212 protein-coding genes, 1 tRNA gene, 1 other RNA gene and 2 pseudogenes (1 of these 216 cut by a window edge) are annotated in these 228,370 nt (G+C 62.3%); 119 read left to right on the forward strand and 97 right to left on the reverse strand.

The features are described 5' to 3' along the window. Positions 1-4,257, reverse strand: the 5' portion of a protein-coding gene (locus M1E12_RS12215; RefSeq protein ID WP_479561982.1) for a beta strand repeat-containing protein. The gene continues 879 nt to the left of window position 1, outside the view; the window shows 4,257 of its 5,136 coding nt (coding positions 1-4,257); the start codon lies at positions 4,255-4,257; its stop codon lies off the left edge, out of view. 599 nt (positions 4,258-4,856) lie between these two features. Between M1E12_RS12215 and M1E12_RS12220 the strand changes: the two genes are divergently transcribed. From M1E12_RS12220 to M1E12_RS12245, 6 genes are all read left to right on the forward strand, one after another. After that, positions 4,857-6,899, forward strand: coding sequence for an O-linked N-acetylglucosamine transferase, SPINDLY family protein (locus M1E12_RS12220; RefSeq protein ID WP_479561983.1), 2,043 nt, complete (start codon positions 4,857-4,859; stop codon positions 6,897-6,899). 134 nt (positions 6,900-7,033) lie between these two features. Continuing rightward, on the forward strand, positions 7,034-7,768 hold the full coding sequence (locus M1E12_RS12225) for a hypothetical protein (RefSeq protein WP_479561984.1): 735 nt from the start codon (positions 7,034-7,036) through the stop codon (positions 7,766-7,768). A gap of 42 nt (positions 7,769-7,810) precedes the next feature. Further along, positions 7,811-9,064 (forward strand): DUF6250 domain-containing protein, encoded by a 1,254-nt coding sequence (locus M1E12_RS12230; protein ID WP_479561985.1) that lies wholly within the window; start codon positions 7,811-7,813, stop codon positions 9,062-9,064. A 115-nt stretch (positions 9,065-9,179) separates the two neighbouring features. Beyond that, positions 9,180-10,337: a UDP-galactopyranose mutase gene (gene glf, locus M1E12_RS12235; protein ID WP_479561986.1), complete on the forward strand. Its 1,158-nt coding sequence runs from the start codon at positions 9,180-9,182 to the stop codon at positions 10,335-10,337. Between the two features lie 13 nt (positions 10,338-10,350). Continuing rightward, on the forward strand, positions 10,351-11,340 hold the full coding sequence (gene galE / locus M1E12_RS12240) for a UDP-glucose 4-epimerase GalE (protein WP_479561987.1): 990 nt from the start codon (positions 10,351-10,353) through the stop codon (positions 11,338-11,340). 126 nt (positions 11,341-11,466) lie between these two features. Next, positions 11,467-12,267 carry an ion transporter gene (locus tag M1E12_RS12245; RefSeq protein ID WP_479561988.1) on the forward strand — a complete coding sequence of 267 codons (801 nt, stop codon included), beginning with the start codon at positions 11,467-11,469 and terminating at the stop codon, positions 12,265-12,267. 24 nt (positions 12,268-12,291) lie between these two features. Here M1E12_RS12245 and M1E12_RS12250 read toward each other — a convergent pair whose 3' ends face one another. Next, positions 12,292-13,914 carry an ABC-F family ATP-binding cassette domain-containing protein gene (locus tag M1E12_RS12250; RefSeq protein ID WP_479561989.1) on the reverse strand — a complete coding sequence of 541 codons (1,623 nt, stop codon included), beginning with the start codon at positions 13,912-13,914 and terminating at the stop codon, positions 12,292-12,294. Positions 13,915-14,085: 171 nt separating this feature from the next. Here M1E12_RS12250 and M1E12_RS12255 point away from each other — a divergent pair, with 171 nt between their 5' ends. Further along, positions 14,086-14,475: a globin domain-containing protein gene (locus M1E12_RS12255; protein ID WP_113459739.1), complete on the forward strand. Its 390-nt coding sequence runs from the start codon at positions 14,086-14,088 to the stop codon at positions 14,473-14,475. Between the two features lie 5 nt (positions 14,476-14,480). Beyond that, positions 14,481-14,846 (forward strand): DUF423 domain-containing protein, encoded by a 366-nt coding sequence (locus M1E12_RS12260; protein ID WP_479561990.1) that lies wholly within the window; start codon positions 14,481-14,483, stop codon positions 14,844-14,846. A gap of 46 nt (positions 14,847-14,892) precedes the next feature. Here the strand turns inward: M1E12_RS12260 and M1E12_RS12265 are convergent, their stop codons facing one another. Together M1E12_RS12265 and M1E12_RS12270 are read right to left on the reverse strand one after the other, a co-directional pair. Further along, entirely contained in the window at positions 14,893-15,279 is a 387-nt protein-coding gene (locus tag M1E12_RS12265; RefSeq protein ID WP_479561991.1) for a VOC family protein, read from the reverse strand. Positions 15,280-15,588: 309 nt separating this feature from the next. After that, positions 15,589-15,984 (reverse strand): DUF2325 domain-containing protein, encoded by a 396-nt coding sequence (locus tag M1E12_RS12270; protein ID WP_479561992.1) that lies wholly within the window; start codon positions 15,982-15,984, stop codon positions 15,589-15,591. Between the two features lie 286 nt (positions 15,985-16,270). On the opposite strand from M1E12_RS12270, the gene M1E12_RS12275 reads away from it, so the two are divergent. From M1E12_RS12275 to M1E12_RS12285, 3 genes are all read left to right on the forward strand, one after another. Next, positions 16,271-17,632 carry an NAD(P)-dependent oxidoreductase gene (locus M1E12_RS12275; RefSeq protein WP_479561993.1) on the forward strand — a complete coding sequence of 454 codons (1,362 nt, stop codon included), beginning with the start codon at positions 16,271-16,273 and terminating at the stop codon, positions 17,630-17,632. A 27-nt stretch (positions 17,633-17,659) separates the two neighbouring features. Then, positions 17,660-18,973 (forward strand): NAD-dependent dihydropyrimidine dehydrogenase subunit PreA, encoded by a 1,314-nt coding sequence (gene preA, locus M1E12_RS12280; protein WP_136538294.1) that lies wholly within the window; start codon positions 17,660-17,662, stop codon positions 18,971-18,973. A 168-nt stretch (positions 18,974-19,141) separates the two neighbouring features. Then, positions 19,142-21,835 carry a bifunctional diguanylate cyclase/phosphodiesterase gene (locus M1E12_RS12285; RefSeq protein WP_479561994.1) on the forward strand — a complete coding sequence of 898 codons (2,694 nt, stop codon included), beginning with the start codon at positions 19,142-19,144 and terminating at the stop codon, positions 21,833-21,835. Positions 21,836-21,850: 15 nt separating this feature from the next. On the opposite strand, the gene M1E12_RS12290 is transcribed toward M1E12_RS12285, so the two are convergent. Continuing rightward, a complete protein-coding gene (locus M1E12_RS12290; protein WP_113459746.1) occupies positions 21,851-22,483 on the reverse strand; it encodes an exopolysaccharide biosynthesis protein in 633 nt (210 codons plus the stop codon). Between the two features lie 143 nt (positions 22,484-22,626). Between M1E12_RS12290 and M1E12_RS12295 the strand changes: the two genes are divergently transcribed. Next, positions 22,627-23,568 (forward strand): DMT family transporter, encoded by a 942-nt coding sequence (locus M1E12_RS12295; protein ID WP_479561995.1) that lies wholly within the window; start codon positions 22,627-22,629, stop codon positions 23,566-23,568. Here M1E12_RS12295 and M1E12_RS12300 read toward each other — a convergent pair. Further along, positions 23,558-24,214, reverse strand: a complete 657-nt coding sequence (locus M1E12_RS12300; protein WP_310241761.1) for a TetR family transcriptional regulator C-terminal domain-containing protein — start codon at positions 24,212-24,214, stop codon at positions 23,558-23,560. The two genes, M1E12_RS12295 and M1E12_RS12300, sit on opposite strands and share 11 nt — an antisense overlap. Before the next feature lie 286 nt (positions 24,215-24,500). On the opposite strand from M1E12_RS12300, the gene M1E12_RS12305 reads away from it, so the two are divergent. The 3 genes from M1E12_RS12305 (at position 24,501) to hydA (ending at position 28,136) form a co-directional block, all read left to right on the forward strand. Then, the gene (locus tag M1E12_RS12305; RefSeq protein ID WP_479561996.1) at positions 24,501-25,754 is read left to right on the forward strand and encodes a Zn-dependent hydrolase; all 1,254 of its coding nucleotides are present in this window, start codon (positions 24,501-24,503) and stop codon (positions 25,752-25,754) included. Beyond that, complete coding sequence (locus M1E12_RS12310; RefSeq protein ID WP_479561997.1) at positions 25,751-26,389, forward strand: endonuclease domain-containing protein; 639 nt, start codon at positions 25,751-25,753, stop codon at positions 26,387-26,389. Before M1E12_RS12305 ends, M1E12_RS12310 begins: the two co-directional genes overlap by 4 nt. A gap of 289 nt (positions 26,390-26,678) precedes the next feature. Then, the gene (gene hydA / locus M1E12_RS12315) at positions 26,679-28,136 is read left to right on the forward strand and encodes a dihydropyrimidinase (RefSeq protein WP_479561998.1); all 1,458 of its coding nucleotides are present in this window, start codon (positions 26,679-26,681) and stop codon (positions 28,134-28,136) included. 416 nt (positions 28,137-28,552) lie between these two features. Here the strand turns inward: hydA and M1E12_RS12320 are convergent, their stop codons facing one another. Further along, positions 28,553-28,966, reverse strand: coding sequence for a cupin domain-containing protein (locus M1E12_RS12320; RefSeq protein WP_479561999.1), 414 nt, complete (start codon positions 28,964-28,966; stop codon positions 28,553-28,555). A 124-nt stretch (positions 28,967-29,090) separates the two neighbouring features. Here M1E12_RS12320 and M1E12_RS12325 point away from each other — a divergent pair, with 124 nt between their 5' ends. The 9 genes from M1E12_RS12325 to M1E12_RS12365 all read left to right on the forward strand — a co-directional run bounded on the left by M1E12_RS12325 (position 29,091) and on the right by M1E12_RS12365 (position 39,964). After that, positions 29,091-29,879, forward strand: coding sequence for an ABC transporter ATP-binding protein (locus M1E12_RS12325; RefSeq protein WP_113462477.1), 789 nt, complete (start codon positions 29,091-29,093; stop codon positions 29,877-29,879). A gap of 351 nt (positions 29,880-30,230) precedes the next feature. Continuing rightward, positions 30,231-30,566 (forward strand): hypothetical protein, encoded by a 336-nt coding sequence (locus M1E12_RS12330; RefSeq protein ID WP_113458388.1) that lies wholly within the window; start codon positions 30,231-30,233, stop codon positions 30,564-30,566. Continuing rightward, complete coding sequence (locus M1E12_RS12335) at positions 30,566-31,453, forward strand: ABC transporter permease (RefSeq protein ID WP_479562000.1); 888 nt, start codon at positions 30,566-30,568, stop codon at positions 31,451-31,453. The genes M1E12_RS12330 and M1E12_RS12335 overlap by 1 nt, the downstream gene beginning before the upstream one ends. Beyond that, complete coding sequence (locus tag M1E12_RS12340) at positions 31,450-32,316, forward strand: ABC transporter permease (protein ID WP_310241744.1); 867 nt, start codon at positions 31,450-31,452, stop codon at positions 32,314-32,316. Before M1E12_RS12335 ends, M1E12_RS12340 begins: the two co-directional genes overlap by 4 nt. A gap of 30 nt (positions 32,317-32,346) precedes the next feature. Further along, positions 32,347-33,339, forward strand: a complete 993-nt coding sequence (locus M1E12_RS12345) for an ABC transporter substrate-binding protein (protein WP_479562001.1) — start codon at positions 32,347-32,349, stop codon at positions 33,337-33,339. A 321-nt stretch (positions 33,340-33,660) separates the two neighbouring features. After that, on the forward strand, positions 33,661-34,845 hold the full coding sequence (locus M1E12_RS12350) for an efflux RND transporter periplasmic adaptor subunit (protein WP_479562002.1): 1,185 nt from the start codon (positions 33,661-33,663) through the stop codon (positions 34,843-34,845). A 14-nt stretch (positions 34,846-34,859) separates the two neighbouring features. After that, complete coding sequence (locus tag M1E12_RS12355; protein ID WP_479562003.1) at positions 34,860-38,183, forward strand: efflux RND transporter permease subunit; 3,324 nt, start codon at positions 34,860-34,862, stop codon at positions 38,181-38,183. Between the two features lie 152 nt (positions 38,184-38,335). Next, on the forward strand, positions 38,336-38,977 hold the full coding sequence (locus M1E12_RS12360) for an outer membrane protein (protein WP_479562004.1): 642 nt from the start codon (positions 38,336-38,338) through the stop codon (positions 38,975-38,977). 312 nt (positions 38,978-39,289) lie between these two features. Then, entirely contained in the window at positions 39,290-39,964 is a 675-nt protein-coding gene (locus M1E12_RS12365) for a Crp/Fnr family transcriptional regulator (protein WP_162760158.1), read from the forward strand. Between the two features lie 18 nt (positions 39,965-39,982). Here M1E12_RS12365 and ureG read toward each other — a convergent pair whose 3' ends face one another. The 19 genes from ureG to urtA all read right to left on the reverse strand — a co-directional run bounded on the left by ureG (position 39,983) and on the right by urtA (position 55,641). After that, positions 39,983-40,594: an urease accessory protein UreG gene (gene ureG / locus M1E12_RS12370; RefSeq protein ID WP_479564876.1), complete on the reverse strand. Its 612-nt coding sequence runs from the start codon at positions 40,592-40,594 to the stop codon at positions 39,983-39,985. Positions 40,595-40,621: 27 nt separating this feature from the next. Further along, positions 40,622-41,314 (reverse strand): urease accessory protein UreF, encoded by a 693-nt coding sequence (locus M1E12_RS12375; RefSeq protein ID WP_479562005.1) that lies wholly within the window; start codon positions 41,312-41,314, stop codon positions 40,622-40,624. Next, positions 41,301-41,786, reverse strand: coding sequence for an urease accessory protein UreE (gene ureE, locus M1E12_RS12380; protein WP_479562006.1), 486 nt, complete (start codon positions 41,784-41,786; stop codon positions 41,301-41,303). Before ureE ends, M1E12_RS12375 begins: the two co-directional genes overlap by 14 nt. A 65-nt stretch (positions 41,787-41,851) precedes the next feature. Then, positions 41,852-42,721 carry a GGDEF domain-containing protein gene (locus M1E12_RS12385; RefSeq protein WP_479562007.1) on the reverse strand — a complete coding sequence of 290 codons (870 nt, stop codon included), beginning with the start codon at positions 42,719-42,721 and terminating at the stop codon, positions 41,852-41,854. 204 nt (positions 42,722-42,925) lie between these two features. After that, positions 42,926-43,600 (reverse strand): TIGR02117 family protein, encoded by a 675-nt coding sequence (locus M1E12_RS12390; protein ID WP_479562008.1) that lies wholly within the window; start codon positions 43,598-43,600, stop codon positions 42,926-42,928. Positions 43,601-43,612: 12 nt separating this feature from the next. Next, positions 43,613-43,855, reverse strand: coding sequence for a hypothetical protein (locus M1E12_RS12395; RefSeq protein ID WP_479562009.1), 243 nt, complete (start codon positions 43,853-43,855; stop codon positions 43,613-43,615). Positions 43,856-43,931: 76 nt separating this feature from the next. Then, positions 43,932-45,644, reverse strand: coding sequence for an urease subunit alpha (gene ureC, locus M1E12_RS12400; RefSeq protein ID WP_479562010.1), 1,713 nt, complete (start codon positions 45,642-45,644; stop codon positions 43,932-43,934). 5 nt (positions 45,645-45,649) lie between these two features. Then, a complete protein-coding gene (locus M1E12_RS12405; RefSeq protein ID WP_479562011.1) occupies positions 45,650-46,300 on the reverse strand; it encodes a Urease operon accessory protein in 651 nt (216 codons plus the stop codon). A gap of 12 nt (positions 46,301-46,312) precedes the next feature. Further along, positions 46,313-46,741 (reverse strand): lysozyme inhibitor LprI family protein, encoded by a 429-nt coding sequence (locus M1E12_RS12410; protein ID WP_479562012.1) that lies wholly within the window; start codon positions 46,739-46,741, stop codon positions 46,313-46,315. 21 nt (positions 46,742-46,762) lie between these two features. Then, positions 46,763-47,068 (reverse strand): urease subunit beta, encoded by a 306-nt coding sequence (locus tag M1E12_RS12415; protein WP_310241718.1) that lies wholly within the window; start codon positions 47,066-47,068, stop codon positions 46,763-46,765. Positions 47,069-47,088: 20 nt separating this feature from the next. Then, positions 47,089-47,343, reverse strand: a complete 255-nt coding sequence (locus tag M1E12_RS12420; RefSeq protein ID WP_310241717.1) for a DUF1272 domain-containing protein — start codon at positions 47,341-47,343, stop codon at positions 47,089-47,091. Positions 47,344-47,353: 10 nt separating this feature from the next. Further along, positions 47,354-47,656 carry an urease subunit gamma gene (locus M1E12_RS12425; RefSeq protein WP_006725821.1) on the reverse strand — a complete coding sequence of 101 codons (303 nt, stop codon included), beginning with the start codon at positions 47,654-47,656 and terminating at the stop codon, positions 47,354-47,356. Positions 47,657-47,678: 22 nt separating this feature from the next. Beyond that, complete coding sequence (locus tag M1E12_RS12430; RefSeq protein ID WP_479562013.1) at positions 47,679-48,497, reverse strand: urease accessory protein UreD; 819 nt, start codon at positions 48,495-48,497, stop codon at positions 47,679-47,681. Continuing rightward, positions 48,440-49,567, reverse strand: coding sequence for a CE1 family esterase (locus M1E12_RS12435; protein ID WP_479562014.1), 1,128 nt, complete (start codon positions 49,565-49,567; stop codon positions 48,440-48,442). Before M1E12_RS12435 ends, M1E12_RS12430 begins: the two co-directional genes overlap by 58 nt. A gap of 97 nt (positions 49,568-49,664) precedes the next feature. Next, positions 49,665-50,360, reverse strand: a complete 696-nt coding sequence (gene urtE / locus M1E12_RS12440) for an urea ABC transporter ATP-binding subunit UrtE (RefSeq protein WP_479562015.1) — start codon at positions 50,358-50,360, stop codon at positions 49,665-49,667. A gap of 219 nt (positions 50,361-50,579) precedes the next feature. Next, positions 50,580-51,335, reverse strand: coding sequence for an urea ABC transporter ATP-binding protein UrtD (urtD, locus tag M1E12_RS12445; protein ID WP_479562016.1), 756 nt, complete (start codon positions 51,333-51,335; stop codon positions 50,580-50,582). A 4-nt stretch (positions 51,336-51,339) separates the two neighbouring features. After that, positions 51,340-52,509 carry an urea ABC transporter permease subunit UrtC gene (gene urtC / locus M1E12_RS12450; RefSeq protein ID WP_479562017.1) on the reverse strand — a complete coding sequence of 390 codons (1,170 nt, stop codon included), beginning with the start codon at positions 52,507-52,509 and terminating at the stop codon, positions 51,340-51,342. Then, the gene (urtB, locus tag M1E12_RS12455; RefSeq protein WP_479562018.1) at positions 52,506-54,110 is read right to left on the reverse strand and encodes an urea ABC transporter permease subunit UrtB; all 1,605 of its coding nucleotides are present in this window, start codon (positions 54,108-54,110) and stop codon (positions 52,506-52,508) included. The genes urtC and urtB overlap by 4 nt, the downstream gene beginning before the upstream one ends. Positions 54,111-54,351: 241 nt before the next feature. Further along, positions 54,352-55,641 (reverse strand): urea ABC transporter substrate-binding protein, encoded by a 1,290-nt coding sequence (gene urtA, locus M1E12_RS12460; protein ID WP_479562019.1) that lies wholly within the window; start codon positions 55,639-55,641, stop codon positions 54,352-54,354. Positions 55,642-55,887: 246 nt separating this feature from the next. Here urtA and M1E12_RS12465 point away from each other — a divergent pair, with 246 nt between their 5' ends. From M1E12_RS12465 to M1E12_RS12495, 7 genes and pseudogenes are all read left to right on the forward strand, one after another. After that, on the forward strand, positions 55,888-56,454 hold the full coding sequence (locus tag M1E12_RS12465; protein WP_479562020.1) for a biliverdin-producing heme oxygenase: 567 nt from the start codon (positions 55,888-55,890) through the stop codon (positions 56,452-56,454). Continuing rightward, positions 56,432-58,987, forward strand: a complete 2,556-nt coding sequence (locus M1E12_RS12470; protein ID WP_479562021.1) for an HWE histidine kinase domain-containing protein — start codon at positions 56,432-56,434, stop codon at positions 58,985-58,987. Before M1E12_RS12465 ends, M1E12_RS12470 begins: the two co-directional genes overlap by 23 nt. Positions 58,988-59,082: 95 nt before the next feature. Next, positions 59,083-59,541, forward strand: coding sequence for a DUF5680 domain-containing protein (locus M1E12_RS12475; protein WP_479562022.1), 459 nt, complete (start codon positions 59,083-59,085; stop codon positions 59,539-59,541). Between the two features lie 77 nt (positions 59,542-59,618). Beyond that, positions 59,619-63,002, forward strand: coding sequence for a hybrid sensor histidine kinase/response regulator (locus M1E12_RS12480; protein WP_479562023.1), 3,384 nt, complete (start codon positions 59,619-59,621; stop codon positions 63,000-63,002). Further along, positions 62,995-63,499: pseudogene (locus M1E12_RS12485) on the forward strand (response regulator); the annotation flags it as partial. The gene M1E12_RS12480 and the pseudogene M1E12_RS12485, both read left to right, overlap by 8 nt. A 131-nt stretch (positions 63,500-63,630) precedes the next feature. Continuing rightward, positions 63,631-63,918: pseudogene (locus M1E12_RS12490) on the forward strand (helix-turn-helix domain-containing protein); the annotation flags it as partial. Positions 63,919-64,042: 124 nt separating this feature from the next. Next, a complete protein-coding gene (locus M1E12_RS12495) occupies positions 64,043-64,576 on the forward strand; it encodes an AAA family ATPase (protein ID WP_479562024.1) in 534 nt (177 codons plus the stop codon). 64 nt (positions 64,577-64,640) lie between these two features. Here M1E12_RS12495 and M1E12_RS12500 read toward each other — a convergent pair whose 3' ends face one another. From M1E12_RS12500 to M1E12_RS12530, 7 genes are all read right to left on the reverse strand, one after another. Continuing rightward, entirely contained in the window at positions 64,641-65,756 is a 1,116-nt protein-coding gene (locus tag M1E12_RS12500; protein WP_113458417.1) for a branched-chain amino acid ABC transporter substrate-binding protein, read from the reverse strand. Between the two features lie 165 nt (positions 65,757-65,921). Then, positions 65,922-66,275, reverse strand: coding sequence for a DUF6867 family protein (locus M1E12_RS12505; protein WP_479562025.1), 354 nt, complete (start codon positions 66,273-66,275; stop codon positions 65,922-65,924). 18 nt (positions 66,276-66,293) lie between these two features. After that, positions 66,294-67,022: an ABC transporter ATP-binding protein gene (locus tag M1E12_RS12510; RefSeq protein WP_136538253.1), complete on the reverse strand. Its 729-nt coding sequence runs from the start codon at positions 67,020-67,022 to the stop codon at positions 66,294-66,296. Next, a complete protein-coding gene (locus M1E12_RS12515; RefSeq protein ID WP_479562026.1) occupies positions 67,022-67,894 on the reverse strand; it encodes an ABC transporter ATP-binding protein in 873 nt (290 codons plus the stop codon). Before M1E12_RS12515 ends, M1E12_RS12510 begins: the two co-directional genes overlap by 1 nt. Next, positions 67,894-69,243: a high-affinity branched-chain amino acid ABC transporter permease LivM gene (gene livM / locus M1E12_RS12520; protein ID WP_479564877.1), complete on the reverse strand. Its 1,350-nt coding sequence runs from the start codon at positions 69,241-69,243 to the stop codon at positions 67,894-67,896. The genes M1E12_RS12515 and livM overlap by 1 nt, the downstream gene beginning before the upstream one ends. 49 nt (positions 69,244-69,292) lie before the next feature. After that, positions 69,293-70,195, reverse strand: a complete 903-nt coding sequence (locus M1E12_RS12525) for a branched-chain amino acid ABC transporter permease (RefSeq protein WP_113458422.1) — start codon at positions 70,193-70,195, stop codon at positions 69,293-69,295. 274 nt (positions 70,196-70,469) lie between these two features. After that, entirely contained in the window at positions 70,470-72,896 is a 2,427-nt protein-coding gene (locus tag M1E12_RS12530) for a GcvT family protein (RefSeq protein ID WP_479562027.1), read from the reverse strand. Positions 72,897-73,152: 256 nt separating this feature from the next. Between M1E12_RS12530 and M1E12_RS12535 the strand changes: the two genes are divergently transcribed. After that, positions 73,153-74,886 carry a methyl-accepting chemotaxis protein gene (locus tag M1E12_RS12535; RefSeq protein ID WP_479564878.1) on the forward strand — a complete coding sequence of 578 codons (1,734 nt, stop codon included), beginning with the start codon at positions 73,153-73,155 and terminating at the stop codon, positions 74,884-74,886. A 101-nt stretch (positions 74,887-74,987) separates the two neighbouring features. Here the strand turns inward: M1E12_RS12535 and M1E12_RS12540 are convergent, their stop codons facing one another. Continuing rightward, positions 74,988-75,623 (reverse strand): TetR/AcrR family transcriptional regulator, encoded by a 636-nt coding sequence (locus tag M1E12_RS12540; RefSeq protein ID WP_479562028.1) that lies wholly within the window; start codon positions 75,621-75,623, stop codon positions 74,988-74,990. Positions 75,624-75,744: 121 nt separating this feature from the next. Between M1E12_RS12540 and M1E12_RS12545 the strand changes: the two genes are divergently transcribed. Then, the gene (locus tag M1E12_RS12545) at positions 75,745-76,947 is read left to right on the forward strand and encodes a multidrug effflux MFS transporter (protein WP_479562029.1); all 1,203 of its coding nucleotides are present in this window, start codon (positions 75,745-75,747) and stop codon (positions 76,945-76,947) included. A 75-nt stretch (positions 76,948-77,022) separates the two neighbouring features. On the opposite strand, the gene M1E12_RS12550 is transcribed toward M1E12_RS12545, so the two are convergent. The 5 genes from M1E12_RS12550 to M1E12_RS12570 all read right to left on the reverse strand — a co-directional run bounded on the left by M1E12_RS12550 (position 77,023) and on the right by M1E12_RS12570 (position 83,277). Next, on the reverse strand, positions 77,023-78,138 hold the full coding sequence (locus M1E12_RS12550) for a metallophosphoesterase (RefSeq protein ID WP_479562030.1): 1,116 nt from the start codon (positions 78,136-78,138) through the stop codon (positions 77,023-77,025). 78 nt (positions 78,139-78,216) lie between these two features. Beyond that, positions 78,217-78,768 carry a sarcosine oxidase subunit gamma gene (locus M1E12_RS12555; protein ID WP_479562031.1) on the reverse strand — a complete coding sequence of 184 codons (552 nt, stop codon included), beginning with the start codon at positions 78,766-78,768 and terminating at the stop codon, positions 78,217-78,219. A gap of 10 nt (positions 78,769-78,778) precedes the next feature. After that, positions 78,779-81,736 carry a sarcosine oxidase subunit alpha family protein gene (locus M1E12_RS12560; protein WP_479562032.1) on the reverse strand — a complete coding sequence of 986 codons (2,958 nt, stop codon included), beginning with the start codon at positions 81,734-81,736 and terminating at the stop codon, positions 78,779-78,781. Continuing rightward, the gene (locus tag M1E12_RS12565) at positions 81,733-82,014 is read right to left on the reverse strand and encodes a sarcosine oxidase subunit delta (RefSeq protein WP_479562033.1); all 282 of its coding nucleotides are present in this window, start codon (positions 82,012-82,014) and stop codon (positions 81,733-81,735) included. Before M1E12_RS12565 ends, M1E12_RS12560 begins: the two co-directional genes overlap by 4 nt. A 9-nt stretch (positions 82,015-82,023) precedes the next feature. Then, a complete protein-coding gene (locus M1E12_RS12570; protein WP_310241674.1) occupies positions 82,024-83,277 on the reverse strand; it encodes a sarcosine oxidase subunit beta family protein in 1,254 nt (417 codons plus the stop codon). 219 nt (positions 83,278-83,496) lie between these two features. On the opposite strand from M1E12_RS12570, the gene cysQ reads away from it, so the two are divergent. Then, positions 83,497-84,300, forward strand: coding sequence for a 3'(2'),5'-bisphosphate nucleotidase CysQ (gene cysQ, locus M1E12_RS12575; protein ID WP_479562034.1), 804 nt, complete (start codon positions 83,497-83,499; stop codon positions 84,298-84,300). A gap of 123 nt (positions 84,301-84,423) precedes the next feature. Then, positions 84,424-85,449, forward strand: a complete 1,026-nt coding sequence (locus M1E12_RS12580) for a DUF2793 domain-containing protein (protein WP_479562035.1) — start codon at positions 84,424-84,426, stop codon at positions 85,447-85,449. 71 nt (positions 85,450-85,520) lie between these two features. Here the strand turns inward: M1E12_RS12580 and M1E12_RS12585 are convergent, their stop codons facing one another. Continuing rightward, the gene (locus M1E12_RS12585; protein ID WP_113458430.1) at positions 85,521-86,261 is read right to left on the reverse strand and encodes a helix-turn-helix transcriptional regulator; all 741 of its coding nucleotides are present in this window, start codon (positions 86,259-86,261) and stop codon (positions 85,521-85,523) included. 401 nt (positions 86,262-86,662) lie between these two features. On the opposite strand from M1E12_RS12585, the gene sciP reads away from it, so the two are divergent. Next, on the forward strand, positions 86,663-86,938 hold the full coding sequence (sciP, locus tag M1E12_RS12590) for a CtrA inhibitor SciP (RefSeq protein ID WP_007606379.1): 276 nt from the start codon (positions 86,663-86,665) through the stop codon (positions 86,936-86,938). A 96-nt stretch (positions 86,939-87,034) separates the two neighbouring features. On the opposite strand, the gene M1E12_RS12595 is transcribed toward sciP, so the two are convergent. Continuing rightward, complete coding sequence (locus M1E12_RS12595; RefSeq protein WP_479562036.1) at positions 87,035-87,484, reverse strand: paraquat-inducible protein A; 450 nt, start codon at positions 87,482-87,484, stop codon at positions 87,035-87,037. 107 nt (positions 87,485-87,591) lie between these two features. Here M1E12_RS12595 and M1E12_RS12600 point away from each other — a divergent pair, with 107 nt between their 5' ends. Continuing rightward, positions 87,592-87,879 carry a GNAT family N-acetyltransferase gene (locus M1E12_RS12600; protein WP_479562037.1) on the forward strand — a complete coding sequence of 96 codons (288 nt, stop codon included), beginning with the start codon at positions 87,592-87,594 and terminating at the stop codon, positions 87,877-87,879. Between the two features lie 89 nt (positions 87,880-87,968). Here the strand turns inward: M1E12_RS12600 and M1E12_RS12605 are convergent, their stop codons facing one another. Further along, entirely contained in the window at positions 87,969-88,319 is a 351-nt protein-coding gene (locus tag M1E12_RS12605; protein WP_054148339.1) for a hypothetical protein, read from the reverse strand. Positions 88,320-88,753: 434 nt separating this feature from the next. Between M1E12_RS12605 and ctrA the strand changes: the two genes are divergently transcribed. Further along, positions 88,754-89,455: a response regulator transcription factor CtrA gene (gene ctrA, locus M1E12_RS12610; protein ID WP_054148338.1), complete on the forward strand. Its 702-nt coding sequence runs from the start codon at positions 88,754-88,756 to the stop codon at positions 89,453-89,455. 153 nt (positions 89,456-89,608) lie between these two features. Here ctrA and M1E12_RS12615 read toward each other — a convergent pair whose 3' ends face one another. Together M1E12_RS12615 and chpT are read right to left on the reverse strand one after the other, a co-directional pair. Beyond that, a complete protein-coding gene (locus M1E12_RS12615) occupies positions 89,609-89,971 on the reverse strand; it encodes a response regulator (protein WP_113458433.1) in 363 nt (120 codons plus the stop codon). Positions 89,972-90,083: 112 nt separating this feature from the next. Continuing rightward, the gene (gene chpT, locus M1E12_RS12620) at positions 90,084-90,728 is read right to left on the reverse strand and encodes a histidine phosphotransferase ChpT (RefSeq protein WP_113458434.1); all 645 of its coding nucleotides are present in this window, start codon (positions 90,726-90,728) and stop codon (positions 90,084-90,086) included. 190 nt (positions 90,729-90,918) lie between these two features. Here chpT and M1E12_RS12625 point away from each other — a divergent pair, with 190 nt between their 5' ends. Beyond that, positions 90,919-91,506, forward strand: coding sequence for a DUF1134 domain-containing protein (locus tag M1E12_RS12625; protein ID WP_136538237.1), 588 nt, complete (start codon positions 90,919-90,921; stop codon positions 91,504-91,506). Positions 91,507-91,691: 185 nt separating this feature from the next. Further along, positions 91,692-92,837, forward strand: a complete 1,146-nt coding sequence (locus M1E12_RS12630; protein ID WP_310241658.1) for a coiled-coil domain-containing protein — start codon at positions 91,692-91,694, stop codon at positions 92,835-92,837. Between the two features lie 36 nt (positions 92,838-92,873). Here M1E12_RS12630 and M1E12_RS12635 read toward each other — a convergent pair whose 3' ends face one another. Both M1E12_RS12635 and M1E12_RS12640 read right to left on the reverse strand, forming a co-directional pair. Beyond that, the gene (locus M1E12_RS12635; protein WP_479562038.1) at positions 92,874-93,707 is read right to left on the reverse strand and encodes a TrmH family RNA methyltransferase; all 834 of its coding nucleotides are present in this window, start codon (positions 93,705-93,707) and stop codon (positions 92,874-92,876) included. Between the two features lie 7 nt (positions 93,708-93,714). Further along, positions 93,715-94,107: a hypothetical protein gene (locus tag M1E12_RS12640; protein WP_479564879.1), complete on the reverse strand. Its 393-nt coding sequence runs from the start codon at positions 94,105-94,107 to the stop codon at positions 93,715-93,717. A 172-nt stretch (positions 94,108-94,279) separates the two neighbouring features. Here M1E12_RS12640 and M1E12_RS12645 point away from each other — a divergent pair, with 172 nt between their 5' ends. Together M1E12_RS12645 and rpoH are read left to right on the forward strand one after the other, a co-directional pair. Continuing rightward, entirely contained in the window at positions 94,280-95,308 is a 1,029-nt protein-coding gene (locus M1E12_RS12645; RefSeq protein ID WP_136538235.1) for an RluA family pseudouridine synthase, read from the forward strand. A gap of 189 nt (positions 95,309-95,497) precedes the next feature. Beyond that, positions 95,498-96,400: an RNA polymerase sigma factor RpoH gene (rpoH, locus tag M1E12_RS12650; protein ID WP_136538234.1), complete on the forward strand. Its 903-nt coding sequence runs from the start codon at positions 95,498-95,500 to the stop codon at positions 96,398-96,400. Positions 96,401-96,474: 74 nt separating this feature from the next. Here the strand turns inward: rpoH and M1E12_RS12655 are convergent, their stop codons facing one another. From M1E12_RS12655 to M1E12_RS12670, 4 genes are all read right to left on the reverse strand, one after another. Next, the gene (locus M1E12_RS12655; protein ID WP_479562039.1) at positions 96,475-97,257 is read right to left on the reverse strand and encodes an ABC transporter permease; all 783 of its coding nucleotides are present in this window, start codon (positions 97,255-97,257) and stop codon (positions 96,475-96,477) included. Beyond that, on the reverse strand, positions 97,254-98,198 hold the full coding sequence (locus tag M1E12_RS12660; RefSeq protein ID WP_479562040.1) for an ABC transporter ATP-binding protein: 945 nt from the start codon (positions 98,196-98,198) through the stop codon (positions 97,254-97,256). Before M1E12_RS12660 ends, M1E12_RS12655 begins: the two co-directional genes overlap by 4 nt. A gap of 147 nt (positions 98,199-98,345) precedes the next feature. Beyond that, positions 98,346-100,820, reverse strand: coding sequence for a hypothetical protein (locus tag M1E12_RS12665; protein ID WP_479562041.1), 2,475 nt, complete (start codon positions 100,818-100,820; stop codon positions 98,346-98,348). A gap of 61 nt (positions 100,821-100,881) precedes the next feature. After that, complete coding sequence (locus M1E12_RS12670) at positions 100,882-102,180, reverse strand: adenylosuccinate synthase (protein ID WP_062281335.1); 1,299 nt, start codon at positions 102,178-102,180, stop codon at positions 100,882-100,884. Between the two features lie 216 nt (positions 102,181-102,396). On the opposite strand from M1E12_RS12670, the gene M1E12_RS12675 reads away from it, so the two are divergent. Then, positions 102,397-103,308 carry a DMT family transporter gene (locus tag M1E12_RS12675; RefSeq protein ID WP_479562042.1) on the forward strand — a complete coding sequence of 304 codons (912 nt, stop codon included), beginning with the start codon at positions 102,397-102,399 and terminating at the stop codon, positions 103,306-103,308. Between the two features lie 2 nt (positions 103,309-103,310). On the opposite strand, the gene M1E12_RS12680 is transcribed toward M1E12_RS12675, so the two are convergent. From M1E12_RS12680 to ung, 6 genes are all read right to left on the reverse strand, one after another. After that, positions 103,311-104,102, reverse strand: a complete 792-nt coding sequence (locus M1E12_RS12680) for a metallophosphoesterase (RefSeq protein ID WP_479562043.1) — start codon at positions 104,100-104,102, stop codon at positions 103,311-103,313. A gap of 100 nt (positions 104,103-104,202) precedes the next feature. Next, a complete protein-coding gene (locus M1E12_RS12685; protein WP_479562044.1) occupies positions 104,203-104,634 on the reverse strand; it encodes a hypothetical protein in 432 nt (143 codons plus the stop codon). Positions 104,635-104,711: 77 nt separating this feature from the next. Continuing rightward, the gene (locus M1E12_RS12690) at positions 104,712-105,110 is read right to left on the reverse strand and encodes a DUF1236 domain-containing protein (RefSeq protein ID WP_310241646.1); all 399 of its coding nucleotides are present in this window, start codon (positions 105,108-105,110) and stop codon (positions 104,712-104,714) included. A gap of 262 nt (positions 105,111-105,372) precedes the next feature. Further along, on the reverse strand, positions 105,373-106,800 hold the full coding sequence (locus tag M1E12_RS12695) for an aldehyde dehydrogenase family protein (RefSeq protein WP_479562045.1): 1,428 nt from the start codon (positions 106,798-106,800) through the stop codon (positions 105,373-105,375). 111 nt (positions 106,801-106,911) lie between these two features. Beyond that, positions 106,912-108,186 carry an NAD(P)/FAD-dependent oxidoreductase gene (locus M1E12_RS12700; protein WP_479564880.1) on the reverse strand — a complete coding sequence of 425 codons (1,275 nt, stop codon included), beginning with the start codon at positions 108,184-108,186 and terminating at the stop codon, positions 106,912-106,914. A 154-nt stretch (positions 108,187-108,340) separates the two neighbouring features. Next, on the reverse strand, positions 108,341-109,033 hold the full coding sequence (ung, locus tag M1E12_RS12705) for a uracil-DNA glycosylase (RefSeq protein WP_136538225.1): 693 nt from the start codon (positions 109,031-109,033) through the stop codon (positions 108,341-108,343). A 97-nt stretch (positions 109,034-109,130) separates the two neighbouring features. Here ung and M1E12_RS12710 point away from each other — a divergent pair, with 97 nt between their 5' ends. The 3 genes from M1E12_RS12710 to M1E12_RS12720 all read left to right on the forward strand — a co-directional run bounded on the left by M1E12_RS12710 (position 109,131) and on the right by M1E12_RS12720 (position 111,359). After that, on the forward strand, positions 109,131-109,490 hold the full coding sequence (locus M1E12_RS12710; RefSeq protein ID WP_136538224.1) for a hypothetical protein: 360 nt from the start codon (positions 109,131-109,133) through the stop codon (positions 109,488-109,490). After that, positions 109,487-110,086, forward strand: coding sequence for a DedA family protein (locus tag M1E12_RS12715; protein WP_479562046.1), 600 nt, complete (start codon positions 109,487-109,489; stop codon positions 110,084-110,086). Before M1E12_RS12710 ends, M1E12_RS12715 begins: the two co-directional genes overlap by 4 nt. 82 nt (positions 110,087-110,168) lie before the next feature. Further along, entirely contained in the window at positions 110,169-111,359 is a 1,191-nt protein-coding gene (locus tag M1E12_RS12720; protein WP_479562047.1) for a ceramide glucosyltransferase, read from the forward strand. 75 nt (positions 111,360-111,434) lie between these two features. Here M1E12_RS12720 and M1E12_RS12725 read toward each other — a convergent pair whose 3' ends face one another. The 3 genes from M1E12_RS12725 to M1E12_RS12735 all read right to left on the reverse strand — a co-directional run bounded on the left by M1E12_RS12725 (position 111,435) and on the right by M1E12_RS12735 (position 114,161). Then, the gene (locus M1E12_RS12725) at positions 111,435-113,006 is read right to left on the reverse strand and encodes a GMC family oxidoreductase (RefSeq protein ID WP_479562048.1); all 1,572 of its coding nucleotides are present in this window, start codon (positions 113,004-113,006) and stop codon (positions 111,435-111,437) included. A gap of 100 nt (positions 113,007-113,106) precedes the next feature. Further along, positions 113,107-113,637 carry a twin-arginine translocation signal domain-containing protein gene (locus M1E12_RS12730; protein ID WP_479562049.1) on the reverse strand — a complete coding sequence of 177 codons (531 nt, stop codon included), beginning with the start codon at positions 113,635-113,637 and terminating at the stop codon, positions 113,107-113,109. A 128-nt stretch (positions 113,638-113,765) separates the two neighbouring features. Then, positions 113,766-114,161 carry a VOC family protein gene (locus tag M1E12_RS12735; protein ID WP_479562050.1) on the reverse strand — a complete coding sequence of 132 codons (396 nt, stop codon included), beginning with the start codon at positions 114,159-114,161 and terminating at the stop codon, positions 113,766-113,768. Between the two features lie 233 nt (positions 114,162-114,394). Here M1E12_RS12735 and M1E12_RS12740 point away from each other — a divergent pair, with 233 nt between their 5' ends. Then, positions 114,395-114,703 carry a ribbon-helix-helix domain-containing protein gene (locus tag M1E12_RS12740; RefSeq protein WP_113458452.1) on the forward strand — a complete coding sequence of 103 codons (309 nt, stop codon included), beginning with the start codon at positions 114,395-114,397 and terminating at the stop codon, positions 114,701-114,703. Positions 114,704-114,767: 64 nt separating this feature from the next. Here M1E12_RS12740 and M1E12_RS12745 read toward each other — a convergent pair whose 3' ends face one another. Further along, positions 114,768-115,586, reverse strand: coding sequence for an HpcH/HpaI aldolase family protein (locus tag M1E12_RS12745; protein WP_479562051.1), 819 nt, complete (start codon positions 115,584-115,586; stop codon positions 114,768-114,770). Between the two features lie 178 nt (positions 115,587-115,764). Here M1E12_RS12745 and M1E12_RS12750 point away from each other — a divergent pair, with 178 nt between their 5' ends. Next, the gene (locus M1E12_RS12750) at positions 115,765-116,433 is read left to right on the forward strand and encodes a spermidine synthase (RefSeq protein WP_479564881.1); all 669 of its coding nucleotides are present in this window, start codon (positions 115,765-115,767) and stop codon (positions 116,431-116,433) included. Between the two features lie 299 nt (positions 116,434-116,732). On the opposite strand, the gene dgcA is transcribed toward M1E12_RS12750, so the two are convergent. Then, positions 116,733-117,716, reverse strand: coding sequence for an N-acetyl-D-Glu racemase DgcA (gene dgcA, locus M1E12_RS12755; protein ID WP_479562052.1), 984 nt, complete (start codon positions 117,714-117,716; stop codon positions 116,733-116,735). 179 nt (positions 117,717-117,895) lie between these two features. Here dgcA and mnmA point away from each other — a divergent pair, with 179 nt between their 5' ends. The 3 genes from mnmA to M1E12_RS12770 all read left to right on the forward strand — a co-directional run bounded on the left by mnmA (position 117,896) and on the right by M1E12_RS12770 (position 119,791). After that, complete coding sequence (gene mnmA / locus M1E12_RS12760) at positions 117,896-119,092, forward strand: tRNA 2-thiouridine(34) synthase MnmA (protein WP_479562053.1); 1,197 nt, start codon at positions 117,896-117,898, stop codon at positions 119,090-119,092. 159 nt (positions 119,093-119,251) lie between these two features. Continuing rightward, positions 119,252-119,328: transfer RNA gene (locus M1E12_RS12765), tRNA-Met, on the forward strand. Positions 119,329-119,476: 148 nt separating this feature from the next. Then, entirely contained in the window at positions 119,477-119,791 is a 315-nt protein-coding gene (locus tag M1E12_RS12770; RefSeq protein ID WP_479562054.1) for a hypothetical protein, read from the forward strand. A gap of 7 nt (positions 119,792-119,798) precedes the next feature. On the opposite strand, the gene M1E12_RS12775 is transcribed toward M1E12_RS12770, so the two are convergent. From M1E12_RS12775 to M1E12_RS12785, 3 genes are all read right to left on the reverse strand, one after another. Next, on the reverse strand, positions 119,799-120,440 hold the full coding sequence (locus M1E12_RS12775) for a ThuA domain-containing protein (RefSeq protein WP_479562055.1): 642 nt from the start codon (positions 120,438-120,440) through the stop codon (positions 119,799-119,801). A 25-nt stretch (positions 120,441-120,465) separates the two neighbouring features. Further along, positions 120,466-121,566, reverse strand: a complete 1,101-nt coding sequence (locus M1E12_RS12780; RefSeq protein WP_479562056.1) for a Gfo/Idh/MocA family protein — start codon at positions 121,564-121,566, stop codon at positions 120,466-120,468. A 125-nt stretch (positions 121,567-121,691) separates the two neighbouring features. After that, the gene (locus M1E12_RS12785) at positions 121,692-122,093 is read right to left on the reverse strand and encodes a four-helix bundle copper-binding protein (protein ID WP_479562057.1); all 402 of its coding nucleotides are present in this window, start codon (positions 122,091-122,093) and stop codon (positions 121,692-121,694) included. Positions 122,094-122,252: 159 nt separating this feature from the next. Here M1E12_RS12785 and M1E12_RS12790 point away from each other — a divergent pair, with 159 nt between their 5' ends. Beyond that, positions 122,253-122,837 (forward strand): transglycosylase SLT domain-containing protein, encoded by a 585-nt coding sequence (locus tag M1E12_RS12790; protein WP_479562058.1) that lies wholly within the window; start codon positions 122,253-122,255, stop codon positions 122,835-122,837. A gap of 312 nt (positions 122,838-123,149) precedes the next feature. On the opposite strand, the gene M1E12_RS12795 is transcribed toward M1E12_RS12790, so the two are convergent. From M1E12_RS12795 to M1E12_RS12815, 5 genes are all read right to left on the reverse strand, one after another. Next, entirely contained in the window at positions 123,150-124,154 is a 1,005-nt protein-coding gene (locus tag M1E12_RS12795; protein WP_479562059.1) for a Tim44 domain-containing protein, read from the reverse strand. A gap of 240 nt (positions 124,155-124,394) precedes the next feature. Next, the gene (cydB, locus tag M1E12_RS12800; protein ID WP_479562060.1) at positions 124,395-125,399 is read right to left on the reverse strand and encodes a cytochrome d ubiquinol oxidase subunit II; all 1,005 of its coding nucleotides are present in this window, start codon (positions 125,397-125,399) and stop codon (positions 124,395-124,397) included. Then, complete coding sequence (locus tag M1E12_RS12805) at positions 125,389-126,801, reverse strand: cytochrome ubiquinol oxidase subunit I (protein ID WP_479562061.1); 1,413 nt, start codon at positions 126,799-126,801, stop codon at positions 125,389-125,391. Before M1E12_RS12805 ends, cydB begins: the two co-directional genes overlap by 11 nt. Positions 126,802-127,004: 203 nt before the next feature. Beyond that, complete coding sequence (gene serA / locus M1E12_RS12810) at positions 127,005-128,600, reverse strand: phosphoglycerate dehydrogenase (RefSeq protein WP_113458466.1); 1,596 nt, start codon at positions 128,598-128,600, stop codon at positions 127,005-127,007. A gap of 88 nt (positions 128,601-128,688) precedes the next feature. Continuing rightward, a complete protein-coding gene (locus tag M1E12_RS12815; protein WP_479562062.1) occupies positions 128,689-129,867 on the reverse strand; it encodes a phosphoserine transaminase in 1,179 nt (392 codons plus the stop codon). A 234-nt stretch (positions 129,868-130,101) separates the two neighbouring features. Here M1E12_RS12815 and M1E12_RS12820 point away from each other — a divergent pair, with 234 nt between their 5' ends. Next, positions 130,102-131,094 carry a transporter gene (locus M1E12_RS12820; RefSeq protein ID WP_479562063.1) on the forward strand — a complete coding sequence of 331 codons (993 nt, stop codon included), beginning with the start codon at positions 130,102-130,104 and terminating at the stop codon, positions 131,092-131,094. A 67-nt stretch (positions 131,095-131,161) separates the two neighbouring features. Here the strand turns inward: M1E12_RS12820 and M1E12_RS12825 are convergent, their stop codons facing one another. The 3 genes from M1E12_RS12825 to M1E12_RS12835 form a co-directional block, all read right to left on the reverse strand. Further along, positions 131,162-132,004, reverse strand: a complete 843-nt coding sequence (locus M1E12_RS12825) for an outer membrane protein (protein WP_310241602.1) — start codon at positions 132,002-132,004, stop codon at positions 131,162-131,164. Between the two features lie 231 nt (positions 132,005-132,235). Then, a complete protein-coding gene (locus tag M1E12_RS12830; RefSeq protein WP_479562064.1) occupies positions 132,236-134,515 on the reverse strand; it encodes a methyl-accepting chemotaxis protein in 2,280 nt (759 codons plus the stop codon). Positions 134,516-134,671: 156 nt separating this feature from the next. Continuing rightward, complete coding sequence (locus tag M1E12_RS12835; protein ID WP_479562065.1) at positions 134,672-135,673, reverse strand: LLM class flavin-dependent oxidoreductase; 1,002 nt, start codon at positions 135,671-135,673, stop codon at positions 134,672-134,674. 151 nt (positions 135,674-135,824) lie between these two features. Here M1E12_RS12835 and ruvC point away from each other — a divergent pair, with 151 nt between their 5' ends. The 19 genes from ruvC to glmM all read left to right on the forward strand — a co-directional run bounded on the left by ruvC (position 135,825) and on the right by glmM (position 151,745). Continuing rightward, complete coding sequence (ruvC, locus tag M1E12_RS12840) at positions 135,825-136,337, forward strand: crossover junction endodeoxyribonuclease RuvC (RefSeq protein ID WP_136538201.1); 513 nt, start codon at positions 135,825-135,827, stop codon at positions 136,335-136,337. A 57-nt stretch (positions 136,338-136,394) separates the two neighbouring features. Beyond that, positions 136,395-136,646, forward strand: a complete 252-nt coding sequence (locus tag M1E12_RS12845) for an AbrB/MazE/SpoVT family DNA-binding domain-containing protein (protein WP_113458473.1) — start codon at positions 136,395-136,397, stop codon at positions 136,644-136,646. A 3-nt stretch (positions 136,647-136,649) separates the two neighbouring features. Next, on the forward strand, positions 136,650-137,066 hold the full coding sequence (locus tag M1E12_RS12850; RefSeq protein WP_479562066.1) for a type II toxin-antitoxin system VapC family toxin: 417 nt from the start codon (positions 136,650-136,652) through the stop codon (positions 137,064-137,066). Between the two features lie 22 nt (positions 137,067-137,088). Next, positions 137,089-137,706, forward strand: a complete 618-nt coding sequence (gene ruvA / locus M1E12_RS12855) for a Holliday junction branch migration protein RuvA (protein WP_310241592.1) — start codon at positions 137,089-137,091, stop codon at positions 137,704-137,706. A gap of 73 nt (positions 137,707-137,779) precedes the next feature. Further along, on the forward strand, positions 137,780-138,067 hold the full coding sequence (locus tag M1E12_RS12860) for an AbrB/MazE/SpoVT family DNA-binding domain-containing protein (protein WP_113458476.1): 288 nt from the start codon (positions 137,780-137,782) through the stop codon (positions 138,065-138,067). Continuing rightward, positions 138,064-138,468: a PIN domain-containing protein gene (locus M1E12_RS12865; RefSeq protein ID WP_479562067.1), complete on the forward strand. Its 405-nt coding sequence runs from the start codon at positions 138,064-138,066 to the stop codon at positions 138,466-138,468. The genes M1E12_RS12860 and M1E12_RS12865 overlap by 4 nt, the downstream gene beginning before the upstream one ends. Further along, positions 138,465-139,505 carry a Holliday junction branch migration DNA helicase RuvB gene (gene ruvB, locus M1E12_RS12870; protein WP_479562068.1) on the forward strand — a complete coding sequence of 347 codons (1,041 nt, stop codon included), beginning with the start codon at positions 138,465-138,467 and terminating at the stop codon, positions 139,503-139,505. The genes M1E12_RS12865 and ruvB overlap by 4 nt, the downstream gene beginning before the upstream one ends. A gap of 4 nt (positions 139,506-139,509) precedes the next feature. Further along, the gene (locus M1E12_RS12875) at positions 139,510-140,019 is read left to right on the forward strand and encodes an NUDIX hydrolase (protein ID WP_479562069.1); all 510 of its coding nucleotides are present in this window, start codon (positions 139,510-139,512) and stop codon (positions 140,017-140,019) included. Beyond that, positions 140,016-140,588 carry a DinB family protein gene (locus tag M1E12_RS12880; protein ID WP_479562070.1) on the forward strand — a complete coding sequence of 191 codons (573 nt, stop codon included), beginning with the start codon at positions 140,016-140,018 and terminating at the stop codon, positions 140,586-140,588. The genes M1E12_RS12875 and M1E12_RS12880 overlap by 4 nt, the downstream gene beginning before the upstream one ends. 53 nt (positions 140,589-140,641) lie before the next feature. Further along, complete coding sequence (gene ybgC, locus M1E12_RS12885) at positions 140,642-141,082, forward strand: tol-pal system-associated acyl-CoA thioesterase (RefSeq protein WP_479562071.1); 441 nt, start codon at positions 140,642-140,644, stop codon at positions 141,080-141,082. Positions 141,083-141,328: 246 nt separating this feature from the next. After that, positions 141,329-142,048: a protein TolQ gene (gene tolQ, locus M1E12_RS12890; RefSeq protein ID WP_113458482.1), complete on the forward strand. Its 720-nt coding sequence runs from the start codon at positions 141,329-141,331 to the stop codon at positions 142,046-142,048. Positions 142,049-142,072: 24 nt separating this feature from the next. Further along, a complete protein-coding gene (tolR, locus tag M1E12_RS12895) occupies positions 142,073-142,525 on the forward strand; it encodes a protein TolR (RefSeq protein ID WP_113458483.1) in 453 nt (150 codons plus the stop codon). 10 nt (positions 142,526-142,535) lie between these two features. Further along, positions 142,536-143,570, forward strand: coding sequence for a cell envelope integrity TolA family protein (locus M1E12_RS12900; RefSeq protein ID WP_479562072.1), 1,035 nt, complete (start codon positions 142,536-142,538; stop codon positions 143,568-143,570). 21 nt (positions 143,571-143,591) lie between these two features. Then, positions 143,592-144,896, forward strand: coding sequence for a Tol-Pal system beta propeller repeat protein TolB (tolB, locus tag M1E12_RS12905; RefSeq protein ID WP_113458485.1), 1,305 nt, complete (start codon positions 143,592-143,594; stop codon positions 144,894-144,896). 165 nt (positions 144,897-145,061) lie between these two features. Continuing rightward, on the forward strand, positions 145,062-145,601 hold the full coding sequence (gene pal / locus M1E12_RS12910; protein WP_113458486.1) for a peptidoglycan-associated lipoprotein Pal: 540 nt from the start codon (positions 145,062-145,064) through the stop codon (positions 145,599-145,601). A 162-nt stretch (positions 145,602-145,763) separates the two neighbouring features. Further along, on the forward strand, positions 145,764-146,759 hold the full coding sequence (gene ybgF / locus M1E12_RS12915) for a tol-pal system protein YbgF (protein WP_479562073.1): 996 nt from the start codon (positions 145,764-145,766) through the stop codon (positions 146,757-146,759). Further along, positions 146,759-148,084, forward strand: a complete 1,326-nt coding sequence (gene tilS / locus M1E12_RS12920; protein WP_479562074.1) for a tRNA lysidine(34) synthetase TilS — start codon at positions 146,759-146,761, stop codon at positions 148,082-148,084. The genes ybgF and tilS overlap by 1 nt, the downstream gene beginning before the upstream one ends. Before the next feature lie 120 nt (positions 148,085-148,204). Further along, positions 148,205-150,136, forward strand: coding sequence for an ATP-dependent zinc metalloprotease FtsH (ftsH, locus tag M1E12_RS12925; RefSeq protein ID WP_113458489.1), 1,932 nt, complete (start codon positions 148,205-148,207; stop codon positions 150,134-150,136). A gap of 253 nt (positions 150,137-150,389) precedes the next feature. Then, on the forward strand, positions 150,390-151,745 hold the full coding sequence (glmM, locus tag M1E12_RS12930; protein WP_136538189.1) for a phosphoglucosamine mutase: 1,356 nt from the start codon (positions 150,390-150,392) through the stop codon (positions 151,743-151,745). A 79-nt stretch (positions 151,746-151,824) separates the two neighbouring features. Here glmM and M1E12_RS12935 read toward each other — a convergent pair whose 3' ends face one another. Then, positions 151,825-152,571 carry a YebC/PmpR family DNA-binding transcriptional regulator gene (locus M1E12_RS12935; protein ID WP_113458490.1) on the reverse strand — a complete coding sequence of 249 codons (747 nt, stop codon included), beginning with the start codon at positions 152,569-152,571 and terminating at the stop codon, positions 151,825-151,827. 160 nt (positions 152,572-152,731) lie between these two features. On the opposite strand from M1E12_RS12935, the gene M1E12_RS12940 reads away from it, so the two are divergent. After that, on the forward strand, positions 152,732-153,235 hold the full coding sequence (locus M1E12_RS12940; protein ID WP_479562075.1) for a pyridoxamine 5'-phosphate oxidase family protein: 504 nt from the start codon (positions 152,732-152,734) through the stop codon (positions 153,233-153,235). Positions 153,236-153,249: 14 nt separating this feature from the next. Here the strand turns inward: M1E12_RS12940 and M1E12_RS12945 are convergent, their stop codons facing one another. The 3 genes from M1E12_RS12945 to M1E12_RS12955 all read right to left on the reverse strand — a co-directional run bounded on the left by M1E12_RS12945 (position 153,250) and on the right by M1E12_RS12955 (position 155,616). Then, entirely contained in the window at positions 153,250-154,092 is an 843-nt protein-coding gene (locus M1E12_RS12945; RefSeq protein WP_479562076.1) for an MBL fold metallo-hydrolase, read from the reverse strand. Positions 154,093-154,203: 111 nt separating this feature from the next. Further along, positions 154,204-155,028, reverse strand: coding sequence for a TIGR00282 family metallophosphoesterase (locus M1E12_RS12950; RefSeq protein WP_113458561.1), 825 nt, complete (start codon positions 155,026-155,028; stop codon positions 154,204-154,206). Between the two features lie 9 nt (positions 155,029-155,037). After that, the gene (locus tag M1E12_RS12955; RefSeq protein WP_310242418.1) at positions 155,038-155,616 is read right to left on the reverse strand and encodes a 5-formyltetrahydrofolate cyclo-ligase; all 579 of its coding nucleotides are present in this window, start codon (positions 155,614-155,616) and stop codon (positions 155,038-155,040) included. 167 nt (positions 155,617-155,783) lie between these two features. Here M1E12_RS12955 and M1E12_RS12960 point away from each other — a divergent pair, with 167 nt between their 5' ends. Beyond that, positions 155,784-157,814, forward strand: a complete 2,031-nt coding sequence (locus M1E12_RS12960) for a methyl-accepting chemotaxis protein (protein WP_479562077.1) — start codon at positions 155,784-155,786, stop codon at positions 157,812-157,814. A gap of 78 nt (positions 157,815-157,892) precedes the next feature. On the opposite strand, the gene ssrS is transcribed toward M1E12_RS12960, so the two are convergent. From ssrS to M1E12_RS12975, 3 genes are all read right to left on the reverse strand, one after another. Beyond that, positions 157,893-158,051, reverse strand: a non-coding RNA gene (gene ssrS, locus M1E12_RS12965) — 6S RNA. 54 nt (positions 158,052-158,105) lie between these two features. Then, positions 158,106-158,486: a cell division protein ZapA gene (locus M1E12_RS12970; protein WP_113458493.1), complete on the reverse strand. Its 381-nt coding sequence runs from the start codon at positions 158,484-158,486 to the stop codon at positions 158,106-158,108. Positions 158,487-158,556: 70 nt separating this feature from the next. After that, positions 158,557-158,829 carry a DUF4164 domain-containing protein gene (locus M1E12_RS12975; RefSeq protein WP_076394074.1) on the reverse strand — a complete coding sequence of 91 codons (273 nt, stop codon included), beginning with the start codon at positions 158,827-158,829 and terminating at the stop codon, positions 158,557-158,559. A 341-nt stretch (positions 158,830-159,170) separates the two neighbouring features. Here M1E12_RS12975 and tkt point away from each other — a divergent pair, with 341 nt between their 5' ends. From tkt to M1E12_RS13015, 8 genes are all read left to right on the forward strand, one after another. Further along, the gene (gene tkt / locus M1E12_RS12980; RefSeq protein ID WP_479562078.1) at positions 159,171-161,153 is read left to right on the forward strand and encodes a transketolase; all 1,983 of its coding nucleotides are present in this window, start codon (positions 159,171-159,173) and stop codon (positions 161,151-161,153) included. 74 nt (positions 161,154-161,227) lie between these two features. After that, a complete protein-coding gene (gene gap, locus M1E12_RS12985; RefSeq protein ID WP_113458495.1) occupies positions 161,228-162,238 on the forward strand; it encodes a type I glyceraldehyde-3-phosphate dehydrogenase in 1,011 nt (336 codons plus the stop codon). Between the two features lie 248 nt (positions 162,239-162,486). Next, a complete protein-coding gene (locus tag M1E12_RS12990) occupies positions 162,487-164,145 on the forward strand; it encodes a BCCT family transporter (RefSeq protein ID WP_479562079.1) in 1,659 nt (552 codons plus the stop codon). Positions 164,146-164,367: 222 nt separating this feature from the next. Continuing rightward, positions 164,368-166,197, forward strand: coding sequence for a potassium/proton antiporter (locus M1E12_RS12995; protein ID WP_479562080.1), 1,830 nt, complete (start codon positions 164,368-164,370; stop codon positions 166,195-166,197). A gap of 84 nt (positions 166,198-166,281) precedes the next feature. Continuing rightward, positions 166,282-167,481, forward strand: a complete 1,200-nt coding sequence (locus M1E12_RS13000) for a phosphoglycerate kinase (RefSeq protein WP_479562081.1) — start codon at positions 166,282-166,284, stop codon at positions 167,479-167,481. A gap of 429 nt (positions 167,482-167,910) precedes the next feature. Then, a complete protein-coding gene (locus tag M1E12_RS13005; RefSeq protein WP_479562082.1) occupies positions 167,911-168,825 on the forward strand; it encodes a fructose bisphosphate aldolase in 915 nt (304 codons plus the stop codon). Between the two features lie 107 nt (positions 168,826-168,932). Then, positions 168,933-169,856: a PhzF family phenazine biosynthesis protein gene (locus tag M1E12_RS13010; RefSeq protein ID WP_479562083.1), complete on the forward strand. Its 924-nt coding sequence runs from the start codon at positions 168,933-168,935 to the stop codon at positions 169,854-169,856. Between the two features lie 164 nt (positions 169,857-170,020). Continuing rightward, entirely contained in the window at positions 170,021-170,464 is a 444-nt protein-coding gene (locus M1E12_RS13015; protein ID WP_136538178.1) for a PACE efflux transporter, read from the forward strand. A 12-nt stretch (positions 170,465-170,476) separates the two neighbouring features. On the opposite strand, the gene M1E12_RS13020 is transcribed toward M1E12_RS13015, so the two are convergent. Next, the gene (locus tag M1E12_RS13020) at positions 170,477-170,632 is read right to left on the reverse strand and encodes a hypothetical protein (protein ID WP_166600938.1); all 156 of its coding nucleotides are present in this window, start codon (positions 170,630-170,632) and stop codon (positions 170,477-170,479) included. 208 nt (positions 170,633-170,840) lie between these two features. Between M1E12_RS13020 and M1E12_RS13025 the strand changes: the two genes are divergently transcribed. The 4 genes from M1E12_RS13025 to M1E12_RS13040 all read left to right on the forward strand — a co-directional run bounded on the left by M1E12_RS13025 (position 170,841) and on the right by M1E12_RS13040 (position 174,402). Next, complete coding sequence (locus M1E12_RS13025) at positions 170,841-172,136, forward strand: MFS transporter (protein ID WP_136538177.1); 1,296 nt, start codon at positions 170,841-170,843, stop codon at positions 172,134-172,136. Beyond that, on the forward strand, positions 172,133-172,327 hold the full coding sequence (locus M1E12_RS13030; RefSeq protein WP_479562084.1) for a DUF1192 domain-containing protein: 195 nt from the start codon (positions 172,133-172,135) through the stop codon (positions 172,325-172,327). Before M1E12_RS13025 ends, M1E12_RS13030 begins: the two co-directional genes overlap by 4 nt. 352 nt (positions 172,328-172,679) lie before the next feature. Next, entirely contained in the window at positions 172,680-173,195 is a 516-nt protein-coding gene (gene rcdA / locus M1E12_RS13035) for a protease adaptor protein RcdA (protein WP_113458504.1), read from the forward strand. Between the two features lie 139 nt (positions 173,196-173,334). Next, complete coding sequence (locus tag M1E12_RS13040; RefSeq protein WP_479562085.1) at positions 173,335-174,402, forward strand: patatin-like phospholipase family protein; 1,068 nt, start codon at positions 173,335-173,337, stop codon at positions 174,400-174,402. Between the two features lie 78 nt (positions 174,403-174,480). On the opposite strand, the gene rpmE is transcribed toward M1E12_RS13040, so the two are convergent. Beyond that, entirely contained in the window at positions 174,481-174,702 is a 222-nt protein-coding gene (gene rpmE / locus M1E12_RS13045; protein WP_113376335.1) for a 50S ribosomal protein L31, read from the reverse strand. Positions 174,703-174,890: 188 nt separating this feature from the next. On the opposite strand from rpmE, the gene M1E12_RS13050 reads away from it, so the two are divergent. Then, on the forward strand, positions 174,891-176,693 hold the full coding sequence (locus M1E12_RS13050) for an ABC transporter transmembrane domain-containing protein (RefSeq protein ID WP_479562086.1): 1,803 nt from the start codon (positions 174,891-174,893) through the stop codon (positions 176,691-176,693). A gap of 12 nt (positions 176,694-176,705) precedes the next feature. Here M1E12_RS13050 and M1E12_RS13055 read toward each other — a convergent pair whose 3' ends face one another. From M1E12_RS13055 to M1E12_RS13085, 7 genes are all read right to left on the reverse strand, one after another. Next, complete coding sequence (locus M1E12_RS13055) at positions 176,706-178,352, reverse strand: FAD-binding dehydrogenase (protein ID WP_479562087.1); 1,647 nt, start codon at positions 178,350-178,352, stop codon at positions 176,706-176,708. Positions 178,353-178,439: 87 nt separating this feature from the next. Then, a complete protein-coding gene (locus M1E12_RS13060) occupies positions 178,440-179,471 on the reverse strand; it encodes a peptidoglycan -binding protein (protein ID WP_479562088.1) in 1,032 nt (343 codons plus the stop codon). After that, positions 179,472-180,506, reverse strand: coding sequence for a flagellar motor protein MotA (locus M1E12_RS13065; RefSeq protein ID WP_113458509.1), 1,035 nt, complete (start codon positions 180,504-180,506; stop codon positions 179,472-179,474). It lies immediately after the preceding gene. A 100-nt stretch (positions 180,507-180,606) separates the two neighbouring features. Then, positions 180,607-181,407, reverse strand: coding sequence for an inositol monophosphatase family protein (locus M1E12_RS13070; RefSeq protein ID WP_113458510.1), 801 nt, complete (start codon positions 181,405-181,407; stop codon positions 180,607-180,609). 139 nt (positions 181,408-181,546) lie between these two features. Beyond that, positions 181,547-182,812: an MgtC/SapB family protein gene (locus tag M1E12_RS13075; protein WP_479562089.1), complete on the reverse strand. Its 1,266-nt coding sequence runs from the start codon at positions 182,810-182,812 to the stop codon at positions 181,547-181,549. Positions 182,813-182,848: 36 nt separating this feature from the next. After that, positions 182,849-184,039, reverse strand: coding sequence for a tetratricopeptide repeat protein (locus M1E12_RS13080; protein ID WP_479562090.1), 1,191 nt, complete (start codon positions 184,037-184,039; stop codon positions 182,849-182,851). Positions 184,040-184,047: 8 nt separating this feature from the next. Then, positions 184,048-184,695 (reverse strand): thiamine phosphate synthase, encoded by a 648-nt coding sequence (locus M1E12_RS13085; protein ID WP_113458512.1) that lies wholly within the window; start codon positions 184,693-184,695, stop codon positions 184,048-184,050. A gap of 104 nt (positions 184,696-184,799) precedes the next feature. On the opposite strand from M1E12_RS13085, the gene M1E12_RS13090 reads away from it, so the two are divergent. Together M1E12_RS13090 and M1E12_RS13095 are read left to right on the forward strand one after the other, a co-directional pair. Beyond that, positions 184,800-185,576, forward strand: coding sequence for a sulfite exporter TauE/SafE family protein (locus M1E12_RS13090; RefSeq protein WP_113458513.1), 777 nt, complete (start codon positions 184,800-184,802; stop codon positions 185,574-185,576). Between the two features lie 83 nt (positions 185,577-185,659). Beyond that, on the forward strand, positions 185,660-185,920 hold the full coding sequence (locus M1E12_RS13095; protein ID WP_113458514.1) for an ArsR/SmtB family transcription factor: 261 nt from the start codon (positions 185,660-185,662) through the stop codon (positions 185,918-185,920). Between the two features lie 145 nt (positions 185,921-186,065). Here the strand turns inward: M1E12_RS13095 and M1E12_RS13100 are convergent, their stop codons facing one another. Further along, positions 186,066-186,242 carry a YdcH family protein gene (locus M1E12_RS13100; protein WP_006726869.1) on the reverse strand — a complete coding sequence of 59 codons (177 nt, stop codon included), beginning with the start codon at positions 186,240-186,242 and terminating at the stop codon, positions 186,066-186,068. 234 nt (positions 186,243-186,476) lie between these two features. Between M1E12_RS13100 and M1E12_RS13105 the strand changes: the two genes are divergently transcribed. The 6 genes from M1E12_RS13105 (at position 186,477) to M1E12_RS13130 (ending at position 190,474) form a co-directional block, all read left to right on the forward strand. After that, complete coding sequence (locus M1E12_RS13105; RefSeq protein ID WP_113458565.1) at positions 186,477-186,680, forward strand: YdcH family protein; 204 nt, start codon at positions 186,477-186,479, stop codon at positions 186,678-186,680. A gap of 30 nt (positions 186,681-186,710) precedes the next feature. Beyond that, a complete protein-coding gene (purE, locus tag M1E12_RS13110; RefSeq protein WP_113458515.1) occupies positions 186,711-187,211 on the forward strand; it encodes a 5-(carboxyamino)imidazole ribonucleotide mutase in 501 nt (166 codons plus the stop codon). Continuing rightward, complete coding sequence (locus M1E12_RS13115) at positions 187,208-188,272, forward strand: 5-(carboxyamino)imidazole ribonucleotide synthase (RefSeq protein ID WP_479562091.1); 1,065 nt, start codon at positions 187,208-187,210, stop codon at positions 188,270-188,272. Before purE ends, M1E12_RS13115 begins: the two co-directional genes overlap by 4 nt. Positions 188,273-188,450: 178 nt before the next feature. Further along, positions 188,451-188,576, forward strand: coding sequence for a type B 50S ribosomal protein L36 (ykgO, locus tag M1E12_RS13120; RefSeq protein WP_006726873.1), 126 nt, complete (start codon positions 188,451-188,453; stop codon positions 188,574-188,576). Between the two features lie 113 nt (positions 188,577-188,689). Then, entirely contained in the window at positions 188,690-189,325 is a 636-nt protein-coding gene (locus tag M1E12_RS13125) for a tetratricopeptide repeat protein (protein WP_479562092.1), read from the forward strand. Between the two features lie 108 nt (positions 189,326-189,433). Then, positions 189,434-190,474: an alpha/beta fold hydrolase gene (locus M1E12_RS13130; protein ID WP_479564882.1), complete on the forward strand. Its 1,041-nt coding sequence runs from the start codon at positions 189,434-189,436 to the stop codon at positions 190,472-190,474. Between the two features lie 54 nt (positions 190,475-190,528). Here the strand turns inward: M1E12_RS13130 and pyk are convergent, their stop codons facing one another. Next, positions 190,529-191,968 carry a pyruvate kinase gene (pyk, locus tag M1E12_RS13135; RefSeq protein ID WP_113458521.1) on the reverse strand — a complete coding sequence of 480 codons (1,440 nt, stop codon included), beginning with the start codon at positions 191,966-191,968 and terminating at the stop codon, positions 190,529-190,531. Then, a complete protein-coding gene (locus M1E12_RS13140) occupies positions 191,968-192,396 on the reverse strand; it encodes a DUF1036 domain-containing protein (RefSeq protein ID WP_479564883.1) in 429 nt (142 codons plus the stop codon). Before M1E12_RS13140 ends, pyk begins: the two co-directional genes overlap by 1 nt. 263 nt (positions 192,397-192,659) lie before the next feature. On the opposite strand from M1E12_RS13140, the gene M1E12_RS13145 reads away from it, so the two are divergent. The 3 genes from M1E12_RS13145 to M1E12_RS13155 all read left to right on the forward strand — a co-directional run bounded on the left by M1E12_RS13145 (position 192,660) and on the right by M1E12_RS13155 (position 194,159). After that, positions 192,660-193,469 carry an N-formylglutamate amidohydrolase gene (locus M1E12_RS13145; protein ID WP_479562093.1) on the forward strand — a complete coding sequence of 270 codons (810 nt, stop codon included), beginning with the start codon at positions 192,660-192,662 and terminating at the stop codon, positions 193,467-193,469. 11 nt (positions 193,470-193,480) lie between these two features. Then, positions 193,481-193,786, forward strand: coding sequence for a DUF1244 domain-containing protein (locus tag M1E12_RS13150; RefSeq protein ID WP_479562094.1), 306 nt, complete (start codon positions 193,481-193,483; stop codon positions 193,784-193,786). Positions 193,787-193,892: 106 nt separating this feature from the next. Next, positions 193,893-194,159 carry a DUF2312 domain-containing protein gene (locus M1E12_RS13155; protein ID WP_136538160.1) on the forward strand — a complete coding sequence of 89 codons (267 nt, stop codon included), beginning with the start codon at positions 193,893-193,895 and terminating at the stop codon, positions 194,157-194,159. 76 nt (positions 194,160-194,235) lie between these two features. Here the strand turns inward: M1E12_RS13155 and M1E12_RS13160 are convergent, their stop codons facing one another. Next, the gene (locus tag M1E12_RS13160; RefSeq protein WP_479562095.1) at positions 194,236-196,083 is read right to left on the reverse strand and encodes a peptidoglycan L,D-endopeptidase MepK; all 1,848 of its coding nucleotides are present in this window, start codon (positions 196,081-196,083) and stop codon (positions 194,236-194,238) included. Positions 196,084-196,270: 187 nt separating this feature from the next. Continuing rightward, positions 196,271-197,785, reverse strand: a complete 1,515-nt coding sequence (locus tag M1E12_RS13165) for a sigma-54-dependent transcriptional regulator (RefSeq protein ID WP_479562096.1) — start codon at positions 197,783-197,785, stop codon at positions 196,271-196,273. A 253-nt stretch (positions 197,786-198,038) separates the two neighbouring features. Between M1E12_RS13165 and M1E12_RS13170 the strand changes: the two genes are divergently transcribed. From M1E12_RS13170 to M1E12_RS13250, 17 genes are all read left to right on the forward strand, one after another. Beyond that, positions 198,039-199,889, forward strand: a complete 1,851-nt coding sequence (locus M1E12_RS13170) for a M3 family oligoendopeptidase (RefSeq protein WP_479562097.1) — start codon at positions 198,039-198,041, stop codon at positions 199,887-199,889. A 20-nt stretch (positions 199,890-199,909) separates the two neighbouring features. Beyond that, entirely contained in the window at positions 199,910-201,073 is a 1,164-nt protein-coding gene (locus M1E12_RS13175) for an aminodeoxychorismate synthase component I (protein ID WP_479562098.1), read from the forward strand. Then, complete coding sequence (locus M1E12_RS13180) at positions 201,058-201,678, forward strand: aminotransferase class IV family protein (RefSeq protein ID WP_479562099.1); 621 nt, start codon at positions 201,058-201,060, stop codon at positions 201,676-201,678. Before M1E12_RS13175 ends, M1E12_RS13180 begins: the two co-directional genes overlap by 16 nt. Positions 201,679-201,686: 8 nt before the next feature. Continuing rightward, on the forward strand, positions 201,687-201,971 hold the full coding sequence (locus M1E12_RS13185; protein ID WP_479562100.1) for a YciI family protein: 285 nt from the start codon (positions 201,687-201,689) through the stop codon (positions 201,969-201,971). Positions 201,972-202,031: 60 nt separating this feature from the next. After that, the gene (locus M1E12_RS13190; protein WP_136538153.1) at positions 202,032-202,214 is read left to right on the forward strand and encodes a type II toxin-antitoxin system HicA family toxin; all 183 of its coding nucleotides are present in this window, start codon (positions 202,032-202,034) and stop codon (positions 202,212-202,214) included. 20 nt (positions 202,215-202,234) lie between these two features. Next, positions 202,235-202,633 carry a type II toxin-antitoxin system HicB family antitoxin gene (locus M1E12_RS13195; protein ID WP_479564884.1) on the forward strand — a complete coding sequence of 133 codons (399 nt, stop codon included), beginning with the start codon at positions 202,235-202,237 and terminating at the stop codon, positions 202,631-202,633. Beyond that, positions 202,630-203,508 (forward strand): heme-dependent oxidative N-demethylase family protein, encoded by an 879-nt coding sequence (locus M1E12_RS13200; protein WP_479562101.1) that lies wholly within the window; start codon positions 202,630-202,632, stop codon positions 203,506-203,508. The genes M1E12_RS13195 and M1E12_RS13200 overlap by 4 nt, the downstream gene beginning before the upstream one ends. Positions 203,509-203,644: 136 nt before the next feature. Then, the gene (locus M1E12_RS13205; protein ID WP_479562102.1) at positions 203,645-205,087 is read left to right on the forward strand and encodes a homospermidine synthase; all 1,443 of its coding nucleotides are present in this window, start codon (positions 203,645-203,647) and stop codon (positions 205,085-205,087) included. 184 nt (positions 205,088-205,271) lie between these two features. Then, the gene (gene omp10, locus M1E12_RS13210) at positions 205,272-205,637 is read left to right on the forward strand and encodes an outer membrane lipoprotein Omp10 (RefSeq protein WP_136538150.1); all 366 of its coding nucleotides are present in this window, start codon (positions 205,272-205,274) and stop codon (positions 205,635-205,637) included. A gap of 203 nt (positions 205,638-205,840) precedes the next feature. Next, complete coding sequence (locus M1E12_RS13215) at positions 205,841-207,766, forward strand: 5'-nucleotidase C-terminal domain-containing protein (RefSeq protein WP_479562103.1); 1,926 nt, start codon at positions 205,841-205,843, stop codon at positions 207,764-207,766. Between the two features lie 121 nt (positions 207,767-207,887). Then, on the forward strand, positions 207,888-208,922 hold the full coding sequence (hemH, locus tag M1E12_RS13220) for a ferrochelatase (protein WP_136538148.1): 1,035 nt from the start codon (positions 207,888-207,890) through the stop codon (positions 208,920-208,922). Positions 208,923-209,334: 412 nt separating this feature from the next. Next, positions 209,335-209,943: a hypothetical protein gene (locus tag M1E12_RS13225; RefSeq protein ID WP_479562104.1), complete on the forward strand. Its 609-nt coding sequence runs from the start codon at positions 209,335-209,337 to the stop codon at positions 209,941-209,943. 80 nt (positions 209,944-210,023) lie between these two features. After that, positions 210,024-211,979, forward strand: a complete 1,956-nt coding sequence (locus M1E12_RS13230) for a methyl-accepting chemotaxis protein (RefSeq protein WP_479562105.1) — start codon at positions 210,024-210,026, stop codon at positions 211,977-211,979. A 183-nt stretch (positions 211,980-212,162) separates the two neighbouring features. Continuing rightward, the gene (locus tag M1E12_RS13235; protein ID WP_136538145.1) at positions 212,163-213,164 is read left to right on the forward strand and encodes an SPFH domain-containing protein; all 1,002 of its coding nucleotides are present in this window, start codon (positions 212,163-212,165) and stop codon (positions 213,162-213,164) included. A gap of 5 nt (positions 213,165-213,169) precedes the next feature. Further along, on the forward strand, positions 213,170-213,628 hold the full coding sequence (locus M1E12_RS13240; protein WP_136538144.1) for an NfeD family protein: 459 nt from the start codon (positions 213,170-213,172) through the stop codon (positions 213,626-213,628). A gap of 46 nt (positions 213,629-213,674) precedes the next feature. Beyond that, positions 213,675-213,911, forward strand: coding sequence for a CopG family ribbon-helix-helix protein (locus tag M1E12_RS13245; protein ID WP_479562106.1), 237 nt, complete (start codon positions 213,675-213,677; stop codon positions 213,909-213,911). Beyond that, positions 213,911-214,198 (forward strand): type II toxin-antitoxin system RelE/ParE family toxin, encoded by a 288-nt coding sequence (locus M1E12_RS13250; protein ID WP_479562107.1) that lies wholly within the window; start codon positions 213,911-213,913, stop codon positions 214,196-214,198. The genes M1E12_RS13245 and M1E12_RS13250 overlap by 1 nt, the downstream gene beginning before the upstream one ends. A gap of 4 nt (positions 214,199-214,202) precedes the next feature. Here M1E12_RS13250 and M1E12_RS13255 read toward each other — a convergent pair whose 3' ends face one another. Then, complete coding sequence (locus M1E12_RS13255; RefSeq protein WP_310241492.1) at positions 214,203-215,198, reverse strand: KpsF/GutQ family sugar-phosphate isomerase; 996 nt, start codon at positions 215,196-215,198, stop codon at positions 214,203-214,205. Between the two features lie 150 nt (positions 215,199-215,348). On the opposite strand from M1E12_RS13255, the gene M1E12_RS13260 reads away from it, so the two are divergent. Next, a complete protein-coding gene (locus M1E12_RS13260) occupies positions 215,349-216,863 on the forward strand; it encodes an outer membrane beta-barrel protein (protein ID WP_479562108.1) in 1,515 nt (504 codons plus the stop codon). 23 nt (positions 216,864-216,886) lie between these two features. On the opposite strand, the gene galU is transcribed toward M1E12_RS13260, so the two are convergent. After that, entirely contained in the window at positions 216,887-217,774 is an 888-nt protein-coding gene (galU, locus tag M1E12_RS13265; RefSeq protein ID WP_310241490.1) for a UTP--glucose-1-phosphate uridylyltransferase GalU, read from the reverse strand. 194 nt (positions 217,775-217,968) lie between these two features. On the opposite strand from galU, the gene M1E12_RS13270 reads away from it, so the two are divergent. Together M1E12_RS13270 and M1E12_RS13275 are read left to right on the forward strand one after the other, a co-directional pair. Next, positions 217,969-219,180, forward strand: a complete 1,212-nt coding sequence (locus tag M1E12_RS13270; RefSeq protein ID WP_479562109.1) for a lytic murein transglycosylase — start codon at positions 217,969-217,971, stop codon at positions 219,178-219,180. 117 nt (positions 219,181-219,297) lie between these two features. Next, positions 219,298-220,521 (forward strand): SGNH/GDSL hydrolase family protein, encoded by a 1,224-nt coding sequence (locus M1E12_RS13275; protein ID WP_479562110.1) that lies wholly within the window; start codon positions 219,298-219,300, stop codon positions 220,519-220,521. Between the two features lie 78 nt (positions 220,522-220,599). On the opposite strand, the gene M1E12_RS13280 is transcribed toward M1E12_RS13275, so the two are convergent. Both M1E12_RS13280 and gltB read right to left on the reverse strand, forming a co-directional pair. Further along, positions 220,600-222,054, reverse strand: coding sequence for a glutamate synthase subunit beta (locus M1E12_RS13280; RefSeq protein ID WP_310241487.1), 1,455 nt, complete (start codon positions 222,052-222,054; stop codon positions 220,600-220,602). An 87-nt stretch (positions 222,055-222,141) separates the two neighbouring features. Continuing rightward, positions 222,142-226,860 (reverse strand): glutamate synthase large subunit, encoded by a 4,719-nt coding sequence (gltB, locus tag M1E12_RS13285; RefSeq protein WP_479562111.1) that lies wholly within the window; start codon positions 226,858-226,860, stop codon positions 222,142-222,144. 413 nt (positions 226,861-227,273) lie between these two features. On the opposite strand from gltB, the gene M1E12_RS13290 reads away from it, so the two are divergent. Then, positions 227,274-228,320: a threonine aldolase family protein gene (locus M1E12_RS13290; RefSeq protein WP_479562112.1), complete on the forward strand. Its 1,047-nt coding sequence runs from the start codon at positions 227,274-227,276 to the stop codon at positions 228,318-228,320. Positions 228,321-228,370: the final 50 nt, after the last annotated feature.

Genomic DNA, 228,370 nt, shown 5'->3' on the forward strand with positions numbered 1-228,370 from the left:
AGCGGTGGTGAGACCTGCGAGCTGTGTCGAGGTGAGAGCCGCGAAGTTCTCGGTCGACATGGCTGCCAGAGCCCGTGAGTTGAGGGCTGCGACATCCGTCGGTGCGAAGGTTGCGACATCCTCAGTGGCCAGACCCGCAATACCTGCAGAGCTGATGGCTGCCAGCTGAGCCGTCGACAGATAGTCGAACTGGCTGGAGGTCATCGCGGCGATCTTGTCGGAGGTCAGGCTCGCGATACCGGCCGTTGCGATGCCGGGCAGCTGATCCGAGGTCAGCGCTGCAAGGCTTTCGGTGGACAGTGCGGCGATCTGGGTCGACTTCAGAGCCGCCAGCTGGCCGGAGTTCAGTCCGGCAATCGTGGCGCTGTCGAGCGTTGCGACCTGCGCAGTTGTCAGGGCGGCAACCTGAGCCGTCGTCAGACCAGCGAGCTGGGCCGAGCCGAGGGCTGCGAAGTTGTCGGTGCTCAGCGCAGCGATTGCCCGCGTCTGAAGAACCCCAAGCTCTGCGGAGTCGATGGTGGCGAGATCGTCAGTACCGAGGCCTGCGACCGCTGCCGAGCTCAGCTGCGAGAGCTGGGCCGTGGAGAGAGCCGCAAACTGTGCGGTATCCAGGGCACTGATCTGAGCCGAGGTCAGAGAACCAACGGCGCGGCTGCTGATGGCGGCAACCTGGTCGGTATCGAGACCGGCAACGGCGTCAGCCGAGAGACCGCTGATCGCTGCAGACGAGATCACGGCGATTTCGTCCGTCGAGAAGGTCGCGATGTCGTCAGAAGACAGGGCAGCCAGGTCGGCGGAGCTGAGCGAAGAGATCTGGCTGGAGGTCAGAGCCTCAACCTGAGCCGTGCTCATCGCCGCCAGCTGGTCCGCGGTCAGGGCACCCACGGCGCGAGAATTGAGCGACGCGACCTGCTCGGTGGACAGGGATGCGATGTTGTCCGTCGACAGGGCGACGATCTGCTGAGAGGTCAGGACACCAGTCTGGGTCGCCGTCAGACCATCGATCTGAGCCGAGGTGAGGACACCGAGCTGAGCGGTCGTCAGCGAAGCAACCTGGGCCGTCGTCAGGCCGGACAGCTGGAGGCTGTCGAGCGAGGCGATGTTATCGGTTGAGAGCGCCGCGATGGCTCGCGAGTTCATGACCGCAAGGTCAGCGGAGTCCAGGCCATCAAGGTCTGCCGAGGAGAGACCCGCGACTGCTGCGCTGGAGAGGGCAGCGAGCTGGCCCGTCGTCAGGACAGCCACCTGATCGGAGGAGAGTGCCGCCACCGCATCAGAACCGAGGGCAGCAACGGCCCGGGTGTTGATCGCAGCGACCTGATCGGACGACAGCGAGGCCAGTGCATCCGTGGTCAGAGCACGAACCTGAGAGCTGGAGAGCATGGCCACCAGAGCCGACGTGAGGCCGTCAATCTGGTCACTGACCAGGGTCGCGACTTGCGCCGTGGTGAGAGCCGCCATCTGGCTGGTCGTCAGACCCGACAGCTGAGCGGAGTCGAGCGAGGCGATGTTGGCGGTCGATAGCGCGGCGAGGGCACGGGAGTTCAAGGCAGCCAGATCAGCCGAGGCGAAGCCATCGAGGTCTTCGGTCGCCAGACCGGCAACGGCTGCACTCGAGAGAGCTGCCAGCTGTCCGGTGGAGAGAACGCCAACCTGATCGGAGGAGAGTGCAGCGATCGCGTCAGAGCCCAGAGCGGCAATGGCGCGGCTGCTGAGGGCCACCACCTGATCGGTGGTGAACGATGCCAGCGCATCGGTGCTCAGAGCGCGTACCTGCGAGCTGGAGAGCAGCGCCACCAGATCCGTCGACAGGCCATCGAGCTGGTCGCTGTCGAGAACGCCAACCTGGGCGGTCGTCAGGGCACCAAGCTGTGCCGAGGTCAGGCCCGAGATCTGAGCCGAGTCGAGCAAGGCGATGTTGTCGGTCGATAGAGCCCCGATGGCGCGGCTGCTGAGGACCGCGATCTCTGCGGAGCTCAGCGTGCCGATGGCATCCGAGTTCAGGCCGCGGATGGCAGAGGACGTCAGCGTTGCAAGCTGGCCGGTCGAGAGAGCTGCGAACTGAGCCGAGTCGAGCACATTCAGCTGATCGGACTTCAGCGAAGCGGTAGCGCGAGTGCTGATTGCAGCCAGCTGATCGGTGCTGAGCGAAGCAACAGCATCCGTCGACAGAGCCGCGACCTGCTGGGAAGACAGCGCACCGATCTGGTCGCTGGTGAAGCCATCCAGCTGATCGCTGTCGAGCGAGCCGATGATGGCCGTCGAGAGAGCCGCGATCTGCGAGGACGTCAGGCCGACGAGCTGGCCGGAGGTGAGCGTTGCGAACTTGTCGCTGGAGAGAGCTGCAAGCGAGCGCGACTGCAGGGCGGCAAGATCGGCGGAGTCGAAGGTTGCGAGATCTTCGGTCTCAAGGGCACGAGCGGCGGCCGAATTGATGGCAGCGAGCTGACCGGTCGACAAGGCGGCGATCTGCGTGGATGTCATCGCGGCGATCTGGGTGCTGTCGAGAGCAGCCACGGCGCGTGTGTTGATGGAGGCGATCAGGTCGGTCGACAGGTTGCCGATGACGGCCGAGGTGATGCCGCGGATGGCAGCAGAGCTCAGCGAAGCGAATTCTTCGGTGCTGAAGGTGCCGAGATCGGCAGACGACAGGGCCGCAAGGTCGGAAGATGTGAGAGCCGCGATCTGAGCCGACGAAAGGGCCTGGATCTGGTCGGTGCTCATCGCTTCGAGCTGAGCGGTCGTCAGGGCGGCGACGGCGCGGCTGCTGAGGGCAGCAACCTGCTCGGTCGAGAGCGAGGCGACATTGTCGGTGCCGAGTGCGATGACCTGCGACGAGGTCAATGCAGCGACCTGAGAGGTGCTCAGACCGTCGATCTGGTCACTGTCGAGAACGGCGACCTGGGCGGTCGTCAGCGCGCCGATCTGGATGCCGGACAGTGCCGTCAGCTGGGCGGACGTCAGCGCAGCAACGTTGTCGGTCGACAGGGCAGCCAGGCTGCGGGAATTGAGCGAAGCAAGGTCGGCGGAGTCGAAGGTTGCGACATCTTCGGTTGCGAGACCCTTCACGGCAGCCGAGCTGAGAGAAGCGAGCTGCGTGGTGGTCAGAGCGGCAACCTGATCGCTGCCAAGGGCTGCGACCTTTTCAGAGGTCAGAACCGAGATAACGCGGGTGCTCAGGCTTGCAACCTGTTCGGTCGAGAGCGATGCGAGCGTATCCGTGCTCAAAGCGCGCATCTGGGCGCTGGTCAGTCCGACGAGCTGGGCAGTGGTGAGGCCATCAGCCTGTGCAGAGCTCAGGGTCGCGATCTGCGCGGTGGTGAGAGCGCCGATCTTGGCGGCCGTCAGGCCGACCATCTGGGCGGAGTCGAGAGAAGCAAAGGCCTCCGTGGACAGAGCAGCCAGCGATCTGGAAGAAAGAGCGGCGACGCCGTCGGAGGAAAGCGTATCGATATCATCAGAGCCGAGGCCCTTGACAGCCGCCGAGCTGAGAGCGGCGAGCTGACCGGTGCTCAGGACATCAACCTGATCCGTGGACAGGGCGGCAACCTGAGTAGAGGACAGAACCGCGACGGCGCGGCTGCTCAGAGTAGCGATCTGGTCGGTGGTGAAGGAGGCAAGGTTGGCAGAAGACAGGGCCGTCATCTGACGCGAGGTCAGGGCCGAGACCTGCGTCGGGGTCAGGCCATCGATCTGGGCGGTCGTCAGGTTGGCGATGACCGTGGTCGAGAGCGAAGCAATCTGCGCAGTGGTCAGGCCGGAGATCTGGTCGCTGTCGAGAGCAGCGAAGCTGGCGCTCGAAAGGCCAGCCAGAGCGCGTGTGCTCAGAACGGAGAGTTCGGCAGAGGTGAGCGTTTCGATGTCTGCGGCTTCGAGGCCGGCCAGTGCCAGGCTGCCGAGGGCGGTGAGCTGAGCGGTCGAAAGCGCGTCAAACTGCTCCGAGCTCAGCGCGTTCACCTGCGCGGAAGAGAGGGCGCCGAGGGTGCGGCTGCTGAGGCCGACCATCTTGGCGCTGTCGATGACGGCGAGCTGGTCGATCGTCAGGCCACGAACCGCGACGCTCGAGAGCGCGCCGAGCTGGCTGGTGCTGAGGCTGTCGAAATCGTCAGTCTGCAGAGCACCGATCTGAGAGGAAGAAAGGGCCGCCACCTGAGCCGTGCTCAGGGCCGCCACGTCGTCGCTGGTGAAGTTGGCGATCGTCGCGGTGGAAAGCGACCTGATCTGGGAAATGCTCAGAGAAGAGATAATCGAAGTCATGTGACGCGCGCCTTCAACGTTTGCGGTTGGCCGTTGCATTCCTTGCCACCGGTCGGGGGAGCACGTCAGGTGCCTCACCGCGCGACCTCGGGAGCATCCTGCGCCCTCAGTGGCTGCTATCCGCACGCAAGCGCAGGTCAATCGCGCTCTTGTACGGTGTCCTTGCGGACGTAAGTCTTTGGTGGAACATGGCTCGACCGAGCCTGACGGTGGAGAGGGCATCATGCAGCAGAGGTGATCTCTGCTTCCCACACCTTTTAAGGTTCATTCCCGGGACCGGGAGGCGAACCTTGTCACATCGATTCGCAAACAGACGGATGCGATGAGACGAGTCTTGCCCAGATGATTAGGGCTCACAGTCTAATTTTCTATTAACAGACCGCAGTGGAACTCATGGGTCTATTCTTGGCCCCACACGACTTCGGGCGCCTCTTTCCTAGGATGCTATCCCCCAACATCAGGTGATTTGGCAAGTCCTAAGATAAGACGGGGCACGACTACGCAAGCCCAAAGCAAGCTAAGCAATCTAGCTGTTGTAGAAACGCCGCTGCGCGGGAACGAAACCTGGCCTGCCAAGGCCGACAACAGATGTGATGTCGATGGTGATACATACAGCATTCGCCCCGGAGCAGAACGCACAGCTTTCAGCAGCAACGGAGAAGGCAAGACGCCAGAAGCTCTCGCTGCTCGAAGTGCTGCAGCTTGCCGAGCAGTGGGGCGCGGCCGGCCAGCTGGCACTTGCGGCTGAACTCTACAAAACCTGGACGGCCTTCAACGACCAGAGCCCCCTGCTGCATCTCGCCTTCTTCAATTACTCCGTCATCCTCAAGCAACTCGGCGACACGGCCGGCGCCATCAACGCCCTGAAGGCGGCGCTGAAGGCGGCGCCCCTCATGGGTCAGGCACACATCAATCTCGGACGGACTTACGAAGACTGCGGCCTTGGGGCCCAGGCAATCCAGCAGTGGCGCAGCTTCGTCGACGCGACCAACGAGATCACGCCGGACAAATCGGTGCATCGCCTGATGGCGCTGCAGCACATCGGACGTGTGATGGAAGGCGCGAACCTTCTTGAGGACGCGGAGACCGCCCTGTGGCAGGCAATCGAGCTTCGGCCCGACAAGCCGGAAGCCGGCCAGCACTGGATCTCGGTGCGCCAGCATCAGTGCAAATGGCCTGTTGTTCAGGGCTCCGAATTCGTCACCAAGCGGCAGATGCTCGATTCGATTTCGCCTCTGCCGCTGGCCTGCTACGCCGACGATCCGATCTACCAGATGGCAAAGGCCTATCGTTACTACAAGATGCTGGCCGGCCGGCCGGACCCTGCACATCTTAACAAGCCCGAGCCGCGCAAGAAGACCGGCACCGGCCAGCGTCTGCGCATCGGCTACGTGTCGTCTGACCTGCGCGACCACGCCGTCGGCTTCGCATTGAGCGAAGTACTGGAACTGCACGACAAGACCTCCGTCGAGGTCTACGCCTACTACATCGGCGAAGCGCGAACGAATGACGCGACACAGACGCGCATGAAAGCCGTCATCGACGTCTGGCGCGACATCACCGCAATGTCGGATCTCGATGCAGCAAAGCAGATCATGGCCGACCAGATCGACATCCTGATCGACGTCAACGGCTATACCAAGCTTGCCCGGACCAAGATCTTCTCCTACCGCCCTGCCCCGGTCATCGTGAACTTCTGCGGTTATCCGGGCACCATGGCGAGCCCGGTGCACCAGTACATCATCGCTGACGAGCAGATCATTCCGCCGGGCAACGAACTCTACTACACGGAAAAGGTCCTCTATATCCCGTGCAACCAGCCGGTCGACCGCAAACGCGTGATCGGTCCGCGTCCGGCCCGCGCCGAATATGGCCTTCCCGAGGATGCCTTTGTCTTTGCCTGCTTCAACGGCATGCAGAAGATCACCGCCGCCGTCTTCACCCGTTGGATGGCGATCCTTACCGCCACGCCCGGCAGCATCCTCTGGCTCCTCGGCGGCTCGGATGCGGTCAACCAGCGTCTGCGCGATCTGGCAGCATCCGCCGGCGTGGACCCGAACCGCATCTACTTTGCCTCCAAGGTCCCCAATCCGAACCACCTCGCCCGCATTGCGATTGCGGACCTGTTCCTCGACACCTTCCCCTACGGCGCGCACTCCACCGCGTCCGACGCACTGACCATGGGCCTTCCGGTTCTGACGGTTCCGGGCAAGAGCTTCGCCTCACGGTTCTGCAGCAGCATCGTCAAATCGGCCGGCGTGCCTGAACTGATCTGTGCCACACCGGACGACTATGTGCGCAAGGCGGTCGCCTTGGCCAGGGACAAGGCAGGTCTCGCTCAGATCCGCAACTCACTGCAGGCACAGCGCGACACCTGCGCCCTGCGCGACATCCCGCGCCTCGTGCGCCGTCTGGAAGAACTGTATTGGCAGATGCAGGGCGAGCGGGAACGCGGCGAGACGCCGGTACCGGATCTCTCCAATATGGAAATGTATTACGAGATCGGCACGGACGTGATGCTGGCCGAGGTCGAGTTCGAAGACGAAGCGAGCTACCGCAAGCGCTACACCGACCAGATCCAGAACTGGCACGATTTCCATCCCGTTGCGCATGACACGCGCCTGTGGCCGTCACGGTCCTGAATCTAAGCGGGCGCCGCTTTGCTGGCGCCCCTTTCTTTCCGGCCGAAGCAGGGTCCGGGCACCGCCTGCAATTCTCTACTTGATGCACATTTGTCCGCGGTCCGAGAGACCGCTTTCGAGAGGCCCGGAACACCATGCTGGAAAAATATCAGCACTATGAGACACTGGTCGGAGAAGTCGAAAACACCATTGCGAAGATCCACGCGCTTCCGCTCGCGCGGTGCTACGATACCCAGTATCTTGAGCACGAATTCATCCCGAGCCTCGGCTTGAACAACGAGAGCCTCGAGCAGCAGCCGACTGAGCTCGGCCCTTACTTCGGCAAGGGCCTGCACCTGTGGCAATATCCGTCACAGCTCGCCCATTATCTCGTCTGGCTCGCCCATAGCGCCCGCGACATCCGCACCTATTCCGAGATCGGCTGCCGTTGGGGCGGCACCTTCATCCTCGTCAACGAATGGCTGAAGAAGATCGGCGCACCGCTTGAGTTTTCGCTGGCGGTCGACCCGATCGACCCCACCCCCTTCGTGAAGAAGTACATCGAGATCTCCTCGACGCCCGTCCACTACATCAAGAACTTCTCCACCTCCCAGGAGGTGATCGATTACATGTCGATGCTGAAGCCTGAAATGGTCTTCATCGATGGCGATCATACACTCCAGGGCGTAATGTTCGACCACTTGCTGGTGCGCAAGACGGCCAGCATCATCGTCCATCACGATATCGCGTCCCAAGCCTGCCCCGGCACTTCGGTGTTCTGGAGCTATGTGAAACAGGCCGAGTCGGATTTCTATGCCTGGGAATTTACCCAGCAATACGCATCCGTGTCCGGAAACTTCCTCGGCATCGGCGCACTGAAACGCCTTTGATCCCGAGGACCGTCCATCAGTTGCCGCTTCCAAGAGGAATACATGGCGCCCGTCATACTCGTTACATTCGCCGGCCGCGAACACCGCATGCAGATACTCAACAGCTATGTCCGGAAGGCCATGGCCGACGGCCTGATCGACGAATGGCATATCTGGGATTTCACCCGTTCGCAGGCGGACCACGAGTGGGTGACCCGCGAGTTCGGCCCGCTGCGCTACATGGGCGATGCGGTGAGCTATCAGGCTTGCGGCACGGCAACCTCCCGTGCGCCGCTGCGGCTGGAAGCCCGGATCACCAATGACCTGCACATCGCGCTTCTGCCGAAGCATGAGCCGGACGCCTTCTATGAGATCGTGGTCGGCGGCTGGAACAATCTGCAATGTGTGGTGCGCAAGGGTCCGCGCGAGCGACTTGATGACCCCGACAGAAGCGATGCGGAGCTCACCTGGGCCAAGCTGACTCCGAGCGTCCTTTCGCCGGGCCGTGACAACGAGGTCATCCTGTCCGTCGATCCGGATGGTACACCTGAACTGATGGTCAACGGCGTGGTGCTTGGCCGTTGGCCCGAGATATCGGCACCTCAAGGCGCAGATGTCATGATCCGGGGCGGCTGGGGTTCTGCGCTCGAGCTTTGCCATGTGAACGCACCGGTCCGCCGCTATATCGGCAATCCGGGCGAGAAGATGCCTTACTTTCAGGCCTATCAATACTACGCGAGACGGCTTCCCGATTTCGCCGACGCACTCTTCCTGAAATGCGATGATGATATCGTCTATGTCGATCTCGACCGGCTCGCCGGCTTCATCGATCATCGCCGCAAGAACCCGCATTACTTCGTCACCTCGGCCAATGTCGTGAACAACGGCGTCTGCGCCTACTTTCAGCAGGCCTCGGGCGCACTGCCGATATCGCTTGGCCATTTCGAGCGTCCGCCGGGCGGATTCGGCGGCACCCTATGGACCGACCCGGACAAGGCCAACAAGCTGCACGACTTCTTCCTCGCCGCTCCGAAGAAGGAATTGCCGCTGCCTGCAAAGGTGGTCGATTGGCAGGAACGCCAGTCGATCAACTTCATCGCCTGGCTCGGCCGCGATCTGCAGCACATGGCGCTCGCCAAGGGCGACGACGAGAAGATGCTGACGGTCGACCTCCCGGCCTTTCTCGGGCGCCCCACCTGCATCTATTCCGACTTCACCGTCAGCCATCTGAGCTTCGGACCGCAGGAGCAGGGCGTTGATGTCAACCGGCTGATTGCCGCCTATGATGCGCTGATGCGCGAGAAACTGGCGGTCTGACGGGCTCAAGAACTGACCGGCGGGTCCCCGCCGGACGATCTGCAATAGGCGAGATGCGGCAGGCGAGAATGCTGGAACCGTGACCGCCCTCCGGAAATCGAGGAACATCCAACTGATGGCACAGGGTCAGAAAATCGGAATTGTCGGCGCGGGTCTTTCCGGCGCAGTCATTGCCCGGGAACTCGCAGAAGCCGGCTTTGAGGTCGAGGTCTTCGACGCGCGCGAGCATATCGGCGGCAACTGCCACACCGAGCGTGATGCCGAGACCGGCGTCATGGTCCACATCTATGGTCCGCACATCTTCCATACCGACGACGCGGAGGTCTGGAACTACGTCAACAGCTACCAGACCTTCCTGCCCTACAAGAACCGGGTGAAGACCACGAGCCAGGGTCAGGTCTATTCGCTGCCGGTTAACCTGCACACGATCAACCAGTTCTTCGGCAAGACCTTCCGCCCCGACGAGGCGCGCGCCTTCATCGAGGAGCAGGCAGACAAGACCATCACCGATCCTCAGACCTTCGAGGAGCAGGCACTGCGCTTCGTCGGTCGCGACCTCTACGAAGCCTTCTTCAAGGGCTATACCGAAAAACAGTGGGGCTGCTCGCCGACCGAACTGCCCGCCTCGATCCTGAAGCGCCTGCCCGTGCGCTTCAACTATGACGACAACTACTTCTTCCACAAATTCCAGGGCATGCCGGAAAACGGCTATACCGACATGATCGAGAAGATCTTCGACCATCCGAAGATCAAGGTCACGCTCGGCCATCGCTTCGATCCGCGCGCGCCGCATGATTATGCCCATCTCTTCTATTCCGGTCCGCTCGACGGTTACTTCGGCTATGAATTCGGCCGCCTCGGCTATCGCACGCTGGACTTCGAGCGCTTCACCTACCAAGGCGATTACCAGGGCTGTGCCGTCATGAACTACGGCGATGCATCGGTGCCCTATACCCGCATCACCGAACACAAGCATTTCTCGCCCTGGGAAAGCCACGAGGGCTCGGTCTGCTACCGCGAATTCTCGCGCGCCTGCGGCGAAGACGACATTCCCTACTACCCGATCCGTCTCGTAGAGGAGAAGGCGCAGCTTGCCGACTATGTCGACCGCGCCAACCAGGAGAAATCCGTCACCTTTGTCGGGCGTCTGGCGACCTATCGCTATCTCGACATGGACGTAACGATCCGCGAGGCCCTCGACACCGCCCGCCTCTTCCTTTCAAAGTCGAAGGAGCAGGCAGAGATGCCGGCTTTCGTCCACGCCCCGCTCTGATGCGAGAATGACCATGACTGCCACCCCCATCCTCGTTGTCGGCGGCGCCGGCTATATCGGCTCCCACACCTGCCTCGCTCTCTCAGAGCGCGGCTATCTGCCGGTCGTCTACGACAACTTCACCTCGGGCCATCCGGAATTCGTCAAATGGGGCCCGGCCGAACAGGGCGATATCAGGGACAAGGCACGCCTGAAGGAAGTACTTGCAAGGTACCAGCCGAAGGCGGCCATGCATTTCGCCGGCCTGATCGAGGTCGGCCAGTCCTTCAAGGAGCCGGAGCACTTCTACGACGTCAACGTCTCGGGCACGCTCAGCCTCCTGCAGGCCTTGAGCGAAGCCGATATCCGCAACTTCGTCTTCTCCTCGACCTGTGCCACCTATGGTGCGCCGGAGTATCTGCCGCTCGACGAGAAGCACGGCCAGAAGCCGATCAATCCTTACGGCCGCACCAAGCATATCGTCGAGCAGGCGCTGGGTGACCTGAACCTCTGCGGCCGCATGCGCTCCGTCATGCTGCGCTATTTCAATGCCGCCGGCGCCGATTTCGAAGGCCGCATCGGCGAGTGGCACTCGCCCGAAACCCACGCCATTCCGCTCGCCATCGAGACGGCGCTGGGTCGGCGCGAGTTCTTCTCGATCTTCGGCGAAGACTATGACACCCGCGACGGCACCTGTATCCGCGACTATATCCACGTCAACGATCTCGCCGACGCCCATGTCCGCGCCGTCGAATATCTGCTGAACGGCGGCGATACGATCGCCATCAACCTCGGCACCGGCAACGGCACGACCGTCAAGGAATTGATCGAGGCGATCGAGACGGTCTCCGGCCGTCCGATGCCCGTCAAGCGTACCGACCGCCGACCGGGCGATCCGCCCGGCCTCGTGGCCAGCAACGCCCTTGCCCGCGAGGTTCTCGGCTGGGATCCAAAGCATGGCATCGACGACATCATCCGCTCTGCCTGGAAGTGGCATTCGACCTTCAACGGCCATTCCGACTAGGCACGAGGCGACACGCCACGATCTTCCCCAAAAAGGCGCGTGAGCGGCCCTTTCCGCGCAAAGGGGGCGCTTGACGCGCCTTGTTCCATCGGCTTTTCGTCGTGCAGTTTTCTTCGGAGCCTTACCATGCGCGACAAGCTGAAAAAGATCCTCTCCTCGAACGAGTGGGAGCGGTTCATCATTGCCATCATTCTGATCAACTCGGTCACGCTGGGTCTCGAGACCTCGCCCGAGATCATGCAGATGATGGGGCCGGTGCTGCTGACGATCGACCGTGCCATTCTGACGATCTTCGTGGTCGAGATTGCCGCGCGGCTCTACACCTTCCGGCTCGCCTTCTTCCGCGATCCCTGGAGCATCTTCGACTTCTCGATTGTCGCGATCGCGCTCATTCCGGCAACCGGACCGTTCCAGGTGCTGCGCGCGCTGCGCATCCTGCGTCTGCTCCGCCTGATCTCGATCGTGCCCTCGCTGCGCCGGGTCATCGGCGGCCTGATTGCCGCCCTGCCCGGCATGGGTTCGATAATCGTGCTGCTCTTCATGCTGTTCTATGTCTCGGCCGTCATGGCGACCAAGCTTTACGGCGAAAGCTTCCCCGATTGGTTCGGAAACCTCGGCGCGTCCACCTACTCGCTCTTCCAGATCATGACGCTCGAAAGCTGGTCGATGGGCATTGTCCGACCGGTCATGGAGGTCCATCCCTATGCCTGGATGTTCTTCGTGCCCTTCATCCTGCTCAGCACCTATTCGGTGCTGAACCTCTTCATCGGTGTGATCGTCTCGGCGATGCAGGAACAGAGCATGGCCGACACGGATGCCGACCTGAAGACGCTGCATGTCGACAATGCCGATCTGCTCCGGGAGATGCAGGCGCTGCGATCGGAGATCGCGGCCTTACGCGCAGAAAGAAGCGCCACCGGCGCCTAAGTCACCGACAAGCGACGTCGGGCCTCAGCTCCTGAGGCCCGGCGCCTCATGGCCGGTGCGCTCGACATATTCGGTATAGCCGCCGCCATACTGGAAGACGCCTTCGGGCGTCAGTTCCAGCACCCGGTTCGACAGGGCCGCAAGGAAATGGCGGTCGTGGCTGACGAAGAGCATGGTGCCTTCGAACTGCGACAAGGCCTTGATCAGCATTTCCTTGGTGTCGAGATCGAGGTGGTTGGTCGGCTCATCGAGGACCAGGAGGTTCGGCGGGTCGAACAGCATCATCGCCATGACCAGACGGGCCTTCTCGCCGCCCGAGAGCACCCGGATCCGCTTTTCGATATCATCGCCGGAAAAGCCGAAGCAGCCCGCAAGCGCACGCAGCGGGGCCTGACCGGCGCGCGGGAAGCTCGTTTCCAGCATCTCGAAGATCGTCATCTCGCCATCGAGCACGTCCATAGCATGCTGGGCGAAATAGCCCATCTTGACGCTGGCACCGATCGCAACCGTGCCTTCGTCCGGCTTCGAATCGCCGGCGACCAGCTTTAGGAGCGTCGACTTGCCTGCCCCGTTGATGCCCATGATGCACCAGCGCTCCTTGCGCCGGACCATGAAGTCGAACCCGTCATAGATCACCTTGTCGCCGTAACGCTTGGAGACGCCCTTGACGCTGACCACGTCTTCACCGGAACGCGGCGCCGGCTGGAATTCGAAGGCAACGACCTGGCGGCGCTTCGGCGGCTCGACGCGGTCGATCTTTTCGAGCTTCTTCACCCGGCTCTGCACCTGGGAAGCGTGGGATGCCCGCGCCTTGAAGCGCTCGATGAACTTGATTTCCTTAGCCAGCATCGCCTGCTGACGCTCGAATTGCGCCTGCTGCTGCTTCTCGTTCTGCGCCCGCTGGCCCTCGTAGAATTCGTAGTCGCCCGTGTAGCTGTTGAGCTGGCCGGCATCGATCTCGATGATCTTGTTGACGATGCGGTTCATGAACTCGCGGTCATGCGAGGTCATCAAGAGCGCGCCGTCATAACCTTTAAGGAACTGCTCGAGCCAGATCAGGCTCTCGAGATCGAGATGGTTCGACGGTTCGTCGAGCAGCATCACGTCGGGGCGCATCAACAGGATGCGGGCAAGCGCCACGCGCATCTTCCATCCCCCGGAGAGGGCGCCGACATCGCCGTCCATCATGGCCTCGGAGAAAGAGAGACCGGCCAGAACCTCACGCGCCCTGCCCTCCAGACCATAGCCGTCGAGCTCTTCGTAGCGCGCCTGCACCTCGCCATAGCGCTCGATGATCGCGTCCATCTCGTCCATGCGATCCGGATCGACCATGGCGGCCTCCAACTCGCGCAACTCGGCGGCAACGATGCTGACCGGCCCTGCCCCGTCCATCACCTCCGCCACGGCCGAGCGGCCCGACATCTCACCGACATCCTGGCTGAAATAGCCGATGGTGACGCCCTTATCGACCGAGACCTGCCCCTCGTCCGGCTGCTCGTGGCCGATGATCATCCGGAAGAGCGAGGTCTTGCCCGCGCCGTTCGGCCCGACAAGGCCGATCTTCTCACCCCGGTTCAAGGCGGCGGATGCCTCGATGAAGAGGATGCGGTGGCTGAGCTGCTTGGAGATGTTTTCGATGCGGATCATGGACAAGGTGCCTGCTGGAAATCGGCGCCCTTATGGCATGTCGAAGGCTTGATGTCCCCTGCTTTTCTCAAGCAGCCGATGCACAGCTGCGCCGGATTGCCACGCAGGGTGCTCGTCGGTTGCAACAGCGCGCCGAAAGCGCGAAAAGACCTCACCTGAGGACGACACAGCATGAGCGACGAGACAATTACCCTTTATGAAGCGATTGGCGGAGACCCGACCGTCAAGGCACTCACGCGCCGCTTCTACGAATTGATGGACACTCTCCCCGAGGCAGCCCATTGCCGGGCCGTGCATCCGCCGGATCTGACGGGCAGCGAAGAGAAATTCTACGAATATCTCACCGGTTATCTCGGCGGCCCGCCGATCTATATGCAGAAGCGTGGCCACCCGATGCTCCGGCGTCGCCATTTCGTCGCCGAGATCGGCCCGGTCGAGCGCGACGAATGGCTCTTGTGCTTCCGCCGGGCGCTCGACGAAACCGTGGAGCATCCGAAGCTGCGCGAGATCATCTGGCCGCCCATCGAAAAGCTCGCCTTTCACATGCAGAACAAGGAATGACCCAGATGGCGATGATCCGGGACAACCGCTGGGCGGCAGTCGCTGCCGGACTGATCGGCGCGGCCGGGGTCGGCCTTGCCGCCGCGGCAAGCCACGCAGGCGGCGAGGCTTTGCTACGACCCGCCTCGACCATTTGCCTCGCCCATGCGCCGGCATTGCTCGCGCTCTCCCTTGCAGGCGAGAGGCTGAGGCTTTCGGGTCTGGGGGCTTTGGGGATGACGCTGGGGACGGCGCTCTTCGCGGGCGATCTCGTTGCTCGTCATTTCGCAGGTGCAGGTCTTTTCCCCATGGCTGCGCCAACAGGCGGCATGACGCTCATCGCATCCTGGCTTCTGTTGGCGGTGGGTGCAGCAATGTCGAGACGAAACTGAGCTTCCGCTGGAAGCGCAGCGGAAGCCTGAAAGCGCTTGAAAAGACTCAGTGCGCGAGCGCGGGCGCACCCATGCCGGAGAACATCAGCAGGTTTCCGTGCGGGTCACGCACGTGGAACCGAATGCTGCCATCCTCGCAGTCGGCCGGGCGGATGGCCTCGATCCCACGGTCGCAGAAATCGCGATAGATCTCGGTCGGCGCATCAGCGCGGAAGAAGACCGAGCTGTTCTGGCACTGGAGGGGATCGTCACTCAACCAGAAATGGAGCTCCATGCCGTCTCGACGGACCACGAGATAATCGAGACCGTCGAAGCCGACGTCTTCGAAACCGAGATACTCGACGTAAAAATTGCGTGTTTCCGCAAAATTCAGGGAGGGGAGGATCGGGACTGCGTTGAGGATCGTCTTCGCAACGGGAGGCTGGACGTTCATGCGGAAAGTTCCTCTGCTTCCCGCATGAGACTGGCTCAGGAAACGTCTACGACCGGGCGTTGGCGTTCCGCTGCCATCTGGGCGCGGGAAAATCGATGATAAGGGCGGGGGCCCGGTTCACATTGACGTACATGGGTGCGGACTTTCGTTCATGCAAGCCCGGCAAAGTGACGATTTCACAATTCGTCACTTCACTTTCCTGAGAGCGTTGCAAGATTGCCTCAGCGAGTTCGGGCAAAAGCCCCTCGCCGCGCTGCCGTGCAAGCTCGTGGAACGAGCTTATGCCACCCTTGTCGAAACCGTCCCTGCTCATGCGTCCGAATTCCTTTCATTGAGCGTCTGCAACGCGCGCTCGAGACTGGACTTCGAGCCATTTCGCAGCGGAATGAAAGTCTTTCCGAACTTCTTGCAACCGCTCTTCACGCGCAGACAAGCATCGTGACTGATACAGTCGATAGGGCAGAAGACGCAGTCGACGGAGGGAAGCACTGTGTCGATACGCGATACCGCTTCACGTAAACCCCCATCATGGTGAATTAGTTCCGCACCAAAATTGCTGGCGATCTGACGAAGATGCGCAACCTGACAATCACGGCCGCCGACATAGAGAAAACTGCGCACTTCTGCCTGGGTTTTCTGTGAGACGGATTGAGCCGAAACCTCGCCTCCGGTCCTCTTCTGGGCCTGCTTTTTCTTCTTCGCCATGACGTCTCGTCTCCTCGAATCCGATCTTCGGCGGCGCTTCGCCATCCCTCTGCGGACAGGCATACAAAACATGACTAATCGAGTAAAGTATATAGTTGACGATTACGGTCATGTTTTCACAGCAAGCTGCATCGCGCTCCGGGTTCCTCGTAGATTTGACAGGGGTCAACTTTCCCACATTCTCAGGCCCTGGAGCCTGAAAATCTCAAATTTTTACCGTTTGATAAAACTTTGATCCTGAGTTACGCTTCCCTGCATCGCTTCGAATATAAAAGAGGGAACTGCGATGCGAAGACTGGAACCGGGCCTCAAGGCCGGGCGGCTTGATGCTGCCGATTATGCGAAGAATTTCTCCGACCTGCATCCACGCTTCGGCGACCACGAGGCCCTCGTTGCCTCCGACCGATGCTACTTCTGTCATGACGCGCCCTGCATGACGGCCTGTCCCACCGCCATCGATATCCCGATGTTCATCCGGCAGATATCGACTGGCAATCCGATCGGCGCGGCCAAGACCATCTTCGACCAGAACATTCTCGGCGGCATGTGTGCCCGCGTCTGTCCGACCGAAACACTGTGCGAAGAGGCCTGTGTGCGCAACACGGCGGAAGAGCGCCCGGTCGAAATCGGCCGCCTGCAACGTTACGCCACGGATATCGCCATCGAAGAAGGCCGCCAGTTCTACCGCCCGGCCGCCTCCACCGGTCGCACGGTGGGGATCGTGGGTGCCGGCCCTGCAGGCCTTGCCGCCGCCCATCGGCTGGCCATGCACGGCCACCAGGTCACCATCTACGAAGCCCGCGAAAAGGCCGGCGGCCTCAACGAATACGGCATCGCCGCCTACAAGACCCCCAATGACTTCGCCCAGAAAGAAGTCGACTACATCCTGTCGCTCGGCAATATCGATGTGCTCGACGGCCAGATGTTGGGCCGCGATTTCACCATCGCCGACCTCCAGGCTAAGCACGACGCCGTCTTCATCGGCGCCGGCCTCGGCAATGTTAACGGGCTGAACATCCCCGGCGCCGGGATCAACGGCGTGCTCGATGCAGTCGAATTCATCGCCCATCTCCGCCAGGCGGACGATAAGGCCGACGTCCCCGTCGGCCGCGACGTTGTCGTCATCGGCGGCGGCATGACCGCGATCGATGCGGCGGTCCAGGCCAAGCTTCTCGGCGCGGAAAACGTCACCATCTGCTACCGCCGTGGCAAGGAGCACATGAACGCCTCCGAGTTCGAGCAGGATCTCGCGACCTCCAAGGGCGTCCACATCCGCCACTGGCTGCAGCCGAAGGAAGTCGCCCATCACGGCGGCCACTGCTCGTCGATCACCTTCGAATACACCCACCTCGAAAACGGCCTGATGAAAGGCACCGGCCACACGACCGAGATCAAGGCCGATCAGATCCTCGTTGCCATCGGTCAGAAGCTGGATGGCCAAGGCCTGGATGGGCTGAAGGTTGAGGGTGGCAAGATTGCCATCGACGCCGAAGGCCGCACATCGATTCCGGGTGTCTGGGCCGGCGGCGACTGCGCCTTCGGGGGCCAGGACCTGACGGTCTCTGCCGTCGCCATGGGCCGCGATGCGGCCGAAAGCATCAACCGCTCTCTCGCCGTTGCCACGGCGGGCGTGACCGCAGTCGCATGACGCACCCGCTTCGAGAGGATTAGAAACATGGCTGATCTCCGCAATAACTTCGTCGGCATCAAGTCGCCCAACCCCTTCTGGCTGGCCTCTGCCCCGCCGACAGATAAAGCTTACAACGTCGAGCGCGCCTTCAAGGCGGGCTGGGGCGGCGTGGTCTGGAAGACGCTCGGCTCGGAAGGGCCGCCGGTCGTCAACGTCAACGGTCCGCGCTATGGCGCGATCTGGGGCGCTGACCGCAGGCTGCTTGGCCTCAACAACATCGAACTGATTACCGACCGTCCCCTGCAGGTGAACCTGCAGGAAATGAAGATGGTCAAGAAGAACTGGCCGGATCGGGCGCTTGTCGCCTCGATCATGGTCCCCTGTGTCGAGGAAGAGTGGAAGGCGATCCTGCCGCTGGTCGAAGAAACCGGCGCTGACGGCATCGAGCTCAACTTCGGCTGTCCGCACGGCATGTCCGAACGTGGCATGGGCTCGGCCGTCGGCCAAGTACCGGAGTACATCGAGATGGTCGTGCGCTGGTGCAAGCAATACACCCGCATGCCCGTCATCACCAAGCTGACGCCCAACATCACCGATATCCGCAACCCCGCCCGCGCCGCCAAGCGCGGCGGCACCGATGCCGTGTCGCTGATCAACACGATCAACTCGATCGTATCAGTCGATCTCGACAACTTCTCGCCGAACCCCAGCATCGGCGGCAAGGGCAGCCATGGCGGCTATTGCGGCCCGGCGGTAAAGCCGATCGCGCTCAACATGGTTTCCGAAATCGCCCGCGATCCGGAGACATATGGCCTGCCGATATCCGGCATCGGCGGGGTCACGACGTGGCGGGATGCGGCCGAATTCCTGGCGCTCGGTGCTGGCAACGTGCAGGTCTGCACGGCGGCCATGACCTACGGCTTCAAGATCGTCCAGGAAATGATCACCGGCCTCAACAACTGGATGGATGCCAAGGGCCATCAGAGCCTCGACGACATCTGCGGCCGCGCCGTGCCGAACGTGACCGACTGGAAATACCTGAACCTCAACTACGTGGCCAAGGCCCATATCGATCAGGATGCCTGCATCAAGTGCGGCCGCTGCCACATTGCCTGCGAGGACACCTCGCACCAGGCAATCACCAGCATGGTCGACGGGGTCAGGCATTTCGAGGTGATGGAAGACGAGTGCGTCGGCTGCAACCTCTGCGTCAATGTCTGTCCGGTCGAGAACTGCATCACCATGGTCGGCCTGGAGCCCGGTACACTCGACCAGCGCACGGGCAAGCCGGTTGATCCGAACTACGCCAACTGGACGACCCATCCGAACAATCCGATGGCGGTTCAGGCCGCGGAGTGATCTCTTGGAAGAAGATCCGGCCCCTAAGTGGGCCGGATACTTCGAAGCCCAAGAAAAGTGCAGTTTCTAGACAATCGATTCAGAAATTATTCAGCGCCATACCCCACCATCCCGGCAACAACTGGCACAACCATAGCGTCAGAACGCCTCAAGCCGGGCTAGGAGATCATGGCGACCAAGAACAAGAATGCGGATGCGGCATCGAACCTGCGGTCGCGGCTGCAGATCCTGATCCCGAGCGCGATCGTTCTGGCCGGCGTCTTCGTCTCCGCGCTTTATGCTGACCTGCAGCAGCAAAGACTGAGCCGTGAGGCGGCCCGCAACGCGGTGGAAGAAGATCTCGGGCTGATCCGCACCAAGCTTGAAGCCAATATCAACGCCGACATGAAACTCCTGCAGGGCATGGTCGCCGTCATCGGGACCGAACCCTATGTGACGCAGAAGCGCTTCGATGCGCTTGCCACCGCTTTGCTGTCGACACCCTCGCAAATCGGAAGCATAGCCGCAGCTCCGAACCTCATCACGACCTTTGTCCATCCCTACGAGGAAAACAAGGCCTATATCGGCCATTGGGTCCTGCCACAGCCCGGCGGCGCCGAAGCTGCCCAACAACTGCGGGACAAAGGCAAGACCATCATTGCCGGTCCCCTTCCCCTTCGCAATGGCAGCAGAGGGCTCATCATCACCCTGCCGGTGACCATTACAAATGATGAAGGCAAACGCGCTTTCTGGGGCGGGCTCGCAGGCGTCTTGGACCTTGCGCGCCTTTACGATGACAGCGGCCTGCGCGCACCGGATCTTGCCCTCTCGGTAACGATCACAGACGATAGTCGGGGGACGAAGGATCCCGCAGTCATCTATGGCGACAGCCATGTCCTGACCGATGACCCGGTGACCATGACCGTCGATCTCGGCACGGAAAGCTGGACCCTTTCGGCCACACCCAAAGACGGCTGGCAGGCGGTCAGCAAGCCCGACCTCCTCATCCGCGGCATGATCGCCGCCATGGCACTCTTGATCGCAGGAAGCGTCATCTGGGTCGCGGGGCTGATGCGCGAGCGGCAGAAGAACTATGCCGCCCTCAGACAACGCGAGCAGCAGTTGACAGCGGTATCCCACCGGCTCGGGCTGGCGCTGGAAGCCTCTCGTATTGGCATCTGGGAACTCGACTTTGCCTCCGGGGACATCAGCTGGGACGAGCGCATGTACCAGCTCTACGGCGTCTCCCCTGACGTGAAATCCTCCTACGACGTCTGGAAATCTTGCGTTCATCCAGACGACCTGCCCGTATCCGACAGGGCTCTGGCGAAGGCGATCGAACAGAATGCAACTTACGAAACCGAATTCCGTATCCTCCGCGATGGCGGGGAGATCCGGCATATCCGTGCCGTGGGCATCGCCACGCGCGACGAGGACGGCCAGGTCACGGTTCTCGGCGTGAATTGGGACGTTAGCGCAGACATCCGATTGCAGGAGGATCTGCGCGAAGCGCAGCGCGAAACCGCATTGCGCAACGAAGACCTCGAAGCAGCCCGTCAAAGGATGGAATACAACGCCCTCCACGACGCGCTGACCACCCTGCCCAACCGCCGTTACCTTGACCAGCAGCTTGCGGATCTCGTCACCCGAGACGATCAGCCCGGCGCGCGCCTGACGGTCCTGCACCTGGATCTCGACCGCTTCAAGGAGATCAATGACACGCTGGGACACGGAGCCGGCGACGCCATACTGCGCCATGTCGCGGACGAACTAAGACAGCGGGTCGGCACAGACGACTTCGTCGCGCGCATCGGCGGGGATGAATTCGTCATCGTCTGCCTGGGCTGCGGCACGGCGGACAGTTACGAAGCCCTGGGGCAAGACCTCATCGCAGCAGTGAACCGGCCCATCGTCTACAACGGCCATGAATGCCGCGTCGGCGCCTCGATCGGCATCGCAGACCGGATCGAGCCTGAACTGACAGCCGAACAACTGCTCGTCAATGCGGACATCGCCCTCTACGAAGCCAAGCGCCGCGGCCGCAATCGTGTCGAACGCTTCAATGACCATCTGCGCGCCCGCACCATCAACACAAAGCATACGGCCGATGCCATCCTGCGCTCTCTCGCCGATGGCGACTTCATCGCCTGGTTCCAGCCGCAGTTCGATGCGCGCACGCTTGAGATCAACGGCGTCGAGGCTCTCGCCCGCTGGCGCCACCCGCAAAGGGGCATTCTTGCGCCGAACGCCTTCCTGGAAATTGCCGAGAACCTGAATGTCGTGGCACAGATCGATGCCTGCATCCTCGATCAGGCGCTGGCCGCGCTTGCTCGCTGGCAGGCGGAGGGACTGGGGATCGAGCATGTCTCGGTCAACATCTCCGCCCAGCGACTGTTCGAAGACAAGCTTCTCGACCATCTGAACAAGATCGCGGTCGCACCCGGCAGCCTGTCCTTCGAGCTTCTGGAATCCATCTCCTTCGACGACAAGGCCGATGCGGTCGCCGAAAGCCTGGAGCGGATCCGCGATCATGGCATCTCAATTGAGATCGACGATTTCGGCACCGGTTATGCCTCGATCCTGTCGCTGATCAAGCTGTCGCCCAGCCGCCTGAAGATCGACCGACAACTGGTGGCGCCCATTGTCGCCAACCCGGCCCAACGCAAGCTGATCAGCTCGATCGTCGACATCGGTCGCTCTTTCGGCATCGGCATCATCGCGGAAGGTGTCGAGACCATGGAGCACGCGGCGATCCTGCGCGATCTCGGGTGTCAGACGCTCCAGGGATTTGCCCTGGCCCGCCCGATGAACCCCGATGGCTTCATCGACTTCGCCCGGTCCCATGCTCTGCAGCGGGAAGATCTCTGGCAGCGCAGCGCATAAGCATGTTGTGAGAGCTCAGCCGAGCAGGCTCTGGCCGGCGGCAAATCCGGCGTAAGCCAGCGCCGAGAAATAAACGAGCGTCAGCACCACCATCAGATGCCCCATGGCCACGACCATGCCGTCGCGCTGGGAGATGCCGGTCGAGAGCAGCAGGATGGCGACACCCGGCAGGGTGTTGGAGAAGGGAATGAAGCTGAGCGGCATCATCAGGAGTACACCGGCCGCTGTGAGCACGAGCCCGTTGATGCGATTGACGACGGCGCCTGCGGTGAGCCCCGGAAGACGCGGCCGCACGAAACGGTCCACCTTGCGCAAAACCTTCAGCCCGCGCTCCAGCACCGGCACCAGACGCGCCCGTTCGAGCTTGCGGTCGGCCACCTTTTCCGGAAGCCAGGGAAAACGGTTGAAGGTGATGGCGATGCCGATCAGCACGATCCCGGCACCGAAGACGGTGGACACCCCGGGAATGGACACGGGCACCAGAAAGGGCAAGGACAGCAGGCCGCAGAGCAGAAGCAGTCCGCTCTCACCCATCCGCTCCAGGATCTGGCGCAGCGTGACATGCTCGTCATGCATGGAGTCGATCACGTCCTGCAGCACCGCGCTGGTGCTCTTGTCGGTATCGTTGAAGCCAATCGCCGTTGTCATCAGGGAAGCTTTCGATTAACTGCCGGGGAGATCTCGTAGGACGAAGCACTCGGCTATCGCCCGGAGCCGCAGATGAATGAGAATGAGGGCCGGGTCAAGTCACGCCACCAAGACGTGATGCATCTGGTACCCCGAGACATATCATGACAGATCAGGCTGAAGCCCCTTCCGCGCCAACCAACCGGCACACGGTCCACGCCAAAGGTCGCGAGAAGCTGATGGCGCATGCGGCCATGCTGCTCTTCGCCGCGCTCATTGCCGGCTCCTTCTCCTTCGGCGGCATGGCAGCCCAGCACCTGGAGGCGGGTCCGTTGACGCTCTGGCGCTACCTGATGACCATGGTGGTCATGGGTGTCATGACCTTCGGCATCCTGCGCGTGCCCTTCAGCAAACCGCGCCGGGTCTGGCGCTATGCCCTGCTCGGGGGCCTCATTGCCGTCTACATGCTGACCATGTTTGCCGCGCTCGAATTCACGAGCCCTGTGCAGACGGGCGCCGTCTTCACCCTGATGCCGCTGATATCAGCCGGCTTTGCGCTCCTGTTTATCGGCCAGAAGACACGCCCCGATGTTCTCGCGGCCCTCGTGATCGCAGCCCTGGGCGCGATCTGGGTCATCTTCCGCGCCGACCTCCAGGCGATCCTCTCCTTCGACGTCGGCCGGGGCGAATTGATCTACTTTGTCGGCGTCATCTGCCACGGCGCCTATGTGCCGCTGATCCGCCGCTTCGGGCTTGGTGAGAACCCTGTGGCCTTCGGCTTCTGGGTCGTTGTCTTCACCATCCCCTGGCTCCTGCCGACCGGGGCCGTGCCGCTCGCGACGACGGATTTCGCCAGCCTTCCCATGACGGTCTGGGCCACGATCGCCTATCTCTCGATCGTCACCACGGCGATCACCTTCATGTTGCTGCAATATGCCTCGATGCGCCTGCCCGCACCCAAGGTGCTTGGCTACGGCTATCTGACGCCGACCTTCATCATCCTGCTCGAAGGTCTGCTCGGACACGGCTGGGCAAGCCCCGCGGTCTTTGTTGGCGCACTGGTGACCGCAGCGGGGCTGCTCGTGATGGGGCTTCTCAAGGACTGACGGGCACCGGCTTGACGATCAAACCGCTGACGAACAGGCCTTCGAGGAAACCTGCCGCCTCTTCGAACCGATCCGTCTCCCCGCGACCTGTCCCCAGCACAGCCTTCACCTGGACGTCGAAATCGGCATAGTGCTGGGTCGTCGACCAGATCGAGAAGATCATGTGGTGCGGATCGCAGTCACGCACCTTACCGCTCGCGATCCAGGCCCTGATAACCTCGGCCTTCTCGTCGACCAGATCCTTGAGCGGTCCCTCCAGCACCGCCATGATATGCGGCGCCCCCTGCAAGATCTCGTTGGCAAAGAGCCGGCTTTCGCGCGGAAAGTCCCGTGCCATCTCGAGCTTTCGGCGAATATAGGAGCGGATCTCCTGTTCCGGATCGCCTTCGGCATCGAAAGCCTGCAATGGTTCGAGCCAGTTCTCCAGCACCCGGTCGATCAGCGCCCGATGCATCGCCTCCTTGGTGCGGAAATAATAGAGCAGATTGGGCTTGGACATGCCCGCCACCTCGGCAATCTGGTCGATTGTCGAGCCGTGAAATCCCCGCTGCGAGAACACCTCCAGCGCCGCTTCCAGGATCAGCTCTTCCTTTTCCTCCTGAATCCGCGTTCGCCTCTGGGTTTGCGCCGCTCTCGGTATGGCCATGTCGAACGTATTCCCCGCTAACGTCTTGAACTCGTTACTGATAATCGGCGCATAAATTCTGTGCAATTGCCGAGATTTTTGTCGTAGATTTTTGCCAAATTCAGCTTGAGTGCACCGATGGAAGCTGTAATGTTTTACCAGTCGGTCAAATTATTGGACAGATGTCAAATAAAGGCAACTGCCGATACGACAGCGGAAAAGACAAACATAAGCCGCTGCTTTTGACCCCGGGAACAAGGGAGTTGGGCGGAAGATCCGACTTCGCAAAAACAGGTGAGGATCTGCAATGACGGCGCAACCCGGCACGAACCTTCGCGTGAACGGCGATCGGCTGTGGGACATGCTCATGGACATGGCGAAGATTGGCCCCGGCATTGCCGGCGGCAACAATCGCCAGACCCTGACGGATGAAGATGCCGAGGGCCGCCGCCTCTTCCAGCGCTGGTGCGAGGATGCAGGCCTCACCATGGGCGTCGACACCATGGGCAATATGTTCATGACCCGCGCCGGCACCGATCCGAATGCTCTGCCCGTCTATATCGGCAGCCACCTCGACACGCAGCCGACCGGCGGCAAATATGACGGCGTGCTCGGCGTCTTGGCCGGCCTTGAGGTCGTAAGGTCGATGAATGACCTGAACATCAAGACGAAGCACCCCATCGTCGTCACCAACTGGACCAATGAGGAAGGCGCCCGCTTTGCGCCCGCCATGCTGGCCTCCGGCGTCTTCGCCGGCGTCCTGACGCAGGATTACGCCTATGCCCGCAAGGACATGGAAGGCAAGACCTTCGGCGACGAGTTGAAGCGCATCGGCTGGGTCGGCGACGAAGAGGTCGGCTCCCGCAAGATGCACGCCTATTTCGAATACCACATCGAGCAGGGCCCGATCCTCGAGGCCGAGGAAAAGCAGATCGGTGTGGTCACCCACTGCCAGGGCCTGTGGTGGCTGGAATTCACGCTGACCGGCAAGGAAGCCCATACCGGCTCCACCCCGATGAACCACCGCGTCAATGCCGGCCTTGCCATGGCCCGGATCATGGAGATGGTGCAAGCCGTCGCCATGGACAACCAGCCGGGCTGTGTCGGCGGCGTCGGCCAAGTGAAGTTCTCGCCCAATTCCCGCAACGTGCTTCCCGGCACGGTCATCTTCACCGTCGACATCCGCTCGCCGGAACAGGCCAAGCTCGACGGCATGCGCGCGAGGATCGAGAAGGAAGCCGGCGAAATCTGCGCGGCTCTGGGCGTCGGCTGTTCGATCGAGGCCGTCGGTCATTTCGATCCGGTTACCTTCGACCCGACCCTCGTCGCCTCCGTCCGCAAGGCGGCGGAAGACCTCGGTTACAGCCATATGAACATCATCTCCGGCGCCGGCCACGATGCCTGCTGGGCCGCCAAGGTGGCGCCCGCAACCATGATCATGTGCCCCTGCGTCGGCGGCTTGAGCCACAACGAAGCCGAGGAGATTTCCAAGGACTGGGCCAGCGCCGGCTGCGACGTTCTGCTCCGGGCGGTTCTGGAGACGGCGGAGATTGTCGGGTGACACGCTCGCTCCGCGCCCCCTCATCTGGCCCGTTGGGCCACCTTCTTCCCGCTGGGGAGAAGTGGGAGCGCGTTGCCACGTCTGAGGTAACCATTGACCTTAAGCCCCGCTGGATCGCATCATGGAACGCATTGAGCGCACGACGACAGCGTGACCTCTTCTCCCCCTCGGGGAGAAGGTGGCGCATAGCGCCGGATGAGGGGGGCCGAATGGCCATGACACACCCGCAAGATCCGACAAAAAGGCTCCCCGGAAAAACAGTCCAGGCCCGCAGCCTTCGCAACAACGACACCGAAGCCGAATACCGTCTCTGGGGTGACCTCCGCAATCGTCAACTGAATGGCCACAAATTCAGCCGCCAGATCCCCATCGGTGTCTATATCGTTGATTTTGTGTGCCGCGAGCAGAGGCTTGTGGTGGAGCTTGACGGCAGCCAACATGCGGAGAACGAACGCGACGAACGACGAACCGAGTGGCTGAACGTGCAGAGTTACTCTGTGCTTCGGTTTTGGAACGCCGAGGTCCTGCAGGAACGCCGCGCCGTCCTGAACACAATTCTCGCCGTTCTGCAGGGCCAGATCGTAGACCCTTGCGACGCTATCCGCTTCTCACCAGCGTTGCAAAGGAACCGGTAATCGCCATGCTGCTACGGCCTTCGCTCCGCGCCCCCTCATCCGGTCCTTCGGACCACCTCCTCCCCGCTGGGGAGAAGAGGGAGCGCGCGGTGGCCTCGTCGGACCCCAGTATTCGCTCACGTCGCCGCAGCGTCCGAACAGAAGGTCGGGGCGCGCAACGTCTGCGTGACCTCTTCTCCCCAGAGGGGAGAAGGTGGCGCGTAGCGCCGGATGAGGGGGCGCCGCAGGCGAAGGCACAAACGCGAACCAACCGCGCAAGCATCAAGAACACGACACGGGGAGAGACCACATGACCACCACAGTCATCAAGGGCGGCACGATCGTCACCGCCGATCTGACCTACAAGGCTGACGTCAAGATCGAGGGGGGCGTGATCGTCGCGATCGGGCCAAACCTCTCCGGCGACACCGTGCTGGATGCGGCGGGCTGTTATGTCATGCCTGGTGGTATCGACCCCCATGTGCATCTCGAAATGCCCTTTATGGGCACCTACTCGGCGGACGACTTTGAAAGCGGCACGCGCGCCGGCCTCTCCGGCGGCACGACCATGGTCGTGGACTTCTGCCTGCCCGGTCCCGATCAGTCGCTGCTCGAAGCGCTGCAGATGTGGGATAACAAGACCTCGCGCGCCACGGCCGACTATTCCTTCCACATGGCGATCACCGGCTGGAACGAACGCGTCTTCGACGAGATGAAGACGGTCGTCCAGGATCGCGGCATCAACACCTTCAAGCACTTCATGGCCTATAAGGGAGCGCTGATGGTGAATGACGACGAGATGTTCGCCTCCTTCCAGCGCTGCGCCGAGCTCGGCGCGCTGCCGATGGTGCATGCCGAGAACGGCGACGTCGTCGCTTCAATGACGGCAAAGCTGCTGGCCGAAGGCAACAATGGCCCGGAGGCGCACGCCTATTCCCGTCCGCCCGAGGTTGAGGGCGAAGCGACGAACCGCGCCATCATGCTGGCCGATATGGCGGGCGTGCCGCTCTATGTCGTGCACACCTCCTGCGAACAGGCCCATGAAGCGATCCGCCGCGCCCGCCAGAAGGGTATGCGCGTTTACGGCGAGCCGTTGATCCAGCACCTGACGCTCGACGAGAGCGAATATTTCAACAAGGACTGGGACCACGCCGCCCGCCGCGTCATGTCGCCCCCCTTCCGCAACAAGCAGCACCAGGACTCACTCTGGGCCGGCCTGCAGTCGGGTTCGCTCTCGGTCGTCGCCACCGACCACTGCGCCTTCTCCTCAGAACAGAAGCGCTTCGGCGTCGGCAACTTCGCCAAGATCCCGAACGGCACCGGCGGGCTTGAAGACCGCATGCCGATGCTATGGACCTATGGCGTGGCAACCGGCCGCCTGACGATGAACGAATTCGTCGCCGTCACCTCGACCAATATCGCCAAGATCCTCAACATCTACCCGAAGAAGGGCGCCGTCCTCGTCGGCGCCGATGCCGACCTCGTGGTCTGGGATCCCAAGCGCTCCAAGACCATCTCTGCCAAGACCCAGCAGTCCTCGATCGATTACAACGTCTTCGAGGGCAAGGAAGTGACCGGCCTGCCGCGCTACACGCTGACCCGCGGCTATGTCGCGATCGAGGAAAGTGCGGTGAAGACCCGCGAGGGCCACGGTAAGTTCGTCAAGCGCGAGCCCTTCCCCGCCGTTTCCAAGGCGCTGTCGACCTGGAAGGAACTGGTCGCCCCGCGCAAGGTGGAACGCACGGGCATTCCGGCTACGGGGGTGTGAGCGTTTACATGGCCTTGGCGCGCGGTCTTACCCCCCTCTGTCACTTCGTGACATCTCCCCCACAAGGGGGGAGATCGGCCGCGACGTTCTCGGGCCTCACCTCCCCCTTGAGGGGGGAGGTCGCCGCAACGCGGCGGGTGGGGGTGACCCCGGCGACGAGTTTGACGTCACAGCAGCATACGAGCGCTTTACACATCACCCCACCCCGGAGCTTCGCTCCGACCCTCCCCCTCAAGGGGAGGGTGAGGCTTCGGCACCTGCCCCAACCGCTCTCCCCCCTTGAGGGGGAGATGTCCGGCAGGACAGAGGGGGGTACCCCAAGCACCGACGTCAGCGAAACCACCAAACCAGCGCGCTCCGCGCGCCCTCATCCGGCGCTACGCGCCACCCTCTCCCCGCCGGGGAGAGGAGCAACCTCACACCTCGACCAACCCATCCAGCTGCGGCAACAACACGACGCTCTCCTGCTCGTTCGGGTCGGTGCGCGCAATGATCGCCGTGCAGGGCGCGTTCGACAGGTTCGCCGGCAGATGCGGCACGCCGGCTGGGATGTAGAACAGCTCGCCAGCATGCACGATCACATGGTTCTCCAGCCGGTCGCCGTACCAGGTATGCGCCTGACCGGAGAGCATGTAGATCGCGGTCTCGTGGCTCTCGTGCAGATGCGCCTTGGCCCGCGCGCCCGGCGGCATGGTGAGCACATGCATGCAGATGCCCTTCGATCCGACGGTCTCGGCCGCAATGCCCTCGAAATAACTCAGTCCCTGCTTGCCCTCATAGGTATGGCCGGGTTTGACGATCCGGCAGGTGGGCTTCGCTGATGCGTCCATGGTCTGATCCTCATCCCTTCGGCGGCCGGCCCGCCATTCTTTATCCGCTGCTCCCGAGCGGCCGCATGTCAAAAGAATGCAAGAGGCAGACGGCCTTTGCAACAAACCCGATTGGTCCCCGCGCATGAATGCACCCTATTCCGTCGTCTCGGCCAGGAATCTGAGCCTCACCTTCGAGACCAATGACGGGCCCGTCCACGCCCTGTCCAATGTCGATCTCGAGGTGAAGAAAGGCGATTTCGTCTCCTTCATTGGCCCCTCCGGCTGCGGCAAGACCACCTTCCTGCGCGTCATCGCCGATCTCGAGAAACACACGGGTGGCGACATCACCGTGAACGGCATGACGCCGGAAGAGGCACGCAAGGCACGCTCCTATGGCTATGTCTTCCAGGCGGCGGCGCTTTATCCCTGGCGCACGATCGAAAACAACATCGCGCTGCCGCTCGAAATCATGGGCTACAGCGCCGATGAGAAGAAAAAGCGCATCGAACAGACGCTGGAACTGGTCAACCTCTCGGGCTTCGCCAAGAAATATCCCTGGCAACTCTCGGGCGGCATGCAGCAGCGCGCCTCGATCGCCCGCGCGCTTGCCTTCGACGCCGACCTGCTTCTGATGGACGAACCCTTCGGGGCGCTGGACGAAATCGTCCGCGACCACCTGAACTCCGAGCTCTTGAAGCTCTGGGCACGCACCAACAAGACGATCTGCTTCGTCACCCATTCGATCCCCGAAGCCGTCTACCTCTCGACCAAGATCGTCGTCATGAGCCCGCGGCCCGGCCGGGTGACCGACATCATCGAGTCGACGCTGCCGAAGGAGCGTCCGCTCGACATCCGCGAGACGCCGGAGTTCTTGGAGATCGCGCACCGGGTGCGCGAGGGCCTGAAGGCGGGGCATAGCTATGAGGAATAGTGTGGCGCTTGTGGGTAAGATGCCCCTCACCCTGACCCTCTCCCCGCAGGCGGGGAGAGGGGATGGCCAGCGCGGTGCCGCACGTCCCTTCTCCCCGTCGCAACGGGGAGAAGGTGCCGGCAGGCGGATGAGGGGCAAGGCCGCCGGCGTTGTGAACGCCGGCAACGCGCTCCCCACCTCCCCCTTGAGGGGGGAGGTCACCGCGAAGCGGCGGGTGGGGGTGAACCTGACGACGAGTTCGACGTCATTGATCAACGCTCAGGTCTCGCACATCACCCCACCCCGGAGCTTCGCTCCGACCCTCCCCCTCAAGGGGAGGGTGTCGGCTACCGCAGGAGTGGAGCCCACCCCATGAACCCCACCTTCCTCCTCTGGCTCGGCGCCGCCATGGCAACCTTCTTGGGTGCCGCCACCGTCTCCCGGGCCTATGTCGACAACGGCAAGCTCTGGGTGCTCCTGGCTTCCCTCGCGCTCTACTGCATCGGCAATCTGATGATGGTGAAGCTGATGCGCGAAGGCGGGCTGGGGCTCGCGATCTCGGCGTCGGCCATCGCGCAGCTCGTCCTCATCAATGTCATTGCCTTCTTCGTCTTCGGCGAACGCCTGAGCCCCATCCAGTCGGTCGGCGTGGCACTCGGTGTCCTGTCCATGGCCCTGATGCTCTATCCCGCCAAGGGAGGCGCCTGATGACCTCAGCCCCTTCGACCTTCCGTGACCGCATTTTGCCGGTGCTTACGGTGGTTCTCGCAATCCTCGTGATCTGGCATGTCTTCGTCGTCTACCTGAATGCACCTTTCGTGCGCGACCAGGCTGCGCGCGCAGGCGAGGAGATCACCTTCGCCCAGGTGGTCGAACGCACCTTTGCCCAGGAGCGCCCTGTGCTGCCGGCACCGCATCAGATCGTCGCCGAGCTTTGGGATACCACCATCAACAAGGCGGTAACCTCCAAGCGCAGCCTCGTCTACCACGCCTGGATCACGCTTTCGGCGACCCTCATGGGCTTTGCCATGGGCACCGCGCTCGGTATCGCGCTCGCCATCGCCATCGTTCATAACCGGGCCATGGACAAGTCGTTGATGCCCTGGGTCATCGCCTCCCAGACGATCCCCATCCTTGCCATCGCGCCGATGATCATCGTGGTCCTGAATTCCATCGGCATCTCCGGACTTCTGCCCAAGGCGCTGATTTCCACCTATCTTTCCTTCTTCCCGATCGTCGTTGGCATGGTGAAGGGCCTGCGCAGCCCCGACATCCTGCTGCTCGATCTGATGCACACCTATAATGCGAGCCCCTCCCAGACCTTCTGGAAGCTGCGCTGGCCGGCTTCCATGCCCTATCTCTTCACCTCGCTGAAGGTGGCGATCGCGATCTCGCTGGTCGGGGCGATCGTCGGTGAGCTTCCGACAGGTGCTGTCGCCGGGCTCGGTGCGCGTCTCTTGTCAGGCTCTTACTATGGCCAGACGATCCAGATCTGGGCCGCCCTCTTCATGGCGGCGGGCCTCGCCGCCCTGCTCGTTTCGATCGTCGGCATGGCCCATACCAGGGTGCTCGCACGCATGGGGGTCAAGCCATGAACGGTTACCTCGTCTTCGCCTTTGTCTTCTGGCTCGGCGCCTGGGGCCTTAACGAGTGGCTGGTTCGCCTGCGCGCCAAGGATCCGACAACCCGCCGCGCGATCGGCATCGCCGTCCCGCTGATCTTCGGCGTGACCCTGCTCGTGATCTGGGAATGCATGGTGCGCGGCTTCGAGATCCCCTCGATCCTTTTGCCGGCCCCCTCGATGATCTGGGCGCGGATCCTGACCTCCACCCATATCCTCTGGGCGGATTTCCAACAGACCTTCCTGAAGTCGGTGATTACAGGCTATGTCGCCGGCTGCGGCCTCGGCTTCCTCGTCGCGATCCTCATCGACCGCTCGCCCTTCCTGCAGAAAGGCCTGCTGCCGATCGGCAATTTCGTCTCGGCGCTGCCCGTCGTCGGCATCGCTCCGATCATGGTCATGTGGTTCGGTTTCGACTGGCAGTCGAAGGTCGCCGTCGTCGTCATCATGACCTTCTTCCCGATGCTGGTGAACACAGTCCAGGGCTTGGCCTCGGCAAGCCACATGGAACGCGACCTGATGCACACCTATGCCGCCTCCTGGTGGCAGACGCTGGTGCGCCTGCGGCTTCCCGCCGCCTGGCCCTTCATCTTCAATGCGCTGAAGATCAACTCGACTCTGGCTCTAATCGGGGCCATCGTTGCAGAATTCTTCGGTACCCCGATTGTCGGCATGGGCTTCCGCATCTCGACAGAGGTCGGACGCTCGAATGTCGACATGGTCTGGGCCGAGATTGCGGTTGCCGCACTCGCCGGCTCGGTCTTCTACGGATTGGTGGCACTGGCAGAACGCCGGGTCACCTTCTGGCATCCGTCCGTCCGTGGTGGACGGTCGTGACTTCTACCAAAAACAAAAGAGGGAACTGAAATGACTGTCAAACTCGCATCCATGCTGCTGGCTGCCGCGGTCTCCTTGACCGCCATGCAGGCCGCGGCCGCCGACAAGGTGACCCTCCAGCTGAAATGGGTCACGCAGGCCCAGTTCGCCGGCTATTACGTCGCCAAGGACAAGGGCTTCTACGAAGAAGAAGGCCTCGACGTCGAAATCAAGCCGGGCGGTCCTGACATCGCTCCCCCGCAGGTCCTCGCCGGTGGCGGCGCTGACGTGATCGTCGACTGGATGCCGTCAGCCCTCGCAACCCGCGAAAAGGGCGTGCCGCTCGTCAATATCGCCCAGCCCTTCAAGTCCTCGGGCATGATGCTGACCTGCCTCAAGGAAACCGGCATCACCAAGCCTGAGGATTTCAAGGGCAAGACGCTCGGCGTCTGGTTCTTCGGCAACGAATATCCGTTCCTCTCCTGGATGAGCACGCTCGGCATCAAGACCGATGGCTCGCCGGATGGCGTGACCGTTCTGAAGCAGGGCTTCAACGTCGATCCGCTCCTGCAGAAGCAGGCCGCCTGCATCTCGACCATGACCTATAACGAATACTGGCAGGTCATCGATGCCGGGATCAAGCCGGAGGAACTGGTCACCTTCAAGTATGAGGACGAAGGCGTCGCAACCCTCGAAGACGGCCTTTACGTGCTCGAAGACAAGCTCTCGGACCCGGCCTTCAAGGAAAAGATGGTCAAGTTCGTCCGCGCGTCGATGAAGGGTTGGAAGTACGCCGAGGAAAACTCCGACGAAGCGGCTGAAATCGTGCTCGAGAACGACGCTTCCGGCGCCCAGACGGAACAGCATCAGAAGCGCATGATGGGCGAAGTCGCCAAGCTGACCGCCGGCTCGAACGGCGCGCTCGACAAGGCTGACTACGACCGCACGGTCAAGACCCTGCTCGGCGGCGGCTCCGATCCCGTCATCACGAAGGAGCCGGAAGGTGCCTTCACGACCGAAATCACCGACGCGGCCCTGAAATAGTCTTTGGCGGACCAATGCAACGATGAAGCACGGGGAGAAATCCCCGTGTTTTTTGTAGGCTTTACTGATGATTTCATGCTGCAGACGCTGGCAAATCGGCAACACCATCGTTCTATATTGAACTATTTTCACCCTCCGTGTGAAAATGCCTCAGACGGCTCTTGCATGGGCTGCAGCTATCCCCCACCTCAGGTGCTGATTTCAGATGCCATAAATGTGAAGCTGCGTGTTATCGTCGGGGAACACCTAGGCTATGAGCCGATCCGGCTTCCCCGACGTATACTCGACCGAACTGCAATTATCGTCCTTGGGAAGGGTCCAATGTCTCGAAACGCGCGCACGAGATCCGTGCTGATGGCTGCAATCCTGTCGCTTTCGGCGTCCGTTGCCATCGGGCAGGATCAGCCTGCCACGCCAGCCCAGAATCTTCCGTCCATCATCGTCACCCCGGCCGAGACCCGTGACCTGATCGATCGCGTCGTCGCTTCCGGCACGCTTCGCGCCGAAGAAGAGGTCCAGATCCAGCCCCAGGTCGAGGGACTGCAGATCGAGACCCTGAACGTCGACGTCGGCGACAAGGTCGAGGCGCAGACGGTCGTTGCCAAGCTCAGCCAGGACACGCTTCAGCTGCAGCGCAGCCAGTATGTGGCCAACCGTGCCAAGGCGGAAGCAGCACTCGCCCAGTACCAGGCGCAGCTCGTCGAAGCCGAAGCGAGCCTTGAGGAGGCACAGCGGCAGTTCGAGCGTGCAACGCGCCTGGCCTCGTCTGGTTCCGTATCCGCCTCACAAAAGGAACAGGCTGAAACCGCGCTGGCGAGTGCCACCGCCCGGGTCGAGACGGCCCGCCAGGCCATCACCGTCGCGGAAGCCGACATCAAGGTCGTGGACAGCCAGATCGCCGACACCGATCTGCGCCTTGCCCGAACCGACATCAAGTCGCCGGTGGCGGGTACAGTTTCGGTCCGCAACGCACGCATCGGCGCGATTGCCTCCGGTGCAGGCCAGCCGCTCTTCACGGTCATCCGCGATGGCCAGATCGAACTGGTGGCAGACGTGCCGGAAACTGATATCCTGCGCCTGAAGGCTGGCCAGAAGGCGGAGGTCTCGGTCGCCGGTTCCGACCGGCCTATGAGCGGTTCCGTTCGCCTGGTTTCGCCGGTCGTCGATCCGGTCACGCGTCTCGGCGCCGTGCATATCGCACTCGACGACGATGCGGCGGCCCGTGCAGGCATGTATGGCAGCGCCTCGATCGTCGTGCAGGAGGCCAATGGCGTCGCCCTGCCGCTTTCGGCGATCACGACCGAAGCCGGCAAGACGACGGTCCGCAAGGTCGCCGATGGCACGGTGGAGATGGTCGAGATCAAGACGGGCATCCAGGATGGCGCATACATCCAGGTGACAGAAGGCCTGAACGACGGAGACAAGGTGGTCGCCAAGGCGGGCGTCTTTGTCCGTGACGGCGACCGGATCAATCCGGTGGAAGAAACCAGCAGCGTTTCCAACTGAGGGGCGACGACGCCATGAACTTCTCTGCATGGTCCATACGCAATCCGATTGCGCCGATCCTAGCCTTCTTCCTGTTGATCGTGGTCGGCATTCAGTCGTTCAACTCGCTGCCGATCACCCGCTTCCCGAACATCGACGTTCCGCTGGTGGCGATCACGGTCGGCCAGAGCGGCGCCTCGCCGGCTGAACTCGAAAGCCAGGTGACGAAGGAAGTCGAAGACGCGGTGGCATCGATCACCGGCGTCGACGAAATCAACTCGACCGTCACCGATGGCCAGTCCCAGACGGTCGTCATGTTCCGCATGGAAGTGCCAACGGAACAGGCGGTCCAGGACGTCAAGGACGCGATCGACCAGATCCGCGGCGATCTGCCGGCCTCCGTCGAAGAACCGATCGTCACCAAAATCGACGTCGAAGGCCAGGCCATCCAGAGCTTTGCCGTTTCCTCGCCCAACATGAACCTCGCCGAGCTGTCCTGGTTCGTCGATGACACCATCAAGCGCGCCCTGCAGGGTCAGCCGGGCATCGGCCGTGTAGACCGCTACGGCGGCGCAGACCGGGAAGTCCGTGTCGAGCTGGACCCGAACCGCCTGGACGCCCTGGGCGTCACGGCTTCAGACATTTCCAGCCAGCTGAAGGGCACCAATGTCGATCTCGGCTCCGGCCGCGGTCAGGTCGCTGGTGCAGAACAGTCCATCCGCACGCTCGGCGACAACCGGGATGTGGAAAGCCTTGCGAATTCCACGATCGCCCTGCCCGGCGGTCGCTTCGTCAAGCTGTCCGACATCGGCCGCGTCACCGACACCTATGAAGAGCCGAAATCCTTCGCCCGCCACGACGGCAAGCCGGTCGTGTCCTTTGCCGTCTTCCGCGCCAAGGGTGCGAGCGAAGTGACGGTTGCCGAGACGGTTGCCGAAAGCCTCGCCACCGTGCGTGCCGAGAACCCCGACGTCCAGATAGAGATGATCGACGACTCGGTCTACTTCACCTATGGCAACTACGAAGCCGCGATGCACACGCTCGTCGAGGGCGCCCTGCTCGCCGTCATCGTGGTCCTGCTCTTCCTGCGCAACTGGCGTGCGACCCTGATCTCCGCCGTCGCGCTGCCGCTCTCGGCCATCCCGACTTTCTGGGTCATGGACCTGATGGGCTTCTCGCTGAACCTCGTCTCGTTCCTGGCGCTCACGCTGGCAACCGGTATTCTCGTCGATGACGCGATCGTCGAGGTGGAAAACATCGCCCGCCACATCAAGATGGGCAAGACGCCCTATCGCGCGGCGATCGAGGCGGCAGACGAAATCGGCCTCGCCGTCATCGCGACGACGTTCACGATCATCGCGGTCTTCGTGCCGGTATCCTTCATGCCGGGTATTCCCGGTCAGTACTTCATCCAGTTCGGCCTGACGGTCGCCTTCTCCGTCTTCTTCTCGCTGCTTGTGGCGCGTCTCATCACTCCGATGATGGCGGCCTATCTGATGCGGGCGGAAGACGCGATGGACGACCATCACGACAATGACAGCCTGCCGCTGAAGATGTACACGAAGCTGGTGCGCTTCACGACCCGCCGCTGGTATTCGCGCCTCGGCACGCTGGCTGCTGCCATCGCGTTCCTGATCGGCTCCATCATCCTGCTCGCAGGCGTGCCCGGCAGCTTCATTCCGCCGGAAGATGCAGGCCGCATCGTGCTGTCGGTCGAATTGCCGCCGAATGCGACGCTGGATGAAACCGAGCGCAAGACGGATGAAATCTACGCAGCCATCAAGGACGTGGCGGATGTCGACAGCATCTTCATCCTCGGCGGCTCCTCGCCGCGCGGGGATCTGGAACTGCGTCGCGCAAGCGTGACCATGAATCTTGACCGTATCGAGCATTCGCTGGCCAAGACCCTGGTCAACGACGGACTGGGTGGCCTGCCGCTGATTGGCCAGTATCTGCCCAAGCTGCCGGAGAACGGTCGTATCCGCCCGCAATGGGACATCGAGGAAGAGGTCTTCGCGAAGCTCAATTCGATTCCGGATATCCGCATCACCAAGCTGAATGACCGCGGCGAGCGCGACATCACCTTCAACTTCCTCTCCAAGAACGAAGCGGAGTTGAACGAGGCCGTCGGCATTCTCGAAGCCAAGCTTCGTCAGGTGCCGGAACTCGCCAATGTCAGCGCCGATGGCGCCCTGCCCCGCCCGGAACTGCAGATCCGCCCGCGCGCCGACGAGGCCGCCCGCCTCGGCATCACTGCGCAGCAGATCGCCCAGACGGTGCGTGTCGCCACCATCGGCGATGTCGATGCAGCCCTGCCGAAGATCTCGCTCGACAACCGCCAGATCCCGATCCGCGTCCAGGCCTCGCTCGATTTCCGCACGGATCTCGCAGCGATCCGCGCGCTCAAGATCCGCACGGCAACCGGCGAGACGGTGCCGCTTTCGAGCGTCGCCGATATCGACTACGCAGAGGGCGTCTCGTCGATCAAGCGCAACGACCGCAACCGCGTCGTTTCGATCGGTGCCGGCCTGCCGCAGGGCGTCGCGCTCGATACCGCAACGGCGGCCTTCCGCACGACGGTGGAGAATGCCGACATCCCGGCCAGCGTTCGTCTGGCCGAGAGCGGCGATGCGAAGATCCAGGCCGAGATGCAGCAGAGCTTCGTCAACGCCATGATTCTCGGCTTGCTTCTCGTGCTGACGGTGCTGATCCTGCTCTTCAAGGACGTGATCCAGCCCTTCACCATCCTCTTCTCGTTGCCACTCGCGATCGGCGGCGTGGCCGTCGCGTTGATCATCACGAACAACGCGCTCTCCATGCCTGTCCTGATCGGCATCCTGATGCTGATGGGCATCGTGACGAAGAACGCGATCCTGCTCGTGGACTTCGCCATCGAGATGCGCCGCCACGGCATGGATCGCCTGGAAGCCATGGTGGAAGCCGGCCGCAAGCGCGCCCGCCCGATCATCATGACCTCGATCGCCATGTCGGCGGGCATGCTGCCCTCGGCCCTGGGTGTCGGTGAAGGCGGTTCGTTCCGCGCCCCCATGGCCGTGGCAGTCATCGGCGGCATCATCGTCTCGACGGTGCTGAGCCTCGTGGTCGTGCCCGCCTTCTTCCTGATCCTCGACGACATCTCCCGCCTGCTCGGCTGGATCTTCAGCCGCTTCGTCGGCAAGAAGGAAGAAGAGGAAGAGCCGCTGACACCGGAAGTCCTGTCCTTCCTGGCGCGCCAGAATGTTCAGGCCCTGGAAGCCATGGATCGCCGCGTCGCCGCCGTCGAACGCAGCCAGCCGGTCACCCGCAAGAGCGACGGCAATGGCAACGTGATCAACCTGCCGCCACTCGCCGCAGAGTAACCAAAGCTCGACCGGCCGCTCCTCATGGCGGCCGGTCTCCCGCTCGGTGCGGCGCGCCTTAAACGCCCCCTCCCTCACATCCTCCAGTCACACGCAAGAGAATCGACGCAACCTGAGCGCATTGCATTCCATCTCAGGTCATGGGGATTCTCTTGAGACGTTTCATCACGATTACATTCTGCATGCTCGCAACCTCCGCTCTTGCGGATGACGGCACCCTCCTGCCCGCCCAGAAGCACACCGCAGCCTACGACTGGAGCGGCGCCTATGTCGGCGTCACCGGCGGCTATGGCTGGATGGATGGCCTGTTCGAAGTCACCGGTTATGCACCGAAGACAGACAGCCTGAACGGTAGACTTCCAGGCGTCTTTGCCGGGGTGAGCACCCAGTTCGACAACAACCTCGTGCTCGGCCTCGAGGGCGATCTCGAATACAATGTTCAGGACGTAACGGTGACCTCAGCCTTCGGAGCCTTTACCGGCGGCGCCGACTGGCAGGGCTCGGCCCGCATGCGTCTGGGTTATGCCCTGGATCGTCTCCTGGTCTATGCGACAGCCGGATGGGCAGCAACGCATCTCGAGGCGGAATTCATCGGCGTGGCAGAGGCAACCGGCAGCTTCCATGGATATACCCTGGGTGCCGGCCTAGATTATGCCATGACCGATCGTCTCTTCGGGCGGCTCGATTATCGCTACAACGACTTCGGCAGCGGCGAGCTTGATTTCGGCCCGGCAACCGTGAGCTCGGAGCTTGAGCAGCACACCGTCAAGATCGGTCTCGGGATGAAATTCTGAGGCCGAACCGGCAGTGAGTCAGACCCCGGATTGGCGGGCAGCTGCCACAGCGAACTGCCCGTCAACCCAGGCGTCACGCCTTCTTTCGACGATCATCATATACCGATGACCGTTTGATCGAAATCAATCCGGACTTCCCCACCTCGCGATAATGTGACTCGACTGGAAAGGGCACGATCACCCGGACCTGCAGGCGACGCGCAATTCGGCTGGGCCATGAAATGGCAGGCTGGACCTCGATGGAACGCGACGACCGCAGCGGTGCATGCCCGGACACCATGTGGATGGGGAGCCGTGAAGACCGTGAACAAGATGCTGAGACTGAACGCGCGCGACAAGAACACGCTTCTGCGGACGTCGTTCCTGTCCCAACTCGGCCCGAGCGCCATGGCCTCGATGATGGAGATCGCCAATATCTCCAACTACGAGGCGCGCGATGTGCTGTTCCGCGAGGGCGAGCCGGCCGACTGTTTCTACAGTGTCCTGAGCGGCTATGTCCGCCTCTACCGGCTGAACAAGGATGGGCGCGAAGCCGATATCCGCGTTTGCGGCCCGGGCGACACCTTCGCCGAATGCCTGCTCGCGCTCGGCGACAAGTATCTCTACAACGCCCAGGCGGCAGAAACGGTCACGCTTGCCCGCTTCGACCTGCAGCGTGTGCGTGCCCTGGCCGAGCACGAGAAGGACGTCTCCCAGGCGATCATCCGCTGCCTGTCCGACCATCTGCGCACCACGATGGACTGCATCGCCAACGACCGTCTGCAGACCGCCCCGCAGCGCGTCGCCCACTATCTCCTGACCCATTGCAACGTGGAAGGCGGCCCGGCCTCGATCAGGCTTCCGTTCCAGAAGAGCCTGCTCGCCGGCAAGCTTGGGCTCGCACCCGAAGCCCTGTCGCGCGCCTTCTCAGCGCTCCGCCGTGCAGGCGTCATCGTGCGCGGACGCACGATCCAGATCAGCGATGTCAACGCGCTGAAGCAGATCTGAGCTCAGGCTAGCTGCCGGTCAGAGGCCTCCGCTCTCCTGCAGGAAGCTGACGATCTTCTCCACGCCGGCCCCCCGCTTCAGGTCCGTGAAGACGAAAGGACGCTCGGAGCGCATCCGGCCGGCATCGCGTTCCATCACATCGAGATCGACGCCGACATGGGGTGCAAGATCGGTCTTGTTGATTACCAGCAGATCCGACCGCGTGATGCCCGGCCCGCCCTTGCGCGGGATCTCTTCTCCCTGACAGACCGAGATGACGTAGAGCGTGATGTCGGCGAGATCCGGCGAAAAGGTCGCCGCGAGGTTGTCGCCGCCGGATTCGATGAAGACGACGTCGAGATCCGGGATCCGCGCATTGAGATCGGCGATAGCCCTCAGATTGATCGAGGCATCCTCACGGATCGCGGTATGCGGACAGCCGCCCGTTTCGACCCCCACCACGCGATCCGAAGTCAGGGCCTGCATGCGGATCAGCGCATCGGCATCCTCGCGGGTATAGATGTCATTGGTGACGACGGCGACGGAGTAGTCGTCGCGCATCGCCTTGCAGAGCTTCTCCGTCAGAGCCGTCTTGCCGGAGCCAACCGGTCCGCCGATGCCGACACGGAGGGGACCATTTTTCGATTTCATCATCTTCGTCCTGTTTGCGCTTCAAGCCTAGGATTGGAACAGCCGGGAATATTGCGTCTCGTGCCGCATGCTGAGCGTCTCGGCAATGATCGTCGCCGAACCGAGGTCATCCAGCCCAAGGCGGCTCAGCTCTGTAGCGCCGGCCAGAATGGGCTGCTCTGCCGCCGCCAGGATCGCGACACCACGGCTCTGGCCGATGACGCCGAGCCGGATCGCGACCGAGATATATTGCGAGATCTGCGCATGCAGGAAAGCCGCGATGGCATCATCCTTCGCGACACCATGCGCAGCCGCCACGGCGCCGACGGCAACGCTGTAGGCGACAGACCCCTGAAGTCTCTCGATCACGGGATGCGGCCATGCGGCAGCGGCCTGGACAAAAGCCTCACCGAGCCGCGTCATCTCCGCATGCCGCTCGGCCGAACCGGCGAGTGCCCTCGCGAGGGATATCAGATCCTCAAGCGGCTGCCCTTCGCTCTGCAGCCGATGCGCTTCGCCGAGCAGGATCGCATCATTGCGCATACCGCCAGCCGAGAGCAGTGTCAGGAGCCAGGCCTCGACACCGTCTCCGTCGCGGACATGATCTTCGACGATCGCACTCTCGAAGCCGGCGGAATAGGAAAAGCCACCGACGGGGAAGGCCGGTGAAAGCCAGGCCATCAGTCGAAGCAGCGCCTGACGTCCGGCGAAGCCGCCAGCCGGCATGTCATCCGTGGCCATGCCCGCCCTCGTGATGACCACCATGTGAGCCGTGGCCACCATGGGAATGATAAGCCCCGCGGACAGGCTGGAAAGGCTCGACGATATCAGACACCTCGGCTCCCAGACCGACAAGCATGTCCCGGATCACGTGATCGCGCTGGATCAGGATGCGGTCCGGCTCGATCTGGGCGGAGAGATGGCGGTTGCCCAGATGCCAGGCAAGTTCGATCAGGTGGAGCGTATCGCGGGCGCGAATTTCGAACAGCCGCTCTTCCGCCGCCTGGATCTCGACCGTCGTCCCGTCATCGAGCAACAACCGATCGCCGTGATGAAAGAGCACGGGCTCCTTGAGGTCGAGCATGACCATGTCGCCATTGTCGAGATGCAGCAGTTTGCGCCGGAGATGACGGCCATCATGGGGAAGAACCACCACGCCATCAGGCGCGGCGGCGACGGAACCGGCGGGTTTGAAGGAAGTCGCGCGCTGCATGAAATCTCCGACATGGCTGTTTTTTGAACCATGCACAGGAATGAGGCAGACGGCAAGATCGTTCTTCAGTCCCGTCGGCCGATCGCGGCAAAAAGTCGAGCATCATCAGACGCATGGTCGCTGATCATCGGCTCCAGGATGACAAGCGATTGCTCGTGGATAACCCGGTCGCGCCCGCTGTCCTTGGCAAGATAGAGCGCCTTGTCCGCCCAGGCATAGACGATCTCGGGACGCTTGCCCGCAGCGAACTCGGCGATCCCGGCGGAGATGGTGACGCAAATCTCCGTTCCGTGAAAATCTACGCATCGGGCGGCGACACATTTCCGTGCCTCTTCCACCAGAGCCAGTCTTTCCTCCCGTGTCCCGCCCCGCAGAACGACACCGAACTCCTCCCCGCCGAGGCGGACGACGAGATGCCGGTCGCCGAAAACCTCTCTCAGAACCGAGGAGACCGCCTGGATGACCCGATCACCTACCTGATGCCCGAAGCGGTCATTGATCGACTTGAAGCGGTCGATGTCGATGATCGCGAGCGATGCCTCCCCCGAAACGGCGGCGACGGCTTCGTTGAACACACGCCTGTTGGCAAGCCCCGTCAACGTATCTGTCTTGCTCAGCCGCTCGAATGTGCTGCGCGAGGCGGCAAGGTCGCGAATGACATGGCCGGCGGCGAAGGCCAGACTGCCGGTGAGGATCCCGCCGAAGAACCAGGCGAAGGCCACCATCAGCCGGACCATCTCGTCGAAGGGAAGCGTGAGATATCCCGTGAGGGTGAGCAGCAGGAGCGACAGAAAGCCCGCGAGGCTGGCCACGATCACCGAGCAGAAGCAGACGCGCAGGGCAAAGTGCAGCACCGCGCGAGGCCTTTCGAAGCCTCCGAGGTCGATCTGCGGCCAGCGCCCTTTGCCGATGAGAATCACCGCCTGCTCCTTCATGAACATGCCCTTGAATTAGGGTGAGCAGGTTTTGCGAGTCCTAACGGAATCACTCAAATGCAAGCGATCAGCCGAATGGGCGAGGAACCACCGAAAAAGGACGCTGGACGGGCGCACGCTTGCGTTCAGGGCTGCCCGATGGTCAGTCTTGATCGCGATGGCGCCAGCGGCGGTGATTGCCGTTTCTCAGCGCCTCCGCGGCCTTCAGCCGTGATGGAGATCGAGTGAAAGATCAAGCAGTTGCGGCATGGGCGTCCACCAGCCGGTGCGGATACCCGCGGACCGCAACATGGCGGCCGTCCAGGTGTTGCAGCCGACCAGCGCGTTGAAGGCCCCCCTCGCCTCGAAGAAGGCGTCATCCAGGCCGTATGCGGCGCCTGGAACAGCAATCGGCATGCCGTCTTCGCGGACGAAACTGCTGCGGATCTCCCTGATCATCCGGCGACGCCCCTCTTCCGTGATCGCGAGCTTGCGCACGGAGGGATGCTGAAGATCGATTGGACCGGCCACGGAGGCATGCAGCACGGAGCGGTCGACGGTCAGCGCCCTGAAAACCGGCAGCGGGCGGATGTCACCCCAGGTTGGCGTCTCGATATAGAAGGACCGGCCGCCCCAGCCGATGATCAGATATTCCACACCCGGCATGTCGAGGGGCAACCCACCGGGAACGAGATCGGCGAACGCCGCCCGCACCTCGTCATCGACCGGCAGGGCGATATCCGTGTGGATCGGATTGGCGAGCAACAGGATCTCCGCCGTCTCGCCTCCAAGGGAAGCCTCCGCGCGCGGATTGAGCGGGCGCGGCACTAGCGTTCCCAGAGCCAGGAGGATGACGAGCATGGACAGGCCAAAGGCCAGTCTTCGAAAAAGCGTCTTCACTGTCGGGGCGTCTCAGTCTGCAAGGTCGAGCCTGTGCTCAATTCTCCGGACCTGTTCAACCAGACGATCAAGACGCAAGCCCATCTCCGCGACACCTCCGGCATCCGCACCTTGATCGCGCCGCAATCCTGCCAGGCCGATCTCCATCCGGGTGAGACGCTGCCCTTGCTCGGCCATGGTGTCGCGCATGTCGCGCAGATCCGAACGGATTGCTCGCAAATGCTCCAGAACCAGGTTATTCACGTCCTCGGCCACGGCACAACAATTCCTGAATGGGTCAGGCAGATGATACACTAGGCCATGCTGGCCGCAAATCCGACTGGCTACCGCGTCAGAACAGGAAATACCGCTGCGCCATCGGCAGCTTGGTCGCCGGTTCACAGGTCAGAAGCTCGCCATCGGCGCGCACTTCATAGGTTTCCGGATCCACTTCCACATGCGGCGTCAAGTCGTTGTGGATCATCGACTTCTTGGAGATGCCGCCGCGGGTGTTCTTGACCGCCACCAACTGCTTGGCGACACCCAGACGATTGCCAAGGCCCGCATCGAGGGCGGCCTGCGAAACAAAGGTGACGGAGGAATTCGTTCGCGCCTTGCCATAGGCACCGAACATCGGGCGGTAATGCACCGGCTGCGGTGTCGGGATGGAAGCATTCGGATCGCCCATCGGAGCGGCAGCGATCACGCCGCCGAGCAGCACCATATCCGGCTTAACGCCAAAGAAGGCCGGATTCCAGATGACGAGATCGGCGCGCTTGCCGACTTCGATCGAGCCGATCTCATGGCTCACGCCATGGGCGATCGCCGGGTTGATCGTGTATTTCGCCACATAGCGCTTGGCGCGCATGTTGTCGTTGTCGCCGGTCTCGGTGGAAAGCGCGCCGCGCTGGCGCTTCATCTTGTCGGCCGTCTGCCAGGTGCGAATGATCACTTCGCCGACGCGGCCCATGGCCTGGCTGTCGGACGAGATGATCGAGAAGGCACCGATATCATGCAGGATGTCTTCCGCCGCGATGGTTTCCTTGCGGATGCGGCTTTCGGCGAAGGCGATGTCTTCTGGGATCGACGAGGACAGGTGATGGCAGACCATCAGCATGTCCAGATGCTCGGCAACCGTGTTGACCGTGTAGGGCCGCGTCGGATTGGTCGACGATGGAATGACGTTCAGCTGTCCGCAGATCTTGATGATGTCGGGCGCGTGGCCGCCGCCCGCCCCTTCCGTGTGGAAGGCATGGATCGTGCGGCCCTTGATCGCGCCGACTGTGTCTTCCACGAAGCCGGACTCGTTCAGCGTGTCCGTGTGGATCATCACCTGCACGTCGTACTGATCGGCGACCGAGAGGCAGCAGTCGATCGCGCCGGGCGTCGTGCCCCAGTCCTCGTGCAGCTTGAGCGAGGTCGCACCGCCAAGCACCATTTCCTCGAGCGCACCCGGCAGCGAGGCATTGCCCTTGCCGGCAAAGGCGAGGTTCATCGGGAAGGCATCCGCCGCTTCGATCATCCGGGCGATATGCCAGGGGCCGGGCGTGCAGGTCGTCGCGAGCGTGCCATGGGCGGGACCGGTACCGCCGCCCAGCATCGTGGTGAGGCCCGACATCAGCGCCTCCTCGATCTGCTGCGGGCAGATGAAGTGGATATGCGCATCCATGCCGCCGGCGGTAATGATCTTGCCTTCACCCGCGATCGCCTCGGTCCCGGGACCGACGATGATGTTGACGTCGGGCTGCGTATCGGGATTGCCGGCCTTGCCGATCGCGATGATCCGCCCGTCCTTGAGCCCGATATCGGCCTTCACGATCCCCCAGTGGTCGAGGATCAACGCATTGGTGATGACGGTGTCGACCGCGCCGTTCGCCCGCGTCACCTGGCTCTGGCCCATGCCGTCACGGATGACCTTGCCGCCGCCGAACTTCACCTCTTCGCCATAGGTGGTGAAATCCTTCTCCACCTCGATGAACAGCTCCGTGTCTGCAAGACGTACCTTGTCGCCAGTGGTCGGACCGAACATCGAAGCATAGGCGGCGCGGGACATCTTGTAGGACATGGGTCTCAGGCTCCTTGGGAGAGGGAGGAAACGAAGATCGGTTGCAGCCGCAGGACGCGGCCGCTCGATATATATTGATCGACCAGCCGGCGCTCGGCTTCGAAAGGATGGCCATCCCACCCGCTGTGACCGAAGCCGGCGAGGATGATGGTATCTTCGGCATGCGTCGGATCGGAAAGCAGCGCCTCGATCACCACCATGCCGCTCGAGGGCACGACGTATGGCTCCGCATCGAGCGCCAGCAGTGCGGCGTCCAGGCCCTCATGCACGTCGCGATGGATGATCCGGTGCTGCTTGCCATTGGCCGTGGCGAAGGTCGCGAAGCCATCGGTGTAATCGTCGCAGAAGTCGTCGAGTTCGGGATGCGTGATCGCAAGCTGCGGCTTCATGTCGGCGAACTTCTCCGGATCGCGCACCGACCAGATCTCCGTCGTGCGGCGCACCGCCTCGCTGTCGCGCCATTCGGGATCGGCAAGCATCTGGGCCCCCGGGCGTCCCGTGTTGCAAACGGCGATGATATCCGTCTTGCGCCCCGCAGAGCCGAAGTTCCGGCTGCCATTGAAGCGGATCACGAGGTCCGCGGCGTCGATAAGGGGTGCTGCCCCCTCGTCTACCGGTCCGTTGCCCACGATCATGATCTGTCTCGCCTGAGCCATGGTCTCACACCCTCAATAGCCCTCGACCAGTGACTTGAGTTCTTCCGTGCGGTGTTTCGTGAGTTCCGCGAGGCAGAATGAGATCACCATCGGCTGCATGGTCCCACCTTCGGCCGAGTAACCTTCGAGATCGCAGGCTGCATCGCGATAGGCGAGCCAGGCACGCTGCGAAACCAGAAGCCGCTTGGCCGCCCCGTTATCATCCGAGGGTGGCGTCGCCTTGTCCCATGCGAGCATGGCGGCGCGCGTCTCGGCCCATTGGGCATTCATCGCGGCATCGGCTTTTCGATAGTCCTCGGCCGCACACTGGTTCATGTCGGCCTGGGTCTGGGCATTGTTGCAATCGACGTCCCGCACGTCCTCGCTCGAGGCCGGCGCGTCTTGCAGCAATACGCAGCCGCAGACGACGAGGATCACGCCCCAGTTCATCGCCCGCACCATGACCGTTTCCCCACCTTCATATCAGAGGCTGCCCATGACCTTTTGGCGGAAACCATAGACCTCGCGCTTGCCAGACAACGGGATCAGCGTGACCTGCCGCGTCTGTCCCGGCTCGAAGCGCACGGCAGTTCCAGCCGGAATGTCGAGCCGCATGCCGCGCGCCTTGTCGCGATCGAAGATCAGCCCGGCATTGGTCTCGAAGAAGTGGTAGTGACTGCCGACCTGCACCGGCCGGTCACCGCTGTTGGAAACCTCGAGCGTCACGGTCGGATGTCCGGCATTCAGTTCGATTTCGCCTGCGGCGGCAATGATTTCACCGGGGATCATGAATCGCTCCTTCATCGGGTTCAAGCGGCGCGCGAAGGCGGGCAGCCTTCGGCTTTGAGGACGCGTTTGGTGGACGCCGGATTGTTCGCAAGCTTGGCGGCGGGCCGGATCGGCCGACGCACCAATTCACCACCGCAATTCGGGCAGATGCCGGCAAGCGTGGTCGAAGCGCAGTCGGCGCAATAGGTGCATTCGAAGCTGCAGATCATCGCCAGGCTTTCCGGCGGCAGATCCTTGTCGCAGCACTCGCAATTCGGTCGAAGCTCCAGCGCCATGGTCCGATCCTCAGCGAATGGGTTCGTGAACGGTGACGAGTTTCGTACCGTCCGGGAAAGTCGCCTCGATCTGCACGTCGTGGATCATCTCGGCAATGCCCTCCATCACCTGGTCGCGGGTGATGACATGTGCCCCCGCCTCCATGAGATCGGCGACGGCCCGGCCGTCGCGCGCCCCTTCGACAACGAAATCGGTGATCAGCGCAATCGCTTCCGGATAGTTGAGCTTCACGCCCCGTTCCAGCCGGCGGCGCGCGACCATGGCCGCCATCGCGATCAGCAGTTTGTCCTTTTCCCGCGGCGTCAGATTCATGCGTGCTCCAATGGCGTGATCGTCAGAGATTCCAGACTTTTGGCACAGACGCGCCCCCGCGCAAGGCCGAAATGACCGGGATCAAGATTTTTCTCAAGGCAAAGCCGTCAGGGGCCGCGATACGGGCAACAAGCTTGCCTTCCCAATAACTTACGCCGCCCATTTCTTCAGCGATATGCTCACGAATTGGGCGGATCAGCGCTTCGGCGCGCGGACTGACGAGAATGAGAGTCGCGAAGGCAACGCGCCCGGCAAGCACTGCCGGCGACGCCACCAGACCGGCGACGTCGCCACCCAGTTTCAGCTCTTCGGCATGCAGCAGACGTCCGCCCCGCCGGATCCGCCAGCGGTCGCGCACGAGGCCGGCATTCATCGCCTCGCCCATGGCTTTGCGCCCGAGCAGGATCGCTTCCACGGCGAGAAATTCGGCATCCTCGGCAAGGTCGACCTCGAGCCTTCGGGTCAGCGATGCATTGTCGAAGAGAATGCTTTCCTGCGGCAGCCAGTGCATGCGAGCACCCTCACCCACTTCGATCCGAGTGGTGATCTCGCCGGTACCGGCAGAAGCCTTGTAGATCTTTTCGCAGGCCTGTGTCGTGGCAGTGAGAAAACTGCCCGGGCCGGCGCGGAAATTCCAGTCGAACTGGTCCCCGCCGGTAATGCCGCCGGCGGTGTTGATCGTCACCGCCTCGAGTTCACTGGTGAAACTCTCGGGCAGGCGGATCTTGGCCGCCCCCTCCTGATAGAGCTCGGCGATGCGCGTGCGCCCGCCGAGCGACTTCGTTACAAGTCGCCCGACACCGCGGGCGCGTTGCTGTCTGGTTTGCTGGATGGCGTGCAATCTGTCCCCTGCCCGCCGTCGCTGATCGCGGCGGTTTTCTGTTTGTCGCCGCAAGCATTGTCGACCGCGACCGTCGCAATCATTTCGCCGCCCGAGGCCTTGAAGAACTCCCACATTCTGTCGGTCGCATCAACCTCGCGGATCGCCTTGTCGCCATTCGAGGCGAGGCGGAAGCGCACGGTCCGGGCCGGCCAGGCGTGATCGGCGCTGGCGATCACATAGGAGACGACGCTGGTTCCCGCACGGCAGCCGGCATAGCTCATGACGTCGGCGTTCTCGCCCGTTTCCAGGGAAGCCCTGCCCTCGCAGCCGTTGAGCTCGGCCCAGCGATTGAGCGCCACTTCGCCGCCATAGCGCCAATAGGCCTTGCCGCCACCCTCGAACGGGTTGACGTGATCCTTCTTGCCCGAAAAGGCGATGATGGAGACCGGCCGGCTCGGCTGGCAGCTTTCCCGGCGCGGCTGCCAGACGCCGTTTTCCTCGACCGGCGTGCCGGCCCGTAGGCCCATGACGAAACCGGCAGCCGCAAAATCACCATAGCCGTTGCAGATGTATTGCGACAGCATGCGCCCGCCGCCGGAATAGCCGGAGGCATAGACCTTGGTTGCGTCGATGCAGAGCTTTTCCTTGGCGATCTCAAGCGCCGCGCGGATGGCAGCGGACTCGTCCGCGCCTTCTCCCATCGTCACCCCCGGCACATACCAGGCATGGGTGCTCGGCAACTCGCCTTTCAAGCTGCCGGCGAGCGCCATCACGACGAAGCCCTCGCGCTCGGCAACCTCGTTCCAGTGGCTGCGGCCGAGCTGAACCTTCGGATTGCTGTTGGAGCCGTGAAAGTCGAGGACCAGCGGAACCTTCTTCTTGCCCGAATAGCTCGACGGCACGACATAGATCGCCTCCCGTTCGATGCCACCCGACTGGAAGGTCAAGCTGTATTGGCCGGGTTCGATCGGCGTGCCGCAGCCCGCAGCTTGCGCCGCCGCGCTGGAGGCGCCGAGGAGGAAAAGCCCCGCGACCACGCGCAATATGCAGCGTGCCCGCACGAGTGGGATTACCGTGCTGGTCGTCATGGATGTGCCTTCTGTTCGCAGATGCGCGTCTAATATCACGCGTGGCCCCAGCATCAACCCGACTTCGCTAATAAATCATCAACCCTGTCTTGCAAAATCATACGGTCAGATGGCGACGCGCCTCCGGCGTATCGAGCGTCTCGGGCGCTCCCTGATGGACGATCTCCCCGCGATCCATGATGTAGACATGATCGGCGAGCTCCCGGCAGAAATCGAGATACTGCTCGACGAGCAGGATCGCCATGCCGGTCGTGTCGCGCAGATAGCGGATGGCCCGGCCGATATCCTTGATGATCGACGGCTGGATGCCTTCGGTCGGCTCGTCCAGCACCAGGATCTTCGGCCGTGTCACCATGGCCCGCCCGATCGCCAGCTGCTGCTGCTGGCCACCGGAGAGGTCACCTCCGCGCCGCGACAGCATGGTGTCGAGGACCGGAAACAGCGCGAAGATGTCGTCCGGAATGAAGCGGTCCTTGCGGTCGAGCGGCGCGTAGCCGGTCTCGAGGTTTTCCTTGACGGTCAGCAGGGGAAAGATCTCGCGCCCCTGCGGCACATAACCAACACCCGTCCGCGCCCGGTTGAACGGGGCCATGCCGTTGAGTTTAGTGCCGTTGAAGGTGATCGTACCAGCCGACACCGCATGCTGGCCGGTGATGGCACGCAACAGCGACGACTTGCCCACCCCGTTTCGGCCGAGCACGCAGGTGATCTTGCCCATCTCGGCATTGATGGAAACACCGCGCAGCGCCTGGGCGGCACCGTAGTGGAGATTGACGTTTTCGACTGTCAGCATGATGCGAGCTCCTCGCTCGGTTGATGCAAGGGGTTACCCCCCTCTGTCACTGCGTGACATCTCCCCCACACGGGGGGAGAGTGGAGCCAGCCTGCCAGCCCCACGATAATCTGAGCGCTTGAAGGGAAGCGAGCGGTCAACGACGCGCCGCTCTCCCCCCTTGTGGGGGAGATGCCCGGCAGGGCAGAGGGGGGTGTGCACGGCAAGACTTCCATCCGATCACCGCCCCAGATAGTTCTCGATGACCTTCTGGTCGTTCGAGACGAAATCGATCGAGCCCTCGGCGAGAACGGATCCTTCCGCCAGACACGTCACCTTGACGCCAAGGTCGCGGATGAAGCCCATGTCGTGTTCGACGACGACGACGGAGCGGGTCTTGGCGATTTCTTTCAGCAGAATGGCCGTCTCCGCCGTCTCGGCATCGGTCATTCCGGCCACGGGCTCGTCGACCAGCAAAAGCTTCGGTTCCTGCGCCAAAAGCATGCCGATCTCCAGCCATTGCTTCTGTCCATGCGAGAGATTGGCGGCGAGCTCGTCCTTGCGATGGGTCAGCCGCACCGTTTCCAGGATCTCCTCAATGCGCGCTTTGTCCTCGGCCGTCAGCCGATAAAAGAGCGTAGCGAACACGCCGCGCTTGCGGTTGAGCGCCAGTTCCAGATTGTCCCAGACCGTATGGCTTTCGAACACCGTCGGCTTCTGGAACTTGCGACCGATCCCGAGCTGGGCGATCTCGGCTTCATCGCGCTTGGTGAGATCCACCTTGCCGCCATCGAAGAAGACTTCGCCCTCGTCGGGCCGCGTCTTGCCGGTGATGATGTCCATCATCGTCGTCTTGCCGGCGCCGTTCGGGCCGATGATCGCGCGAAGTTCACCAGGCTCGACGATGAAGGACAGCGAATTCAGCGCCTTGAAGCCATCGAAAGAAACGGAGACACCGTTGAGATAGAGCAGGCTGGACGTGGTTTTGTCGCTCATCGCATCACTCCGCAGCCACAGGGGCCGATTGGGGTTTCACGTCGGTATTGGCCGCATCCTTGTCCGCGGCATTGCGGAACTCCTTGCGCCGGGCCAGAAACTGCTGGACCGTGCCCACGATCCCCTTGGGCAGGAAGAGCGTGACGCAGATGAAGAGCGCGCCCAGTGCGAACAGCCAGAGATCGGGGAAGGCACCGGTAAAGTAGCTCTTGCCGACATTGACGAGGATGGCGCCGATGATCGGCCCGATCAGCGTGCCGCGACCGCCGACCGCCGTCCAGACGACAACTTCGATGGAGTTTGCCGGCGCAAATTCACCCGGGTTGATGATGCCGACCTGCGGCACGAAGAGCGCTCCGGCAATGCCGGCCATCATCGCGGAGACGACGAAGGTGAAGAGCTTGATGTTCTCGACCCGGTAACCCAGGAAGCGCACGCGGCTTTCCGCGTCCCGCACGCCGACCAGCACCTTGCCGAACTTCGAGCGGGTGATCCCGGAGGCAATCACGAGGCAGAGCGCCAGGAAGATCGCCGAAAGCGCAAAGAGCACGGCGCGTGTGCCATCCGCCTGGACGGAGAAGCCGAGGATCTCCTTGTAGTCGGTGAGGCCGTTATTACCGCCGAAGCCCATGTCGTTGCGGAAGAAGGCGAGCATCAGCGCATAGGTCATCGCCTGGGTGATGATCGAGAGATAAACTCCGTTGACACGGGAGCGGAAGGCGAACCAGCCGAAGACGAAGGCAAGCAGGCCGGGCACGAAAAGGACCATGGCCATGGCGACCGGGAACATGTCCATCCCATGCCAGAACCACGGCAGCTCCTTCCAGTTCAGGAAGACCATGAAGTCCGGCAGGATGGGATCGCCATAGACGCCGCGAGAGCCGATCTGGCGCATCAGATACATGCCCATCGCATAGCCGCCGAGCGCGAAGAAGGCGCCATGGCCGAGCGAGAGGATGCCGCAGTAACCCCAGACAAGATCGAGCGCGAGCGCCAGGAGCGCGTAGCAGAGATATTTGCCGAGCAGCGACATGATATAGGTCGGCACATGCAGCGGGCTGTCCGGCGGCATCAGCAGGTTGAGCGCCGGAATGAGCATTGCGAAGGCGAGGAGGATGCCGGCAGCAATCAGGATCTTGCCTTCGAGTGCACGTAGGATGAAGCCGGTAATCATGCTTCCACCGCCCTTCCCTTGAGCGCGAAGAGCCCGCGCGGACGTTTCTGGATGAAGAGGATGATCAGCACGAGCACGAGGATCTTGCCGAGCACAGCGCCGACCGAGGGTTCGAGGAACTTGTTGAGGATGCCGAGCGACAAGGCGCCGACCAGCGTGCCCCAGAGATTGCCGACACCGCCGAAGACCACGACCATGAAACTGTCGATGATGTAGGACTGGCCGAGGTTCGGACTGACATTGTCGATCTGGCTGAGCGCCACGCCGGCGATGCCGGCAATGCCCGAGCCGAGCGCGAAGGTGAAGGCATCGACCCAGGGAGTGCGAATGCCCATGGACGAGGCCATCCGACGGTTCTGCGTGACCGCGCGCATCTGCAGGCCGAAGGCGGAGCGCTTCATCAGAGCCAGCAACGCAAAGAAGATGGTGAGCGAGAAGAGCACGATCCACATGCGGTTCCAGGTGATCGTCATGCCACCCAGCGCAAAGGAGCCGGACATCCAGGAGGGATTGCCGACTTCCTGGTTGGTCGGGCCGAAGATGGTGCGCACGGTCTGCTGCAGGATGAGCGAAATGCCCCAGGTCGCAAGCAGGGTTTCAAGCGGCCGGCCATAAAGGAAACGGATGACGCCGCGCTCAATGACGAGGCCGATCAGCGCCGTCATCAGAAACGCAACGGGCAATGCAATCGCCAGCGACCAATCGAACAGTCCGGGATAGCTGGTGCGGATCACCTGCTGCACCACGAAGGTGGAATAGGCACCGATCATCACCATCTCGCCATGCGCCATGTTGATGATGCCCATGACACCGAAGGTGATGGCCAGCCCGATGGCCGCAAGCAGCAGCACCGAGCCGAGCGAGATGCCGTACCAGACATTCTCGGCGGCATCCCAGAGCATCAGCTGGCTTTCCAGGCCGGCGATGGCTGAGTCGAGATCGGGCCTCAGGCTCTCGTCGATGCTCGATGACACCGACATCAAGATGCCGACCGCTTCCCGGCCGCCCAACGAGGCAACGGTTTCGATCGCCGCGCGCTTTTCATCCGCCGACCGGTCAGATGCAAGCACCGAAACGGCGCGAGCCTCCTCCATGCGCGCCTTGACCTCCGAGTCCTGCTCGGTGGCAAGTGCCGCCTCGACGAGATCGAGATTTTCGGCACTGGGCGACTGAAGCACCGCCTGCGCCGCAGCAAGCCGCACGCTCCGGTCCGGGCTGAGCAGCGTCAGCCCGCCAAGCGCAGAGCGGATCGCGCGGCGGAGATTGTTGTTGACCTTGATCTTGGTGAAGGCGCCCTTCGGCTCTTCGCCGACCGTCTCGCCCGTTAGCGGATCGATGGCCGCGAGGTTCTTGCCGGCAGCCTTGGTGATGAAGACGGCGCCATCGGATTTGCGGGCATAGAGGTCGCCCTCGGCAAAGGCTTCGAGCGCCGGCACAATCCTGGGATCGCCGGTGGCGGCGATCTGGCCGATCAGCTCTTCGGCCTGCTTGAAATTTGCGTCTCCAAGCGCGTTCAGGAGCGCGCGCGGGTCGCTCTGCGCCATCGAGTGGGCGGCGACGGAGAGGAAAAGAAAGGCGAGTGTGATGAAACGAATAAGCATTCTGTTTTCCCCGGGTTGGCGGGGCGGCAGAGCTCTTGAGCCCCTCATCCGCCTGCCGGCACCTTCTCCCCGCAAACGGGGAGAAGGAGTGTTCCGATGTCGGCGTTCCGCGAACACCCTCCCCTTGAGGGGGAGGGTCGAACCGAAGGTTCGGAGTGGGGTGACTCTGTGCACGAGATCACCCCCACCCATCGCTTACGCGATGACCTCCCCCCTCAAGGGGGAGGTGGAGGAAAGCCGATCAGCTGCCCTTGCCGCCGCACTTGCCGGTGGCGACGTTGAAGTTGCCGCATTCCATCGGCTTGCGCCAATCGGCGATCAGGTCCTTGGAGTCGGGCAGGTAATCGGACCACTCGTCACCGACGACGGCAGGCGTCTCCTGGACGACTTCGAACTGGCCATCGGCCTGGATTTCGCCGATCAGAACAGGCTTGGTGATGTGGTGGTTCGGCATGACGGTGGAGTAGCCGCCGGTCAGGTTCGGAACGGCAACGCCGATGATCGAGTCGAGAACGGCATCGGTGTCGGTCGTGCCGGCGGCTTCGACGGCCTTAACCCAGGCATTGAAGCCGATATAGGCAGCTTCCATCGGGTCGTTGGTCACGCGCTTGTCGTTCTTGGTGAAGGCGTGCCAGGTTTGGATGAATTCGGCATTGGCCGGGGTGTCGACGGACTGGAAGTAGTTCCAGGCTGCGAGGTGACCGACGAGCGGGGCCGTGTCGAGACCGGCAAGTTCTTCTTCACCGACGGAGAAGGCGACGACCGGAATGTCTTCGGCCTTGATGCCCTGGTTGCCGAGCTCCTTGTAGAACGGGACGTTGGCGTCACCGTTGATGGTCGAGACGACGGCCGTCTTCTTGCCGGCCGAACCGAACTTCTTGATGTCGGAGACGATGGTCTGCCAGTCGGAATGACCGAACGGCGTGTAGTTGATCATGATGTCTTCTTCGGCAACGCCCTTCGACATCAGATAGGCCTTGAGGATCTTGTTGGTCGTTTGCGGATAGACGTAGTCGGTACCGGCCAGAACCCAACGCTCGACGCCTTCGTTTTCGGCGAGGTAATCAACGGCCGGGATGGCCTGCTGGTTCGGAGCAGCACCCGTGTAGAAGATGTTGCGCGAGGACTCTTCACCCTCGTACTGGACCGGGTAGAAGAGGATCGAGTTCAGCTCTTCGAAGACCGGCAGAACGGACTTGCGCGAAGACGAGGTCCAGCAACCGAAGACGGCCGCAACCTTGTCCTTTTCGATCAGTTCGCGGGCCTTTTCGGCAAACAGCGGCCAGTCGGAAGCCGGGTCGACGACAACGGCTTCGAGCTTCTTGCCGAGAACGCCACCCTTCTTGTTCTGCTCTTCGACGAGCATCAGCATGGCGTCCTTCAGCGTCGTTTCCGAGATCGCCATCGTGCCGGACAGCGAATGCAGGACGCCGATCTTGATCGTGTCTTCCTGCGCGAACGCGCCGTGGAAGGCGGTCGTCGACAGCATGGCGCCAAGCAGCGCGCCGGTGAGTTTCATCTTCATGGACATTGTCGTGATCCCCTCTTCTTGGTCGCAACCGGTCGGTTAATGAGTGTTAACCGTTGCTGATGGGGACTATCCGATGCTGCGGCGCAAAACCGTATACGTCGTTTGACGTAGGTCATGGGGCAAAACGCGGAACGCAGGCCCCTGCATGCCCTCTGGTGAGGATCCATCACTTCACGACGATACGAAGCCGGCTTGTGAGCGACGGTGCACCCACACTATATAAGGAAGATAGATAAAGGAAAAACGATGCATCTCCCACCCCGCCGCAACGCCTTGAAAGAGGCCACAGCGAGCGCCCACGAGGCGCTGGACACGCTGGTCGGCAGCTTTGCGACCGTTGCGGATTACCGGCGCTACCTCGCCGGCATGGCAGCCTTTCGCCTGCCCGTCGAAGACTGGCTCTCCGGCACGCGCCTGCCCTCAGCCTTTCAGGATTGGCAGCCGGGCCTTGTGCGCGACGAACTGAAGGCAGACCTTGCAGATCTCGACGCGCCCGAACCGTCCATGGATCACCCCTTCACCCCCCCCGAAGGCGAAGGCGTCGTGGGCCTGCTTTATGTGCTGGAAGGCTCGTCTCTTGGCGCCCGTGTTCTGGCAAAGCGCGCCGAAGCGCTTGGTTTTTCAGCCGATTTTGGCGCTCGACATATTTTTTCGCAAGCTCGGAACTTTTCGAACTGGCGCGCGTTTTCCGACCGTATGGAGAACGTGCGTGGATACGACGACCGAGCCGCTGCGCGGTGGGCAAACACCGCTTTCGACTATGCCCGCAATGCTTTCGAAAGCGCCTTGAATGCAGACCGCACCGTCCGTTGATCTGACCAATTGTGATCGCGAACCCATCCATATCCCAGGCTCCATCCAGCCCCATGGATGTCTCCTCGCCTGCGATCCCGCTGTAACCTCCGTCCGATTTTTCTCCGCCAACGCGCCCGAAATGCTGGGAGCTCCTGATATTGCGCAGGGAAGCTACGTCACCGAGTTCCTCGGCGACGACGTGATCCACGATATCCGCAATGCCATTGCCGCGGCCCCCGAAGCCAACCGGGCAGCCGTGATTGCGCATCTTCGGCTACCGAATGGAAAATACTTCGACGTTGCCGTGCACCGTCAGAAGCAGGGCGCGATCATCGAGTTCGAACCATCGCTCCGCCGCACCCAGCCCCTTCAGCTGGCGCGCGAGATGATCGGCCGGATCAAGGACATCAACGATGTCGACCTCCTGATCTCCGCCTCCGCCAAACTCGTGCGCACCGTGCTCGGCTACGATCGAGTGATGATCTACCGCTTCGAGGAAGATGGATCAGGCCGGGTTGCAAGCGAAGCCAAGCGGGAGGATCTGGAAAGCTTCCTTGGCCAGTATTTTCCGGCCACCGACATTCCGCAGCAGGCCCGCATCCTCTACATGCAGAACCCGATCCGGGTGATTTCGGATGCCCGCGGCCTGCGCGTGAACCTGGAGCCGGAACTCGTAGAGCGCGAGTCCCCCCTCGACCTCTCTTTCGCCCATCTGCGCAGCGTTTCTCCGATCCACTGCGAGTATCTGCGCAACATGGGGGTGTCTGCCTCCATGTCCATTTCACTCATCCTCGATAATCGCCTCTGGGGCCTGATCGCCTGCCATCATTACGCACCGAAGACGCTGACGATGTCCGAGCGCATCGCCGCCGAAATGTTCGGCGAGTTCTTCTCGCTCCATCTTCTGGCGCTGAAACAGAAGCGCAAGCTAGATGTCGCCAACGAAGCTCGCCGGTCCCTCGATCGCTTCTTGCAGGCGGCCTCGCTGCACACCGATCTCGATGACATTCTGACGGCAGCCCTGCCCGAGTTTCAGGCGCTTTTTGCCTGCGACGGCGTCGGTCTCTGGATCAACGGTCGCTGGACATCGATCGGCAGCACGCCGCCAAAAGGCGCCGAAGACGAGCTGATCCGTTTCATCTCGAGCGTCGCAGACGGCCGCATCTGGTCCACCAAGCGACTTTCTGAGGACTATCCGCCCGCCTCTGCCTATTTCGAGAACGTATCCGGCGTCATGGCGGTGCCGCTGTCGCAGCTACCGCGCGACTATCTCTTCTTCTTCCGCAAGGAACGCCTGCAGACCCTCGATTGGGCGGGCAATCCCGAAAAGACCTACGAGACGGGTCCGCTCGGTGACCGCCTGACGCCGCGCAAGAGTTTCGCGCTCTGGAAGGAAACGGTTCAGCGCCAGGCCACCCCGTGGCGGGATTCCGATTTCGAGATCGCGGAAGCCATTCGCTCGGCGACCGTCGAGATCGTCTTGCGCCACAATGAGCTGATGCAGGAGGAACGCAGCAAGTCGGACGTTCGCCAGCGCATGCTGAACGAAGAGCTGAACCACCGCGTGAAGAACATTCTCGCGGTGATCAAATCGCTGATCGCGGCTCCCTCGCAGGACCAGATCCCGATCGAAACCTATATCGGCTCGCTGCGCGGGCGCGTTCAGGCTCTCTCCCACGCCCATGACCAACTCACCCGCGGCGGCGGCGGCGGCAAGCTTCATGATCTTCTCGAAGCAGAGCTTCTGCCGTATCGCGCAAGCCAAAGCAGCATCGAGATCCATGGCGCACCGGTGACGCTCGATGCCCGCGCCCATGCGGTGGCGGCCCTCGTCATTCACGAACTTTGCACGAATGCCGCCAAATATGGCGCCCTGTCGCGCGACGGCGGCTCATTGAATGTCGCCTGGGAAGAGGTCGATGATGGCGATTGCATCCTGCGCTGGCGCGAAAGCGGCGGCCCGGTTGTCGGTCCGGTTGGCCGCAAGGGATTCGGCACGGCGCTGATCGAACGCAGCATTCCCTACGACCTCGGCGGAACGAGCAATCTCGATTATCGCCCCGATGGCCTCAATGCGGAATTCCGCCTGCCCGGCCGCTTCCTGACCTGGGAAGATGAACCGGCGGCGGTAGAGCCGAGCATCACCGCAGACAACACTCCGGAAGTCACTCCGACAAGCCTTGCCGGCCTGCCGGTCCTTCTCGTCGAGGACCAGGTGCTGATCGCCATGGACGCGGAGATGATGCTCGCCGATGCCGGCATGGACAATGTCGTCACTGCAAGTTCCAGCACCGATGCCCTAAACCGGCTGAAGACCTTCACGCCCTCGATCGCCATCCTCGACATCAATCTGGGACGGGACACCTCGGTCCCCGTGGCCGAGGAACTTCTGCGGCGCGGCATCCCCTTCGTTTTCGCCACAGGCTATGATGATCGGTCAGTCGTTCCGGATGAATTGCTCTCGATCCCGGTCGTCCGGAAGCCCTACGATTCCAATGCGCTGATGAAGGCACTCTCCGATCGTCTGACGGCATCGACCGCAGCTCAATAAGATTGATGGAGCTCTCACAACCCTTGGATATCGGGGGTTGTGTCGGCTGCACAAAGTCTCTACGTTCCCTTTATGTTCTGGCGCAGGAGGGAAGCGTGGAGGCTTTGGAGCGATTTATCGTCGAAGCGAAGGCGGTCAGTTATGTCGGCGGCCAGCCTTCGGTCGCAGCGCTCACCCGTCGCGGCGCGCATGACATCACTTATCAGCGCGGTGCCTTTTCTTATCTCGACAGCTATTTTGGCGGGACAGACTTTCTGGGTCAGGAAGTCGTCTGGAAAAACGAAACACCGATCTGGGCTATGAACTACTACGGCCGCATCCTGGACCCGGAGCGCTTCGACGGCGAAAGGGCGGGCACCGTGAGCAAGCAGGCGCTGAGCGCCCTTTACCAGGAGAAGCGTTTCCTCGGCGGCTTCAGCTATCAGCATCCCCTCGGCGAATATGTCGATCAGTCGGTTGGCGACTGCGGCAGTTTCCACGGTGTCGAACGCATCTTTGTCGACGGTCGCGTCGTCTACCAGCTCGACTACCAGGGTGGCCTGATCAAGCCGTGACGGCCCTTGCTATTCTCGACAATCCCGTGAAAATGCCTAAAGGAAAGTCACTCGAGAAGAACCGCTAGATTTTAGGCATGCCGGCACGCCAACGCATCATTCCCGTCCGCCGCGAATACAATCGCTGGGTCGCCAACCAGACGCTGGAAGACTATGCGCTGCGTTTCACCGCCAAGAGCGCCCGGAAATTCTCGTCGAGCCGGATCTCGCAGACCGCGATCGGCGCGATATCCTTCCTGGCACTCGAGGCGATCGGCGGCACGATCACCATCGCCTACGGCACCACCAACGCCTTTTTCGCGATCATTGTCGCCGCCATCCTGATGCTGCTCGTCGGCGTGCCGATCAGCAGATATGCCATCCGTCACGGGGTCGATATCGACCTTCTGACCCGCGGCGCAGGCTTCGGCTATATCGGCTCGACGATCACCTCGCTCATCTACGCCGCCTTCACCTTCATGCTCTTTGCCATCGAAGCTTCGATCATGACCAAGGCGCTGGAGCTCGCCTTCGGCATACCGCTCTGGCTCGGCTACATCATTTCGGCTGTCGTCGTCCTGCCGCTGGTGACCTATGGCATCCGGATGATCTCGAAATTCCAGCTGCTGACCCAGCCCTTCTGGATCGTGCTGAATATTCTGCCGTTCGTCTTCATCGCCTTTCTCGACTGGGAGAAAATCGACCTCTGGCGCGCCTTCGCCGGCATCAACCATTCCAATGCCCATCTTGGTCAGGCCGCCCCCTTCGACCTCCTGGAATTCGGCGCCGCCTCCGCCGTCATACTGGCGCTGATGCCGCAGATTGGCGAGCAGGTCGACTTCCTGCGCTTCCTGCCGCCGGAGGGTGCGCGCAAGCTGCATCACCGCATCGCCATCTTCCTCGCCGGTTCCGGCTGGGTCGTGCTTGGCGTGCCGAAGCTGCTCGCCGGCTCCTTTCTTGCCGTCCTGACGCTCTCCACCGGCGTGCCGATCAGCGAAGCCGCCGATCCTGCGCACATGTATGTCGCAGCCTTCGGCTACATGCTGCCGAACGAGACCGCCGCCATGCTGCTGATGGCCGGCTTCGTGGTGATCTCACAGCTCAAGATCAACGTGATGAATGCCTATGCGGGCTCGCTCGCCTGGTCGAACTTCTTCTCGCGCCTGACCCACAGCCATCCCGGCCGCGTCGTCTGGCTGGTCTTCAACGTCGCCATCGCCCTGCTGCTGATGGAGCTCGGCATCTATGGCCTGCTCGAAGAGACGCTCGGCATCTTTTCGATCATCGCCATGAGCTGGCTTTGCGCCATCTCCGCCGATCTCTTCGTCAACAAGAAACTCGGCCTTTCGCCCCCCGGCATCGAGTTCAAGCGCGCCCATCTCTACGACGTCAATCCCGTCGGCTGCGGCACCATGGCGCTCTCGGCGGGCCTCGCGCTCGCCGCCCATTTCGGCGCATTCGGCGACCTCATGGCGTCGCTCTCGACCTATGTGACGCTGGTCGCCTTCCTGATCTCGCCGCTCATCGCCTGGTGGACGGAAGGCAAGTTCTATCTGGCCCGCAAACCCCGCTACAGCTGGAAGAACCAGACCGGCATCACCTGCTCGATCTGCGAACATCCTTTCGAGCCGGAGGACATGGCCTGGTGCCCGGCCTACGCAGCCCCGATCTGCTCGCTGTGCTGCACGCTCGATAGCCGCTGCCACGACATGTGCAAGCCGCATGCGAAGATCAACGCTCAGGCCGCAACCGTCGCCAGGACATTATTGCCTGAAGCCGTGATCGAGACCTTCTCCACACGCCTTGGCCGCTATGCCGTGACCGCCATGATGTCGATCTCTCTGATCGGCGTCATCCTCGCGGTCATCGCCCATCAGGTGAATGCCGCCACGCCCGCCATGACCGATGTGGTGAACCGCACGGTGACGGTCGTCTTCTTCATCTTCGCGATCATCGCCGGCATCGTCTCCTGGTTCTACGTGCTCGCCCATGACAGCCGCGTCGTGGCCGAAGAGGAATCCTCGCGCCAGAACACGCTGCTGCTCAAGGAAATCGCCGCCCACCGCAAGACGGACGCCGCCCTGCAGAATGCCAAGGAAACGGCGGAGGCCGCAAACCGCGCCAAGAGCCGCTATGTCGTCGGCCTCTCCCATGAACTCAGGACACCGCTGAATGCCGTGCTCGGCTATGCCCAGATCCTTGAGCGGGACGACACGATCCCCGTGCCCCGGCAATCGGCGATCAAGGTCATTCGGCGCTCTGCCGATCACCTCTCCGGCCTGATCGACGGCCTTCTGGATATCTCCAAGATCGAAGCCGGTCGATTGCAGGTCTTCTCGAACGAGGTCAACATCCAGGACTTCCTCGACCAGCTGGTCGACATGTTTGCCCCGCAGGCAGCCGCCAAAGGCATTCTGTTCGAGCACCAGCGCTCGCGAAACCTGCCGCTCTATGTCCGCACCGACGAGCGCCGCCTGCGCCAGATCCTGGTCAACCTGCTCTCCAACGCCATCAAGTTCACCGATGAAGGAACGATCCGCTTCGACGTCGACTATCGCAGCCAGGTTGCGACCTTCACGGTGAGCGACAGCGGGCGCGGCATTTCGGAGAAGGACCTGAACCGGATCTACGAGCCCTTCCAGCGCGGCGAGGCCGACAATGTGCGCCCCATGCCGGGCCTGGGGCTCGGGCTCACGATCACCAAGCTTCTGACCAACACGCTCGGCGGCGAGATCTCCGTCACCAGCGAACGCGACAAGGGCTCGACCTTCAAGGTCCGGCTGATGCTGTCTGCGATCGACCGGCCGAACACCGCACCCGCCCCCGAACGCAAGATCGTCTCCTATACCGGTCCCCGCCGCACCATCGTGGTGGTGGATGACAACGAGGATCATCGCGAACTGATGCGGGAGGTGCTGGCGCCACTCGACTTCGTGGTTCTGACCGCCGCAGGCGGCCCGGAATGTCTGACGCTGATCGAGGGCGTAAAGGCCGACCTTTTTCTGGTCGACATTTCCATGCCAGGCATGAACGGCTGGCAGCTCGTGGAAAAGCTGCGCGATGCAGGCCAGAAGGCCCCGATCCTGATGCTTTCGGCCAATGTCGGCGATGCTCCGGCCCCGGGAGGCGAAGGCCATGACGACGCGATCGCGAAGCCCGTCGACATCACCCGCCTGCGCGACAAGCTCGCCCGCTTCCTCGGCCTCGACTGGATCTATGCCGACGATCCGCGTCTGCTGCAACCGACCATCCTGCCCAACAAACCTGTATCGCCAGGACCGAGCCATATCGAGGAGTTGATCAGCCTCTGCGATATCGGTTATGTCCGCGGCATCGAGGCAAAACTCGCCGAGCTCGGCGCGCTGGGAGATAACAGGGCCTTCGTCGACGCGGCGCGGGCCTATGTGCAGGCCTTCGATCTGGCGGGCCTGCGCAGCTTCCTGACCTCCTTCGAAACCGGCAGGGAGCCGATCCATGGCTGAGGCGAGCCGCCGCGATATCGTGCTTCTGGTGGACGACAGTCCCGATGCGCTGGGTTTCCTGACGGAGACCTTGGAAGCCTCCGGCTATTCGGTCCTGATTGCCACATCCGGACACGGGGCGCTTTCGATCGTCGCCCGCATCAGCCCCGACCTTATCCTGCTCGATGCCGTCATGCCCGGCATGGACGGCTTCGAAACCTGCCGGTCGCTGAAAGCGGATCCGGTCGTGGCCCAGGTCCCCGTGATCTTCATGACCGGGCTGACCGAGACGGAACATGTGGTAAAGGCGCTTGAGTCAGGTGGCGTCGACTACCTCACCAAGCCGATCAACATCGATGAGCTGCGCGCCCGCATCCGCGTCCATCTGTCGAACGCCCGTTCGGCCCAAAGCGCGCGCGTGGCTCTCGATGCCGCCGGCCGGCATCTGCTGGCCATCCGCGGCGACGGACAGGTCCACTGGACGACCCCGCAGGCCAACCGACTGATCGAGACGGCGACCGGCCATGCCGAGGGCATCGGCGACGTCGCCAGGGCCGCCGCCAACTGGCTTCAGGCCCGCCGCGCCGGCACGTCGGGGCACTCGGACTCGAGCTTCCCCTTCCCCGGCGCCACCGGCCTTCCCCTCACCCTCTCCTTGCTCGGCACGATCGGGGCCGACGAATACCTCTTCCGCCTCACCTCCGCGAACCGCCAGAGCGAAGACGAGATGCTGCGGGAGCGCTTCGGCCTCACGCATCGCGAAAGCGAAGTCCTGCTCTGGATCGCCAAGGGCAAGGCAAACCGCGACATTGGCGAGATCCTCGGGCTATCCGCCCGCACGGTGAACAAGCATCTCGAGCAGATCTACGCCAAGCTCGGCGTCGAAAACCGCGCCTCGGCCGCCGTCAAGGCAGCGGATGTGCTGCGCGAGACCTGAGCACATCGGCTCGGCTAGTCAGCGGTGAGCTGCAGCGCAGCTGGCACCGCTGACGCCGCCGGCTGGGGCCTCGCCTGCGCGAGCGAAACACCACCCCCCTGTCCCCCATAGCTAGGACAAGATCATGGACAATTTCGTCATCGTCACCGGTTGCTCCGGCGGCGGCAAATCAACGCTCCTGCAGGCCCTGCATGCACGCGGCTTTGCGACGGTCGAAGAGCCCGGACGGCGCATTGTCCGGCATCAGCAGGCGGTCGGCGGCAGGGCACTGCCTTGGATCGATCTGAAGGCATTCGCCGAAGAAGCGATCCGCCTTGGCCAAGAGGATCGAAATCGCATGGCGGGCCACGATGGCTGGGTCTTCTTTGATCGGAGCCTCGTTGACGCGGCCTCTGCCCTGGCATCCGCGACCGGGAATACCGCGGCAATCGAGGCGCTGCAGAAGGACGCGCGGTATCACCGCCGCGTCTTCGCCGTCCCGCCATGGCCCGAGATCTTCGCAAAGGACGACGAGCGCCAGCACGACTTTACAGCCGCTGTTGAGGAATACCACAGGCTCGCCACCCACTATGCGGAGCTAGGCTACGAGTGGACGGTCATTCCGAAAGCACCGCTCGCCCAACGCGCCGACTTCGTTCTTCGGGCTTTGCCGCACTGAAGCTCAGAAACGCAGAAAGCCCGGCGCGGGGCCGGGCTTTCCGTCGGTCCGATGAAGGATCGAATTAGTCCTGGAAGTACGAGTACTTGCCGTCCTCGCCCTTCTTCCAGGTGTACATGACGTAGTCCGGACGGGTGATGTCACCCTTGGCGTCGAAGGACAGTTCGCCGATAACGGTCGTGAACGGGCCCTTTTCCTTCAGAGCCGTTGCAACGGCTTCCGGATCGGTCGAGCTGGCAGCCTTGGCAGCGTCAGCGATGACCTGGAGAGCTGCATAGGAGTACAGCGTGTAGGCTTCCGGTTCGAAGCCGGCGTCGCGGAACTTCTTGACGGCGTCAGCAGCGTTCGGGTTCTTGCGCGGGTCCGGCGGGAAGGTCATCAGCGTGCCGTCAACTGCGTCACCGGCGATCGAAGCGAGTTCGTTCGAGGTGATGCCGTCGCCGGACATCAGGGTTGCGTCGAGGCCCTGCGAAGCCATCTGGCGCATGATGAGGCCAGCTTCGGTGTGCAGACCGCCGAAGTAGACGATCGATACGCCAGCTTCCTTCATCTTGGCGATCAGAGCCGAGTAGTCCTTTTCGCCGGCGGTGATGCCTTCGTAGATGACTTCGGTCACGCCGAGTTCGTTCATTGCCTTCTTGGTTTCGTCGGCAAGCCCCTGGCCGTAAGGCGTCTTGTCGTGAACGACGGCAACCTTGGCGTCCTTGAAGTTGTCGGCGATGTACTTGCCGGCAACCGCACCCTGCTGGTCGTCACGACCGCAAACGCGGAAGGTGTTCCACAGGCCGCGCTCGGTGTAGTTCGGGTTCGTCGAAGCAGGCGTGATCTGCAGGATGCCGTTTTCGGCATAGACTTCCGAAGCCGGGATCGAAACGCCGGAGTTGAAGTGGCCGATAACGTACTGGACGCCGTCAGCTACGAACTTGTTGGCGACCGAAACGCCCTGCTTGGCGTCCGAGACGTCGTCGCCGAGAACGATCTTGATCTGCTCGCCGTTGATGCCGCCGGCGGCGTTGATGTCGGCAGCAGCCTGCTCGGCACCCTTCTGGAGCTGTGCGCCGAATGCGGCGTTCGGACCCGTGAGCGGGCCGGCAACGCCGACGAGGATTTCGGCGTAAGCGTTGCCGCTGAAGGCGACCATGGCCGTCAGCGCAACTGCCGAAAGGAGAGACTTCTTCATATTGTTACTCCCAAGTTTTTTGTGCGGGTTTAGGATAAAAACCCTGCGCAATACCCGCTGTGACTGCGCCGGAAAACTGTTCCACTCTTTGTATGTGGCCGAAGCCTTGTTTTTTACCAAGCCGCAGCCCTCTGTCGCCAATCTGCGACAGAAAACAACGGCTTGTCAATCTTTGTTCTTCCACGAGAAATACGAAGTTCTCTCGTAGAGCCAGTAGTAGTTGTCGACCATCTGCGTGGTGCGGCGCGCCTGGAAACCAGCCACGGCAAACACCAGCAGAAGCACCAGGTCGATGACGTAATAGAAGGGGCTCAGGAACGGTCCGGCAAACAGCGAGAAGTGCAGGAACCGCATCGCAAAACCCAGTCCGAGCACATAGACGAAGACCGTGCCATAGCCGTTCCACCCGTCAGCCGCGGCCTTGCCCGTGCGCCAGGCGGTCCAGAAGCCGAGGAGCAGAACGAGGAAACGCAGCACGAGACGGACGGTCGTGTCGCTTTCGAAAAACAAACCTTGCATGTCAATTACTCCCCGCGCTCAGTGATGGCCGCCTTCGAGATAGGCCGCACGGACCGACGGATCGGCCAGCAGCTCCTTACCCGAGCCACTCATCGTCACCTTGCCGTTGACCATGACATAGGCACGGTCGGAAAGCTTCAGTGCGGCGAAAGCGTTCTGCTCGACGAGGAACACGGTCAGGCCTTCTTCCTTGTTGAGCCGCTTGATCTGTTCGAAGATGCCCTTGACGATCAGCGGTGCCAGACCGAGCGACGGCTCGTCGAGAAGCAGGAGCTTCGGACGGGACATCAGCGCGCGGCCGATCGAGAGCATCTGCTGCTCGCCCCCGGACAGGGTACCGCCACGCTGGTTCTGACGCTCCTTCAGGCGCGGGAACATGGTGAAGATCTTCTCCACGTCCTCCTTGAAGAACTTCAGATCGTCGAGGCCCGCGCCCATCTGGAGGTTTTCCAGGACGGTCATGCGCGGGAAGATGCGGCGACCTTCCGGAGACTGCGCAATGCGACGGCGCGCGATCAGATGGGTCGGCAGCTTGGTGATGTCCTCACCATCGAAGATGACCTGACCGGCACGCGCCTGGGGGCTGCCGCAGATGGTCATCATCAGGGTCGACTTGCCGGCACCGTTGGCACCGATCAGCGAAACGATCTCACCCTTGTGCACTTCGACATCGACGCCCGCGAGCGCGCGGATGTTGCCGTAATAGGTCTCGACGCCGGAAACTTTGAGTATCGGTTGAGAGGACATCAGTGCTCTCCTCCCGCTACGGCTTCGACTTCGTGGATCGCTTCTTCCAATTCTTCATCCTCGACACCCAGATAGGCCGCGATGACCTTCGGGTCGTTCTTGACGTGATCAGGCGTGCCGTCGGAGATCTTCTGGCCATATTCCAGGACGACGACGTGATCGGAAATCTCCATGACGACGGACATGTCGTGCTCGATCAGCAGCAGCGAGGTGCCTTCATCGCGGATCGCGCGCAACAGTGTGTTGAGCGCCAGAGATTCCTTCGGATTGAGACCGGCGGCCGGTTCGTCCAGGCATAGCAGCTCGGGCCCCGTGCACATGGCGCGGCAGATCTCCAGACGACGCTGCGCGCCGTAGGAAAGATCACCCGCCGGATCGTCGGCACGCTCGATGAGGTCCGCCTTCTCGAGCCAGTAGCGCGCCTTCTCGATCGATTCCGACTCCGCCTTCTTGTAGGCCGGCAGACCAAGCAGGCCGAGCACGGTGTAGCCCGATGCCTTCATCAGGGCGTTGTGCTGCGCCACAAGAAGGTTCTCGAGAACCGTGAGGCCGGAGAAGAGACGGATGTTCTGGAACGTCCGCGCCACCTTGGCTTTCTTCGGGATCTCGAAGTCCGGCAGGCGCTCGAGAAGATAGGTGTCACCGGACTTCTGCGTCAGGCTGATCATGCCCATGGTCGGCCGATAGAAGCCGGTGATGCAGTTGAAGACCGTGGTCTTGCCGGCACCGTTCGGCCCGATCAGCGCGGTAATTTCGCCGCGCTTGGCTTCGAAGGACAGGTCGTTGATGGCCATGAGGCCACCAAAGCGCATCGACAGATGCTCGACTTTCAGGATCGTGTCATTGCTCATTGTCGTGTTCCCGGAGGCCATCAGCCGTGACCCTCCTTGGTGAAGCTGCCCGAGACGGCCTTGCGTTCCTTGAGGAAGGCCGTCGGCTCTCTGCTGCCGACGAAGCCGCGCGGCTTGAACAGCATGACCACGACCATGGCGAGGCCGAAGAGGATCATGCGGTACAGTTCCGGCGTGAAGTCGGGGCCGAAGATGACCTTGAGGAACTCCATCTCGCGCAGCGCTTCCGTACCGCCTATCATGACGATGGCTGCAACCGCGATCCCCGTCAGCGAACCCATGCCGCCGAGAACGACGATGGCAAGGATAACAGCCGATTCGAGGAAGACGAAGCTTTCCGGAGAGACGAAGCCCTGACGGGCGGCGAAGAAGGAGCCGGCAAAGCCGCCGAACATCGCACCGATCGCAAACGCGGTGAGCTTGGTCGTCACCGTGTTGATACCCAGCGAGCGGCAGGCGATCTCGTCTTCACGCAGCGCTTCCCACGCACGGCCGATCGGCATGCGGCGAAGCTTGATCGTGACATAGGCCGTCAGGCAGCACAGCGCCAGGATCACGTAGAAGAGGTAGATCTTGTAATAGGCCGACGACATCGGCAGGCCGAAGGTCTTGGCAAAGCCATCCGGCGATGCGTTGAACTCGAGGCCGAAGAAGGTGGCCTTCGGAATGCTCGAGATACCGAAGGTACCGCGGGTCACGTCCTGCCAGTTGATCAGCACCAGTCGGATGATTTCACCGAAGGCAAGCGTCACGATGGCGAGGTAGTCGCCGCGCAGACGCAGCACCGGGAAGCCGAGGATGATGCCCCAGAAGGCGGCAAGAATGCCGGCCAGCGGCAGCAGGATCCAGAAGGACAGGCCGAAGTTCTGGGCCAGCAGCGCGTAGGAATAGGCTCCGACCGCATAGAAGGCGACGTAGCCGAGATCGAGCAGACCGGCGAGACCGACGACGATGTTGAGGCCCCACGCAAGCATTACGTAGATCAGGATCTGGATGCCGAAGTTGTCGACATACTTGAGCGAGCCCTGAACACCCGTCAGCGCAACGATGACCGGCGGGTAGAGGATGAGCGCGACGAGCGCGATCTTGAGGAAATGCGCCTTGAAGAAAGACGGCTGGGCGTCGATCTCGTGCACGGGAACGGAAGCGGACTTCTTTTCACGGCGAGCCGCGAACCACGGCGCGATGAAGGCGACCATGGCGAAGCGACCGACGGCGGCGATCACGACGAAGGAGGCGAGCAGACCCGGACGCGTGTACCACACCAGCTCATTGGCCATGTTCTGATCGGTCTTGATGCCGATATAGAGGCAGAACAGGCCAAGAGCGATGATACCTGCGTACAACCCTTCCTTGAGGGCGCGCGCCATTGTGCCGGACGACGCGGCACCATTTACGTTTGCAGAAGTAGTCATGGGATCAAACCTTCTCGACTTCCGGACGTCCGAGGATGCCGGTGGGCTTGAAGATCAGCACGAATGCGAGGATGCCGAAGGTTGCGACGTCCTTGTAGGCGATGCTGAAATAGGCGGACCAGAGCGACTCGATCAGACCGATGAGCAGGCCACCGAGCACGGCGCCCGGCAGGGAGCCGATCCCGCCGAGAACGGCGGCGGTGAAGGCCTTGACGCCCGGAATGAAGCCGTCGTGGAACGAGGCAACACCGTAATACATCAGGTACATCGTGCCAGCGACAGCCGCGAGCGCCGCACCCATCACGAAGGTGATGGAAATCGTGCGGTCAACGTCGACGCCGAGCAGAGCCGCCATCTTGCGGTCCTGTTCCGTGGCGCGCTGGGCGCGGCCGAGCGGGGTCTTGTTGACGATATACCAGAAGGCCGCGAGCAGGACGACGGTCACGAGGACGATGATCACCTGCTTGAGCGCGATGGTGATGTTGCCGAAATGCACGACGTCGCTGACCAGCGGCGGGATCGGCTTGTTGCGCGGACCCTGCGAGATCTGGATGAAGTTGGACAGAACGATCGACATGCCGATCGCAGTGATCAGCGGCGCAAGGCGGAACGAACCGCGCAGCGGCCGATAGGCAACCCGTTCGATGACCCAGTTCCACAGGCTGGTCATCAGCATCGCGACGATCAACATCACAAACAGCGCGATCGCCACGGGAACGCCAGCGAAGAAGGATGTCAGGACCAGGAAGGCGATGAGAGCGGCAAAGCCGCCAAGCATGAAGATGTCACCATGGGCAAAGTTGATCATGCCGATGATGCCGTAAACCATCGTATAGCCAATAGCGATAAGGCCATAGATGGAACCAAGAGTCAGCCCGTTGATGAGCTGCTGGGCAAAGTACTCCATATATTATCCCCCGGACGCGCCTTACTGTTGCGTCTCATTTTGTTATCCCTTGCGGGCATAGGCGTCGGGGGATTCCATATCGCTTTGTCCGAAAATGTGAAGCCAAAAAGGCATGCATCAGACAAAATGTTACTGTTAACAGGTGGTTTGAGCCGGGAAATGACAGGTCACACAAAAAAGCAGCAGAAAAAGCTTAGGAAATCAGCAGGTCGCGTGAGGCGACCTGCTCTTCATGTGCCGGAACTAATGCAAGCCCACTTTTGCCGAAAACGGTTCAGTTTCTCATTCGCGACCCGTTGGCGTCAAAAAGCGACTGAGGCTGCAGGCGAGCCGGCAGGATTTCCCCAAGAATTTCCACTTCCCAGCCCTCGATTTCGTCCGCGATCTCCTTTGGAACATAGCCGATGGCGACCGATACGCCGCTCGGATGGGCAAAGCCGCCCGAGGTCACCCAGCCGCGCACCTCGCCCTTGTAGGAGATCGGCTCGTCGCCGATGACATCGGCATCCTTGGCATCGACGATGAAGGTGCGCAGGCGGAGCGCGCCGCCGGACAGCTTCTCCTCCATCGCCGCCTGCTTGCCGATGAAGCTCGCTTCTTTCTTCAGCGCAACGAAACGGGACAGGCCGGCCTCGAGCGGCCCGTAAAGCGGGCGGTATTCCCGCGACCAGCTGCCGAAGCTCTTTTCGAGCCGGAGTGCATTGAGCGCACGCAGACCGAAGAGCGAGATACCGAACTCGGCCCCAGCCTCCATCAGCGCCTCGAAGACGTAGCGCTGGTATTCCGGCCGCATCCAGATCTCGTAGCCGAGGTCGCCGGTATAGCTGACGCGACCCAGCATCACCGGTGCCATGCCGAGATCCATCTCGCGGATCGCCATGAAGGGCAGCGCCGCATCCGAGACATCGAGATGGGTGAGCTTGGCCAGAACGTCGCGTGACTTCGGCCCCGCAATCGAGAGGCCGACCAGGCTGAGGTTCAGCGCCTCGACATCGACGGAGCCGTCTTCCGGCAAATGGCTCTCGAACCAGCGCATGTGATAGTCTTCGGCGATGCCGGAGCCGATCACGAGGAAATCCTCATCGTCGAGGTTGGCAACCGTGAAATCGCCGATCAGCTTGCCGGCCTCGTTCAGCATCGGCGCCAGCGCCATACGGCCAACCTCCGGCAGCTTGCAGGCGAGCATGTGGTCCAGCCAGTCGCGCGCGCCCTCCCCGCTCACCATATACTTGGCAAATCCGGAGGTCTCCATCAGGCCGACGCTCTCGCGCACAGCCTTGGCCTCGCGGCCGACCGCTTCGAAGTCGGTCGAACGGCGCCAGGAGAACTTGTCCTCGACACCCTCAGGCGCAAACCAGAGCGGCGTCTCCAGACCATAGGAGGCCCCGAAGACAGCACCGGCTTCCTTCAGCTTGTCATAGATCGGCGTCGTCAGCAGCGGACGGGCTGCCGGCAGTTCCTCGTTCGGATAACGGATCGAGAAGCGGCGGGAATAGTTCTCGCGCACCTTGGCATTGGTATAGGCGAGCGTCGCATAATCGCCGTAGCGGCAGACATCCATGGCAAAGACATCGAAGCCCGGATCGCCTTCGATGATCCACTGGGCAAGCGCGAGCCCCACGCCACCGCCCTGGGAGAAGCCGGCCATGACCGCGCAGGCAGACCAGAAGTTCGTCATGCCGCGCACCGGACCGACCAGCGGGTTACCATCCGGCGAGAAGGTGAAGGGGCCGTTGATGATCTTCTTGATGCCGGCGTTGTTGAAGGCGGGGAAATGGCGGAAGCCGATTTCCAGCTCGTTGGTGATGCGCTCCAGGTCTTCCGCCAGAAGCTCATGGCCGAAGGTCCAGGGCGTCTCGATCGGCGACCACGGACGGCAGTCCTTTTCATAGGTGCCCATCAGCATGCCGTTGCGCTCCTGGCGGATATAGATCTCGCCATCGAAGTCGACGCAGTGCATCAGCTCCTTGCCGGTGGTCTTGTTGAACTCGATCACCTCGGGCATGTCCTCGGTGATGAGATACATATGCTCCATGGCCAGCACCGGCAGTTCCAGTCCGACCATGCGGCCGACTTCGCGCGCCCAGAGACCGGCGGCATTCACCACATGCTCGGCGCGGATTTCGCCCTTGTTGGTGATGACACGCCAGGTGCCGTCTTCGAGCTGCACCAGATCCTCGACCTTGGTGTGCAGATAGATTTCCGCACCGTTCTTCTTCGCCGACTTGGCATAGGCATGGGTGGTGCCGTAAGGGTCGAGATGCCCTTCATGCGGATCGAAGACCGCACCGACGAACTGCTTGGGATTAAGCAGCGGCATCATCTCATAGGCTTCCTGCGCGGAAATCAGCGTCGCCTCGCCGCCGGCATATTTGCCCTTGGCAAGCAACGACTTCATCCAGTCGAAGCGTTCCTTGGTGGCGGCGAGCATCAGGCCCGAGGTCATGTGCAGGCCGATATCCTGGCCGGAATATTCCTCGATCTCCTTGTAGAGCTCGACCGTGTATTTCTGCAGCTTGGCGACGTTCGGGTCACCGTTGATCGTGTGCATGCCGCCGGCCGCGTGCCAGGTGGAGCCGGAGGTCAGCTCGGAGCGCTCGAGCAGCACCACATCGGTCCAGCCGAACTTGGTCAGATGGTACAGGACCGAACACCCGACGACACCCCCGCCGATGACGACGACACGCGCATGGCTCTTCATGGAAAAACGCTCCCCTTGGCAGCAAAGATTGATGTCGCAAAGCTAGATCGCGCGCATGAAAGCCAGAAGACCATGCTGCGACGAAAGATGTCGCATGGATGACAGGCAATGTTCTCAGCGCGGCGGCCCTGTCCGGGCAATGTGTCAACCTAACACGACAAGTCCACCTAATTTTAAGGGTTCGGTAAGTTAGCAGATATAATCATCTGCGGGCGGCAATGAACTCCTGGCCGCGTTTTAGAACCCAGAGATGCGTATGTCCTTTTTCGCCTTTGGCAGCGATGCCCGGTCCATTCTCGACGCCCTCGAAAAATCCCAAGCCATCATCGAATTCGACCTCGAAGGCCGCATTCTTCACGCCAACCAGAACTTCCTGAAGGCGCTCGGTTATCAGCTGAACGATATCGTCGGCCAGCATCACCGCATGTTCGTGACCGCAACCGAAGCTGCCTCCGCCGACTACAAGCAGTTCTGGCGCAACCTCGCCGCCGGCAATTTTGGCCAGGGACAATACAAGCGCGTGGCCAAGGGCGGCCGCGAAATCTGGATCGAGGCGACGTATAATCCTGTGCTGAAGGGTGGTCGCCCGCACAAGGTCGTCAAGTTCGCCACCGACATCACCGCCATGAAGCTGAAGTCGCTCGATGCTGAAGGCAAGCTGGCAGCGCTCGATCGCGCCCAGGCCATCATCGAGTTTACCCCGACGGGCGAAATCCTGCACGCCAACGAGAATTTCCTCGGCGCCATGGGCTACAGCCTGTCGGAGATCGTCGGGCGCCATCACTCCATTTTCTGCGACAAGGATTACGCGGCCTCGATCGAGTATCGCGACTTTTGGAAGGGCCTTGGTGAAGGCCGGTTTGTCGCCGACCAGTTCACCCGCTTCGGCAAGGGTGGCAAGCGGATCAACATCCAGGCTTCCTACAATCCGATCATGGACACCGACGGCAAGGTGCTGAAGGTCGTGAAGTTCGCGACCGACGTCACCGAGCGCATCCGGGTGATCGAGGAACTCGGCGCCGGCCTCGGCCGCCTCGCCGACAGCAATATCCGCATGACGCTCGACCAGCCCTTCAGCGCCGAATTCGAGCCGCTTCGCCGCGACTTCAACGCCTCGATCGGCGCCTTCCAGCAGACGCTCTCGGGCGTGCTCGACCAGACCTATGAACTCGCGCGCAACGGCAGCTCGATGAGACATTCGGCCGAGGAACTGTCCGGCCGCACCCATCAGCAGGTCGCCGCCCTCGAGCAGACGGCAGCGGCCCTCTCCGAAGCGACGAACAAGCTGAGGACGGCAACCGAGCGCACCCGGGAAACCCGCAAGATCGCGATGGAAGCCCGCACGGCTGCCACATCCTCTGTGGCCGTGGTGAAGGATACCGTCAGCGCCATGGAGCGCATCGAGGGCGCCTCGAACGAGATCGGCAAGATCATCGGCGTGATCGATGAGATCGCCTTCCAGACCAATCTGCTCGCACTCAATGCCGGGGTCGAGGCCGCCCGCGCGGGCGAAGCCGGCAAGGGTTTTGCCGTCGTCGCGCAGGAAGTGCGTGAACTCGCCCAGCGATCGGCGAATGCCGCCAAGGAAATCAAGGCCCTGGTCAACACCTCTGCAACCGAGGTGCAGGAGGGTGTCCGCCTCGTCGGCGAGACCGGGCGCGTTCTCCAGGAGATCGAGAAGTTCGTGTCCGATATCGATCAGAATGTCGACCGCATCGCACGATCGGCAGCGGAAGAAACTGCCGCTCTCGAGGCGATCAACGGCGCTGTCAGCGAGGTCGACGACATGACCAAGGCCAACGCGGCCATGGTGACGCAATCGACCGAGATCAGCCGAGCCGTATCGGACGGGGCAAGTGTGCTCGCCGACCTCGTGAAGCGCTTCAAGCTGAACCGCCGCAGCGAGATCCGGGAAGGCGGCAAGGACGTCTGGACACCGGCCGAGCGTGCTGCCCGTCTCGGACAGCCCGCCTATCGCGCGGCCTCCTGACACTGGATCGCAGATCCTGCGCACCGGAGAACGCCTCCGTTGAAACTCCAGATCGCCCGCGCTTCCCAGTGCGGGCGGTTCTCATCTCCCCTGCCCGCGGCTCAGCGCGCCGACGAGCTCCGGACAATCAGATCCATCACCAGCGGCACCCGCCCGCTCAATTCCTCCTCCAGGGCTTTGCGGGACAGGTTAAGCATCAGCGCGCGCAGATGGATGGAGCCGAGCAGCGTCGAGACGAGCATGTCGGCGAAAGCCTTGTTATCGAGGCCACGCGGCAGGCGAAGTGACGGATCGCTGGCCAGAGCCTGAGCAACATGGCTCATCGTCTTCTCGACGCAATCCCGGTAGAAGCGCTGCGCAAGCTCCGGATATTTTATCGACTCCGCGATCACCAACCGTGTCAGCGTGATCTGGCGGGGCGAGAGGATCGCTGCAGCGACATCCTCCAGTAGCCGGACCAGACGCGCCTCCGGCTGCTCTTCACCCGTCGCAGCGCGGCTGTCGATGACAGCCACATCATGGCTATCGACCAGCGCTCCGAAGAGCGAGGCCTTGTCCGGGAAGAACTTGTAAACCGTCTTCTTAGCCATGCCGCAGGCGCGCGCCACCTCTTCCATCGTTGCATCGCCATAACCGAGACTGTCGAAAACAGCCTCCGCTGCTTGCAATATCAAGGCCTTGCGGTCGTCGTCCGCGAGGCTTGGGGGCCGTCCCACCGTTGCTGAAGCCGTCGTCATGCCTGCCATCCCACAAGATTCCGGTTGACAATAAGAAACGATTTCGTTTCCTATCTCCCCAAGGAAACGATATCGTTTCCAATTCCACGTTTCAACCCCCGCCGCCGAAGAGACAAAGACCATGCAGAACAAGAACACCGCACTTGCCATCGCGCTGGGGGCCGTCTGTGCTCTTGGCCCCTTTGCGACCGACATGTATGTAGCCGCCATGCCCCGCATGGCAAAGGACCTCGCCACAACGGATGCTAACATCCAGCTGAGCATGATGACCTATTTCACCGGCTTCACGCTCGGCCAGCTGTTCTACGGTCCTCTCTCCGACAAGACCGGTCGCAAGCCGATGATCTATCTGGCGCTGGTGATCTTCGTTCTCGCCTCAATCGGATGCGTGCTCTCCACCGGCGCCACGGGGCTCCTCGTCTTCCGCTTCCTGCAGGGCATCGGCGGCTCAATCGGCATGGTCATCGCCACCGCCTCGATCCGTGACGTGCATACCGGACAGGCTGCCGCCCGTCTGATGTCCATGGTCGTGCTTGTGCTCGGCATCGCCCCGGTACTGGCGCCCCTGCTCGGCAGCCTCGTGCTGCAGATGGGCGATTGGCGGCTGATCTTCGCGCTCCTCGGTGCGCTTGGCGTGGTTGTCGCCGTCATCACCATCACCATGCTGCCGGAAACCCGTATGCCCGAACTGCGCGCCATGAGCCGCCCGGGCGACGCCCTGCACTGGTATGGTCGCCTGCTCTTCACCCGCAGCTTCATTCCCTATGCCGGCGCACTCGCGCTCGCCCAGGGCGGCTTTTTCGCCTATATCGCCGGCTCGTCCTTCGTGCTGATCAATGTCTATGGCCTCTCGCCCCTCGCCTATTCGGTCATCTTCAGCCTGAACGCAATCGGCATCGGCATGGGCGCGCAGCTTGCCCCCCGCCTTGCGGAACGGATCGGCGTGCGTGGCGTGGTCAAGCTGAGCGCGACCATCTACGCGGCCGCCGGCCTCATTCTGCTCGGCCTGCAGCTGGCCGGCATCGCCTCGCTGGTCCCGGTCTGCATTCTGCTTTTCATCATGGTCATGGGGGTCGGCGGCATCATGCCAACCTGCAACATCCTCGCCATGGAATCCCATGGCGCGATCTCGGGCACGGCAGCGGCCCTAATGGGTGCACTCGGCTTCGGCGCTGGCGCGCTCGGCAGCTTCGCCATCGGCGTGCTCGATGATGGGACAGCCCTTCCCATGATTGGCGTCATGGCCGCGTGCGCCGTAGCAACAGCCGCAATCGCCATTTTCACCTTCGGACCTTCAACGGTCACCAAAACAGCCGCCGCCTGACACGACCTCCGAAACGCATCAGCCGCCGGTCAGAAACCGGCGGCTGATGCTTTTTCGTTTGTAATTGTGGATGGCCTACATCCGCCGCAGCGTGAACTCCGTCAGCTCCGCCGGCACACCGATCCGAAGCGCAAAGCCCGGCCAGAGCCCTGTACCATTGTTCACATAGAGCTGCATCTGACCAACCTCATAGAAGCCCGAAACGAAACCGTTATTAGCGCGGGCGACGATCTGGTCCAGCCCGCGCACCATGCCACCATGGGTATGACCGGACAGCTGGAGGGCAACACCGTGGCTCGCCGCCCGCTCGGCCAGCCGCGGCTGGTGATCGAGAAGGATGACGGGCGCATCGGCAGGGGCACCTTCAAGCGCCTTGCCGAGATCAGGCTCGACCGCCCCGGTAAACCGCGCCGAAAGATCGGTCACACCCGCAATGACCAGCTTGCCCTCCCCGCGCTCGATCACCGCATGCTCATTCGCGAGGATCCGCATGTTGAGCGACGGCAAATGGTCAAGCCAGCGATCCACCTCGAAGAAATACTCGTGATTGCCGGGCACGGTCAGTACCCCATCCCGCGCGCTAAGGCCCGCCAGCGGCGCGATATCCTCCCGCCGGATATCGAGACTGCCGTCGATCAGGTCGCCTGTGATGACGATGAGATCGGCATCGAGCGCGTTGGTCTTTTCAACGACAGCACTCGCCCATCGGCCGGTAAACAGCCGGCTGATATGCATGTCTGTCAACTGCACCATCCGGTAGCCGTCGAGATCGGGTGAGAGGCTGGGGATGCTGACCTCGATCCGCTTCACCGGCGGCACCCGGATCGCCTGGCTGATGCCGAAGCTCGCGAGCGCAAGCGCCGCAATCCCCATGCCATAGCGCACCTCCGGGGGCACGGCCGGGAAGGACCAGGTGACGGCGAAAATCAGGATGCTGATGATATCGAGGACCACCTGCATCGCGGCCAGGAGCACGATCGCCCCGAAGAACAGGTTGAAGCCGATCACCAGCGGCCGCGGAAATTCCGGCGCAAAGACCGATCCGGAGGTGAAGCGGCTGAACAGGTGATATTGCGAGGCAAACAGCAGGAAGACTGCCAGCAGCAGCCTCACCCACCACGGCCACGGCAAGGGGGCGATGAAACGGGACGCCACGATGAGCCATGGCAGCGAAAACATAAGATGAAACATGAGGGTGGCGGGATCCTTTCTGCCTGAAACGCAGAAACAGCGCAGGCAGTTCACCCGAACATAGGAAGGGTCAGCCCCTCACGCAAACCCCGCCGTCAGCGCAAACTCCCGCCCCATCTCGCGCATCTCGTCGAAGAGGAAGCCCGCAAAGCTGCGCATCACGATGATCTCGAACGCATCCTGCCCTGTGCGCGCGAGGTTCGCAGCGACGTGGCAGATCTGGCAATTGGCCGACTGGCCGATCTCGAAGAGATCGGGATGCAGGTCAATCGCGGTGCATTTGGCAAGGATCGACCGGATCTTTGGCCCGTGGATGCGCAGCACCACGCGCCCGTCGCTCTGGTCGACGAAGGCGGCGCGGGCGCTGCCGAGGTCAGACAGCTGCCGCGCGATCGTATCAGCGGCAACGGTCTCGCTGACGACGAGCCATTCGCCCGGTCCGCAGAAACGGACATGCACGTCTTCGAGATTGGTCAGCGCCTCGTCGATATCGGCCTCGTGGCCCGGATGGGCGAGCACCGAAAACACGGAGACGGCCCGGAGGATGGCGAGATGATGAGGGTTCGGCGTCGCCTCGAAACCGGAAATGTGGTCCTCGAGCACGTGACGGGCGGCATAGGTCACCGGCATGGCAGGATCCTCACAGGTTCAGTTTCTTGTTGTCGGGATCATAGAAGACGGGGCTGACGACTTCCGCCAACACTTCCGAACCGCGCAAGCCGTCCCAGACGACGATCTTCTCGCCCAGCCGCTCGCGGCCGGATTTGAGGAAGGCAAGCCCGATCGTATGCCCGAGCGTCGGCGAGTGGCAGACAGAGGACACCCAGCCCTGGTCGTTCAGCGTCGACGGCTTGATGTTTTCCTTCAGAAGATGCGCACCGGCAGCGAAACTCTTGTCCCGATCCACGGGCTTCAGGCCGACGAGTTGCGGACGATCGGCGGCGGTCAGGCCGAAGCGGCTCGACAGCCGCTTGCCGATGAAGTCGGGCTTCTGAGTCGAGAACATCTTGCCGAGGCCAACATCGTCGGGCGTCGTGCGCCCATCGATTTCGCTGTGGGTGATGAAGCCCTTTTCGATGCGCAGCACGTTCAGCGCCTCGACGCCGTAAGCGCAGATGCCATGCGGCTTGCCGGCCGCCATGATCGCATCGGCGATCGCTTCGCCATAATTGGCGGGCACTGCCACTTCAAAAGCGAGTTCGCCGGAGAAGGAGATGCGGAAGAGCCGCGCCTTCAAGCCCCCCTTGAGCAGCACCTCGCGGGCCGAGAGGAAGGGGAAGGCTTCGTCGGAGATATCGTCCTCGATGATCTGTTCGAGAATGATCCTAGCCTTCGGACCGGCAACCGACATCTGCGCCCACTGATCGCTGGAGGAGACGAAGCGCACATCGAGATCCGGCCAGAGAACCTGGGAGCAGAATTCCAGATGCGACATCACCTCGCCGGCATAGGCCGTCGTCGTGGTCATGAAGAAATGTTCGTCGGACAGTCGGCTCGTCGTGCCGTCGTCGTAGATCATCCCGTCTTCGCGCAGCATCAGGCCATAGCGCGCCTTGCCGACCGGCAGCTTGAGGAAGGCATTGGAATAGACGCGGTTCAGGAATTCCGCCGCATCCTTGCCGAAGATCTCAATCTTGCCGAGGGTCGAGACATCGCAGATGCCGGCATTGGCACGGATGTTCAGGACTTCTCGGTCGACGGCTTCGCGCCAGGTCTTTTCGCCATCGCGCGGGAACCAGGAGGAGCGATACCAGAGGCCGGATTCGACGAAGACGGCGCCGTTTTTCTTCGCCCAGCCATGCAGCGGCGAGGTGCGCACGGGCCGCGAATGTTCACCGCGTGAGGTGCCCGCCATCGCCCCGAAGGAGACGGGCGTGTAGAAGGGCCGGAAGGTCGTGGTGCCGATCTCGGCAGGCGACACGCCACGCATGCCGGCCATGATGCCGGTCGTCGCGACATTGCCGAGCTTGCCCTGATCGGTTGCCATGCCGCCGGTCGTATAGCGCTTGGTGTGCTCGACATGACCCATGGCCTCGCGCTGGGCAAGGCTTAAGTCCTTCACATGCACATCGTTCTGGAAGTCGACGAAGGCCTTCGACTTGGCGCCCGGCACATACCAGAGCGGCGCAAAGCTCGCATCATATTCGCCCTCGACTTGCGGCACGTCGACGTTGCCGACGAGACGCCGGAGATCACCGATCGCCTCATGGGCCTTGTCCGCACCATCGCGCAACACAGCGGCAAGCGAGGCATGGCCGGCAGCCGAGCCTGCGATCCGCAGCCCCTGCCCCACATCGGGCGCGAGAAAGGCCTGGTGCTCGTCAGACCAGGTGGGCTTGGCGCCGCGCTGACAGGCGAGATGCACGATCGGGCTATAGCCGCCGCTCATGGACAGCGCATCGCAGGCGATCTCCTCCTGATGGCCCATGCGTTCGGCGATCAGCCCCTTGATCCGGTAATACCCCTTGGTGTCGATGACGGAGCCACCACGGATGACCCTTACGCCTGATGGCGCAACATCAGCCGACTGTGTCCGCCCGTCGATGATGGCAGCGACACCCACACCGGCAGCGATGAGGTCCGCCGCCGTGCGATACCCCGCACCGCCATTGGTGAAGATGGCGACGTTCTGGCCGGCGGCCACGCCATAGCGATTGAGATAGGTCCTGACAGCGCCCGAGGTCATCACACCCGGCTTGTCATTTCCGCCGAAGACCAGCGGCCGCTCTTCTGCACCCGAAGCGAGGATCGCCCGCTTGGCGACGATGCGCCAGACGCGTTCGACCGGCAGCTCGCCCGAGGGTTGGGCGACATGCTTCTGCACCTTTTCGACGGCGCCGAAGACATTGTCGTCGTACCAGCCGAACACGGTGGTGCGCGGCATCAGCGTGACGTTCGAAAGGCTCTTCAACTCCTCGACGACGGAGGCAGCATAGTCTGCCGCAGGCACGCCGCCGACGGTGACACGCTCGGACAGCAGCGAACCACCCAGCCGGAAGCCTTCATCCGCCAGAATAACGCGCAGCCCGGCCCGCGCCGCAGCCCGCGCTGCCATCAGGCCGGCGGGGCCGGCCCCGATCACCAGAAGGTCGCAATGCGCCCAGGCTTTTTCGTAGCGGTCCGGATCGGCGATGAACGGCGTCTTGCCGAGGCCCGCGGCTTTCCGGATGATCGGCTCATAGAGCTTTTCCCAGAAGGCCTTCGGCCACATGAAGGTCTTGTAGTAAAAGCCTGCCGAGAGAAATGGCGACAACAGGCTGTTGACCGCGCCGATGTCGTATTTCAGCGACGGCCAGCGGTTCTGGCTATTGGCCTCGAGCCCCTGATAGAGCTCGGCCACGGTCGCCCGTGTATTCGGCTCGGTGCGCCCATCCTTGCCGATGGTGACCAGTGCATTCGGCTCCGCCGAACCGGCCGTCACGATGCCGCGCGGGCGGTGATACTTGAAGGAGCGGCCGACCAGCAGCTGGTCGTTGGCGATCAGCGCCGAGGCCAGCGTATCGCCCTCATAACCCGTATAGGTCTGGCCATCGAAGGTGAAGGAAAGCGTGCGGGCGCGGTTGACAAGCCCGCCTGAGGAAAGCCGGTAACCACTCATCGTGCGGCCTCCTTCGCGTATTCGCTCGCATCGGTCACACTATAGACCTCATGGCTCGATGCGTTGTCGCGCTCGACCACCAGCCAGCGCCGGCAGCCGGCCGTGTGATGCCAGTGCTCGATGATCCGGCCCTTCGGATTGTCACGGATGAAGACATAGGCGTTCCAGGCATCGTCGGACGCACCCGGAGCCGGGCGGACCGGGCTCGCGTCACCGCGAATGCTGAATTCTTCCTTGGGACGGACGCCGCAATGCGGACAGGTAATCAGGCTGGCCATGGCGATGTCTCAATGCAGGTTCGGTTGTGGACCCTTGCCGCCTTCGTCGACGGCAAAGCCGCGCTCGAAGCGGTCGAGGCGCAACAGGCGGGCCACGGGATGGGGTTCGTTCTTGGCAATCAGATGGGCGAAGCAGAAGCCGGATGCCGGTGTTGCCTTGAAGCCCCCGTAACACCAGCCACAATTCAGATAGAGATTGTCGATCGGCGTACGGTCGATGATCGGCGAGCCATCCATCGACATGTCCATGGCGCCACCCCAGGCGCGCAGCACGCGAACCCGGGACAGGCCAGGGATCAGCGACACGCCCTCCTCGATCGTATGCTCGACGGTCGCGAGATTACCGCGCTGGGCATAGGAGGAATAGTAGTCGATGTCGGCGCCGAAGACCAAACCGCCCTTGTCGGACTGCGAGATATAGAAGTGCCCCGCGCCATAGGTAATGACATTGTCGATCACGGGCTTGATGCCTTCCGAGACAAAGGCCTGCAGCACATGCGTCTCGATCGGCAGATCGAGCCCCGCCATCTTGCCGGTGACCGACGTGTGGCCGGCCGTCGCCAGCGCCAGCTTGTTGCAGCCGATGAAGCCCTTCGTCGTCTCGACGCCGGTCACCTGGCCGAGTTCGTCGCGGCGGATGCCGGTGACTTCGCAATGCTGGATGAGATCGACACCGCGCTCGTCGGCACCGCGCCCGTAGCCCCAGGCAACCGCGTCATGACGGGCCGTGCCGCCGCGCCGTTGCAGCAAACCACCCATGATCGGGAAGCGCGCATGATCGAAGTTGAGATAGGGCATCATCTGGCGCACCTGCTCGCGGTCGAGCAGCTCAGCCTTCACCCCATGCATCATCATCGCATTGCCGCGCCGCGCATAGGCATCGCGCTGGCCGTCAGAATGGAAGAGATTGACGATGCCGCGCTGGGAAACCATGGCATTGTAGTTGAAGTCCTGCTCCAGGCCTTCCCAGAGCTGCATGGAAAGTTCGTAGAAGGGCTCGTTGCCCTCCAGCATGTAGTTCGAGCGGATGATCGTGGTGTTGCGCCCGACATTGCCGCCACCGAGATAACCCTTCTCGATCACCGCGACATTGGTGATGCCGAATTCTTTGGCGAGGTAATAGGCAGTGGAAAGACCATGCCCGCCGCCCCCGACGATGATGACGTCGTAATGCGGTTTCGGCTGCGGCTCGCGCCACATCGGCGCCCAGTTCCGGTTGCCGGAAAGCGCCTGGCGGAAGATCGAAAGGGCGGAATAACGCATCGAACAACCTCTGCAAATGTCGCGTCACATTCGCATAGGCGTCACAAAGAGCAAGCGCGATCAGGACAAAAACTATGCTGTTTGAGACATGGAACACAGGTTTGATTGCAGTGCAGCACAGAAACATCAGGTGCTGACCGGGCGCTGAGACAGCGCGCACTTTCCAAGCAGCGATGACCGCGTTACATCGGAGAGGATGTGATCGGGAGCCCGGTTCAGGTGCGTGACAGGACAGACATACTCGGACTTTTTGAAGCGAGCGCGATCGCCGCAGGTCGGGTCATTCTGGACATCTATAAAGCCGGGGCCGATGTGCGCCTGAAGAGCGACAAGTCGCCGGTTACCGAAGCCGACGAGGCTGCCGAACGCGTGATCCTTGATGCGCTGTCGCGCGATCTGCCGGATATTCCGGTCGTTGCCGAGGAGGAAGTCGCCGCCGGCCGCATTCCCGACATCAGCGGCGGCCGGTTCATCCTGGTCGACCCGCTGGATGGCACGCGCGAATTCATCGGCGGCCATGACGATTTCACCGTCAACATCGCCTTGATCGAGGACGGAACACCCGTTCTCGGCGTGGTTCACGCCCCGGCCCTCGGCGCCCTGTTCCTCGGCGGTTCCGGCAAAGCCGAAAAGGTGAAGCTCGACCAAGCGGATGCGATTATCGCCCGTCTGCAGATCGCCGCGCGCAAGAAGAGCCCCTCGCCCGCCGCCCTCGTCTCGCGATCGCATAATTGCGAGGCGACGGAAGCCTATATTCGAAAGTCCGAGATCATGGAGCGCAAGACGGTCGGCTCCTCGCTGAAATTCTGCCTCGTGGCAGAAGGGCTGGCCGACATCTATCCCCGCTTTGGTCCAACGATGGAATGGGACACTGCCGCAGGCGATGCGGTGTTGCGGGCCGCGGGCGGCATGGTTTCCACCGAAGACGGCGCACCCCTCACCTACGGAAAGCGTCTGGCCGGCCTGCGCCCCTTCGAAAACCCGCCTTTCATCGCCACAGGACGCCCGCAAGAGCGGGGATGACTTTTTTGATTTCCTGAGTGAATTCAAAGGGGGCTTGCGATTTTCGTCCCCCACCGTCGGACATGACGGAGACTTACCCCTTCACACCGCGCTGCCTCGGCAGCCGAAACCGAAGGAGAGACCATGTCCGACACAACTGCCAATCTCGCCCTGCCCTTCATCCTGCCCGCGCAGGCGCAGAAACATGTGACCCACAACGAAGCACTTCAGCGGCTCGACGCGCTGGTGCAGATGGTTGTCGCAACCAGCGCAGCCATTCCGCCGGCAGAACCTGCCGAGGGGGAAGTGCATTGGGTCACCTCTCCTGCTACCGGTCTGTGGACAGGTCATGCCGGGACGCTTGCGCTGTTTCAGGATGGCGTCTGGCTCTTCATTGCGCCGAGGCCCGGCTGGTCGGCGGTCTTTCTCGAAGAGGAACGATTGAAGCTCTACGACGGGACGGACTGGATCGACACGCCCCTGCCCGATGCGGCCCGCTTCGACCGCCTCGGGATTGCCGCCGATGCCGATAGCTACAACAGGCTGTCAGTCTCGGCCCCCGCGACCCTCCTCAATCACGCCGGCGACAGCCATCGCCTGACGGTCAACAAATCAGGCACGTCAGAGACGGCGAGCCTGATCTTCCAGTCGAACTGGCAGGGCCGCGCCGAAATGGGCCTCGCCGGCGAGGATCGCTTTTCCCTCAAGGTGAATGGTGATGTGACCGGCTGGCGACAGGCAATCAGCGTGACGCCGGAAGGCTATGTCCGCCAAGACCAGCGTCCCTTCGCCCGCGCAGCCCTCAACACGGCGACGCTGACACCTGTGGCCGGCAGTTTCACCGGCTTCGACACGCTGCATCTTTCGGGCGGAGACGTTTCGCTGGGCTCGCTGCTCTCTTCGGGCAATGGGCGTCCGCTCATCGTTCCGACCTCCGGCCTTTACCTTCTGTCGCTCTCCGTCCGGGCGATCAGCACCGGCACCCACACGGTCCATGTGAGCCGCAATGGTACGGCGGATGTCTTGAGCCATATCGGAGGTGCGGGATCGTCGAGCAGCGTCGGCCTCGTTTGGCTCGATGCTGGTGACGCGCTGACGCTTCGCCATCTCGGCACGATCCAATACGAGTTCGGCTATGGCAAGACGGAACTTTGCCTCGCCCTGCTGTGACCTGAGGCGGACATAAAAAAGAGGCGCCACGCAATGCCGGCGCCTGATCCTACTGCTGGTGTATTGGCGTCTCAGAGGAGACGATAACGACAGGCGCGCGCCACGGCCTGCATGCGGTTGACCGCTTCCAGCTTGCGCATGGCACTCTTCAGATAGCTGACCACGGTGTGGCTCGAGATATCGAGAATGATGGCGATCTCGTCGCTGCTCTTGCCGGCGGCCGACCAGCGCAGACATTCGATCTCGCGAGCAGAAAGCTTTTCCTTGGGGCCAAGACGCGGCACCAGGGCCTCGACGCCGGCGTCGAGCAGCTCCATCGCGCTCAGCTGGAGCGATGCGATCTGCTGGCGTTCGGGCTCTGTCGCCCGTCCGGAGAAGACCAGGATATACTGGGTCTGATTGCGGTCGTAGAGGCTGTAGGCGAGCGAGGCGCCGAGGTCGAAATTCTGGAAGAGCGGCGCCACCGGCTGGCGGGCTTCCGATCCGGCGGTCCCGAGGAACAGATTGTCTTCGCTGTAGATCGGCAGGATCGATTGCTTGATCCGCGCCACCAGCTGGCTGCCGGCATAGACTTCCGCCGCCTCGTAGCCCAGCCTCAACTCGTCCGGCCAGGTGCAGACGATGAGATTGGCCGAGAATTCCGGGCTGTCAGCCTTCGGGAAGCGCGCGAGAAGACAGTGGCGAAAGCCATAGGCACGCCCGAGCGAGAAAAGCTCCCGACCCCACGACCCCGTGGAGAGCGCTTCGCTCTGAAAAACGGCAGGACCGTCACCAAGACTGTGACCGCTCGTCACATCAGTTGGCCTGAACATAAAACTCCTTTCGACCAGACGTTCGTCCGATCGGGATCTGAATGTTTATGGACTTTGAGTCGTTCCATTGAGGAACGGGTATCATCTGGGCCTGTCGCCGGTCTTGCGGCTCGAACGAGGATCCGCTTGGCTCGACATTGCCCTCACGACTGACGGATCAGCCGGCATGGTTTTCTTGATGGGCGCCCAATGCCACAGATCCCGGACGGGCACCAGTCACTGGAGCCGCATAACTCCTATGCAATTGCCGCAAGTTTACTCAACTTGCGCAAAACCCTCCGAATCTTGGTGGGCCCGCATCGCGAAAATTATTATCAAATGCTTACAATGGGCTTAGGCAAATTTTAAAGCATCGGTCCTAGTATCAGGGTGTGTGGTCTTGAGTTTGTATAGAGAGTCCAATGACCGAAATGATCCGCCCCCGAGTGAAATATGTCATCGGCCCCGATGGCAGCCCCCTGACGATTGCCGATCTTCCGCCGGCCAATACACGCCGCTGGGTGATCCGCCGCAAGGCTGAGGTTGTCGCGGCTGTGCGTGGCGGCCTCTTGAGCCTGGAAGAAGCCTGCGAACGCTACACGCTGACCGTGGAAGAGTTTCTCTCCTGGCAGTCCTCCATCAGCGATCACGGCCTGCCGGGCCTGCGCACCACCCGCATTCAGCAGTATCGCCATTAGTACCTTTGGTGCCGGCCTGGCCGGCACGACGATACTTTGACAAGACACATTCCTGAACCGGCATGGCCCAGCCTGCCGGTTTCATGATTCCTGGGCTTAGGCTTTTCTGTCCAACGCGCTCAAGGCCACGACGGCGAGGCTCGATCCGGCATAGAACCAGAGCCCCGGCTGCGTAAAGGCCTGCGCCAGACCGCTGGTCTTCGTCGCGAAGATGACAATCGCGACCAGAAGCACGTCCATCATCGACCATTTCGACAAGACCGGGACCAGCCGATCGAGCAACCCCTCGCGCGCTGCCCCATCCTTCGCCAACTGTTCAGCCGCGACCAGCAGGAGTTTGACCAGCGGAAAGGCGATCGAAACGAGGCCGACAAGCAAGGCCAACAAACCGTCGCCACCCGACCAGAGCGAGAGAATGACCTCAACGAGCGAGGCATCTGTAGAAAAAAGATAGAAACTCTCAAATCGCATCAGCGGAAGAGTGATGCCGAGCGCGAAAGCAAAGGAAGCACCGACGAGAAGCAGTGCGTTCAACCAGACCAGCAAACAGAACCCCTTCCGATATCGAACACTGCGTGTCCGACCATGTCGTTGCCGGTCCGCTGAGCCCGATGTTAAGCAGAAGGCCATGACCACGGCAACAGGAGGCAAGGATGCAGATCACCAGTGAAGAAGCCGGATCCGGCGGGCGTTATGACGGCCGCGTCGAGGGAATTGAACAGCCTGCGATCATGACCTTTTCCCGCGCCTCGGACACCCTGATCATCATTGATCACACAGAGGTGCCCGCGGATATGCGCGGCACGGGCGCTGGCCAGGCGCTCGCGGAACATGCGGTGGCCGAAGCCCGCAAGGGTGGCTGGAAGATAATCCCCCTCTGCCCTTTCATGAAGGCGCAGATGGATCGTCACCCGGATTGGAACGACGTCCGCAAGAGCTGACACGTCTCTTGAAAACGAACGAAGGCGGACGCGGGACTACCCGCGACCGCCTTCTCTTTCGAAATCTCAACCAGACTGAATAGCGTTATTCAGGCCCGGACACGCATCTGGCCATCGCGCTCTTCGAGAGCGGCCGCCTTCTGGTATTCCGCTTCAGCCTCTTCCAACGCCAGTTCGGCCGCTTCCTGCTGGACCTTCAGTTCCCGGATCGAGACCTGAAGATTGTCCGCACGCTGGCGAGCTGCCTTGGCGAAGGTGGGATAGGCGAAATGATTGGGATCGGTGATGCCCGATTTCTTTTCCTCGATGCCGATCTGAGCCTCGAGCTCCTTCGCCATCCGTTCGAACTCCGACATCATAGACTGCAACTGCTGCAATTGCCGACGCTTTTCGGTGACCTGAAATCCCTTCAGGCGTACCAGGCTCTCACGCGACTTCATACGCAATACTCCCGTGATGCGAGATCCCCCGCCACACTTGCTACTCAACACACCCGCCACCGATTCGTCCAAAAAAAGTCCGCGGCGTTAACAAAAAGCTACCCTTGGTAACCTTTCGTTTACGGGCATCGTTAATGATAAGCCCGATCACTTAAGGGTCAGTAAATGCCAGAGCCCGAAAAGAGCTCCTGACAATGATGAGTCAAATGAATCGGTTACAGGGGATTCCTGAGGCGCTGATTCAGGTGTGGCGATGACCGAAACACATGAAGAATCAGGAGGCTGATATCTTTGCTTAATAAATTCGATACACCTTGCCAGAGGGAATCAGAATTTGTTAACCAATTGGTGGCAGCCTTCAAATCAGGCAACGACTGGATCCGTATCGCGTAGGGGGCCAACTTGACCTTTCGGCGGCGGTAAAGGGGATAAATATGCGGGTTCTACTCATTGAAGACGATAGCGCGACGGCGCAGAGCATCGAACTGATGCTCAAGTCCGAGAGCTTCAACGTCTACACTACCGATCTCGGCGAAGAAGGTGTCGATCTCGGGAAACTCTACGACTACGATATCATTCTGCTCGACCTGAACCTGCCCGATATGTCCGGCTACGAGGTGCTGCGCACTCTTCGCCTGTCCAAGGTGAAGACGCCGATCCTGATCCTTTCCGGCATGGCAGGCATTGAAGACAAGGTGCGCGGTCTCGGCTTCGGCGCCGACGACTACATGACGAAGCCTTTCCACAAGGACGAGCTGGTTGCCCGCATTCACGCGATCGTTCGTCGCTCCAAGGGTCACGCCCAGTCGATCATCATCACCGGTGAACTGATCGTCAATCTCGATGCCAAGACCGTCGAAGTCGGTGGTCAGCGCGTTCACCTGACGGGCAAGGAATACCAGATGCTGGAGCTCCTCTCGCTCCGCAAGGGTACCACGCTCACCAAGGAAATGTTCCTGAACCACCTCTATGGTGGCATGGACGAGCCGGAACTGAAGATCATCGACGTCTTCATCTGCAAGCTGCGCAAGAAGCTTGCAAACGCCGCCGGCGGCGCAAACTACATCGAAACCGTGTGGGGCCGTGGCTATGTGCTGCGAGAGCCGGATGGCGCGGAATACATGGAAACGGCCTGAGGCCTTTCCCTTTCCTGATCAAGAGGCCCGCGTCCTGGACGCGGGCTTCTTGCTTTCTGGGGTTCCCGTTCAGGCAGCAGATCCGGCAAAGCGCAGACGAAAAAAGGCGACACATTCAGTGCCGCCTTTTGCAGATCGATCAGGACTGTGAAATCAGGCGGCGATCGCCTTGTCGCCAAAGGTCTTGGTCAGGATCTCGCGATCGAAAGGCTTGAGCAGGAAGTCGTTGGCTCCGGCCCGCTTGCCGGCCATCATCACCTTCAGCTCCGCCTCGACCACGCAGTAGTAGATCTTGACGGCCTTGCCCTCGGGTAGCGCCCGCACATTCGAGATGAGGTCCAGCGCGTCGGCCATGCCGGCATCGACAATCATCACGTCGGGAAGCTCACGTTCACAGCGCGTCAGCGCCTCACGGCCGGAAGCGGCCTCGGAGATCTGGTAACCAAGCTCCGAAAGGATCTTCTTGCCGACCTTGCGAACGATGTCCGAGCCGTCTGCGATCATCAAGCGCTTCATGGTCAACTCCCCTCCCCGTGACGGGGATTTCAATTGTATCCGACACCATACCGGGCCGCGACTAAGGAAAAGTTACCGGTTGTATCACCTCACCGTCCCAGTTTGGGACGGCTCAGGCGACCACTTCGGCGGTGAAGGCGATCTCGCCTTCGCTCGGAACGCATTTCAGCTCCATGCCGCACTCGTCTGCCAGCAGCACCGTGTAATAGGGCTGGATGGAATGCGCATCGACTGCTTCCTCGAGCTGGCCGGACAGGATTTCCTGATACTTCGGCGGCACGCGCAGCATGCGGCCCTTGGCAACGATTTTGAACTTCGCGTCGGTCTCAGGGTTCTCGAGCGAGATGTCGAGCGAGCCGCCGCGCGGAATGGCGCCATAGGCGACCAGGAAGAGGTTGAGCAGCAGCTTCACGCGGTTCTTGGCAATGATCGCGCGCGGACCGCTCCAGGTGACCTCGGTCTTCTTTTCGGCAAGCGCGAAATCCTTCGCGGCCTTCTCGGCCTCGCCCGTGTCGATCGATGCGCCAACGGAGCCCGAGGCACCGAAAGCAAGGCGCGCGAACTTGAGGCGGACGGAGGCATTGAGCGCACTGGTGCGGATCAGATCCATCGCATCGGCATCGGCACCGCCCTCGTCGAGCAGTTCGAGGCCGTTGTTGATCGCGCCGACAGGCGAGATGACGTCGTGGCAGACGCGGCTGCACAGCAGCGCCGCAAGGTCGGGACCTGCCAGCGTGAGGTTGGGGTTCTTCGCCATGGTCGTCTCCAGAAGATGTGGACCCTCAGCGCAACAGGCGGACGCAGGTCCGCAGGCCGCGACTTGGTCGGATGCCGTTCGGCCATAATGACACCATATTTGGTAAACCGATTATTAAGACGACGCTCGCTAGGTTTAATTACCCCCAAGGAAGATGCCGAATCCATCGGCGTCGCATTCAGGAGGCACCATGCATCACCTGCCCCACCGCTCCCCGCTGTCGTTCAAGGCAATGGCCCTGGCCGTTCTGGCACTGATCAGCATCGCAGTCGCGCAGCGCCCTGCCGAAGCCGCCGGCGAATATTCGATCCAGGAAGTGGTCGATGCCGGTCACGGCTTCTTCGGCGAAACCAGCGGCGCCTTGGCAAAGGTGATCGAACAGGCCTTCGAACAATATGGCCTGCCGAACGGCTATATCCTCGGCCAGGAAGGCTCGGGCGCCCTGATCGCCGGCCTGACCTACGGCGAAGGCACGCTCTACACGAAGAATGTCGGCCAGCATGACGTCTTCTGGCAGGGCCCGTCCCTCGGCATCGATTACGGCGGCAACGGCACCCGCGCGATGATGCTGGTCTATGACCTGCCCGACGTCGACACGCTCTATGCGCGCTATGGCGGCGTCAGCGGCTCGGCCTATATCGTCGCCGGCGTCGGCATGACGGTCCTGAAGAGCCGCGACGTGATCCTCGTTCCGATTCGCACCGGCGTCGGCGCCCGCCTCGGCGTCAATGTCGGTTACCTCAAGCTGACCCGCGCACCCACCTGGAACCCTTTCTGAGCTGGCAAGTTGCGCCGCTCAGGCTCACGCAAGCTCGATCTGGTGTGTCGTTAGCCATATTCGTCGAAGGACGCCGCACCGCTAGCCGTTTTGCTTGCCGGGTGGCGGCCGGCATGCTTAACTAACTGCTAATTCTCTCAGACTGCTGTGGCGCGACCGTGATTGAATATGCCCTGATTTTCGCAATGGGATTTATGGCGGCAGCGCTGCTGGTGATGCTCGTCGCCCCGGCGGTGCATCAGCGTGTCGTGCACTACACGGAAAACCGCCTGAAGGCGACCATGCCGCTCAGCCCGCAGGAAATCCGCGCCCAGAAGGACATGGTGCGCGCGCTCTATGCCGCGGAAAATGCCCGCACCCAGCACGAACTGACCCGCGAGCGCGAGCAGTCGATCGCTTTGAAGCTGAAGAACGAGACGCTCAGCGGAGAGGCTGCACGGCTCCTGGCCGACAACAAGGATCTCAAGGTTCAGATCGAGGAGATGAGCACAGAAGCGGCCGATCTTCGCTCGCGGCTTCGCCGTGGCGATGTCGAGATCAGCGCCATCCGTGAGACCTTGAAGCGCGTCGAGATTGCCTCCGCTGCCAAGGATGTCGAACTGGAAGACCGCGCCCACCGGATCGCCCGCCTGCTCAGCGACATCGATACCATGCGTATCGAGGCGATGAGCCGCGACACCGAGATTGACACGCTGAAGACCCGCATCCAGGGCATGCGCGACGAACGCGAAGAACTGCGGCGCGAAAGCAAGCTGCTCGGCAAGCGCGCCAAGGACGCCGAACTTCGCCTCACCCAGGAAGAACACAAGGTTCTGCGGCTCGAAGACATTCTGGCCCGAGACGCCGCCGAGCGCGCCGATGCAAGCTCGCTTGCGGAGCGACGGACCCGTGAACTGACCGATCTGCGGGCGAAACTCAAAACCGTGAACGCTCAGCTGCGCACGGCCCAGCGCGCCCTCAGGGAGGCTGGCATCGCCCTGCCCGAGACGAAAGAGCTCCCCATGGCCGAAGACGAGATCGCCAATTCCAACCTCGCATCCGACCCCGCAGTGCTCGAGAACGACATCCGTCGCAGCCAGACGGTCCTGACGGAACGCCTGCTGAAGGCCAAGGCTTCGACCGAAGATGATGCGCTGCGCGAGGAACTGGGGGATATCGCCGCAAAGATGATCGTGCTGACCGCGGCGCGCGAGGGTGAGCAGTCCGTGATTTCGGATCTCATCGGTCCGCAACAGAAGACCGGCGACAAGCAGAAGAGCCTGGTCGACCGTGTCCTGGCCATGGATCCCTCCATCGGTCGCAACACGGGTCTGGCGACGCCGGCCGAGTAATCGATCTCCATTATTGGTGAGAAGGCGGGCGAAGCCTCAGCCGAGCCGCCCCATGGCGCGTGCGATCGCATAGAGCGCGATCCCGCTCGCCGTGCCGACATTGAGGCTGTCGAGCCCGGGCGCCTGCGCAATCCGCGCGGAATGAAACCGTTCGAGGATTGCCGCTGGCAGCCCCTCCCCCTCCGTGCCCATCACCAGCGCCACGCGGCGGCCGGACTTGATCCCACCGATCTCCACCGCTCCGGAAGGCGACAGCGCCCAGATCTCGAAGCCGGCCTCGGCAAGCGTGCCGAGAACCGTCTCTGCACTCTCCTGCCGCGCATAGGGGACGGCGAGCACGGAACCGACAGACACGCGCAGCGCCTTGCGATAGAGCGGGTCGCAACAGGTCTCGTCGAGCAGCACGGCATCAGCCGTGAAGCCGGCTGCATTGCGGAACAAAGCGCCGATATTGTCGTGGTTCGAAATCCCGCAGCCGACCAGCACGAGCGCACTGTCAGGCAGTTGAGAGACCAGGCTGGCAAGATCGGGCGGTGCAGCGCGGCTGCCGACCGCCAGCACGCCGCGATGCAGGTGAAAGCCCGCGATCGCATCCAGCACCGCAGTCTCGGCAACATAGACCGGCACATCCGCCGGAAACTGATCGATGACGTCCGACAGGCCTGCGACCCGGTTCTTCAGCAGCAAGAGCTTCTCGGCCCGCACCGGACCAGAACCGCCATGCGCCTTGGCCAGCATCGAGAGGACCACCGTCCCCTCGGCGATGAACTGCCCCTGGCGGCCCGTCAGATCGCGCTCGCGGATCGAGGTGAACTCGGCGATCCTGATGTCGCCGGGATCGGTGATCTCGATAGGGCGTCCCGCCTCCATGGCCGCCTCAGTCGCCGGCAAGCGTGACGTCGGCGATGATGCGGCCGAGCCCGAGATCAAAGACGAAGGCCTTGCGCTCGCCGGTGGCGGTTTCGCCATAGATCAGCATCTGGCTTCCCGACAGCGAAGTCTGCACCACGCGGAAGCCGGCCGGCAGATTGGCCGTGAGGCTAAGCGGCTGGTCGGAGGGAACCGCAAACGGCTGCGCAGCCGTGGCCACCGGCTGGGCGCCGCCTTCATCGCGTGTCAGCTTATAGAAGATCGACACCAGCACCGCGAGGAAGAGGGCCGCCATGATCCCGCCGGAGATCAGCTGCAGCTTGACCATCTTGCGCCGAACGCCTTCCATGACGGGATCAAGCGGCTTGTCTTCCTGGTTCTCGTCGTCGATATGCGTCATGGCTGCAGTCATTTCTCACTTGTGTTCGCGCTACACTCGACGCTTCCACCGGGGCGAACGGACCGGAGAAAATCGCCGGGCTCGCCGGCTGTCGATTGTCGAAGCCCCCGGTCTGTGCCAAATGGCAGCGACAAAGGCCAAAGCCCCGGCCGCCGTAAGACGGGATGACATGATGACCGACCCCTTTAACGAAGCCGCCGCATCAAGGAAAGAGCTGATTGCCGAGGACGATGCGGGGGGCCGCATCGATGCCTGGCTTACGGCAGCGCTTGGGGCCGAGTTTTCCCGCAATCGGGTGAAGGCGCTGATCGAGCAGGGCGCAGTGCAGTTGAATGGCACGCTCCTCGACAGTCCGAACCGCAAGGTGAAGCCCGGCGACAGCGTCATCATCGATCTGCCCGAGCCGGAAGACCCGCAGCCGAAGGGCGAGAACATCCCGCTCGACGTGCTCTACGAGGACAAGGACCTGATCGTCATTGCCAAGCCGCCAGGCCTCGTCGTCCATCCGGGCGCCGGCAATTGGCATGGCACGCTGGTCAACGCACTGATCTATCACTGCGGCGACAGCCTGTCGGGCATCGGCGGCGTTAAGCGCCCGGGCATCGTCCACCGCCTCGACAAGGACACGTCCGGCGTCATGGTCGTCGCCAAGAACGACATCGCCCACCGCCACCTCGCCGACCAGTTCGCCGACCATGGCCGCACGGGTCCGCTGGAGCGCGCCTACCGCGCCGTCGTCTGGGGCCGCCCGCGCACGCTGGCCGGCACGATCGACGCAGCCCTTGGCCGTTCCGGTGCCGACCGCACCAAGCGCACGGTGAAGCGCGAGGACACCGATGACGCCCGCGAAGCGATCACGCATTACACGGTGCTCGAGCGCTATGGCGAGAAGCCGGACGCCACCTGCCTCGCCTCGCTGGTCGAGTGCCGTCTGGAGACCGGCCGCACGCACCAGATCCGCGTCCACATGGCCCATATCGGCAATCCGCTGGTGGGAGACCAGGAATATGGCGCGGCGTTCAAGACCAAGGCCAATCTCCTGCCAGACGAGGCCAAGCGCGCGGTGAACAAGTTCCACCGCCAGGCGCTGCACGCCTATCTGCTCGCCTTCGAGCATCCGACGACGGGTGAGACCATGCGATTTGAAGCGCCGATCCCGGCGGATCTTCAGAAGGTTATCGACGCCCTGAAGGCGATGTGAGAGACTGGAAGTCGATCACCGACCGTTCCATGATCGGTTGACAGTCCGTCACGCTCTCGTGACGGAACGCAAATCTTGTATCGCCGTTTTGCCATACTTATCTGTCATATGGATTTCCGTGGGGTTGAGATCCACGGAGATCGGGCTCGCCGTCAATTTAGGGAGCCCCGAAGGAAAAGGGGGTGCTTTATGGCCCGCAATACGCTGCCGACCATCACTGCCGGTGAAGCCGGCCTCAATCGTTATCTCGACGAAATCCGCAAGTTCCCGATGCTGGAGCCGCAGGAAGAATACATGCTCGCGAAGCGTTATGCCGAGCATGGTGACCGCGACGCCGCTCACCGCCTCGTAACCAGCCACCTGCGCCTCGTGGCGAAGATCGCCATGGGTTACCGCGGCTACGGCCTGCCGATCGGCGAAGTCGTTTCGGAAGGCAATGTCGGCCTCATGCAGGCCGTGAAGAAATTCGACCCCGAGCGCGGCTTCCGCCTCGCCACCTATGCCATGTGGTGGATCAAGGCCTCGATCCAGGAATATATCCTGCGCTCGTGGTCGCTGGTGAAGATGGGCACAACCGCCAACCAGAAGCGCCTTTTCTTCAACCTGCGTCGCCTCAAGGGCAAGATCCAGGCGATCGAAGAAGGCGATCTGAAGCCCGACCAAGTCACGGAGATTGCCACCAAGCTGAACGTTTCGGAGGAGGAGGTCATCTCGATGAACCGCCGCCTCTCCGGCGACGCGTCGCTGAATGCGCCGCTGCGCGCCTCCGAAGGCGAGAGCGGCCAGTGGCAGGATTGGCTCGTCGACGATCACGACAGCCAGGAAGACGTGCTGATCGAGCAGGATGAGCTGGAAACCCGCCGCAGCATGCTGAAGCGCGCCATGAGCGTGCTGAACGAGCGCGAGCGCCGGATCTTCGAAGCCCGCCGCCTGGCAGAAGACCCGGTGACGCTGGAGGAGCTGTCCTCCGAGTTCGATATCAGCCGCGAACGCGTCCGTCAGATCGAAGTCCGCGCCTTTGAGAAGGTGCAGGAAGCGGTCCAGAAGGATGCGCTGGAGCGCGCCAAGGCTCTGCGCGTCGTGGAGGCCTGACCGGCTCTCAAATTCGGAAACACCTATTCAAGCCGCCCGGGCAACCGGGCGGCTTTTTCGTGTCGAACAAGCCGCTATTCCGTCGCAAGCTGCTGCCGGGAAAAGAGCGTGAGCCCAAGCCCGGTCAGGACTGCGAACCATCCCACAAGCGCGACAAAGCCGAACAGCGCGGCAGCCGGCGCACCGCCTGCCAGCAGCCAGTCGCGAAGCCACTGGGCGGCATAGCTCGGCAGAGGCAAGCGATCGGCATCCGTCCCCAGATAGAGCTGCAGCACCGTCGAGCCGATGGCGAGCATGAAAGCCGCGATCACGGCGCCGATCATCGAGCGGAACGCCACCACGAGCAGCGCAACCAGCGCGCAGAGGACACCGAGCTCCAAGAATGCAATGCCGAAGGCGACAACCAGAGAAGAGAGCGAAGAGACGCTGAGATCGACTGCCTGCCCCTGCAGGATCGCGAAGAGCAGATTGAGCACCATGTCGCCGATTGCGGCAACCAGAAGCGCGAGAGCCAGACAGAAGAGGCAGACGAGCAGCTTGGCGGCGAAGAGATGCACGCGCGCAAAGCGCGGCACCAGCAGCCTCCAGGTGGCATAGCGATATTCCAGGAAGAACACCGTCGCGACACCCAGCGCAAACAGGAGATGTCCGAGCGAGTTGCCGGAGACGCTGAGGCTCTTCGCCGCCGACAGGAACAGGTCGATGTCGCCGGACTGCCGTCCGAGCCGCAGATAGACGAAGCCCGCAATGACGAGCTTCACCACGAGCGCCGCGAGCGGCACGGACAGGAAGCCCCAGAAAAGGATCCCGGGCTGACGCATCAGCTTCAGCATCTCGGCGGAAAACAGCGATCTCATCGGCGCGCCTCCCGTGTTTCGGACAGGAAGACGGTTTCGAGATCCGGCTTGATCCACTTGGCCTCGTGGATCCGCACACCAGCCTGCGCGAGGGACTGGATGAGATCAGGCACCTCTGCCCGCTCAATCCGCACATAGACGCCGTCATCGCCAGCCTCGGCCTTGTCGCCAAGCCGCGCCAGCAGCACTTCCGGAGCCTCGACCTTCAGCCAGAAGCGCCCGTCCCTATCGAGCAGATCGGCGACTGCCCCTTCGGCGACAAGGACACCGCGCTGGAGAATGGCGACCCGGTCGCAGACCCGCTCCACCTCATCCAGCAAATGGCTGGAGAGCAGCACCGTCAGGCCATCGCGATGGGCGAGGTCGTGGATAAGCGCCCGCATTTCGAGGATGCCATCGGGGTCAAGCCCATTGGTCGGCTCGTCCAGCACGATTGCCTCCGGCTGGCCGATCAGCGCGCAACCGATCCCGAGACGCTGCTTCATGCCGAGCGAATAACCCGAGACCGCCTTGTCGGCTGCCGCCTGAAGCCCGATCCGTTGCAGCACCGGCTCGACCAGGGACAGCGTTCTGCGCGCGCGTGCCAGCATCTGCAGATGCTCGCGTGCAGAGAGAAACGGATAGAAGCTGGGCGACTCGATCAGCATGCCCAGACGAGCCCTCTGCCGGGGCCCTGCGCTCTCGCCGAAGATCTGGACCTCGCCCTGATCAGGCCGCAGCAAACCTGCCAGGATGCGCAGCAGCGTGCTCTTGCCCGCCCCATTCGGCCCAAGCAGGCCATAGACGACACCGCGCGGGATCGAGAGGCTCAAGCCGTCGAGCGCCTGCACAACGCCGCCACCGCGCCCGAAAGCCTTGCTGACGGACAAGAAGGCAATGGCAGGCTCACTGCCCTGATCGTCACCATGGTGTCTGACAACATTTTGCGCCTGTAGCGACATGCGGTCTCCCTGCTCCTGACGGATCAATCAGTCGGTTGCAGATCGGCCGCTTGGAGCCGTCTATCCCGATCTTTGATCGTCCCCCGTGAAAAGAAAAATCCGCCGGAGATCTTCCGGCGGATTGCTTAAGTGACAGACAGGCGCGCCTCAGTTCGCAGGCGCGGCAGGCGACAGCGCCGCCCATTCGCGCAGGACCTGCTCGAAGACATTTCCGCCCGTCGTGCCCTTGTCCAGCGTGATCAGCGCACGGCGGCCATTGCGATAGGTGACCGGAATGTCGATCCAGCCACGGGTCGAAAGAAGCTCTAGATTGCGCTTCACCACGTCCTCGAAGTCGTTGAGCGCCACCAGATAGGTGTCGTCGGTGACCTTGGCAGTTACGGCAACCAGCGGGTCGCCGCGGTCCTGCTCGGTGCGCTTCATGGCGATCCGCTGCAGGTTCTCGATCGCACCGCCTTCGAAATCCGGCGGAACCGAGAAGACCACCTCGATGATATGGCTTGCCGGCAGCGAGTTGTCGGTGTTGCGCTTGAAGGTCAGAAGCGCCGAGATGCCCCGCTCCGGAACCGTGATGCGGCCCTGGATCTGCGGGTCGGGACGGCCGTCCGGACCATTCTCGCGCACGGCGGTCCAGGTAATCGAGCCGGGCACGGCGACAGGCGTTGCCTGACCGATGCGCTCCTCATAGAGGAACAGCTTTTCGCCACCGGCAACAGGCGCCGTATTGGCAGCGGTCCCCGGCGTCTGGGTCGCGGCCGCGCCGTTTGCGGCGGCCGGCGCATCCGTCGGTTCGACGGTCGATGCAACGGTCTGTGCCGAGACCGAACGGCCTTCGGCAGGTGCGCCAGTCGCAGGCGCACTGCCCGCACCTTCATCCACCTCGGTGCCATCAGCACGCAGACGCTGGGTGAACTTCTGGCCTTCCTGCGGCTCTTCGGCCGGTGCGGCAGCGGTCTCGGTGGCCGCCGGGGTTTCCGCAGGCGCCTCAGTTTCCGCCGGAGTGGTCGCCGGAGCCTCCGCCGTCTCTTCGGCAGGCGCAACCTCACCGGTCAGATTGGCGACCATGCTGCCGATGTCATCGCGCATGCTCCATGCCAGATACCCGCCACCAGCGAGCAGCACGAGCACCAGCGCACCGATGATCATCGGCGCGAAGTTGCGGCGCTTTTTCGGCTCCAGCCGATAGGCCGGCTGCTGTCCATAACCGCCGACCAGGGCTTCCATGCCGTCAGCCTGGCCGCCCAGATCGACCTGGGCACCCTTGGCGCTCGGCGCGAAGCTGTCGATATGCTCGTCCCACTCGGTCGCGGCGGGGGTGGCACCCGATGCCAATGCGGCATCGGCGTCACGCGGCGCCCTGCCCTCGTCGGCATGGTCCTGGAACCACTGACTGAAGTCGTCGGGGTCGACGGTCGCGGCCGCTGGTGTGGTCGAAAGCTTCTCCACGACAAGCGGATCTGCCTCGGGCAACTGCAGGCCTTCCGGGGCGATATAGTCGCGGCCGGCTTCGACATGCACCGGCTCTTCATAGGCAGGAAACTCGTCGGTCGGCGTATAGGACACCGCCGCCGGGCCGGGTTCGATTTCCGGCAGTTCCGGCACCCGGTTCGCAGCCGTCTCGCTGACAACCGGCAGATCCCAGGAGGCCGCCGGAATGGCCGGTGCCGGGTCCTGAGCGCGGCTCTGCAGCCAATCCTCGACGGAATCGACACGCAGGCCGAGCGCCGGTGCTTCGGGTTCGAGATGGGCTTCGACCTGCGGTGCTTCGGCAGCAAGAGGCTCCGATGCGAAAGGCGTAGCTTCAGCCTGCGGCACGATATCCCAGGCGGGCGTCACCTGCTCCGGCTCGTCCGCCTGCGACCAGGTCTCTTCAGCCGTCGGCTGATCGTCGAACGTCACCGGCTCGGGATGGACATCCGCGTCTTCCGGCCGCTCGTCGGCATGCACCTCGTCCGCGACAGCAGGCTCTTCGCGGCTGTCGTAGAGGCCGGCGTAATCGTCTTCCGCAGCGACATGGCCGAAAGCCGGTTCGCTCTGCCAGGACGTGCCATGCTCAACCACAGGCTCGCTCGAGACCTCCGGCTCAGGCTCGACAGGCTGATCAACGACCGGATCGTCCTGCGGAGCGGGCTCGTCCACATAAACCTCGGCCGACGGGGTTTCTGCCGGAGCGGCCTCCGCCATATGAGCATCGGCCCAGTCGTCACCGGTCACGACCGGCTGTGCCTCGACCGGCTCTTCATATTGAGCAGTCTCGGCAACGGGTTCCTTTTCGACCGGAGCGGGTTCGGCTTCGGGCTCCTGCGAAGCGTTAGGCTCCGCCCAGGCCGGCGCGGCATCGGCGGCGACAGCTGCCGTCGCAGCAGCTGCCGGGACGGCGGCAGAAGGCGCATCATCCAGCGGCGGTAGCGCCTCGGCATGCTCTGCCTCGACTTCCCGAATGGCCTGATCGAGCTTGTCCAGCTGGCGCTGAAGCATGTGCTCGGGCGGGCGCGGTGACATGTTCTCGAGCTGCCGAACGACAGCGGCGCGAGCCTTTTCATAGACCCGCGCGCGCATCTCCGGAGTATTGTTCGAGAGCCCGTCTACGGCCCGTCGAATCACTGCGATAAAGTCAGCCATCAGCACTTTCTCTAAGGTGCCGGCCCGATGAGAGCCGGCATAACTTGATTAAATTGTGAGATTAATCCTCGAAGGGGTCCGTCACAAGTATTGTGTCGTCGCGTTCGGGACTTGTCGACAGGAGGGCGACCGGCGCACCGATCAGCTCTTCCACCTGACGCACGTATTTGATCGCCTGAGCCGGCAAATCCGCCCATTTGCGGGCGCCAACAGTCGATTCCTTCCAGCCTTCGAGCGTGATGTAGATCGGCTCGACGCGGGCCTGGGCGGCTTGTGCTGCCGGCAGGTAGTCGATTTCCTGGCCATCCAGCTTGTAGCCGACGCAAATCTTCAGCTCTTCGAGGCCGTCGAGCACGTCGAGTTTGGTGAGCGCAATGCCAGTTATTCCATTGGTGGCGACCGACTGGCGCACCAGCGCCGCGTCAAACCAGCCGCAGCGGCGCTTGCGGCCCGTCACTGTGCCGAACTCATGGCCCTTCTCGCCGAGGAACTGGCCGATCTCGTCATGCAGCTCGGTCGGGAACGGGCCTTCGCCGACGCGGGTCGTGTAGGCCTTGGTGATCCCCAGGATATAGCCGAGCGAGCCCGGACCCATGCCGGAACCGGCAGCGGCCTGACCGGCGACCGTGTTCGACGAGGTCACGAAGGGATAGGTGCCGTGGTCGATGTCGAGCAGCGACCCCTGCGCGCCTTCGAACAAGATGCGCGAGCCCTTGCGGCGCTCCTTGTCCAGGAGCACCCAGACCGAATCCATGAAAGGCAGCACGCGATCGGCGATCGAGGTCAGCTCTTCCATGATCGTCTTGTGTTCGATTTCGGCAACGCCGAAGCCGCGACGCAGCGCGTTGTGATGGGTCAGGATACGCTCGACCTTGCCTTCCAGCGCATCGAGATCAGCGAGATCCATCACGCGGATCGCGCGACGACCGACCTTGTCTTCATAAGCCGGGCCAATGCCGCGGCGAGTCGTGCCGATCTTCGTGCCGCTGTTGGAGGCTGCATCTTCGCGCATGCCGTCGAGTTCGCGGTGCAGCGAGAGAATCAGCGTGGCGTTCTCGGCAATGCGCAGATTGTCCGGCGTGACCGACACGCCCTGGTCCTTCAGACGGCCGATTTCGGCGATCAGCGCGTGCGGGTCGACGACCACGCCATTGCCGATCACGGCCTTCTTGCCGGGACGCACGACGCCCGACGGAAGCAGCGACAATTTATAGGAAACGCCGTCGATGACGAGCGTATGGCCGGCATTGTGTCCACCCTGGAAGCGGACCACGATGTCCGCACGTTCGGAGAGCCAGTCGACAATCTTGCCCTTGCCCTCGTCACCCCATTGCGAACCAATCACCACGACATTCGTCATCACATAATCCTGTATATCGCGCAGCGTCTGCGCCCTACCCAAACCCGCGCATCTATACTGTGTTGTTTTTGGGAAATCGACCCGTATTGACGGGCGATTTGGCTTTTTGCGTGACAAAGCATGACCCCTCGCCTATTTCGGAGGCAATTCGCGCTGCACCGAACCGGGGGGACAAGGGTTTGGGCGCCGGCGCCAGCATGCAGGGAAGAGTAAGCTTTGCCCATTCGCGCCTATACCTTTCTCGTCATCACCACCCTCCTCTGGGGCGGCAATACCATCGCCGGCAAGCTGGCGGTCGGCCATGTCAGCCCGATGGTCCTGAGCTTCGGTCGCTGGGCGCTCGCGACCCTGATCATCGCTTCGATCTCGATCCCGCAGATCCGCAAGGACTGGGATGTCCTCAAGGCAAACTGGAAGCTCCTGATCTTCTACGGCGCCGTCGGGTATGCCGCCTTCAACGGCTTCCTCTACACGGCTCTCAAGTATACCAGCGCCGTGAATGGCGCGATCGAACAGGGCGCGATCCCGGTCCTGATCTTCGTCATCAACTTCCTGCTGTTCCGGATCCGCGTCTCGGCCATCCAGATCCTCGGCTTCCTGATCAGCTTCGTCGGCGCGGCGGTCACGGCATCTCACGGTGACCTGCAGACGCTTCTGACCCTGACACTGAACTATGGCGATCTGCTGATGCTGTTTGCCGGCATTTCCTATGCGATCTACACGGTCTCGCTGCGCTGGAAGCCGCCGGTCCACTGGAAGAGCCTGATGGCGGTGCCGGCGCTCGCCGCAGCCGTCACCTGTCTGCCGCTCCTCTACTGGGAGCAAGGACGCGGCGAACTGATACTGCCCGACATGCAGGGCTGGTTGATCGTCCTTTATGCCGGGCTTTTCCCCTCCCTGATCTCGCAGATCCTCTACATCAAGGGCGTGGAAGGCATCGGCGCGAACCGCGCCGGCCTCTTCATCAACCTCGTGCCCGTCTTCGGCACGCTGCTGTCGATCACCATTCTCGGTGAGAAGCTGGAAGTCTTCCACGTGATTGCGTTGATCCTCGTTCTGGGCGGCATCGCGATCGCCGAATGGGGGAAGCCGGCAGCGGAGAAACCTGCGGCGAAGCCGACGCCCTGATCTCATCCTTCAGGATGCGATAACTCGGGGCCGACAGACAGAATCCCGACATGGCCGTCTGCCAAACGGGCGGCGGTCAGCCGTCCGCTTCGATAGCAATGGGTATCGAGGCTCACCCGGTCCGGACCGACATGGGCCTCGCGCATGGGCGTGTGCCCATGGAAGACACGGACGGGAAGGCCCGGCCCAAGATCTAGGAACGAGCGGCGTATCCACATCAGATCGTCATCCGTCTGCTCCGAAAGTGGCCGTCCCGGGCAAATCCCGGCATGGGCAAAGACATCGTCCCCGATCGTCAGCAGCACCGGCAGCCCGCGCAGGAAATCGACATGGCTTTGGGGAATGGCCGCGCGCGCCGCTTCTCGCACGCCGTAGGATGCACACGCCGCCGCATCGTTCTCGTCCAAGTCGAGGCCGTAGGAGCACAAAGTGCCGATCCCGCCGTGATCGAGGAACCAGTCTCCCGCAGGGTCTCCATCCAGATAGGAGAGAAAGGCATCGTCATGATTGCCGCGCAGGCAGATGCGATCGAAACCGGCCGGTGCCGACGCAGTCAGATGATAGAGCACCGCCGCCGATTTCGGTCCGCGATCCATGTAGTCACCCAGCATGACGATCAGCTTTGGCCCCTCGACTGTCTCCGCATCCTTTCGGATGACCTCCTCGAGTGCCAGCAGCTGATCGAGGCATCCATGCACATCACCGACGGCATAGATACGGACATAGCGGGACGGCTCTAGGGCAAGGCGCGGAGGCCGGCCGCTTGAGGGAGTATCGGAAAAGCCTTCGCCCATGGAGGTGTCCTTACGCCGCGTTCCTGCAGAGAGAAAAGCGCAGGCCAACAAAAAAGGCCAGCACCTCGCGATGCTGGCCTTCGTTTTGTCGTTCGACCTGTTACGGGGTCGTGGTCGGCGCCGGGGTACCGGTACCCGTACCGCTATCGGCCGGCGGAGTTGTCGGAGCCGGGTCGGTCGCAGGCGGGGTTGCCGGAGCCGTATCGGTTGCCGGCGGCGTGGCCGGAGCCGTATCGGTTGCCGGCGGCGTGGCCGGATCTGCAGCCGGCGGGGCAGCCGGATCGGCGGCAGGCGGCGTCGCGGTGTCAGCCGGCGGAGTGGTGGTTGCCGGCGGCGTCGCCGGTTCCGTCGTTTCCGTCGTGGTGGTTGCTGCCGGATCGGTGGCGTCATTGCCGCCGAAGACAAAGAAGGCGCCGGCTGCGATCACGACGATCAGCAGGATGGCGATGCCCCAGGTTGCGCCGCCACCGGTGGCGGTCTGCTGCGTAACATGGGGACGCTGGTCAAGGCGGGGATCAGGACGTTGGTCCATGGGATATTCCTCCTGGTTGGGAGGCCGAGCATCGTGAAGGTCACCTGCCCGGCCTTATCATTGGATCAAGCCAGTGGTTACTGCACCACGCCGACGACGACGTAGGTCTTCGGGTCAACGATCACGCGCTGATTGTTGACGACGGCATAGGCATAGGTCGGGTTTTCTGGGACCGGCGTCAGAACGACCTGCTGCGGCAGGGGCTCGCCAACGGCGACCTGCTGTTCGATGACGATCGGCTGAGCCGGCAGCGGCTGTTCGCGAACATAGGTGACGACCGGGGCCGGCGGCGGATCAACGGCCGTGCCAGCAATGGCACCGACCACGCCGCCTACTGCGGCACCTACCGGACCACCGACGATCGCGCCGGTCACGGCACCACCGGCAGCACCGGTGACAGTGCTTTCCTGCGCCAGAACGGGCGTGGAGACGACACCAAGTACTACAGCTCCAAGAGCGATAATCTTCGTATTCATGGCTTCTTCCTTTCCGTTGACTGCCATTGGCGGAAAGAACGGCCATCACGCGAAATTGTTCCGCGAACTGATCAGAAGCCTCTACTGCAAGCCCTTGGAAAAATTGGCGGAATTTAGGCAGGGGCGTAGTATTTGGGGCAATCAATACTGGAAGTAGCAGAAAAGGAAGCGCACGCCGAGCGGCGCCAGCAACCGGTAAATGCCAGGAGAAACTCGCCAAAGATCAGCTGTGATCTGGTGACTTCATGTCGGTGTTTGAGCTTCAGCTGCCCCAGCCGACGATGCCCTTGATCTCCAGAAAATCGTGGATGCCCCAATCGGCATATTCGCGCCCATTGCCGGACTGCTTGTAGCCACCGAAGGGTGCGGACGTGTCCCAGTCGGGATAGTTGAGATAGACGGAGCCTGCGCGCAGCTGTGCCGCGACACGCCGGGCGTGATCGATGTCTTGCGACTGAACATAGGCCGCCAGGCCGTAGACGGTGTCGTTGGCGATGGAGATCGCCTCCTCTTCCGTCTCGTAGGACAGGATCGACAGGACCGGCCCGAAGATTTCCTCGCGGGCGATGGTCATGTCCGGCGTGACATGACCGAAGATCGTCGGGCGCACGTAATAGCCGCGATTGAGCCCGTCCGGTCGGCCCGGACCGCCGGTGACCAGCAGGGCCCCCTCCTCGATCCCCAACTCGATCAACCGCTGGATCTTGTTATACTGCACGTCGCTGACCACGGGGCCGAGCACCGTGTCCTCGGCGCCGGGATCGCCGACCTTGTGGGTTTCGGCGGCTTCACGCGCAATGTGCAGCGCTTCGTCATGCCGGGCGGCCGGCACCAGCATCCGGGTCGGCGCATCGCAGGATTGACCGGAATTGCCGAAACACCCTTCGACACCCTTGCGCACCGCGGTTTCGAAATCTGCATCCGGCAGGATGATATTGGCGGACTTGCCGCCCAGTTCCTGTGCCACGCGCTTGACCGTATCGGCCGCGGTCTTGGCAACGATGATGCCGGCCCGGGTCGAGCCCGTGAAGGAGACCATGTCGACATCGGGATGGCCGGCCATCACCTGCCCGACCTCGGGACCGCGCCCGTTGACGAGATTGAACACGCCATCAGGGGTTCCCGCCGCTTCCATCACCTCGGCAAAGATGAGACCCGAGATCGGCGCGATCTCCGAAGGCTTCAGAACTACGGTGCAGCCGGCGGCGATGGCCGGCGCGACCTTGCAGACGATCTGGTTGAGCGGCCAGTTCCAGGGGGTAATCAGCGCGCAGACGCCGATCGGCTCCTTGACGATGCGCGTCGTCCCGCGCTGCTCGGAGAACTCGAAACTCTTGAAGGCGGCGATCGTCGCCTCCAGATGCGCCCGGCCGGCCCAGGCCTGAGAGTCCCGCGCAAAAGCCAGTGGCGCGCCCATCTCGCGGCTGACGGCCTGCGCAATGTCCTCGAAGCGTTCGTTGTAGACCGCAAGGATCCGTTCCAGCAGCGCAAGCCGCTCGGCGCGGTCGGTGACGGAGAAGGTGGCGAAGGCTGCCTTGGCCGCAGCGACGGCGCGATCGACATCCGCCCGGCTGCCGATCGAGATCGTCGTGAAGGGCTCTTCCGTCGACGGGTCGATGACATCGAGCAACGCCGGCTCCACCGGATCGACCCATGCACCGTCGATGAAGAACTTCAAATGCTTGGACATACTGGCTCCGGCGGAGAAGATGAAATGAGATCGGCACTATTCGCCACACGCCTGAACTCGGCAAGCACGCAAGAGGCGACAGACCACCTTTCCCCAACCAGAATGGGGAGATCAGCGTTCCAGGCCATCGAGCAATCGATACCAGGCGATATGGCCCGCCACACCAAGGCGTCTGAAGCGATGCAAGGGGATGCGCCGCAGCGGTGTGATCGGCAAGGGGAACACGTCCTGATCACCGTCTGCGAGGTAACGCGCAAGCGGTGCGCCGAGCGCCGTCATCAGCCCGATACCGCGCCCCTGACAGCCGGCCACCATGACCAGCCCCGGCTCCGGCTCATGCAGATGCGGGAGATGATCCGGCGTCATGGCGACGCGTCCGAACCAGCGGTGATCGATGCGAAGAGAGGCGAGCGTGGGAAAGAGCCGGTGCAGCGCCCGCTCCAGATGTGCCCAATCCTCCGTAGAGCGCGGCTCGCGCATCGGCCCGCGGCCACCCAGCACGAGGCGACCATCAGGACTGCGACGATAGTAGACGACGATCCGGCGGCTGTCGGAGACGGCCTGCCCCCCGGGAAGGATGAAGTCCAGTTCGGCCGGCAGCGGTTCGGTGGCGATTTGGAAGGAATGAAGCCAGACGAGGCTCTCGGCAAGCTTCGGCACAGGGGCGCCCGAATAGGCATTCGTCGCGACCAGGACCTTTCTGGCCCTGATCGAACGCCCGCTCGCGGTCGTGACCTCCCAGCCAGCGCCTACTTTCCGGAGCGAGGCAACACCATCCTTCACCACCAGCCCGGCACCGGCTTCCGTGGCGAGACGCGCAAGCTCGTGAACCAGGGCCAGGGGATTGACGACCCCTGCCCGCCGATCGAGAAAACCGCCGCGATAACCATCCGCACCGGTCAGGAGCCCGACCTCGGCCTGATTGAGCAAAGCCACATCGGCCCCCTGTGCCCGCCATTGCCGATTGCGCCGCACGGCGGCTTCCATGGCCGTCTCGGTATGCGCCGCCTGGACCCAGCCGGTACGTGCATGCTCGACGTCGAGGCCCTCGCTTGCGATCAGGTTGAAGACGGCATCCGCTGTCTCCGCCGAAAACTTCGTCAGCCGCTCGCCAAGATCCGCGCCGAAGACGGCCAGCAAGGTCTCCGGGTCCTGCTTGAGCCCGGGGATGACCTGCCCGCCGTTCAACCCGGAAGCGCCGGCGCCGATCTCGCCCGCTTCGATGACCTGCACCGAAAGCCCGGCCCGAACGGCATGAAGCGCGGTCGAAAGCCCCTGATAACCCGCGCCGATCACCACAAGATCGACATCACCGTCGAAGAACCGACAGACGATCGACGAGGAGGGTCGCCGCCAGACCGGCGAAACCATGGATTGGCGCTGCATGAAGGTGAGACCCGAGACGCGATCGATGAATTGGGTCGCAATCTGACGCGCCGGAAGATACATGACAATAAACGTCAGGATGTATTTTGGCGCGTAGGTAGAATGACGGATCCCTTACTTAAGGAAATCGCGATAAGAACTGTGCGCGTTCAAATCATGGTGTGTCGGGCAATTGCCAATCAATCGCATTTCTGCCCTGCGCGACGAGATATTCATTCGCCTGCGAGAAGTGCCGGCTGCCGAAGAAACCGTTATGCGCCGAAAGCGGCGACGGGTGCGGCGCTTTCAAGACAAGATGCCGGGACCGGTCGACGAAGGCGGCCTTTTTCTGCGCATAGGAGCCCCAGAGCATGAAGACGACATGCTCGCAATCCTCGTTGACGGCCCGGATCACGGCATCGGTGAATTGCTCCCAGCCCTGGCCCTGATGGGACGCCGCACGGGATTCTTCGACAGTCAGAACGCTGTTCAGCAGGAGCACACCCTGGCGCGCCCAATGTTCGAGGAAACCGTGCCGCGCCGGCGCGATGCCGAGATCGCTCTGCAGTTCCTTGTAGATATTGACGAGCGATGGCGGGATGCGAACGCCCGGTCTGACGCTGAAGCAAAGCCCGTGGGCCTGGCCCGCCCCGTGATACGGATCCTGACCGAGGATGACGACCTTCACCTCATCGAGCGGCGTCAGATCGAGCGCCCGGAAATACTCCGCTCCTTTGGGGAAGATGGTCTTGCCGGCCGCCTTTTCGTTTTGCAGGAAGGCCTTGAGAGCGGCCATGTAGGGGCTGGCGAACTCCTTGCCCAGTGCGGCCTTCCAGCTGTCTTCGAGCTTTACTCCCGCATCCGCCATTGCCGCTCACCCCTCTTCTGTCTTACATGGTCTCGACGATAGAGGGCCCGCGACCGGGTCTGTCAACCTTAAGCCGAACGGAGCACACAAGAGAACCGTGAAGCCCTTCCTCAGACTCTGGCAACGCCACCGCATCCTGACATCGGCCTTCGTGCTGGCCATGGCGCTTGCCATCTTCTTCGCCGGGAGAACGATCTTTTTCGTGGTCTACTGGGCCGATCCGGCGCGCCAGGACCTGCCGCCAGAGCCCTGGATGACGATCGGCTACGTCGCCCATTCCTGGCATGTCCCGGTCGAGAAGCTGGCACGCGATCTCGATCTCCCGCCCCCGCCCAAGGATGGCCCACGCCCCTCCCTGGAGCGGCTCGCAGAGGATCGTGGAGTGACTTTCGAAGCCTTCAAGGCCGAGATCGAGGCGTCCATTATGGACCTGCGGCGGCAGGGCCCGCCGAGATGAGTTTGACCGAGACGCTGCTTGCCTCGCTGCCGTCCTACGGCCTTCCCCTTCTCGGCCTTGTCGTCGGCATCAGCTGCCTCGGCGCCCCTTTGCCGGCATCGATCGTCATGATGCTCATGGGCGCCTTCGCGACAGCGGGCGACTTCACGCTCTGGATCGTCGTCGTGGTGGCGCTGGCCTCGGCCATCGCAGGCGATCAGGTGGGTTACATGCTCGGCCGCCTTGCCGGACAGCGCCTGGTTCCGATCGTCGAGCGGAATCCCGACCGCCGCAAGGCACTGGAACGGGCACAGCGCGAAATGGACGCCCGCGGCAATAGCGCCGTCTTCCTCACACGCTGGCTCCTTTCACCTCTGGGGCCTTATCTCAACCTGCTGGCCGGTGCCTCGGGCTTCTCCTGGCTGCGCTTCACCATGGCCGGCATGCTCGGCGAAATCGTCTGGGTCGGTCTCTATACCGGCCTTGGCGCGACCTTCAGCGAAAGCGTGACCGAAATCGCCGAAATCAGCGGCAGCATCAGCGGCTTCCTTGCCGCCGGCGCGGTCGCAGCCTTCTTGGGATACAAACTCTTGCAGGCGCTACGGGCAAAGGACTAAGAGCCCCGGCCGCGCCCAGCCAGGGCTTCGCCGAACTGTCACAGAGCAATGTTATCCGGAGGTAAAAATCCGGAGACTCGCCATGACTGTTCTGATCTGGTTTGCCGCGCTCGCGCTTCTCGTCCAGCTCGCAAGCATTGCCTTTGTTCTCTCCGTGAAGCTGCGGCACCGCAAGCGCGACATGGCAGTGATGCCGCGCCCGCCAGTGACCCTGATCCGGCCGATCTGCGGGCTGGAAAACAACCTCGAGCGTTGCCTCGCCTCCTCTTTCCGCCTCGACTGGCCGAGCTACGAGATCCTCTTCTGTGTCGCGAGAGAAGACGATCCGGCCGCAGCCCTCGCCCGCCGGCTGATGGCCGAGCATCCGGACATTCCCTCGAGGCTGCTGGTCGGCGAGGATCTGTTCAGCGCCAATCCGAAGCTCAACAATGTCGTCAAGGGCTGGCGTTCCGCTCGCCATGATTGGATCGTGATGACGGACAGCAATGTCCTGATGCCACCCGACAACATCGCGCGCATGATGGGCCGCTGGGATGACCAGACTGGTCTCGTCTGCTCGCCGCCGGCCGGCACAGAACCGGAGAATTTCGGCGCCTTCCTTGAGAGCGCCTGGCTCGACAGCTTCCAGGCTCGCTGGCAGCTGTTTGCCGATGCCGTCGGCTTCGGCTTTGCCCAGGGCAAGTCCATGCTCTTCAACCGCCAACTGATCACACAGCTCGGCGGCTTCGAGCGTCTCGGCGACGAAGTGGCCGAAGACGCGGCCGCCACCCTCTTGATCCGCAATGGCGGCCTCAAGGTCCGCCTCGTCCACGAGCCCTTCCCACAGCCGCTCGGCTCGCGCAACATGCTGGCCGTGTGGAAGCGCCAGCTGCGCTGGGCCCGCCTGCGCCGCGCCTCCTTCCCGCTCTATTTCCTGCCGGAGATCTTCACGGGTGCTGCCCTTCCCGGTGCTGCGATGGTCGCGCTGGCCGCGACGGGTTTCGTCTCGCCGATCGCGCCCATCGCCTATCTCGCGGCCTGGTACGGTGGTGAAGTTCTGCTCGCCCGCGCCTATGGCTGGCCGGCCGGCTGGCGCATCCTTCCCGCCATGGTGACCCGTGACCTGCTCTTGCCGGGTCTCTTTGTCGCCGCCTGGTTCGGCAGCGGGTTCGAATGGCGCGGCAATGCCATGACAGTGGCTGACAATGACAACGGACGCACCGCGCGGCTTCGCAAGGCCGTCGTGAAGACCCGCGACAAGGCCCGGGCCCTGGTTGCGGCGCGCAGCCACTAGACTTTCTCGGAGAAAAAAGCGGGCAGGACCGCATGTCGCGATCGCTGCCCGCAAGAGGGAGGTAGTCTAAACCGCTCAGATCGTGCCTTGGCCCATCTGTTCGGCGATGTAATCCGCCTGGCGGATCGCAAGAGAAACGATCGTCAGGGTCGGATTTTCCGCGGCACCCGTGGTGAACTGGCTGCCGTCTGAGACAAAGAGATTGCTGATGTCGTGGGTTTGGCCCCACTTGTTGACGACGCCGTCCTGCGCCTTCTCGCTCATGCGGTTGGTGCCGAGGTTGTGGGTCGACGGATAAGGCGGCGTCGGGAAGGCCCTGTTGGCGCCGACGGCTTCATAGAGAGCCATGCCCTGCTTGTAGGCGTGATTGCGCATTGCCTCGTCATTCGGGTGGTCGGTAAACCAGACATCCGGGATCGGCATGCCGTATTTGTCCTTGAGCTCGCCATGCAACTTCACGGCATTCTGCTCCTGCGGCATGTCTTCGCCGACGATCCAGAGACCGGCCATGTTGGCGTAATTGTCGAGCGCCGAGGTGAAGGACCGGCCCCAGCCGCCCGGGTCAAGGAACGCTGCCATGAAGGGCAGACCGAGCGCCAGCGTTTCCAGCTCGTAGCCACCGACGAAGCCACGCGACGGATCATGCCGCGCTTCGTCACGGATGATGCCGGCCATGGTCGTGCCACGGTAGAAATGGACCGGCTTGTCGAAGACGGCATAGACCGAGCCCGTCGTGTGACGCATGTAGTTCTTGCCGACCTGGCCGGACGAGTTGGCAAGACCATCTGGGTACTTCGACGAGGCTGAATTGAGCAAGAGCCGCGGGCTTTCGATCGAATTGCCGGCGACGCAGACGATGCGTGCCTTCTGGCTCTGCAGATTGCCGTCCTTGTCGGCATAGACGACGGCAGTCACCTTGCCCGTATCGTCATGCTCGATCTTGATGACATGAGACTGCGGACGTACTTCCAGTTTACCGGTCGCCTCGCCCTTCGGGATTTCCGTGTAGAGCGTCGACCACTTGGCACCCCATTTGCAGCCCTGGAAGCAGAAGCCCGTCTGCTGACAGCTCATGCGGTCGTCGCGATCGGCCGAATTTATGGCCATATTGCCGGTGTGACAGTCCTTGTAACCCAGCTTGTCGGCACCGGCCTTCAGGATCTTGAAGTTATTGTTGCCGGGCAGCCCCTCGATACCGTTGGTGCGGGTGACACCCATCTTGTCCTCGGCCTTGGCATAGTAAGGCTCGAGATCGGCAAGCGTGATCGGCCAGTCGAGAAGATTGGCGCCTTCCACTTTGCCGTAATGGGTCAGCGTCTTGAACTCGTGCTCCTGGAAGCGCAGCGAGGCGCCGGCCCAGTGGGTGGTGGTGCCGCCGACCGCCTTGACGATCCAGGCGGGCAGGTTCGGGAAGTCCTTCGACACCCGCCAGCCGCCACCGGTCGTGCGATGATCGAGCCAGGCGAGCTGGGCGAAACTGTCCCATTCGTCGTTGATGAAGTCCTCGTGTTCGATGCGGGCACCGGCTTCGAGCACGACCACGTCGATGCCCTTCTGGGCAAGCTCGTTGGCGAGCGTGCCGCCACCTGCACCGGAACCGATGATGACGACCACGCTGTCGTCGTTGAGATCATAGGGCGCTGCCATGTTTTCCTCCCGGGAAATCGGTCAATTTGGGTAAGCGCCGCCGTTCCCATCCGCGATGGGCCTCCTTCCGGCGACGATGTATGCGTGTCTTAAGGGTCGCTCAGAGCCAGGTGATGTCGTTGAACCCGCGCTCGATATAGCCGCCCTTGGAATAGGACTCGCCCTCGTAGCCGAAGATCGGCCAGATCTCCTTCTGGTTATAGAGGCTGACCACGAGATCGCCGCGCACCGCCTGGAAGAAGGGCGTCGTCTCGATGTCGCGCAGGATCGCCACGCGATCGTCCTCCCAGCCGAGCCCGCGATAACCGCCGGCACCGGCCCGCTTGTCGAGATCGGCGATACCGTCCTCAATCAGCGCCTTGTGCTTCTCGTCCTTGGCAGCCATCGTGTCCTGACCTTTCACCGCAGCGGCATAGAAGCGGTCGGCGAGCTGGTCATGCGGGTAGATGTCGCGCGCCAGCTTGATCAGCGTCGCGAGCGTGTCGGGTTTGAGTGCGGTCGCCTCCAGGCCCCAGGCCTGTTCGGGACAGATCACGGCAGTGCCCGTGACCATCAACACGGCACTTGCCGCACCCGTCTTCAGAAGCTGCCGGCGCGACATGCCGCCGGTCTTGTCGAGTATCGTAACCACGTCATTCTCCTCCCATGAGATTGATGCGCAACGGCATCTTGCCGTTGTTCTCGGCAGGCCCGGCGACCGCGCCCGCCATGCTTGAAACGAGTGAGGCCGGGAGCACCGCCTTGCTCCCGGCCTCACCATCACTTGAACCGACCGTGGCGCTGCAGAACCTCGATCTTGTAGCCGTCCGGATCTGTGATGAAGAAGAAGCGCGCGAGCAGCGCACCGTCGCGGTTGAATTCGACGATCTTGCCCGGGGTCATGCCAAGACCCGTCAGTCGCTGATGCTCGCTGTCGAGATCCAAGACGCTGACGGCAAGATGGCCATAGCCATTGCCGAGGTCATAGGCATCCTCCCGCCCCTTGTTGATGGTCAGTTCCAGCTCGAATTCGCTCTCAGGATTGCTGAGATAGATCAGCGTGAAGGTCTCGAAATCGAGACGATCGGCGATTTCGAGGCCGAAAGCCTGGGTGTAGAACGTAACCGAGCGCTCCTCCTCAAGAACGCGGATCATCGAATGGATCATTTTGGCCAATGGGCTGCTCCTCGCATGCTGACTGATGTCATGTCGGGAGGATGTCGCGATTTGCCGCTAGGCTGGTAGCAGCCCATTACCGCAGCCGATTTTTTTCGTCGCTGGCGGACCCATTCTTCACGACAGAGCGAGGCAGTTTAGCGAAGAGCGAAATTGACCAGAACAGCCGCTGGCAACATAATGCCTCAAAAGACTTGAAATCGAAAAAACTGAAAATCAGGGAGGAGCATGCCATGTGTGAAGTCTTCGCAGGACAGGACCCGGCCCGCTATCGCGCGGTCAACCGCTCCGTTCGCATTGGTGGTCATTCCACCAGCATCCAGCTCGAAGCCGCCTTCTGGGTGCTGATCGACGAGATCGCCGCCAGCCAGAATTTCTCGACGTCCCGCTTTCTCTCGACGCTTTACGACGAGGCGCTCGAGATCAATGGCTCGGTCTCGAACTTTGCGTCACTCTTGAGGACGAGCTGTCTGATCTACCTGATGAGCAAGGCGCAGAACCCGACCGAGCCGCAGGAGTTCCACATCATCGCTGCGGAGTGATGAGGGCAAGGACGCGTGCCCCCGAGCGGAGGCCGGACGTCATCTGGACAGGTCACACCACAGGTTACGAATAGCCGCCCGTCTCTGGAGCCGTAGACGGGTCGGCGGCTTCGGCGCCGCGCATCTTCTCGGCCATGGCCGCAGCCGCATTGGCCAACAACCAGGTATCCGTCCCATTCGCCATGAAGCGCACGCCGGCGCGGCGCGCCAGCGCGATCATCTCAGGGTCACCGGTCATGATGCCCGCCGGCTTGCCGGCAGCCTTGATCTTGCCGATCAGCATCTCGACCGTCTCCATGACCTCCGGCACGGTCGCCTTCCCGCCATAACCCATGTCGGCAGAGAGATCGGCCGGACCGATCAGGATCGCATCGACACCCTCCGTGGCGACAATCGCATCGACATTTTCGACACCCAGCCGGCTTTCGATCTGGGCGATCAGGCAGACTTGCGCATTGGCCGTCTCGGCATAGTCGGCGATCCGGCCGAAGTTCGAGGCGCGCCCGAGGCTCGCGCCCATGCCTCTGATACCATCCGGAGGATAACGCAGCGCCTTGGCCAGCAACTCCGCCTGCTCCGCCGTCTCGACCATCGGGATCATCAGCGTCTGCGCGCCGATATCGAGCGCCTGCTTGATCAGCCATGGCTCGCCCATCGGCAGCCGCACGACCGGATGGGAGGGATGGCGGGTGACGGCGGCAAGCTGGGCGGCGATCAGCGGAATGTCGTTCGGCCCGTGTTCGGCATCGATGAGGATCCAGTCGAAGCCGGCCCCGGCGCAGATCTCCGCCGAATGCGGATTGGCAAGCGCCACCCAGAGGCCGGTGAGCAGGCCTGTGTCTTCGCGGAGCGCTTTCTTGAAGGGGTTCACGGGGGCGGGCATGGACAGTCTCCTCGGGTATCAATCGACCGGCGCGATGGCCGGGAGAGTGAAGCTATCCCCGGAAGCAGCCATTCCCGCAAGCCTCGAAGACGACGAGCGGTACGCCTGCGACATTGAACGCCGGTGCCGCCTCGTGATACGGGCAGCCGCAGCCACCATCATCATCAGGACGTCACCCATGCTCCCCTGGATCCAGCTCGACACGGCCAAGATACCCGGCGGCGGCGAATTGCGCCTGAAGCAACGCGGCACGGAATTCTCGATCATGCTCGGCACCAACGAGCTGATGAACAGCCGCCTCAGTGGCTCCGAGGAAGCGCTCGCCACCCTGGCTTACGAACGCATCGCTGATCACAAGCGCCCGCATATCCTGATCGGCGGCCTCGGCATGGGCTTCACGCTGCGCGCCGCCCTCGCCGTTCTGCCTGAGGATGCGAAGGTCACCGTCGCCGAACTCGTGCCCGCCGTCGTCGACTGGGCGCGCGGACCCATGGCCGAAATCTATGCCGGCAGCCTCGACGACCCGCGCGTGAGCGTCCATGTCGGCGATGTCGGCGCGCTGATTGCGAAGTCGAAGGGGCAATTCGACGCCATCCTGCTCGACGTCGACAACGGCCCCGACGGCCTCACCCGCGAAGAGAACGACTGCCTCTATTCCTATGAAGGGATTCGCAAATCCAAGGTAGCGCTGACCCGCGGCGGCGTACTCGGCGTCTGGTCGCAGGGTCCGGACCCCAGGTTCACACGCCGCTTGAAGGACTGCGGCTATGGGGTGGAAGAGATTCCGGTGAGAGCTGGCCGAACTGGTCGCGGCAAGAAGCATGTGATCTGGATGGCGAAGAGCTGAGATTCGGGCTTTCATTTGAAGAAAATCCCCTCCCAACCCCTCCCCAAAGGCCCTCCCAAACCCTCCCCACAAGGGGGAGGGCTTAACCCAGACGCACCGCTGCGGGCTTCGCCAACACCCCCCTCTGTCACTGCGTGACATCTCCCCCACAAGGGGGGAGAGCAGGCGCCGCGCTTGCCGCTCCCTTCAGCAATCCCAAAGGAGAGCGACAGGCCAGCGTCTCGGCCAGTCTCCCCCCTTGTGGGGGAGCCCGGCAGGGCAGAGGGGGGTGTTGCATGGCAAAGCGCGAGTGGAGAATTCTACCCCCACAACCCACGCGGCGGCAGCGGCATCACCGCGCCGTCATAGGCAATCGCCGGCTCCCGATCCCGCGCCAGAAGCAGCGGCCCGTCGAGATCGACAAAGGCCGCCCCCTGTCCGATCAGAAACGCCGGGGCCATGGCAAGCGAGGTGCCGACCATACAGCCGACCATGATGTCGAAACCGGCTTCAACAGCCGCATCGCGCATGGCAAGCGCCTCGGTGAGCCCGCCCGTCTTGTCGAGCTTGATGTTGACGGCATCATACTTGCCCATGAGGGCGGTAAGCGACGCCGTGTCGTGACAGCTCTCGTCGGCGCAGACGGGCAGGACCCGATCAAGGCCGAGAAGCGCATCATCAGATCTCGCCGGAAAAGGCTGCTCGACGAGCTTCACCCCGAGATCGAGAAAGACAGGCGCCAGCGCCCTGTATTGATCGAGGCTCCACCCCTCATTGGCATCGACGATGATCGCAGAGTTCGGCGCGCCGGCCCTGACGGCCCGGATGCGCTCGACATCGCCCTCCCCGCCGAGCTTGACCTTCAACAGCGGCCGATGCGCTTCCTTCTCCGCCGCAGCCTGCATGCTCTCAGGCGTGCCGAGCGACAGCGTATAGGTGACCGACAGCGGCCTCGGCTCTTGTAACTTCGCAAGTTGCCAGACAGGCTTACCAGCGCGCTTGGCTTCGAGATCCCAGAAGGCGCAGTCCAGCGCATTGCGCGCAGCACCCGGTTTCAGCCTGCTCTGCAGCCCGGCCCGGTCCAGTCCCTTGGCCACCTCTTGCACCAGCGCCGAAAGCGCCTCGACGACACTCTCCACCGTCTCGCCATAGCGCGCATAAGGCACGCATTCGCCTTGGCCCACAAACACGCCATCCGTCAGCCGCACCGTGACCACCTTGGCCTCGGTCTTCGACCCGCGCGAAATCGTGAACGTCCCCGCGATCGGGAAGCTCTCGGGCGTGACGGTCATCTTTACGGGCATTCTGGACCTCCCTGGGGCAAGCCCCGCGAATCGCTGCTCTTGCACGAAGAAGCAATCCTTTCTATATCCGTCAACAATCGGACCGGTACCGGCCGCGGGCGAAAAAGCCCGCAATGCCTGAAGCCACATCCCCGCGCATTGCGGGCTGAACGGTCGCATGAAGCACAGAGACGAAGCCCGTGAACACGCTGGATTTTGACAAGAGACCGGAAGATACGCGCGTTGTCGTCGCCATGTCGGGCGGCGTGGACTCGTCCGTCGTCGCCGGCATCCTGAAGCGCGAGGGCTATGACGTCCTCGGCATCACGCTGCAGCTCTACGACCATGGCGCCGCCGTCCATCGCGCCGGCTCCTGCTGCGCCGGTCAGGACATCGACGACGCCCGCCGCGTCTGCGAAACGCTCGGCATTCCCCATTACGTGCTCGACTACGAACAGCGCTTCCGCGACACCGTGATCAACCCGTTCATGGAAAGCTATGTCGCCGGCGAAACGCCGATCCCCTGCGTCGCCTGCAACCAGACGGTCAAGTTCGCCGATCTGCTTGCGACCGCCAGGGAGCTCGGCGCCGATGCGCTGGCGACCGGCCACTACATCCGCTCGAAGTCCGTGCCGCTCGCCAACGATCCCGGCCACCGCGCCCTCTTCCGCCCGATCGATAGCGAGCGCGACCAGAGCTATTTCCTCTTTGCCACCACGCAGGAGCAGATCGACTATCTGCGCTTCCCGCTCGGCGCCATGTCGAAGGCGGAAGTCCGCGTGCTTGCCGAAGAGATGGGCCTCGTCGTCGCCCAGAAGGCCGACAGCCAGGACATCTGTTTCGTGCCCCAGGGCAAATATGCAGACGTGATCAACAAGCTGAAGCCGAATGCGGCGCTAGCAGGCGAGATCGTCCATCTCGACGGCCGGGTGCTGGGCAATCACGAAGGCATCCTGCATTACACGATCGGCCAGCGGAAGGGATTGGGCGTCGCCACCGGCGAACCGCTCTATGTCATCTATCTCGACGCCCGCTCGCGCCGCGTCATCGTCGGACCGAAGGAAGCGCTCGAAACCCACCGCGTCTATCTGCGCGACATCAATTGGCTGGGCGATCGTCCGATCACGGAAGAAGCCGCGGGCGGTTTCGCCTGCTTTGCCAAGGTCCGCTCCACCCGTCCGCCGACGCCGGCCGTGCTGCATGCCGACGACAAGGGCGTCTATGTCGATCTCGAAATCGGCGAAGCCGGTGTCGCCCCCGGTCAGGCCTGCGTGCTCTATTCGGCACCGGGCGCCGACGCCCGCGTCTATGGCGGCGGCTTCATCGAGCGCTCGGAACGCTCAGGCACGGCCGAAAGCGCGCTGAAGGCGCTTCTCGCCAGCCCCGTGGCGGCCTGAGCCCAAGGCTTTCGGGCCGCTCTCAAGGTCTTCGCGCAAGCCGGTGGAAAGCCACGCTGTTTTTGCCCAAACCGCGCTTGACTTTGATCGGACCCTCGCCTTATAAGCCGCCCATCGCTTCGGACGGCGACGGCCTCAAGGCCCGAATGTTCGATGTGTGGCGGGGTAGCTCAGGTGGTTAGAGCGTGGGATTCATAACCCCAAGGTCGGCGGTTCAAGTCCGCCCCCCGCTACCATAACTTCTTAGTTCTCATTGACTTGGTAGAATGAATTGAATCAGAGCAGCCTTACGGCTCCGCTGATCACAGGCGCTTCTTGACGCCCAACCAATTTCCCGCAAAGATTGCAGCCAGTCGCAGTGACTCCGTGATTGGATGATACGCCATGGCAAACGAAACGCCGAAGCGCCGCATAGCGACGGCAGCCGCCTTGAAAGACAGCGACGGCGGTGGCACATTTGATGCCATGGAACAGCGTGTCAAAGCCCTCGAAGACGATATGAAGCGGGTCCTGCAGGATACCGCCGAGATCAAGGGCATGCTGCGCGCAGCACCTTCGGCGATCGAGTTCGGCGAGCTGAAAGGCCGCGTCAACAGCCTTCCAACCATGGGCAAGGCCGCCGCCATGCTGTCGATTGCGACCGCCGTGATCGTCATCCTGAACAACTGGGCCGCAATTCGCGGTTGGCTGATCGGCTAGTCCGCCCTCACCGCGCCGCCCAAACCAGCCCACGCCGTACAATCTCCCGCATCTGCGGCACCTCAAACTCCGCCGCCTGGTGGCCGAGCGAGGAGTAGAACACCCTGCCCTGCCCGTGGCGGCGCTTCCAGACGACCGGCATCACATGTCCGTCGATCCAGGTATCGTGCTCGCCGGTGAAGGTCGTCGTCGCCAGCACTTCGTTGTTCGGGTCGACATGCATGTAATACTGCTCGGAGCGATAGGGGAAATCGCCGATGCCGGAGACGAGCGGGTCCTCGGGCTTCACGATGTTGACCCTGTAATCATAGATATTGCCGGGATGAGCGACCCACTGGCCCCCGATCATGTATTGATACTGCACGCAATCGCGAAAACTGTCGCCCGCCTGACCGTGAAAGCCGCCGAGGCCGACGCCGCCGCGCACGGCCAGCTCCAGGTTCTCGATTTCAGGCTTCTCGATCTTGGTCATCGTCAGCATCGGCACGATGAGGCTGTAGTCGCGGATCGCGGGATCGGCAAAGGCCTCCGTGCCCGCCTCGACGCGGACGGTGAACCCTTCCGCCTGCAGCATGTCGGAGACGATGGCCGCGCATTGGTCGGGCTGGTGCCCATCCCAGCCGCCCCAGCAAATCAGAACCTGGCGCATGAAAACATCCTTCTGAAAAATGAACTCAGCGGCCGATCAGGCCATCGACGAGCGACTGTTCGAGCGGCGCCGGCCGCTCGACGCTGGTGGTGATCTTGACGGTTTCGCCCCGGTCGGACGCCGTCTGGAAGGCTTCCATGACCTCAAGCACATGCAGCGCCAGATCGCCGTTTGCCCGATGCGGGCGGTCGGAGAGAATGGCATGCGCCATGTCGGCCACGCCGAGCGAGCGCCAATTGCCTTCGGAATAGGGCAGCGTCACGGGCTTGCCCTGCGCCTCGCCCGTCAGCGGCAGGACGAAGACATCGCCGCCGAAATGATTGGGATCGGGCACAATCAGCGTGCCCTCCGCGCCATAGACCTCGAGCGGCTTGTGCCAATGGGCGGCGACATCAAAGCTCATGGAGATCTGCACCACTGCCCCGTTGGCAAAGGACATCAGCCCCGCGACATGCGTGGGCACATGCACGGGGATCGTCTCGCCCCGGCGCGGCTCGCTGCCGATCTTTCTGGTGTCCCGCACCTTCGTGGCGAAGCCCGCAACCTTCTCGACCGGACCGAAGAGGTTGACGAGATCGGTGATGTAGTAGGGCCCCATGTCGAGCATCGGCCCGCCACCGGCCTCGTAGTAAAAGTCCGGGTTCGGATGCCATCGCTCATGGCCGGGACACATGAAATAGGCCGTGCCGCCGATCGGCTGGCCGATGAGGCCCTGGTCGATCAGCCCGCGCGCCGTCTGATGCGCGCCACCGAGAAAGGTATCGGGCGCCGAACCGACGCGGAGATCGAGAGTCTTCGCTGTCTCGACAAGCCGCTTGCCCTCGGCGAAGGTCACGCCGAGCGGCTTCTCCGAATAGACATGCTTGCCGGCTTGGAGAGCCTTCAGACCCACCTCGACATGCGCCTTGGGGATCGTCAGGTTGACGATGATGGCAACCTCGGGATCGGCATGAAGCTCGTCGATCGTGCGTGCCGGAACGCCGAATTCCGCAGCCCTGCTTGCGGCAAGCTCGCTGTTCAGATCGGCAATGCCGCAGACCTTCAGGATTGGAAAATGCTGGAGCGCCTTGAGATAAGCGCCTGAAATATTGCCGCATCCGATGATGCCGATGCCGACTTGCTGCATGCTTTGATTTCCTCACTCCCGGACGAACGTCCACCTGCGATCGCCGGACAAGGACTGCCCCGTCCCTCCTCGCTGCCCCGCGATCGCCCGGCAGACTGGGTGCAAATGCGACCGGCGTCAACGCCTCATTGTATGGGGTTGATTGTCTGTCGACAGGCATCTTCACAGGCGCGGCAGGCCTCGGCGCAGATGCGGCAATGGGCATGCATTTCGGCATGGCGCCCGCATTCCTCCGCGCAGGCCGCACAAGCGCGGGCGCAGGCTTCGACAAGCGCCTGCAGCACCTGGGCGTTACGCCCCGTGCGGCGGATGGCGGCCTGCCCCGTGGCCAGGCAGATATCGGCACAATCCTCGTTCAACCGGATGCACTGGCGAAGCTCATCCACCATGGTCTCGCCCAGGCAGGCGTCGGCGCAGGAGATGCAGGTCTGGGCGCAGTCGAAGCAGGCCTTGATGCAGGCGATCAGTGCCTCGTTCGCTTCCCCGTCCATATGGGGATGGGTTTCGATCATGGCTCGAATGGACATCGGCTTCGCCTCCTTCTGCTGTTGGTCACGGGAAGGAAACCTGATGTCGCGCGCAGTGTTCCCCACCCCGGATCGGGGATGCGAGATCCGGGGGCGGTTAAGAAAACCTTTCGTTAAATTTTAATGAATAGGATGGAGGGCCTGTAGCGAGGTTTTGTCATGCGTACCGCTCTCTATTCCGCCCTCGGCGTCATGCTGATGCTGTCGGCCTGTGCCAAGCCGCCATCCCAGACCCGCAATGCCTGCGCGATCTTCGAGCAGCGCGACGGGCTGTTCAACAACTGGCGCAAGGCCGCCATCGCCGCCGAGCGCGAATACGGCGTGCCGGTGCCGATCCTGATGGCGACGATCTATACGGAATCGAGCTTCCGCCATAACGCCAAGCCGCCGCGCAAATGGCATCTCGGCTTCATCCCCGGCAAGCGCCCATCGACGGCCTATGGCTATTCGCAGGCCCTCGACGGTACCTGGGAACGCTACCAGCGCGAAACCGGCCGCTGGGGCGCCCGCCGGACCGACTTTGCCGACGCCATCCGCTTCATCGGCTGGTATCACCGCGAGAGCGCGACGAAGGTCAACATTCCCTTGAACGACCCTTACAAGCTCTACCTCGCCTATCACTCCGGCCACACCGGCTATCTCCGCGGCGCCTACAACAAGCGCCCGGAGGCTCTGCGCGGCGCGAAGCGTTTCACGGATATTACTTACACTTACGCCAAGCAGCTGCAGCAGTGCCCGGGTTGAGGGTGAGGCATTAGTCTGGTTGCTCGCCGGTTGACGTCGGCTTGGGGGTTGCCCCCTCTTCCCTGCCGGGCATCTCCCCCACACGGGGGGAGAGTCGAAAGCCGCGACGTCCCCGCATGTCAGAACCGTTCCGTAATTGATACTCCTCACAACGGTCAGGCGGCCACGGCGGTGGTGGCCACTCTCCCCCAGTGTGGGGGAGATGTCACGAAGTGACAGAGGGGGGTACCCCAGCCATCAACATAACGCCCAAAACAAAAAACCTCCCCGCCGAACCCGACGGGGAGGTTATTTTAGCCATACAGCTGAAGATCAGTTCGCGCTCTGGATCGCCGCGATCTGCCACTGGGTGGACGGGCGGCGGGCGAAGGTCCAGATTTCGACCGACTCGGACGGCGTGTTCGGATCACCCTCGACCACGGCGCCGGACTGACGGTCGACGACATAGTCGATCGCTTCGTAGCGCATGGCGACAGTCGCATATTCCATCTTATCCTCGGCCCAGCTTTCCGCCACGTCGCCCTGGACCAGATGCACGTCGCGCACCTCGTTCTTGACGCCCTTGGTGGCGTTTTCGCTGAGTTCTTCGGCCAGATAGGACATGGCTTCCGGCGTCGTGATCCGGCGCAGCGCGCCGTAATCTTCCGCAGCATAGGCGCGCTGCATCTCCTTCAGCAGTTCCTCGAAGCGCTCGAGATCCTTCGGCGTGATGCCGAGTTCGTCGGCCGGACCGGAGCGCGAGGCTGCAGCGCTTGGCGCAGCACCGCCGCCGATCTTCGGGATCTGGAAGCTCGGACGCGGCTGGTCACCGCTCTGGTTATCGCGCGCCATGCCACCGAAGCCGCCAAAGCCGGGACCGCCGCTTGGGCCCGATGCCGGCGCCTGACGATTGGCGAACATGCGCATGGCAAAGCGGATCAGGAAGAAGATCAACAGGCCCTGCAGGAGCAGGCCGAGGAAGCCGAAGCCACCGCCAAAGCCCGTGCCCATCAGCATGCCGAACAGACCACCGAGCAACAGACCGCCCATCAGGCCACCGGCGAGACCACCGAACAGGCCGCCCGGACGCGCTGCCTGGTTGGCCGCCGTCGACTGGGCCGCACCCGGCTGGTTGGCATTGGTGCGCGGCGTCATCGTGCGCTCGATCGGAGCAGCCGGTGCTGGCGCCGTGCGGGTGATCGCAGGCTGGTTGAAGGTGCGCGTGCCACGGCTGCCGAAGCCGCCTGAAGCGCGACGGGCTTCGGCGAAATCGACGGCCACGAGCGTGACCATCATGCCGAGCGCGAGCGTCGCGAAAGTTTTTGCGTATTGACGCATAGGTGTTTCCTGTCCTCCTCGAAACAGTCTCTGTGCTCCTTTAAGAGCTTGGCTCCCATATGGAGAGAGCTCACCCTCTTTTGAAGAGTGAGCCCTGGAAATTCCATTGAATTTCAGGTGATCAAGCTCAGCCGTTGAGCCAGAACTTGATGATCAGACCGACGATCGAAATGGCGAGAACACCGCCGGCCCATAGGCCGACGAACCACAGGAGACGGCTGAGAAGAAGGCGCTTGTCCATCAGTGATAGCCCTCGTCGGGCTTGAGCTTTCCGCGGAAGACCCAATAGGCATAGGCCGTGTAGCCGAGGATCATCGGCACCAGGACGACCGCCCCGACCAGCAGGAAGGCAAGGCTCTCGTCGGGGGCTGCTGCCTCCCAGATCGTCAGCGAGGACGGCACGATATAGGGATAGAAGCTGATGCCGATGCCGGCATAGCCCAGCACGAAGAGGCCGAGTGCGGCGATGAATGGCCGCGCATCATGTCCGCTCTTCAGCCCCCTCACGATCACATAGAGGCAGCCGAGCACCAATGCAGGGACGATGATCGAGAAGATCATCGTGGGATAACCGAACCAGCGCTCGAAATAGGGCGCCTCCAGGAACGGCGTCCAGAGGCTGAAGACGCCCATGGCACCCACGGTCGCGAAGGCGAGTGGCAGGGCAAGGCCCCGCGCGCGCTCGGAAATGTCGCCCTCGGTCTTCATCACGAGCCAGGTGGCACCAAGCAGTGCATAACCGATGACCAGTGCCACGCCCGTTGCCAGCGAAAACGGCGTCAACCAGTCCCACCAGCCGCCGGAATAGGCGCGATCGGTCACCGGTATGCCCTGCACCAGCGCCCCGAGCGCCACGCCCTGGAAGAAGGCCGCAACGACAGAGCCGCCGGTGAAGGCCCAGTTCCACAAATGCTCCGCCCTTTGCGTGCGCCAGCGATATTCGAAGGCGACGCCGCGGAAGATGAGGCCGAGCAGCATCAGGATGATCGGCGCATAGAGTGCCGGCAGGATCGTCGCATAAGCGAGCGGGAACACGGCAAGCAGTCCTCCCCCGCCGAGCACCAGCCAGGTCTCGTTGCCGTCCCAGACGGGGGCCACCGAATTCATCATCAGGTCCTTCTCGTGCTTCTCAGGAAAGAAGGGAAAGAGGATCCCGACGCCCAGATCGAAGCCGTCGAGGATGACATAGGCGAGCACGGCAAAGGCGATGATGCCCGCCCAGATGAAGGGAAGATCAATGGGCATGCTTGCCTCCATGATGACCAGTCTGAGATGCCGGAGTGGTGCCGGATGTACGAATCGGACCATCGTCGAGATCCGGCATCGGATCGCGCGGCAGGCGGCCCATCAGGCGCAGAATGTAGAAGGTGCCAGCCCCGAAGACGATGAAATAGACGATGATGAAGGCAATCAGCGAGGCTGCCACTGCGGGGGCTGCGATCGGCGAGACCGAGTCGGCCGTGAGGAGATGGCCGTAGACCGTATAGGGCTGGCGCCCGACCTCGGTCGTGATCCACCCCGCCAGCACCGCAACGAAGCCGGAAGGTCCCATGACCAGAGCGACGCGATGTAGCCAGTGATTGGAATGCAGCGTGCCCTTCCAGCGACACCAGAGCGAGAACACGCCGACGCCGAGCATGGCAAAGCCGATCGCCACCATCACACGGAACGACCAGAAGACGATCGCGACCGGCGGCTCCTTGTCGTCCGGGATCGTATCGAGACCGGCCAGCGGCGCGTTGAGATCATGCTTGAGGATCAGGCTCGAAAGCTTCGGGATTTCAAGCGCGTAGTCGACCCTCTTCTCTTCCGTGTTCGGGATGCCGAACAGGATCAGCGGCGCGCCATCCGGATGGCTGTCGAAATGGCCTTCCATGGCCATGACCTTGACCGGCTGGTGCTCCAGCGTGTTGAGGCCATGCATGTCGCCGGCGAAGATCTGGATCGGCGCGACGATCGCCGCCATCCACATCGCCATCGAAAACATCTTGCCCGCACGCCGTGGTGCCGTGCCCCTCAGGAGATGCCAGGCACCGACGGCACCGACCACGAAAGCCGTGGTGAGGTAGGCTGCGATCACCATATGCACAAGGCGATAGGGGAAGGACGGGTTGAAGACGATCGCCCACCAGTCTGTCGGCACGAACTGGCCCACATCGTTCATGGCGAAGCCTGCAGGCGTCTGCATCCAGGAATTGACCGAGAGTATCCAGGTCGCGGAGATCAGCGTGCCGAAGGCGACCATGAGCGTGGCGAAGAAATGCAGGCCCGGCCCGACCCGGTTGCGCCCGAACAGCATGACGCCGAGGAAGCCCGCTTCCAGGAAGAAGGCAGTGAGCACCTCATAGCCCATCAACGGCCCGATGACCGGTCCAGCCTTGTCGGAAAACACCGACCAGTTGGTGCCGAACTGGTAGGACATCACGATGCCGGACACGACCCCCATGCCGAAAGCGACCGCAAAGATCGTCTTCCAGAAGTCGAAGAGCTCCAGATAGACCTTGTCTTCCTTCCAGAGATAGAGGCCTTCGAGCACGGCGAGATAGCTCGCAAGCCCGATGGAAAAGGCGGGAAATATGATGTGGAACGATACGGTAAAGGCAAACTGTATGCGTGCCAGGAGTTGGGCGTCGAAGTTTTCGAACATGGGATGTCCTTTCCTTCTCTCCTCCCGGAGATGATAAACATCAACTATACCCTCGCATCGCAGAAGCAATGCGACAACCCGCCATGCGTCAGTTCAACGCATATTATTTTCCATATATAAAAGCAGTCCGATCGGGTTATGCCCCAAACGAAAACGGCGCGGGTTGGGTCCCGCGCCGTTTCGATTTCCTATTCGACTGTCGATCAATCGACGTTGAAGACCAGTGGCTTGGCCTGCTTGATGGCAGGGTTTGCCGTCAACTGGTCGAGCACGGCCTGATCGACCGGTCCATCGACGTAAAGCAGTGCGATGGCGTCGCCGCCTTCCTTGTCGCGGCCGAGCTGGAAGTTCGCGATGTTGACCTTGGCATTGCCGAGCGTGGAGCCCATGAAGCCGATCATGCCGGGAACGTCGGTGTTGGAGATGTAGATCATGTTCGGACCGACATCGGCATCCATGTTGATGCCCTTGATCTGGATGAAGCGCGGCTTGCCGTCGGAGAAGACGGTACCGGCGACCGAACGGGTCTGCTTCTCGGTGGTGACGGTGAGCTTGATATAGCCGTCATAGACACCGGTCTTGTCGCGCTTGACCTCGGAAACGATGATGCCCTTCTCCTTCACCATGATCGGTGCGGAGACCATGTTGACGTCGGCAACCAGCGGGCGGATGAGACCGGCAAGCAATGCCGAGGTCAGCGCCTTGGTGTTCATGCCGGCGGTGACACCGTCATAGAGGATCTCGATTTCCTTGATCGGGTTCTCGGTCATCTGGCCAGCAAACGAACCAAGCACGTCGGCGAGGCGGATGAAGGGCTTCAGGATCGGCGCTTCCTCGGCCGTAATCGACGGCATGTTGATGGCGTTCGAGACCGCACCCTTGATGAGGTAATCCGACATCTGCTCGGCGACCTGCAGAGCGACATTCTCCTGGGCTTCCGTGGTCGAGGCGCCGAGATGCGGCGTGCAGACGACATTCGGCAGGCCGAAGAGCGGGCTCTCGGTTGCGGGCTCGACTTCGAAGACGTCGAAGCCGGCACCGGCGACATGGCCGGACTTGATGGCTTCGGCGAGTGCGGCCTCGTCCACCAGACCGCCGCGGGCGCAGTTGATGATGCGTACGCCGGGCTTCGTCTTGGCGATGTTTTCCTTGCCGAGAATGCCGCGGGTCTTGTCGGTCATCGGCACATGCAGGGTGATGAAGTCCGCGCGCGGCAGGAGTTCGTCCAGCTCGACCTTTTCGACACCCATTTCCTGAGCGCGTTCAGCCGAGAGGAAAGGGTCGTAGGCGATGACATGCATGCCAAGGCCGATCGCCTTCTTGCAGACGATGCCGCCGATATTGCCGGCGCCGATGACACCGAGCGTCTTTCCGGTGATCTCGACACCCATAAACTTCGATTTTTCCCACTTGCCGGCCTGGGTCGAGGCATCGGCCTGCGGCAGCTGGCGGGCAACGGCAAACATCAGGGCGATGGCGTGCTCGGCGGTCGTGATCGAGTTGCCGAACGGCGTGTTCATCACGATGATACCGCGCTTGGAGGCGGCCGGAATATCGACATTGTCGACACCGATGCCGGCGCGGCCGATGACCTTGAGGTTCGTCGCAGCCGCGATCAGCTTTTCCGTCGCCTTGGTAGCCGAGCGGATGGCGAGACCATCGTAGTTGCCGATGATTTCGGCGAGCTTTTCCTTGTCCTTGCCGAGCTTCGGCTGGAAGTCCACTTCGACGCCGCGATCACGGAAGATCTGGACGGCGGTTTCCGAGAGTTCGTCGGATACGAGAACGCGAGGTGCCATGACGAGGCCTCCTTGAGAGAGTTCGTTTGAATGAGATGATGAGAATTGCGGGGCTCCGCCGGTCAGGCGGAGCCGAAATCGGCTAGGATCAGGCAGCAGCCTTGGCCAGAGACGCCTTCTGGGTCTCGTAAGCGAAAGACAGCCACGGCATCAGCGCTTCCATGTCGGCAGTCTCGATCGTGGCACCGGCCCAGATGCGAAGACCAGCCGGCGCATCGCGGTAAGCGCCGATGTCATAGGCGACACCCTGCTTCTCGAGAAGGCTCGCGATGCCCTTGGCGAAGGCCGCCTGGGCATCGGCATCGAGTGCCGTCACTGCGGGGTCGACAATCTTGACGCAGACCGAGGTGTTGGAGCGCGTCGCCGGGTCGACGGCGAGATTGGCGATCCAGTCGTTCTTCTCGATGAAGTCGAAGATCACCTTGGCATTCGCATCGGCACGCGCGATCAGGGCGTCCAGGCCACCGATCGACTTCGCCCACTTGAGCGCATCGATATAGTCCTCGACGCAGAGCATCGACGGCGTGTTGATCGTCTCACCGACGAAGATGCCTTCGATCAGCTTGCCACCCGAGGTCATGCGGAAGATCTTCGGCAGCGGCCAGGCCGGCACATAGGTCGTCAGGCGCTCGACGGCGCGCGGGCTGAGGATGATCACGCCATGACCGCCCTCGCCGCCCAGAACCTTCTGCCAGGAGAAGGTGGTGACATCGAGCTTGGAGAAGTCCAGATCCTGCGCGAAGGCAGCCGATGTGGCGTCGCAGATGGTCAGGCCCTTGCGATTATCAGGGATGAAATCGGCATTGGGAACGCGGACGCCAGAGGTGGTGCCGTTCCAGGTGAAGACGACGTCGCGGTCGAAATCGACCTGCGCCAGGTCCGGAAGAAGGCCGTAGTCGGCATTGAACTTGCGAACATCGGCAAGCTTCAGCTGCTTCACCACATCGGTGACCCAGCCGGCGCCAAAGCTTTCCCAGGAGAGCATGTCGACGCCGCGCTCGCCGAGCAGCGACCACATGGCCATTTCGACGGCGCCCGTATCGGAGGCCGGAACAATGCCGATGCGGTAGTCAGCGGGAACGTTCAGAATTTCGCGGGTAAGGTCGATGGCCAGCTTCAGCTTTTCCTTGCCGACCTTGGCGCGGTGCGAACGACCGAGCGGGGCATCGGAAAGCGCATCAAGCGACCAACCAGGGCGCTTCGAGCAGGGGCCAGAAGAAAAGTGAGCATTCGCCGGACGCGCGGCGGGGGCGACGATATCAGCCATATAGATACCCTTCCAGGTAATTAGCCTCTCGTTGGGGAGAGGTGTCCCGCCGTCGGAACTACTCCTGTCGCCTCATTCAGTCAAGCGGGCCTGCGTCGCGGGCAGCAAAATTTTTGTTCCGTCCGCGCCAGGCATGGGGGTCTTCGCCATCCGCAGCTGTCATCAATCCTTCACACAGCTGGCGCATCAGCCAGACGACCGGCCAGATTCCGCAGCCGCAATGGAGCCCTTTTGATGTTTCCCCTGAGCAGCACCATTCCGGGTCTCGTCTGGGCCTATCGGATCAGGCCTGGCGAGAGGAGCGAACGACTGCCCGCGGAATGTTCGCTTGCAGAAGCTGAGCCCGGCGATGGCTTCATCTGGCTTCACCTCAACCTGGCGGATGGACGCGTCGGTGCCTTTCTCGAACAGTTCGACGGGCTGACGCCACCGGCAATCGCGGCGCTCACGACGCATGACACCCATGCAGCGCTTTCGGTTGATGAGGGCCTGCTCTTCGGCACGCTGATCGACTTCCAGCGCGAATTCGACTCGACCACCCGCGACATCGGCTGGCTGCATTTCGCGCTCTCTGAGCGGTTCATCATCACCACCAGGCTCCAGCCGATCCGGTCCGTCGACAAGGTGCGGGCGGCCGTCGACAAGAACGCCACCCGATATGGCTCGCCCTTGCAGGTCTTCGAACTCCTGGTGGCCGAGTTTCAACGGGGGCTCATCGCCGTGGTGTTGGAGTTGACGGAAGAACTGAACCAGATAGAGGATCAGGTCTATGGCAGCGAATTGCGTGACGAGCGGCGACGGCTCACACCTGTCCGTCGTTTGATCGTGAGGCTGCATCGGCACCTGCGCACCATGCTGCTTGTCATGCGCCGCGCGGCGGCGGCCGACGATGAGGATCTCTCCGAAGATATGGAGGATAGTCTGGCCCGCCTCGCAGCGCGTCTCGAAGCGGTCGACCAGGATGTCTACGCGCTCGCCGACCGGGCACGCCTGTTGCATGAGGAGCTGGACAGCAAACAGAGCGCCGAGACGAACCGCCACCTCTACATTCTGTCGCTGATGACCGCGCTGTTGCTGCCGCCATCGCTTGTGACAGGCTTTTTCGGCATGAACACCACCGCCCTCCCCTTCTCCGAAGGGCTGCATGGCACAGCCTATGCCTTTGGCTTCATTCTGATATCCGTGATCCTGTCATGGTGGATCTTGCGACGAACCGGCATCCTGTAGGCCTGACGCAAGAAAGGGCCCCGAGGGGCCCTTTCGGCATGCGTTCGTCGAGATCTTCGATGGCCTATTACTTGTAGACCGGCAGTTCCGGCGGCGGCTCATAGGCAACGGGGGTCTCGCAACCACCGAAGACATAACGCGCACCAGCGTGAACGCTGTGGCTGTAGAAGCCCTTGTCATAGCCCGGACCGCTTCCCGTGGAGAAGCCAAACATGTCGCCGCCAGCGGTGTGACGGAAGCGGTAACCAACATCGGCCTTGACGTTGCAGGTGACGTCGATCGAGGCACCGGCCATCAGCTGGTAGGCGAAGCGCCAGCTTCCCTTGCCGCCATGCTCGACGGTGTCGTCGCAGTTCGTTGGATCGGCGGTTTCGCACGATGTGTTGCGGAGCTTATCCCACTTTACATAGGAGCCGCCGATACCGCCACCAATGTAGGGCGTGAAATAGGCGTAAGTGCCGAGGTCGACATAGGCGTTCGCCATCAGCGTGTATGCGCGCATCGCGGAGTAATCCGAAGATGTGCATGGAATGCCGGGACCTGCACCACATTCACCGCTGGTCGAGCCCTTGAAATCAGACTTGAACATGTAGTCAAATGTCAGATCGGTGCGCAGGTAGTTGTTGATCTGATAGCCGACACCGCCGCCGACCCAGAAGCTGTCCTTGATCGAAGCCGTGGTGAAGTCGGCATCCGTCTCGTTGCCGCCTTGGAAGAACTTGGCACCACGCATCTTGTTGAAGCTGTAGCCGAGATCGCCGCGCAGGTACCAGCCGGAGGCTTCTGCCACGGCGACTTCCGGAGCGTCGACATAAACGGGCTGCGGTTCGGGCTGATAAACATCTGCAGCATAGGCGGCCGAGCTGGCAAGCAGAGCAAGCGTCGCCGCGGCAAGAATGGTTTTCGTCATGACAGGATACTCCAAGTCCCAGCGTTGTGGCGTCAGGGTGTCCACGCCCGACATCCTGAATTGGCACAGATAATGGAGCGGAAAGGTTAAGTTGGGATTAACTACAGTTCTTAACTCTAACCTTTATCCATTTGCTTACCTTGATACTTGCGTCTCCGAGAGATCAAAAGGAAAGAGCGCGACTCCAAAGGAACCGCGCCCGCTAAATCCAAGCCGAATGCGTGTTCCGCCTCAGGCGGCCCGCTGGCCTACCTGACCTCTGTCACTGCCCAGATTGAACAGCCCCAGCCGCTGGTCCATCTCGGCCGCCTCCCCGGCAAGCCGGTGAATGGCCGCGGTCGTTTCCTCGACCATCGCCGCATTCTGCTGTGTCATCGCGTCGAGCTGGTTCACGGAAGTATTGATGTCGACGAGGGTCTGCGCCTCCTCGCGTGTCGACTCCATGATCTCGCCGATATGGCTGTTGATCGACAACACATGCGAGCCGATGCCATCGAGCGCGTGCCCCGCCTTTTCGACAAGCTTCACGCCGTGATCCACTTCCCCGCGCGACTTGGACAGCAGGTTGGCAATCTCCTTCGCCGCATTCGAGGAGCGCTGTGCAAGCTCCCGAACCTCTTGCGCCACCACTGCAAAACCCTTGCCACTTTCGCCAGCCCGGGCCGCTTCGACACCGGCATTCAACGCAAGCAGATTGGTCTGGAAGGCGATCTCATCGATGACGGAAACGATCTTGTTGATCTCCTGCGACGAGCCCTGGATCGCCTCCATGGCCGCGATCGTGTCGCGCATGATGTGGCCCGACATGGCAGTGTCGTCTTTGGCCGCGCGTGCAATGCGCTCGGCTTCTTCGGCGCGCGCGATCTGCGTCTTCACAGCGCTGGTAATCTCCTGGATCGCCGTTGCCGCCTGGGAGATCGCCGCAGCCTGACGCTCGGTCCGCTCCGCAAGCTGATCTGCCCCGGCCCGCATCTCCTCGGAGCCCTCACGCACCGCAACCGAGTTCCCGCCGATGCCGCCAAGGGTGGCACTCAGCGTCTCGATTGCCTTGTTGAAGTTCGAACGCAGCCCCTCCAGATCGGCGGGGAAACGCTGCTCGATGCGGAACGCCAGATCCCCGGCGGCAAGCCTGTCGAGCCCCAGGTCGAGCGTCTCGACGACCTCCTGCAGGGTCCGTGCCTCCTGATCCCGCTCTTCCATCCTCTGCCGGCGCTCGTCTTCCGCACGGGCGCGTTCCTCCCGGCGCTCGACCGACAGTCTCTGCTGCTCGATGAGCGCCTGACGGAAGCGCTCGAGCGCGCGGGCCATGCTGCCGATCTCGTCGCGACGCTCCTGATTTTCGACAGGCTGATCGATCTTGCCGTCGGCCACGGCTCCCGTAAACGCGACGAGGCGCTCGAGCGGTGCAAAGAGCCGGCGCGTAAAGGCCCAGGTGGCGGCAGCGAGCACGCAGAGTGCAATCAGACCGGCCATGAAGAGAATGGTGGCGATGCGAACCGAACCCTGGGCCAATTCCGCTTGCGTGAGGCTCTCGGTGACAATGAATGTCTGGTCACCAAAGCTGATCTGTCGACCATAAATGAGCGCCGGCCCCTCGGCTCGCTCACCCGGCTGTATGGCAATACCGTCACCCGAGGCTGCGAAATCGGCACGGATATCGGTGAGCTTTCCGGAAGCGTCGAGCGCGATGCCGGTTCCTTCGCCCGAGAGAATGGCGGCCTGCTGGCTGCTGCCTGCGACAATGCCCTTGGACAGAAGGTTGACGAAGACCTCCGCCTTCGCCTGGAACATCAGGCTGCCCTTGAAGCCTCCGAGCTTGACCAGCGGGACGGCAAAATAAATGTCCGGCGCATTGGCATCGGCACCGACGGAAAGGCCGGAGAAGTTCACGCCGACGACATCATCGACGGAGTTCGCGGCCGCCTCGGCGGATTTCTGGTAGACGCGGCCGAGCCCTGTTTCGGCCAGATTGCCTCTGGTGATATTTTCGCCGAAGGCAGGGCCCTTCTTGTACGAATAAATGACATTGCCGTTCTGATCGGCAATCAGCATGTCGCTGAAACTGGTCCCGTCAAGATAGGCCGCGACCTGGGTCTGCGTCGTCTCATGCGTGGAGTAATAAAAGCCGCTTGGCCCTTCAGGCTTGATCAGCTTCTCGCGTTCACCGGCCGGATGCGGGTTTTCGGTGACGAAAATCCGTTGCAACTCCGCTTTTGCGTCACCGGTGCTTTTCGTGATCGTATTCCAGCCGCTTTTCAGGCCGGTCAGCGACTGCTGCAGCGTTTCGATCTTGGCGATCGAGGCCGCCTGGTTTTCCAGTGCCTGCAGTTTCTCGGTCAAAAGGTCGCCGCGGAAAGTCAGCGTGCTGGCCATGGCTTTTTCGGTCTGCTCTGCGAACAGCTGGTTCGAGCTGCGATAGGCAAAGACGTTGAGAAGCGCCACGGTGACGAAGGTCAGCACCAAGAAGACGGCGATGACCTTGAAAGAAAGCGAATGGATGCGAGCTGTCATGACTGTTCCCCCGGATGACCCGGCAGAGCCCGGCCTCCGTCACATTATCGATCCATCGCAAATTGCGACGGATTCCCCAATTATGCGGAAACAATCACCCTCAGCTCTTAAGCGCTCGTAAAAAATTCCGGCGAAACCCCGTAATATGAGGGGGCCTCAGACCGCCTCCCTGACGCCTTCTCGCAAGCCGGCAAAGAGCTCGACAGACCGGATGCGGGCCTCTAGATCATGCACCGGTGTCGATACGATGATCTCATCGGGCCGCACCTCGGCGATGAAGCGGGACAGCTTGTCGGCTGCGGTCTCCGGCGATCCGACGATCGCGTAGCGCAGTGTGTGCTCGACACCGATACGCTCCATTTCCGTCCAGAAGCCGTCCATCGTCTCGACCGGTCTCGGGAACTGTCGGCGGATATTGCGTCGCAGATTGACGAACTGCTGCTGCGCAGACGTGAAGAGATGCTCGGCCTCCCGATCTGTCTCGGCAATCGCCGCCATCGTGCCCACCATGACATAAGGCTTCTGCAGCGCCGCCGACGGCTGGAAGCGCTCGCGGTAGATGGCAACGGCATCGAGAAGTTGGTCAGGCGCGAAATGCGAAGCGAAGGCATAAGGCAAACCAAGCGCAGCCGCGAGGTGAGCACTATAGAGGCTGGAACCCAAAAGCCAGATCGGTACATGGCTGTTCATACCAGGTACGGCAATCAGCCCACCCTCCTCGTCCGGCTCGCCCATCAGCCGCTGCAGTTCAAGGATGTCATGCGGGAAGCTTTCAGCGCCCGCTTCCATATTGCGCCTAAGGGCACGCGCCGTGCGCATGTCGGTCCCTGGCGCGCGGCCAAGACCAAGCTCGATCCGCCCGGGGTAAAGCGCCTCCAGCGTCCCGAACTGCTCGGCGACCACGAGCGGCGAGTGGTTGGGCAGCATGATGCCGCCGGAGCCCACGCGGATGCTCTCCGTGCCGGCTGCGACATGTGAAATGACGAGCGAGGTTGCGGCGCTGGCAATGCCGGGCATGCCGTGATGCTCGGCCAACCAGAACCGGCGATAGCCATTCTTCTCGGCGGCCTGCGCAAGGCTGCGCGACGCGTCCAGCGCCTCGCGCACGGAGTGCCCCTCGGCAATGGGAGAAAGGTCGAGAATGGAAAACGGTATCATGGCGGCGGTCCTGTTCGATGCTTGCACCTTATGTAGTCAGCCCCGGAGGGGCACCCAAGAGGCGATTGTAATAAAATATAATCACCGCGGATGTTTTTGCTTTGTTCACATTTGACTGGCACATCTGCCGGGAACTGAACTAGGATTTCCCATGACTTCCACGATTCGCATCATCGGCATAGATCCGGGCCTCCGCCGTTGCGGCTGGGGCATCATCGAGACGCTCGGAAACTCGCTGCGCTTCGTCGCCTCCGGTACGGTAACCTCGGACGGCGACATGGACCTCGCCTCGCGTCTTTGCCAGCTTCACGATGGCCTCGCAGAGGTCGTCCACAGTTACAAGCCGGATGAGGCGGCGGTCGAGCAGACTTTCGTCAACAAGGACGCGGTCGCCACACTGAAGCTTGGTCAGGCCCGTGGCATCGCCATGCTGGTGCCGGCCCGCGCAGGCCTCCGGGTCGCCGAATACGCGCCCAACGCCGTGAAGAAGGCCGTAATCGGCGTCGGCCACGGCGAGAAACAGCAGATCCACATGATGCTGAAGATCCTGATGCCGAAGGCCGAATTCAAGGGCAACGACGCCGCCGATGCGCTCGCCATCGCCATTTGCCACGCGCACAACAGAGGCGGCGAACGCATGCGCCAGGTTCTGGCGTCAGCGTGATTTGTTCTTGACTTGTTCCGTCGGTAAGAATTATTCTTACCTCACCGGAGGCAATCCATGCGTGTGACATCAAAAGGTCAGGTGACCATTCCCCGCGATCTGCGCGAGCTGGTCGGGATCGAACCCAATTCCGAAGTCGTGTTCACCGTCGAAGATGGCCGGCTTATGCTGAGCCCGAAACACGGAACCGAGGCACTGCAGGAGCAGAAGCGATTGGCCGGGCTGATGGAGAGCTTGGCACGACTGGAAGGGACTGGCGATCCGGAGCTCGATGCAGACGCTCTGATGCAGCTGACCAGGGATCGCTGAACCATGGCTGTTTTGGTCGACACCAATGTGCTGGTCGATGTCGCGGTGCGCGATCCAGTGTGGCTGACTTGGTCACGCGGGCAGATGATGCGGCTGGCCAAAGACGAGCCGCTTGTGATCAACCCGATCATCTATTCGGAATTTTCGGTGCGGTATTCCGATCGCGACGAGGTTGAGGAACTGCTTCCGTCCTCAGATTTCCATCGGGAGAACCTGCCATGGGCCGCCGCCTTCGCAGCCGGCGTGGCCTTTCGCATCTATCGCCGCGCCGGTGGCGGACGTGATCGCGTGCTCCCTGATTTTCTCATCGGGGCCCACGCCGCAATCCGCAATCACAAGATCCTGACCAGGGACCCCAAGGGCTACCGTACCTACTTTCCCGACGTGCCCCTTATCTCCCCCGAAACCCATCCGCTGTAACGCGACAGCCACGGACCTTCCCATGATCGGCAAACTCAAAGGCACCATCGACGAAATCGGCGATGACTACGTCCTCGTTGACGTCCACGGCGTCTGTTATGTCGCGCACTGCTCGGCGCGAACCCTTTCGCGCATCGGCTCGGCCGGCGAAGCGGTGGTGCTCTTCATCGAGACCTATGTCCGCGAAGACCAGATGAAGCTCTTCGGCTTCATGAGCGCGCTGGAACGGGAATGGTTCAACCTCTTGCAGAGCGTGCAGGGCGTCGGCGCCAAGGTGGCGCTGGCGGTCCTTTCGACCCTGACCCCATCGGAACTGGCCAATGCCATCGCGCTCCAGGACAAGGCGGCGATCTCGCGCGCTCCCGGAGTCGGTCCGAAAGTGGCACTGCGCCTCGTCACCGAATTAAAGAACAAGGCGCCTGCCTTTGCCGGCGAGGCCTCCGCCAATATCGGGCTCAAGCAGGAACTCGGCGAAGGCGTCGCCTCCGCCCCGGTCGCCGATGCCGTCTCGGCTCTCACCAATCTCGGCTATTCCCGCGATCAGGCCGCCAATGCGGTAGCCGCCGCGCTGAAGAACGGCGGCGAAGGGGCAGACAGCGCCAAGCTCATCCGACTGGGGCTGAAGGAGCTGTCGCGATGAGTCGCCCTCCGAATTTGGCTCGCTCCGACATTTCTGATAAAGTTGGAAAAATATTGAAACGTCGGAGACTGTGATGAAAGTATGGGAAGTCACCATGTCCCCTAAAGGTCAGATCACCATTCCCAAAGAAATGCGTGAGCTGCTCAACCTGAGTCCCGGCGATCAGTTGGTCTACAGCGTGGTCGACGGCGAAATTGTGATTACTCCCAAAAACATCGACCTCAAGGATCTGGCCGGTTTTCTCGGCAATCCGCCAAGCGGACGATCCACATTGGAGGAGATCGACGAAACGGTCGTGCAGGCGGCAGGCGCAAACGCGCTCTCCACCGGTGGTGACGATCCATCGGATCTTGCGGCATGACCCTCCTCGGCCTCGACACCAACATCGTGATCCGGCTTCTGACCAATGACGATCCGGATCAACGACGTCTGGCGCTGCGTTTTGCCGAAGGGCTTGGAAAGGACTACCTCGCCTTTCTCCCTCTTATTTGTGTATTGGAGTTGGATTGGGCATTGCGCTCGCAACTTGGCTACGGCAGACGCGAAGCCTCGACGGCGATCGCGAAGCTGTTGCAGGTCCGGGGCCTGACCGTCGAAAGCCACAACCTCGTCGTGAAAGCACTGCGGCAGGTCGACCAGAAGAATGCCGACTTCGCCGACGCCTTAATTGCCGCCCGCTCTCTCCAAGAGGGCTGCACCTCCGTAAAGACCTTCGACAAACGCGCCGCCTCCCGCGTACCCGGCATGGAACTTCTCGCATGATGACCAACAACCCGATCCTGACACCTGAAAAGCGCGGGGAAGATCTCGATGCAGCACTGCGCCCGCAGACGCTCGATGACTTTACCGGTCAGGCGGAAGCGCGTGCCAACCTCAAGATCTTCATCGAGGCGGCGAAGAACCGCGGCGAGGCGCTGGATCACGTGCTCTTCGTCGGCCCGCCGGGCCTTGGCAAGACCACGCTTGCCCAGATCATGGCCAAGGAACTCGGCGTCAACTTCCGCTCGACCTCGGGCCCTGTTATCGCCAAGGCCGGCGATCTCGCCGCACTTCTGACCAATCTCGAAGAGCGCGACGTGTTGTTCATCGACGAAATCCATCGCTTGAGCCCCGCGGTTGAGGAAATCCTCTATCCGGCCATGGAGGATTTCCAACTCGATCTTATCATCGGAGAAGGTCCGGCCGCCCGCTCGGTCAAGATCGACCTCTCCAAGTTCACGCTGGTCGCCGCCACCACCCGTCTCGGCCTGTTGACGACGCCATTGCGCGATCGCTTCGGCATTCCGGTCCGGCTCAACTTCTATACCGTCGAGGAGCTGGAATCGATCGTCCGCCGAGGCGCGCGACTCTTGAACCTGCCGATGACCGAAGACGGCGCCCGCGAAGTCGCCCGCCGCGCCCGCGGCACGCCGCGCATCGCCGGACGACTGCTCCGCCGCGTCCGCGATTTCGCAGAGGTGGCCCGCGCCGAAGCAGTAACCCGCGAGATCGCCGATGAGGCGCTTACAAGGCTGAATGTCGACAACATGGGTCTCGACCAGCTCGACATGCGCTACCTCTCGATGATCGCCGTCAATTTCGGCGGCGGCCCTGTCGGCATGGAAACCATCGCTGCGGGCCTCTCGGAGCCGCGTGACGCGATCGAGGACATCATCGAACCCTACATGATCCAGCAGGGCTTCATCCAGCGCACCCCCCGTGGCCGCGTGCTCACGGCGACCGCCTGGAAGCATCTCGGCATGACGCCGCCCAAGGATCTGGAAGCTGCCCAATTCCGGCTGACGCTCGAGGACGAATAAGGCCGTGTCCAAACGCACCCTCATCACCATCAAGGACGGCAAGCGGCGGTTCAATCATCGGATCGCAGGCCTTGCCTTCCGCGACGGTCATGTGCTGGTCCACCGCGCAACCCACGAAACTTTTTGGACCTTCCCGGGCGGACGGGCAGAAATCGGTGAGACCTCGGCGGAAACGCTGGTACGCGAGATGCAGGAAGAACTGGGTGTGGAGGCCGTCGTCGGCCCGCTGCTATGGATCGTCGAGAACTTCTTCGACTACGAGGGCAAGGCCTGGCACGAGGTCGGCCTGTACTATCGCATGGAGATCCCCGCCCACTTTCCTTTTCACGAGAGTGACATCATCCACCGCAACGAGGATGGCAAGAACAGCCTCGAGTTCAAATGGGTGCTGGCATCGCGGGAGGCGCTGATCGCGCTCGACATCCCGCCCTATTTCATCGCCGACGAGATCGAGTCCCTGCCGACCTCGCCGAAGCATATCGTATGGCACGATGGAGATCTGGACGACAAATGACCGACCCGCGCCGCAGCTTCATCAAACTTGCCTACAACAACAGGCTCGCCAATGACCGGCTGCACCAAGCGGTCTCCATGCTCCATCCGGGCGAATTCGAAGCAGCGCGCACGGGCTTCTTCCCGTCGATCCAGGCGAGCCTCAATCACATCCTGGTCATTGACTGGTTTTACGTGGATGCCCTCGAAGGCGGCAGACTGGGACCGAAAGCCTGGGCCAATCAAATCCCGTTCCCCCATCCTGAAGAACTGCGTGAGGCGCAGGCGGCCGTGGATCAGCGGCTCCTGAACTTCTGTCTCTCGCTAACCATCGACGCCTTGGCGAGCGAGGTTCAGATCCACAGGAGCACCCGTCTTCAGACCGAACGCATGGACGATGTCTTGAGCCATCTCTTCCAGCATCAGACCCATCATCGGGGCCAGGTCCACGCGATGCTGTCCGGCACCAGCGTCTCCCCACCGCAACTCGACGAATTCATCGTGGCCGATGATGCCGCCTCTCGGTCCCCGGAAATGAAGCGACTTGCGATCACCGAAGCCGAGTTGATGAGGCTGGACAGATCGACCTGACCTGGGCTAGCCACCGGGCCTCAGCATAAGAAGATCGATCGGCAGGACGAGCCATGACGACACTCCAGCACCCGCTCGCGGGCGAAATCATCGACGGCGTGCACCACCTCATCCAACGCGTCTACTACGAAGACACCGACTTCTCCGGTGCCGTCTACCACGCCCGCTACCTGCACTTCATGGAGCGCGCCCGCACCGACTATCTGCGCTGCCTGGGCGTCGAACAGTCCCATCTCTTCGCAAGTTCGGACGAAGGGCTCGCCTTCATGGTCCACCGCATGGAGATCGACTTCAAGGCCCCTGCCCGCATGGACGACATCGTTACGGTATTGACCCGCACCGAGAAGGCCGGCGGTGCCAAGATGATCCTTGAGCAGGAGATCCGCCGAGGCGACCAGTTGCTGATTGCAGCGAAGGTCATCATCGCCGTCGTCAATCGCCATGGCAGGCCGCGTCGCCTTCCCGAAGATCTCGCAAGACCGTTCCTCGCCTGACTTCACAAAGCCCTGATCTCCGCCTCCGGTAACCCCTTTTTAACCTTAATCGGGTCTTACTCGACGCTTGGAAGATTGTGCAGCGCACGCCTTCCTTTGACCAAATTTTCATCTCAGAAGCACACTGGGAGCTAAGGCGGGAAAAGGGTTTCGGCGGCTGCGACCGCACAAGTTTTCCACCAGTAGAGCTCATGTCGCCGCCCGGTCCAACCCACCGGGCGTTTGGATTTCGGGGAATTGAAGGCGATGGAACAAGTTGGAATGGCTGCAGCGACGCATGACGTGAGCCTCTGGGGCCTGTTCATGCAGGCAGGCCTGATCGTCAAGCTCGTCATGATCGGTCTTTTGGCCGCCTCCGTCTGGACCTGGGCCATCGTCATCGACAAATATCTGAGCTACGCCCGGGCGCGCCGCCAGTTCGACCAGTTCGAACAGGTCTTCTGGTCAGGCCAGTCGCTCGAAGAGCTCTATCGCACGCTCGCCGAACGCAACAACACCGGCCTTGCCGCCATCTTCGTCGCCGCCATGCGCGAATGGAAAAAGAGCTTCGAACGCGGCGCCCGCTCGCCGATCGGCCTGCAGATGCGTATCGATCGCGCCATGGATGTGACCATGGCCCGCGAGTCCGAGACGCTCGAATCGCGCCTGTCGTCGCTCGCGACCATCGGCTCTGCCGGCCCCTTCATCGGCCTCTTCGGCACCGTCGTCGGCATCATGACCTCCTTCCAGGCCATTGCCGGCTCGAACAATGCCAGCCTCGCGGTCGTCGCACCGGGTATCGCCGAAGCGCTGCTCGCAACCGCCATCGGCCTGATCGCCGCTATTCCCGCAGTTATCGCCTACAACAAGTTCTCCGGTGAAGCCGGCAAGCTCTCGGCCCGTATGGAAGGCTTCGCAGACGAATTCTCGGCCATCCTGTCGCGTCAGATCGACGAGAAGCTGCAGCCCCGCCAGGCGGCGCAGTAAGGCCCGGAGAGCAGGAGACGCATCATGGGTATGTCGGTCGGATCAGGAAGCAAGGGTGGCGGACGCCGCGGTCGTCGTGGCGGCAAGAAGGCCCTTGTAAGCGAAATCAACGTGACGCCCTTCGTCGACGTCGTTCTCGTGCTGCTGATCATCTTCATGGTCGCCGCACCGATGATGACTGTCGGCGTGCCGATCGATCTGCCGCAGACCCAGGCCAAGGCGATGAGCAGCGAAAACCAGCCCATCACCGTCTCGGTCAATCCGGAAGGCGAAATCTACCTGCAGGAAACGGCAATCCCGATCGAGGAAGTCGTGCCGAAGCTGCAGGCGATCGCCACCACCGGCTACAATGAACGCATTTTCGTGCGGGCCGATACCGCTGCCACCTATGGCATCGTCATGCAGGTCATGGCGCGGATCTCGTCCGCCGGTTTCACCAATATCGGTCTCGTGACCTTGCAGGAACAGCAGAACTGATCGGACGGACATGAAGGGCAGCCTCTTCACATCCTCGTTTCTGCACACACTGGCGCTCTCGGCGGCGCTGGTGAGCCTCGGCTCGCCCGAAAAACTCGAGATCGCCCCGATGGAAACCCTTCCGGTGGACATCGTCCCGATCGAAGAGTTCACCCAGATCCAGCAGGGCTCCAAGACCGCTCCCCTGGCGGAGACATCCGCCCCCGTCCCGACGAAGAAGCCGCCGATCGCCGAGCCGGCCGAAAACTTCGGTGACAACGAGGTCGATCTCAAATCGCCCCCAACACCTTCGCAGCGCCCGGTCGAGCAGGAAGTCGCCGCCGCACCGAAGAAGGTGGAGACACCCGCGCCCGAGCCTGATCCGCAGGCCAACGAGGTGAAGGAGATCGTCAAGGAAGACACGGCCCCGCCGCCAGAGCCGGAGACACCGCCGGCCGAGGAGGCGCCGCCGGAAGAGACGGTTGCCGAAGAAATCCCACTGCCCGAGCAGGCGCCGATTCCGGCTGCCCGCCCGCAGCCCGAGATTGCCAAGCCGTCCGAAAAGAAGCCCGCTCCGAAGCCGGATGCCAAGAAGGACACCAAGGCCCAGGAAACGGCGAAGTCGAAGCCGCAGATGGAAAGCGACTTCAACGCCGATGAAGTGGCGGCCCTCCTCAACAAGACGGATGCGGCCGGCGGCGGCGCGAAGCGCTCGACGGCACCCGAATCCCTTGGCGGCAGCACCAATACCGGCGGCTCGAAGCTCAGCCAGAGCGAACTGGACGCGCTTCGCGGCGTCATCCAGGAAAACTGGCTGATCACGCCGGGCATGGCGGATGCCGCCGATGTCCGTATCCGCGTGACCTTCCGCCTCGATCAGAACGGCGCGCTGGTCGGCGAACCCGAAGCAACTGCCACCGGGGGCTCGCCGTCTGCCCAGCAGGTTCTCATGAGCGGCGCCGTGCGCGCCGTCCGCAAGTCCGCCCCCTTCACCAATCTGCCCCCGGACAAATACGACGCTTGGTCTGAAGTTGTCGTCAATTTCGACCCCAGCGAACTGATGTAAGAGCTGAAAGGCTTGGTAAGCATGAAAACTCTCCTCCTCCGCATTCTGCTGGTCTGTGCCGGCATGGCAGGTGCCTTCGTGGCACCCGCAAACGCAGCCGTTGAAATCAACATCAACCGCGGCAACGTTCAGCCGCTCCCGATTGCGATCACCGACTTCGTCTCTGCCGATGGCATCGGCGCTCAGATCTCCGCCGTGGTCGAAGCCGACCTGAAGCGTTCGGGCCTCTTCGCGCCGGTCAATCGCGCCGCCTTCATCGAGAAGATCCAGAACCCCGATCAGGCACCGCGCTTCCCCGACTGGACCGCGCTGAAGGCGGAAGCCCTCGTCGTCGGTCGCATCGCTCGCGAGCCCGATGGTCGCCTGCGCGCCGAATTCCGCCTCTGGGACACCTTCGGTGGCCAGCAGATGACCGGCCAGCAGTTCTTCACCGACCCGAAGAACTGGCGCCGCGTCGCGCACATGATCGCCGACGCGATCTATGAGCGCATCACCGGCGAAAAGGGTTACTTCGACACCCGCATCGTCTTCGTTTCCGAGTCCGGCCCGAAGACCGACCGCAAGCGCCAGCTGGCCATCATGGACCAGGACGGCGAGAACATCCGCATGCTGACCAACAGCAACGACATCGTTCTGACGCCGCGCTTCTCGCCGAGCCGTCAGGAAATCACCTACATGTCTTTCGAAGGCCAGCAGCCGCGCGTCTATCTCCTGCAGCTGGAAACCGGCGCCCGCGAAGTCGTCGGCAATTTCCCCGGCATGACCTTTGCGCCGCGCTTCTCGCCCGATGGCCAGCGGGTCATCATGAGCCTTCAGCAGGACGGCAACGCCAACATCTACACGATGGACCTGCGTTCGCGCACGACGACAAGGCTCACCAACACGGCAGCGATCGACACCTCGCCGTCCTACTCCCCCGATGGCAGCCAGATCGTATTTGAAAGCGACCGCGGTGGTCGCCAGCAGCTCTACGTGATGGGAGCCGACGGTTCCGGCCAGCGCCGCATCTCCTTCGGCGACGGTTCCTACTCCACCCCGGTCTGGTCTCCGCGCGGCGACCTGATCGCCTTCACCAAGCAGTCGGGCGGTAAGTTCTCGATCGGCGTCATGAAGACTGACGGTTCGGGGGAGCGTATCCTGACCACCGGCTTCCACAACGAAGGCCCGACCTGGGCGCCGAACGGCCGCGTCTTGATGTTCTTCCGTCAGAACGCCGGTGCCGGTGGTCCGCAGCTCTACTCGATCGACCTCACCGGTTACAACGAGCAGCTGGTCCGCACGCCATCCTTCGCCTCCGACCCGGCCTGGTCGCCGTTGATGGAATAGTGATCGAAAAGAGGCGCATTTGCGCCTCTTTCTCGCCGCAAAGGGCGGTCAATCGCCCTATCCGGCACGTGATTTGACGGTTTGTTAACCACGATTGTTTGAAGCCGGTTAACCGCGATTGGTTATGGTCCGGCAACCCTAACAGAGAATTCAAGGAGACCGGCGATGAGCCGCATTCAATCCCCGGCCAAGAGCCGTCTGCAGAAAATGGCAACCAACCCCGCCATGGTCGCATTTGCCGTGGCCCTCGCCCTGGCAGGCTGCGCCAACAAGAAGAACCTGCCCAACAGCGCCGGCGAACTTGGCCTCGGTGCCGGTGGCGCAGGTGCAGCAACGCCGGGCTCTTCGCAGGACTTCACGGTCAATGTCGGCGACCGCATCTTCTTCGACACCGACTCCACCGCGATCCGCGCCGATGCCGCCCAGACGCTCGACCGTCAGGCTCAGTGGCTGCAGCGTTATCCGAACTATGCCATCACGATCGAAGGCCATGCCGACGAACGCGGCACGCGCGAATACAACCTCGCGCTCGGCGCCCGTCGTGCCGCTGCCACCCGTGACTACCTTGCTCAGCGCGGTGTACCGGCGCAGCGCATGAAGACCATCTCCTACGGCAAGGAACGTCCGGTCGCCGTCTGCGACGACATCTCCTGCTGGTCGCAGAACCGCCGCGCCGTCACCGTTCTCGGTGGCGCCGGCATGTGATCCGGTCCAACCGGCACTCACCATCACGTGAAGGCGGCCTCAGGGCCGCCTTTTACTTTTCTCCACACTTTGGCCGAACTTGGTTGCTTTTTGCAGGCAATTGAGAAAACTCCTGTCGGCGCTGGTTCGGCGCAAATCGTCGCGAAAACAGGAAGAAGGAACATGAACAAACTTGTGATGGCCGCTCTGCTAGCGACGGCCTCGCTGACGGGCCTGCACGGCAGCGCCCACGCTTTTCAGCTGTTTCCGAATGTCCAGTTCGGCCAGAAGGCTCAACCTGCGCCGGCCCCGAAGGCTGAGGTTCAGATGGTCCAGGCCACGGACCCGACGCTGCGCGTTCAGCAGCTCGAGGAAGAGATCCGCGCGCTGAATGGTCGGATCGAGGAGATGAGCTTCCAGCTTCTCCAGATGCAGGAAACCATCCGTAAGCAGCAGGAAGACAACGAGTTCCGCTTCCAGGATCTCGAGAAGAAGAGCGGCTCGCTGCCCCGCCCCGTTGACAGTGGCCAGCAGCAGGACTCGGTCGCTGAAATCATCACCGAAACCCCGGACGTCGGCGCAGCCGCCGACGCCTCTGGTGTCGGCACGCCAGGCACCGCCCCCGGCGAGCAGACGCTCGGCTCGATTGCACTCGACGAAAGCGGCATGCCGGTCACGGCCACGCTGAACGAAGGTGCCATCGACAATGGCTCGACCGCCCTGCCCGGCGTCGATACCGGCGTGACGGCCCCCTCGACGACCCCTCAGTCCGCGCCGCAACAGACCGCCTCGCTCAATTCCGAAAGCGATGTCTACCAGGTCGCCTATGCCCATGTTCTGTCCGGCGACTATTCGCTGGCCGAGAGCGAATTCCGCGACTTCATCGCCGCCTATCCGAGCAGCGCCAAGATTGCGGATGCCAACTTCTGGCTTGGCGAAGCGCTCTATTCGCAGGGCAACTACAATGAGGCGGCCAAGACCTTCCTCAATGCCCACCAGACCTACAACACCTCGCCGAAGGCGCCGGAAATGCTGCTGAAGCTGGGCATGTCGCTTGCCGCCCTCGACAATACCGAGACCGCCTGCGCCACGCTGCGCGAAGTCTCCAAGCGCTACCCCAAGGCTTCCCGCGCCGTCGTTTCCAAGGTCGCGAGCGAACAGAAACGCCTCGGCTGCTGATGCCGGCCCCGCTCGCGGCAGGCTCTTCACTGCCCGACCTCTCGCCCGAAGCGGCGATCGAAGTTTTCCTTCATTCCCTCCGTCGCCCCACCACTCTGCTTGTCGCCATCTCCGGTGGCAGCGATTCGACCGGTCTTCTGCTGGCTCTTCAGCGCGCGATCGAGACGCAGCGCTTCCCCCACTGCCACAGTCTGACAGCCGCAACCATCGACCACGGTCTCCGGCCGGACTCGGCCGAAGAAGCGCAAGAGGTCGCCACCCTTTGCAAAGGCCTCGGCGTTCCCCACAGCATAGAGTGCTGGACGGATGAAAAACCGCGACACGGGCTCTCTGCAGCAGCCCGCCAGGCGCGCTATCGCCTGCTTGCAAGCGCCGCGGACAATCTCGGCGCCGACGTCATCGTGACCGGCCATACTTTGGACGATCAGATCGAGACGGTGGCCATGCGTGCCGATCGCTCGTCCGAGGGCGCTCTCGGCCTCGCCGGCATGGCACCCGCAACACTCTATGCCGGCCGCCTCTGGATCCTGCGTCCATTCCTGCGGACCCGCCGCACCGCAATCCGCACCTATCTCACCGATCTCGGCCAGCCCTGGATCGACGATCCCAGCAATGAGGATCCCCGATACGAGCGCGTCCGCATTCGCCAGGCAGCGCCCGCAGTCGACCCCGACGTAATCCGGAAAGCGGCCGACCATCGTACTGCCCTGTCGAGCGCCGCCGCCACTTGGCTGGATGCAGCCGCAACATGTCTCCCGGGTCCGGTTGTGAAGATCGATCTCGACAACGCTCCGCCGCCCGAGCGCGAAGCACGGGACCACGCCCTGGCGACGCTTGTGGCAATCCTGGGCGGCAGGTCGCATCGACCGGCAACCGAAAGCCTCGCGCGTCTTGCCTCCGCATTGGACTCTGGAGAGGATTTTCGCCTGACGCTGTCCGGCACTCTCGCTTTGCGCAGGGGAAAACACCTCTTTCTGCTGCGCGAGAGGCGCGGTTTTTTGCCGCTGTCGGTGCCAGCCTTCGCATCGGCAACCTGGGACGGACGCTTCGTCATCGAAAACCGCAGCGCACAGGACGTGACCATCACGGCCGGTTCTGCAGCCGGAATTGCAGAAGACCTGCCGGGTGCCGTGCGGTCAGCTCTCTCCGGAAACGCACCACAAGTCGTTGCAGCGGAAGCATTTTCAGGCTCTTCTGCAGACACCGTCGCCATCACGCCGCGGCTCTCGCTCTTTGCCGAGTTCATGCCGGGTTTCGACCAACCCTTGGCCGACGCGATCGGTCGGCTGATCGGCACGGAACCGACGCCCGCCGTCCCCATTTAAGACTTATTGACGGAAAACGATCTGCGAAGGCCCGATTGCCTTGGCAAGGGTGCGGCGCGATCCTATGTTAGAGGATAATTCTGCGGGGCTCCGTCCCGCACCACAGGTTCGGGGAGTTCAATGAACCCAAATTTTCGCAATTTCGCGCTCTGGGCGATCATCGCGCTGCTGCTGATCGCGCTGTTCAGCATGTTCCAGACCTCGCCGTCGCAGACGGCTTCGAGCGAAGTGCCGTATTCGCAGTTCCTTCGGGAGGTCGATGCCGGGCGCGTTCGTGAGGTCACGGTCACCGGCAACCGCGTTCTCGGCAAATATGTCGAATCGGGCACCGCCTTCCAGACCTACGCGCCTGTTGTTGACGACAACCTGTTGAGCAAGCTGGAAGCCAAGAACGTGATGATCGTGGCCCGCCCGGAAACGGACGGCTCCTCCGGCTTCCTGAGCTATATCGGCACGCTTCTCCCCATGCTGCTGATCCTCGGCGTCTGGCTCTTCTTCATGCGCCAGATGCAGGGTGGCTCGCGCGGCGCCATGGGCTTTGGCAAGTCGAAGGCGAAGCTGCTCACCGAAGCGCATGGCCGCGTCACCTTTGACGACGTTGCCGGCGTCGATGAAGCCAAGCAGGACCTGGAAGAAATCGTCGAATTCCTGCGCGACCCGCAGAAGTTCCAGCGCCTCGGCGGCAAGATCCCGCGCGGCGTTCTTCTCGTCGGACCTCCGGGCACGGGTAAGACGCTGCTCGCTCGCTCCGTTGCCGGCGAAGCCAACGTCCCCTTCTTCACCATTTCCGGTTCGGACTTTGTTGAAATGTTCGTCGGTGTCGGTGCGAGCCGCGTCCGTGACATGTTCGAGCAGGCGAAGAAGAACGCGCCTTGCATCATCTTCATCGACGAAATCGATGCCGTCGGTCGCCATCGTGGCGCAGGCCTCGGCGGCGGTAACGATGAACGCGAGCAGACGCTGAACCAGCTGCTCGTCGAGATGGACGGCTTCGAGGCCAATGAAGGCATCATCCTGATCGCCGCGACCAACCGTCCCGACGTTCTCGACCCCGCCCTTCTGCGTCCGGGCCGTTTTGACCGTCAGGTCGTTGTCCCGAACCCCGACATCGTCGGCCGCGAGCGCATTCTCAAGGTGCATGCCCGCAACGTGCCGCTTGCCCCGAATGTCGACCTCAAGGTTCTCGCCCGTGGCACGCCCGGCTTCTCCGGTGCGGACCTGATGAACCTCGTCAACGAAGCCGCCCTGATGGCCGCCCGCCGCAACAAGCGCGTCGTCACCATGGCCGAATTCGAAGACGCCAAGGATAAGATCATGATGGGTGCCGAGCGCCGCTCGTCCGCCATGACCGAGGCCGAGAAGAAGCTGACCGCGTATCACGAAGCCGGCCACGCCATAACGGCCTTGCAGGTGCCGGTGGCGGATCCGCTGCACAAGGCGACCATCATTCCGCGAGGCCGTGCGCTTGGCATGGTCATGCAGTTGCCCGAGGGCGACCGCTACTCGATGAGCTATAAGTGGATGGTCTCGCGCCTCGTCATCATGATGGGCGGCCGTGTGGCGGAAGAACTGACCTTCGGCAAGGAAAACATCACCTCGGGCGCATCCTCGGATATCGAGCAGGCCACCAAACTTGCCCGCGCCATGGTCACCCAGTGGGGCTTCTCCGATGTCCTCGGTCAGGTCGCCTATGGTGAAAACCAGCAAGAGGTCTTCCTCGGTCACTCGGTTTCGCAGTCGAAAAACGTCTCGGAATCGACCGCCCAGAAGATCGACACCGAAGTACGCCGCCTGATCGACGAGGCCTATACCGAGGCCCGCCGCATCCTGACGGAGCACCACGACGAGTTTGTCGCGATCGCCGAAGGGCTTCTCGAATACGAGACGCTCTCGGGCGACGAGATCAAGGCGCTGCTGCGTGGCGAGAAGCCGTCCCGTGACAGCGGCGACGACACTCCGCCGAGCCGCGGCTCTGCCGTGCCTTCCACCGGCCGCAAGGACGCCCCGAAGGGCGGCGAGCCGGAAGGTGGCCTGGAGCCGCAGCCGCACTGAGTGCGCGCCCAGATCAAGACACGAGAAAGGCCATCCTTCGGGGTGGCCTTTTTGGTTTCAGTTGCAGTGATCGTCAGATTCCAGTGGACGAGCGTGGCAGAGGTAACGCCGTGTAATCGTTTTTAGCGCTATTTTACGTGTCCTGTACCGCGTTCTGTGGCATGAGCAGCCAACCAAGGGATCTCCGCGCGATCGCTCGAGACGAATGACGTCTCGCAGCCGCGGAGTTGAAAAGGACTTGAAGGAACACCTGATGACACGTCGCTACTTCGGCACGGACGGCATTCGCGGCCTTTCCAACCGCTTTCCCATGACCCCGGATCTCGCCATGCGGGTCGGCATCGCCGCAGGCACCATCTTCCGCCGCGGCGGCCATCGCCACCGCGTGGTGATCGGCAAGGATACGCGCCTTTCCGGCTACATGCTGGAAAACGCCATGGTGGCAGGCTTCACAGCGGCCGGTCTCGATGCCTTCGTTCTCGGCCCGATCCCCACGCCTGCCGTCGCCATGCTGACGCGTTCGCTCCGCTGCGATCTCGGCGTGATGATCTCGGCCTCCCACAATCCCTTCGCCGACAACGGCATCAAGCTCTTCGGCCCTGACGGCTACAAGCTCTCCGACGAACTCGAGATGCAGATCGAGGAGTTGCTCGAAAAGGACCTCTACGGGCAGCTCGCATCGCCGAACGACATCGGCCGTGCCAAGCGTATCGACGGCGTGCATGACCGCTACGTTGAATTCGCCAAGCGCACCCTGCCCCGCGACGTCACCCTTCATGGCCTGCGCGTCGCGATCGACTGTGCCAATGGTGCGGCCTACAAGGTTGCCCCTGCGGCTCTTTGGGAACTCGGCGCCGAGGTCGTGACGATCGGCAACGAGCCCAACGGCACAAACATCAATCTCGAATGCGGCTCGACCCATCCGGAGACGCTGCAGAAGAAGGTGCACGAGACCCGTGCCGATATCGGCATCGCGCTCGATGGCGACGCCGACCGTGTCATCATCGTCGACGAGAACGGCACCGTGGTCGACGGCGACCAGCTGATGGCGGTCATCGCCGAAACCTGGGCGCAGGATCAGACCCTGCGCGGCGGCGGCATCGTTGCGACCGTCATGTCCAATCTCGGCCTCGAACGCTTCCTCGGCGACAAGGGCCTGACCCTTGCCCGCACCAAGGTCGGCGACCGCTATGTCGTCGAGCACATGCGCAACCACGACTTCAATGTGGGGGGCGAGCAGTCCGGCCACATCGTGCTGTCAGATCATGGCACGACCGGCGACGGCCTTGTGGCAGCCCTCCAGATCCTGGCAGCCGTCAAGCGCACAGGCCGTACGGTGAGCGAACTCTGCCATCGCTTCGAGCCGGTGCCGCAGCTCCTGCGCAATGTCCGCTTCTCCGGCGGCAAGCCATTGGAAGACGCCGTGGTCAAGCAGGCGATCGCCGATGCGGAAGCCGAACTTGCCAAGTCCGGCCGTCTTGTCATCCGCCCTTCGGGCACTGAGCCGCTGATCCGTGTCATGGCCGAAGGCGATGACCGCGAGCAGGTCGAGCGCATCGTCAACGAACTCGTGGACGTCATCGGCAGCGTGCGCAGCGCCGCCGCCTGAGCGCAGGTCGATTGCTGGAAACGAAAAAGCCCGGCTGGTCTGCAGCCGGGCTTTTTGATGTCTGGTGTTGCGCCGCGGATTAGGCCGAAAGCTTGGCCATGACCTCGTCGGAGATTTCGAAGTTCGAATAGACGTTCTGCACGTCGTCATCGTCTTCCAGCGTGTCGATGAGCTTCATCAGCGACTGCGCCTTTTCCTCGTCCACTTCGATCGTGTTCTGCGGCTTCCAGATTGCCTTGACGGAGCTGGCTTCGCCGAGAACCGCTTCGAGCGCCTTGGACACATCGTTGATGTCCTCGAAGGCGCAGTAGATGGTGTGGCCGTCTTCGTCGGAGACGACGTCTTCGGCACCGGCTTCGATCGCCGCTTCCATCACCTTGTCCGCGTCGCCGACCGAAGCCTTGTAGGTGATCTCACCGACATGATCGAAGGAGAAGGAAACCGAACCGGTTTCGCCAAGCGCCCCACCGGCCTTCGAGAAGGTGGACCTTACGGAAGATGCGGTGCGGTTGCGGTTGTCGGTCAGCGTCTCGACGATGACAGCAACGCCGCCCGGACCGTAACCTTCGTATCGGATCGCGTCATAGGATTCGGCGTCTGCACCGGATGCCTTCTTGATCGCGCGCTCGATGTTGTCCTTCGGCATCGACTGTGCCTTGGCGTTCTGGACGGCGAGGCGAAGTGCCGCATTCATCGCAGGGTCGGGCAGACCGGTCTTTGCGGCAACCGTGATTTCGCGTGCAAGCTTGGAGAACATCTTCGAACGGATACCGTCCTGCTTCCCCTTGCGGTGCATGATGTTTTTAAACTGTGAATGGCCAGCCATGGCACCCCTGATCAGGTCTCTATATTGGGAATGGCCGCCTTATAAGGGCGAAACCGGCCCGGTTCAAGAGTCATGAGACCTCTGCGAAGCCAGTCATGAATGAGGAACATCTCACCCTTGAGTTCGTTGCCTCCACGGCAAAACCCGTAGGAGACAAAACATGGCAAGCTTCACCGAAGCCAAGGAAAATCCCATAGAACAGCTCTGGGACGAGATCGACGACATCCATGCCGGCATGCTCGGCCTGATGGGTGGCAACATGCATATGCAGCCCATGGCTCCGAATGCGGATCGCAAGCGCAACGCCATCTGGTTCTTTACCAAGACCGACAGCCATCTGGTGCAGGCTCTGCGTCCGGGCAGCCGCGCGCATTTCTGTGTCGTCGGCAAGGATCACGACTACCACGCATGCCTCGCCGGCACGCTGACCGAAAACAAGGACCCGGCGAAGATCGACGAGTACTGGAACTCGGTCGTGGCTGCTTGGTACGAAGGCGGAAAGTCCGATCCGAAGCTGACGCTTCTGGAACTCAAGCTGGATGACGGCGAGATCTGGGCCTCGACCGACAGCTCGCTCAAGTTCGGCTGGGAGATCGCGAAGGCCAATATGAGCGATGAGAAGATGCCGGATGTCGGCGTTCACCGCGAAGTCCGCTTCGCCTGAGGTGTCAAGGGGTCCTAGACCCCTTGAAGAACGAGGATCAGCGGCTTTCTCGGCAGTGTCCGTATGGACACGGTAAAGCCGCGGTTCTCGGAAATCTGCGTATCGAAACTGTCGTCGAACATCGACAGGAAGGTTTCGATCGGCGGACCACGTCGATGCATGGGCAGGATCACGGCGGACCGCAGCCGCTTGACGATCCGGCTCATGCTATCGGCTCCGAGCGTCAATCCGCCATCCACCGGCACCATCAGGATATCGAGCCTTCCGATCTCGCCGTAATGGGTATCGGTCAACTCGTGATGCAGGTGTCCGAGATGCCCGATGCAAAGCCCCGCCACCTCGAAGATGAAGATGGAATTGCCGTTCGGCTCCATCTCCCCACCCCAGCTTCTGATATCCGTCGGCACATTGCGCACATAGGCGTCGCCAACGACCAGCCTGTGCTCGATCGGCTGCCCGGGCTCCGCTTCGTTCCAGCCATGCAGAACTGCGCCGATCGCCGGATCCGGATTGAGCGTGTAATGGCTCGAATGGGCCTTGTTCATCGTCACGACATCAGGCGTGCGCGACGTGCGAAGCCAGCCATTGAAGTCGGTCGCAATCGAGATGCCCCCGGGGGTGTCGATCTGGAACGTGGAGTGACCCACGAAGGTGATGACAACGTCCTCTTGCACCTGCGCCAGCGTCAAGCCCGGAGCCCCTGATGCGGACGGCGTGAAGTTGGCATATTGAACGTCGGGGATTTTCTCGGCGATCAGCTGGCACTGGCTGACCTGCGGTCGCGGTGCCTCTTGCGCAAAGGCGCTGCCGGCCAACACCGCAAGCGCCATCGTGGACAACATCAGTCTCAGCATCATGCCGCTCCCTGCACCGTATCCAGATCGTGCATGAGAGAATGCGGGAGCGCCGGGAAAGCGTAAAGCGCCCACCCGGTGGCATGGCGTCACAATGGCGTTATCGGCAGAGTGTCAGGCCCAGAAGGACGGGATCGTCTCGGCCAGCCGCGGCCCGAGCCTAAGCGGCGCGATCTTTTCGGCAAGCCCCGTGCTGTCGGAGATCTCGACACCGACGCCGCAGATGGTGGCAGGCCCGCTGGCCGCCTCGAAGCGGCCCTTGGGCATCTTCGAGATGAAGCGGTTGAGCGGCTCCTCCTTCTCCATGCCGAGCGAGGAATCGTAGTCGCCGCACATGCCGGCATCCGACATATAGGCCGTGCCGCCGTTCAGGATCTGATGGTCGGCGGTCGGCACATGCGTATGCGTCCCGACGACAAAGCTCGCACGGCCATCGACGAAATGGCCGAAACACTGCTTCTCGCTCGTCGCCTCCGCGTGGAAATCGAAGACGATCACATCCGCCTGCTCCTTCAGCGGGCACGCTGCCAGGATGGCCTCGGCGGACTTGAAGGGATCGTCGAGCTCCGGATGCATGAAGACGCGGCCCATGATGTTGGCAACGAGCACACGAGCACCATTGCGGGCGTAGTAGAGGCCGGAGCCCTTGCCGGGCGTTCCGGCCGGATAATTTGCCGGACGAAGGAATTGGTCATGCCGCGTGCAGAAGGAGACGGCCTCCTTCTGGTCCCAGACATGATTGCCGGTCGTGACGACATCGGCCCCGGCATTGATGGTCTCGAGATAGATATCTTCGGTGATGCCGAAGCCGCCGGCGGCGTTCTCGCCGTTGACGATGACGAAATCGAGTTTCAGGTCGGAGATGAGGCCCGGCAACCGCTCCCAAACAGCCGTACGTCCGGTCTTGCCCACCATATCTCCGAGGAACAGAAGTCGCATTTCGTCCAATCACTCCATGAATGTTCTGAGGCCGCTCTCTGTCAGCACGGCCTCCAGCCGGACGTCATGGGCTTCGTAGGGCACTTCTGCCACCTCCTGACAGTCGAATGCAATGCCGATCAGACGCGGATGCCGGCCTTTTTCCCTGAGACGTGCAATCGCGCGGTCGTAGTGGCCAGCACCATAGCCGATGCGGTTGCCTTGAGCATCGAAGGCCGACAGCGGCACAAGCAGCAGATCCGGATCGAGAACGGCCGCCTCAGGCCCGGGCCCACGCGTGCCGAAGCCGGTATCGACCAGCTCCGCCCCGGCCACCAGTTCCCGGAAGACGATGGTCTCCTTGTCCATGACCACGGGCAGGCAGAGACGCGCGCCGCGCGCCTTTAGCCGCGCCATCAAAGGCCGAATGTCGGCCTCGGAGCGGATGGGGAAGAAGCCGGAGACGATGGTACCCGGCTCGATGCTGAGATCATCGCCGGCAAGCTCGGCCATGCGCAGGCTGAACTCGAGCCGAAGCTCGGCGGGGATGGCGTCACGGGCGGCAAGCCGCTCACCTCTAAGATTTGCCTTTAATTGGCGTTTTGACATCATGAAACGCTGATCCTGAACGGGCCACCCCAAATCTGGGGTGACAAAAGCCAAAAAATCGAGCAATTGCCCTTTATCAAGTGCCTTTGCAATTCCCTTGGAAAACCAAGGATTAACCCGAAGAGCTTAGACTAAGGTTCGAGTTAATGATCAAGGGGCATCGCTTCATGCAGCTATTTTCACGCTTCGGCATCACGAAAACGATCACGGCAACGACGGTTCTGATCCTCGTCGCGTCCCTCGGAGCGGTGGCCTGGGTCATTTCCGGCAGCATCGAGACGCGCATTCAGCAACAGGCCATCGCCGGCCAGGATGCAAGCCTGCGCACCGCCGCGACGATCATCGAACGCGACCTTCCCGGCACCCAGATCACCTGGGCCAAGGACGGCAACGTTGAACGGGTCGTCATGGAGTCGATCCCTACCGAATTTACCGAGCATGGCATGATCGACACGATCGGCCGCATGACCGGCCAGACCGCGACGATCTTTGCCTGGGATGCCGAGAGCAAGGACTTCTGGCGCCGCACGACCAACATCATCAAGCCTGACGGCAACCGTGCCGTTGGCACGGCACTTGGCCAGACCGGCGCGGTCTACCCCTATTCCGTCAAGGGTCAGGTCTACCGCGGCGAGGCCGTGATCCTGGAAACGCCTTACTACACCATCTATCAGCCGATCTTCTCGCCTGCCGGCGACGTCATCGGCATTCTTTATGCGGGTGTGCGCAAGGCTGAAATCAACGGCATCGCCACCGAGATGACCTATGCGATCGGGACAACCGCGCTGATCGTCCTGCTGATTGCCGCGACGCTGATCGCCCTTCTCGTGCGCCGCATCGTCGGCTCGCTGCCGCGCCTCACGGCCGTGGCCGAAAGTCTGGCAGCCGGCCAGCTTGACACCTCGGTTCCCGACCAGGATCTGAAGAACGAAGTCGGCGCACTGGCTCGCGCGATCAACGTCTTCCGCGAAAGCGCCATCCAGAAGATCGAGATCGAGCGCCAGGCGGCAGAAGCCGCAGCCCAGGGCGACCAGGAACGTGCTGAACGCGAACGCGCCAAGGCCGAGGATTCCCGCATGGTTCAAGAAGCCGTCGACGTTCTCGCCGGCTGTCTCAACCGCCTGAGCGACGGCGACTTGACGGTGCGCATCGATCGTCCCTTCACCGGTGACCTCGATCGTCTGCGCCTCGATTTCAACGCGTCTGTCGAAAAGCTGAGCAGCACGCTGTCGGAAATCCGCGCCGAGACTTCCGGCATCGAGGCAAGTTCTGCCGAAATGCGCTCGGCAACGGACGACCTTTCGAAGCGCACCGAGCAGCAGGCAGCCTCCCTCGAGGAAACCTCCGCGGCACTCGAGGAAATCACCTCGACCGTTCGCGGCTCCTCGGCCAAGGCGGATGAAGCGGCCCACATGGCAACCAAGGCGCGCCAGAGCACCGAAAGCTCCAGCAAGGTCGTCTCCGACGCGATCGAAGCCATGAGCCGGATCGAACAGGCATCGAGCGAGATCTCCAAGATCATCAACGTCATCGACGAGATCGCCTTCCAGACCAACCTGCTTGCCCTGAACGCAGGCGTAGAAGCCGCACGCGCCGGTGAAGCCGGCAAGGGCTTTGCCGTCGTTGCCCAGGAAGTTCGCGAACTTGCCCAGCGTTCGGCCAATGCCGCCAAGGACATCAAGGCGCTGATCAACAAGTCGGGCGAAGCCGTCGCCGGCGGTGTCTCGCTGGTCCAGCAGACCGGCAGCGCGCTCGGCGAGATCTCCAACCAGGTGGCCGTTATCAACGACCACATCACGGCGATCGCATCGGCGGCCCGCGAGCAGTCCACAGCGCTGAACGAGATCAATGGCTCGGTCAACCACATGGACCAGTTCACCCAGAAGAACGCTGCCATGGTGGAAGAGGCAACCGCGGTCACCCACCGCCTTGCCGACAGCGCCCGCAATCTCGGTGGCCTTGTCGCCCAATTCCGGATGGCCGGCAACGCTGCGGCCCCGGCACGCACCGTCTCCACCCCGGCCTACACGGCGCCGGCAGCTCCGGCTCCCCGCGCCGCCTCGCGTCCGGCAGCCGCCGCAGCCGAGACCCGGCCGGTTGCCTCTCCGGCTCGCAAGATGATGGGCGGCCTCGCCAAGGCCTTCGGCGGCGGCAACACGGCCGCTGCAGCCTCGCAGGACAACTGGGAAGAATTCTGATCCCAGGAGCCCAAAAACAGGAAAAGCCGTCGCGAGCAATCGCGGCGGCTTTTTGCATGTCATCTCTTGAAGAGTGAGGTGCGATCCACGGCAACCGATGGAGATTTACGATCCTGGGTGCCTACAAACGTAGGTGGGCGCCATATGTCCGAGCCCACGGGCCCGGTCAGGGACAGCTCCCTTTGGATCGAGTATGGCCCCAGGGATTGTGGTTCCTGTCGTGAGGCGCAGATCGCAATTCAGATATAGGCGCTTCGCCCTGACTGCGCCAGTGGGCTCAGCAAATTGTCCTTAAGCCTGGGGCTGGGGCGCGGGGCGCTGGGTGAGCTTGCGGGTGATGCCGTTCAGCCGCTCGGCGAGATCGGCAATCGCATGCGCCACGGCTTCTTCGCGCTGATGGACGCCTGAGAGGACCGTGTCGCGTCCCTCGCGGAAGCCCTTGAGTTCGGCTTCGGCAGCGGCGAGGCGGCGGTTGATCTCGGCCATCTCGTCCATGACCATGATGCCGGCCATTACCGTGATCCTGAGATCACCGATTTCGCCGAATTGTCCCTTGAGATGGCCGACATAACGATCGAACTGGCTCGCAAGCTCGGTCAGATGGGCCTCCTGCCCCTCCTCGCAAGCCATGCGATAGGCTTTTCCGTCGATCGTGACTGTCACCTGCGACATCGGCCATCCAACTCTTTCTTACGCACGACGCCATCGCGCCGGAAGCACACAAACGCCTTTAGCCGACCGTTCAGCGGTCGAGAACCGCCCGGATCGTCTCCATCGCGGTCACCAGTCGGCGCGAAACCTCGCGATTGACCTCTTCAAGCCGGTTGGCGCGAAACTCCGACTGATCCAGTTCCTGGGCGAGGCGCGCACGATCTGCATGGACGCGGCGAACTTCGCCATCGATCTCCGTGCTCTCCCGTTCCGCCTCGAAGCGCATGTCGACGGCGTTCTCGAGCCCGGCGACAGCCTGCCGTAGCGCTGCGAGCGCGGCATCAACCGAATTTTCCGCCGGCATTATTTCGCCCCTGCCTCAGTGATGTCTGTTCGCTACACGAATCGTTGTGGCCGCCCCGATCCTGTGTGCCGGGACAGTAAGCCCCGGTCTTGCCGCGCGTCAATAAAGCGCGGCCCCTTGGAAGAAGCCAATTCTGTGGAAGACTGCCGCTTATTGCCGCTGCGGAAGTCATCCGGACAAGTCGCACAGGAAAGAGGCAATGAGATGTTTTATTGGCTCAGGAAACGCCCCGGGCCGGCCCTTTTGTTGACTTGCGCGATGCACCTGATAAGGATCAGCCCCGTTCAGGCGGCCCGTCCCGGCGGGCCGTATCTCGAAGCCCCGGAACAAGCGGATAAGCCATGATTTCTCCCGAAAAACATCAGCGGATGGCGAATGCGATCCGTTTCCTCGCCATGGATGCAGTGGAAAAGGCCAATTCCGGCCACCCCGGCATGCCCATGGGCTGCGCCGATGTCGCGACCGTTCTCTTCACCCGCTACCTGAGCTTCGACCCGAAGAACCCGCTCTGGCCTGACCGCGACCGTTTCGTGCTGTCGGCCGGCCACGGCTCCATGCTGATCTACTCGCTCCTCTATCTCACCGGATACGAGGACATGACGATCGAAGACATCAAGTCCTTCCGCCAGCTCGGCGCCAAGACTGCAGGCCACCCGGAATATGGTCATGCCTCCGGCATCGAAACCACCACCGGCCCGCTGGGTCAGGGCATTGCCACGGCTGTCGGCATGGCACTCGCCGAAAAGAAGCTGTCGAGCGAGTTCGGCTCGGACCTGCAGGACCACTACACCTATGTGCTCGCAGGCGACGGCTGCCTCATGGAAGGCATCAGCCAGGAAGCGATCACGCTGGCCGGCCACCTCAAGCTCAACAAGCTGATCGTCTTCTGGGACGACAACGGCATCTCGATCGACGGCGCGATCTCGCTTGCCGACTCGACCGACCAGCATGCCCGCTTCCGCTCGGCCGGCTGGAACACCATCGCCATCGACGGCCATGATCCGGAAGCAATCGCGGCTGCGATCGAAACCGCAAAGGCATCCGACAAGCCGACCATGATCGCCGCCAAGACCGTCATCGGCTTTGGCGCCCCGAACAAGGCCGGCACCCACAAGGTTCACGGCTCGCCGCTCGGCGCCGACGAAATCGCCGCCACCCGCAAGGCGCTCGGCTGGGAAGAAGAAGCCTTCTCGATCCCGGCAGACGTGCTCGACGCCTGGCGTCTGGCTGGCCTGCGCTCGACCAAGACCCGCAAGGAATGGGAAGCACGCCTTGCTGCTGCAGACGCTGAGAAGCGCGCTGAATTCAACCGCCGCTTCGCAGGCGAACTGCCCGGCACGCTCGCCGGCGCCGTCGACGCCTACAAGAAGAAGCTCGCCGAAACCAAGCCGACGGTCGCCACCCGCAAGGCTTCGGAAGACGCGCTTGAGGTCATCAACGGCGTCGTCACCGAAACACTCGGCGGCTCCGCCGACCTGACCGGCTCGAACAACACAAAGACCAGCCAGACCAAGTCGATCACCCCGACCGACTTCTCCGGCCGCTACATCCACTACGGCATCCGCGAGCACGGCATGGCCGCGGCCATGAACGGCATCGCCCTGCATGGCGGTCTGATCCCCTATTCCGGCGGCTTCCTGATCTTCTCGGACTACTGCCGTCCGTCGATCCGCCTTGCTGCTCTCATGGGCATCCGCGTCATCCACGTCCTGACCCATGATTCCATCGGTCTCGGCGAAGATGGCCCGACCCACCAGCCGGTCGAGCACATGGCCGCCTTGCGCGCCATTCCGAATCTCCTGATGTTCCGCCCGGCAGACGCCACGGAAACCGTGGAATGCTGGCAGGTGGCGCTGGAGCACAAGGACCGTCCGTCCGGTCTGGCCCTGACCCGTCAGAACCTCATCCCGGCCCGTACGGAATATGAAGAGCGTAACCTCTGCGCCCAGGGCGCCTATGAGCTGATCTCGGCCAGCGACGCACAGGTCTCGATCTTTGCCTCCGGTTCGGAAGTCGAGATCGCGATCAAGGCGCAGCAGCAGCTGGAAGCCAAGGGCATCTCCGCCCGCGTCGTCTCGGTCCCCTGCTTCGAACTCTTCTTCGAACAGGACGCCGCCTACCAGGAAGCGATCATCGGCCATGCGCCGGTGAAGATCGCCGTCGAAGCCGGCATTCGCCAGGGCTGGGACGCGATCATCGGCTCCACCGGCACCTTCATCGGCATGAAGTCCTTCGGCGCCTCCGGCCCGGCCAAGGAACTCTACAAGCACTTCGGCATCACGGCAGACGCAGTTGTCGCCGCGGCTGAAGAAAAGCTTGCCTGACACCATCCCGCCAGGGCGCGCGTGCTGCGCCCTGACATTGCCCAAGAGCTCAATATTCAATCGGGAGTGCACCAATGACTGTGAAAGTTGCCATCAACGGCTTCGGCCGTATCGGACGTAACGTTCTCCGCGCCATCGTCGAATCCGGCCGCACCGACATCGAAGTCGTCGCCATCAACGATCTGGGCCCGGTCGAGACCAACGCCCACCTGCTGCGCTATGACTCGATCCACGGCAAGTTCCCGGCCGACGTGAAGGTCGAAGGCGACACCATCATCGTTGGCGGCGGCAAGCCGATCAAGGTCACCGCGATCAAGGATCCGGCCACCCTGCCGCACAAGGAACTCGGCGTCGACATCGCCATGGAATGCACCGGCATCTTCACCTCCCGTGAAAAAGCCGCCCTGCACCTGCAGGCTGGCGCCAAGCGCGTCATCGTTTCGGCTCCGGCCGATGGCGCCGACCTCACCGTCGTCTTCGGCGTCAACCACGACAAGCTGACCAAGGACCACCTGGTCATCTCGAACGCCTCCTGCACGACCAACTGCCTGGTTCCGGTCGTCAAGACGCTCGACGACGCCGTTGGCATCGACCACGGCTTCATGACCACGATCCACTCCTACACGGGTGACCAGCCGACGCTCGACACCATGCACAAGGATCTCTACCGCGCCCGCGCGGCAGCGCTCTCCATGATCCCGACCTCGACGGGCGCAGCCAAGGCCGTTGGTCTGGTTCTGCCGCACCTGAAGGGCAAGCTGGACGGCACCTCGATCCGCGTCCCGACCCCGAACGTCTCGGTCGTCGACTTCAAGTTCGTCGCCAAGAAGGACACGACCAAGGAAGAGATCAACGAAGCCATCATCGCAGCCTCCAACGGCGCGCTGAAGGGCATCCTCGGCTACACCGACGAGCCGCTGGTTTCGCGCGATTTCAACCACGACAGCCATTCGTCGATCTTCGCACTCGACCAGACCAAGGTTCTCGAAGGCAACTTCGTGCGCATCCTGACCTGGTATGACAACGAATGGGGCTTCTCCAACCGCATGTCGGACACGGCAGTGGCGATGGCAAAGCTCATCTGATCGATTAAAATCAGTCTCGCATGAAGGCGGGTCAGCAATGGCCCGCCTTTTTCGTTTTCGAAGATGCCGGCATCGCCTGATGAAAAAATTGGCTCCAACCATGGAACAATCAGGCGGCCCACTAGTTGCCTCTTCGAAATGTGGCGCAAATGCGGCTTCTTTGGATAGCCCGCGCCACCCCGATGGCGCCCCTGCGCGCCGATCTGAGGCTTGAAGCCTCGACCTCACATTGAAAGGATACCGGAACATTGGCTCTCACAACGACCGATCCCCATGAAGCTGTCGCGGAAGATGCGATCCCGGCGCCAGAGGGGCGGACCGAGATCATCGATACCAGCTATGAGATCGGTCAGGACAACATCAACTTCCGCCGCCGTTTCGTCTTTGAACTCGACATCCACAATGTCGTCTTCAGCGTCTCGGCTTTGTCGATCGTACTCTTTACCTTCCTGACGCTGGCGTTCCAGACGACGCTCGAGCCGGCCTTCACAGGCCTCAGGAACTTCCTGACCAGCAATCTGGACTGGTTCTTCCTGCTGACCGGCAATGTCTTCGTCCTCGTCTGCATCGGCTTGATCCTCTCGCCACTCGGGCGCATCCGCCTCGGCGGCCCCGACGCCCGTCCCGACTATGGCAACCTCGCCTGGTTCGCGATGCTGTTTGCCGCCGGCATGGGCATCGGCCTAATGTTCTATGGCGTCTCCGAACCCATGGGGCACTTCACGGCCGCACTCGGCGGTCCCGTTGTCGAAGACGGCGTCCGCACGGACTGGGCACCGCTCAACGGTGCGGTCGGCGATCCCGAAGCAGCCCGGCGCCTCGCCATGGCGGCAACCATCTTCCACTGGGGTCTGCACCCCTGGGCGATCTATGCTGTCGTCGCCCTCGCTCTGGCCCTCTTCTCCTTCAACAAGGGCCTGCCGCTGACACTGCGTTCGATCTTCTACCCGATCTTCGGTGAGCGCGTCTGGGGCTGGCCAGGTCACGTCATCGACATCCTGGCGGTCTTTGCGACCATCTTCGGTCTCTCGACCTCGCTCGGCATCGGTGCCCAGCAGGCAAGCGCCGGTCTGGAATTCCTCTTCGGCATTCCCGCGACCGAAACCACGATGATCCTGCTTGTGCTGGCCATCACCTGCATCGCCATCGCCTCGGTGGTCGCGGGCATGGACAAGGGTGTAAAGCTTCTGTCGGAGGTCAATCTCGGCCTTGCAGCCCTGCTGCTCGTCTTCATCATCGCGGTCGGGCCGACCATGCAGATCCTTAAGGGCTTCTTCCTGAACCTCTCGGCCTATGCGACCTATCTTCCGGCACTTGCCAATCCCTTCGGCCGTGAGGACACCAACTTCTCCCAGGGTTGGACGGCCTTCTACTGGGCCTGGTGGATCAGCTGGTCGCCCTTCGTCGGCATGTTCATCGCCCGCGTCAGCCGCGGTCGTAGCGTGCGCGAACTGCTGACGGCCGTTCTGCTGATCCCGTCGCTCGTCTCGGTCCTATGGATGACGGCTCTTGGCGGCACCGCGATCAGCCAGCTCGTCAATGACGGCCTGACCAGCGTGCAGGATGCGGCTTTGGAACTGCAGCTCTTCGAGATGCTAGCCCATCTGCCGATCACCGCGGTGACTTCCTTCATCGGGATCATCCTGGTCGTGGTCTTCTTCGTGACCTCCTCCGACTCCGGCTCACTGGTCATCGACACGATCTCGGCAGGCGGCAAGGTCAATGCACCGGTCCCGCAGCGTGTCTTCTGGGCAAGCTTCGAGGGTCTGGTTGCAGTCGCCCTGCTTCTCGGCGGCGGCCTCGTGGCACTCCAGGCCATGGCTGTGTCCACCGGCTTGCCTTTCGCGGTCGTCCTCCTCGGCGCGTGTTATGCGCTCATCCGAGGGCTGATGTCCGAGCCGAGGTAAAAAATGACGTGGGGCGGATTAAAATATTTAAATCCGCCCCATAATCATCATGATCTTGCTCCAGCTTGCTGAAGCCGTTCGGCAAGCCATTGAACTTCCGCCTTGCAAGAAGTGCCCGTCATGACGACGGGAAGCGACCACGTTTCGGTTTGACAGCCGGATCGCGGAAACGGACAGTGGTGGGTGCGACCGGTCGACAGGTGATGGGAAAGGGGAAGAGGATTGAGTGAGTTCTACGCGGTCACGCTGGTTGCAACGGCCCTCGTCTTCCTGGCCGCCTTTTCGAGCCTCATCGCCTTCCGCTTCGGTGCGCCCCTCCTTCTTCTCTTTCTGACGATCGGCCTGGGTGCCGGCGTCGATGGTCTCGGCATCGACTTCTCCAATTTCGGACTGGCTTACGTCGTCGGTTCGCTCGCCCTTGCGGTTGTCCTCTTCGATTCCGGTTTCGGCACATCTCTGCAGTCCTTCAGGCTTTCCGCAGCCCCGGCGCTGACGCTCGCGACGGCGGGCGTCCTGCTCACCACCCTGCTTCTTGGCTTTGCCGCCCATTTCCTCTTTGGCTTCAGCTATCTCGAAGGCATGCTGCTCGGCGCGATCCTCGCATCCACGGACGCGGCGGCCGTGTTCTTCCTGCTGCGCATCGGCGGCATCAACATTCGTGACCGGGTTCGCTCGGCGCTCGAAGTCGAATCCGGCACCAACGACCCCATGGCGATCTTCCTCGCCATCGCGCTGGTCGAATTGATCTCGAACGGCAGCGGCGCAGACGCTCTCTCTTTCGATCTGCTGAGGCTCTTCGTCGAGCAGATGGGGATAGGCCTCATCCTCGGTCTCATCGGCGGGGCGTCGATTGCCTTCATCCTGCGCCGGCTCCAGATCGAGCAGGGTCTGGCACCGATCTTCATGCTCGCCATGGCCCTGATGATCTTCGCCTTCACCGGCCTGATCGGCGGCAGTGGCTTCCTCGCCGTCTATGTCGCCGGCATCTATGCCGGATCGCGCAAGCTGCCCTCGACGGTGTCGATCAAGCGTTTCCAGGACGGCATGACCTGGCTCTCCCAGATCATCATGTTCCTCGTGCTCGGCCTCCTCGCGACCCCTTCCGAGTTTCCGCAGATCCTGCTGCCGGCCGTCCTGCTCGCCCTCTTCCTCGTCTTCATTGCGCGCCCCCTCGCCGTCTGGCTCTGCCTGCTGCCCTTCGATTTCACTCAGCGTGAAACGGGCTTCATCGCCTGGGTCGGCCTGCGCGGCGCCGTCTCCATCCTGCTCGGGATCGTGCCGGTCATCGGCAACATGGACAACGGCCAGCTCTTCTTCAACACGGCCTTCATCGTCGTGATGATCTCGCTGGTGCTGCAGGGTTGGACCATCAAGCCGCTCGCAAAGCGCCTCGGGCTGATCATTCCGCCACGTATTGGCGCAATCGACAAGGTCGAGCTTGACCTGCCGGGCTCGGCCAATCACGAACTCCTCGCCTACCGCGTCGTTGCCGGCAGCCCTGTTCTTCGCGGCGAGCGTATTCCGCGTTGGGCTATGCCCTCGCTGGTCATCCGCGACGGCAAGTCGATGCGTTACCAGTATGCCGGCCGGCTGCGCGAAAACGACCAGGTCTACCTCTTCATCGCGCCGAGCTATTCCAAGCTGCTCGATCGCCTCTTCGCCACCGAAGCCCCGGTGGAAGAAGACGACGGTGAGTTCTTCGGCACCTTCGCGATCTCGCCCGCAACCCATGTGCGCGACCTCGACGAAGCCTATGGCCCGCTCTCGATCACCGACAGCGAGCGCGGCAAGACCGTCGCCGAGATGATCACCCAACGCCTCGGCGGTCGCGGCGATTATGCCGACCGGGTTCGTCTCGGTGCCATCGTGTTGATTGTCCGCGACATCGACGAACACGGCCATATCGCTTCCGTCGGCGTGTCCATGGAGCCGGTCGAGCCCGCCACCACCTGGCCGATCTTCCTCAATATCCGTGAACTTGTTCTGGCGAGCCGCGATTATCTGCGTCGCAAACGCGGCGAGACGAGGCTGGATCAATCCGGCGAAAAATGAAACCTCGCGCCTTGCGCCGTCATCTGAGCGGTGTAAGGTCCGGCCCGTCAGCCCAGTTCAACAGCATTCAAGACGGGTAGTTTCATGCCGGCTTTCAAGACACTCGACGATCTCACCGACATCGCAGGCAAGCGTGTGCTTGTCCGCGTCGATCTCAACGTTCCCGTCACGGACGGCAAGGTTTCCGACACGACGCGCATCGAGCGCGTGGCGCCGACGATCCATGAGCTGTCGGAAAAGGGTGCCAAGGTCATTCTGCTCGCCCATTTCGGCCGCCCGAAGGGTGAGCCGGTCGCCGACCAGTCGCTCTCGCTGATCGCACCGGCCGTCGAGGAAGTACTCGACCAGAGCGTCTCCTTCGCCTCGGACTGCATCGGAGCACCGGCCGCCGACGCCGTCGCCAAGATGGAAAACGGCGACATCCTGCTTCTCGAAAACACCCGCTTTCACAAGGGCGAAGAGAAGAACACACCGGAATTCACTGCAGAACTTGCCAAGAACGGCGACATCTACGTCAACGACGCCTTCTCCGCCGCCCACCGCGCGCATGCCTCGACCGAAGGTCTTGCCCATCACCTGCCCGCTTATGCCGGTCGCACCATGCAGGCCGAGCTGGAAGCGCTGGAAAAAGGCCTCGGCCAGCCGACCCGCCCGGTCGTTGCCATCGTTGGCGGCGCGAAGGTCTCGACCAAGATCGATCTACTCTCCAACCTCGTGACCAAGGTCGACGCCCTCGTCATCGGCGGCGGCATGGCGAACACCTTCATCGCCGCTCAGGGCATCAATGTCGGCAAGTCGCTCTGCGAGCATGATCTGGCCGACACCGCCCGCTCGATCATGGAAACGGCCAAGAAGGCCGGCTGCTCGATCGTTCTGCCGGTCGACGGCGTGGTTGCCCGCGAGTTCAAGGCCAATGCCGAAAACGAAACGGTCGACATCAATGCCATCCCCGCCGACGCGATGATGCTCGACGTCGGTCCGAAATCGGTCGAACTGATCAACGACTGGATCGAAAAGGCAGCGACCCTTGTCTGGAACGGCCCGCTCGGCGCCTTCGAGATCGTCCCCTTCGACAAGGCAACCGTCTCCGCGGCCGAGCATGCGGCCGAACAGACCAAGGCCGGCAAGCTTGTGTCTGTCGCCGGTGGCGGCGACACCGTATCGGCGCTGAACCATGCCGAAGTCGCCGACGACTTCTCCTATGTCTCGACGGCCGGCGGCGCCTTCCTCGAATGGATGGAAGGCAAGGAATTGCCAGGCGTCGCGGTCCTGACCAAGGGCTGAGCTGTCTTTAACAGAACCTGAAACCGATCGACCGCGCGCCCCTCCGGCGCGCGGTCTTTTTGTTGTCGACAGTCATTTGGCCGTCTCAGTCTTTGCGTTACCATGAGCCAGCGGGAACCTCGGTCGGTGGCATGCGTTGCTTTGCCCCGCTCAAATTCCGAGCACCTCGACTGCGACAACCGCAATTTCCATGCCGTTTGAAACGCATTTAAAAATCTTTGAATTTTCAAACGATTGAAATGATTTCAATCGTTTCAATAGCTTAGCGGACCATTTTCCCTTCGCGGAAGTTCTGTTATCGCCGAAGACAGACCGGTCCCGCAGGACCGAGACGGTCCGGGAGTGACCGGCACAGCCCAGGCGGCCAGGTGCCACAACAGGAATTCAGTTGGGCGCGTTGCGCGCCATGTTCAGGGATAGGAGTGAGAGATGGTGGACGCGAAGATGTTGGACAAAATGACCTCGGCACCCGGCTTCATCGCCGCGCTGGACCAGAGTGGCGGTTCGACACCGGGCGCCCTGCGTCTCTACGGCGTCTCCGAGAGCGACTACCAGGGTGACGACGAAATGTATCGCCTGATCCACGCCATGCGCGTGCGCATCATGAAGGCCCCCGCCTTTACCGGCGACAAGGTGATCGGCGCCATCCTCTTTGAACGCACCATGGACGGCGATGTCGACGGCGAGCCGGTTCCAACCTTCCTCTGGGAAAAGCGCGGCGTGGTCCCCTTCCTGAAGATCGACAAAGGCCTGCTGGAAGAAGAGACCGGCGTGCAGCTGATGAAGCCGATGCCGGAACTCGAGGCGCTGCTCGTCCGGGGCCGGGAGAAAGGCATTTTCGGCACCAAGATGCGCTCCGTGATCGCCCATGCCGACAAGGGTGGCATCGCTGCGGTCGTCAAGCAGCAGTTCGAGGTGGCGCGCCAGATCATCGCCCAGGGCCTCGTTCCGATCGTCGAGCCGGAAGTCTCCATCAAGAGCCCCACGAAGCGGGAAGCCGAAGCCATTCTGCGTGACGAGATTGCCGCCGAACTCGACCGGCTGCCGGCAGGTGACAAGGTCATGCTGAAACTGACCATTCCGACGGTCGACGATTTCTACGCACCGCTCGTCTCCCACCCGTCGGTCATCCGGGTTGTCGCTTTGTCTGGCGGCTACAGCACGGTGGATGCCTGCGAGAAGCTCAGCCACAACCACGGCATGATCGCGAGCTTCTCCCGCGCGCTTGCGGAAAAGCTGCGCGTGTCGATGAGCGATGCCGAGTTCAACGCCAGCATTGCCGAGACGATCGATCAGATCTACGCCGCCAGCGTCAACAAGGTCGGCGCGATGGCCGCCGAATAGGCGCTCCGACCGACCAGAAACAGCAAACTTGTCATCAGGACACGAAAGCCCGGCCACGCGCCGGGCTTCTTGCGTTATCAGGAGCAGGGAAAGCCTCTGGAGCAATCATGCCGAACTCGTCTCGTACCATCCCCTTCGTCACCGTCGATGTCTTCACCGAAACGCGCTTTGCTGGCAACCCGCTGGCCGTGATCACCGATGCACGGGGCCTGAGCGACAGGGAGATGCAGCAGATCGCGGCCGAATTCGGCTATTCGGAAACGACCTTCGTCCTGCCGCCCAAGGATCCTGGCAACACCGCCGAGGTGCGGATTTTCACCCCCGTGACAGAAGTGCCCTTCGCCGGTCACCCGAATGTCGGCACCGCCTATGTGCTCGCAAGCCAAGGAACGATCTTCGGCAACCCTGTGAGCGACCGGATCCGATTCGAGGAAAAGGCTGGGCTGGTTGAGGTCTCGGTTTCCCGCAAAGACACTGGCGACGTCAGCGCAACGACGATCCGGGCGCCCGGCCCGCTGACGATCGGCGCCTCGATCCCGCCGGGGGTGATGGCACCCTGCGTGGGGCTCTCGTCCAGGGACATCGAGACCAGTCGGCACCAGCCAACCTTTGCGTCCGTCGGATTGAAGTTCATCCTGATCGAAGTGAAGGACCTCGACGCATTGGCCCGCGCCGCCTCTCGTCTGGAACCATTGACGGCCCTCAGACAGGAATACGCCGCGGAAGACTGCGATTGCGCGACCTTCCTCTACACCTGGGTCGGTCAGGATCATCTGCGCGCCCGCATGTTCGCCCCCTTCGACAATGTCACCGAGGATCCGGCAACGGGCAGCGCATCCGCAGCACTTGGCGCGTTCCTGACGACGCTCAAGGCGCCACCCGACGAGCGCCGCCTCCTCATCGAGCAAGGCGTCGAGATGGGCCGCCGAAGCCTGATCCGGCTGTCCGTCCGGACACGGAACGCAGCCTTCAACTCCGTCGAGATCAGCGGAAGCTCTGTTCTGGTCTCGCGCGGCGAACTGCTGATCTGAACGGAACCCTCTCGCTCAATCCTTGCGCAAATGCCGAAAACTTCAGCAAGACTATCTTGCCGCAGCGGGCTTGGCTGACTATATCCGCGGGTGAGGACGACCTCCCCATATAGGGTATGATGATCACTGCGGGACGACCCGCCTGTTTTCCCGGAGGGAAGAACATGCGCACCGCCGCAGACCGTATTCGCCACGCCATCAGCTTTGAATTGATCGGCCTTGCCCTGATTATTCCGATCGGCAGCTGGGCGTTCTCGGTCCCGCCCACCGACATCGGCATTGTCGGCATTGTCAGCGCGACGCTCGCGACCGGCTGGAACTATCTCTACAATCTCGGCTTCGACCACATGTTGCGCCGCTACACCGGCACGACGCTGAAGACCGTGCCCATGCGCATCATTCACGCCATCCTCTTTGAGGTTGGCCTGCTCATGGTGCTCATGCCGTTCATCGCCTGGTATCTCGGGATCAGCCTCTGGCAGGCCTTCGTCATGGACGTGGCCTTCGCCCTGTTCTACCTGGTCTATGCCTTCATCTTCAACTGGGCCTATGACAGGCTCTTCCCCCTGCCTGAATGGCAGACGGAGAAGGCTGCGGCTGCGAAGTGAGGCGTCGGCCGATCACGGCCGGATCAGGAGCGTGATCGACCAGGTGACGAAGGCGACCACGGCGAGTTTCCAGAAGTCGCTGCGGCGCCTCAGTCCCGGCAGGCCGAGGGGCTTGATCAGCTGGACGATCATCGCGAGGATCAGAAAGGCGGAGATGGCCTTGGTCATTCGTATTCCCTGTGGAGCGTGCGCGCGTGAACGCGCAGAAGCTTTGATAGCGGCGACGCAGCCACACGACTGTCACTTTTGCCCGCCAGAAGAGAATCCTGCAAGCTCCAAGGTCGCATTCAGACAACAGTAGGAAGATCGGTCTACTGTGCCTGAACAGCGTCGCCCGTCCGCGGGTGTCCTCAAAACACCAATCGACAAGAATGCCATGAGACGTAATCTTCTGCCGGTAATGGCCCTGCTGCTGGGCACGCTCTTCCTATTCCTCGGAAACGGCCTGCACGGCCTCCTGCTGCCGGTTCGAGGTGCCGCAGAGGGTTATTCCAACGAGGTGCTCGGTCTGCTCGGCACGACCTGGGCGGCGGGCTTCGTGCTTGGCTGCTTCGTGGCGCCGAAACTGGTCATGCGGGTCGGCCATGTCCGCGCCTTCTCCACCTTCGTCTCACTGATCTCGGTCAACGCCCTGCTCACCGGCATCATCGTCGATGCCACCTGGTGGGTCGCCTTGCGCGTCATCACCGGCTTCTGCACCGCCGGCACCTCGATGATCATCGAAAGCTGGCTGAACGAGCGGGCGACGAACGAGAGCCGCGGCATGATCTTCTCGTTCTACATTTCGATCACGCTGATCGGCGTCGTCGGCGGCCAGATGCTGGTGGGCGTCTTCGATCCGGCAACGACCATTCTCTTCATGATCTGCGGGATCGTCTACGGCTTTGCCGTGCTGCCGACGCTGATGTCGACGGCCGCCTCGCCGCAGCCGCTTCGCTCGATCAAGCTCGATCTGCCCCTGCTCTATCGGAACTCGCCCGTCTCCTTCGTCGGCATTCTGCTGATCGGCATCGCGAACGGCGCCTATGGCACGCTCGTCGCCGTCTTCGGCTCTCGCGCCGGCCTCGACGCCACGACGATCGCAATCCTCCTGTCGGTGACGATTTTCCTCGGGGCTGTGATGCAGTTCCCCGCGGGCAAGCTGTCCGACCGGATCGACCGCCGCTACGTGCTGGCAGCGCTTTCGAGCCTGGCTGCCTTCGCCGCGCTTGGGCTCCTGTTCTTCACGCCCAGCGATCCGCTCTGGATCTTCGTGTTGGTCGGCACCTATGGCGCCGCCGCCAATGCGCTCTATCCGATCGCCGTCGCCCATGCCAACGACTTCGCGAAGGCCGATGAGTTCGTCAAAGTCTCCGGCGGCCTGTTGCTGCTCTTCGGCATCGGCACGATCATCGGCCCGACACTGGGCGGCCCGGTCATGACCGCAGCCGGACCTTATGCGCTCTTTGCCGTCACCGCGGTCTCGCACCTTCTGATATCGGCCTATGCCATCTATCGCAGTCGTACCCGTGCCGCGATCCCGGCAGCCGATCGCGAAAACCTGCCGAACCTGCCCATCACGGCCTCGCCGATCAGCAGCACACCGGAGGGCTTGAGCCTCGACCCGCGTGCTGCCCCCTTGCCTGATCAGGAAGAGATCGACGAGAATGAGCCGATGGAGGCACGCGCATGATCATCGATGAAGACCCTCGCAAACGCGGCACCAGTCACGAGCTGGGCTGTGACCTGTCCAGCATCTCCGCCGACGAGTTGCGGCATCGAATCACGCTTCTGCAAGACGAGATCGTGCGACTGAGTCGCGAAATCGACCTCAAGGAGGCGGGCCGGAAGGCGGCAGACAGCCTGTTCAGCCCCAAAGTATAGAGGGTGAATTCTACAGAACCGCTCCCGAAAGAACCATCTTTCAATTTTCCGTTTACTTGCCGTTAAGCATTTTAGCCTAATCTGCCCTCATCCAGAGCTCCTGGATTCAGGCGATTTCCTCTTTGGGCGTGGTCTGATTTTTCTCCCTGTTTTACCTTGAGAGCCGCATTTGCGGCTCTTTTTTTGTCCAAACGGCCAAAGGTTTCACGAAATTGTGGGAATTAACCCTTCCTTAAGTTTCGCCTTGCGGATTTGGGCTATTGGTAGCATCGTAGCCTCACAAAATGCGGCAGGAACAAGTTCGTAGCGCTGTCGTTACATGCCTAAGTGATGCGTTTACAGGGAAACATCCATGTCTGAACTCGGTGTGAATACGGTTAGCTTTGCCGGTCGTGTGGCAGCGTCCAGCCAGTTCAAGTCGACCTATGCTGAAGGCATGGGACTGGTTGAAGAAACTGCCGCTTACCTCGACGGCCCCGGCCGCGCAGCCGCCAAGGTTCTGCCGCGCCAGGCCTCTGTGCTTTACGCTGCCGAGTCGATGCGCCTGACGACCCGCCTGATGCAGATGGCCTCCTGGCTTCTTCTGCAGCGCGCCGTCAACAACGGCGAGATGAGCCGCGACCAGGTGATCTCCGAAAAGAGCAAGGTCCGCCTCGACGGCTTCAACGTCGACCGCGCCGCACCGGGTTGGAACGACCTGCCGGAAGCCTTCCGCGATCTCGTCGAGCGTTCGCTCCGCCTGCAGAACCGCATCGCCCTGCTCGACCGTGAAATCTATCGTCCGTCCGAGGAAGAGTTCCAGCCGGACAACGAGAACAGCGTCCAGGCACAGCTCAACCTGCTGCGCACAGCCTTCAACGCAGGCTGATTGATCTAAAAAAGCACCACTTCAGCCCGGCCAGCGCAAGCTGAGCCGGGTTTTTCATGTGCGCTTTCAAAAGGTTGCAAGAATAGCATTTACAACCTTTAATAATGTGCAACAATTCCTTTAAAAGGGGGAGTTGAGCATGACACGGTTCATTCTTTCGATTGATGGCGGCGGGATCAGAGGCACCATCCCGGCAGCCATACTCACGGTGCTGAAAAGCAAACTTGAAAAACGCGACAAGCGACTGCCACTGCATCGCTACTTCCACATGATCGCGGGCACATCGACCGGTGCGATCATCGCCGCGGGTTTGACCTGCCCAAAGCCAGAGAAACCGGACGAGCCGGCCGCCGACCCGACGACACTGCTCGACCTGTATAAGCGCAAGGGCGGCGAGATCTTCAACATCGGCCTTTTCCGCAAACTCGCGAACTTCGGCGGGCTGTTCGAAGAACGCTATGACGCGGCACCGCTGGAGAAGATCCTGCGGCAGATGCTGGGTGAAAAGAGCGAGATCAAGGATGCGCTGACCAAAGTGCTGATCACGGCCTACGACATCCAGGCGCGCCGGGCGGTCTTCATGACCAATGCCGACAAGGATCACGAACGTTTCCGCTTCTGGCAGGCGGTGCGCGGCTCCTCGGCAGCGCCAACCTACTTCGAACCCGCACTGGTCGAGAATCTCGCCAAGGAAAGCCACGGACAGATCCCGGCGCTGCCGCTGATCGATGGCGGCGTGTTCGCCAATGATCCGGCGATGGCGGCCTACGTGGAGGGCTGCAAGCTCGGCTGGCTCGACAAGGGCAACGAGATCGTCATCCTCTCGCTTGGCACCGGCTCGGCGAACCGCCCGATCCCCTATCAGCAGGCCAAGGGCTGGGGCGCCGGCGGCTGGATCAGTCCGGCAAACGACACACCGCTCATCTCGGTCCTGATGCAGGGACAGTCCAGCACGACATCCTACCAGCTGAACAAGCTGCTCAACGCCGACCCGCCCAGTTTTGCCGAAGGGGCGACGGTGGTGACGACGGGCAATCGCAAACGGCTGAACTATGTCCGGCTGGATGCGCCGCTGGTCGGCGTCAATGACGCTCTGGACGACGCGACGCCGGAGAACATCGCCAAACTCGAGCGCTTTGGTCTCACACTGGCTGAGAAGCACGATCTGGCACTCGAGGAGATCGCTGACCGGCTCGGCGCCATCTGAGACGCTTCATTCCCTGAGCCTCAACGCAAAAAGCCCGGCACGAAGCCGGGCTTTTTGTATGCAGATCGTCCGAAGCGATTAGAGGCCGAGGCCGCCGAAGCGCTTGTTGAACTTGGAAACGCGGCCACCGCGGTCCAGCAGCTGCTGGTTACCACCGGTCCAGGCCGGATGCGACTTCGGGTCGATTTCGAGGTTCATCACTGCGCCCTCGGAACCCCAGGTCGAACGGGTTTCGTATTCGGTGCCATCGGTCATGACGACCTTGATGACGTGGTAGTCGGGATGGATGTCAGCCTTCATCGCTCTATTCCTGCTGTGCCGTGGGGTCCATATGCCGCAATTGCCTCGGCAGAACCTATTCAATAGATGAAGCCGCAGTCCTTATGGGCTACGGCTTCCCAATTCGATGCCGTGCCTATACATGAAGGGCGCAGGGATAACAAGTGCCATGGCGTGAAAGCCGGTATGCGTTGAAGGAGCATGACAGAGTGACCTCGGAAGCTGAAAACACAGACAAGAAACGCCGCTCTCTGAAGCCTCTCACCAGTCTCTTTCCCTATCTGAAGCGCTATAGAGGTCTAGTGGCCGGCGCGCTGATCTTCCTTGGCCTTGCAGCCGCCACCACGCTGGCCCTGCCGATTGCCATCCGTCGCATGCTGGACCACGGTTTCCAGGCTTCCGACAGCGAATTCATCAACAAATACTTCGCCATGATGATCGTCATGGCGCTCGTTCTCGCGATCGCCAGCGCCCTTCGCTATTACTACGTCATCACGATCGGCGAGCGGGTCGTCGCCGACCTGCGCCGCGACGTCTTCGCCCATGTCACGAAGCTCTCCCCCTCCTTCTTCGACATCAACCAGTCGGGCGAAATCGTCTCGCGGCTGACCGCTGATACGACTCAGCTGAAGTCGGCCGTCGGCGCGACAGCGTCGCTTGCGCTGCGCAACACGATCCTCTGTCTCGGCGCCGTCGTCATGATGATCGCAACGAGCCCGAAACTGTCGATCATGGTGCTGGCCGCCATTCCGGTCATCGTCTTCCCGCTCGTCGGCTTCGGCCGCTCGGTGCGTCAGCGCTCCCGCGCCGCCCAGGACACGCTGGCCGAAGCCTCGTCCTATGCCGGCGAAGTGATCGGTGCCGCCCGCACGCTTCAGGCCTTCAATGCCGAAGAATCCGCGCGCGGCCGCTACTTCGGCTCCGTGGAAAGCGCCTATGAAGCCGCCCGTTCTGCCATCCGCTCCCGCGCGCTTTTGACCGGGGTTGCGATTGCGCTCGTCTTCGGCAGCGTTGTCGGCGTCCTCTGGTACGGCGCCCAGAGTGTTCTCGCCGGCACCATGAGCGGCGGCACGCTTGGCCAGTTCCTCCTCTATTCCCTGATCGCCGCCGGCTCGCTCGGTACGCTATCGGAAGTCTGGGGCGAACTCTCCCAGGCTGCCGGCGCCGCAGAGCGTCTGCATGAGCTTCTCGCCGAGCATCCGGCTATCGCCGCCCCCGCCAATCCCAAGGCCTTGCCGGACCCGGCTCAGGGCAGTGTCTCTTTCGAGGACGTGCACTTCTCCTATCCCTCGGCGAAGACCAAGTCGGCGCTCAATGGTCTCTCCTTCACCGTTGCCCATGGCGAAACCGTCGCCATCGTTGGTCCGTCAGGCGCCGGCAAGAGCACCATCTTCTCGCTGATCCTGCGCTTCTACGATCCGGCCTCCGGGACGATCCGCCTCGACGGCGTCGATATCCGCGAGGCAGATCCCCACGCCGTTCGGCAGCGGATTGCCATCGTGCCCCAGGACACGACGATCTTCGCCTCCTCGATCCACGACAACATCGCCTTCGGCACACCCAACGCCTGCCGCGGCATGGTGGAGGCGGCAGCGGAAGCCGCCCAGGCCAGCGAGTTCATCAGTCGGCTGGAGAACGGCTTCGACACCATCGTCGGCGAACGCGGTGTGACGCTTTCGGGCGGTCAGCGTCAGCGGATCGCGATCGCCCGCGCCTTGCTGCGCGACGCCCCGCTTCTGCTGCTCGACGAGGCGACCTCGGCGCTCGACGCCGAAAGCGAAACCCTTGTCCAGAAGGCACTCGACGGCCTGATGCGCGACCGCACCACCATCGTCATCGCCCACCGTCTCGCCACCGTGCTGAAGGCGGACCGCATCCTCGTGCTTGATGATGGCCGCATCGTCGAAGAGGGCACGCATCAGAGCCTGATCCAGCAGGGTGGCCTCTATGCAAAGCTCGCCCGCCTGCAGTTCGAGACCGGCGGCCGCGACTTTACCGCCGCCGCACAGTAAGCTTCGTCAGGCTCAGCGCCCGACGCTACGCCCCGCCACGCGACCGGAGAACAGGCAGCCGCCGAGGAAGGTGCCCTCGAGCGCGTTGTAACCATGCATGCCGCCACCGCCGAAGCCGGAAACTTCGCCGGCCGCGTAAAGCCCCGGCACCGGCTTGTTTTCCCGGTTCAACACGCGCCCTTCGAGATCCGTGTGTAGCCCACCCAATGTCTTGCGCGTCAGAATATGCAGCCTGACGCCGATCAGCGGACCCGCGGCCGGATCGAGCAGCCGATGCGGCTTGGCCGTGCGCATCAGCTTGTCGCCGAGATAGTTGCGCGCGCCGCGGATCGCGACGACCTGCGCGTCCTTGGAGAAGCTGTTTTCCATCTCCCGGTCACGCGCCTCGATCTGCGCCCGGACATGATGCACGCCCAGCCGATGCTCGCCGGTCAGCTCGTTCATGCCGGCAACAAGATCCTCCAGATTGTCCCTGACCACAAAGTCCTCGCCCTTGTCCATGAAGGCCTGCACGGGCCCCGGCGGGTTCTTGCCGAGGCGTTTCAGGAGCAGCGGAATGTTCTTGTCGGTCAGATCCGGGTTCTGCTCAGATCCCGAGAGGGCGAACTCCTTCTTGATGATCGCCTTGTTGAGGATGAACCAGGAATAGTCGTGCCCGCGGGCGCGGATGGCCTTCAGCGTGCCGAGCGTGTCGAAGCCCGGCATCGCCGGTGCGGGGAAGCGATGGCCATCGGCATCGCACCAGAAGGACGAAGGCCCCGGCAGAATACGGATGCCATGGTTCGGCCAGATCGGGTCCCAGTTCTTGAGCCCCTCGGTATAGTGCCACATCCGGTCACCATTGATGACCTCGCCACCGGCCGCCTGGGTGATTGATAGCATGCGGCCATCGACATGGGCCGGCACGCCAGCGACCATCTGCTTGGGCGCCGGTCCGAGGCGATTGGTGGGCCAGCTCTTGCGGACGAGGTCGTGATTGCCGCCGATACCGCCGGAAGCCACGATGACGGCCCCTGCCCTCACCTCGAACTCGCCGACGACATTGCGCGAGCTGGAGGCACCACGGGGCGTGGCGTCACCGGCAAGAAGCTGGCCGGAAGCGCCGGTGATCGTGCCATTGGTCGCAATCAGCCGGTCCACTTGGTGACGGAAGAGGAAGGTCAGCTTGCCGGCCTCGGCAGCAGCCTGGGCACGCCGGACGAAGGGCGCGAGAACCCCAGGACCAGTGCCCCAGGTCACATGAAAACGCGGCACGGAGTTGCCATGCCCGTCGGCATGCCCACCGCCGCGTTCGGCCCAGCCGACGACGGGAAACCAGCCGACACCCTGGCTTTTCAGCCAGCTGCGCTTTTCCCCCGCTGCAAACTGCAAATAGGCTTCGGCCCATTGGCGCGGCCAGAAATCCTCCGTGCGATCGAATGCGGCCGACCCCAGCCAGTCCTGCCGGGCAAGCTCCAGACTGTCGCGAATGCCCATCCGGCGCTGTTCGGGACTATCGACGAAGAAGAGCCCGCCAAGCGACCAGAAAGCCTGACCACCCAGGTTCTGCTCGCCCTCCTGATCGATCAGCCCGACGCTCAGGCCGCGATCGACAGCCTCCGTGGCGGCGACCAGGCCGGCAAGGCCACCTCCGATGACGATGACGTCGAATTCCTGCATGCCATCCTCCCCATGCGCATGTTCTTACCTTTACGCACACGTAATACAGCACGCAAGTTGTCGGGAAGGCAAACAATTATGCCTGTATCAGCGCTCGGTGAGCTTGAGCTCGATGCGGCGGTTCTGGGACAGCACTTCCGGCGTCTCCCCTTCGGCAATCGGCTGGAACTCGCCGAAGCCTGCGGCGACGAGCCGGTTTGCCGGCACACCCCGGGAGATCAGATATTTAACGACCGAGGTGGCGCGAGCGGACGAAAGCTCCCAGTTGTCCCGGTAGCGACCCGTACCGGTCAGCGGCGAGGCGTCCGTATGGCCATCGACCCGGAGCACCCAGTTGATCTCGGACGGAATCTCCTCCGCCAGCTCGAGAACCGCAGCGGCGAGCTTGTCCATCTCCGCCTGCCCTGCCGCATCGAGATCGGCACCACCAACGGGAAACAGCACTTCCGACTGGAAGACGAAACGGTCACCGACGATGCGAATGTTCTCACGATCCGACAGGATCTCGCGAAGACGCCCAAAGAAGTCGGAGCGATAGCGGTTGAGCTCCTGGACGCGCTGCGCCAGCGCCACATTGAGGCGACGACCGAGGTCGGCGATCCGTGTCTGCGAGGCCTGATCCTTCGCTTCGGAGGCCTGCAGGGCTTCCTCGACCGCCGCGATCTGCGCCCTGAGTGCGGCGATCTGCTGGTTGAGCAGCTCGATCTGGCTCATTGCCCGGGCGCTGACCTGCTTTTCGGCGTCGAGTTCTTCCGTGAGACGGCCGACCTTGGCATTGGCGGCATCCGCGGTCCCCGCTCCACTGTCGAGCAGTTCCTGCAGGCGCGACCGCTCGCTTTCCGACGAAGCGAGAGAGGATTGCAGCGCTGCAAGCGTATCTTGCAGGTCCTGCTTGCCGCTTTTCTCCAGCGCGAGCAGCTGCGTCAGTTCCGCGATCTGGCTGTTCAGCCGGTTCAGCACCTCATCCTTGCCGGAGATCTCGCGGCCCAGGATGAACTGCGCCACGACGAAGACCGTGAGCAGGAACATGATGGCGAGCAAAAGCGTGGACAGGGCATCGACGAAGCCCGGCCAGTAGTCGACGCCGCGCTCGCGGCGGCGGTTGCGCCCCAGCGCCATTTACTTGTTGCTCCCGCTGATCTTGTCGTTCAGCCGGTCGAGCGTCTTGCGCATGGCGCGAGCATCCTCCTGCTGCGCTTCGATCCAGTCGCGCAGCATCTGCTGCTCGTTGCGCATGTTCTTGACCAGTCCCTGAATGCCTTCTGCAAGCCCCGCGATTGCCGCCACCGAGCGGTCATTGCCCTCGCGATTGGCAAGCTTCTGGATCTCCTCCACCAGCAGGCGGACGTCATCGCTGGCAACGGCTGCACTGCCTTCCGAAACCACCGGACGCTCCGAATCGAGATCCGTGACGGAGGAAAGCCAGTTTTCCAGTTCGGTATAGAAGCGGTTCTGCGCACGGCCCGCCTGCAGATCGAGGAAACCGAGGATCAGCGAGCCGGAAAGACCGAGCAGCGAGGACGAAAAAGCCGTGCCCATACCGGAAAGGGGCGCGGTCAATCCCGACTTGAGCGACTGGAGAATGTCGTTGCTGTCGCCCGAAGCCGGGTCGAGCGAACCGATCACCTCGTTGATCGAGCCGATGGTGCCGAGCAGACCCCAGAAAGTGCCGAGCAGGCCGAGAAAGACGAGAAGACCGATCAGATACCGGCTGGTGTCGCGCGATTCGTCGAGGCGCGTCCCGATCGAATCGAGGATCGACCGCAGCGCCGTCGTCGAGATCGCCATCGAACGGCGACCGCCGATCAGTGCGCGCATCGGTGCAAGCAGCTTGGGATCACGGCCGACAAGGGTCGCATTGTCGCCGGCGGCACGGAAGGAATTGAACCAGCGCACTTCCGGTCGAAGGGCCAGCACCTGGGCGAAGACGAGAATGATGCCGACCGCGAGAACCCCGAGGATCAGCCCGTTCAGCCCGGGATTAGTCACGAAGGCCGCATGCGCCTGGCGGTAGAGGATGGCCGCGATGAAACACACGATGATCAGGAAGATCACCATGGTTGTGAAGAAGGGCATCGGGCTGGAGAGCTTCTGGCCATATACGCCCGGACGGGTCTCGCCCACCTCGAGATCCTCCAACTTCACTTTCGCCATGGTATGCTCGACCTCCGGGGAATCTTGGACGCGGAGGCTAGTGCAAAAATGAGACGAATTGAAGCCGCGGACTTTGGGAAAATTTTCCCGAAGGCAAAAATCAGGCCTGCGGCACCGGACGGTTGACGACCTCTTCGAGAGCCTTGCGGATATATTCGTTGCCGGCCAGCACCGTGCCGTTCTCGAACATTTCCTGACCGCCCTTCATGTCGGAAACGAAGCCACCGGCCTCCTTGATGAGGAGAATGCCGGCTGCGATGTCCCAGGCATTGAGCTGAGCTTCCCAGAAGCCGTCGAGACGACCGGCCGCAACATAGGCGAGATCAAGGGCTGCAGCGCCCATGCGGCGAACGCCGGAGACTTCGCCCATCACATGGCGCAATTCGATGAGGAATTTGCCGTGCTGGCCACGACCGAGATGCGGCACACCGCAACCGATGACGCAATCCGACAGCACCTTGCGAGCGCCGACGCGGATGCGGCGGTCGTTGAGGAAGGCGCCGCCGCCCTTTTCCGTCGTGTAGAGTTCGTCGGTCGCCGGGTTGAAGATCACGCCGGCGACGATTTCGCCATTGCGCTCCAGCGCGATCGACACGGCAAACTGCGGAATGCCGTGCAGGAAGTTGGTCGTACCGTCGAGCGGGTCGACGATCCAGCGATGCGCGCCGTCGGTGCCCTTGATCTCCTCGCCTTCCTCGCCGAGGAAGCCATAGGTCGGACGGGCCTTGAGAAGTTCCTCGCGCACGATCTTCTCGGCGCGGAAGTCGGCCTGCGAGACGAAGTCACCGGGGCCTTTCACGGAAACCTGCAGGTTCTGCACTTCACCGAAATCGCGCGAGAGCGACTTGCCGGCCTTGAGTGCTGCCTGAACCATGACATTGAGAAGGGCTGAGCGGGCCATGTATCGAATTCCTTGAAACTGGGAGGCGCCGGAAGGCGGCAACGGACGAGCGCGCGACGGCGGCGATGTTTGGCCGGTTCAAGACCACAAATGCCGCCGGAATTCAAGGGGTATGGCGGTTCCGGCCCATGCGCGGGTGTCAGACGTGCCCTGCAGCGAAGGTGACGATCAGGCCTGCCGTAACGGCAATCAGGGAGGCTGCACCCAGTCGAAGCACAAAGCCTGCACTTCCTGCGACACCTGCATAGACGACCTTGGCCGCCATATTGGCGGTCACGGCGATACCGACAGCAATCGTTGCCACATCGAGCGACAGGGCCGGCAGCATTCCGGCAACCGTCACACTGACGGCATCGACATCGGCCAGCGCAGTCAGAGCCGACACGACATAGAGCCCGCCATCGCCGAAGATCTGGCTTGCCGCCCGCGCGATGAAGGCGACGACGGTGATCAGCAGCGCCATCTTCACCACCTGCGCCAGCTCGAACGGATTGCCGGGCAGCTCCGCCTCTGCCGCCACGACCCCACGGGCCACCAGCGAAAAGGCGATCACCAGCATCAGGGCACCGGCGACGAGCAGTCCCGGCAACAACCGCTCTCCAAGCGATGGCGCAAGCGCCAGCATGAGCAGCGCCGTGCGGATCAGCGACACGCTGCCGGCTGCAATCGCACCGGCAGCCGGGCCGGCAGCATTGGCTGAAGTCAGGCTGTGGCGCGCCATCGCAAGCGTCGTCGCCGTTGACGACACCAGCCCGCCCACGCCACCGGCCACCAGATCGCCGCGCCCGCCGCCGATCAACCGCACGGCGACATAGCCGACATAGGAGATGGAGGCGAGCAGGATCACCAGGATCACGAGGCTTCGCGGAGAAACACCGCCAAAGGGACCATAGGGATCCGCTGGAATGAGCGGCAGGATGACGAAGCCCATGGCCAGCAACACGACCGCCGAACGCAACTCGACCCAGGTCAGCCGCCGGATCGCGCCATGCAGGAATTCCCGACTTGCCAGCAGCGTGACCATCGCGGCCCCGGTGGCAGACGCCACCGCCATGTCCCCCATCACCGCCAGAGCCCCGAGCCCGAACGTCGTGATGCCGGCAATGACCGTGGTGGCACTGAAAGTCCCCTCGGCGCGCGCTTCCATCAGACCGAAACGCAGAAGAACGACCGAAATTGCCAGCAGGAAGCTCGCAACGATCAGCCCGGAAACACCGCCCGGGGTGAAGACGCCGTCCAGAAGTCCGGCGATGCCGCCGGTCATGCTGATCAGGGTAAAGGTGCGGATCCCAGCAATGCGGGCACCTTCCGGCTCGTCGCGTTCCCGCCAGTGACGCTCGACGCCAACAGCAGCACCGATGGCACACGCAAGCCCGAGACGCTGGAAAATGTCGATGAGATCCATGACCGCCGCCCTCCCCCGAAGCGGCAGGCGGCTAACTTACGTGCGTCTGAACCGGTTGGCGAGATCGATGGCCTGCTTCTGCTGCTCTTCGTTGAGGCCGAGATAGAAGTCCTCAAGCCCCGGATCCTTGAGCCCCGCGCGTCGCGACAGCACATACCACTTGGCCGCTTCGACGGGATCGGGCTTCGTGCCGAGAGCATTGATATAGAGATGCGCCAGCCGGTTCTGCGCCACCACATTGCCGCGAGCCGCGGCGATGCTGAGCCAGCGGTAACCGGCCTCATAATCCCGTGGTCCGTTATAGCCGTTCACCAGCCAGAGCCCCATGTCGAGCTGGGCCGTATCGAAGCCCGCTCTGGCCGCGCGCAGCATCCATTCTCGCGCGCGCGCCTTCTTCTCCGGCGGAACATCCTTCAGCGCCGAATAGACCTGCGCCAGCGCATATTGCGCATCGGCGATCCCCTGCTCGGCCGCCTTTTCGTAAAACGGCATCGCCATGGTGAGACCACGCACGCCCGGATTGGCCGAGACGAGGATCTGCGCCCAGTTGAACTGCGCCGAGGCGTTTCCGGCCTCCGCAGCGCGGCGCATGTAGTCGTCCGCCTTCGCCTTGTCCTGCGGGACCTCGCGACCTTCCATCAGGAGGAGCGCGTATTTGAACATCGCAGCCGGATCGCCACCCTGGGCGGCCTGGCCATACCAGAAGGCAGCCCCCTTCGGATCGCGCTTCACCCCGAGACCGCGAGACATGATTTCGGCCAGCAGCGTCTGGGCTGCGGGATCCCCAAGCTGCGCCCTCGGCAGCGCCTTGTCGACGGCCGTCAGGAACAGGCCGCGCTGGAAAGCGCCGTAAGCTTCGTCCGGCTTGCCCTCATAGGGCTTTTCCGGCGGCAGATCCGGCAGGGGCGTGCCCATGCGCAGATAGATGTTGATGCCTTGCAACTCGTCCGGCTTGTCGCCGGTGGTCGGCTTGGCGCCCTTCGTGGCAGGCGGTGCGCTGTCCCGCTCGCCGCGATCCAGCGTGCTCGCATCGCCGGTCGAACTGTTCGGCCGCGCACCGCGCTCGATTTCGCCGGCATCGGTGGGATTGGCCGGCAGGATTGCCGGCTGGTCACCGATCTCGATCCCGTCCTCGCTCTCCTGCGCCACCGCCGGGATGGCGATCAGAAGGCCCGCACCGGTCAGTGCGGCAAGAATCAGACGGTGAAGAGACGGGTTTGAACGCATGAGGCGGTTCAAGCCTCAAACCGTGGCGCTTTTTCGTCAAGCTCGGCATTCACCCGGGTTACGATTGCGGCAGCTTGTGCCGGATCGGAAAACACGGCCTTGCCGAGGGCCACGAATTCGACGCCGCTTTCGGCGACGACGAGGGCCGAAGCCGGATCCGTGCCGCCCATGACGATGGCCGGGATTTCGATCATCGCCGACCACCATTCGCCAAGGGCAACATTCTTCGAATGCGCCTCCGGCTTGATGTCCCCATCGATCTTGCCGAAGAAGATGTAATCGGGCTGGATCTCGCCCATCTCCAGCGCATGGTGCCGGTCCATGGCGTTGCCACCGCCGACGATCAGCTTCGGCACATGCTTTTCGACCGCTTCGGCCAATGCCTCGGCATTGCCGGAGATATGCAGACCGTCAGCCTTCACCCGCCCGGCAACCCGGCTGTTGTCGACGACAAGCGCGGCCGCCCCCGCCTTCTGGATGACGGGAACGATTGCCTCTGCATGCTTCTGGAAGGCGGTATCGTCGAGGCCGTATTGCGGCACGATCACCGATGCAACATCACCGCCACGTAGCGCGTTTCCGACGACTTCGGCGCATTGCGCCGTGTCCGGCATATCCGGAACGATGAGGACGAGGCGGCAGCGATCTTCGGTCATGCGCGGTGTTTCCGTGTGCGGGACGGGTCCGTTTCTCAGGATTTCGTCCTCGTTTTCTCTGGACAAATCCGATAGACCGCTCTTCCGAAAGGATCAACCGCGCAATGCTGACTGACCCGAACTTCTATGCCGTCGCCATTCCCGCCGTTGCCCTTGTCGGCCTTTCCAAAGGAGGTCTCGGTGGTGCTTTCGCGCTGATCGGCGTGCCTCTTCTGGCGTTTGCCGTGCCGCCCATGCAAGCCGCCGCGATCTTCCTGCCGATACTTCTGGTGATGGACGCCGTCGCGCTCTGGGCCTGGCGCCGCCACAACGACCGCGCCACCCTGATCGCCATGCTGCCGGGCGCCATCATCGGCATCGGTCTCGGCTGGGCCACCTCGACCTATGTTTCGGCCGACGCCATGCGCCTTGTCCTCGGCGGCATCTCGATCGTCTTTGCGCTGAAGTATTTCGTGGAAAGCTGGGCCGCCTATAATGGGCGGGAGACGGCGCCCGCCGGACAGCGCCCGGTCGCCGGTTCCTTCTGGGGATCGCTTGCCGGTTATGCGAGCTTCGTCGCCCATGCCGGTGGCCCGCCCTTCCAGATCTACGTTTTGCCGCTGAAGCTCGACCCGCTCACCTATACCGGAGCATCCACGCGCTTCTTCGCGATCCTGAACGCGATCAAGGTCATCCCCTATTTTGCTCTCGGCGAACTGGACGCGACAAATCTGAGCCTGTCGGCCGCCCTGCTGCCGATCGCCCTGATTTCGACGCTTGCCGGCGCCCGTCTCGTGCACTTCCTGAAGCCCGCGATCTTCTATCCGCTGATGTATGGAATGGTGCTGATCGCAGGCAGCAAATTGCTGTGGGACGGCACCCGCGGATTGACCGGCCTCTAACACGCGCATTCGTGTTCGCCAGGCCTTGCTGCAGCGCACATCAGTGCTTGCCGCCAAAGGGCCTTTGACATAACGTTCCATCCATGACGAACGCAGACCCGTTCATGGCGATCGCAGATCCGAACCGACGGCATATCCTCGAGGATCTGCGTCGGGGGGAAAAGACCGTCAACGAACTGGCGGGCCAGTTGCCGATCAGCCGCCCGGCGGTGTCGCAACATCTGAAGGCCCTGCTCGACAGCGGACTTGTGGATGTCCGCTCGGAAGGCACCCGCCGCATCTATTTCATCCATCGTCCCGGCTTCGACCGGATGAACATGTGGCTGGACCAGTTCTGGTCCTGACCCCTCCTACATCGTGAAAGTGCGCAAACAAAAGCCCCGAAGTCGTGTGAACTCCGGGGCCAAGGGTGTTGTATTGGCTGCTTCATGAATACATCGGGATCGGTCTTTGGGTCCGCCAGATCCCGGCGCAGCCGGAAGGGTGGTATCAGTGGCGGGTGGAAGCCCTCAGGCGTTCCATTTCATCCTTGAGGCGCAGTTTGAGGCGCTTCAGTTCGGCAATGTGCCGATCATCGACGGAGGGAGATGCAAGCGCGTCATGGAGTTGATCCTCGAGGGCTCCATGCTTCTTCTGCAGCGATTCAAGATGAGCCTGTATGGTCATTTGATGCGTCCTTCCTTATCGCCTACCTCCAGCCCTCATCCGCTGGAGTTTCAGGCTTTGCGAAGATAATGTGACACGAGAAATGCGGTTTGTCGAAGGCGAACTGGGCAAAAAGGCCCATCAAAATGGAAGACAGGGATAACTTCCCGTTACCGGTATTTGGTGATAGGAGCTTGCGCGAATCTTCCGGGCATCCTTTAAGGATGGGCCACACGGCGATAATGGGGAATGAGCATGGCCGATCAGGAACAAGCCGACATCAGGCTCTCGTTGGCACGGCTTCGCCAGGAGCACGAAGACTATGATGCGGCCATCAATGCCATGATCACGGTCGGCTGCGACGCCCTTCGCATCCAGCGCATGAAGAAGAAGAAATTGTCCATCAAGGACAAGATCACAGCGCTGGAAGACCAGATCATTCCCGACATCATCGCCTGACCGCGCAACATGACGGCATAAGGATATGAGATGACAGCTGAGTGCCCGCCCGTCGCCATCATCATGGGAAGCCAGTCCGACTGGGAAACCATGAAGAATGCCGCCGACACGCTCGACGCACTCGGCGTCTCCTATGAAGCCCGCATCGTTTCGGCACATCGCACGCCAGACCGCATGTATGCCTTCGCCAAGGGCGCCCGCGACGAGGGCTTCAAAGTGGTCATTGCTGGCGCCGGCGGTGCCGCCCACCTGCCCGGAATGGTCGCATCGCTGACGACCCTGCCCGTCTTTGGCGTTCCCGTTCAATCCAAGACGATGTCCGGCCTCGACAGCCTCTACTCCATCGTCCAGATGCCGGCCGGCATTCCCGTCGGCACGCTCGCCATTGGCCGCGCCGGCGCGGTCAACGCCGCCCTTCTTGCCGCTCGTGTGCTGGCAGCCTTCGATGACGAGCTTTCCGAGCGTCTTGAGGAATGGGTCGAGCGCCAGACGGCCTCCGTTGCCGAATATCCCGTGGACGAGGCCCCATGACCATCCGCACGATCGGCATCATCGGTGGCGGCCAGCTCGGCCGCATGCTGGCCATGGCCGCAGCCCGCCTGAACTTCCGCACGGTGATCCTCGAGCCGCAGGCCGACAGCCCCGCCGCCCAGGTGGCCAACCACCAGATTACCGCCGCCTATGACGACCCGACAGCACTTGGCGAGCTTGCCCGCCTCTGCGATGTCGTCACCTACGAATTTGAAAACGTGCCCGTGACGGCCGCAGAGACACTCGCCGCGAGCGTGCCCGTCTATCCGCCGCCGAAGGCTCTCGAAGTGGCCCAAGACCGCGTGACGGAAAAGCGTTTCCTCAACGCCTCCGGCATCGAGACGGCCCGCTTCCACGCCGTCGACAGCCAGGCCGATCTGGAAGCCGCTCTTGCCGATTTCGGTGGTGAAGGCGTGCTCAAGACCCGCCGCCTCGGCTATGACGGCAAGGGCCAGAAGGTCTATCGCAAGGGCGAAAGCGCAGAAGGCGGATATGAAGCCCTCGGCTCCGTCCCGCTCATCCTCGAAAGCTTCGTGCCCTTCGTCCGCGAAGTCTCCATCATCGCGGCCCGTGGCGCCGACGGCGAGGTCCGCTGCTACGACCCGACCGAGAACGTGCACCGCAATGGCATCCTGCACACGTCGACGCAGCCGGCCGCCATCACATCTCAGACCGCAAGGGCTGCTCGCGAAGCCGCGACCAAACTGCTCGACGGTCTCGCGTACGTCGGCGTCGTCGGCATGGAGTTCTTCGTGCTCGAAGATGGCAGCCTCATCGCCAACGAGATCGCACCGCGCGTCCACAATTCAGGTCACTGGACGGAAGCCGCCTGCATCGTCTCGCAGTTCGAGCAGCACATCCGCGCGGTCGCCTCTCTGCCGCTTGGCGACACCGTTCGCCACTCCGATTGCGTGATGACGAATCTGATCGGCGACGACATCGATTCTGTCCCCACATGGCTCGCAAAGCCGAACGTGCTCGTTCATCTCTATGGCAAGACGGAAGCCCGCCCCGGCCGAAAGATGGGTCACGTCACCGAAATCCTGCCGTTTCGCGACTGATTTTCCCGGTTTTTTAGCCGGATCTGTCCGGCATTTTCCGCTGAGCATGTTGACATCCGGGCCTCCCTTGGGCTAATTGCCGCCAACTCTTCAAGGGCGCGCCCAGTGGCGCGCTTTTGATTGTTTGAACACAGTGGGTGAATGACACATTCCCCGACAATCGTTGTGGACCAGAAAAATGAAGATCAAGAACTCGCTGAAAGCGCTGAAGGCCCGTCATCGCGACAACCGTCTGGTTCGCCGCAAGGGTCGCATCTACATCATCAACAAGCAGAACCCGCGCTTCAAGGCTCGCCAGGGCTGACGCCCCGGGATCTCCGGATCCCATGAGCCAGACGGACTGCCCGCCGCCATTGCGGCGTGTTGATATCGGAAATTTGAGTTTGAAAGACGGCGCTGAGGGACTACCTTCCCTGCATGCGCCGTTTTTCTTTGCGACTCGCCCCAAGTCTCGCCATCCTGTCCACCCTGCTTTTCGCCGGCGCGGTTGCCGCGCAGGCGCCTGAAGAGGGCGGTGGCGCGGCCACCACTGAAACGCCCGTCGAGCGAATTCCCATGAATACGCCGGTGAAGCCGAAGACGGTCGACGACCTCTTGGCGGAGCTGAAACGGGAACGCAATCCGCAAGCCGCCCGGCAGATCGCGAATGCGGCCATGGCCACCTGGAGCGAGTCGTCGAGCCCGACGATCAATCTCCTGATGCAGTGGTCGGCAAAGGCGGCCGCCGAGAAGCGCAATGCCGCCGCCCTCGACTTCATCGATCAGGCGATCATCCTGAAGCCGGACTTCGTCGGCGCCTGGAACCAGCGCGCCACGCTGCACTTCACCATGGGCAACTATCAGAAATCGGTGTCCGACATCGAAAAGGTGCTCGATCTCGAACCCCGCCATTTCGGAGCGATTGCCGGCCTCGCCGGCATCCTCACCGAGCGCGGCAGCAAGGACGCAGCCCTGAAGGCCTGGGAACGATATCTCGAGGTCTTCCCCGCCGACCGCGAGGCCCAGGAGATCGTCGCCAAGCTTTCGGAAGAACTGGCCGGCCAGCGGACGTAAAGCAGCACGCAGTTCCCTTGACGAATGGCGCGGCAGCACGATCTTGTTGCCTGTATCGCCTCGCCGAAAGCTCAGCTCTTGCTCATCCTCTCTCGCATCGGTCTTCTCTTGCTCGTCATTCTCCTCCTTCTCGTCGCCGTGCTCGTGGCGCTCGCCATTGCCACCGAAATCCGGGCCCGGGGCATCGAGGCGCGGACCCCAAACATTGGTGAGCGCACCGATGTCGGCGGCTACAGCCTGAATGCGCTCCACGTGCCTGCAGGCCGGAACGCGGACCTGCCGCCGATCGTTTTCATCCATGGCGCCTCCGGGAACCTTCAGGACCAGACGGGCGCCTTCCTGGAGCCTCTGCGCGGTCGTGCCGAGCTCCTCTTCGTCGATCGGCCCGGGCACGGATATTCCGAGCGCGGCGGGCCGGAAAACGACATGCCGGACGGCCAGGCCAATGCCATCGCGCGCCTGATGGAGAAGAAGGGGATCGATCGCGCCATCATCGTCGGCCACTCCTTCGGCGGCGCGATCACCGCAAGCTTCGGCGTGCTGCATCCCGACAAGGTCGAAGGCCTCGTCTTCCTCTCGGCCGCCACCCATCCCTGGCCCGGCGGCGTGGACTGGTATTATCACCTCGCCTCCGCGCCGGTGATCGGCCCGATCTTCTGTCATACCCTGGCGCTGCATGCCGGGATGATGCGGATCGACGCCGCGACCGAGCATGTCTTTGCTCCCAATACGCGTCCGGTCGATTATGTGGAGAAAACAGGTCCTCAGCTTGTCCTGCGTCCCTCCGCCTTCCGGTCAAACGCGAAGGACGTCGCAGGCCTCCACGCCTATGTGACCGATTTCGCGCCGCGTTACCGCGAAATCGCCAAGCCGACGGTGGTGATCACCGGTGACGCGGACACGATCGTGCTGGAGGAAATCCACTCCAAGGGCCTCGCCCGCGATATCGAAGGCTCCGAACTCGTCTGGATCAAGGGCCTCGGCCACAAGCCGGATTACATCGTGACCGACATCGTCATCGCCGCCTTGGAGAAGATCGCGGGCAAGGAGCGCGATCTCCAATCCATGGCGCGGGCTGTCGAGCCGCGTCTTGCCGCAACCAGCGTCGATCCGGGAGGCTCGGCCCCGTCGCTACAAGCTGGTCAGTAAAGCCATCAAAAAAAGCCGCCCGAGGGCGGCTTTTTCATTTGCAAGGCGCTGGGATCAGATCCCCGTCTGGCCGTCCGAACCGATATAGGCGATGCGCAGCATATTGGTCGAACCTGGCGTGCCGAGCGGAACACCGGCCGACATGATGATGCGGTCGCCGGGCTTGCCGAAGCCTTCTTCGACCACGATGCGGCAGGCGCGGTTGACCATATCGTCGAGATCGGTCGGTTCCGACGAGACAACACAGTGCAGGCCCCAGACGACGGAGAGGCGACGCGCGGTCTGGATGACCGGCGACAGCGCGATGATCGGCACTTCCGGACGCTCGCGCGAGGCGCGCAGACCTGTATTGCCCGAAGAGGTGTAGCAGACGATCGCCTGCAGGCGCAGCGTCTCAGCGATCTGGCGGGCAGCAAGCGAAATGGCGTCCGCACCGGTCGCTTCCGGCTGCGCGCGCTGGGCGTAGATGATGCCGGGGTAATGCGGCTCGCGCTCAACGGTTTCGGCGATCGAAGCCATGGTCGCAACCGCTTCGACCGGATACTGGCCGGAAGCCGATTCTGCCGAGAGCATGATGGCGTCGGCGCCTTCGAAGACGGCGGTCGCGACGTCGGAGACCTCTGCACGGGTCGGCACCGGCGCCGTGATCATCGATTCCAGCATCTGGGTCGCGACAACGACCGGCTTGCCTTCTCGGCGGCAGGCGCGGATCAGCTGCTTCTGGATGCCCGGAACGCGCTCGAGCGGCATTTCGACACCGAGGTCACCACGAGCGACCATAAGTGCGTCGGAGAGTTCGATGATCTCGTCAATGCGCTCGATGGCCTGCGGCTTCTCGATCTTGGACATCAGGCCAACGCGGCCCTTGGCGATCTTGCGGACTTCCGCCAGATCTTCCGGGCGCTGGATGAAGGAAAGCGCAACCCAGTCGACATCGTTGACGGCGAGCACGGCATCGAGGTCGGCGCGGTCCTTGTCGGTCAACACGCCGGTTGCGAGAATGGTGTCGGGTAGGCTGACGCCCTTGCGGTCGGAGATCTTCGTGCCCGAGACAACTTCGGTAACGATGCTCTTGCCGTCGCATTTGACGGCCTTCAGATGCAGCTTGCCGTCGTCGATCAGAAGACGGTCGCCCGGCTTTACCGATTCCAGAATTTCCGGATGCGGGAGGTGAACGCGCGTCGCGTCGCCCGGCTCCTGGCTGTTGTCGAGCGTGAAGGTCTGACCCGGCTGCAGCTCTACCGTGGTGTTGGCGAATTTGCCAACGCGGAGCTTCGGGCCCTGGAGGTCGGCGAGGATGCCGATCGGGCGGCCACAGGCAGCTTCGACATTGCGGATGCGTTGAACCAGCGTGCGCATCAGGTCATGGCTGGCATGGCTCATGTTGATGCGGAAAAGATCGGCCCCGGCTTCGTGAAGCTTCCGGATCATCGCCTCTTCGGAAGAGGCGGGACCAAGCGTGGCGAGGATCTTTACTTTGCGGTTTCGCTTCATCAGTTCTGGCTTTCCTGGGTGCCCGACGTATCGGACAGCTGGACCATCCAGCTCCCCTGCCTGCCGGTGTCGTATTCCTTGAATCCCATCTGCTGATAGCCGCGTGCGAAGCAGTCCTTCACGCCCACGATCTTGAACTCGTTTTCGGCAACACACATGTTGATGTCACCGGTCCAGCGACCACCGCGAGCGGCATCCTCAGCATAGAGATAATAGTAACGCGATTGGAGTTCGCCCTCGATCAGGGTGGCGCAGGTGCCGGCAGGAACCTGCCACCAGCCCTCCGTGATCCAGCCTTCTTCTGCCCGGTAGCCGACGGCGACGCCGACGAGGTTCTGAGTGCCGTTGCAGACACGGAACTCGGCATGGGCGGCAGAGGCTGCCAGCATGGGCGAAAACAGCGCACCCGCGATCAGGAGGGGCTTCAGATAACGTGCCTTCGCACGGTCGAAAGTCTGTCTGATCAGGTGATGCACGATTGCCGCCGGAACTCCAAAAATGCGCATGGGATGCCTTCTTGCGATGCTGACCAGAGAATGTCAACGCAACTCTAATCGATTATATTTTCTGTCTTTGGCCAGTCTCAAAACCTATATGTCCGATCTTGGCACAAACGTGACAGCCATGAAAGCTTGCGCTCCCCCATTCCCCATGCGATCAAGCGCTTGTAGCAGCTGATGGCTTCAAACTGATGAATGTTTCCCCTGTTTTCGAGATTTTGGACGGCCGTTTCGACGCCGGGCTCGTGATCCTTGCCGACCACGCCACGAATATCGTGCCGGAACGCTATGGAAGGCTCGGCCTGCCCGACAGTGCCTTCGGTCGGCACATCGCCTATGACATCGGCATCGAACCGCTGACGCGCCTGCTGGCCGCGCGGCTCGGCGTTCCCGCCGTCATGTCGCGCTTCTCCCGCTTGCTGATCGATCCGAATCGCGGCGAGGACGACCCGACCATCATCATGCGCATCTCCGACGGCGCGATCATACCCGGCAATCATCCGATTACACCGGAGGAATGGCAGCATCGCATCGAGACCTATCACCGCCCTTACCACCGGGCAGTGTCCGAGGTGATCGCCAAGGTCGCCGAAGCCTCAGGCAAAGCGCCACTGGTGCTTTCGCTGCATTCCTACACGCCGGCCTGGAAGGGCGTGCCCCGCCCCTGGCACGCGGCAGTCCTCTGGGACACCGATGCGCGCGCCGTTCGCCCCCTAATTGAAGGCCTTGAGGCCCCGGGTGACATCCTCGTCGGCGACAACGAACCCTATGACGGAGCGCTCAAGGGCGACACCATGTACCGCCATTGCATGATGGCTGGCATTCCACACGCGCTTCTGGAAGTCCGCCAGGACCTGATTGCCGATGAAGCCGGCGTCGCGGCCTGGGCGGACCGCCTGGCACCGATCTTCGAGCGCCTCAATGCCGACCCGAAGCTGCACGAATATGAGCTCCATGCCTCGCGCACAGGGCCCTACCCTGGCGACCCCATTATGCCCTGAAGGAGAGAACCATGACGCTCCCGAGCAAGGACCAGCAGACCGAACTCGAAGCCGCCGCCTTCCGCCGGCTGGTATCCCACCTGCGCAACCGCACCGATGTGCAGAACATCGACCTGATGAACCTGGCCGGCTTCTGCCGCAACTGCCTGTCCAACTGGTATCTGGACGCCGCCAAGGAAAACGGGCTCGACCTCACCAAGGACGAAAGCCGCGAGATCGTCTATGGCATGCCCTATGACGAGTGGAAGGCACTGCACCAGCGGGAGGCGAGTGCCGACCAGCAGCAGGCCTTCGAAGAGAACCGCCCGAAGGAATGACGCGCATCTCAAGCTTTGGGGCTTGACGCGGAGGCCGCTTCGCGGCACGTGGTCGCCACGAAAATCCATCCCGAGAATGCCATCCCCGCAATGAAGGAGATTGCCCATGTCTGATGCCGCCCACGGCGTCGCCCGCGACCAGCTCCGCGCTTTTGTCGAACGCATCGAGCGCCTGGAAGAAGAAAAGAAGACCATCGCCGACGACATCAAGGACGTCTACGGCGAAGCCAAGGCCATGGGCTTCGACACCAAGATCCTCAAGAAGGTCATCGCGCTTCGCAAGAAGGACGACCAGGAGCGCATGGAAGAGGACCTGATCCTCGACACCTATCTGCACGCGCTCGGCATGATCGAGAGCCCGCCGGAAGGCTGAGGCACACACTTCTGGCCAACAAAAAACCCGCCGATCCGGCGGGTTTCTTTTTGTCTGCAATCGCGAAGGTCTGAGATCAGGGAGCGCCGAAGCGGCTCGGATCGACCGTCGTGGCATCGAGGCGGAAGCCATCCGGCACGGCGGTGGCCGGCGCGACCAGCGAGCGCGATACGACGCGCGGTGCCTTGACCGGCTTGGCGACGGATTCGAACTTGCCCTGGTTCAGCGCCCACTGCTCGATCATGTTCTTGGTGAGCTTCGTACCGCCATACATGGCCATATGCGCACGCTCGGCATCTTCCTGCCCCGGACGGCCACCCTTCTTGGGCAGAGCCGCATCGGCATTCGCAACCGGATCGGACGGCGCGTCGAACATGTCGCCGAACTGCGTGGTGCTCTCGACCGCAGGCGTCTCCTGCGGGATGGAGGCAACCTCGACCGGCTTCTCGATAGGAGCAGGTTCGGGTGTTGCGCGGAGTTCGGCCTGAGCCGGCGCACTCGACGGGATCGGTGCTGCCATTTCCGGCATGGTGCTGTCTTCGAGCGCGGCTGCCGCTTCCGGCGACAGGATCGCCTGCTCGACCTCGTCGACTTCGGCCTCGGCTTCTGCCTGGGCGGACGCGAGCAGCGCTTCGGCGACCTGCGGACGAGCCGCAGGAACCGGAACGGCCATGCCTTCGGCAAGCAGCATCGCTTCAGAATTCGGATCGATCGACGCCGTCATCACGCCTTCCGTCGGTCCAGCACCGGGACGCGCGTTAAGGAGCGTCGGCACGGGCACGTTTAGCGAGGCAAGATCGGCAAATTCATCGGCTGGCGCGTTGGCTGGAACCGGCACACCACTTGCCACCTGCTGCAGCGCGTCTTCCGCCGCATTGCGTGGCGGCTGGTAGAGAGCAACGGCGAGGCTGTTGTCAGCCGGACGAAGCGACGGGCGAGCCTGAGGGACAGGCGCATCGGCGGCATCGACACCCGGCAGCGCATTGGCAACCATGACCGGCTCTTGTGCAGCGCCAACGGGTTGCTGGCGCGGTGCGGCGGGAGCCGGCTGCGGCTGAGCGACGGCCGGACGTTCTGCGGGCTCCGGAATATCCTCGACCTCGTCTTCATCACCGCCGCCGAATAGCATGGCGAGGAAGTTGCGCGGACGCGACGAGGACTTCTCCTCGGCGATCATAACCGTATTTCCGGAAGCCACGCGGCGCTTGTATTCGGCGAGCGCCTGCTGATAGCCCGGCAGCGGCTTGCCATCCGACGGGATATGAACGGTCTTGCCATCCGGGAAGAGACGAACGAGATCCTGGCGGTTCATGCGCGGCCAGGCGCGCACACCCGCCACGTCCATATGCACGAAAGGCGAACCGGAATTGGGATAATAGCCGACACCGCCGGCCTGCATCTTCACGCCGATTTCGCGCAAGGTCTTGAGCGGCACACCTGGGATATAGAAGTCCATCGCCGTGCCGCGCATGTGCTGGCTTTCCTTGGCGACACCCTTGGAGCGCGACCGCAGCATGGCGTTGGTGGCAGGAGAACGATAGGCGGAAACGACCTTGATATAGCCCTTGGCGCGGGACTGGCGATAGACTTCCCAGACGAGGTCGAAGAGGCGCGGGTCCATCTTCGTCGGCTCGTTGCGGCGCCAGTCGCGCAGAATGTAGTTGAGCTGTTTCAGACCCTTGGGGTCATAGCGGCCATTGCGCTTGAAGGTGATCGAGGCCCGTTCGCCCGTATGGACGAATTCGATGTTGAGCGTGCGGCTTTCGGCATGCGCCGCGCCGGGATTGGCCAGCAGACCTCCCAGCCCCATCAGCACAACGGCGAAGAGAGAAAAGAGCAGCTTCGCTGCCAACTGCGCAGACGCAAGCCGGGTTTTGCGCCCGATTTGCGTATGGAGCGCGCTGATGTCCTGCGATGCCTGCAATGCAATCCCCGTCCGAAAGACTACGTCCCACGCCAACTCGAATGAACGTCAAATGCGGTCATACCATGGCAAATTTGCCACATCCGCACAAGCTGTCCCTTTATAGTGAACGCTTGCCTAACAAATGCTTAGCTCTTGGTAGGCGATTAAGCTTACCCCAGAGTTAACACCGGACGGTTGAGACAGATCAAGCAGCGTCCTTCTGCGGGTCGTCGGGATCGATTCCGTAGTCCTTGAGCTTGCGATAGAGCGTCGAGCGACCAATGCCGAGCTTGCGCGCCACCTGGCTCATCTGGCCGCGATAGAACTTCAGCGCGAAGCGGATCAGCTCCTCCTCAATCTCGGCGAGCTTGCGCACATTGCCGGCTTCGTCGGTGCTGACGATGACATTGGCCGATTGGGTCGAGCCGAAACCTGTGGATGGAGCAGATTGCCCCCCGGCAAAGGCCGCAGCACGCTCGGCAAGGCTGGCCTGCACCCTGGCAATCGGGCTCTGCTCCTGCACGGCAGCCTGAGAATCGGCACTGGATGCGCCGCGGTGGCCGCTCATCTGCGCGGCGATCTGCGGGAAATCGGCCTCGCGGAGGCTTGTCCCTTCCGCCAGGACGACGGCACGGAAGATGGCGTTTTCCAGCTGACGGGTGTTGCCCGGCCAATCGAAGGATGTGAGCAAAGCAAGTGCCGAGGGCTCGACATGCAGGCTTCGCGGCAGGCGCTGCTCGAGCGAGAAGCGCTCGACGAATGCGCGGATCAGATGCGGGATGTCTTCCTTTCGACGGCGCAGCGACGCGATGGTGATCGGGAAGACGTTCAAACGATAATAGAGATCTTCGCGGAACCGCCCGGACTTGACCTCTTCGATCAGATCCTTGTTGGTCGCGAGGATCAAGCGGACATTGGCCTTCAGCGGACGCTGCAGCCCGGCAAGATGCACCTCGCCAGACTGAACAAGCTCGAGAAGCCGCATCTGCCCGGCGGGCGGCAACTCACTGATTTCTTCGATGAAAAGCGTTCCGCCTTCGGCCTCCGACAGCTTGCCGGTCAGCCCTTCGCTGCCGAACAAGACCTCCTCGATCTGGGCCGGAGAAATCGCGTTGCAGTTCACGCCGACAAAGGGCCGGGACGAGCGATCGCTGGCGACGTGAATGGCCCGCGCGATGAGCTCCTTGCCAACGCCCGCCTCCCCTTCCAGCATCACCGGAATGGTCGACTGCGCCGCCCGGCGACCGAGCTCGACGACGCGCGACATGGCAGCACTGGCAGCCGTCACGTCGGAGAAACTGACCGAACCACTGCGGGCACGACGCGGCGTACGGCCCTGCAAACTGGTGCGGTGGATCTTCAGGGCAGACTCGATCGCGCCGATCAACCGCTCCTGCGCGATCGGCTTGACGAGAAAATCGAACGCCCCGGCACGCATGGCGTTGACCGCCGTCTCCGTTGCGCCTTCGGCAATGCCGACAATGACGGGCACGGCCGGATTGATCTCCGTCAGCATGGGAATGATGCTGGGATCGAGCCCTTCACCGGATGCCGCGTCGACCAGCACGACGCTGATGGCATCGCGGTGACGGCGAAAGGCATCAAGACCTGCATGCGCCGTATCGGCGACGTGAACGGCATGACCGTGCGCTTCGATTGCAGCCTTCATGCTGCGGCGCTCGGCGGCATCTTCATCGATGAGTAGAATCTGTGCGGTCAACTTGCGCTCCCCGGGGCTGTTTCGGCGCCTTCGCGCTCCTGGGTTATCGCGGCGACACTGCCAGAAAGGCCTGAAGATGTTCTTGGGAGAAAGCCTAGCATTTTAACGGTCCTTAACCGTTTCTGGCACAATCCACAGACGTGCCCGCCGAACCGCAGCATGGTGGCTCGCCCCGCTCTGACACAGGCTGCAGCTTGCCGATCCGCTGCCGACTGACTACATCTCCCGGACAAAAGAGAGAAAGGACATCACCATGAGGATCGACCGTCGCCCCGCTTCCAGCCCCGCCACCGAGGCATCCGCGAGCCGGGATCAGAACCTCGGTGAATTGCCCGTCTGGAAGCTCGAAGACCTTTACCCCGGACAGACCTCGCCGGAATTCCTCGCAGCTGTCGAAAAAGCCGGCACCGATGCCTTGGCCTTCGAGACCAAGTGGAAGGGTAAACTGGCGGCCGCCCTGGAGACAGTTGGCGACGGCTCGCTTGCCGAGGCGCTGCGCGAAATGGACGCGCTGGAAGACCTGCTCGGCCGGATCGCGTCCTTTGCCGGCCTCACCTACTACTCCGACATGACCAATCCGGCGAACGGCAAGTTCTTCGGTGATATCCAGGCAAAGCTGACGGACATGTCCGCCCGCCTCCTCTTCTTCCCTCTCGAACTTAACCGCCTGCCCGACGATGCCGTCGACGCCGCCATGGACCGCGATCCGGCGCTCGGACATTTCCGCCCCTGGATCGTCGACCTTCGCAAGGACAAGCCCTTTCAGCTTGATGACCGGATCGAGCAGCTTTTCCTGGAAAAGTCGCAGACGGGCGCCGCTGCCTTCAACCGGCTCTTCGACGAGACGCTGGCAGCCCTCCGCTTCAAGGTCGGCGAGGACGAGATGCCGCTCGAGCCGACGCTGACACTTCTGCAGGATGCTGATCCGGCCAAGCGCAAGCTCGCCGCCGAAGCCCTGTCTAAGACCTTCAAGGAAAACATCCGCATCTTCACGCTGGTGACCAACACGCTCGCCAAGGACAAGGACATCTCCGACCGCTGGCGTGGCTTCGAGGACATCGCCGACAGTCGTCACCTCGCCAACCGTGTGGAGCGCGAAGTGGTCGACGCACTGGCAGAAGCCGTGCGCGAGGCCTATCCGCGCCTGTCGCACCGCTATTACAAGATGAAGGCGAAGTGGCTCGGCATGGACCAGATGAATTTCTGGGACCGCAATGCCCCGCTCGCCGAAACACCGGATCGGCTCATCTCCTGGGACGTAGCCAAGGACATGGTTCTCTCGGCCTATGGCCGCTTCGCGCCTGAAATGGCCGAGATCGCCGGCCGCTTCTTCGACGGCGGCTGGATCGATGCCCCGGCCCGCCCCGGCAAGGCACCCGGCGCCTTTGCCCATCCGACCGTTCCCTCGGCGCACCCTTATGTCTTGGTCAACTATCTCGGCAAGCCGCGCGATGTCATGACGCTCGCCCATGAACTAGGCCATGGCGTGCATCAGGTGCTGGCCGGCGGCCAGGGCGCGCTGATGTGCCAGACCCCGCTGACGCTCGCCGAAACCGCCTCCGTCTTCGGCGAAATGCTGACCTTCCGCGCCCTGCTCGACAAGACGACCGACAAGCGTGAACGCAAGGCCATGCTTGCCCAGAAGGTCGAAGACATGATCAACACGGTCGTGCGCCAGATCGCCTTCTACCAGTTCGAGCGAAAGATCCACACCGCCCGCAAGGAAGGCGAACTGACAGCAGAGCAGATCGGCGAACTCTGGCTCTCGGTCCAGGCGGAGAGCCTCGGACCGGCGATCAAGATCTCCGAGGGCTACGAGACCTGGTGGGCCTATATCCCCCACTTCATCCACTCGCCCTTCTATGTCTATGCCTATGCCTTCGGCGACTGCCTGGTGAACTCGCTCTATGCCGTCTACCAGAACGCCGATCAGGGCTTCCAGGACAAGTATTTCGAGCTCTTGAAGGCCGGCGGTACCAAGCACCATTCGGAGCTTCTCGCTCCGTTCGGCCTCGATGCCACGGATCCGTCGTTCTGGGCCAAGGGTCTGTCGATGATCGAGGGGCTGATCGATGAGCTGGAAGCGCTAGATAAGGCAGCCTGAACCGGAGCAGCCGACAGTCCATGCGTGACCACGCGCCCTATGCGCTCTTCCGCGACGACCGCGCGGGGACAAGCCTCGTCTTTGCCGAACCGGAGACGCTCGTCGTCGCCCGGACGGCAGACGAGGTGGAGCCCGCGCTTGCGCAGCTGGAAGCGCACCGGAAGGCCGGCAAGTGGCTGGCCGGCTATCTGTCCTATGAAGCCGGTTTCGTTTTCGAGCCGAAGCTTCGGCCGTTGATCGAGGTTGGGCGCGAGACACCGCTCATCGCTATGGGTGTTTTCTCCGCTCCGGCAGCGGACGATCACCTGCTGGCGCAAGCACCGTCCAACATTCCAAATGCGCCGCTGCTCAGCGATCCCCGCGCCGCCTGGAACTTTGATACCTATCGCAATCGTTTCGACCGACTGCATCACCATCTGCGCAAGGGCGATTGCTATCAGGCCAATCTCACCATGCCCATCAAGGCAAAATGGGAGGGCGATCCGCGCGCTGCCTTCTGGTCGCTCGTCGGCCGCCAGCCCGTGCATTATGGCGCCCTGATCGACTACGGCACCGGCCCTGTTATCCTGTCGCGCTCGCCCGAACTCTTCTTTTCCGTCGATGAAGAGGGCTGGATTGAGACCCGTCCGATGAAGGGCACCGCACCGCGTGGCGCGTCACCGGAAGAGGACGAAGCGATCATCGAGGCGATGCTGGGTGACGAGAAAACCCAGGCCGAAAACCGCATGATCGTTGACCTTCTGCGCAACGACGTCTCCGTCATATCGGAGGTCGGCACGCTTTCGGTGCCGAAGCTCTTCGCCATCGAGTCCTATCCGACCGTACACCAGATGGTGAGCTATGTGCGGGCCAGGCTCCTGCCCGAAATTGGCCTGCCTGAGATCATGGCCGCCCTCTTCCCCTGCGGATCCGTGACCGGTGCGCCAAAGATGTGGGCGATGCGCATCCTGCATGAACTGGAGGCCGGGCCACGCGATGTCTATTGTGGCGCGATCGGCTGGTGCGATCCCGCCGGCCCGATGCGATTTTCGGTGGCAATTCGAACCATCTCCCTTTTCAACGGCGGGCGCGCCGTCTTCAATGTCGGCGGCGGCATCGTCTTCGATTCGAAGGCCGAGGCCGAATACGAGGAATGCCTGCTGAAGGCGCGCTTTGCCGTGGGTGACGAATGGATTTCTCGCTGATCGAGACCTTGCGGTGGCAGCCGGACGCAGGTTTTCTGCGGCTCGACCAGCATTTGCGCCGCCTTTCCCGATCCGCCGATGCGCTCGGCTTTCGCCAGCCGCAGGACGCGAAGGGAAAGCTGCAGAAGGAAGTCTCGGGCGACGTGCCGCTGCGCGTCCGCCTCGTCATGACATACCGCGGCAAGATGGACGTGACAGCCAGCCCCTTTGAGCCTGTGCCGGAGGAAACCGTCTGGCGGCTCAAGGTCGCAAAGACGAAACTGCAATCCGAAGACAGCCTCTTCCGCCACAAGACGACACGTCGCGAACCCTATGAGGCAGCCCGCGCCGAATTCTCGAAGGAAGAGGCCGACGAAGTGATCCTGCTCAACGAGCGGGACGAGGTCTGCGAGGGCACGATCACCAATATTTTCGCCGAAGCCGCCGATGGCATGCTGCTCACGCCACCGCTCACCAGCGGCCTCCTGCCGGGCGTCTTGCGCGCCGAACTGATCCGCGAACGCAAGGCACGCGGCGAGGTCCTGAAACTCGATGACCTGCGCCACCGCAAGCTCTTCGTCGGCAACTCCCTGCGCGGGCTGATCCGCGCCGAACTGATCGAATAGGACAGCCCATGTTCATCCTCTCCCTCACCTATGTGAAGCCGACGGAAGAAGCCGATCGCCTGATGCAGCCGCATATGGACTGGGTGAATGAAGGCTATGACCGCGGCATGTTCCTGGCGTCGGGCCGCAAGAACCCGCGCACCGGCGGTGTGATCCTCGCCAGGGGAGAGCGGGCCGAGGTCGAGGCCTATGTCGCGGCCGATCCTTTCACGATCGAGGGCGTGGCTCTCTACGAGGTGACGGAAGTCGCCGTGACCCGCACTGCAGCTGGACTCGATGCGTTGAAAGAATAGCCATATCCGACTCGTTGAAACCGAGGTATGATGCGCATATATTGGCGCACGGGCACCGGTATGGAGAAGGATTCACGGAAGATTATCCAGCGCCTCAAGGTCGAGGGATATGAGTTGGTGTCAGTATCCGGCTCGCATCACAAGTTTCGGAAAGATGGCAAGACGGTCATCGTGCCACACCCGAAGAAGGATCTTCCGCTTGGCACCGCTCGGGCCATCGCTAAGCAGGCTGGGTGGATCTGATGAGCAAGAGAATTGGGCATATGCGATACTACGTGGCACTGGTTCATAAGGACCCCGGAAGCGCCTATGGGGTCAGCTTCCCCGACTTGCCCTCCGTGTTTTCTGCGGCGGACAGCGACGAAGATATTGTCAGCAATGCCATCGAAGCTCTGAGGCTCTGGGCCGAGGATGGAGAACTTCCCGCACCTGACTCGTACCAGGAGATAGTCGAAAGGCCAGAAGTCCGCGCGGAGTTGGCGACCGGCGCGTTTCTGATCCGCGTGCCTTTCATAGAAGATGACACGCGCACCGTCAGAGCCAACATCACGATGGAGGCCGGGACACTGGCTGCGATCGACCATGCGGCAAAACAGCGAGGTCTCACGCGTTCAGCCTTCTTGGCCAGTTGCGCACGCAAAGAGATCGAGCGCTCGGCGTGACCGATTTGAAGCTCGCTCGTTCTGGTTTCACCCACACCCCCTATGCCGGCCCGACCCGGCCCTTCACTATCGGCCTGACCGCTCTCGATCCTACCCGCTGGATCGAACCGGACGCAGAATTCGATCGCTACCTTGGAGAAAAGGGAGCGCTGGCGGCCACCCGCCTGACCGACGTCTTCCGCGCGACCGAGGACAGCCTTCCCGCCCAGGAGGAATGTCTTGCAGCGCTTGTCGCGCATTTGAAGGCCTGCCATCCGCAGCTTCTTGATGACGCGATCCCGACCGATCCGGGCCTGCCGCCGCTGCTCCGCGCCGGAATGCTCGTGCAGGATGACCTCGTGATCATGATGCGGCGAGAGACGGGCTGGCATATCGCCGCCGCCCATCTCTCCTTTCCCTCCTCATGGTCCCTCGCGGAGAAGTTCGACCGGCCCATGGAAGAAGTCCATGAACATGTCCCGGGATTTGAAGCCGGCACGCGCAATGCCGCGATGATCAACCGGATCTTCGACAATCTCGCGCCCGGCCACCCTGCCGAACGCTTCAACTGGTCGATCAACTGGCAAGAAAAGCTCTTTCACCCCGAAACGGGCCGAAACGACGCGGCCGAACCGGACGCGGCTGTGATACGGGTCGAGCGCCAGACCCTGAGCAAGCTGCCGGAAACCGGCGCGATCGTCTTCACCATCCGCATCTATCTCGACGCGGTAACCCTCTTCAAAAGGCATCCGGAGGGTAGACATCTTGCTCTGGCACTTGCCGAGCAATTGGAGGGGCTGACCGAGCCTCAACTCCGCTACAAGGGGCTTGATCGCCAGCGCAGCCGCCTCGTCGCACGGCTGCGGCAAGATGCAGCGTCGGAAAATCATGATTAGCCACCCTCTGCCCCTGCTCCCCCACCTTTATTGTGTCAGAGTTTTGTGATCTAGAACCGCCAGTATCGCTCTGGCCACAGCACACTGGCCGGAAACACGGCCCGGGCAAGAGACCCGCGCCTCCAAGGAGACAAGAATGAGCGAAAAGACCTACCCGGTTTATGGCGAGATCACCGGCCCGATCGTGATGATCGGCTTCGGATCGATCGGCCGCGGCACCCTGCCGCTGATCGAACGCCACTTCAAGTTCGACAAGAGCCGGATGGTCGTCATCGATCCCCGCAACGATGAAGCGGACCTGCTCGCCAAGCACGGCATCAAGCACATCCAGGCGCATGTCACCAAGGACAACTACAAGAAGCTCCTGAAGCCGCTTCTGACCGAAGGCGAAGGCCAGGGCTTCTGCGTCAACCTTTCGGTCGACACCGGCTCGCTCGACCTGATGAAGCTCTGCCGCAAGCTCGACGTGCTCTATATCGATACCGTCGTCGAGCCGTGGCTCGGCTTCTACTTCGACAAGAACATGAAGAACTCCGAGCGCACCAACTATGCGCTGCGCGAAACCGTGCGCCAGGAAAAGGCGAAGAATCCAGGCGGCACGACGGCCATCTCCACCTGCGGCGCAAACCCGGGCATGGTCTCCTGGTTCGTCAAGCAGGGTCTCGTCAACATCGCCAACGAACTCGGCATCAAGTTCGACGAGCCGGACCAGAATGACCGCGAAGGCTGGGCCAAGCTGATGAAGAAGGTCGGCGTCAAGGGCGTGCATATCGCCGAGCGCGACACCCAGCGCACCAAGAACCCGAAGCCGCTCAACGTCTTCTGGAACACCTGGTCGGTCGAAGGCTTCATCTCGGAAGGTCTGCAGCCGGCCGAACTCGGCTGGGGCACGCACGAAAACTGGATGCCGAAGAACGCCAAGAAGCACAAGAAGGGCTGCAAGGCGGCGATCTATCTGGAGCAGCCGGGCGCCAACACCCGCGTTCGCACCTGGTGCCCGACGCCGGGCCCGCAATATGGCTTCCTCGTCACCCACAACGAGTCGATCTCGATTGCCGACTACTTCACCGTCGAGAAGGACGGCGAGGTCGTCTATCGCCCGACCTGCCACTATGCCTACCATCCGGCCAATGACGCGGTTCTCTCCCTGCACGAGATGTTCGGCAATGGCGGCACGCCGCAGCCGGTGCTGCACGTTCTGAACGAAGACGAACTGGTGGACGGCGTCGATGAACTCGGCGTGCTGCTCTACGGCCACGAGAAGAACGCCTACTGGTACGGCTCGCGCCTCTCGCTGGAAGAGACGCGCGAGATTGCCCCTTACCAGAACGCCACTGGCCTGCAGGTGACCTCGGCCGTGCTGGCCGGCATGGTCTGGGCACTCGAGAACCCGAAGGCCGGCATCGTCGAAGCCGACGAGATGGATTACAAGCGCTGCCTCGAAGTGCAGTCGCCCTATCTCGGCCCGGTCGAAGGCCATTACACCGACTGGACCCCGCTCGACGGCCGCCCGGGCCTCTTCCCGGAAGACCTGGACGAAAAGGATCCGTGGCAGTTCCGGAACATCCTGGTCCGCTGAACGGTTAAGGCACGAAGTTGAGGTCCGTCGCTCGCGGCGGGCCTCTTTCCATGCAGAGCAAGCCGGGAAAACCCTGAGGAAGCAAGGCTATCTCCTTGCTTTGACCGAGGCTTCGCGGCATGGTTCGATGACATTGCAGAAGGCGGACGGCTGAGCCAAACCGCCGAGTTGGTGGGAGACAAGAATGAAAACCAAGTCCCTGGTCGCCGTCGCCGCAGCGAGCCTCGCCCTTTCGTCCTGCTATTCCAGCCCGCCCCGTCAGTTGCCGGCGGTCCAGCAGGGCCCGTCGATCGAGGGCGCCTGGGTCGACCCGAACGGCATCCAGTCCACATTCCAGGGCGGCACGTTCACCACGCGCACGACCGACACCAACCAGATCCTCGCATCCGGCACCTATATGCTGGTCAACGACCGGCTCGTCGAGATCAACATGACGTCGCTCGTCCGCAACACCCGCCAGAAGGTCAACTGCGCGCTCGTCACGCCGACGCAGCTCAACTGCACCTCCGACAGCGGCGCCCAGTTCTCGCTCGCCCGCAGCAACGTCTGACGAAACGGCTTCGGATGAAGTTCAAGGAAGCGGCCCCAGCGGCCGCTTCTGTCGTTTTGAGCGTCGCTAACATGCGGACATCAAGCGATTTTTGCTTGCCCTGCCCCAATCGAGATGAAAACATCCGCCATCCGAATTCTGGCGCGCGGCTGTCATCAATCCGTGCCAGAGTGCTGGCGATGGATTGCAACAGGAGACATAAGATGTTCAGACATTTGAAGATTGGCTTGTTCAGCGCCTCGGTGCTGGCCCTCACGGCTGGGACCGCCCTGGCCGATTTCGAACTCAACATCCTCCATATCAACGACCTGCATTCGCGCATCGAGGCGATCAGCAAATCCGACTCTACCTGCTCGGCAGAAGATGCGGCAGCCAATGAGTGCTTCGGCGGCATCGCCCGCGTGAAGTCCGCCATCGACAGCCGTCGCGCGGAACTTGAAGGCAAGAACGTTCTGACGCTCGACGCCGGAGACCAGTTCCAGGGTTCGCTCTTCTACACGACCTACAAGAGCGCTCCGATCGCCGACTTCATGAACGCCATCGGCTTCGACGCCATGGCGATCGGCAATCACGAATTCGACGACGGCCCGGAAGAGCTGGCCAAGTTCATCGACGCCCTCCAGTTTCCGATGATCTCCGGCAACACGCTGGCGGGTCTGGATTCGCCGGTGGCGGACAAGTTCAAGCCCTATATCGTCAAGGAATTCGGTGACGAGAAGGTGGCGGTTGTCTCTGTCCTCGCCACCGATACCGACGAAACCTCCTCCCCTGGTGACAGCATCCTCTTCGCCGACGAGATCGGCTATCTGAAGGAAGCGGTGAAGGAAATCGAAGCCGAGGGCATCGACAAGATCGTGCTGCTCTCCCATGTCGGCTACGCCAAGGACAAGGAAATCGCAGCAGCCGTTGATGGCATCGACGTGATCGTCGGTGGCCATAGCCACACGCTGCTTTCCAACACCGACGAGAAGGCTGCCGGCCCCTACCCGACCATGGTGAAGAACCCGGCCGGCACCGATGTGCCGATCGTGCAGGCCTATGCCTATTCCAAGTATCTCGGCGATCTCACGGTTGTCTTCGATGATTCCGGCGTCGTGAAGAGTGCCACCGGCGAGCCAAAGCTGCTCGACGCGTCCGTCACCCCGGACGAGGGCTTCGTTGCCAAGGTGTCCGAGCTGGCAGGTCCGATCGAGGAACTGAAGCAGAAGGAAATCGGCGAAACCGCAGAAGCCATCGATGGCTCGCGTGAAGTCTGCCGCGCCACCGAATGCACCATGGGCAATCTCGTCGCTGACGCCATGGTCGACCGCCTGAGCGACCAGGGCATCACCATCGCCATTCAGAACGGCGGCGGCCTGCGCGCCTCGATCGATGCCGGTACGGTCACCATGGGCGAAGTCCTGACGGTCCTGCCGTTCCAGAACACGCTAGCCTCGTTCCAGCTCAAGGGCTCCGACATCGTGGCCGCCCTTGAAAACGGCGTGGGCCAGGTGGAAGAAGGCGCCGGTCGTTTCCCGCAGGTCTCGGGTCTCAAGTACACGGCCGATCTCAACAAGCCGGCCGGCAGCCGCATCACCTCCGTCGAGGTGAAGGAAGGTGACGGCTTCGTCGCCATCGACCCGAACAAGGTCTACGGTGTCGCCACCAACAACTACATGCGCTCCGGCGGTGACGGCTACAGCGTCTTCGCAAGCGGTGGCCAGAATGCCTATGACTTCGGTCCTGGCCTTGAAACCGTGGTCGCCGACTACATCGCCAAGAACAGCCCCTACAAGCCTTACACGGACGGCCGTATCACTGTGATCTCCGCAGCAGCGGAACCGGCCGCAGCTGAGCCGGCGGCCACCACTGCCGATGCGCCGGCCGCACCGGCAACCACCGAAGCGCCAGCTGCCGCAGCCACGGCGCCTGAGACCACAGCGCCCGAAGCGCCGGCGGCAACCGCCACGGAGACGGCTGCAGCGGTCGCAGAGACCATCTACAAGGTGGTTGCAGGCGACAGCCTCTGGAAGATCGCCGAAGCCACCTATGGCGACGGCACGATGTGGGTGAAGATTGCCGAAGCGAATGCGCTGCGCAATCCGAACGTGATCGCCATTGGCCGCGAATTGCAGCTTCCGGCACAGTAAGACCTTGTGACGCACACCAACAGCCGGTCCGGGCTTCCCCGGGCCGGCTTTTGCTTTTATCAGATGATCCCAACACGCCTTCATGACGTAACGGTCGAGTTCTCATCACCAGGATATCAAGATGAATGCACTTCCCGCCCATTGGCCCTCCGACCATCCGCCCGTGAATTTCGGCAAGGTCGGCGTGCTGCTCGTCAACCTCGGCACACCTGATGGCACGGACTACAAGTCCATGCGCCGGTATCTCGAGGAGTTCCTGACGGACAAGCGCGTCATCGAGTGGTCACGGTGGTTCTGGTATCCGATCCTTTACGGCATCGTCTTGAACAAGCGCCCGCAGAAGGTCGGCAAGGCCTATGAGGAGATCTGGAACAAGGATCTCGATGAAAGCTATCTGCGCACCTATACCCGCAGCCAGGCCGAAAAACTCGCCGTGGCCCTCAAGGACCTGCCAAACGTGCATGTCGACTGGGCCATGCGTTACGGCCAGCCGGCGATCCAGGCGAAGATGAACGAGATGCAGAAGGCCGGATGCGAACGCATTCTGGTCTATCCGCTCTATCCGCAATATGCGGCCGCCACCACGGCCACGGTGAATGATGAGGCCTTCAAGGCCTTGCTCAAGATGCGCTGGCAGCCGGCACTGCGCACCGTGCCGCAATATGCCGACGATCCCGTCTACATCGAGGCGCTGGCCAATTCGATCAACAACCACCTGGCCACGCTCGACTGGGAGCCGGAACTGGTGATCACCTCTTACCACGGCATCCCCAAGTCTTACTTCATGAAGGGCGACCCCTATCACTGCCAGTGCTACAAGACGACGCGCCTGCTGCGCGAGCATCTGGGCTGGGAGAAGGAAAAGCTGATGGTCACCTTCCAGTCCCGTTTCGGGCCGGAAGAATGGCTGCAGCCCTATACGGACAAGACTGTGGAGAAACTGGCCAAAGAGGGCGTGAAGCGCATCGCGATCATGAATCCGGGCTTCGTTTCCGACTGCCTCGAGACGCTGGAAGAAATCGCCGGGGAAGCCGGGGAAGACTTCCTCCACAATGGCGGCGAAAAGTTCACCCATATCCCATGTTTGAACGACAGCGAGGATGGCATGCGCGTGATCGAGAACGTGGTGCGACGCGAATTGCAGGGTTGGGCCTAGAGCCAACTCCCAGAACTTTTTAGACGGTCGCCCTTGGGCGGCCGTTTTCATTTTGGGCCACCCCAATCAACACCACTATCCCGTGCGACGGGTTGCAGATCGACCGATCCGGAATTCGGCCGAATAAAAGTATGCAACCATAACGTTTTTTAGTCACATCAACTTGAACAAGACGGCTTCCGCCGCTCGCGATACATTGAAGATTAGCGATGTGATTTCATTTGCTTAAGCCGGTCATGAAGACACTGCGCCTCTTGTAGCGGCAACCGCGGCGTGATTGTGCAGCTGCGTCCCACTGTTCTCCTTTGAACTAAATTATTGGATTTAAATGCAATTTTAGAGGAGCGATTTCTTATATTAACGTTACGTTTAATAATGATGCCTAGAATTAGGGCATTCAAGGAGATCACTCATGCATCGTTTCCGTTTGCCCCTGGCCTCTGCGCTCTTTGCGGTATCCATTCTTCCGGCACAGGCCGAACCGCCACAGCCGGATGTCAACAAGCTCGTATCGCCGGCTCTCATCGAGGAGATGCGCGCGTTCATCGACGCTGAAATCGTGCGGGTTTCGGTCGACGCCCAGAACAAGCGTCTCACCGACCTGTCACAGGAAAAGATCGATGAGCTCGACAATCAATGGAAGGCCGAGCGCGAAGCCGCCGACAAGCCGCTGATCGCAGCGACACTGTCCAGCCCGCTCTCGGTTTACCTCGCCCGCATCCAGGGCAAGTCGCTCGGTCTCTACGCCGAGATCTTCGTAATGGACCAGAACGGCCTGAACGTCGGACAGAGCTCTGTCACCAGCGACTTCTGGCAGGGTGACGAAGACAAGTTCCAGAAGACCTTCGACGTTGCAGATGACGCCATGTTCGTAGACGCCCCGGAATGGGATGACGAAGCGAAGATCTGGCGCAACCAGGTGAGCTTCACCCTTCTCGACGCGTCGAAGAAGAAGATCGGCGCCGTGACCGTCGAGCTCAACCTGACCGAACTCGAAAGACGACTGCTGGCCGCATCCTGATCGGCCTGACGCGGAGCCATGACGGCGTTCGCCTAGACATTTTATATTGAGACCTTCAAACGTTGAGGCTGCCGAACGCCATGCTGAACAACATTTCCGTCACCACGAAAGGCTTGATCGCTTTCAGCCTGCTGGCGGCGATTGCCATCGCAAGTTCCGTATTCATTTACAATCGCACGATTGTTGCCAATGAACTTGTCGAAGAAAGCGACAAAATCAAAGCACTGGCAGATGCGGTTACTGAATTCAGCGACGACGTCTATGTCGCCGACCTCAAGCTGAAAACCTATCTGCTGACGGGCAACCGCGACTTCGCCGAAACGACACAATCCCTTCTCGGCGAGATGGCTCAGGACGTGACCGACCTCACCAAGCTTTTCAGTGAGCAGGCACCGGCGGAATTGCCTGCATTGCAGTCAAGCTTCGCGACTCTGGCACAGTGGCAGACGGAAATCGTGCAGCGCCAGATGGACCTGATGCGCTCGCCGGATACGGTCGAACTCGCCCGTGCGATCGAAGTCGGTGGTGCTGGCGAAGCTCTGGTTGAGCAAGCCCAACAGAGCCTTCAGCTGGTCACCCAGCAGTTTGCAACCCGCAGCACTGCAGCGAAAGAGCAGCAAGGCGCCGCGCTGTTGATGGTTGAACGGATAGCTTTGGGCGCGGCGATCGCCGTCGCAATCGTTGCGGCACTCATGGGCTTCTTGAACTATCGCCTCGTCTCCCGTCCGCTTTCCAGACTGGCAACCGCAACTGACCGACTTGCAAATGGCGACCTCGACATCTCGATTGTCTCTGGCGGCAAGGACGAAATCGGCCAGATGGCGGCATCGATGCAGATCTTCCGTGAAGCTGCCATCGCCAACAAGCGGCTGGAAGCCGAAGCTGAAGGCAACCGCCAGCGTGCCGAAGCTGAACGCATCGCCGCTCAGCAGCGTGCCGAAGCCGATGCGGCCGCCCGCCTGCAGGCTGCCACCTCGGGTCTTGCGGCTGGCCTGAAGCGCCTCGCCTCCGGCGACCTGGCCTTCCAGATCAACGAAGCCTTCGCTCCGGATTTCGAAGCCCTGCGCCACGACTTCAACCAGTCTGTCCGCCAGCTGAACCAGACCATGGCCGCGATCACTAACAGCGTTGCGACCATGGAAACTGGCACCCGCGAGATTGCGTCGGGCACCGACCATCTTTCGAAGCGTACGGAACAGCAGGCTGCGGCCCTCGAAGAAACGGCAGCAGCGGTGGAGGAAATCACCGCCAACGTCGTCAACTCCACCAAGCGCACCGAAGAAGCACGCTCGGTCGCGGCTCAGGCCAACACCTCGGCAAACCAGTCGTCGGAAGTCGTGTCCCGCGCCGAAGACGCCATGCGTCGCATCGAGGGGGCCTCGCAGCAGATCTCCAACATCATCGGCGTGATCGACGAAATCGCCTTCCAGACCAACCTGCTGGCACTCAATGCCGGCGTCGAGGCGGCACGCGCCGGTGAAGCCGGCAAGGGCTTCGCCGTCGTCGCCCAGGAAGTCCGCGAACTCGCCCAGCGTTCGGCCAATGCGGCGAAGGAAATCAAGGCGCTTATCCAGAACTCCTCGACAGAAGTTGCGGGCGGTGTGGATCTGGTTCGCAAGACCGGCGAAGCGCTGCGCACCATCGGCGGTTTCATCACCGAGATGAACACCCACATGGACGCAATCGCTCTGTCGGCCAAGGAGCAGGCGACCGGTCTCTCGGAAGTCAACCACGCGGTCAACGCAATGGACCAGACGACCCAGCAGAACGCCGCGATGGTGGAAGAATCGAACGCCGCCTCGGGCGCTCTGGCAACCGAAGCCGCCAAGCTCCGCGAACTCATCGCCCACTTCACCATCGATGGGGTCCAGCAGGCCCAGGCCTCTGCGCTTCGCGAAACCGCGCGCACCATGGCCCAGCCTGCAGCAGCCCGCGCTCCGGCACCGCGTGCAGCCGAACCCGCCCGCCACGCCGCCCCTGCCCCGCGCAGCCATGGCAACGCGGCAGTCGCGCAGGACAACTGGGAAGAGTTCTGAGAACTCTCCTTTGAAATCAGACCAAAGGCGGTGGGAGCGATCCCGCCGCCTTTCTGTTTTCCGACGCCCCCGTGACGGTTGGCGCCTGCTGGCTGTGATCCCCGACCCTTGCAATTCCCCTGGCACCCCACGATGTTAGCGCATGGGGGTGCGGCGTAGGCTGCGCCAGAGCTGGAGGAAGTCATGCCCATCACCGGTCCTGATATCGTCGTCATTGTCCTCGTCGCGCTCGTCATTCTCGTCCTCTTCGCCGGGATCAAGACCGTGCCGCAGGGCTATCGCTACACCATCGAGCGTTTTGGCCGCTACACCCGCACGCTTGAACCGGGCCTCAACCTGATCATCCCGTTTTTCGAGCAGATCGGCGCCAAGATGAATGTCATGGAGCAGGTCCTCGACGTGCCCACCCAGGAGGTGATCACCAAGGACAACGCCTCCGTCGCCGCCGATGCCGTCGCCTTCTACCAGATCCTGAACGCTGCAGAGGCCGCCTATCAGGTCGCCAATCTCGAAAACGCGATCCTCAACCTCACCATGACCAACATCCGCTCGGTCATGGGCTCGATGGATCTCGACGAACTGCTTTCGAACCGCGAGGTCATCAATGACCGCCTATTGCGGGTGGTGGATGAAGCCGTGCGTCCCTGGGGCATCAAGGTGACCCGCGTAGAAATCAAGGACATCCAGCCTCCGGCAGATCTCGTCGACGCCATGGGTCGCCAGATGAAGGCCGAGCGCGAAAAGCGCGCCCAGGTGCTGGAAGCGGAAGGCTTCCGCAATGCCCAGATCCTGCGCGCCGAAGGGGCCAAGCAGTCGGCGATCCTCGAGGCGGAGGGCCAGCGCGAGGCCGCCTATCGCGAGGCAGAGGCGCGCGAACGTCTGGCCGAAGCCGAAGCCAAGGCAACCCGGCTCGTTTCGGAAGCGATCGCCGCTGGTGACGTTAACGCTATCAACTACTTCGTCGCGCAGAAATACACTGAAGCGATGGCCTCGATCGGCACCTCCAGCAATTCCAAGGTCGTGCTGATGCCCATGGAAGCCACCTCGCTCATCGGCTCGCTCGGAGGCATCGGGGCCATTGCCCGCGAAGTCTTCGGTGACGAAAAGCGCCCGACCCCGCCGCGCCCGGCCACCCCGCCCCGCACCACCCCGCCGATCTCCTCCTTCAATCCGAACGGCGAGTGAGCGACATGATCGGTCGCATCATTGCCGAACTCGGCCCCTGGAGCTGGTGGGTGCTCGGCATGCTGCTTCTCGCGGCCGAACTCGTCATGCCCGGTGTCTTTCTGGTCTGGATCGGGCTCGGAGCAATCCTGACCGGAGCGATCTCGCTCCTGCTGTGGGAGACAGGGTTCTGGACATGGCAGCTGCAAGCGCTGGTCTTTGCCGCAAGCGCCATCGTCTTCACCCTGGCCGGCCGTCGCTATTTTTCGCGCCTGGAAACCGAGAGCGACCAGCCGCTCCTCAACCAGCGAGGCGCCAGTCTCGTCGGCCGCACGGCGGTGCTGGCAGAGCCCATCCGCGAAGGGCGCGGCCGGATCCGTCTGGACGACACATTCTGGCTGGTTTCAGGCCCCGACCTGCCCGGCGGCGCACGCGTCCGGATCGTCTCCGCAAACGGCCAAGACCTCAGGGTGGAAGAGGCGTAAGGCCGGCCGTGCTTGAAACCGTATCAAACAGTGGCATAGTGGGGCCATGACGATGGAACTCGACCTCACGCCAGACCTTGCTGCGCGGATCGACGCTTTGGCGGCACGATCCGGTGGATCACGTTCGCAAATCGTCCGCGATGCGCTGGAGAAGGGCCATTCCATCGAGTGGCAGGAGAAATTCGTCCAGAAGGTCCAGTCCGCGATCGAAGCGGCAGACCGTGGCGAGTTCGCCTCGAGATCGGACATCGAGAAGATCCTCAACAAACACCGACCCGACTGATGAAAGTCTCCTGGTCTCTTCCCGCGATCCGAGATCTGGAAGAGATACAGGACTATATTGCGGAGCGGCGTCCGGCATCAGCGCATCGCTTGATCTCCCGGATTTTTGGTCAAACCGAACGGCTGCTGTCGGAACGGCCAGAGATCGGGCGCGTCGGTCGCGTGGCGACGACGAGAGAGCTCGTCATCACGCGCACCCCCTACATCGTGGTCTATCGCCTCAGAACGGAAATAGAAATTCTAGCCGTGATACACGGCGCAAGGGATTGGCCGGAAAGCTTTCCCTAGTGCCTCACGCCACGCCGATGCGAAGCAGGTCGTGGAAGTGGATAAGGCCGATCGGCGTGTTTTCGTCGTCCACCACGATCAGCGCCCCAATGCCATGCTTGTTGATCATGGCGGCTGCGGTGGTGGCGAGCGCGTCACCCTTGATGACCTTGGGGTTGCGGGTCATCACGTCCTCGACGTTGAGGATCGACAGATCGCGGGCAAGATTGCGGGCCATATCGCCTTCCGTCACGATGCCGCAGAGCTTGCCAGCCTCGTCCGTGATGCCAACGCAACCGAAATGCTTGTGCGACAGGGTTTTCACCGCCTCCGGCATCGACGTCCCCACCGCGACCAGTGGAAGACGGTCGCCGGTATGCATGATGTCGCGCACATGCGTCAGGGCAGCGCCCAGCTTGCCGCCGGGATGGAAGGTGCGGAAATCCGACGGCGAAAAGCCGCGCGCTTCGAGAAGCGCAATCGCGATGGCATCGCCGATCGCGAGCTGCAGCACGGCGGACGTCGTCGGTGCGAGCCCATGCGGGCAGGCCTCCTGGACCTTCGGCATCAGCAGAACCACGTCGGCATTGCGCGCAAGCGTCGAATTCGCGCCCGCCGTGATCGCGATCAGCGGGATCGAGAAGCGGCGGGAAAAGGCGAGAATGCCCTGCAGTTCCGCGGTTTCACCACCCCAGGAAATCGCGAGGATTGCGTCATCCTGTGCGATCATACCGAGATCGCCATGATTGGCTTCTGCCGGATGCACGAAGAATGCGGGCGTGCCGGTGGAGGCGAATGTTGCCGCAATCTTCGAGCCGATATGGCCGCTCTTGCCGACGCCGGTCACGATGACGCGCCCGCCGATATCGCCGATCATCTTGACTGCATTGCAGAAGGGAGCCGCCAGCGGCCCGGCCAGCGCTTCTTCCAGGACGCGAAGTCCCTCCCGCTCGGTCGAGATGACCTTCAGAGCGGATTCGGTGGCACTGGCTTCGACGAGGTTCACTGCGCGCTTGATCATGCCGTCCCATACTGCGTTTGCCGGTCGCTGTAAATTCTCCTTTGCCCCGGGCGGGCCGGAGGACTGGCTTCTCAGGGAGAGTGATGACAACCAAACATTAACCATCAGGCTTTACGTTTGGGTAAGCATTGCAGTTTGCCGGGCGCAGGAATGAGTTCAGTCGAAAATCGGGATATGCGCGGCAAGTGCCGCCTCGGGCTGCGCGCCTTTGCAGGCGCCCTGGCGCTCTCCATCTGTGCCCACCCTGCCCTTCTGGCGGCTCAGCAGACAACGCCGCTACAGTCGAGCCAGTCGAGCGGCACGCAAACTGTTGGAACGAGCCAGCCGGCCCCTTCCACCTCGGGCACCCTGGATCCCAACTCAACGACGACGGCTCCCGACCCGACCGTGACCGGTACGGTCGATCCCAACCAGCCTCTTGAACCTTTGGCGGATCCTGATGCACTGCCCGTGGACGAAGACATGGGACGGCAGAACCTGCGGGAGAGCCGCCTCGACAACCCGACCGCGGAGCGCATCAACCGCGAGCTCGATGCGGAAGACGACAGCGGCATCCGTCTCGGCACGCTGATCCTGCGTCCCTCGATCAGCCAGAAGCTCGGCAGCGAGACCGAGAAGACCGGCAGCGTCAAGGAAGACAGGATCTTCTCCGAAACCGGTCTCAAGGGCACGATCACATCGGACTGGTCCCGCCATGAACTGACCGTCGGCGCCGAGGGTGCCTGGCAGGAGACGCTGTCGGGCGACGCTACCGACAAGCCGCGCGCCGACATCGACGCACGCCTGCGCCTGGATCTCTCCGACGACACCACGGCGACGCTATCCGGCTCTTACAATTTCAGCCGCGAAGACTCGGATGATCCGAATGCGATCTCGGGTGCCAAGGTCCAGTCGGGTGTGCATGAATATGGCGCCGGTGCTGCAATCGAGCGCGACTTCGGGCTGATCCGAGGATCCCTCGCCGCCGACATTACCCGCTCGCAATACTCCGACGCGGAACTCTCGGACGGTTCGACGCTCGAACGCAGCGACCGAAACCGGAACCGCTACACGCTGACCAGCCGTCTCGGCTATGAACTGTCTCCGGCCCTGATCCCCTTCATCGAGGGCACCATCGGCAAGATCGATTACGACGATGCCGTTGATTCCGCCGGTTATCGCCGCTCGGCCGATCTCTATGGCGCGAGAACCGGCGTGGCTTTGGAACTCGGTGAAAAGCTGCGTGGCGAGATCGCTGTCGGCTACGAACATCAGAAATACGAAGACCCACGCCTGAAGGAACTCTCGGCGCTGACCGTGGACGGCAGCATCTTCTGGTCGCCCCGGGAAGGCACGACCATCGACCTGACCCTCGACACCAGCATCGACCCGTCGACCACAGCCGGCATCAGCGGCGCGACGATCCATCGCGTGAGCGCCCAGCTGGCACACGACCTGCGGTCCAACCTGGTCGCCCGCCTGACCGGTGGCGCGAGCTTCACGAATTACGATGGGGATGCGAGCGCCAGTGATTCCACGTCCTATCTCACGGGCGCCGGTGTGACGTGGAAGGTGAACCGCTACCTCGATGCCACGGCCGATCTGACCTATGAGCGGACGAACTACAAGACCGGCACGGACAATGACAGCGTGACGGCCCTGGTGGGCCTGACCGCCAAGCGTTGAGCCGGCGGCCAGGATTTTCTCGATTATTTCAGCGCGGCGAGCAGAGCCTTGAGCTGATCTTCGATCGCCGGACGGATATCCGCACGCTCAATGGCGAACGCCACGTTTGCCAGGATGAAGCCATCCTTGGCACCGCAGTCGAAGGTCTGGCCCTTGAAGTGATATCCGGCGAAGTCCTGGGCCTGGGCAAGCTTCAGCATGCCGTCGGTCAACTGGATTTCATTGCCGGCACCGCGTTCCTGCGTCGACAGGATCTCGAAGATCTCCGGCTGCAGGATGTAACGGCCGTTGATGAAGAAGTTGGAAGGGGCAGTCCCCTTGGCCGGCTTTTCCACCATCTGGGTGATCTTGAAGCCACCCTCCAGCGTCTCACCGACGCCGACGATGCCGTATTTGTGCGCCTGTTCGGGTGCGCATTCCTCGACCGCCACGATATTGCCACCGGTCTTCTCATAAAGTTCGACCATGCCCTTGAGGCAAGCCTTCTCCCCGCGCATAATCATGTCCGGCAGGAGAAGAGCGAAGGGTTCGTGCCCCACGATGTCACGGGCGCACCAGACCGCGTGGCCGAGACCGAGCGGCTCCTGCTGGCGGGTGAAGCTGGTCTGTCCGGCCGTCGGCTGCAGCTCGTCGAGAAGCGAGAGTTCGGCGTTCTTGTTGCGGGCCTTCAAGGTCTGCTCGAGTTCGAACTGAATGTCGAAATAGTCCTCGATGACGGCCTTGCCGCGACCGGTGACGAAGACGAAATGTTCGATGCCAGCCTCGATGGCCTCGTCGACCACATATTGGATGACCGGCTTGTCGACGACCGTCAGCATCTCTTTTGGCACCGCCTTGGTGGCGGGCAGAAATCGGGTGCCGAGACCGGCGACGGGAAACACAGCTTTCCGGAGCTTTTTAGACTGAACCACTCATCCCTCCTGGAGGATCTAATCGATTAACGCCTTCATAACGCGGTCACGGCCAGTAACATACAATTGCTTCAAAATGGCAAAGACTAAGCTTGGGCGGACAACGTGGTAAACGGTTTGTTGACTGAACAGCATTAACCTGTGGTGAACAGCCTTGTTCCGGCTGCCAACACGAGAATGCACGGGAGATGCCCATGAAAAGACACCGCCCCAGCCTGCTCGGCGCCATTGCCCTGGCCCTGTCGACGTCGCTGATGCCCATGGAAGCGCTGGCGGATGCCGGTTTCCAGAAATGGATCCGCGACTTCTATTCCGTTGCCGCAAAATCCGGCATCACCGAGCGCACCTATAGGGAAGCCTTCAAAGGTGTCACCGAGCCTGACCAGTTTGTGCTGGAAAAGGCAGCCTACCAGCCCGAGTTCAAGTCGGAGATCTGGGACTATCTCGACAGCCGCGTGAACCCCTACACCGTCAAAGTCGGACGAGAGATGCTCGCCAAGCATGGCGGGCTGCTGAAGGCGCTCGAAAACCATTTCGGCGTCGACAAGCATGTCCTTCTGGCGATCTGGTCGATGGAATCCAATTACGGTGCCGCGCTTGAGCGTCCCGACCGGTTGCACAACGTTCCGCGCTCGCTGGCGACACTCGCCTATGCGGATCGCAAGCGGGCAAAATATGCCCGGACCCAGCTGATTGCCGCCTTGAAGATGCTGCAGAACGGTGATGTCACCAACAAGAACCTCATGGGTTCCTGGGCAGGTGCCATGGGCCATACGCAGTTCATTCCCTCGAGCTACCTGCTCTATGGCATCGACGCTGATGGCAACGGCAGCAAGGACATCTGGCACTCGATCCCGGATGCGCTGGCCACTGCGGCCAATCTGCTCGCCAAGAACGATTGGCAGACCGGTCGCACCTGGGGCTATGAGATCGTCGTGCCGAGAGGCGGCCACAAATATACCGGCCAGACCAAGACGGTTGCGCAGTGGCAGGCCCTTGGCTTCGCCCGTCCCTCCGGCAAAGGCTTCAGGAACGGCAGCGAACGGGCCGAACTCAAGATGCTCGGCGGGCCGAACGGCCCCGGCTTCCTGATGACCAAGAACTTCTTCGTCATCAAGCGCTACAACGCGGCCGACAGCTATGCCCTCGGCGTTGGCCTGCTGGCCGACGAGATCGCCGGCTATGGCGGCATGCAGCAGCGCTGGCCGCGCCCGAACGGCTCGCTCGACATCAAGGAGAAGTTCGAGCTGCAGACCCGTCTGCAGGCCTTGGGCTACTATGACGGCAAGATCGACGGCAATTTCGGCTCCGGCTCGAAGGCGGCGATCACGGCCATCCAGCAGCGCCTCGGCATGTCGGTTGACGGCCAGCCCTCGCGCGTGCTGCTCGACGCACTGCGCAACTGATCACGGCATGGCCGTGCATCGCAAAGGTTGACTTGCCCTCCGCCGCGATCCAGAAACATCGGATCGCGGCGGACTGCTTTTGTGAAGGCTGCCGCAGCGACGGCGAAGGAGTGTCACTTGAAGAGCCCGCGCGGATCCCTTGCCCGATTGCTCTGCCTCGGCCTGGCATTGATGCTGGGCGTAACGGCCTTTCTGACATCAGAGGCAGAGGCCCAGCAGCCGGAACGCCGCCGCAACCTGCTCGACATGCTCTTCGGATCAAGGCAGCCGGCCTATGTCCCGCCGCAGGACGCCCAGCGTCCGCGCGAGGGCAAGACACGCAAGAAGACGAACGGCAGCGTCACCACGATCAAGACCCGCCAGCCATCGACACGTGCCGCAGCGGCCCCACCACCGCCACCACCGAAGCTCGACAACGCCAAGAAGGTGCTCGTCGTCGGAGACTTCGTGGCTGCGGCCCTCGCGGATGGTCTGGAAACGGCGTTCGAGGATGCACCAGGGGTGCAGGTCCAGGCCCGCGCCAACGGCTCCTCGGGCCTCGTGCGCGACGACTTCTACGACTGGCCCGCGCAATTGCCGGCGCTGGTCGAAGAGATCAAGCCCAGCGTCATCGTGATCCAGATCGGCGCCAATGACCGCCAGCAACTGGTCACCGCAACCGGGCGGCTGGACTTCCGCACCGACGAGTGGTTCGCCGCTTACGGCGAGCGCGTTGCCAATCTCGCGACCCTTGCGGCTGCGTCCCAGGTGCCCGTGGTCTGGGTCGGCCTCCCGGCCTTCCGGCCGCAGAACATGACGGCGGATGCGCTGCGCCTCAACACCATCTACCGCTCCAGCATCGAAAAGGTGAACGGCGAATTCGTCGATGTCTGGGAAGGCTTCGTGGATCAGGAAGGCCGCTTCATCGTGACCGGATCGGACATCAACGGCCAGCCCGTGCGCCTGCGTGGCAACGATGGTATCGGCTTCACCGGCCCCGGCAAACGCAAGCTCGCCTTCTATGTCGAAAAATCCGTGCGTCGCTATCTCGGCGACATGACGAGCCCGGATCTCGTCCGCCTCGACGCCAGCAATCTGCCGGACCTGGTGAGCCTGCCGCCCTCCGAAAACCGGGGCATCACCACCACCCCGCCGATCGACCTCTTCGACCCCGAACTCGACGGGGCGGACGAGTTGCTGGGCGGCACGCTCCCGCCCTCCTCCAGCTTCCCGACCCCGCGCGACCAACTCGTGCAAAACGGCCGCATGCCGGATCCGCCGGTTGGACGAGTGGATTACGTGAAGCGGCCGGCCGAGCCAGCCACATCAACTGCAGCACCGCCGGCAACGGCGACGCCTTAAGCTCGCAAAAGCATCATCCCAAATCAAAAAGGGGCCGCCCGAAAGCAGCCCCTTTGTCATTCGTAGATGTGCGTTGCCTCAGCGCGGCAGGACGCTCTCGCCCATCAGAGCCTCGTCGATGGCGCGGGCGGCCTGACGTCCCTCGCGGATCGCCCAGACGACCAGCGACTGACCGCGACGGGCGTCGCCGGCAACCCAGAGCTTGTCGACCGAGGAGCGATAGTCTTTGTCATTGGCAACGACATTGGTCGAGCCGCGGCGGTCGGTGTTGAGTTCGAGCTTGCCGTCGAGTTCCTTCAGCACGCTGTCGGTGAACGGACCGGAGAAGCCGATCGCGATGAAGGCGAGATCGGCCTTGATGATGAACTCCGTGCCCGGGATCGGCTTGCGGCGCTCATCGACCTGGCAGCACTTCACGCCGGTCAGAACGCCGTCTTCGCCGACGAATTCGAGCGTTGCCACCTGGAACTCGCGCACGGCACCTTCGGCCTGGCTCGACGAGGTGCGCATCTTGGTCGCCCAGAAGGGCCAGACAGCGAGCTTGTCTTCCGTCTGCGGCGGACGCGGACGGATGTCGAGCTGGGTGACCTTGACGGCGCCCTGGCGGAAGGCTGTGCCGACGCAGTCCGACGCCGTGTCGCCACCACCGACGACGACGACATGCTTGCCGCCGGCGAGGATCGGATCGGCCGGCCAACCATTGCTGTCGATGTTTTCGCGACCGACGCGACGGTTCTGCTGCACGAGATAGGGCATGGCATCATGCACACCATGGAACTCGACGCCGGGGATGCCGGCCTCGCGCGGGGTTTCCGAACCACCGCAATAAAGCACCGCATCATAATCTGCGCGCAGCTTCTCGACGGTCACGTCTACGCCGACATTGACGCCGCAATGGAAGGTGACGTTTTCGCCCTTCATCTGCTCGACGCGCCGATCGATGAAGTTCTTTTCCATCTTGAAGTCCGGGATGCCGTAGCGCAGCAGGCCGCCGGGCTTGGTTTCACGCTCATAGACATGCACTTCATGGCCGGCGCGGCCAAGCTGCTGGGCAGCGGCAAGCCCCGACGGGCCGGAGCCGATGATCGCGACTTTCTTGCCGGTATGGATCGTTGCCGGCTGCGGCACGATGAAACCGAGCTCATAGGCCTTGTCGGCAATCGCCTGCTCGACCGTCTTGATCGCGACCGGCATGTCTTCGAGATTCAGCGTGCAGGCTTCCTCGCAAGGCGCTGGGCAGACGCGACCGGTGAATTCCGGGAAGTTGTTGGTCGAGTGGAGGTTGCGGATCGCCTCCTCCCACTTGTTGTTATAGACGAGGTCGTTCCAGTCCGGGATCTGGTTATGCACCGGACAGCCGGTCGGACCATGGCAATAGGGAATGCCGCAATCCATGCAGCGCGCCGCCTGCTTGGTGACCTCGGCATCCGACATGGGGATGGTGAATTCGCGGAAATGGCGGATGCGGTCGGAGGCCGGCTGATACTTCGCCACCTGCCGGTCGATTTCCATGAAACCTGTAACCTTGCCCATTTTAAAGTCCTGCTAATCTGAGCTTCAACTGCACGGCCTAGCCGTGGGCGGCGACATCCCGGCCCATCCGGGATGTCGAGGTGGCAATCATTCGGCGGCAACGCCCATGCGCATACGTTCCATTTCCTCAAGCGCACGGCGGTATTCCACCGGCATAACCTTGCGGAACTTCGGACGATACTCGGCCCAGCTGTCGAGGATCTGCTTGGCGCGGTTCGAGCCCGTGTAGTGCAGATGGTTCGAGATCAGCTGATAGAGGCGCTCCTCGTCGTGGCGGGTCATGTCGCCTGATACGTCGACCAGGCCCTTATGCATGAGGTCGCCGCCGTGATGGTGCAGCTTCTCCAGCATGTCGTCCTCTTCCGGAACCGGCTCGAGTTCGACCATGGCCATGTTGCAGCGCTTGGCGAAATCGCCGCTCTCGTCAAGAACATAGGCGACACCGCCCGACATGCCGGCCGCAAAGTTGCGGCCCGTTTCGCCGAGCACGACGACCACGCCGCCCGTCATGTATTCGCAGCCGTGGTCACCCACGCCTTCGACGACGGCGATCGCACCCGAGTTGCGGACGGCGAAACGTTCGCCGGCCACGCCGCGGAAGTAGCATTCGCCTGATATCGCGCCGTAAAGCACGGTATTGCCGACGATGATCGAGTTCTCCGCAACGATGCGGGCATTTTCCGGCGGGCGCACGATGATGCGGCCACCCGACAGGCCCTTGCCGACATAGTCGTTGCCATCGCCCACAAGGTCGAAGGTGATGCCACGCGCGAGGAAGGCGCCGAAGGACTGGCCGGCGGTGCCGTTCAGCGTGACATGGATCGTATCATCTTTCAGACCCTTGTGGCCGTAACGCTTGGCGACTTCGCCCGACAGCATGGCGCCAGCCGAACGGTCGACGTTCTTGATGTCGACATCGAAGACGACGGGCTGCTTGCTTTCGAGAGACGGCATCGCCTTCTCGATCAGCTTGCGGTCGAGAATGTCGTCGATCGGGTGCTTCTGGCGTTCGGTCCAGTAGGTCGCTTCCTTCGGCGCTTCCACCTTGTGGAAGATCTTCGAGAAGTCGAGGCCCTTGGCCTTCCAGTGAGCGAGCATCTCGTCCTTTTCGAGCAATTCGGAAGCGCCGATGATCTCATCGAGCTTGCGTACGCCGAGCGAGGCGAGGATTTCACGCACTTCTTCGGCAACGAAGAAGAAGTAGTTGATCACGTGCTCGGGCGTGCCCTTGAAGCGCTTGCGCAGCACCGGATCCTGGGTGGCAACGCCAACCGGGCAGGTATTGAGGTGGCACTTGCGCATCATGATGCAGCCGGCCGCGATCAACGGAGCCGTCGCAAAGCCGAATTCGTCGGCACCCAGCAGCGCACCGATGATGACGTCACGGCCGGTCTTCAGACCACCGTCGACCTGCAGCGCGATGCGCGAACGAAGCCCGTTCAGCACCAGCGTCTGCTGGGTCTCGGCCAGACCGATTTCCCAAGGGGAGCCGGCATGCTTCAGCGAGGTGAGCGGCGATGCACCCGTGCCACCGTCGAAGCCGGAGACGGTGATATGGTCGGCGCGCGCCTTGGCGACACCGGCGGCAACCGTGCCGACGCCGACTTCCGAGACGAGCTTGACCGAGACATCGGCTTCCGGGTTCACGTTCTTCAGGTCGTAGATCAGCTGCGCCAGATCTTCGATCGAATAGATGTCATGATGCGGCGGCGGCGAGATCAGACCAACACCCGGCGTCGAGTGACGGGTCTTGGCGACCGTCGCATCGACCTTGTGACCGGGCAGCTGACCGCCTTCGCCGGGCTTTGCACCCTGCGCGACCTTGATCTGCAGCACGTCTGCATTGACCAGATATTCGGTCGTGACGCCGAAACGGCCGGACGCGATCTGCTTGATCGCCGAACGCTCGGGGTTGGCAGAACCATCCGGCAGCGGATTGTAACGGTCGCTCTCTTCGCCACCCTCGCCGGTGTTCGACTTGCCGCCGATCTTGTTCATGGCGATTGCCAGCGTCGTATGCGCCTCACGGCTGATTGAGCCGAAGGACATGGCACCGGTCGAGAAGCGCTTGACGATATCGACAGCCGGTTCGACCTCATCGATCGAGATGGGCTTGCGGCCCAGATCTTCGGCAGTCTTGATCTTGAACAAACCGCGGATGGTGTTCATCCGCAGATTGCTGTCATTCACCATCTCGGCGAATTCGCGGTAGCGATCCTGGCTGTTGCCGCGCACGGCATGCTGCAGCGAGGCGATGGAATCGGGGCTCCAGGCATGGTTTTCACCACGCATGCGATAGGCATATTCGCCGCCGACATCGAGCGTGCTGGCAAGGACCGGATCCTTGCCGAAGGCCGACAGATGACGCGCCACGGTTTCCTCGGCGATCTCGGCAAGGCCGATGCCCTCGATCGTCGTCGCCGTGCCGAAGAAATACTTGTCGACCAATTCGGACGAGAGGCCGACCGCGTCGAAAATCTGCGCGCCGCAATAGGACTGGTAGGTCGAGATGCCCATCTTGGACATGACCTTCAGGATGCCCTTACCGACAGCCTTGATGTAGCGGTAGACGACTTCGTCCTCCGACACTTCCTTCGGGAATTCGCCATGCTTGTGCATGTCGAGCAGCGTATCGAAGGCGAGATAGGGGTTGATCGCCTCGGCGCCGAAGCCCGCGAGACAGCAGAAGTGGTGCACTTCGCGTGGCTCGCCCGATTCAACGACGAGGCCAACCGAGGTGCGAAGCCCCTTGCGGATCAGGTGATGGTGTACGGCAGCGGTCGCGAGCAGCGCCGGGATCGCAATACGATCCGGGCCGATCTGACGGTCCGACAGCACGATGATGTTATAGCCGCCGCGCACGGCCGCTTCCGCCCGCTCGCAGAGGCGATCGAGCATTTCCGGCATGCCTTCGGCACCGCGGCTGACATCATAGGTGAAGTCGAGCGTCTTGGTGTCGAAATGGTCTTCGACATGACCGATCGACCGGATCTTTTCGAGGTCGCCATTGGTGAGGATCGGCTGGCGCACTTCCATGCGTTTGGCCTTGGCCATGCCCTCATGGTCGAGGATGTTCGGACGCGGACCGATGAAGGACACAAGGCTCATCACGAGCTCTTCGCGGATCGGGTCGATCGGCGGATTCGTCACTTGGGCGAAGTTCTGCTTGAAATAGGTGTAGAGCAGCTTCGACTTGGTAGACATCGCCGAGATCGGCGTATCGGTGCCCATGGAGCCGATCGCTTCCTGACCGGTCGTCGCCATCGGCGACATCAGGATCTTGGTGTCTTCGGTGGTGTAGCCGAAGGCCTGCTGGCGATCGAGCAGCGACACGTCGCGACGCAGCGCACGTGGCTCCACCGGCTTCAGGTCTTCGAGGATCAGCTGGGTGCGATCCAGCCACTCGCGGTAAGGATGGCTCTGAGCGAGCGAGGACTTCACCTCCTCGTCGGAGATGATGCGACCTTCCTGCATGTCGATCAGCAGCATCTTGCCCGGCTGCAGGCGCCACTTCTTGATGATCTTCTCCTCCGGCACCGGCAGTGTGCCGGCTTCGGAGGCCAGGATCACGCGGTCGTCGTCGGTCACGAGATAGCGGGCCGGGCGCAGGCCGTTACGGTCGAGCGTCGCGCCAATCTGTTTGCCATCGGTGAAGCAGACAGCGGCCGGGCCATCCCACGGCTCCATCATCGCCGCGTGGTATTCGTAGAAGGCCTTGCGCTCGGGGCTCATCAGCTGGTTGCCGGCCCAGGCTTCCGGGATCAGCATCATCACGGCATGCGCCAGCGAATATCCGCCGCGCTGCAGGAATTCGAGCGCGTTGTCGAAGCAGGCCGTGTCCGACTGGCCTTCGTAGGAGATCGGCCAGAGCTTGGAGATGTCCTCACCGAAAAGCGGCGAAGACACCGACGCCTGGCGCGCCGCCATCCAGTTGACGTTGCCGCGCAGCGTGTTGATCTCGCCGTTATGGGCGACCATGCGGTAGGGGTGCGCGAGCTTCCACGACGGGAAGGTGTTGGTCGAGAAGCGCTGATGCACGAGGGCAACGGCTGACTCGAAACGCGGATCGGCGAGATCCTTGTAATAGGCACCAACCTGATAGGCCAGGAACATGCCCTTGTAGACGATCGTCGAGGACGACAGCGAGACCGGATAGAAGCCGGTCTCCTGACCGCCATACTGGTCGTAGATGCGGTTGGAAATGACCTTGCGCAGCAGGAACAGGCGACGCTCGAACTGCTCCTGGGTCGCCGCGTCACGACCGGCACCGATGAAGACCTGGATCTGGCGCGGTTCGGTCGCCGCAATCTCGGGCGCCTTGGACAGCGAGGAATTGTCGACCGGCACGTCGCGATAGCCGAGCAGATGCTGGCCTTCGGACTGACAGACCTCTGCGATCACCTGCTTGAAGTGCGCGATCTGCTGCTCGTCCTGCGGAAAGAAGAAATGACCGACGGCATATTCACCCGCCTTCGGCAGCGTCACGCCCTGACCCGCCATTTCTTCCCGGAAGAAGCGGTCGGGGATCTGGACGAGAATGCCGGCACCGTCACCCATCAACGGGTCGGCACCGACCGCACCGCGGTGGGTGAGGTTCTCCAGGATGAAAAGGCCGTCCTTGACGATCTGGTGCGACTTCTGCCCCTTCATGTGGGCGATGAAGCCGACGCCGCAGGCATCGTGCTCGTTGCGAGGATCGTAAAGGCCCTGCTTCGGAGGAAGACCGGTGCGCACAACAGCCGTTTTGGCCGTCGCTTCCGCACTGGCGGACCGGATGATCGCTTCGGATGACGTTACCTTCGTCATGACCTTTACCTCCTTGAAGCCGGACGGACCGGGCTGTTGGGAACTCTCTCGGGCACCGACAGGCGCCAGCGGCAGCCCCACCATCCTGCACGGATCGTTTGACCACCCCATGACGCCCGAAAACCAACTGCCTTCGAAACTGGAATTAGGTCAACTAATCTGACCTAATTTCTGCTGTTCCTATGACAGAAAGTAAACGCTCATGCAAGACTTGACCCGGAAAATTAACGCATGGAAGGACGCGAAATTACAGAAGCGGCACAAAGCGCGAAATTTAATTACGCGCAGCAGCATGCATCAAGCCGCCTTGTTGCGGAATGAGCGTGAACGGCCTGCTTTCGCGATCGGCCGGATTGATACCGATACGGAAATGCCTACAGTCCCTGCAGCATCCCATCCGCAGGAATTATCCCATGCATTTTGCTTCCGACAACTGGGCCGGCACTCATCCCCGGATTGCCGACAATCTCACCCGTCACGCCCAGGGCTTTGCCTCGGCCTATGGCACGAGCGAGCTCGACAAGGCGGTCGAAGACAGGTTCAGCGCCATTTTCGAGCGTCAGGTCGCCGTCTTCTTCGTGGCCACCGGCACCGCCGCAAATTCGCTGGCCTTGGCAAGCGTAGCAAAAGCCGGCGGGGTGAGTTTCTGCCATGCCGACGCGCACGTCAACGCGGACGAAGGCGGCGCGCCGGAGTTCCTGACCGGCGCCACCCGGCTTTTCGGCGTCGAGGGCGCAGAGGGCAAGATCGACCCGCAGGCACTCGACAAGGCCATCGCCCGTTTCGAGCCAGCCTCCCCGCATCACGGCCGCGCCATGGCGGTCACCGTGACCCAGGCGACCGAGGCCGGTACAGTCTATTCTCTCGACGAGCTGGACCGGTTGGCGGCCATCGCCAAATCCCGCGACCTGCCGCTGCATATGGATGGTGCCCGTTTCGCCAATGCGCTCGTCGCGCTCGACGCGCCCCCCGCAGAGATGACCTGGAAGCGCGGCGTCGACATTCTCTCCTTTGGCGGCACGAAGAATGGCTGCTGGTGCGCGGAAGCCATCGTCTTCTTCAATCCCGAAATGGCTGCCGATCTTCCCTTCATCCGCAAGCGTTCGGCCCAGCTCTTCTCCAAGAGCCGGTTCATCTCGGCCCAGCTTGAAGCCTATCTCGAAGATGATCTCTGGCTGGACCTTGCCCGTCATGCCAATTCGATGGCCGATCGTCTGCGTGAAGGTCTCGCCGCCAAGAATACCGCGCGCCTTGCCTGGGAAACGACGGCGAACGAAGTCTTCGCGGTAATCGAGAAGTCGTCTGCTGATCGCGCACGGCAAAAAGGGGCAAAATTCTACGACTGGCAGCCGCCCCATGGCTGGTTGCCCTTGCCGAATGAAAACGAGACCCTAGTTCGACTGGTAACGAGCTTCGCCACCAGTGAAGATGAAGTCGATCAATTCATAGAAGTCGTTTGAGCGAGACGTTTCTTACAGTCTAGTTTCGCACGTTTTCTACAAAAAACCTT

The organism is Rhizobium sp. K33 (genome assembly GCF_056501445.1).

Coding starts and splice junctions, on each gene's coding strand:
- M1E12_RS12900 (WP_479562072.1), top strand. CDS start 142,536: ATGAAGGGCAGCCTCTTCACATCCTCGTTTCTGCACACACTGGCGCTC.
- M1E12_RS12340 (WP_310241744.1), top strand. CDS start 31,450: ATGAACGGTTACCTCGTCTTCGCCTTTGTCTTCTGGCTCGGCGCCTGG.
- M1E12_RS13055 (WP_479562087.1), bottom strand. CDS start 178,352: ATGCAGGAATTCGACGTCATCGTCATCGGAGGTGGCCTTGCCGGCCTG.
- M1E12_RS12975 (WP_076394074.1), bottom strand. CDS start 158,829: ATGCCGGCGGAAAATTCGGTTGATGCCGCGCTCGCAGCGCTACGGCAG.
- sciP (WP_007606379.1), top strand. CDS start 86,663: ATGACCGAAATGATCCGCCCCCGAGTGAAATATGTCATCGGCCCCGAT.
- glf (WP_479561986.1), top strand. CDS start 9,180: ATGGCACAGGGTCAGAAAATCGGAATTGTCGGCGCGGGTCTTTCCGGC.
- M1E12_RS12615 (WP_113458433.1), bottom strand. CDS start 89,971: ATGAAGCGCTTGATGATCGCAGACGGCTCGGACATCGTTCGCAAGGTC.
- ung (WP_136538225.1), bottom strand. CDS start 109,033: ATGGCGGATGCGGGAGTAAAGCTCGAAGACAGCTGGAAGGCCGCACTG.
- pal (WP_113458486.1), top strand. CDS start 145,062: ATGAGCCGCATTCAATCCCCGGCCAAGAGCCGTCTGCAGAAAATGGCA.
- M1E12_RS12260 (WP_479561990.1), top strand. CDS start 14,481: ATGGCGATGATCCGGGACAACCGCTGGGCGGCAGTCGCTGCCGGACTG.
- M1E12_RS13145 (WP_479562093.1), top strand. CDS start 192,660: ATGAATGTTTCCCCTGTTTTCGAGATTTTGGACGGCCGTTTCGACGCC.
- M1E12_RS12835 (WP_479562065.1), bottom strand. CDS start 135,673: ATGATACCGTTTTCCATTCTCGACCTTTCTCCCATTGCCGAGGGGCAC.
- M1E12_RS12545 (WP_479562029.1), top strand. CDS start 75,745: ATGCAGAACAAGAACACCGCACTTGCCATCGCGCTGGGGGCCGTCTGT.
- M1E12_RS13025 (WP_136538177.1), top strand. CDS start 170,841: ATGAGACGTAATCTTCTGCCGGTAATGGCCCTGCTGCTGGGCACGCTC.
- M1E12_RS13230 (WP_479562105.1), top strand. CDS start 210,024: ATGCTGAACAACATTTCCGTCACCACGAAAGGCTTGATCGCTTTCAGC.
- M1E12_RS12625 (WP_136538237.1), top strand. CDS start 90,919: ATGCATCACCTGCCCCACCGCTCCCCGCTGTCGTTCAAGGCAATGGCC.
- M1E12_RS12465 (WP_479562020.1), top strand. CDS start 55,888: ATGCATCTCCCACCCCGCCGCAACGCCTTGAAAGAGGCCACAGCGAGC.
- M1E12_RS12880 (WP_479562070.1), top strand. CDS start 140,016: ATGACCGACCCGCGCCGCAGCTTCATCAAACTTGCCTACAACAACAGG.
- M1E12_RS12660 (WP_479562040.1), bottom strand. CDS start 98,198: ATGTCGCTACAGGCGCAAAATGTTGTCAGACACCATGGTGACGATCAG.
- M1E12_RS12700 (WP_479564880.1), bottom strand. CDS start 108,186: ATGCAGCGCCAATCCATGGTTTCGCCGGTCTGGCGGCGACCCTCCTCG.
- M1E12_RS12500 (WP_113458417.1), bottom strand. CDS start 65,756: ATGAAGAAGTCTCTCCTTTCGGCAGTTGCGCTGACGGCCATGGTCGCC.
- M1E12_RS12285 (WP_479561994.1), top strand. CDS start 19,142: ATGGCGACCAAGAACAAGAATGCGGATGCGGCATCGAACCTGCGGTCG.
- ykgO (WP_006726873.1), top strand. CDS start 188,451: ATGAAGATCAAGAACTCGCTGAAAGCGCTGAAGGCCCGTCATCGCGAC.
- M1E12_RS13040 (WP_479562085.1), top strand. CDS start 173,335: ATGACACGGTTCATTCTTTCGATTGATGGCGGCGGGATCAGAGGCACC.
- M1E12_RS12665 (WP_479562041.1), bottom strand. CDS start 100,820: ATGGCTGACTTTATCGCAGTGATTCGACGGGCCGTAGACGGGCTCTCG.
- purE (WP_113458515.1), top strand. CDS start 186,711: ATGACAGCTGAGTGCCCGCCCGTCGCCATCATCATGGGAAGCCAGTCC.
- M1E12_RS12970 (WP_113458493.1), bottom strand. CDS start 158,486: ATGTCGCAGGTGACAGTCACGATCGACGGAAAAGCCTATCGCATGGCT.
- M1E12_RS12600 (WP_479562037.1), top strand. CDS start 87,592: ATGCAGATCACCAGTGAAGAAGCCGGATCCGGCGGGCGTTATGACGGC.
- M1E12_RS13180 (WP_479562099.1), top strand. CDS start 201,058: ATGGATTTCTCGCTGATCGAGACCTTGCGGTGGCAGCCGGACGCAGGT.
- M1E12_RS13030 (WP_479562084.1), top strand. CDS start 172,133: ATGATCATCGATGAAGACCCTCGCAAACGCGGCACCAGTCACGAGCTG.
- pyk (WP_113458521.1), bottom strand. CDS start 191,968: ATGAAGCGAAACCGCAAAGTAAAGATCCTCGCCACGCTTGGTCCCGCC.
- M1E12_RS12220 (WP_479561983.1), top strand. CDS start 4,857: ATGGTGATACATACAGCATTCGCCCCGGAGCAGAACGCACAGCTTTCA.
- M1E12_RS12715 (WP_479562046.1), top strand. CDS start 109,487: ATGAGTTTGACCGAGACGCTGCTTGCCTCGCTGCCGTCCTACGGCCTT.
- M1E12_RS12655 (WP_479562039.1), bottom strand. CDS start 97,257: ATGAGATCGCTGTTTTCCGCCGAGATGCTGAAGCTGATGCGTCAGCCC.
- M1E12_RS13170 (WP_479562097.1), top strand. CDS start 198,039: ATGAGGATCGACCGTCGCCCCGCTTCCAGCCCCGCCACCGAGGCATCC.
- M1E12_RS12530 (WP_479562027.1), bottom strand. CDS start 72,896: ATGAAGAGCCATGCGCGTGTCGTCGTCATCGGCGGGGGTGTCGTCGGG.
- M1E12_RS13010 (WP_479562083.1), top strand. CDS start 168,933: ATGCCGAACTCGTCTCGTACCATCCCCTTCGTCACCGTCGATGTCTTC.
- ureE (WP_479562006.1), bottom strand. CDS start 41,786: ATGCAGCGCGCGACTTCCTTCAAACCCGCCGGTTCCGTCGCCGCCGCG.
- gap (WP_113458495.1), top strand. CDS start 161,228: ATGACTGTGAAAGTTGCCATCAACGGCTTCGGCCGTATCGGACGTAAC.
- ftsH (WP_113458489.1), top strand. CDS start 148,205: ATGAACCCAAATTTTCGCAATTTCGCGCTCTGGGCGATCATCGCGCTG.
- M1E12_RS12820 (WP_479562063.1), top strand. CDS start 130,102: ATGTTTCCCCTGAGCAGCACCATTCCGGGTCTCGTCTGGGCCTATCGG.
- M1E12_RS12435 (WP_479562014.1), bottom strand. CDS start 49,567: ATGACGACCAGCACGGTAATCCCACTCGTGCGGGCACGCTGCATATTG.
- ybgF (WP_479562073.1), top strand. CDS start 145,764: ATGAACAAACTTGTGATGGCCGCTCTGCTAGCGACGGCCTCGCTGACG.
- M1E12_RS13000 (WP_479562081.1), top strand. CDS start 166,282: ATGCCGGCTTTCAAGACACTCGACGATCTCACCGACATCGCAGGCAAG.
- cydB (WP_479562060.1), bottom strand. CDS start 125,399: ATGCCCATTGATCTTCCCTTCATCTGGGCGGGCATCATCGCCTTTGCC.
- M1E12_RS13255 (WP_310241492.1), bottom strand. CDS start 215,198: ATGATCAAGCGCGCAGTGAACCTCGTCGAAGCCAGTGCCACCGAATCC.
- M1E12_RS13250 (WP_479562107.1), top strand. CDS start 213,911: ATGAAAGTCTCCTGGTCTCTTCCCGCGATCCGAGATCTGGAAGAGATA.
- M1E12_RS12510 (WP_136538253.1), bottom strand. CDS start 67,022: ATGTCCTCTCAACCGATACTCAAAGTTTCCGGCGTCGAGACCTATTAC.
- M1E12_RS12300 (WP_310241761.1), bottom strand. CDS start 24,214: ATGGCCATACCGAGAGCGGCGCAAACCCAGAGGCGAACGCGGATTCAG.
- M1E12_RS12350 (WP_479562002.1), top strand. CDS start 33,661: ATGTCTCGAAACGCGCGCACGAGATCCGTGCTGATGGCTGCAATCCTG.
- M1E12_RS13195 (WP_479564884.1), top strand. CDS start 202,235: ATGCGATACTACGTGGCACTGGTTCATAAGGACCCCGGAAGCGCCTAT.
- M1E12_RS12740 (WP_113458452.1), top strand. CDS start 114,395: ATGTGTGAAGTCTTCGCAGGACAGGACCCGGCCCGCTATCGCGCGGTC.
- M1E12_RS12585 (WP_113458430.1), bottom strand. CDS start 86,261: ATGTTCAGGCCAACTGATGTGACGAGCGGTCACAGTCTTGGTGACGGT.
- ureG (WP_479564876.1), bottom strand. CDS start 40,594: ATGAAATCGAAAAATGGTCCCCTCCGTGTCGGCATCGGCGGACCGGTT.
- M1E12_RS13070 (WP_113458510.1), bottom strand. CDS start 181,407: ATGGCCCGCTCAGCCCTTCTCAATGTCATGGTTCAGGCAGCACTCAAG.
- ureC (WP_479562010.1), bottom strand. CDS start 45,644: ATGTCCTACAAGATGTCCCGCGCCGCCTATGCTTCGATGTTCGGTCCG.
- M1E12_RS12425 (WP_006725821.1), bottom strand. CDS start 47,656: ATGAATCTGACGCCGCGGGAAAAGGACAAACTGCTGATCGCGATGGCG.
- M1E12_RS12245 (WP_479561988.1), top strand. CDS start 11,467: ATGCGCGACAAGCTGAAAAAGATCCTCTCCTCGAACGAGTGGGAGCGG.
- M1E12_RS12955 (WP_310242418.1), bottom strand. CDS start 155,616: ATGTCAAAACGCCAATTAAAGGCAAATCTTAGAGGTGAGCGGCTTGCC.
- M1E12_RS13215 (WP_479562103.1), top strand. CDS start 205,841: ATGTTCAGACATTTGAAGATTGGCTTGTTCAGCGCCTCGGTGCTGGCC.
- urtD (WP_479562016.1), bottom strand. CDS start 51,335: ATGAGCGACAAAACCACGTCCAGCCTGCTCTATCTCAACGGTGTCTCC.
- M1E12_RS12270 (WP_479561992.1), bottom strand. CDS start 15,984: ATGGCGAAGAAGAAAAAGCAGGCCCAGAAGAGGACCGGAGGCGAGGTT.
- M1E12_RS13060 (WP_479562088.1), bottom strand. CDS start 179,471: ATGGCGCTGGGGCGCAACCGCCGCCGCGAGCGCGGCGTCGACTACTGG.
- M1E12_RS12935 (WP_113458490.1), bottom strand. CDS start 152,571: ATGGCTGGCCATTCACAGTTTAAAAACATCATGCACCGCAAGGGGAAG.
- M1E12_RS13185 (WP_479562100.1), top strand. CDS start 201,687: ATGTTCATCCTCTCCCTCACCTATGTGAAGCCGACGGAAGAAGCCGAT.
- M1E12_RS13105 (WP_113458565.1), top strand. CDS start 186,477: ATGGCCGATCAGGAACAAGCCGACATCAGGCTCTCGTTGGCACGGCTT.
- M1E12_RS12495 (WP_479562024.1), top strand. CDS start 64,043: ATGGACAATTTCGTCATCGTCACCGGTTGCTCCGGCGGCGGCAAATCA.
- M1E12_RS12960 (WP_479562077.1), top strand. CDS start 155,784: ATGCAGCTATTTTCACGCTTCGGCATCACGAAAACGATCACGGCAACG.
- tolB (WP_113458485.1), top strand. CDS start 143,592: ATGAAAACTCTCCTCCTCCGCATTCTGCTGGTCTGTGCCGGCATGGCA.
- M1E12_RS12805 (WP_479562061.1), bottom strand. CDS start 126,801: ATGTTCGAAAACTTCGACGCCCAACTCCTGGCACGCATACAGTTTGCC.
- M1E12_RS12305 (WP_479561996.1), top strand. CDS start 24,501: ATGACGGCGCAACCCGGCACGAACCTTCGCGTGAACGGCGATCGGCTG.
- M1E12_RS12405 (WP_479562011.1), bottom strand. CDS start 46,300: ATGGCTCAGGCGAGACAGATCATGATCGTGGGCAACGGACCGGTAGAC.
- M1E12_RS12580 (WP_479562035.1), top strand. CDS start 84,424: ATGTCCGACACAACTGCCAATCTCGCCCTGCCCTTCATCCTGCCCGCG.
- urtA (WP_479562019.1), bottom strand. CDS start 55,641: ATGTCCATGAAGATGAAACTCACCGGCGCGCTGCTTGGCGCCATGCTG.
- M1E12_RS13100 (WP_006726869.1), bottom strand. CDS start 186,242: ATGACCATACAGGCTCATCTTGAATCGCTGCAGAAGAAGCATGGAGCC.
- M1E12_RS13225 (WP_479562104.1), top strand. CDS start 209,335: ATGCATCGTTTCCGTTTGCCCCTGGCCTCTGCGCTCTTTGCGGTATCC.
- ybgC (WP_479562071.1), top strand. CDS start 140,642: ATGACGACACTCCAGCACCCGCTCGCGGGCGAAATCATCGACGGCGTG.
- tilS (WP_479562074.1), top strand. CDS start 146,759: ATGCCGGCCCCGCTCGCGGCAGGCTCTTCACTGCCCGACCTCTCGCCC.
- urtC (WP_479562017.1), bottom strand. CDS start 52,509: ATGATTACCGGCTTCATCCTACGTGCACTCGAAGGCAAGATCCTGATT.
- M1E12_RS12720 (WP_479562047.1), top strand. CDS start 110,169: ATGACTGTTCTGATCTGGTTTGCCGCGCTCGCGCTTCTCGTCCAGCTC.
- M1E12_RS12635 (WP_479562038.1), bottom strand. CDS start 93,707: ATGGAGGCGGGACGCCCTATCGAGATCACCGATCCCGGCGACATCAGG.
- M1E12_RS12410 (WP_479562012.1), bottom strand. CDS start 46,741: ATGGTGCGGGCGATGAACTGGGGCGTGATCCTCGTCGTCTGCGGCTGC.
- M1E12_RS13290 (WP_479562112.1), top strand. CDS start 227,274: ATGCATTTTGCTTCCGACAACTGGGCCGGCACTCATCCCCGGATTGCC.
- M1E12_RS12275 (WP_479561993.1), top strand. CDS start 16,271: ATGCGAAGACTGGAACCGGGCCTCAAGGCCGGGCGGCTTGATGCTGCC.
- M1E12_RS12645 (WP_136538235.1), top strand. CDS start 94,280: ATGACCGACCCCTTTAACGAAGCCGCCGCATCAAGGAAAGAGCTGATT.
- M1E12_RS13260 (WP_479562108.1), top strand. CDS start 215,349: ATGAGTTCAGTCGAAAATCGGGATATGCGCGGCAAGTGCCGCCTCGGG.
- M1E12_RS12750 (WP_479564881.1), top strand. CDS start 115,765: ATGCTCCCCTGGATCCAGCTCGACACGGCCAAGATACCCGGCGGCGGC.
- M1E12_RS12250 (WP_479561989.1), bottom strand. CDS start 13,914: ATGATCCGCATCGAAAACATCTCCAAGCAGCTCAGCCACCGCATCCTC.
- M1E12_RS13240 (WP_136538144.1), top strand. CDS start 213,170: ATGATCGGTCGCATCATTGCCGAACTCGGCCCCTGGAGCTGGTGGGTG.
- M1E12_RS13245 (WP_479562106.1), top strand. CDS start 213,675: ATGACGATGGAACTCGACCTCACGCCAGACCTTGCTGCGCGGATCGAC.
- M1E12_RS12950 (WP_113458561.1), bottom strand. CDS start 155,028: ATGCGACTTCTGTTCCTCGGAGATATGGTGGGCAAGACCGGACGTACG.
- M1E12_RS13065 (WP_113458509.1), bottom strand. CDS start 180,506: ATGGCGAAAGTGAAGTTGGAGGATCTCGAGGTGGGCGAGACCCGTCCG.
- M1E12_RS12825 (WP_310241602.1), bottom strand. CDS start 132,004: ATGACGAAAACCATTCTTGCCGCGGCGACGCTTGCTCTGCTTGCCAGC.
- ruvA (WP_310241592.1), top strand. CDS start 137,089: ATGATCGGCAAACTCAAAGGCACCATCGACGAAATCGGCGATGACTAC.
- M1E12_RS12790 (WP_479562058.1), top strand. CDS start 122,253: ATGCGTACCGCTCTCTATTCCGCCCTCGGCGTCATGCTGATGCTGTCG.
- M1E12_RS12540 (WP_479562028.1), bottom strand. CDS start 75,623: ATGACGACGGCTTCAGCAACGGTGGGACGGCCCCCAAGCCTCGCGGAC.
- omp10 (WP_136538150.1), top strand. CDS start 205,272: ATGAAAACCAAGTCCCTGGTCGCCGTCGCCGCAGCGAGCCTCGCCCTT.
- M1E12_RS12325 (WP_113462477.1), top strand. CDS start 29,091: ATGAATGCACCCTATTCCGTCGTCTCGGCCAGGAATCTGAGCCTCACC.
- M1E12_RS13235 (WP_136538145.1), top strand. CDS start 212,163: ATGCCCATCACCGGTCCTGATATCGTCGTCATTGTCCTCGTCGCGCTC.
- M1E12_RS12265 (WP_479561991.1), bottom strand. CDS start 15,279: ATGAACGTCCAGCCTCCCGTTGCGAAGACGATCCTCAACGCAGTCCCG.
- M1E12_RS13015 (WP_136538178.1), top strand. CDS start 170,021: ATGCGCACCGCCGCAGACCGTATTCGCCACGCCATCAGCTTTGAATTG.
- M1E12_RS12480 (WP_479562023.1), top strand. CDS start 59,619: ATGCCGGCACGCCAACGCATCATTCCCGTCCGCCGCGAATACAATCGC.
- hydA (WP_479561998.1), top strand. CDS start 26,679: ATGACCACCACAGTCATCAAGGGCGGCACGATCGTCACCGCCGATCTG.
- M1E12_RS13280 (WP_310241487.1), bottom strand. CDS start 222,054: ATGGGCAAGGTTACAGGTTTCATGGAAATCGACCGGCAGGTGGCGAAG.
- tolR (WP_113458483.1), top strand. CDS start 142,073: ATGGGTATGTCGGTCGGATCAGGAAGCAAGGGTGGCGGACGCCGCGGT.
- M1E12_RS13080 (WP_479562090.1), bottom strand. CDS start 184,039: ATGCGTTCAAACCCGTCTCTTCACCGTCTGATTCTTGCCGCACTGACC.
- M1E12_RS12845 (WP_113458473.1), top strand. CDS start 136,395: ATGCGTGTGACATCAAAAGGTCAGGTGACCATTCCCCGCGATCTGCGC.
- M1E12_RS12365 (WP_162760158.1), top strand. CDS start 39,290: ATGCTGAGACTGAACGCGCGCGACAAGAACACGCTTCTGCGGACGTCG.
- urtE (WP_479562015.1), bottom strand. CDS start 50,360: ATGCTGACAGTCGAAAACGTCAATCTCCACTACGGTGCCGCCCAGGCG.
- M1E12_RS12780 (WP_479562056.1), bottom strand. CDS start 121,566: ATGCAGCAAGTCGGCATCGGCATCATCGGATGCGGCAATATTTCAGGC.
- M1E12_RS12320 (WP_479561999.1), bottom strand. CDS start 28,966: ATGGACGCATCAGCGAAGCCCACCTGCCGGATCGTCAAACCCGGCCAT.
- M1E12_RS12940 (WP_479562075.1), top strand. CDS start 152,732: ATGGCAAGCTTCACCGAAGCCAAGGAAAATCCCATAGAACAGCTCTGG.
- M1E12_RS12385 (WP_479562007.1), bottom strand. CDS start 42,721: ATGAAGGAGCAGGCGGTGATTCTCATCGGCAAAGGGCGCTGGCCGCAG.
- M1E12_RS13190 (WP_136538153.1), top strand. CDS start 202,032: ATGGAGAAGGATTCACGGAAGATTATCCAGCGCCTCAAGGTCGAGGGA.
- M1E12_RS12565 (WP_479562033.1), bottom strand. CDS start 82,014: ATGGCCAGCCTGATTACCTGTCCGCATTGCGGCGTCCGTCCCAAGGAA.
- M1E12_RS12525 (WP_113458422.1), bottom strand. CDS start 70,195: ATGGAGTACTTTGCCCAGCAGCTCATCAACGGGCTGACTCTTGGTTCC.
- M1E12_RS12345 (WP_479562001.1), top strand. CDS start 32,347: ATGACTGTCAAACTCGCATCCATGCTGCTGGCTGCCGCGGTCTCCTTG.
- M1E12_RS12860 (WP_113458476.1), top strand. CDS start 137,780: ATGAAAGTATGGGAAGTCACCATGTCCCCTAAAGGTCAGATCACCATT.
- M1E12_RS12680 (WP_479562043.1), bottom strand. CDS start 104,102: ATGGGCGAAGGCTTTTCCGATACTCCCTCAAGCGGCCGGCCTCCGCGC.
- M1E12_RS12865 (WP_479562067.1), top strand. CDS start 138,064: ATGACCCTCCTCGGCCTCGACACCAACATCGTGATCCGGCTTCTGACC.
- M1E12_RS12555 (WP_479562031.1), bottom strand. CDS start 78,768: ATGCCGGTGACCTATGCCGCCCGTCACGTGCTCGAGGACCACATTTCC.
- rpoH (WP_136538234.1), top strand. CDS start 95,498: ATGGCCCGCAATACGCTGCCGACCATCACTGCCGGTGAAGCCGGCCTC.
- M1E12_RS12295 (WP_479561995.1), top strand. CDS start 22,627: ATGACAGATCAGGCTGAAGCCCCTTCCGCGCCAACCAACCGGCACACG.
- M1E12_RS12775 (WP_479562055.1), bottom strand. CDS start 120,440: ATGCGCCAGGTTCTGATTTGCTGGGGCGGCTGGGATGGGCACCAGCCC.
- M1E12_RS12470 (WP_479562021.1), top strand. CDS start 56,432: ATGCAGACCGCACCGTCCGTTGATCTGACCAATTGTGATCGCGAACCC.
- livM (WP_479564877.1), bottom strand. CDS start 69,243: ATGGCGCGCGCCCTCAAGGAAGGGTTGTACGCAGGTATCATCGCTCTT.
- M1E12_RS12515 (WP_479562026.1), bottom strand. CDS start 67,894: ATGGCCTCCGGGAACACGACAATGAGCAATGACACGATCCTGAAAGTC.
- M1E12_RS12695 (WP_479562045.1), bottom strand. CDS start 106,800: ATGTCCAAGCATTTGAAGTTCTTCATCGACGGTGCATGGGTCGATCCG.
- M1E12_RS13205 (WP_479562102.1), top strand. CDS start 203,645: ATGAGCGAAAAGACCTACCCGGTTTATGGCGAGATCACCGGCCCGATC.
- M1E12_RS13085 (WP_113458512.1), bottom strand. CDS start 184,695: ATGACCGAAGATCGCTGCCGCCTCGTCCTCATCGTTCCGGATATGCCG.
- M1E12_RS12795 (WP_479562059.1), bottom strand. CDS start 124,154: ATGCGTCAATACGCAAAAACTTTCGCGACGCTCGCGCTCGGCATGATG.
- M1E12_RS12815 (WP_479562062.1), bottom strand. CDS start 129,867: ATGGCTGATATCGTCGCCCCCGCCGCGCGTCCGGCGAATGCTCACTTT.
- M1E12_RS13155 (WP_136538160.1), top strand. CDS start 193,893: ATGTCTGATGCCGCCCACGGCGTCGCCCGCGACCAGCTCCGCGCTTTT.
- M1E12_RS12415 (WP_310241718.1), bottom strand. CDS start 47,068: ATGATCCCCGGTGAAATCATTGCCGCCGCAGGCGAAATCGAACTGAAT.
- galE (WP_479561987.1), top strand. CDS start 10,351: ATGACTGCCACCCCCATCCTCGTTGTCGGCGGCGCCGGCTATATCGGC.
- tolQ (WP_113458482.1), top strand. CDS start 141,329: ATGGAACAAGTTGGAATGGCTGCAGCGACGCATGACGTGAGCCTCTGG.
- M1E12_RS13125 (WP_479562092.1), top strand. CDS start 188,690: ATGCGCCGTTTTTCTTTGCGACTCGCCCCAAGTCTCGCCATCCTGTCC.
- dgcA (WP_479562052.1), bottom strand. CDS start 117,716: ATGCCCGTAAAGATGACCGTCACGCCCGAGAGCTTCCCGATCGCGGGG.
- ctrA (WP_054148338.1), top strand. CDS start 88,754: ATGCGGGTTCTACTCATTGAAGACGATAGCGCGACGGCGCAGAGCATC.
- M1E12_RS12670 (WP_062281335.1), bottom strand. CDS start 102,180: ATGACGAATGTCGTGGTGATTGGTTCGCAATGGGGTGACGAGGGCAAG.
- M1E12_RS12640 (WP_479564879.1), bottom strand. CDS start 94,107: ATGACGCATATCGACGACGAGAACCAGGAAGACAAGCCGCTTGATCCC.
- hemH (WP_136538148.1), top strand. CDS start 207,888: ATGAATGCACTTCCCGCCCATTGGCCCTCCGACCATCCGCCCGTGAAT.
- rpmE (WP_113376335.1), bottom strand. CDS start 174,702: ATGAAGGCTGACATCCATCCCGACTACCACGTCATCAAGGTCGTCATG.
- M1E12_RS13090 (WP_113458513.1), top strand. CDS start 184,800: ATGCTGACTGACCCGAACTTCTATGCCGTCGCCATTCCCGCCGTTGCC.
- M1E12_RS13095 (WP_113458514.1), top strand. CDS start 185,660: ATGACGAACGCAGACCCGTTCATGGCGATCGCAGATCCGAACCGACGG.
- preA (WP_136538294.1), top strand. CDS start 17,660: ATGGCTGATCTCCGCAATAACTTCGTCGGCATCAAGTCGCCCAACCCC.
- M1E12_RS13020 (WP_166600938.1), bottom strand. CDS start 170,632: ATGACCAAGGCCATCTCCGCCTTTCTGATCCTCGCGATGATCGTCCAG.
- M1E12_RS12355 (WP_479562003.1), top strand. CDS start 34,860: ATGAACTTCTCTGCATGGTCCATACGCAATCCGATTGCGCCGATCCTA.
- ruvB (WP_479562068.1), top strand. CDS start 138,465: ATGATGACCAACAACCCGATCCTGACACCTGAAAAGCGCGGGGAAGAT.
- M1E12_RS12945 (WP_479562076.1), bottom strand. CDS start 154,092: ATGATGCTGAGACTGATGTTGTCCACGATGGCGCTTGCGGTGTTGGCC.
- M1E12_RS13075 (WP_479562089.1), bottom strand. CDS start 182,812: ATGGATCTCATCGACATTTTCCAGCGTCTCGGGCTTGCGTGTGCCATC.
- M1E12_RS12630 (WP_310241658.1), top strand. CDS start 91,692: ATGGGATTTATGGCGGCAGCGCTGCTGGTGATGCTCGTCGCCCCGGCG.
- rcdA (WP_113458504.1), top strand. CDS start 172,680: ATGTCTGAACTCGGTGTGAATACGGTTAGCTTTGCCGGTCGTGTGGCA.
- tkt (WP_479562078.1), top strand. CDS start 159,171: ATGATTTCTCCCGAAAAACATCAGCGGATGGCGAATGCGATCCGTTTC.
- M1E12_RS13115 (WP_479562091.1), top strand. CDS start 187,208: ATGACCATCCGCACGATCGGCATCATCGGTGGCGGCCAGCTCGGCCGC.
- M1E12_RS12550 (WP_479562030.1), bottom strand. CDS start 78,138: ATGTTTCATCTTATGTTTTCGCTGCCATGGCTCATCGTGGCGTCCCGT.
- M1E12_RS12725 (WP_479562048.1), bottom strand. CDS start 113,006: ATGGCAGCGCCCTATGATCTCAACGACGACAGCGTGGTCGTCATCATC.
- serA (WP_113458466.1), bottom strand. CDS start 128,600: ATGGCACCTCGCGTTCTCGTATCCGACGAACTCTCGGAAACCGCCGTC.
- M1E12_RS12785 (WP_479562057.1), bottom strand. CDS start 122,093: ATGTCCATTCGAGCCATGATCGAAACCCATCCCCATATGGACGGGGAA.
- gltB (WP_479562111.1), bottom strand. CDS start 226,860: ATGACGAAGGTAACGTCATCCGAAGCGATCATCCGGTCCGCCAGTGCG.
- M1E12_RS12290 (WP_113459746.1), bottom strand. CDS start 22,483: ATGACAACGGCGATTGGCTTCAACGATACCGACAAGAGCACCAGCGCG.
- M1E12_RS12330 (WP_113458388.1), top strand. CDS start 30,231: ATGAACCCCACCTTCCTCCTCTGGCTCGGCGCCGCCATGGCAACCTTC.
- M1E12_RS12560 (WP_479562032.1), bottom strand. CDS start 81,736: ATGAGTGGTTACCGGCTTTCCTCAGGCGGGCTTGTCAACCGCGCCCGC.
- M1E12_RS12375 (WP_479562005.1), bottom strand. CDS start 41,314: ATGGCCACGGATGACATGCCGGCTGGCGGCTTCGCCGGACGTCAGGCG.
- M1E12_RS13150 (WP_479562094.1), top strand. CDS start 193,481: ATGACGCTCCCGAGCAAGGACCAGCAGACCGAACTCGAAGCCGCCGCC.
- ruvC (WP_136538201.1), top strand. CDS start 135,825: ATGACTTCCACGATTCGCATCATCGGCATAGATCCGGGCCTCCGCCGT.
- glmM (WP_136538189.1), top strand. CDS start 150,390: ATGACACGTCGCTACTTCGGCACGGACGGCATTCGCGGCCTTTCCAAC.
- M1E12_RS12685 (WP_479562044.1), bottom strand. CDS start 104,634: ATGGACCAACGTCCTGATCCCCGCCTTGACCAGCGTCCCCATGTTACG.
- M1E12_RS12605 (WP_054148339.1), bottom strand. CDS start 88,319: ATGAAGTCGCGTGAGAGCCTGGTACGCCTGAAGGGATTTCAGGTCACC.
- urtB (WP_479562018.1), bottom strand. CDS start 54,110: ATGCTTATTCGTTTCATCACACTCGCCTTTCTTTTCCTCTCCGTCGCC.
- M1E12_RS12745 (WP_479562051.1), bottom strand. CDS start 115,586: ATGCCCGCCCCCGTGAACCCCTTCAAGAAAGCGCTCCGCGAAGACACA.
- M1E12_RS12830 (WP_479562064.1), bottom strand. CDS start 134,515: ATGACAGCTCGCATCCATTCGCTTTCTTTCAAGGTCATCGCCGTCTTC.
- M1E12_RS12535 (WP_479564878.1), top strand. CDS start 73,153: ATGTCCTTTTTCGCCTTTGGCAGCGATGCCCGGTCCATTCTCGACGCC.
- M1E12_RS13175 (WP_479562098.1), top strand. CDS start 199,910: ATGCGTGACCACGCGCCCTATGCGCTCTTCCGCGACGACCGCGCGGGG.
- M1E12_RS12230 (WP_479561985.1), top strand. CDS start 7,811: ATGGCGCCCGTCATACTCGTTACATTCGCCGGCCGCGAACACCGCATG.
- M1E12_RS12335 (WP_479562000.1), top strand. CDS start 30,566: ATGACCTCAGCCCCTTCGACCTTCCGTGACCGCATTTTGCCGGTGCTT.
- M1E12_RS12225 (WP_479561984.1), top strand. CDS start 7,034: ATGCTGGAAAAATATCAGCACTATGAGACACTGGTCGGAGAAGTCGAA.
- M1E12_RS12770 (WP_479562054.1), top strand. CDS start 119,477: ATGGCAAACGAAACGCCGAAGCGCCGCATAGCGACGGCAGCCGCCTTG.
- M1E12_RS12255 (WP_113459739.1), top strand. CDS start 14,086: ATGAGCGACGAGACAATTACCCTTTATGAAGCGATTGGCGGAGACCCG.
- M1E12_RS12850 (WP_479562066.1), top strand. CDS start 136,650: ATGGCTGTTTTGGTCGACACCAATGTGCTGGTCGATGTCGCGGTGCGC.
- M1E12_RS12505 (WP_479562025.1), bottom strand. CDS start 66,275: ATGCAAGGTTTGTTTTTCGAAAGCGACACGACCGTCCGTCTCGTGCTG.
- M1E12_RS12570 (WP_310241674.1), bottom strand. CDS start 83,277: ATGCGTTATTCCGCCCTTTCGATCTTCCGCCAGGCGCTTTCCGGCAAC.
- chpT (WP_113458434.1), bottom strand. CDS start 90,728: ATGGCGAAGAACCCCAACCTCACGCTGGCAGGTCCCGACCTTGCGGCG.
- M1E12_RS12690 (WP_310241646.1), bottom strand. CDS start 105,110: ATGAATACGAAGATTATCGCTCTTGGAGCTGTAGTACTTGGTGTCGTC.
- M1E12_RS13270 (WP_479562109.1), top strand. CDS start 217,969: ATGAAAAGACACCGCCCCAGCCTGCTCGGCGCCATTGCCCTGGCCCTG.
- M1E12_RS12420 (WP_310241717.1), bottom strand. CDS start 47,343: ATGGCGCTGGAGCTTCGACCGAATTGCGAGTGCTGCGACAAGGATCTG.
- M1E12_RS13005 (WP_479562082.1), top strand. CDS start 167,911: ATGGTGGACGCGAAGATGTTGGACAAAATGACCTCGGCACCCGGCTTC.